General features: G+C 58.4%; 210 protein-coding genes (1 of these 210 cut by a window edge). 131 read left to right on the plus strand and 79 right to left on the minus strand.

What is annotated here, in order from left to right; genetic code table 11:
• Positions 1–411: 411 nt before the first annotated feature.
• The 6 genes from hslV to ubiB all read left to right on the plus strand — a co-directional run bounded on the left by hslV (position 412) and on the right by ubiB (position 5,931).
• Positions 412–957, plus strand: coding sequence for an ATP-dependent protease subunit HslV (gene hslV, locus A3GO_RS0103090; protein ID WP_029132152.1), 546 nt, complete (start codon positions 412–414; stop codon positions 955–957).
• Between the two features lie 12 nt (positions 958–969).
• Positions 970–2,298 carry an ATP-dependent protease ATPase subunit HslU gene (gene hslU, locus A3GO_RS0103095; protein WP_029132153.1) on the plus strand — a complete coding sequence of 443 codons (1,329 nt, stop codon included), beginning with the start codon at positions 970–972 and terminating at the stop codon, positions 2,296–2,298.
• An 11-nt stretch (positions 2,299–2,309) separates the two neighbouring features.
• Complete coding sequence (locus tag A3GO_RS0103100; protein ID WP_029132154.1) at positions 2,310–2,675, plus strand: gamma-butyrobetaine hydroxylase family protein; 366 nt, start codon at positions 2,310–2,312, stop codon at positions 2,673–2,675.
• 206 nt (positions 2,676–2,881) lie between these two features.
• Entirely contained in the window at positions 2,882–3,631 is a 750-nt protein-coding gene (ubiE, locus tag A3GO_RS0103105) for a bifunctional demethylmenaquinone methyltransferase/2-methoxy-6-polyprenyl-1,4-benzoquinol methylase UbiE (RefSeq protein WP_029132155.1), read from the plus strand.
• A 15-nt stretch (positions 3,632–3,646) separates the two neighbouring features.
• Positions 3,647–4,279 (plus strand): ubiquinone biosynthesis accessory factor UbiJ, encoded by a 633-nt coding sequence (locus A3GO_RS22320; protein ID WP_037374626.1) that lies wholly within the window; start codon positions 3,647–3,649, stop codon positions 4,277–4,279.
• Positions 4,276–5,931, plus strand: coding sequence for a ubiquinone biosynthesis regulatory protein kinase UbiB (gene ubiB / locus A3GO_RS0103115; RefSeq protein WP_029132156.1), 1,656 nt, complete (start codon positions 4,276–4,278; stop codon positions 5,929–5,931). The genes A3GO_RS22320 and ubiB overlap by 4 nt, the downstream gene beginning before the upstream one ends.
• A 45-nt stretch (positions 5,932–5,976) precedes the next feature.
• Here ubiB and A3GO_RS22325 read toward each other — a convergent pair whose 3' ends face one another.
• The 3 genes from A3GO_RS22325 to A3GO_RS25150 form a co-directional block, all read right to left on the minus strand.
• Complete coding sequence (locus A3GO_RS22325) at positions 5,977–7,356, minus strand: DUF3999 domain-containing protein (protein WP_051301786.1); 1,380 nt, start codon at positions 7,354–7,356, stop codon at positions 5,977–5,979.
• Entirely contained in the window at positions 7,353–10,079 is a 2,727-nt protein-coding gene (locus A3GO_RS22330) for a DUF2339 domain-containing protein (protein ID WP_051301787.1), read from the minus strand. Before A3GO_RS22330 ends, A3GO_RS22325 begins: the two co-directional genes overlap by 4 nt.
• Before the next feature lie 199 nt (positions 10,080–10,278).
• Complete coding sequence (locus A3GO_RS25150; RefSeq protein WP_051301788.1) at positions 10,279–11,739, minus strand: formylglycine-generating enzyme family protein; 1,461 nt, start codon at positions 11,737–11,739, stop codon at positions 10,279–10,281.
• A 116-nt stretch (positions 11,740–11,855) separates the two neighbouring features.
• Between A3GO_RS25150 and A3GO_RS0103135 the strand changes: the two genes are divergently transcribed.
• On the plus strand, positions 11,856–12,980 hold the full coding sequence (locus A3GO_RS0103135; protein ID WP_029132157.1) for a 6-phosphofructokinase: 1,125 nt from the start codon (positions 11,856–11,858) through the stop codon (positions 12,978–12,980).
• On the opposite strand, the gene A3GO_RS0103140 is transcribed toward A3GO_RS0103135, so the two are convergent.
• Genes A3GO_RS0103140 through gpmI form a run of 5 tightly spaced genes read right to left on the minus strand, consistent with a single transcriptional unit; the run spans position 12,977 to position 18,488 of the window.
• Positions 12,977–13,525: a DJ-1 family glyoxalase III gene (locus A3GO_RS0103140; RefSeq protein WP_029132158.1), complete on the minus strand. Its 549-nt coding sequence runs from the start codon at positions 13,523–13,525 to the stop codon at positions 12,977–12,979. The two genes, A3GO_RS0103135 and A3GO_RS0103140, sit on opposite strands and share 4 nt — an antisense overlap.
• A complete protein-coding gene (locus A3GO_RS0103145; RefSeq protein ID WP_029132159.1) occupies positions 13,471–14,289 on the minus strand; it encodes a divergent polysaccharide deacetylase family protein in 819 nt (272 codons plus the stop codon). The genes A3GO_RS0103140 and A3GO_RS0103145 overlap by 55 nt, the downstream gene beginning before the upstream one ends.
• A gap of 1 nt (position 14,290) precedes the next feature.
• A complete protein-coding gene (locus tag A3GO_RS0103150) occupies positions 14,291–15,616 on the minus strand; it encodes a S41 family peptidase (RefSeq protein WP_029132160.1) in 1,326 nt (441 codons plus the stop codon).
• Complete coding sequence (locus tag A3GO_RS22340; protein ID WP_051301789.1) at positions 15,613–16,911, minus strand: murein hydrolase activator EnvC family protein; 1,299 nt, start codon at positions 16,909–16,911, stop codon at positions 15,613–15,615. The genes A3GO_RS0103150 and A3GO_RS22340 overlap by 4 nt, the downstream gene beginning before the upstream one ends.
• Positions 16,911–18,488 (minus strand): 2,3-bisphosphoglycerate-independent phosphoglycerate mutase, encoded by a 1,578-nt coding sequence (gene gpmI, locus A3GO_RS22345; protein WP_051301790.1) that lies wholly within the window; start codon positions 18,486–18,488, stop codon positions 16,911–16,913. Before gpmI ends, A3GO_RS22340 begins: the two co-directional genes overlap by 1 nt.
• Before the next feature lie 439 nt (positions 18,489–18,927).
• Between gpmI and A3GO_RS0103165 the strand changes: the two genes are divergently transcribed.
• The 4 genes from A3GO_RS0103165 (at position 18,928) to A3GO_RS0103180 (ending at position 21,441) form a co-directional block, all read left to right on the plus strand.
• On the plus strand, positions 18,928–19,221 hold the full coding sequence (locus A3GO_RS0103165; protein ID WP_037374648.1) for an ArsR/SmtB family transcription factor: 294 nt from the start codon (positions 18,928–18,930) through the stop codon (positions 19,219–19,221).
• A 260-nt stretch (positions 19,222–19,481) separates the two neighbouring features.
• Positions 19,482–19,904 (plus strand): rhodanese-like domain-containing protein, encoded by a 423-nt coding sequence (locus A3GO_RS0103170; RefSeq protein WP_029132162.1) that lies wholly within the window; start codon positions 19,482–19,484, stop codon positions 19,902–19,904.
• A 43-nt stretch (positions 19,905–19,947) separates the two neighbouring features.
• Positions 19,948–20,427 (plus strand): protein-export chaperone SecB, encoded by a 480-nt coding sequence (gene secB / locus A3GO_RS0103175; RefSeq protein ID WP_029132163.1) that lies wholly within the window; start codon positions 19,948–19,950, stop codon positions 20,425–20,427.
• A gap of 6 nt (positions 20,428–20,433) precedes the next feature.
• The gene (locus tag A3GO_RS0103180) at positions 20,434–21,441 is read left to right on the plus strand and encodes an NAD(P)H-dependent glycerol-3-phosphate dehydrogenase (protein ID WP_029132164.1); all 1,008 of its coding nucleotides are present in this window, start codon (positions 20,434–20,436) and stop codon (positions 21,439–21,441) included.
• Positions 21,442–21,449: 8 nt separating this feature from the next.
• Here A3GO_RS0103180 and trmL read toward each other — a convergent pair whose 3' ends face one another.
• Positions 21,450–21,914 carry a tRNA (uridine(34)/cytosine(34)/5-carboxymethylaminomethyluridine(34)-2'-O)-methyltransferase TrmL gene (gene trmL / locus A3GO_RS0103185; protein ID WP_029132165.1) on the minus strand — a complete coding sequence of 155 codons (465 nt, stop codon included), beginning with the start codon at positions 21,912–21,914 and terminating at the stop codon, positions 21,450–21,452.
• Positions 21,915–21,931: 17 nt separating this feature from the next.
• Here trmL and A3GO_RS0103190 point away from each other — a divergent pair, with 17 nt between their 5' ends.
• The 3 genes from A3GO_RS0103190 to A3GO_RS0103200 all read left to right on the plus strand — a co-directional run bounded on the left by A3GO_RS0103190 (position 21,932) and on the right by A3GO_RS0103200 (position 24,839).
• Positions 21,932–22,897 (plus strand): dihydroorotate dehydrogenase, encoded by a 966-nt coding sequence (locus A3GO_RS0103190; RefSeq protein WP_157606695.1) that lies wholly within the window; start codon positions 21,932–21,934, stop codon positions 22,895–22,897.
• A gap of 112 nt (positions 22,898–23,009) precedes the next feature.
• Positions 23,010–24,272, plus strand: coding sequence for an HDOD domain-containing protein (locus tag A3GO_RS0103195; RefSeq protein ID WP_029132167.1), 1,263 nt, complete (start codon positions 23,010–23,012; stop codon positions 24,270–24,272).
• 48 nt (positions 24,273–24,320) lie between these two features.
• Entirely contained in the window at positions 24,321–24,839 is a 519-nt protein-coding gene (locus A3GO_RS0103200) for a peroxiredoxin family protein (protein WP_029132168.1), read from the plus strand.
• A 63-nt stretch (positions 24,840–24,902) separates the two neighbouring features.
• Here the strand turns inward: A3GO_RS0103200 and A3GO_RS0103205 are convergent, their stop codons facing one another.
• The 8 genes from A3GO_RS0103205 to A3GO_RS0103240 all read right to left on the minus strand — a co-directional run bounded on the left by A3GO_RS0103205 (position 24,903) and on the right by A3GO_RS0103240 (position 33,237).
• A complete protein-coding gene (locus A3GO_RS0103205; RefSeq protein ID WP_029132169.1) occupies positions 24,903–25,301 on the minus strand; it encodes a hypothetical protein in 399 nt (132 codons plus the stop codon).
• A 23-nt stretch (positions 25,302–25,324) separates the two neighbouring features.
• The gene (ntrC, locus tag A3GO_RS0103210) at positions 25,325–26,731 is read right to left on the minus strand and encodes a nitrogen regulation protein NR(I) (protein ID WP_029132170.1); all 1,407 of its coding nucleotides are present in this window, start codon (positions 26,729–26,731) and stop codon (positions 25,325–25,327) included.
• Positions 26,718–27,812: a nitrogen regulation protein NR(II) gene (gene glnL, locus A3GO_RS0103215; protein ID WP_245621652.1), complete on the minus strand. Its 1,095-nt coding sequence runs from the start codon at positions 27,810–27,812 to the stop codon at positions 26,718–26,720. The genes ntrC and glnL overlap by 14 nt, the downstream gene beginning before the upstream one ends.
• A gap of 370 nt (positions 27,813–28,182) precedes the next feature.
• On the minus strand, positions 28,183–28,977 hold the full coding sequence (locus A3GO_RS0103220; protein ID WP_084609718.1) for a DUF4124 domain-containing protein: 795 nt from the start codon (positions 28,975–28,977) through the stop codon (positions 28,183–28,185).
• A 71-nt stretch (positions 28,978–29,048) separates the two neighbouring features.
• Complete coding sequence (glnA, locus tag A3GO_RS0103225) at positions 29,049–30,455, minus strand: glutamate--ammonia ligase (protein ID WP_029132173.1); 1,407 nt, start codon at positions 30,453–30,455, stop codon at positions 29,049–29,051.
• 352 nt (positions 30,456–30,807) lie between these two features.
• Positions 30,808–31,959 (minus strand): cation diffusion facilitator family transporter, encoded by a 1,152-nt coding sequence (locus A3GO_RS0103230; protein ID WP_029132174.1) that lies wholly within the window; start codon positions 31,957–31,959, stop codon positions 30,808–30,810.
• 4 nt (positions 31,960–31,963) lie between these two features.
• Positions 31,964–32,197 (minus strand): sulfurtransferase TusA family protein, encoded by a 234-nt coding sequence (locus tag A3GO_RS0103235; protein ID WP_029132175.1) that lies wholly within the window; start codon positions 32,195–32,197, stop codon positions 31,964–31,966.
• On the minus strand, positions 32,194–33,237 hold the full coding sequence (locus A3GO_RS0103240) for a tRNA (5-methylaminomethyl-2-thiouridylate)-methyltransferase (protein WP_029132176.1): 1,044 nt from the start codon (positions 33,235–33,237) through the stop codon (positions 32,194–32,196). The genes A3GO_RS0103235 and A3GO_RS0103240 overlap by 4 nt, the downstream gene beginning before the upstream one ends.
• Positions 33,238–33,616: 379 nt before the next feature.
• Here A3GO_RS0103240 and glyQ point away from each other — a divergent pair, with 379 nt between their 5' ends.
• From glyQ to A3GO_RS0103265, 4 genes are read left to right on the plus strand one after another with little or no spacing between them, the layout of a single operon-like run.
• Entirely contained in the window at positions 33,617–34,549 is a 933-nt protein-coding gene (glyQ, locus tag A3GO_RS0103250) for a glycine--tRNA ligase subunit alpha (protein ID WP_029132178.1), read from the plus strand.
• Positions 34,542–36,689: a glycine--tRNA ligase subunit beta gene (gene glyS, locus A3GO_RS0103255; protein WP_084609720.1), complete on the plus strand. Its 2,148-nt coding sequence runs from the start codon at positions 34,542–34,544 to the stop codon at positions 36,687–36,689. The genes glyQ and glyS overlap by 8 nt, the downstream gene beginning before the upstream one ends.
• Positions 36,690–36,748: 59 nt before the next feature.
• Positions 36,749–37,300, plus strand: coding sequence for a D-glycero-beta-D-manno-heptose 1,7-bisphosphate 7-phosphatase (gene gmhB / locus A3GO_RS0103260; protein ID WP_029132180.1), 552 nt, complete (start codon positions 36,749–36,751; stop codon positions 37,298–37,300).
• Positions 37,301–37,305: 5 nt separating this feature from the next.
• On the plus strand, positions 37,306–38,016 hold the full coding sequence (locus A3GO_RS0103265) for a lysophospholipid acyltransferase family protein (RefSeq protein ID WP_029132181.1): 711 nt from the start codon (positions 37,306–37,308) through the stop codon (positions 38,014–38,016).
• A gap of 191 nt (positions 38,017–38,207) precedes the next feature.
• On the opposite strand, the gene gyrB is transcribed toward A3GO_RS0103265, so the two are convergent.
• From gyrB to dnaA, 4 genes are all read right to left on the minus strand, one after another.
• Positions 38,208–40,613 carry a DNA topoisomerase (ATP-hydrolyzing) subunit B gene (gene gyrB / locus A3GO_RS0103270; RefSeq protein ID WP_029132182.1) on the minus strand — a complete coding sequence of 802 codons (2,406 nt, stop codon included), beginning with the start codon at positions 40,611–40,613 and terminating at the stop codon, positions 38,208–38,210.
• A 93-nt stretch (positions 40,614–40,706) separates the two neighbouring features.
• Positions 40,707–41,771 (minus strand): DNA replication/repair protein RecF, encoded by a 1,065-nt coding sequence (gene recF / locus A3GO_RS0103275; protein WP_029132183.1) that lies wholly within the window; start codon positions 41,769–41,771, stop codon positions 40,707–40,709.
• 76 nt (positions 41,772–41,847) lie between these two features.
• On the minus strand, positions 41,848–42,948 hold the full coding sequence (dnaN, locus tag A3GO_RS0103280) for a DNA polymerase III subunit beta (RefSeq protein ID WP_029132184.1): 1,101 nt from the start codon (positions 42,946–42,948) through the stop codon (positions 41,848–41,850).
• A 225-nt stretch (positions 42,949–43,173) separates the two neighbouring features.
• Positions 43,174–44,532 carry a chromosomal replication initiator protein DnaA gene (gene dnaA, locus A3GO_RS0103285; protein WP_029132185.1) on the minus strand — a complete coding sequence of 453 codons (1,359 nt, stop codon included), beginning with the start codon at positions 44,530–44,532 and terminating at the stop codon, positions 43,174–43,176.
• Between the two features lie 529 nt (positions 44,533–45,061).
• Between dnaA and rpmH the strand changes: the two genes are divergently transcribed.
• From rpmH to mnmE, 4 genes are all read left to right on the plus strand, one after another.
• Positions 45,062–45,196, plus strand: coding sequence for a 50S ribosomal protein L34 (gene rpmH / locus A3GO_RS25635; RefSeq protein WP_084609721.1), 135 nt, complete (start codon positions 45,062–45,064; stop codon positions 45,194–45,196).
• Between the two features lie 14 nt (positions 45,197–45,210).
• The gene (gene rnpA, locus A3GO_RS26810; protein ID WP_029132186.1) at positions 45,211–45,582 is read left to right on the plus strand and encodes a ribonuclease P protein component; all 372 of its coding nucleotides are present in this window, start codon (positions 45,211–45,213) and stop codon (positions 45,580–45,582) included.
• Between the two features lie 96 nt (positions 45,583–45,678).
• Complete coding sequence (yidC, locus tag A3GO_RS0103295) at positions 45,679–47,382, plus strand: membrane protein insertase YidC (protein ID WP_029132187.1); 1,704 nt, start codon at positions 45,679–45,681, stop codon at positions 47,380–47,382.
• On the plus strand, positions 47,363–48,742 hold the full coding sequence (gene mnmE, locus A3GO_RS0103300) for a tRNA uridine-5-carboxymethylaminomethyl(34) synthesis GTPase MnmE (RefSeq protein ID WP_051301792.1): 1,380 nt from the start codon (positions 47,363–47,365) through the stop codon (positions 48,740–48,742). The genes yidC and mnmE overlap by 20 nt, the downstream gene beginning before the upstream one ends.
• 237 nt (positions 48,743–48,979) lie before the next feature.
• On the opposite strand, the gene A3GO_RS22350 is transcribed toward mnmE, so the two are convergent.
• The gene (locus A3GO_RS22350) at positions 48,980–51,808 is read right to left on the minus strand and encodes an EAL domain-containing protein (protein WP_051301793.1); all 2,829 of its coding nucleotides are present in this window, start codon (positions 51,806–51,808) and stop codon (positions 48,980–48,982) included.
• Positions 51,805–52,074: a hypothetical protein gene (locus tag A3GO_RS0103310; protein WP_157606696.1), complete on the minus strand. Its 270-nt coding sequence runs from the start codon at positions 52,072–52,074 to the stop codon at positions 51,805–51,807. The genes A3GO_RS22350 and A3GO_RS0103310 overlap by 4 nt, the downstream gene beginning before the upstream one ends.
• A gap of 253 nt (positions 52,075–52,327) precedes the next feature.
• Between A3GO_RS0103310 and A3GO_RS0103315 the strand changes: the two genes are divergently transcribed.
• Positions 52,328–52,897, plus strand: a complete 570-nt coding sequence (locus A3GO_RS0103315; RefSeq protein ID WP_029132190.1) for a nuclease-related domain-containing protein — start codon at positions 52,328–52,330, stop codon at positions 52,895–52,897.
• On the opposite strand, the gene A3GO_RS22355 is transcribed toward A3GO_RS0103315, so the two are convergent.
• Positions 52,884–53,756 carry a paraquat-inducible protein A gene (locus A3GO_RS22355; protein WP_084609723.1) on the minus strand — a complete coding sequence of 291 codons (873 nt, stop codon included), beginning with the start codon at positions 53,754–53,756 and terminating at the stop codon, positions 52,884–52,886. The two genes, A3GO_RS0103315 and A3GO_RS22355, sit on opposite strands and share 14 nt — an antisense overlap.
• Before the next feature lie 159 nt (positions 53,757–53,915).
• On the opposite strand from A3GO_RS22355, the gene A3GO_RS0103325 reads away from it, so the two are divergent.
• From A3GO_RS0103325 to rbr, 3 genes are read left to right on the plus strand one after another with little or no spacing between them, the layout of a single operon-like run.
• Positions 53,916–55,025: an NAD(P)-binding domain-containing protein gene (locus tag A3GO_RS0103325; RefSeq protein WP_029132191.1), complete on the plus strand. Its 1,110-nt coding sequence runs from the start codon at positions 53,916–53,918 to the stop codon at positions 55,023–55,025.
• 11 nt (positions 55,026–55,036) lie between these two features.
• Complete coding sequence (locus A3GO_RS0103330; RefSeq protein ID WP_029132192.1) at positions 55,037–55,936, plus strand: DMT family transporter; 900 nt, start codon at positions 55,037–55,039, stop codon at positions 55,934–55,936.
• A 45-nt stretch (positions 55,937–55,981) separates the two neighbouring features.
• Complete coding sequence (rbr, locus tag A3GO_RS0103335; RefSeq protein WP_029132193.1) at positions 55,982–56,560, plus strand: rubrerythrin; 579 nt, start codon at positions 55,982–55,984, stop codon at positions 56,558–56,560.
• Positions 56,561–56,625: 65 nt separating this feature from the next.
• Here the strand turns inward: rbr and A3GO_RS0103340 are convergent, their stop codons facing one another.
• From A3GO_RS0103340 to A3GO_RS0103350, 3 genes are read right to left on the minus strand one after another with little or no spacing between them, the layout of a single operon-like run.
• Positions 56,626–58,596, minus strand: coding sequence for a transglutaminase TgpA family protein (locus A3GO_RS0103340; protein ID WP_029132194.1), 1,971 nt, complete (start codon positions 58,594–58,596; stop codon positions 56,626–56,628).
• The gene (locus A3GO_RS0103345; protein ID WP_029132195.1) at positions 58,593–59,540 is read right to left on the minus strand and encodes a DUF58 domain-containing protein; all 948 of its coding nucleotides are present in this window, start codon (positions 59,538–59,540) and stop codon (positions 58,593–58,595) included. The genes A3GO_RS0103340 and A3GO_RS0103345 overlap by 4 nt, the downstream gene beginning before the upstream one ends.
• A complete protein-coding gene (locus A3GO_RS0103350) occupies positions 59,537–60,454 on the minus strand; it encodes an AAA family ATPase (RefSeq protein ID WP_029132196.1) in 918 nt (305 codons plus the stop codon). Before A3GO_RS0103350 ends, A3GO_RS0103345 begins: the two co-directional genes overlap by 4 nt.
• Before the next feature lie 529 nt (positions 60,455–60,983).
• Here A3GO_RS0103350 and A3GO_RS0103355 point away from each other — a divergent pair.
• From A3GO_RS0103355 to A3GO_RS0103395, 9 genes are all read left to right on the plus strand, one after another.
• Positions 60,984–63,005: a sodium-translocating pyrophosphatase gene (locus A3GO_RS0103355; protein WP_029132197.1), complete on the plus strand. Its 2,022-nt coding sequence runs from the start codon at positions 60,984–60,986 to the stop codon at positions 63,003–63,005.
• Positions 63,006–63,069: 64 nt separating this feature from the next.
• Positions 63,070–63,297, plus strand: a complete 228-nt coding sequence (locus tag A3GO_RS0103360) for a hypothetical protein (RefSeq protein WP_029132198.1) — start codon at positions 63,070–63,072, stop codon at positions 63,295–63,297.
• A 300-nt stretch (positions 63,298–63,597) separates the two neighbouring features.
• Positions 63,598–64,617, plus strand: coding sequence for an HlyD family secretion protein (locus A3GO_RS0103365; RefSeq protein WP_029132199.1), 1,020 nt, complete (start codon positions 63,598–63,600; stop codon positions 64,615–64,617).
• A gap of 11 nt (positions 64,618–64,628) precedes the next feature.
• Positions 64,629–66,347 (plus strand): ATP-binding cassette domain-containing protein, encoded by a 1,719-nt coding sequence (locus tag A3GO_RS0103370; RefSeq protein WP_037374627.1) that lies wholly within the window; start codon positions 64,629–64,631, stop codon positions 66,345–66,347.
• A complete protein-coding gene (locus A3GO_RS0103375; RefSeq protein ID WP_029132201.1) occupies positions 66,344–67,456 on the plus strand; it encodes an ABC transporter permease in 1,113 nt (370 codons plus the stop codon). Before A3GO_RS0103370 ends, A3GO_RS0103375 begins: the two co-directional genes overlap by 4 nt.
• Positions 67,457–67,461: 5 nt before the next feature.
• Complete coding sequence (locus A3GO_RS0103380) at positions 67,462–68,571, plus strand: ABC transporter permease (protein ID WP_029132202.1); 1,110 nt, start codon at positions 67,462–67,464, stop codon at positions 68,569–68,571.
• A 79-nt stretch (positions 68,572–68,650) separates the two neighbouring features.
• Positions 68,651–70,522, plus strand: coding sequence for a tRNA uridine-5-carboxymethylaminomethyl(34) synthesis enzyme MnmG (gene mnmG, locus A3GO_RS0103385; RefSeq protein ID WP_029132203.1), 1,872 nt, complete (start codon positions 68,651–68,653; stop codon positions 70,520–70,522).
• Positions 70,519–71,160 (plus strand): 16S rRNA (guanine(527)-N(7))-methyltransferase RsmG, encoded by a 642-nt coding sequence (rsmG, locus tag A3GO_RS0103390; RefSeq protein ID WP_029132204.1) that lies wholly within the window; start codon positions 70,519–70,521, stop codon positions 71,158–71,160. Before mnmG ends, rsmG begins: the two co-directional genes overlap by 4 nt.
• Before the next feature lie 61 nt (positions 71,161–71,221).
• A complete protein-coding gene (locus tag A3GO_RS0103395) occupies positions 71,222–71,671 on the plus strand; it encodes a YaiI/YqxD family protein (RefSeq protein ID WP_029132205.1) in 450 nt (149 codons plus the stop codon).
• A 10-nt stretch (positions 71,672–71,681) separates the two neighbouring features.
• Here the strand turns inward: A3GO_RS0103395 and A3GO_RS0103400 are convergent, their stop codons facing one another.
• Positions 71,682–72,062, minus strand: a complete 381-nt coding sequence (locus tag A3GO_RS0103400; protein ID WP_029132206.1) for a DUF3461 family protein — start codon at positions 72,060–72,062, stop codon at positions 71,682–71,684.
• A 164-nt stretch (positions 72,063–72,226) separates the two neighbouring features.
• Here A3GO_RS0103400 and A3GO_RS0103405 point away from each other — a divergent pair, with 164 nt between their 5' ends.
• The 14 genes from A3GO_RS0103405 to A3GO_RS0103470 all read left to right on the plus strand — a co-directional run bounded on the left by A3GO_RS0103405 (position 72,227) and on the right by A3GO_RS0103470 (position 85,070).
• The gene (locus A3GO_RS0103405) at positions 72,227–72,520 is read left to right on the plus strand and encodes a hypothetical protein (RefSeq protein WP_029132207.1); all 294 of its coding nucleotides are present in this window, start codon (positions 72,227–72,229) and stop codon (positions 72,518–72,520) included.
• A 176-nt stretch (positions 72,521–72,696) separates the two neighbouring features.
• Positions 72,697–73,482: a ParA family protein gene (locus tag A3GO_RS0103410; protein ID WP_029132208.1), complete on the plus strand. Its 786-nt coding sequence runs from the start codon at positions 72,697–72,699 to the stop codon at positions 73,480–73,482.
• A gap of 55 nt (positions 73,483–73,537) precedes the next feature.
• Positions 73,538–74,422 (plus strand): ParB/RepB/Spo0J family partition protein, encoded by an 885-nt coding sequence (locus A3GO_RS0103415; protein ID WP_029132209.1) that lies wholly within the window; start codon positions 73,538–73,540, stop codon positions 74,420–74,422.
• A 147-nt stretch (positions 74,423–74,569) separates the two neighbouring features.
• Positions 74,570–74,938 (plus strand): ATP synthase subunit I, encoded by a 369-nt coding sequence (locus tag A3GO_RS0103420; protein WP_051301795.1) that lies wholly within the window; start codon positions 74,570–74,572, stop codon positions 74,936–74,938.
• A 27-nt stretch (positions 74,939–74,965) separates the two neighbouring features.
• Positions 74,966–75,826: a F0F1 ATP synthase subunit A gene (gene atpB / locus A3GO_RS0103425; RefSeq protein WP_029132211.1), complete on the plus strand. Its 861-nt coding sequence runs from the start codon at positions 74,966–74,968 to the stop codon at positions 75,824–75,826.
• 57 nt (positions 75,827–75,883) lie between these two features.
• Complete coding sequence (gene atpE, locus A3GO_RS0103430; protein ID WP_046860058.1) at positions 75,884–76,123, plus strand: F0F1 ATP synthase subunit C; 240 nt, start codon at positions 75,884–75,886, stop codon at positions 76,121–76,123.
• 58 nt (positions 76,124–76,181) lie between these two features.
• Complete coding sequence (locus A3GO_RS0103435; protein ID WP_029132213.1) at positions 76,182–76,652, plus strand: F0F1 ATP synthase subunit B; 471 nt, start codon at positions 76,182–76,184, stop codon at positions 76,650–76,652.
• A gap of 9 nt (positions 76,653–76,661) precedes the next feature.
• On the plus strand, positions 76,662–77,201 hold the full coding sequence (locus A3GO_RS0103440) for a F0F1 ATP synthase subunit delta (RefSeq protein WP_029132214.1): 540 nt from the start codon (positions 76,662–76,664) through the stop codon (positions 77,199–77,201).
• Positions 77,202–77,214: 13 nt separating this feature from the next.
• Positions 77,215–78,756, plus strand: a complete 1,542-nt coding sequence (gene atpA / locus A3GO_RS0103445) for a F0F1 ATP synthase subunit alpha (protein WP_029132215.1) — start codon at positions 77,215–77,217, stop codon at positions 78,754–78,756.
• Between the two features lie 37 nt (positions 78,757–78,793).
• Positions 78,794–79,654, plus strand: coding sequence for a F0F1 ATP synthase subunit gamma (gene atpG / locus A3GO_RS0103450; protein WP_029132216.1), 861 nt, complete (start codon positions 78,794–78,796; stop codon positions 79,652–79,654).
• A gap of 69 nt (positions 79,655–79,723) precedes the next feature.
• Positions 79,724–81,100: a F0F1 ATP synthase subunit beta gene (atpD, locus tag A3GO_RS0103455; protein WP_029132217.1), complete on the plus strand. Its 1,377-nt coding sequence runs from the start codon at positions 79,724–79,726 to the stop codon at positions 81,098–81,100.
• A gap of 19 nt (positions 81,101–81,119) precedes the next feature.
• Positions 81,120–81,542 carry a F0F1 ATP synthase subunit epsilon gene (locus A3GO_RS0103460; protein WP_029132218.1) on the plus strand — a complete coding sequence of 141 codons (423 nt, stop codon included), beginning with the start codon at positions 81,120–81,122 and terminating at the stop codon, positions 81,540–81,542.
• A 243-nt stretch (positions 81,543–81,785) separates the two neighbouring features.
• Positions 81,786–83,660: an ATP-binding protein gene (locus tag A3GO_RS0103465; RefSeq protein WP_037374629.1), complete on the plus strand. Its 1,875-nt coding sequence runs from the start codon at positions 81,786–81,788 to the stop codon at positions 83,658–83,660.
• A 39-nt stretch (positions 83,661–83,699) separates the two neighbouring features.
• Entirely contained in the window at positions 83,700–85,070 is a 1,371-nt protein-coding gene (locus A3GO_RS0103470) for a sigma-54-dependent transcriptional regulator (RefSeq protein ID WP_029132220.1), read from the plus strand.
• Positions 85,071–85,260: 190 nt separating this feature from the next.
• On the opposite strand, the gene A3GO_RS0103475 is transcribed toward A3GO_RS0103470, so the two are convergent.
• The 4 genes from A3GO_RS0103475 to A3GO_RS0103490 all read right to left on the minus strand — a co-directional run bounded on the left by A3GO_RS0103475 (position 85,261) and on the right by A3GO_RS0103490 (position 88,886).
• Positions 85,261–85,740: a universal stress protein gene (locus A3GO_RS0103475; protein WP_029132221.1), complete on the minus strand. Its 480-nt coding sequence runs from the start codon at positions 85,738–85,740 to the stop codon at positions 85,261–85,263.
• Positions 85,741–85,808: 68 nt separating this feature from the next.
• Entirely contained in the window at positions 85,809–87,167 is a 1,359-nt protein-coding gene (locus A3GO_RS0103480; RefSeq protein WP_029132222.1) for a TRAP transporter large permease, read from the minus strand.
• Positions 87,168–87,169: 2 nt separating this feature from the next.
• Positions 87,170–87,760, minus strand: coding sequence for a TRAP transporter small permease (locus A3GO_RS22360; protein WP_335339999.1), 591 nt, complete (start codon positions 87,758–87,760; stop codon positions 87,170–87,172).
• 124 nt (positions 87,761–87,884) lie between these two features.
• Positions 87,885–88,886, minus strand: a complete 1,002-nt coding sequence (locus A3GO_RS0103490; RefSeq protein ID WP_029132223.1) for a TRAP transporter substrate-binding protein — start codon at positions 88,884–88,886, stop codon at positions 87,885–87,887.
• A 398-nt stretch (positions 88,887–89,284) separates the two neighbouring features.
• Here A3GO_RS0103490 and A3GO_RS0103495 point away from each other — a divergent pair, with 398 nt between their 5' ends.
• From A3GO_RS0103495 to A3GO_RS25640, 8 genes are all read left to right on the plus strand, one after another.
• On the plus strand, positions 89,285–89,764 hold the full coding sequence (locus A3GO_RS0103495; protein WP_029132224.1) for an FKBP-type peptidyl-prolyl cis-trans isomerase: 480 nt from the start codon (positions 89,285–89,287) through the stop codon (positions 89,762–89,764).
• Between the two features lie 44 nt (positions 89,765–89,808).
• The gene (gene glmU, locus A3GO_RS0103500) at positions 89,809–91,173 is read left to right on the plus strand and encodes a bifunctional UDP-N-acetylglucosamine diphosphorylase/glucosamine-1-phosphate N-acetyltransferase GlmU (protein WP_029132225.1); all 1,365 of its coding nucleotides are present in this window, start codon (positions 89,809–89,811) and stop codon (positions 91,171–91,173) included.
• A gap of 215 nt (positions 91,174–91,388) precedes the next feature.
• The gene (gene glmS, locus A3GO_RS0103505; protein ID WP_029132226.1) at positions 91,389–93,215 is read left to right on the plus strand and encodes a glutamine--fructose-6-phosphate transaminase (isomerizing); all 1,827 of its coding nucleotides are present in this window, start codon (positions 91,389–91,391) and stop codon (positions 93,213–93,215) included.
• A gap of 35 nt (positions 93,216–93,250) precedes the next feature.
• Positions 93,251–94,123 (plus strand): DUF3800 domain-containing protein, encoded by an 873-nt coding sequence (locus A3GO_RS0103510; RefSeq protein WP_029132227.1) that lies wholly within the window; start codon positions 93,251–93,253, stop codon positions 94,121–94,123.
• 561 nt (positions 94,124–94,684) lie between these two features.
• Positions 94,685–94,966 (plus strand): CopG family transcriptional regulator, encoded by a 282-nt coding sequence (locus A3GO_RS0103515; RefSeq protein WP_029132228.1) that lies wholly within the window; start codon positions 94,685–94,687, stop codon positions 94,964–94,966.
• An 89-nt stretch (positions 94,967–95,055) separates the two neighbouring features.
• Positions 95,056–95,274: a helix-turn-helix domain-containing protein gene (locus A3GO_RS22365; RefSeq protein ID WP_051301797.1), complete on the plus strand. Its 219-nt coding sequence runs from the start codon at positions 95,056–95,058 to the stop codon at positions 95,272–95,274.
• A gap of 191 nt (positions 95,275–95,465) precedes the next feature.
• A complete protein-coding gene (locus A3GO_RS22370; RefSeq protein WP_157606697.1) occupies positions 95,466–95,945 on the plus strand; it encodes an N-6 DNA methylase in 480 nt (159 codons plus the stop codon).
• Between the two features lie 421 nt (positions 95,946–96,366).
• On the plus strand, positions 96,367–98,781 hold the full coding sequence (locus A3GO_RS25640) for an EAL domain-containing protein (protein ID WP_084609751.1): 2,415 nt from the start codon (positions 96,367–96,369) through the stop codon (positions 98,779–98,781).
• Positions 98,782–99,046: 265 nt separating this feature from the next.
• On the opposite strand, the gene A3GO_RS0103535 is transcribed toward A3GO_RS25640, so the two are convergent.
• From A3GO_RS0103535 to A3GO_RS0103560, 6 genes are read right to left on the minus strand one after another with little or no spacing between them, the layout of a single operon-like run.
• Positions 99,047–99,514: a hypothetical protein gene (locus tag A3GO_RS0103535; RefSeq protein ID WP_037374630.1), complete on the minus strand. Its 468-nt coding sequence runs from the start codon at positions 99,512–99,514 to the stop codon at positions 99,047–99,049.
• A 13-nt stretch (positions 99,515–99,527) separates the two neighbouring features.
• Positions 99,528–99,842 (minus strand): thiosulfate oxidation carrier complex protein SoxZ, encoded by a 315-nt coding sequence (gene soxZ / locus A3GO_RS0103540; protein ID WP_029132230.1) that lies wholly within the window; start codon positions 99,840–99,842, stop codon positions 99,528–99,530.
• 18 nt (positions 99,843–99,860) lie between these two features.
• Complete coding sequence (soxY, locus tag A3GO_RS0103545) at positions 99,861–100,328, minus strand: thiosulfate oxidation carrier protein SoxY (protein WP_029132231.1); 468 nt, start codon at positions 100,326–100,328, stop codon at positions 99,861–99,863.
• Between the two features lie 18 nt (positions 100,329–100,346).
• Positions 100,347–101,237, minus strand: coding sequence for a sulfur oxidation c-type cytochrome SoxA (gene soxA / locus A3GO_RS25155; protein ID WP_051301799.1), 891 nt, complete (start codon positions 101,235–101,237; stop codon positions 100,347–100,349).
• A gap of 10 nt (positions 101,238–101,247) precedes the next feature.
• Positions 101,248–101,709: a sulfur oxidation c-type cytochrome SoxX gene (gene soxX / locus A3GO_RS22385; RefSeq protein WP_245621653.1), complete on the minus strand. Its 462-nt coding sequence runs from the start codon at positions 101,707–101,709 to the stop codon at positions 101,248–101,250.
• 9 nt (positions 101,710–101,718) lie between these two features.
• A complete protein-coding gene (locus A3GO_RS0103560; protein WP_157606699.1) occupies positions 101,719–103,200 on the minus strand; it encodes a hypothetical protein in 1,482 nt (493 codons plus the stop codon).
• A gap of 719 nt (positions 103,201–103,919) precedes the next feature.
• Here A3GO_RS0103560 and A3GO_RS22390 point away from each other — a divergent pair.
• From A3GO_RS22390 to A3GO_RS22395, 11 genes are all read left to right on the plus strand, one after another.
• Complete coding sequence (locus A3GO_RS22390) at positions 103,920–104,525, plus strand: RNA polymerase sigma factor (RefSeq protein ID WP_051301800.1); 606 nt, start codon at positions 103,920–103,922, stop codon at positions 104,523–104,525.
• On the plus strand, positions 104,522–104,977 hold the full coding sequence (locus A3GO_RS0103575; RefSeq protein WP_084609729.1) for an anti-sigma factor family protein: 456 nt from the start codon (positions 104,522–104,524) through the stop codon (positions 104,975–104,977). The genes A3GO_RS22390 and A3GO_RS0103575 overlap by 4 nt, the downstream gene beginning before the upstream one ends.
• On the plus strand, positions 104,974–105,447 hold the full coding sequence (locus A3GO_RS0103580) for a periplasmic heavy metal sensor (protein WP_029132234.1): 474 nt from the start codon (positions 104,974–104,976) through the stop codon (positions 105,445–105,447). The genes A3GO_RS0103575 and A3GO_RS0103580 overlap by 4 nt, the downstream gene beginning before the upstream one ends.
• A gap of 508 nt (positions 105,448–105,955) precedes the next feature.
• A complete protein-coding gene (locus A3GO_RS0103585) occupies positions 105,956–106,663 on the plus strand; it encodes a P-loop NTPase family protein (protein ID WP_029132235.1) in 708 nt (235 codons plus the stop codon).
• 187 nt (positions 106,664–106,850) lie between these two features.
• Complete coding sequence (locus tag A3GO_RS0103590) at positions 106,851–107,573, plus strand: DnaJ domain-containing protein (protein WP_029132236.1); 723 nt, start codon at positions 106,851–106,853, stop codon at positions 107,571–107,573.
• Between the two features lie 309 nt (positions 107,574–107,882).
• The gene (locus A3GO_RS0103595) at positions 107,883–108,602 is read left to right on the plus strand and encodes an SIMPL domain-containing protein (protein WP_029132237.1); all 720 of its coding nucleotides are present in this window, start codon (positions 107,883–107,885) and stop codon (positions 108,600–108,602) included.
• A gap of 158 nt (positions 108,603–108,760) precedes the next feature.
• A complete protein-coding gene (locus tag A3GO_RS0103600) occupies positions 108,761–109,357 on the plus strand; it encodes a YhgN family NAAT transporter (protein WP_037374631.1) in 597 nt (198 codons plus the stop codon).
• A complete protein-coding gene (locus A3GO_RS0103605; RefSeq protein WP_335340000.1) occupies positions 109,326–109,988 on the plus strand; it encodes a hypothetical protein in 663 nt (220 codons plus the stop codon). Before A3GO_RS0103600 ends, A3GO_RS0103605 begins: the two co-directional genes overlap by 32 nt.
• 238 nt (positions 109,989–110,226) lie before the next feature.
• A complete protein-coding gene (locus A3GO_RS0103610; protein ID WP_029132240.1) occupies positions 110,227–111,561 on the plus strand; it encodes a sensor histidine kinase in 1,335 nt (444 codons plus the stop codon).
• A gap of 71 nt (positions 111,562–111,632) precedes the next feature.
• A complete protein-coding gene (locus A3GO_RS0103615; protein WP_245621654.1) occupies positions 111,633–111,995 on the plus strand; it encodes a thioredoxin family protein in 363 nt (120 codons plus the stop codon).
• 133 nt (positions 111,996–112,128) lie between these two features.
• A complete protein-coding gene (locus A3GO_RS22395; RefSeq protein WP_051301801.1) occupies positions 112,129–112,794 on the plus strand; it encodes a hypothetical protein in 666 nt (221 codons plus the stop codon).
• A 178-nt stretch (positions 112,795–112,972) separates the two neighbouring features.
• Here the strand turns inward: A3GO_RS22395 and A3GO_RS0103625 are convergent, their stop codons facing one another.
• Complete coding sequence (locus A3GO_RS0103625) at positions 112,973–113,554, minus strand: NnrU family protein (RefSeq protein ID WP_029132242.1); 582 nt, start codon at positions 113,552–113,554, stop codon at positions 112,973–112,975.
• Between the two features lie 168 nt (positions 113,555–113,722).
• Here A3GO_RS0103625 and A3GO_RS22400 point away from each other — a divergent pair, with 168 nt between their 5' ends.
• Both A3GO_RS22400 and A3GO_RS0103635 read left to right on the plus strand, forming a co-directional pair.
• Complete coding sequence (locus A3GO_RS22400; protein WP_051301802.1) at positions 113,723–114,694, plus strand: Vgb family protein; 972 nt, start codon at positions 113,723–113,725, stop codon at positions 114,692–114,694.
• 31 nt (positions 114,695–114,725) lie between these two features.
• Positions 114,726–114,929, plus strand: coding sequence for a hypothetical protein (locus A3GO_RS0103635; protein WP_029132243.1), 204 nt, complete (start codon positions 114,726–114,728; stop codon positions 114,927–114,929).
• On the opposite strand, the gene gorA is transcribed toward A3GO_RS0103635, so the two are convergent.
• The 5 genes from gorA to A3GO_RS0103660 form a co-directional block, all read right to left on the minus strand.
• Positions 114,926–116,317: a glutathione-disulfide reductase gene (gene gorA, locus A3GO_RS0103640; protein WP_037374632.1), complete on the minus strand. Its 1,392-nt coding sequence runs from the start codon at positions 116,315–116,317 to the stop codon at positions 114,926–114,928. The genes A3GO_RS0103635 and gorA overlap by 4 nt on opposite strands.
• 64 nt (positions 116,318–116,381) lie before the next feature.
• Entirely contained in the window at positions 116,382–117,125 is a 744-nt protein-coding gene (locus A3GO_RS0103645) for a glutathione peroxidase (RefSeq protein ID WP_029132245.1), read from the minus strand.
• 38 nt (positions 117,126–117,163) lie between these two features.
• On the minus strand, positions 117,164–117,373 hold the full coding sequence (locus A3GO_RS0103650) for a DUF2061 domain-containing protein (RefSeq protein ID WP_029132246.1): 210 nt from the start codon (positions 117,371–117,373) through the stop codon (positions 117,164–117,166).
• 144 nt (positions 117,374–117,517) lie between these two features.
• Complete coding sequence (locus tag A3GO_RS0103655; protein ID WP_029132247.1) at positions 117,518–118,447, minus strand: LysR substrate-binding domain-containing protein; 930 nt, start codon at positions 118,445–118,447, stop codon at positions 117,518–117,520.
• A gap of 226 nt (positions 118,448–118,673) precedes the next feature.
• A complete protein-coding gene (locus A3GO_RS0103660; protein WP_029132248.1) occupies positions 118,674–119,789 on the minus strand; it encodes a Glu/Leu/Phe/Val family dehydrogenase in 1,116 nt (371 codons plus the stop codon).
• 163 nt (positions 119,790–119,952) lie between these two features.
• Here A3GO_RS0103660 and A3GO_RS25160 point away from each other — a divergent pair, with 163 nt between their 5' ends.
• The 3 genes from A3GO_RS25160 (at position 119,953) to uvrD (ending at position 124,825) form a co-directional block, all read left to right on the plus strand.
• On the plus strand, positions 119,953–120,504 hold the full coding sequence (locus tag A3GO_RS25160) for a hypothetical protein (RefSeq protein ID WP_051301803.1): 552 nt from the start codon (positions 119,953–119,955) through the stop codon (positions 120,502–120,504).
• A 172-nt stretch (positions 120,505–120,676) separates the two neighbouring features.
• Positions 120,677–122,242, plus strand: a complete 1,566-nt coding sequence (locus tag A3GO_RS0103670; protein WP_029132249.1) for an AMP-binding protein — start codon at positions 120,677–120,679, stop codon at positions 122,240–122,242.
• A 417-nt stretch (positions 122,243–122,659) separates the two neighbouring features.
• Positions 122,660–124,825, plus strand: coding sequence for a DNA helicase II (gene uvrD, locus A3GO_RS0103675; protein WP_029132250.1), 2,166 nt, complete (start codon positions 122,660–122,662; stop codon positions 124,823–124,825).
• Between the two features lie 15 nt (positions 124,826–124,840).
• Here the strand turns inward: uvrD and A3GO_RS0103680 are convergent, their stop codons facing one another.
• The 4 genes from A3GO_RS0103680 to A3GO_RS0103695 all read right to left on the minus strand — a co-directional run bounded on the left by A3GO_RS0103680 (position 124,841) and on the right by A3GO_RS0103695 (position 128,043).
• A complete protein-coding gene (locus A3GO_RS0103680) occupies positions 124,841–125,221 on the minus strand; it encodes a response regulator (RefSeq protein WP_029132251.1) in 381 nt (126 codons plus the stop codon).
• Positions 125,222–125,330: 109 nt separating this feature from the next.
• Complete coding sequence (locus A3GO_RS0103685; RefSeq protein ID WP_029132252.1) at positions 125,331–126,008, minus strand: RluA family pseudouridine synthase; 678 nt, start codon at positions 126,006–126,008, stop codon at positions 125,331–125,333.
• Positions 126,008–126,646 (minus strand): alanyl-tRNA editing protein, encoded by a 639-nt coding sequence (locus tag A3GO_RS0103690; protein ID WP_029132253.1) that lies wholly within the window; start codon positions 126,644–126,646, stop codon positions 126,008–126,010. Before A3GO_RS0103690 ends, A3GO_RS0103685 begins: the two co-directional genes overlap by 1 nt.
• Positions 126,647–126,654: 8 nt before the next feature.
• Positions 126,655–128,043 carry an FAD-binding oxidoreductase gene (locus A3GO_RS0103695; RefSeq protein ID WP_029132254.1) on the minus strand — a complete coding sequence of 463 codons (1,389 nt, stop codon included), beginning with the start codon at positions 128,041–128,043 and terminating at the stop codon, positions 126,655–126,657.
• A 200-nt stretch (positions 128,044–128,243) separates the two neighbouring features.
• Here A3GO_RS0103695 and A3GO_RS0103700 point away from each other — a divergent pair, with 200 nt between their 5' ends.
• Complete coding sequence (locus A3GO_RS0103700) at positions 128,244–128,801, plus strand: TRAP transporter small permease subunit (RefSeq protein ID WP_029132255.1); 558 nt, start codon at positions 128,244–128,246, stop codon at positions 128,799–128,801.
• Positions 128,798–130,177 carry a TRAP transporter large permease gene (locus A3GO_RS0103705; protein ID WP_029132256.1) on the plus strand — a complete coding sequence of 460 codons (1,380 nt, stop codon included), beginning with the start codon at positions 128,798–128,800 and terminating at the stop codon, positions 130,175–130,177. The genes A3GO_RS0103700 and A3GO_RS0103705 overlap by 4 nt, the downstream gene beginning before the upstream one ends.
• A gap of 77 nt (positions 130,178–130,254) precedes the next feature.
• On the opposite strand, the gene A3GO_RS0103710 is transcribed toward A3GO_RS0103705, so the two are convergent.
• Both A3GO_RS0103710 and A3GO_RS0103715 read right to left on the minus strand, forming a co-directional pair.
• A complete protein-coding gene (locus A3GO_RS0103710; protein WP_029132257.1) occupies positions 130,255–131,328 on the minus strand; it encodes a TRAP transporter substrate-binding protein in 1,074 nt (357 codons plus the stop codon).
• Between the two features lie 282 nt (positions 131,329–131,610).
• The gene (locus A3GO_RS0103715; RefSeq protein ID WP_029132258.1) at positions 131,611–133,899 is read right to left on the minus strand and encodes an NADP-dependent malic enzyme; all 2,289 of its coding nucleotides are present in this window, start codon (positions 133,897–133,899) and stop codon (positions 131,611–131,613) included.
• A gap of 294 nt (positions 133,900–134,193) precedes the next feature.
• On the opposite strand from A3GO_RS0103715, the gene mdh reads away from it, so the two are divergent.
• Positions 134,194–135,126 carry a malate dehydrogenase gene (gene mdh, locus A3GO_RS0103720; RefSeq protein WP_029132259.1) on the plus strand — a complete coding sequence of 311 codons (933 nt, stop codon included), beginning with the start codon at positions 134,194–134,196 and terminating at the stop codon, positions 135,124–135,126.
• Positions 135,127–135,212: 86 nt separating this feature from the next.
• On the opposite strand, the gene A3GO_RS0103725 is transcribed toward mdh, so the two are convergent.
• Positions 135,213–136,403 (minus strand): amino acid aminotransferase, encoded by a 1,191-nt coding sequence (locus A3GO_RS0103725; RefSeq protein ID WP_029132260.1) that lies wholly within the window; start codon positions 136,401–136,403, stop codon positions 135,213–135,215.
• 130 nt (positions 136,404–136,533) lie between these two features.
• On the opposite strand from A3GO_RS0103725, the gene hemW reads away from it, so the two are divergent.
• The 4 genes from hemW (at position 136,534) to A3GO_RS0103745 (ending at position 140,286) form a co-directional block, all read left to right on the plus strand.
• The gene (hemW, locus tag A3GO_RS0103730; RefSeq protein ID WP_029132261.1) at positions 136,534–137,697 is read left to right on the plus strand and encodes a radical SAM family heme chaperone HemW; all 1,164 of its coding nucleotides are present in this window, start codon (positions 136,534–136,536) and stop codon (positions 137,695–137,697) included.
• A 137-nt stretch (positions 137,698–137,834) separates the two neighbouring features.
• Positions 137,835–138,203 (plus strand): DUF3135 domain-containing protein, encoded by a 369-nt coding sequence (locus A3GO_RS22410; RefSeq protein ID WP_037374633.1) that lies wholly within the window; start codon positions 137,835–137,837, stop codon positions 138,201–138,203.
• A 99-nt stretch (positions 138,204–138,302) separates the two neighbouring features.
• A complete protein-coding gene (rpmE, locus tag A3GO_RS0103740) occupies positions 138,303–138,506 on the plus strand; it encodes a 50S ribosomal protein L31 (RefSeq protein WP_029132262.1) in 204 nt (67 codons plus the stop codon).
• A 484-nt stretch (positions 138,507–138,990) separates the two neighbouring features.
• Positions 138,991–140,286: a citrate synthase gene (locus tag A3GO_RS0103745; protein ID WP_029132263.1), complete on the plus strand. Its 1,296-nt coding sequence runs from the start codon at positions 138,991–138,993 to the stop codon at positions 140,284–140,286.
• Here A3GO_RS0103745 and A3GO_RS22415 read toward each other — a convergent pair.
• On the minus strand, positions 140,283–140,888 hold the full coding sequence (locus tag A3GO_RS22415) for a hypothetical protein (protein ID WP_051301804.1): 606 nt from the start codon (positions 140,886–140,888) through the stop codon (positions 140,283–140,285). The two genes, A3GO_RS0103745 and A3GO_RS22415, sit on opposite strands and share 4 nt — an antisense overlap.
• Positions 140,889–140,903: 15 nt before the next feature.
• A complete protein-coding gene (locus A3GO_RS0103755) occupies positions 140,904–143,288 on the minus strand; it encodes a penicillin-binding protein 1A (protein WP_245621655.1) in 2,385 nt (794 codons plus the stop codon).
• Positions 143,289–143,514: 226 nt separating this feature from the next.
• On the opposite strand from A3GO_RS0103755, the gene A3GO_RS0103760 reads away from it, so the two are divergent.
• The 15 genes from A3GO_RS0103760 to hemE all read left to right on the plus strand — a co-directional run bounded on the left by A3GO_RS0103760 (position 143,515) and on the right by hemE (position 163,832).
• On the plus strand, positions 143,515–144,591 hold the full coding sequence (locus tag A3GO_RS0103760) for a pilus assembly protein PilM (protein WP_029132265.1): 1,077 nt from the start codon (positions 143,515–143,517) through the stop codon (positions 144,589–144,591).
• Between the two features lies 1 nt (position 144,592).
• On the plus strand, positions 144,593–145,150 hold the full coding sequence (locus tag A3GO_RS0103765) for a PilN domain-containing protein (protein ID WP_029132266.1): 558 nt from the start codon (positions 144,593–144,595) through the stop codon (positions 145,148–145,150).
• Entirely contained in the window at positions 145,147–145,731 is a 585-nt protein-coding gene (locus tag A3GO_RS0103770) for a type IV pilus inner membrane component PilO (protein ID WP_029132267.1), read from the plus strand. The genes A3GO_RS0103765 and A3GO_RS0103770 overlap by 4 nt, the downstream gene beginning before the upstream one ends.
• Positions 145,731–146,264: a pilus assembly protein PilP gene (locus A3GO_RS0103775; protein WP_157606702.1), complete on the plus strand. Its 534-nt coding sequence runs from the start codon at positions 145,731–145,733 to the stop codon at positions 146,262–146,264. The genes A3GO_RS0103770 and A3GO_RS0103775 overlap by 1 nt, the downstream gene beginning before the upstream one ends.
• Positions 146,265–146,277: 13 nt before the next feature.
• Positions 146,278–148,458 carry a type IV pilus secretin PilQ gene (gene pilQ, locus A3GO_RS0103780; RefSeq protein ID WP_084609733.1) on the plus strand — a complete coding sequence of 727 codons (2,181 nt, stop codon included), beginning with the start codon at positions 146,278–146,280 and terminating at the stop codon, positions 148,456–148,458.
• A 183-nt stretch (positions 148,459–148,641) separates the two neighbouring features.
• On the plus strand, positions 148,642–149,160 hold the full coding sequence (gene aroK / locus A3GO_RS0103785; RefSeq protein WP_029132270.1) for a shikimate kinase AroK: 519 nt from the start codon (positions 148,642–148,644) through the stop codon (positions 149,158–149,160).
• 234 nt (positions 149,161–149,394) lie between these two features.
• Complete coding sequence (gene aroB, locus A3GO_RS0103790) at positions 149,395–150,495, plus strand: 3-dehydroquinate synthase (RefSeq protein WP_029132271.1); 1,101 nt, start codon at positions 149,395–149,397, stop codon at positions 150,493–150,495.
• Complete coding sequence (locus tag A3GO_RS0103795) at positions 150,470–152,236, plus strand: AAA family ATPase (protein WP_029132272.1); 1,767 nt, start codon at positions 150,470–150,472, stop codon at positions 152,234–152,236. The genes aroB and A3GO_RS0103795 overlap by 26 nt, the downstream gene beginning before the upstream one ends.
• 247 nt (positions 152,237–152,483) lie before the next feature.
• Positions 152,484–157,124, plus strand: a complete 4,641-nt coding sequence (gltB, locus tag A3GO_RS0103800; protein ID WP_029132273.1) for a glutamate synthase large subunit — start codon at positions 152,484–152,486, stop codon at positions 157,122–157,124.
• A 2-nt stretch (positions 157,125–157,126) separates the two neighbouring features.
• Positions 157,127–158,578 carry a glutamate synthase subunit beta gene (locus A3GO_RS0103805; protein ID WP_029132274.1) on the plus strand — a complete coding sequence of 484 codons (1,452 nt, stop codon included), beginning with the start codon at positions 157,127–157,129 and terminating at the stop codon, positions 158,576–158,578.
• A 345-nt stretch (positions 158,579–158,923) separates the two neighbouring features.
• Positions 158,924–159,334: a hypothetical protein gene (locus A3GO_RS0103810; protein WP_029132275.1), complete on the plus strand. Its 411-nt coding sequence runs from the start codon at positions 158,924–158,926 to the stop codon at positions 159,332–159,334.
• Positions 159,331–160,515, plus strand: a complete 1,185-nt coding sequence (locus tag A3GO_RS0103815) for an FTR1 family iron permease (RefSeq protein WP_029132276.1) — start codon at positions 159,331–159,333, stop codon at positions 160,513–160,515. Before A3GO_RS0103810 ends, A3GO_RS0103815 begins: the two co-directional genes overlap by 4 nt.
• On the plus strand, positions 160,512–161,972 hold the full coding sequence (locus tag A3GO_RS0103820; protein ID WP_245621657.1) for a 4Fe-4S binding protein: 1,461 nt from the start codon (positions 160,512–160,514) through the stop codon (positions 161,970–161,972). The genes A3GO_RS0103815 and A3GO_RS0103820 overlap by 4 nt, the downstream gene beginning before the upstream one ends.
• A gap of 85 nt (positions 161,973–162,057) precedes the next feature.
• Positions 162,058–162,582, plus strand: coding sequence for an iron transporter (locus A3GO_RS0103825; protein WP_029132278.1), 525 nt, complete (start codon positions 162,058–162,060; stop codon positions 162,580–162,582).
• A 152-nt stretch (positions 162,583–162,734) separates the two neighbouring features.
• The gene (hemE, locus tag A3GO_RS22420) at positions 162,735–163,832 is read left to right on the plus strand and encodes a uroporphyrinogen decarboxylase (RefSeq protein ID WP_051301805.1); all 1,098 of its coding nucleotides are present in this window, start codon (positions 162,735–162,737) and stop codon (positions 163,830–163,832) included.
• Between the two features lie 228 nt (positions 163,833–164,060).
• On the opposite strand, the gene A3GO_RS0103840 is transcribed toward hemE, so the two are convergent.
• The 9 genes from A3GO_RS0103840 to A3GO_RS0103880 all read right to left on the minus strand — a co-directional run bounded on the left by A3GO_RS0103840 (position 164,061) and on the right by A3GO_RS0103880 (position 172,223).
• Entirely contained in the window at positions 164,061–165,152 is a 1,092-nt protein-coding gene (locus A3GO_RS0103840; RefSeq protein WP_029132279.1) for an Opr family porin, read from the minus strand.
• A gap of 103 nt (positions 165,153–165,255) precedes the next feature.
• The gene (locus tag A3GO_RS26020; protein WP_157606703.1) at positions 165,256–165,420 is read right to left on the minus strand and encodes a hypothetical protein; all 165 of its coding nucleotides are present in this window, start codon (positions 165,418–165,420) and stop codon (positions 165,256–165,258) included.
• Entirely contained in the window at positions 165,410–166,609 is a 1,200-nt protein-coding gene (locus tag A3GO_RS0103850; protein ID WP_029132280.1) for a DUF2325 domain-containing protein, read from the minus strand. The genes A3GO_RS26020 and A3GO_RS0103850 overlap by 11 nt, the downstream gene beginning before the upstream one ends.
• Before the next feature lie 3 nt (positions 166,610–166,612).
• Positions 166,613–166,831, minus strand: a complete 219-nt coding sequence (locus tag A3GO_RS0103855) for a hypothetical protein (protein WP_029132281.1) — start codon at positions 166,829–166,831, stop codon at positions 166,613–166,615.
• 325 nt (positions 166,832–167,156) lie between these two features.
• A complete protein-coding gene (locus tag A3GO_RS0103860; RefSeq protein ID WP_029132282.1) occupies positions 167,157–167,357 on the minus strand; it encodes a SlyX family protein in 201 nt (66 codons plus the stop codon).
• Positions 167,354–168,457 (minus strand): cell division protein ZapE, encoded by a 1,104-nt coding sequence (gene zapE / locus A3GO_RS0103865; protein WP_029132283.1) that lies wholly within the window; start codon positions 168,455–168,457, stop codon positions 167,354–167,356. The genes A3GO_RS0103860 and zapE overlap by 4 nt, the downstream gene beginning before the upstream one ends.
• Positions 168,458–168,510: 53 nt before the next feature.
• On the minus strand, positions 168,511–168,849 hold the full coding sequence (locus A3GO_RS0103870) for an ArsR/SmtB family transcription factor (RefSeq protein ID WP_029132284.1): 339 nt from the start codon (positions 168,847–168,849) through the stop codon (positions 168,511–168,513).
• Between the two features lie 19 nt (positions 168,850–168,868).
• Positions 168,869–169,747 carry a response regulator gene (locus A3GO_RS0103875; RefSeq protein WP_029132285.1) on the minus strand — a complete coding sequence of 293 codons (879 nt, stop codon included), beginning with the start codon at positions 169,745–169,747 and terminating at the stop codon, positions 168,869–168,871.
• A 148-nt stretch (positions 169,748–169,895) separates the two neighbouring features.
• Positions 169,896–172,223 carry an ATP-binding response regulator gene (locus A3GO_RS0103880; protein WP_029132286.1) on the minus strand — a complete coding sequence of 776 codons (2,328 nt, stop codon included), beginning with the start codon at positions 172,221–172,223 and terminating at the stop codon, positions 169,896–169,898.
• A 79-nt stretch (positions 172,224–172,302) separates the two neighbouring features.
• Here A3GO_RS0103880 and A3GO_RS22425 point away from each other — a divergent pair, with 79 nt between their 5' ends.
• Entirely contained in the window at positions 172,303–172,878 is a 576-nt protein-coding gene (locus tag A3GO_RS22425; protein WP_335340001.1) for a pseudouridine synthase, read from the plus strand.
• Positions 172,879–172,985: 107 nt separating this feature from the next.
• Here the strand turns inward: A3GO_RS22425 and A3GO_RS0103890 are convergent, their stop codons facing one another.
• A complete protein-coding gene (locus A3GO_RS0103890; RefSeq protein WP_029132287.1) occupies positions 172,986–173,450 on the minus strand; it encodes a peroxiredoxin in 465 nt (154 codons plus the stop codon).
• Positions 173,451–173,714: 264 nt separating this feature from the next.
• A complete protein-coding gene (gene metH / locus A3GO_RS0103895) occupies positions 173,715–177,422 on the minus strand; it encodes a methionine synthase (protein WP_029132288.1) in 3,708 nt (1,235 codons plus the stop codon).
• 221 nt (positions 177,423–177,643) lie between these two features.
• On the opposite strand from metH, the gene A3GO_RS0103900 reads away from it, so the two are divergent.
• The gene (locus A3GO_RS0103900) at positions 177,644–179,266 is read left to right on the plus strand and encodes a PAS domain-containing protein (protein WP_029132289.1); all 1,623 of its coding nucleotides are present in this window, start codon (positions 177,644–177,646) and stop codon (positions 179,264–179,266) included.
• A 3-nt stretch (positions 179,267–179,269) separates the two neighbouring features.
• On the opposite strand, the gene A3GO_RS22430 is transcribed toward A3GO_RS0103900, so the two are convergent.
• Positions 179,270–179,872, minus strand: a complete 603-nt coding sequence (locus A3GO_RS22430) for a TrmH family RNA methyltransferase (protein WP_084609737.1) — start codon at positions 179,870–179,872, stop codon at positions 179,270–179,272.
• Positions 179,873–180,050: 178 nt separating this feature from the next.
• Here A3GO_RS22430 and A3GO_RS0103910 point away from each other — a divergent pair, with 178 nt between their 5' ends.
• The 6 genes from A3GO_RS0103910 (at position 180,051) to A3GO_RS0103935 (ending at position 185,788) form a co-directional block, all read left to right on the plus strand.
• Positions 180,051–180,482, plus strand: coding sequence for an FKBP-type peptidyl-prolyl cis-trans isomerase (locus tag A3GO_RS0103910; protein ID WP_029132290.1), 432 nt, complete (start codon positions 180,051–180,053; stop codon positions 180,480–180,482).
• 3 nt (positions 180,483–180,485) lie between these two features.
• On the plus strand, positions 180,486–181,658 hold the full coding sequence (locus A3GO_RS0103915) for an alkaline phosphatase family protein (RefSeq protein WP_029132291.1): 1,173 nt from the start codon (positions 180,486–180,488) through the stop codon (positions 181,656–181,658).
• A 328-nt stretch (positions 181,659–181,986) separates the two neighbouring features.
• Complete coding sequence (locus A3GO_RS0103920) at positions 181,987–182,601, plus strand: flavin reductase family protein (RefSeq protein WP_029132292.1); 615 nt, start codon at positions 181,987–181,989, stop codon at positions 182,599–182,601.
• A gap of 95 nt (positions 182,602–182,696) precedes the next feature.
• Entirely contained in the window at positions 182,697–183,800 is a 1,104-nt protein-coding gene (locus A3GO_RS0103925) for a prephenate dehydrogenase/arogenate dehydrogenase family protein (RefSeq protein WP_029132293.1), read from the plus strand.
• A gap of 38 nt (positions 183,801–183,838) precedes the next feature.
• Positions 183,839–185,158 carry a hypothetical protein gene (locus A3GO_RS0103930; protein WP_029132294.1) on the plus strand — a complete coding sequence of 440 codons (1,320 nt, stop codon included), beginning with the start codon at positions 183,839–183,841 and terminating at the stop codon, positions 185,156–185,158.
• A 3-nt stretch (positions 185,159–185,161) separates the two neighbouring features.
• On the plus strand, positions 185,162–185,788 hold the full coding sequence (locus A3GO_RS0103935) for a DsbA family protein (protein ID WP_029132295.1): 627 nt from the start codon (positions 185,162–185,164) through the stop codon (positions 185,786–185,788).
• An 18-nt stretch (positions 185,789–185,806) separates the two neighbouring features.
• Here A3GO_RS0103935 and A3GO_RS0103940 read toward each other — a convergent pair whose 3' ends face one another.
• The gene (locus A3GO_RS0103940; protein WP_051301807.1) at positions 185,807–186,478 is read right to left on the minus strand and encodes an endonuclease I family protein; all 672 of its coding nucleotides are present in this window, start codon (positions 186,476–186,478) and stop codon (positions 185,807–185,809) included.
• Between the two features lie 77 nt (positions 186,479–186,555).
• Positions 186,556–186,987 (minus strand): CBS domain-containing protein, encoded by a 432-nt coding sequence (locus A3GO_RS0103945; protein WP_029132297.1) that lies wholly within the window; start codon positions 186,985–186,987, stop codon positions 186,556–186,558.
• A gap of 237 nt (positions 186,988–187,224) precedes the next feature.
• On the opposite strand from A3GO_RS0103945, the gene A3GO_RS22435 reads away from it, so the two are divergent.
• Positions 187,225–188,073, plus strand: coding sequence for a motility protein A (locus tag A3GO_RS22435; protein WP_037374667.1), 849 nt, complete (start codon positions 187,225–187,227; stop codon positions 188,071–188,073).
• Positions 188,073–188,813: an OmpA/MotB family protein gene (locus A3GO_RS0103955; RefSeq protein ID WP_051301808.1), complete on the plus strand. Its 741-nt coding sequence runs from the start codon at positions 188,073–188,075 to the stop codon at positions 188,811–188,813. Before A3GO_RS22435 ends, A3GO_RS0103955 begins: the two co-directional genes overlap by 1 nt.
• A 58-nt stretch (positions 188,814–188,871) precedes the next feature.
• Here the strand turns inward: A3GO_RS0103955 and A3GO_RS0103960 are convergent, their stop codons facing one another.
• The gene (locus A3GO_RS0103960) at positions 188,872–189,762 is read right to left on the minus strand and encodes an isocitrate lyase/PEP mutase family protein (RefSeq protein WP_029132299.1); all 891 of its coding nucleotides are present in this window, start codon (positions 189,760–189,762) and stop codon (positions 188,872–188,874) included.
• 383 nt (positions 189,763–190,145) lie between these two features.
• Between A3GO_RS0103960 and A3GO_RS0103965 the strand changes: the two genes are divergently transcribed.
• The 11 genes from A3GO_RS0103965 (at position 190,146) to A3GO_RS0104015 (ending at position 205,821) form a co-directional block, all read left to right on the plus strand.
• The gene (locus tag A3GO_RS0103965; RefSeq protein ID WP_029132300.1) at positions 190,146–192,041 is read left to right on the plus strand and encodes a propionyl-CoA synthetase; all 1,896 of its coding nucleotides are present in this window, start codon (positions 190,146–190,148) and stop codon (positions 192,039–192,041) included.
• A gap of 97 nt (positions 192,042–192,138) precedes the next feature.
• A complete protein-coding gene (gene scpA / locus A3GO_RS0103970; RefSeq protein WP_029132301.1) occupies positions 192,139–194,289 on the plus strand; it encodes a methylmalonyl-CoA mutase in 2,151 nt (716 codons plus the stop codon).
• A gap of 80 nt (positions 194,290–194,369) precedes the next feature.
• Positions 194,370–195,902 (plus strand): acyl-CoA carboxylase subunit beta, encoded by a 1,533-nt coding sequence (locus A3GO_RS0103975; RefSeq protein ID WP_029132302.1) that lies wholly within the window; start codon positions 194,370–194,372, stop codon positions 195,900–195,902.
• Between the two features lie 79 nt (positions 195,903–195,981).
• A complete protein-coding gene (locus A3GO_RS0103980) occupies positions 195,982–197,964 on the plus strand; it encodes an acetyl-CoA carboxylase biotin carboxylase subunit (RefSeq protein ID WP_029132303.1) in 1,983 nt (660 codons plus the stop codon).
• A gap of 218 nt (positions 197,965–198,182) precedes the next feature.
• Positions 198,183–199,304 carry a methylmalonyl Co-A mutase-associated GTPase MeaB gene (gene meaB, locus A3GO_RS0103985; protein WP_335340002.1) on the plus strand — a complete coding sequence of 374 codons (1,122 nt, stop codon included), beginning with the start codon at positions 198,183–198,185 and terminating at the stop codon, positions 199,302–199,304.
• Between the two features lie 27 nt (positions 199,305–199,331).
• Entirely contained in the window at positions 199,332–199,730 is a 399-nt protein-coding gene (gene mce / locus A3GO_RS0103990; RefSeq protein ID WP_029132305.1) for a methylmalonyl-CoA epimerase, read from the plus strand.
• Between the two features lie 197 nt (positions 199,731–199,927).
• Positions 199,928–200,572 carry a carbonate dehydratase gene (gene can, locus A3GO_RS0103995; protein ID WP_029132306.1) on the plus strand — a complete coding sequence of 215 codons (645 nt, stop codon included), beginning with the start codon at positions 199,928–199,930 and terminating at the stop codon, positions 200,570–200,572.
• Positions 200,569–201,015, plus strand: coding sequence for a YiiD C-terminal domain-containing protein (locus A3GO_RS22440; protein ID WP_051301809.1), 447 nt, complete (start codon positions 200,569–200,571; stop codon positions 201,013–201,015). Before can ends, A3GO_RS22440 begins: the two co-directional genes overlap by 4 nt.
• A 253-nt stretch (positions 201,016–201,268) precedes the next feature.
• Positions 201,269–203,437, plus strand: a complete 2,169-nt coding sequence (locus A3GO_RS25165; RefSeq protein ID WP_051301810.1) for a PAS domain-containing protein — start codon at positions 201,269–201,271, stop codon at positions 203,435–203,437.
• A 15-nt stretch (positions 203,438–203,452) separates the two neighbouring features.
• Complete coding sequence (locus A3GO_RS0104010; RefSeq protein ID WP_029132307.1) at positions 203,453–204,664, plus strand: response regulator; 1,212 nt, start codon at positions 203,453–203,455, stop codon at positions 204,662–204,664.
• Positions 204,664–205,821, plus strand: coding sequence for an HD domain-containing phosphohydrolase (locus A3GO_RS0104015; RefSeq protein WP_029132308.1), 1,158 nt, complete (start codon positions 204,664–204,666; stop codon positions 205,819–205,821). The genes A3GO_RS0104010 and A3GO_RS0104015 overlap by 1 nt, the downstream gene beginning before the upstream one ends.
• Positions 205,822–205,980: 159 nt before the next feature.
• Here the strand turns inward: A3GO_RS0104015 and A3GO_RS22450 are convergent, their stop codons facing one another.
• The gene (locus A3GO_RS22450; RefSeq protein WP_245621658.1) at positions 205,981–207,729 is read right to left on the minus strand and encodes an EAL domain-containing protein; all 1,749 of its coding nucleotides are present in this window, start codon (positions 207,727–207,729) and stop codon (positions 205,981–205,983) included.
• A 245-nt stretch (positions 207,730–207,974) separates the two neighbouring features.
• Complete coding sequence (locus A3GO_RS22455) at positions 207,975–208,952, minus strand: ACP S-malonyltransferase (RefSeq protein ID WP_051301811.1); 978 nt, start codon at positions 208,950–208,952, stop codon at positions 207,975–207,977.
• A 163-nt stretch (positions 208,953–209,115) separates the two neighbouring features.
• Here A3GO_RS22455 and A3GO_RS0104030 point away from each other — a divergent pair, with 163 nt between their 5' ends.
• From A3GO_RS0104030 to A3GO_RS0104040, 3 genes are read left to right on the plus strand one after another with little or no spacing between them, the layout of a single operon-like run.
• Positions 209,116–209,991 (plus strand): HpcH/HpaI aldolase/citrate lyase family protein, encoded by an 876-nt coding sequence (locus tag A3GO_RS0104030; RefSeq protein WP_029132309.1) that lies wholly within the window; start codon positions 209,116–209,118, stop codon positions 209,989–209,991.
• Positions 209,978–210,334, plus strand: a complete 357-nt coding sequence (locus A3GO_RS0104035) for a TraR/DksA family transcriptional regulator (RefSeq protein ID WP_051301812.1) — start codon at positions 209,978–209,980, stop codon at positions 210,332–210,334. The genes A3GO_RS0104030 and A3GO_RS0104035 overlap by 14 nt, the downstream gene beginning before the upstream one ends.
• A gap of 36 nt (positions 210,335–210,370) precedes the next feature.
• Positions 210,371–210,595, plus strand: a complete 225-nt coding sequence (locus A3GO_RS0104040) for a hypothetical protein (protein ID WP_029132311.1) — start codon at positions 210,371–210,373, stop codon at positions 210,593–210,595.
• Positions 210,596–210,674: 79 nt separating this feature from the next.
• Here A3GO_RS0104040 and A3GO_RS0104045 read toward each other — a convergent pair whose 3' ends face one another.
• Positions 210,675–211,976 (minus strand): TAXI family TRAP transporter solute-binding subunit, encoded by a 1,302-nt coding sequence (locus A3GO_RS0104045; protein ID WP_029132312.1) that lies wholly within the window; start codon positions 211,974–211,976, stop codon positions 210,675–210,677.
• Between the two features lie 74 nt (positions 211,977–212,050).
• On the opposite strand from A3GO_RS0104045, the gene msrA reads away from it, so the two are divergent.
• On the plus strand, positions 212,051–212,626 hold the full coding sequence (gene msrA / locus A3GO_RS0104050; protein ID WP_084609757.1) for a peptide-methionine (S)-S-oxide reductase MsrA: 576 nt from the start codon (positions 212,051–212,053) through the stop codon (positions 212,624–212,626).
• A gap of 22 nt (positions 212,627–212,648) precedes the next feature.
• On the opposite strand, the gene A3GO_RS0104055 is transcribed toward msrA, so the two are convergent.
• Genes A3GO_RS0104055 through A3GO_RS0104065 form a run of 3 tightly spaced genes read right to left on the minus strand, consistent with a single transcriptional unit; the run spans position 212,649 to position 216,316 of the window.
• Positions 212,649–213,329: an SIMPL domain-containing protein gene (locus tag A3GO_RS0104055; RefSeq protein WP_029132314.1), complete on the minus strand. Its 681-nt coding sequence runs from the start codon at positions 213,327–213,329 to the stop codon at positions 212,649–212,651.
• A 30-nt stretch (positions 213,330–213,359) separates the two neighbouring features.
• Complete coding sequence (gene hslO, locus A3GO_RS0104060; protein WP_029132315.1) at positions 213,360–214,229, minus strand: Hsp33 family molecular chaperone HslO; 870 nt, start codon at positions 214,227–214,229, stop codon at positions 213,360–213,362.
• Between the two features lie 38 nt (positions 214,230–214,267).
• Positions 214,268–216,316: an elongation factor G gene (locus A3GO_RS0104065; protein ID WP_029132316.1), complete on the minus strand. Its 2,049-nt coding sequence runs from the start codon at positions 216,314–216,316 to the stop codon at positions 214,268–214,270.
• Positions 216,317–216,539: 223 nt separating this feature from the next.
• Here A3GO_RS0104065 and A3GO_RS25170 point away from each other — a divergent pair, with 223 nt between their 5' ends.
• Entirely contained in the window at positions 216,540–217,076 is a 537-nt protein-coding gene (locus tag A3GO_RS25170; protein ID WP_051301814.1) for an invasion associated locus B family protein, read from the plus strand.
• Between the two features lie 44 nt (positions 217,077–217,120).
• Here the strand turns inward: A3GO_RS25170 and trpC are convergent, their stop codons facing one another.
• Complete coding sequence (gene trpC, locus A3GO_RS0104075; protein ID WP_029132317.1) at positions 217,121–217,924, minus strand: indole-3-glycerol phosphate synthase TrpC; 804 nt, start codon at positions 217,922–217,924, stop codon at positions 217,121–217,123.
• 105 nt (positions 217,925–218,029) lie between these two features.
• Here trpC and greB point away from each other — a divergent pair, with 105 nt between their 5' ends.
• Positions 218,030–218,530, plus strand: a complete 501-nt coding sequence (gene greB, locus A3GO_RS0104080; protein ID WP_029132318.1) for a transcription elongation factor GreB — start codon at positions 218,030–218,032, stop codon at positions 218,528–218,530.
• A gap of 32 nt (positions 218,531–218,562) precedes the next feature.
• On the opposite strand, the gene A3GO_RS0104085 is transcribed toward greB, so the two are convergent.
• Both A3GO_RS0104085 and A3GO_RS0104090 read right to left on the minus strand, forming a co-directional pair.
• Positions 218,563–218,766 (minus strand): 2-hydroxymuconate tautomerase family protein, encoded by a 204-nt coding sequence (locus tag A3GO_RS0104085; protein WP_029132319.1) that lies wholly within the window; start codon positions 218,764–218,766, stop codon positions 218,563–218,565.
• A gap of 92 nt (positions 218,767–218,858) precedes the next feature.
• Positions 218,859–219,983, minus strand: a complete 1,125-nt coding sequence (locus tag A3GO_RS0104090; protein ID WP_470406606.1) for a YbfB/YjiJ family MFS transporter — start codon at positions 219,981–219,983, stop codon at positions 218,859–218,861.
• A gap of 176 nt (positions 219,984–220,159) precedes the next feature.
• Here A3GO_RS0104090 and A3GO_RS0104095 point away from each other — a divergent pair, with 176 nt between their 5' ends.
• A complete protein-coding gene (locus tag A3GO_RS0104095; protein WP_029132321.1) occupies positions 220,160–221,002 on the plus strand; it encodes a LysR family transcriptional regulator in 843 nt (280 codons plus the stop codon).
• Positions 221,003–221,147: 145 nt separating this feature from the next.
• Entirely contained in the window at positions 221,148–221,576 is a 429-nt protein-coding gene (locus tag A3GO_RS0104100; RefSeq protein WP_029132322.1) for an acyl-CoA thioesterase, read from the plus strand.
• 102 nt (positions 221,577–221,678) lie between these two features.
• On the opposite strand, the gene A3GO_RS0104105 is transcribed toward A3GO_RS0104100, so the two are convergent.
• Complete coding sequence (locus tag A3GO_RS0104105; RefSeq protein WP_029132323.1) at positions 221,679–222,437, minus strand: SDR family NAD(P)-dependent oxidoreductase; 759 nt, start codon at positions 222,435–222,437, stop codon at positions 221,679–221,681.
• A gap of 403 nt (positions 222,438–222,840) precedes the next feature.
• Here A3GO_RS0104105 and A3GO_RS0104110 point away from each other — a divergent pair, with 403 nt between their 5' ends.
• From A3GO_RS0104110 to A3GO_RS0104140, 7 genes are all read left to right on the plus strand, one after another.
• Positions 222,841–223,587 carry an SDR family NAD(P)-dependent oxidoreductase gene (locus A3GO_RS0104110; protein ID WP_029132324.1) on the plus strand — a complete coding sequence of 249 codons (747 nt, stop codon included), beginning with the start codon at positions 222,841–222,843 and terminating at the stop codon, positions 223,585–223,587.
• A gap of 62 nt (positions 223,588–223,649) precedes the next feature.
• The gene (locus A3GO_RS0104115) at positions 223,650–224,468 is read left to right on the plus strand and encodes an enoyl-CoA hydratase family protein (protein WP_029132325.1); all 819 of its coding nucleotides are present in this window, start codon (positions 223,650–223,652) and stop codon (positions 224,466–224,468) included.
• A 58-nt stretch (positions 224,469–224,526) separates the two neighbouring features.
• Positions 224,527–225,711 carry an acyl-CoA dehydrogenase family protein gene (locus A3GO_RS0104120; RefSeq protein ID WP_029132326.1) on the plus strand — a complete coding sequence of 395 codons (1,185 nt, stop codon included), beginning with the start codon at positions 224,527–224,529 and terminating at the stop codon, positions 225,709–225,711.
• A 78-nt stretch (positions 225,712–225,789) separates the two neighbouring features.
• Positions 225,790–226,548, plus strand: coding sequence for an enoyl-CoA hydratase/isomerase family protein (locus A3GO_RS0104125; protein ID WP_029132327.1), 759 nt, complete (start codon positions 225,790–225,792; stop codon positions 226,546–226,548).
• Positions 226,549–226,689: 141 nt separating this feature from the next.
• Positions 226,690–227,460, plus strand: coding sequence for an enoyl-CoA hydratase-related protein (locus A3GO_RS0104130; RefSeq protein ID WP_029132328.1), 771 nt, complete (start codon positions 226,690–226,692; stop codon positions 227,458–227,460).
• 3 nt (positions 227,461–227,463) lie between these two features.
• Positions 227,464–229,041 carry a 3-hydroxyacyl-CoA dehydrogenase gene (locus A3GO_RS22465; RefSeq protein WP_051301816.1) on the plus strand — a complete coding sequence of 526 codons (1,578 nt, stop codon included), beginning with the start codon at positions 227,464–227,466 and terminating at the stop codon, positions 229,039–229,041.
• A gap of 236 nt (positions 229,042–229,277) precedes the next feature.
• Entirely contained in the window at positions 229,278–230,072 is a 795-nt protein-coding gene (locus A3GO_RS0104140) for an alpha/beta hydrolase (protein WP_245621659.1), read from the plus strand.
• Between the two features lie 73 nt (positions 230,073–230,145).
• Here A3GO_RS0104140 and A3GO_RS0104145 read toward each other — a convergent pair whose 3' ends face one another.
• Positions 230,146–230,686 carry the 3' portion of an AMP-binding protein gene (locus A3GO_RS0104145; protein ID WP_029132330.1) on the minus strand. Its footprint extends 1,097 nt past the window's final position, so only the last 541 of its 1,638 coding nucleotides appear in the window; its start codon lies beyond the right edge, outside the window — the gene reads right to left on this strand; the stop codon is at positions 230,146–230,148.

Consider the following 230,686-nt stretch of genomic DNA (forward strand, 5'->3'; position numbering starts at 1 on the left):
CGTGACAGGGTGGTTGTTTGGCCAGAAATCTCAGCAACTGCCGACGCCGCAGATTCCGGTGCCACAGCTCCTGGCCACTGGGCTTGAAGGCCACCAGCGCAAACAAATTCTTTGCTAGATCGATCCCGATGGTCGTAAGCTTATTCATGGTCTCCTCCTCAACTCATTTAGATAAAAGGGATGCTTTTATCTTGGCGCATTGCGACGCCGATTGGAGTGGGGAGGAGACCATCTCATCACCCTACAAAAGTACATTATCGAATTGACGTAGTACTCCTCCGGCTCCGCGCGGATTATACCCATAAAACCGCAGGACCGGAGTTCCCGTGACATTAGCCTTGAAATTGGCGGTTATTCTCCCCATGTTGGATCGGTTAGAATAGCGATTACTAATATACAAGGGGCAGTGCAGTGGAGCCGATCAAGGGCACAACAATTCTCTCAATCCGCCGCAACGGCAAGGTGGTGATCGGTGGCGACGGTCAGGTCTCCATGGGCAACACCGTGATGAAGGGCAATGCCCGCAAGGTGCGCCGGCTCTACAAGAACCAGGTCCTGGCCGGTTTTGCCGGCGCCACCGCCGACGCCTTCACCCTGTTCGAACGCTTCGAGGCGAAGCTGGAGAAACACCACGGTCACCTGATGCGCGCTGCCGTCGAACTGGCCAAGGACTGGCGTACCGACCGCACCCTGCGCAAGCTCGAAGCACTGCTACTGGTGGCGGACAAGACCGCCTCACTGATGATCACCGGGCTGGGCGATGTAATCGAGCCGGAAGACAACCTGATGGCCATCGGCTCCGGTGGCCCCTTTGCCCAGGCGGCGGCCAAGGCCCTGCTGCACAATACCGATCTCGGCGCCCGGGAAATTGTCGAGAAGGGTCTCGGCATCGCCGCCGATATCTGCGTCTTCACCAACCATAACCTCGTCATCGAAGAACTCGATGCGGAAGAGTAATACCGGAACATCATGCCTGAATTGACCCCCCAACAGATCGTTCATGAGCTGGACAAGCACATCATCGGCCAGTCGGCGGCCAAGCGCGCCGTCGCCATCGCCCTGCGCAACCGCTGGCGGCGCAGTCAGGTCGATCCCGAGATGCGCAACGAGATCACCCCGAAGAATATCCTGATGATCGGCCCCACCGGGGTCGGCAAGACCGAGATCGCCCGGCGACTGGCGAAGCTGGCCAACGCCCCGTTCATCAAGATCGAGGCGACCAAGTTTACTGAAGTGGGTTACGTCGGGCGGGATGTGGATTCGATCATCCGCGATCTGGCCGACTCGGCCATGAAGATGGTACGCGAGCAGGCACTGGAGAAGGTCCGGGACCGGGCCGCCGACGCCGCCGAGGAGCGGATACTGGATGCCCTGCTGCCACGTCCCACCAGCTGGGAGGGCGACAGCGGCAGCGCGGCGGGGGCCTCCACCCGGGACAAGTTCCGGGTCAAGATCCGTAACGGCGAGCTGGATGAGAAGGAGATCGAGATTGAGGTCTCCGGTGCCAGTCTCGGCGTGGAGATCATGGCGCCGCCGGGCATGGAGGAGATGACCAGTCAACTGCAGGGGCTGTTCCAGAACATCGGCGGCGGACGCACCCGCAAGCGCAAGCTGCGCATCAAGGACGCCCTGCGCATCCTGCAGGACGAGGAGGCGGCCAAGCTGGTCAATGACGAGGACCTGAAACTAAACGCCCTGGAGAAAGTGGAACAGCAGGGCATTGTATTCCTGGACGAACTGGACAAGGTGGCAGCCCGCTCCGAGCACGGCGGACCCGACGTCTCCAGGGCGGGCGTTCAGCGCGACCTGCTGCCCCTGGTGGAGGGCTGTACTGTCTCCACCAAGGCCGGGATGGTGCGCACCGATCACATCCTGTTCATCGCCTCCGGCGCTTTCCATCTGGCCAAACCGTCCGACCTGATACCCGAACTGCAGGGCCGCCTGCCGATCCGGGTGGAGCTGGACGCGCTGACCACCGGGGATTTTATCCGCATCCTGACCGAGCCGGATGCCTCCCTGACCGACCAGTATATCGCCCTGATGGCCACCGAAGGAGTCAAGCTTTCCTTTACCGAAGAGGGCATCCGGCGCATTGCCGAAGTGGCCTGGCAGGTGAACGAGGGCACCGAGAACATCGGCGCACGCCGCCTGCACACGGTCATGGAGCGGCTGCTGGAGGGGATCTCCTTCACCGCCACCGAGGTGCCCGGCAGCAGCGTGACCGTCGATGCCGCCTATGTAGACAACAACCTCTCCGAGCTGGCTTCGGATGAGGACCTGAGCCGGTTCATCCTGTAGGAGTAGATGAGATGTCCAAACACGTACCCACCGAACTGAATCTTCACCAGCACTCCCGCGTACTCGAAGTCAGCTTTGACGACGGCGCCAAATTCGAACTCCCGTGCGAATATCTGCGGGTCTTCTCCCCCTCCGCCGAGGTGATGGGGCATGGTCCGGGGCAGGAGGTGCTGCAGCTCGGCAAAGAGGACGTGAACATCGCCCAGATCACCCCGGTGGGCAACTATGCGGTGGCCCTGCACTTCGATGACGAACACAATACCGGCATTTACTCCTGGGAGTATCTCTACAGCCTCGGTATCAATTATGAACAGAACTGGCAGAGCTATCTCAATCGCCTGGAAGCGGCCGGGCACAAGCGCAAGGCGGCCAACTGAGACAGCGTCCGTGTCGGCGGCGGCCAGGCCGATGGTTGCAAAAATCAACCTGTAGGAGGCCCGCCCCCGGGCCGATTCGCGGCGGGGCGCCGCTCCTACAGGCAGGGCATTTACCGCCCGTTTGTTCCTGAATCGGCGAAAAACCGATACACTCTGCCCATTCAGCAGTCACTGCATCCACCACCCAATCTGTTCAAGGCAGCAACATGACGGAGAATAATTCCACCCACTTTGGTTTCGAGACCATCAATGCGCGGGAAAAAGCCCAACGCGTGCGGGCCGTTTTCGACTCGGTGGCAACCCGTTATGACCTGATGAACGACCTGATGTCGTTCGGCATCCATCGGCTGTGGAAACGCTTTGCCGTGGAGCTGGCAGGCATCCGCCGCGGCCAGAAGATCCTTGATCTGGCCTCCGGTACCGGTGATCTGGCGGCCCGTTTTGCCGGGCTGGTGGGTCCCGAGGGCCTGGTGGTGATGACCGACATCAACGCCGCCATGCTCAACCAGGGGCGGGTACGCATGGCCGACGAGGGCCTGGTGGGCAACGTGCTCTACACCCAGGTGAATGCCGAGCACATTCCGTTCCCCGACAACAGCTTCGACTGCATCACCATCGCCTTCGGCCTGCGCAACGTCACCGACAAGCAACAGGCCCTGAATGAGATGGCCCGGGTATTGCGGCCGGGCGGCCGGGTACTGGTGCTGGAGTTCTCCCACCCCCAGGGCAAGCCGCTGCAGAGCGCCTACGACCTCTACTCCTTCAAACTGCTGCCGAAAATCGGCAAGGTGGTCGCCAACGACGAGGCGAGCTACCGTTACCTGGCCGAATCGATCCGCATGCATCCGGACCAGGAGACCCTCAAGGCAATGATGGAGCAGGCGGGTCTCGAGCGTTGCGACTACCACAACCTGACCGGCGGCATCGTCGCCGTCCATCGTGGTTTCAAACTGTAACCGGGACAGCACAGAATGAGCCTCTCGGGAGTTGCCACTGCCGGCCTGGAACAGGCCCTCAATCAATATCTGAATCTGGACCCGGCCGCCTCGGCAAAAATGGCCCGGCTGCACGGCAAGGTGATCGCCTTCGAGCTGGCCGGTCTGGGCCAGACCCTCTATCTGATACCGGGGCCGTCAGGGGTGCAGATTTTCTCCCGCTGTGAGGACGAACCGGACTGCACCCTGCGTGGTACCCCACTCGCCCTGGCCCGTATGGGCAACCAGAAGGCCAGTTCCGACCAACTGTTCTCCGGCGCGGTCAAAATCAGCGGCGATACCGAACTGGCCCATCAATTCGGCAAGATCCTGGGCGGCATGTCCATCGACTGGGAGGCGCAACTGGCCCACTATACCGGCAGCCTGGTGGCCGGGGATGTGGCCGGGGTGTTCCGGAATATGTCCGACCGGGGCCGACGCGCCCTGGATAGCCTGGAGCTGGACTTGCAGGAACTACTGCAGAAGGAGCTGAAGATTCTCCCGGAACGGAGCGAGGTCGAACAGTTCCTGGCCGATGTGGATGAACTTCGAGACGGCATCGAACGCCTGGAGGCGCGGCTGGCCTTGCTGGAATCAAACAAAAACAAACCGCATGAGGAGTCCCGGTGATCCGTCCCGCCGAAGCGCTGCGCCTGCTGCATATCAACTGGGTGCTGTTGCGCCACGGTCTGGACGAGGTGATCCTGGCCACCCACCTGTTCCGCCCGGTGCGTTTCCTGATCTACCTGTCGCCGTTTTACTGGCTGCGGAGAAACCGCCTGCCCGCCTACCCGGTGCGCATGCGCCAGGCGCTGGAGGATCTGGGGCCGATCTTCATCAAGTTCGGCCAGATCCTCTCCACCCGCCGTGACCTGCTGCCGGCCGACATCGCCGACGAGCTGGCCAAATTGCAGGATGCGGTACCGCCCTTCTCCGGTCAGCAGGCCCGGCGCATTATCGAACAGGCGTTTGGCCACCCGATCGAGGATGTACTGGACTCATTCGACGAGAAACCCCTCGCCTCGGCCTCCATCGCCCAGGTGCATACTGCCGAGCTGAAGGACGGCCGCAAGGTGGTGGTGAAAGTGCTGCGCCCGGATATCGAACGGGTGATCCGCCGCGATGTCGGACTGCTTTATATCATTGCCGGCCTGGCCGACCGCTACTGGAAAGATGGCCGCCGCCTGCGTCCGGTGGAAGTGGTGCGGGATTATGAGAAGACCATCCTGGATGAGCTGGACATGCAGCGCGAGGCCGCCAACGCCGCCCAGCTGCGGCGCAACTGGGAGGGCAGTGACATTCTGTTCGTACCGGAAATCTACTGGGAGTACACCCGCACCAATGTGCTGGTGATGGAGCGCATCCACGGCATCCCGGTGGGCAATATCAAGGCCCTGAAAGCGGCCGGTATCAGCATGGAACAGCTCGGCACCCAGGGGGTGGAGATCTTCTTTACCCAGGTGTTCCGGGACAACTTCTTCCATGCCGACATGCACCCGGGCAATATTTTCGTGGAGCCGGGTGGTCGCTATATCGCAGTGGATTTCGGCATCGTCGGCTCCCTCACCACCGAGGACCAGCGCTACCTGGCGGAGAACCTGCTGGCGTTCTTCAACCGCGACTACTACCGGGTGGCGGAGCTGCACGTGGAGTCCGGCTGGGTGCCCAAGGGGACCCGGGTCGAGGAGTTCGAGTCGGCCATCCGCTCGGTCTGCGAGCCGATCTTCAACAAGCCCCTGAGTGAGATCTCCTTCGGCCACTTCCTGCTCAACCTGTTCCAGACCGCGCGCCGCTTCGACATGGAGGTGCAGCCCCAGCTGGTGCTGCTGCAGAAGACCCTGCTGTATATCGAGGGGCTGGGCCGTCAGCTCTATCCGGAACTGGACCTGTGGGCCACCGCCAAGCCGTTCCTGGAGCGCTGGATGAAGGAGCAGGTGGGACCCAAGGCGTTCACCCGCAAGCTGAAGAAGAACCTGCCGCAGATGACCGAGTATGCCGCCGACATGCCGATCCTGCTCTACAAGGTGCTGCGGGACGCCTCCGAGGGGCGCCTGGAACTGAACTGGAAATCGGCCGAGCTGGAACAGCTGCGCAAAGATGCGCGGCGCCACCAGCGCCATCTGCTGGCCGCCATCAGCGGCGCCAGTCTGCTGCTCACCGGCACCCTGCTGCTACTGCTCGGTCCCGGTCAGCTGCTGCCGGCCACCGCTGTCACCTCGACCGGCCTGGGCCTCTCCGCGCTGGGCGGTTTTGCCCTGATCCGCACCTGGTTCAAGGCCTGAATCCTCAGCCACTGCTTCTTATCGGCCACTCGGGGTCCGATCCCCTTACGCACTCGGTTTAATCATCTGCCGCAACGTCGTCCAGGCCATCCAGCCCAACAGCAGGGTGGCCAGGACCAGTACCCCCCAGAGCGACCACTGCTTCCAGTCATACACCCGTTGCGGGGTCAGTGCAGCGGGGCCCGCCAGGGCAAACGCTTGTCCCGCCGTGATCTGCTCGCTCACCAGCCGTTGTTGTTCCGACTGGCTGAAGCCGCTCAGCAACGACCCCGGCGGATTCGGTCCGGCCAGGACGCTGCCGTAGGCGAGCAGGAACGGACCCTCACCCCGGGCGGAAAAGCGCAACTGGTGGGGAATCCAGCTCACCCTGAGCAGGGGCTTCTGTTCACCCAACCCGCCACCCGCGGCATCCACCAGCAACCGCCAGTAGCGGTCATTGATACGGCCGACACTAAGGGCGGTCTGCTCCAGGGGCGTCCCCTGCAGCAGCAACCGGTAGATCGTGCCTTGGCTGCGACGCACCCAGGGTGCATCCACGGTGGCCCGTGAATAGAGGGTCGCACGGGTAAGGGTATTGGGTTCCGCCGGCAGCAGATCCATCCTGTTGACCGGCAGAGGGCCGGGGATCTCAAACAGGTACTCGCCCGCCTGCTCACCCCTGTGGATGGTCTCAATCACGGCTTCTTCCTGGGGCCGGGGCGGGCTGCTGTCAATCATCACCGCATCAATAGCGGTAAGCTCCAGCGGCATATCGCCCCGGGCCGGTGTCAGCCGGAGAAAGCGTTGCGTCTGCCCGTTCAGCTGGATCTCCGCCTTGACCAGGCGCTCGCCGGCATACGCAAGATCGGCCATTACCGCCGGCACGGCAACCGGGCGCCACTGATCCAGGTCGTCACTCTGCTCCAGTTTCAGCCGCTGAATGAAACCCTGTGGCGGTTCAGGCCAGTGCAGTTGCAGCCGCTGGATGGCCGGCCGCTGATCACCCTGCCAGAGCTGCAGCAGATAGCCGCGCAACACCTCGTCGCGGGTGCGCTGAATCTGGTGCTGCTCCAGGCTCATTGACCCCGCGGGGTTGCTGCGGCTGATCCGCATGGAGAGCAGCTGCAGATCCGCCTCCCGGCTGCCGTAGAGCGGAAACAGGGCCACCAGCTGGCGCCGTTCCCGGCCCGGCAGCTGGAGCGTCGGCAGCGACAGCTCATGGGGTAACAGATGGCCCTTGCCATTAAACAGCCGCAGATCGCCCAGGTCGGCCCGGCTCACCCCCTGATAAACGGCCAACGGCAGTGGCAATTGATAAAGCGGACTCCCGGTGCCCGGTTCAAGCTGGATACCCCAGGCGAAATCCCCCTTTTCCAGCTCGCGGGGCGATTCGGCAAGGAGCGCGCCGCAGGACAGCAGTGCCAAAATCAGGCAGAAAAATCTCATACCTCCTCCTTGCTGGCCCACTCGGCCTCGACAATCCGGCGCGGCGGTGCCGGCGAGAAGTAGCCGACGATCAGCAGCAGCAGCCCGACCCCGATAAAGGCGACAATACGGGCCACGGTGCCGGTATTGGAGAGATCCACCAGGAACAGTTTAAGCACCACCAGCCCCATCAGTCCGGCCCCCGCCAGCCAGAGCGGCCGACGACCAGTGCGGGTACCGGCCAGCATGCTGCCGAGTCCAAGGGTCGCCCAGAGTACCGCAATGGCCGCTTGCAGCACCTGGGAACGGAACAGCAGATCGGGGTCGAACGGTACACCACCCCAGTGATGTACCGCGCGTACCACCATACCGTTGAACCAGAAGAACAGGGCCACCCCGAGGCCTGCGAAGTAATATCCGGCCTGAACACCCCGCTGCTCCAGCCAGTCGCCAATGCGTTGCCACCACTTGAGCAGCAGCAACAGCACCGCCAGGATGGTCAGGTCCAGAGGATTGAGTACCGGCAGATAGGCGATCGGCCAGGGGTTGCCCGGACTGACGGCATTGGCCAGCATCGCCCAGCCCAACAGATAAACCGCCAGCGGTGCCATCACCTGGATGTTATAGATCAGGATATGGCGCTGCACCGGCCAGGCCAGGCGCTGTCCGATGGTCAGCAAGCCAAGCGCCAGCACCACCGGCACGGCACCCCATGGGATCATCTCCCACAGGTGGCTGCCGGCAACCGCCTGATCCAGCCGCCAGGACGCCTCGGTCGTGAGCAGGAAGGTCAGCAGCCAGAAACTGCCGCCGTGCCAGAGTGGCCGGGCACTGAACTCCCGGGCATCCAGCCGATATAGCAAACGGTACTGGACCGCAAACGCCAACAGCCACCCGACTGTAACCGCGCCGACCAGCGGGTGGGGCTCATCCAGCCAGAGCCCCAGCGCCACCATTGCCAGGGCCGGCAGCAAGCCAAGTGTGAGCCACCAGATCCGTGCCCAGGGCAACCGCACCCGCAGCCACTCCCCCAGCAGTGCGGTTAGCGCCAGCAGGGCCAACAGCCAGGCCCATTCATCACTGTCGGAGGAGAAGCGATCCAGCTCCTGGATACCCGCAGCCAGCCACCAGGTCACTCCCCAGAGGAAAAACAGCGGCGGCGCCCACCCTTCGTAGGATGCGCGCTTGTCCGCATGCCGATCCAGGTAGAAGGCGGTAAACAGCCCACCCAGCGCAATCAGGGCAGCCCCCAGGAAGTGGCTGTTGAGCAAGGGCAGCGCATCGCTGATCCAGCGACTGTCTTCCAGGTAGAGCAGTCCCGCCAGAAGCTGCAGTGCCAGACCAAACAGCCGCGGTAACCGCCGCGCCTGGCGGATGCCGATCCAGATCATGGCGGCCCCCTCCAGCGCCCAGAAGGCGGAGCTGAGCCGGCCCTCCAGCGCAAACGGGATGGCCAGGGTGGCAAACACCACGCCGGTACCAAGAAAACTCTCCGACAGCATGCGCAACGCACTGCCACCCCGCTTGAACAGCAGGGTGGCCAGCACGATATAAAAGCCACCCAGGGCGATGGCGCTGAAAGCCAGTCCGTATTCCATATCCCTGACCAGCGCCGCCTGCAGGGCGGCCGAGACCAGCGGCACGCCAAACACCAGGGTGCCGTCCACAACGCCCTTCAGGTTGGGAGGTTGTCTGAAGGCAAACAGCACGGCAATGGCCGCATACATCAGGAAAAAGGCGATCAGGAAGGGTTCGGTGCTGGTGAAGAATTCGGGACGGTAATATTGATAGCCCCAGAGTGAGGCGATCACAAAGGTAAAGCCAAAGCCGACCAGATTGAGCAGGCGCCAAGCTTTGAACCAGGCGATCGCCAGCACGCCGCCATTGAGCAACAGGTAATAGCTGAACAGGGCTACGTGGCTCCCCTCACCGGTGGAGGTGAGCACCGGGGCCAGAAAGCCGCCGGCGCTGGCCAGTATGGCCAGCGAACTGGCGTTCTGCAACAGGGCCAGCAGGGCGCTGAGAACCACGAACAGCAGCAGCAGACCGAAGGCCACCGGTGCCGGCATCAGGCTGTAGAGGCGAAGTGCGGAAAACACCGTGAGATAGAGCAGGCCCACGGCACCGCCCTGCAATGCCAGCCCATAGAGCACCCGTCGGCTACGCAACCGCCAACCCAGGATCAGCATCCCCATGCCGGCGACCGCCACCCCCATCAGGCGGAACTCGATTGGCACCCAGCTATGCTCGGCGGCGTACTTGAGCAGAAAGGCGACACCGAAAAAGAGTACGATCACCCCTACCCGGACAATCAGGTTGCCGCCGGAAAAGTAGTCCCGGACCAGGGCCGTCAATTTGGCGAAAATATTGGCTGACGTCCGGCTTGGCTGTCGCTTGACCTGCCTAGCCGGCGGGCCGGGCCGGGCTCCCGATACCGCAGGCGCCTCCTCCGCTAACTCCAGCTCAAAATCGAGCTCCTCGGGCATCTGCCGCCCGGCCTTTTCCGGCTCAGACGCCTGCTCTGCCGCCCCTGCGGCCGTTGCCGCGGGCTGGACCGGTGGCGGTGCACCGCGCAGCAGCGCTGTCCGTAGCCGTATCACCTCCTGCGACAACCGCTCAAGACGCTGTCCCTGGCTATAGGCCGTGCCCAGCAGAAAGCCGATCAATGCGCCAAATACCGCCGCCTCGAAACCGAGAGCCCCGATGGCGATCACGCCACCGAGTAATGCCAGGATATAGGCCATGAACACACCTCTGTTGGGTAAATTCTGTTGTGGTAAAAGGTACCACGAAGCAACGCGTTGTTTTTTGAACAGCCGCAGGAAAGGCCCGGTCGCCAGGTGGGTTGACTGCCACGACCATCGGGTATCCTCCACACCTGATACAAAACCTTGTTATTGTGGGTCACGGCAAAGCAGCGATGTGGCTCCGGAAAAAACTGTTTCAGTCGTCCAGCTCCCGCACCAGGCGGAAACCGGTGTCATCACTGCGCCGGGTGGGAAAATCCCTCCAGCGGTTGGCCGAGCGAACCTCTTGCACGGGAAAACTCCAGGCACCGCCGCGGATGACCCGCTTGCCGCACTCCCCATCCCCGGCCGGGGTGTCGTTGCCGGTCTCGGCGGAAAAATTGTCCCTCCAGCAATCGGCCACCCACTCGAAGACGTTGCCGGCGGTGTCATGCAGGCCGAAGGGGTTGGGCGGAAACCGTCCCACCGGGGCACTCATCTCGCTCTCCCAAAGACTGCCACAATCGGCGCAGTTGGCACGGCTGGGCAGGACTTCATTACCCCACCAGAAGCGGCTGCTGGTGCCGCCCCGCGCGGCATACTCCCACTCCGCATCGGTGGGCAGGCGGTAACGCTGCCCGGTGCGCCGGCTCAGCCACTCGGCGTATGCGTTGGCGTCTTCCCAGGAGACATTCACCACCGGTCGGCTGCCGCGCCCCCACCCCTGGTCATCCGGCTTGCCACGCCCGGTATCGTCACAGAACTGGTCGTACTCCCGAAAGGTCACTTCATAGATGCCGATGGCAAAGGGCGCAAGCCGGATCTTTATCGGGGGCTTTTCGTCGCTATCACCATCTCCCTGCAGATCGCCCCGGGAGAAACTACCGCCGCCAATGGCAATCATCTGAGGCCCCAGCGAACCGTCCCGCATACTGTCCTGAATCAGGTCGGCCGGGTTAACCCGCAGAACAGAGAGAAAGCGGGTGCGCTTACCGGAGTGGTTAACCCGCAACGCCAAACGGCTGAGACGGGTAAAGGGTATCTCCAGGCGGCTACCGAAACGGGTTTCAACGGTCACTGCAGGCTGGGTGAATTTTCCCTGGACTATTTCGCCGTCATTGCTGGTGATCTGCGCCAGATAATCCTCACCCTCGTTCAGGGACACCACGTCCAAGAGCTGTATATCAGAAGAATTGGTGATTTTCAGCCCGTCCCGACTGGTCATCAGTAACTCCTCCGATATCACCCGGGTGGAAAAGTTGTCATCGTTTTGGGTAATGGCGATATCGGGCGCTCTATAGATCTTGGGCCTGAGGGTACGGTGGGCAAACTGGATCTCCCGGATCTCCTCCACAGCCACCGGCAGTGTCGGATCCAGCACACGCAGCATGGTCAATTCACGTTCCTGTAACTCACCACTGAAGCGGTCACCAAAATGGGTGGTGATACGGTCCGGCTCGCTATCGTCGCCCAGCAGCAAACGCGCCATCCGCGCGTAGGGGATGGACACCACACCATAATCCGTCTTCAACGTGAAGCGCGGCTGCGCCACCGTGCCATTGTAGATATCACCGTTCTTCAGCGTCACCACATCATACCCGGTGGTATTGGCGTAGCCGGCAGAGCTGAGAAATACCATCTGCAACAGAACGTACAGGGTAACGAATCGCAAGGACATCAATACCTCCCTGACTTTTATTATATTGTGCCGACCGGTGGGTTCGCTTCTGCTGTTGGCGCACATTATTTGTTATCTTGTCATAAACCGATTTGACTAATCCAGGATAAAAAACAGTGAGTAAACGGGTAGGTATATTGACCGCCGGGGGTGACAGTCCGGGACTTAATGCCGCCATTCGCGGCGTCGGCAAGAGTGTGCAGGGTCATTACGGCATGCAGATGATCGGCTTTCGCGACGGTTTTCGCGGCCTGATGGAGAACCGTTCCATGCGCCTGGACGGGGATCGACTCTCCGGCATACTGACCCTGGGTGGCACCATCCTCGGCACCAGCCGCGACAAGCCCCACCGCATGCTGATGGACGGCAGACCCACCGACATGACCGAAACCATTGTCCGCAGTTACCGGGAGAACCGACTGGATGTGCTGATCTGCCTGGGCGGCGGGGGCACACAGAAGAATGCCCTGCACCTGAAGCAGCAGGGTCTCAACATCATCACTCTGCCGAAGACCATCGATAACGATGTGGCCTGTACCGACACCAGTTTCGGTTTCGATACCGCGCTGGGCATCGCCACCGAAGCGATCGACCGGCTGCACAGCACCGCCCACAGCCATCACCGGATTATCGTCGTGGAGATCATGGGACACCGGGCCGGCTGGCTAGCCCTGGGCGCCGGAATCGCCGGCGGGGCCGATGTGATCCTGCTGCCGGAGATAGCCTATGACATCCAGCGGGTCGCCGAGGCCATCCGCCAGCGGGTACGGCACGGCAAGAGCTTCAGTATCGTGGCGGTGGCCGAAGGCGCCCGCTCCCTGGAGCAGACACTCCTGATCCGGGCCGCCGAAGAGCAGAAACAAGCTGCCCGAAACAAGAAGGAGAAACGCCGGGCAAAACAGCGGCTCGCCACACTGGAGGCGGACCACCTGGGTAATCACACGGTACAGCTTTCCGAGCAGCTGGAGCAACTCACCGGCCTGGAGAGCCGGGTTACCATCCTCGGCCACGTACAACGGGGCGGCGCGCCGTCAGCAGCCGACCGGTTGCTGGCCACGCGCCTGGGCAGCGCCTGTGCCGACCTGGTGGCCGGGGAGCAGTACGGGGTGATGGTGGCCGCGGCCGGGGAGCAGGCGGTCCCGGTACCGCTGGAGGAGGTGGCGGGACGCAAAAAACTGGTGCCGCTGGATCATCCCTGGATCGTCAGTGCCAAACGGGTCGGCACCAATCTGGGCGATTAGCGGACCAGTCCGGCCTCCACTTCGTCGCGTTTCTCCCGGCCCGCCAGGGCCTCGATCAGTGCCAGGGCAAAATCCATTGCGGTGCCGGGTCCCCGGGAGGTGATCACTGGCCCATCCCGGACCACGGCAGACGAGCCAACCCGAACATCGTGCAGCTGCAGGCTCTCCAGCACTCCCGGGTAGCCGGTCGCCTGGCGGCCTTTCAGCAGCCCCGCATTGGCCACTACCTTGGGCGCCGCGCAAATGGCGGCGATAAAGCCCCGATCCGCCGCCACCCGCCGCAGCAAAGCGTGAATCCGCGGATCCCGATCCAGGTGATCGGCACCGGGCAGTCCACCCGGCAGTACCACCATGTCGAAGGGCTGATCCAGCACCGCGTCCAGCAGCACATCCGGCTGCAGTACAACGCCGCGGCTGGCCTTGACCGGCCCCGGCTCGAGCCCGGCGCTGACCACCTCCAGGCCGGCCCTTCTCAGCAGATCAATAATGGTTACGGCTTCGAGCTCTTCGCAACCGTGGGCGAGGGGGACGAGGATGCGTGCCATAGCGTTCTGCTCCTTTGGTACTCAATCATTTCCGAGGCTGGTATCAGCCGGATACCCGCTGACGTCAACTCCCCCAGCCGGCGCGCCAGCACCTGGGTGGTTTCGGGATAGGGGTGTCCGATACCAATCGCATAGCCCTGACGCCGGGCGCGCTTCAGCAGTTGGACAAACTGCCGGTCAATGGCTTCAAGGCTGCGGTCATTGTCCAGAAACACGTCCCGGCTGGCACTCGGCACGCCATACTCCAGCGCCAGCTGCCGGGCCACCGTCGCCAGGGTGGTGCGGCTATCGACGAAGAACAGATCACCCCGCTCACGCATCCCCTGCATCAGCCAGGCCATGGCACCGGGATGCCGGGTCAGCAGGCTACCCATGTGATTGTTGAGTCCCCGGGCATGGGGGATGGCATTCAGGTTGTCAATCAGGGTGCGCTTGAAGGCGGCCTCGGTCATGTGCAGGGTCAGTGCGCCGGGACCAAGCCGATTACCCTCATGGGATTGCATCGGCAGATGCAGCATCACCTCCTTGCCCGAGGCATGCGCCTGCTGTGCCAGCCGGTCGGCATGTGGGGTGTGGGGCAGGAAAGCGTAGGTGACCGGGCCGGGAATGGCCAGGGCGGCATCACCCCAGCCCCCGTGATTGCCCATATCGTCAATAATAATGGTGATCACCGGCTGGGGCGACTGCCCCGCCGGCCACACCGATACGGAGAGGCCCAGCAACAGCAGCAGGAGTGTCAGCTGAGGCACCTTTCCGCGGCCCATCTCAATTCCAGCTGTTATAGATACTGATGCCTTTCAACAGATTGAGGGCCTCGCTCAGCTGATAGTCGTCCTCAATATCCGGCACACGCGCGACCTTCGGCGCCGGCGGGGTGGGCCTAGCCGGATCCGCCTCGGGTGCCGCATTGCCGTTGCCGTTCTCCAGGTGGCCGGCCAGATCGGCCTCCTTGATGCGGGTGGACTCGTCTGTCTCATTACGGGTCAGCTTGGCATCGGAAAGCACAATGTCCGGCTTGATTCCCTCTCCCTGGATGGAGCGGCCGGACGGGGTGAAATAGCGCGCGGTGGTTAACTTGACCGCGGCGGTCTTGCTGACCGGGATAATTGTCTGCACCGACCCCTTGCCAAAGGTCTGACTCCCCATGATGATGGCCCGGCGATGATCCTGCAGGGCCCCGGCAACGATCTCCGAGGCGGAAGCGGAACCGCCGTTGACCAGCACCACAATTGGTGCGCCATCCAGCACATCGTCCGGCGCGGCATTGAAATCGAGCCGTGACTCCTCGTTGCGCCCCTGGGTATAGACCACAATTCCATCGGTCAGAAAGGCGTCGCTGATGGACACTGCCCCATTCAGAATGCCGCCGGGATTATTGCGCAGGTCCAGCACCAGACCCCTGATGCCGTCCTTGGACTCCGCCTTCAACTGACTGATCTTTTTCAGCATGTCATCCGTGGTGCGGGCCTGAAAGTGGGAAAGCCGCACATAGGCAAACCCCTCCTCCAGCATCCGCCCCTTGACGCTGGCCACCTTGATGATGTCCCGAACCACGGTGATGCGCAGCGGCTTCTCCTCACCCTCCCTGGCAATGGTGAGTATCACTTCGGTGCCCGGCTTGCCGCGCATCAGGCTGACCGCCTCTTCCAGACTCATGCCCTTGACCGGTTTTTCATCCAGCCGGATGATCAGATCACCGGCCTTGACGCCTGCCCGCTGGGCCGGCGTATCATCAATGGGCGATATGACCTTGACGAAGCCGTCCTCCTGCCCCACTTCGATCCCCAAACCACCGAACTCTCCACTGGTACCGGCCTGAAGATCAGCAAACTCCTCCTCGTTCAGATAGGAGGAGTGGGGATCCAGTCCGGCCAGCATGCCTCGGATGGCATACTCCAGCAGGGACTTGTCATCCACCGGCTCGACATAGTTCTCCTTGATGCGCCCGAATATCTCTGCAAAGGCGCGCAGCTCCTGCATTGGCAGTGGTGGTTTGGGCTCCTCGGCAAAGGCGCCCGAAGCCAGGATAAGCAGAGCGCCCGGGATTAAACCCAGGATCAGTAAACGTGCCAAGTCAAATCTTCTCTTCATACCTTGCTTCTCTGCTTCGATTGCCGCACCGGCATCGTTTTACTGACTAAGGAACCGGAATGGTGCAGGGTGGCCAGTTGCACCGGTTCCATTAAGGACGGGTATCCCAGGTCGCCCACCCGGTTGCCACGTATCGCCTCACACCACTGTTTGGGATTCACCGGACGACCATTGTAGCGTATACCAAAATATACCCCCGGATTGGTCTGGCCACCACTGTTACCCACCAAGGCGACCGGCTCGCCGGGCTCTACCCAGTCACCGGCCTCCTTGAACAGGCTCTGGTTATTGCCGTAGAGACTCATGTAGCCGTCGCCGTGATCGATAATCAACAACAGGCCAAAACCACGCAGCCAATCGGCAAAGGCGACCCGGCCATGGTGCACCGCCCGGACGTCCACCCCCTCGCTGGCGGCTATCACCACCCCGTCCCACTTCAGGTTTCCGGCCCTGGAATCTCCAAAACGGGTGGCCAGCCGCCCCTTGGCTGGCCACTTGAGACGGCCCTTCAGCTGTTTGAACGGCTTGTGTTTTTCAGTTTCGATCGGCAGGCTGGCAAGCTCCGACTGCAGCTTTTTAACCAGGCTTTGCAGTTGCCGCTCATTTTGTTTGTAGCCCTGAAGCATCTGCCCCTTGCTTTCGATCTCCTGATTCAGCAACGCCAGTACCTGCTGTCGTTGGTTCTGTTCCCGATCCAGGCTGCGCTGCTCCTCCAGCGCCCGCGCCTGGGTCTCGCGCATCCGTTCACTCTCCAGTTGTATGGTGGATTCGGTCTCCTGCAGCACTTCCAGCGCCTTGCCCAGCCGGCTGATCTGCTCGGCACGGGATCGGTTGAAGTAGTCGTAGTAGACCAGCAGGCGGCTTACCACGGCGGGGTCCTGCTGATTGAGCAGGATCTTCAGGCGCTCCTGCCTGCCCATGGCGTAGGCCGAGCGCATCTGCTGTTTCAAGGCCAGGCGGCTGGCTTCCAGTGCCTTGAGCTGACCGTTGCGCTCTTCCTGCAGTTGATCCAGGAGGCGCTGCTGCCGCTCCAGGCTGGTGGCCAGTACCCGCAGATGACGTGCCGTCTTGCCGATCTCCGTTTCCGCACGACGCAACTGCCCCTGCAGGGCCTGACGCTCGCGCTCGCGACCACCGAGTTGATTCTGCAACGTGGAGATCTCCCCCCGCAGCTGCTTCAGCTCCCCTTCCCGGCTGCTGATCAGCTCCTCCTCGGAAGCGGCCGACAGACCGCCCGGAACCGCCATAAGCAGCATCAGGGCAATCGCCATCCGCCGGAAGGAGTCAGGAGCCATCAGCCCTTTTGTAAACCGGTCGTGTCATCCTGTTCGGTCATTTCCAGCAGATTATGTCCCTGCATCTCGGAAGGCACCGCCAGCCCCATCAGGGTCAACAGGGTCGGAGCGATGTCACACAGGGCACCATTCTTGTCCAGGCGGGCCGGTCGGCCCACATAGAGCAAGGGTACCGGGTTCTGCGTGTGGGCGGTGTGCGGTTGATCATTTTCCGCATCCTCCATCTGCTCGGCATTGCCATGATCGGCGGTGACCAGCATCTCGCCACCCACCTGGCGGAGCGCTTCCACCACCCGCCCCAGACAATGGTCCAATACCTCGATAGCCGCGACTGCCGCAGCAAATTTGCCGGTATGTCCCACCATGTCGGAATTGGCATAGTTGCAGATAATGGCGTCATATTTGCCGCTCTTGATCGCATCAACCAGGGCGTCCGTCACCTCCGGGGCGCTCATCTCCGGCTTCAGATCGTAAGTGTTCACCTTGGGCGAGGGAATCAGAATCCTCTCCTCGCCTTCAAACACCTGTTCACGTCCACCATTGAAGAAAAAGGTGACATGGGCATATTTCTCGGTTTCGGCCAGGCGCAGTTGCCGCAGTCCGAGTTTGGAGATGTATTCGCCGAAGACGTTTTCCAGCCGCTCGGATGGAAAGGCCACCGGGATGTCGAATTCCTTGCTGTATTCGGTAAGGCTGACGAAACTGCTCAGGCGGGGAACCCTGGAACGCACAAAGCCTTCAAACCCCGGATCGATAAACGAGCGGGTCAACTGCCGGGCCCTATCGGAGCGGTAATTCATGAACAGAACCGCATCCCCGTCTTCAATGGTAACCGCCGCCTCCCCGGGCGACAGGATACAGGTGGGCTTGACGAACTCGTCCGTTTCACCCCTGTCATAGGCCTGCTGCAGGGCCGTCTCCGCATCCGTCGCTGTAAACTCGGCCTGGCCCAGCACCAGCATGTCGTAGGCCTGCTGTACCCGATCCCAGCGATTATCCCGATCCATCGCATAGAAGCGCCCGACGATGGAGGCGATCCGCCCTTTCCCCAGCTCGGCAAATACCCGATTCAGCGACTGAATGGAGGCGGCCGCACTTTTGGGCGGCATATCCCGGCCATCCAGGAACGCATGCACATAGACGCGCGAGGCGCCACGTTCCACCGCCAGCCTGGCCATGGCGTGGATGTGCTCTTCATGGCTGTGCACCCCGCCGGGGGAGAGCAGGCCCAGGATATGCACCGCCTTGTCCTCTGCAATAACGCGGTCGACTGCGTCGACCAGGGTTCGATTGGTGAAAAAAGAGCCGGTGCGTACCGAACGGCTGACCCGGGTAAACTCCTGGTAGACGACCCGGCCGGCGCCCAGATTGAGATGCCCGACCTCGGAATTGCCCATCTGGCCATCCGGCAGCCCCACTTCTGCACCGGAGGTGCTGATCAGGGTATGCGGACACTGCTCCCACAGGCGATCCCATACCGGTGTTTCGGCGGCCATAATGGCATTGGACCGGGGATCCTCACTGTATCCCCAGCCATCCATGATCAGCAGCACTGCAGGTTTTACTCTGAACGACATGTCCGTTTCCGACTCCGCTTGAGTGGTCCGCCTAAAGTTAAGGCTAACTCATTGAAAATAGCCGCGATATTACACTATTTTGGCTACTTCAACATTAAGTCTGAAAGATTAAAACCAGACATTAATTATGGGAAAACTATTTATACTGATTGAAAAACGGGATAAATTTACGTAAAACAGTTTATTATTGTATCTTTATAAAGAGTCGTTGTGTTTCAGTCGGTTGTCAGCAGTACCGGAGATAGGCTGTAGTGGGGTCTCAGCCCCTGTTGTCAGGCTTAACCATGGGTCCGTGCCCATTATCTGATATCCAACGTTTGTCGATTTAGATCATTACAGTTGTATTAACCAAGGTCCGGTGTGTATGGAACATAAATTTGGAAGCCCCAAGGTCCCTGTGCTTGAGTCGAGACACAATTTTGATGGCGATGTCGACCTGATGGCCGATGATGAGGATATCGAACGCGCATCCCGCTCGCTCAAGGCCATGTCGCACCCCCTGCGACTCAAGATCCTCTGCACCCTGGGTGATGAAGAGGTGAGCGTTCAGGAGATTGTCGAGCATGTGGGCACCTCGCAGAGCAATATCTCACAACATCTGGCCATTCTCAGGGATAAGGGGATCCTGGCCTCCCGCAAGGATGCCAACCGGGTCTATTACCGGGTCAGTGATTCACGCACCCTGAAGCTGATCGGCATGATGCGCGAGGTGTTCTGCTCACACGGACACTGATCGGGCGCATAAATGCCGGAATTCGGAACGAAACGGGAAGCTTGTATTCCCGTTTTGCTTTAGGGTCGGGTGAAAGGGCATGCCTGGAACGGAAACTTTGCCCATGCCACCGACACCACACCCGATTTACCCGCCAGCCGGCCCCGGCCCGGAGACGGTATTACGATTTCCTGCACAAACCGTGGTACCGCCCAGCCCCCTGGTCTAGAATGTGCCTCCCTTGTGACCCCTTTATTAACCAGATCCGGCAGCCGAGATTCATGCAACAGCTTATCGAATTCATCACAAACCACATTATTCTATTCTCCGCCCTGGTGGTGGTGCTGGTATTGATCGTCCAGAATCTGCTGGCCAGCATGGGGGGCAAATCCTCCGTTGCGCCTTTGCGGGCAACCCAGTTGATCAATCGTGAGGACGCCGTGGTCGTGGATGTGCGGCCAATTGGCGATTTCAACAATGGCCATATCGTCAATGCCATCAATATTCCCACCACGGCCCTGAAGAATCAGATCAATCAGGTGGCCAAGCACAAGGGCAAGCCGATTATTGTTGTCTGCCGTTCCGGTGCGCAATCTGCGGCTGCCTGCAAGGTCCTCCGGGATGCCGGAATTGACCAGGTCTATAATCTGCAGGGCGGGATGCTGGCCTGGCAGAGTGACAGCCTGCCCATCAGCAAAAAATAACCCTCCGTTTCCACAAGACTGACTGACAACCGAGATTCAAGCCATGACAGAAAATGCCCAAGCGACCGAACCGAGCCGCGAGTTCTCACTGCAGCGTATTTATGTGAAGGATATCTCCTTCGAGACACCCAACTCTCCCGCCATCTTTACCCAGGAGTGGAAACCGGAGTCGAGCCTGAACCTGAACAGCAACGTCACCAAACTGGACAATGACCTGTTCGAAGTCGTACTGACGGTCACCGTTACCACAAAGCTGGCGGAGAAGACCGCCTATCTGGTGGAAGTGCAGCAGGCCGGTATCTTTACCGTGCGTAACTTCCCGGAGGAGGAGATGGGACACATGATGGGTGCCTACTGCCCCAATATTCTGTTTCCCTATGCCCGGGAGGTCGTCTCCGACCTGGTCAGCAAGGGCAGTTTCCCGCAACTCCTGTTGACACCGGTAAGCTTCGATCAGCTGTACGCCCAGCATCGGCATGAACAGGCTAATCAGCAACAGGCCGCAGAGCCGGCAACCCACTGATTGCCGATGTCCGGACCGCCCGTCTTTGCCGTCATCGGCGCCGGCTCCTGGGGTACTGCCCTGGCTATCCTGCTGGCGCGCAATGGCGCCCGGGTACGGCTTTGGGGACATCTGCCTGATGAGGTACACAAGCTGGCACAGGAAGGTCAAAACAGCACCTTTCTGCCGGGTATCCAGTTCCCGGAAAAGCTGACTCCGACGGCTGACCTGGCGGCGGCATTGCGTGGCGCCGATGAGGTGTTGATCGCTGTGCCCAGTCACGCCTTTGCATCAGTCCTCAAGACCGTTGCCCCGTTGCTGGCGGACACTACCGGAGTGTGTTGGGCCACCAAGGGGCTGGAACCCGTTTCGGGACGCCTGCTCCACGAGGTGGCGGAGGAAATTCTGGGCCCGGGGCGCCCCATGGCGGTCATTTCCGGCCCCAGTTTTGCGAAAGAGGTGGCGGCCGGATTGCCGACAGCCGTCACCGTCGCCTCCGCTTCGACGGATTTCGCCGAGCGGATCGCCGGCTATCTCCACTCGGACTGCTTCCGCGCCTACACCAGCAATGATGTGATCGGACTGGAGATCGGCAGCGCAGCCAAAAATGTCATGGCAATAGGTGCCGGTATCTCGGATGGTCTTGCCTTCGGCGCCAACGCCCGGGCCGCATTGATCACCCGGGGACTGAATGAGATCATGCGCCTGGGTCTGGCCTTGGGCGGAAAGATGGAGACCTTTATCGGCCTGGGAGGTATGGGGGACCTGGTACTGACCTGCACCGATGATCAGTCGCGGAATCGGCGCATGGGCCTGGCACTGGCACGTGGACTGACCATCGAACAGGCCAGGCAGGAGATCGGTCAGGAGGTGGAAGGGATTATGGCCACCCGGGAGATCTACCACCGGGCCTGTGCCCTGGGCGTGGAGATGCCGATCACCGAGCAGATTGAGCGCGTCCTCTATGAGGGTCTCGATCCCCGGACCGCGGTGCAGGCGCTGCTGGACCGGGATCCCCGACCCGAGGCCGGCTGAACACGCGGCTATCGGGCGCCGGCAAATCCCTGTTGGCGCCAGGCCTCGTAGAGGATGATGGCCACCGCGTTGGAGAGATTCAGACTGCGGTTGCCTGCCTGCATCGGGACCCGGATCAGTTGCTCCTGCGGCAGCTGGTCCAGCAGGGCCTGGGGTAGGCCCCGGGTTTCCGGTCCGAACAACAGGATATCCTGCGGCTGATAGGTGACCTGGCTGTAACAGCGCTTGCCCCGGGTGGAACAGGCAAACAACCGTTGCTGGCCATGCTGTGACAGAAACTCGGCCATATCCGCATACTCCTGCAGACAGGCCAGGTCGTGATAGTCCAGACCCGCCCGCCGCAACTGCTTGTCCTCCAGGGTGAAGCCCAGTGGATGGATAAGATGGAGCCGGCTGCCGCTGTTGGCACAGAGGCGTATGATATTACCTGTATTGGGCGGGATTTCCGGCTCATACAGCGCTACATTAAACATGACATTGGAACCATTTGATGACGATTAGTGACTCGCCCCTTGCCGTTGATTTCTGTGGACTCAGGTTCAACACACCCCTGGTACTGCTCTCCGGCTGTGTCGGCTTCGGCGAAGAGTACACACGGGTAGCCGGCTTTAGCAACCGCGATGCGGGGGCGATCTGTTTGAAAGGGACCACCGGCGAGCCGCGCCTGGGTAACGCGCCGCACCGCATCTATGAAACCCCCGAGGGCATGCTCAATGCCATCGGGCTGCAGAACCCCGGCGTGGACAAGGTGGTGCGGGAGATCCTGCCGACCCTCGACTTTTCCGAAACCCGGTTTATTGCCAATGTCTCCGGCTCCACCATCGAGGAGTATGAAGAGGTGACCCGCCGCTTCGACGACTCCCCTATCGATGCCATCGAGATCAATATCTCCTGTCCCAATGTCAAGGAAGGGGGTGTCGCCTTCGGCAATGACCCGGTCATGTCCGCCCGCGTGGTCGAGGCGTGCCGACGGCTTACCAGCAAGCCACTGATCACCAAGCTCTCGCCTAATCAGACCGATATCGCCGCCAACGCCCGCGGCTGTATCGAGGCCGGCACCGATGCCTTCGCGGTGATCAACACCCTGATGGGTATGGCCATCGATATCGAAAGTCGCACACCCATCATTGGCAACAATCAGGGCGGACTGTCCGGTCCGGCCATCAAACCGGTCGCCCTGCTGAAGGTCCATCAGGTCTATCAGGTGTGCCGCGATCACGGAATTCCCATTATCGGCCAGGGTGGCATCACCAGTGCCGAAGACGCCATTGAATTTCTGATTGCCGGCGCCAGCGCGGTCGGCATCGGTACCGCACTCTTTTATGACCCCTTGATCTGCGGCAAGATAAACCATGGTATAAAAGCCTATCTTGAAAGACACGACTTGCCATCAGTCAGGCAGTTGACCGGTACCTTGACGCTGAATAGTCCCCGGCCGGCAAAAAACGGCTGCTGAACAGACCGACAGGTAAGTTTACAACCCGCCAAGGTTGTTTCCGTGCAGGTCAATCGGATCAATCAGAGCCCGGTTCCGGAGAGGACGGGAAGACGTTTACAGGGTTTAGCAAATGGATCGCAAATCAATTCGTCCCACTACCGATGAGCTGAAACACTTTATCCCGCTGCAGGCGCTCAGCGAACAGCAGCAGGTTCTGCTTGCCGGTGTTGCCGAAATCAGGACGGCACTTCCGAAGGAGGTGCTGATCGAGCTCGGCAGTGATGATAACAATACCTACTTTTTGCTGCAGGGGACCCTGGTGCTCGACTCCGCTGATAATCACCGGCGTGAGATCAAGGCCGATGATGCCTCCGCAAAATCACCCATCGCCCAGTTGAGGCCCCGCAAATACCGGGTCATGGCGCACTCTGCCGTGCGCTATCTGGTGATAGACAATGCTTATCTTGAGGATATCGCCCAGAACCACGGCTCAGCCAGCGGGGTCGAGGGCTATGAGGTAAGTGGCGATTTTCAGAACGAATCCAGTGCTTTCGAGGATCAACTCTCAACCCTGCTGCTGGCCGACCTGAAGCGGGACCGGTTGAAGCTGCCCAGCCTGCCGGAGGTTGCCATCCGCATTGGCCGGGCATTGGAGGACGGTGTCAGTGACGCCCATGATATTGCCGAGATCATCCAGATCGATCCCGTGATCACGGCCAAACTGATCAAGGCGGCAAACAGCGCAATCTATGGCCGGCGCAATCCGGTGGAAACCTGTAGCGGTGCCGTAGTCCGTTTGGGGGGTGATGTGACCCACAAACTGGTGCTCTCGTTCGCCTTGCGGGAGCTGTTCCAGACCGATTCAGCGCTGCTGAATAACCGCATGAAGGCGCTCTGGAAACACAGCACACGTGTTGCCGCCATCTGTTATGTTCTGGCCAAACAGGATTCCCGGTTCAAGGCGGAACACGCCATGCTGGTGGGTCTGCTGCATGATATCGGAGTTGTGGCCATCCTCAACTATGCGCAAAATTTTCCCGATGAGGCCATGCACGAGGAACCGCTGGACCGGGCGGTGCACATCCTGCGGGCGGAAATCGGCAGCATGATTCTGAATAAATGGGGCTTTCCCTCGGATTTTGTCATTACGGCGCTGGAGGCGGAAGAGTGGATGCGTAACAAGGGTACTGCACCCGATTACTGCGATCTGGTGATTATCGCCCAGTTGCACAGCTATATCGGCGACAACAAGGGTCGGCATTTGCCCTCGATCGACGAGGTACCGGCCCACAGGCGCCTTGAGTTGGGTGAATTGACACCGCGCATGAGCCTGAAGATCCTGGAACAAGCCAAGGACCAGATTGCCCACGCCCAGTCCTTGCTGAACATCTGATACCTGACCCCCGGAAAATCGTAAACCCCAACCTTTTGGAAAAGCTGAATGAATGCGCTGAAGGTTTTCTTCACCCTCCTCCTCGGGCTGCTGCTGACGGCCGGTTCCGCGTCCGCCGCCCGCCTGCTGACCCCGGTCGATCCCCCGACTGAGGCCCCCGCCTTCACGTTGCAGGATACCGGGGGTAACCGGATATCCCTCGCCGACTACCGTGGTAAGGTACTGGTGGTCAATTTCTGGGCTACTTGGTGCCCCCCCTGTCGTCGCGAGATGCCCTCACTCAACCGGGCCGCCGCCTGGCTGAAAAAGTATGATGTTGCGCTGATCGCCATCAATTCAGGCGAGCGGGCCGACAAGGTGGAAAAGTTCCTGCAGGAACAGCCGCTGGATTTTCCTGTCCTGCTCGACCCGGACAGCACCGTCTCCACCCAATGGAAGGCCACGCGCCTGCCGATAACCTATGTGGTGGATCCACAGGGCCGCCTGGTTTACCGGGCCCTGGGTAGCCGGGAGTGGGATGCACCGGAGCTGCTGGTCCCTATCAGGGGTCTGGGATTACCGCGCTAGCGATCACCCGGTACCTGCCGGGTGCTGTATCCAATCGGACCGTGCAACCGACCAGTCCCGGGGTCAGCTCGGGCGGATATGCTCGATGTAGTAGGGACGATCTTCCATGTTCAGTTTAACCGCCTCTCCGACCACCTTCAGATGCTGATCCGTCCCGGTGAAGCGCAGGTCACAATAGACCCGGCCCCGACCCTCGAACGGCAGCGGTATCATATCCCGGTAGGTATAGACGCTCTGTCCCACATCCCCACCCTCGCAGACAGCGGGGGTTTCGGGTGGCGCCTCCTCCACCGCTGCGTCGGTAAACACCAGCTCGCCTGATTGTCGCCAGCGAGTTCGCTCAACGGAGCCGGAGATGGTCTTGACAATATGGGCGGGGGAGAATCGCACAGTGACCGTGCCGCCCTCCACCCGAATGCTTTCAACGGTCGAGCCGGATAATTCAATACTGCTGCTATCCATTTGATATTCCTAAAAGTTTGCTGTCAGACATCACTACCTTCAAGACCCAGCTCCTTGATCTTGCGGGTCAGGGTATTGCGGCCCCAGCCCAGTAGTTTAGCAGCGTCCTGCTTTCGACCGCCAGTCTGCTCCAGGGCCGACTCAATCATGATGGTTTCAAATACCGGGGTTGCCTCATCCAGCAACGCCTCATGTCCCTGCTGCAGCCGCGTGCGCACCCAACTGCGCAGCGATGCGCGCCAGTCATCGCCTTGGGTCTTGGGTTCCTCCGACTCCAGCAGTTCCGGCGGCAGGTCCTTGATATGCACCTCCTGGCTGGAGGCCATCACGGTCAGCCAGCGGGCGGTGTTCTCCAGTTGCCGGACATTGCCCGGCCAATTCAATCGCTCCAGGGTAGCCAGGGTCTCCGGCAGCAGGGTCTTGCTCTCCACCCCAAGCTCTTCCGCGGCCAGGGAGAGAAAATGACGCATCAGCAGTCCGATATCCTCGCGTCGCTCACGCAGTGAGGGGATGTGAATCCTTATCACATTGAGCCGGTGAAAGAGATCCTCACGAAAACGCCCCTGCTTAACCAGCTGCTCCAGATTCTGGTGGGTGGCGGCTATGATACGTACATCCACATTCACCGGCTCATGTCCACCGACCCGGTAAAATTCGCCATCCGCCAATACCCGGAGCAGGCGGGTCTGCAGTTCCGGTGGCATATCGCCAATCTCATCCAGAAACAAGGTGCCGCCATCCGCCTGTTCGAAGCGGCCGACCCGGCGTCCCTGGGCACCGGTAAAGGCACCCCGCTCATGGCCAAACAGCTCCGACTCCATCAAGTCCTTCGGAATGGCCGCCATATTCAGGGCGATAAATGGCTGTTTGGCGCGCGGGCTGTGCCGATGCAGCGCCTGGGCAACCAACTCCTTGCCGGTACCGGATTCACCATTGATCAGCACCGTGATATTGGAGCGGGCCAGCCGCCCGATCGCCCTGAACACCTCCTGCATGGCCGCCGCTTCACCGATAATTTCCGGGCTGGACTGCAGCTCGTCCACCTGGGCCAGGCTGCTACGGCTCTTTCGGCAGGCACGCGACACCTGATCAACAGCTTCATCCACATCAAACGGTTTCGGCAGATACTCGAAGGCCCCCCCATGAAAGGCCGCCACGGCGCTGTCCAGATCAGAGTGAGCGGTCATGATAATCACCGGCAGATTGGGATGGGCGGCGGTAATTCTTTCCAGAAGCGAGAGCCCGTCCATGCCGGGCATGCGGATATCGGAGACAATAACGTCCGGCTGTTCAAGACCCAGCGCCTCCATCACCCCATCGGCGCTGGGGAAGCTTTTCACCGCCATACCCGCTTTCTCGAATGCCTTCTCCAGCACCCAGCGGATTGACCGGTCATCATCAATGACCCAGACAGAGTTAGTTGGCGGCATTTGGATTCTCCACTGGCAACAACACACTGAAAAGTGTCTTTCCCGGCTCGCTTGTGCACTCCACAAGCCCGCCGTGTTGATTGATCAGTGACTGGGCGATGGTGAGGCCGAGACCGACTCCATCCTCGCTGGCAGTCACCATGGGATAAAAAAGCTTTTCACGAATCGATTCCGGAATGCCCCGCCCGTTGTCCTCGATACCTATCTGGACCACCAGGCGATGACGCCGGTTGCCGATGGTGAACTGGCGCAGAATCCGCGTCTGTAGCACGATGCGGCCTTCCGGATGGTTACTGATCTCGCGGGCGGCATTGCGCAGGATGTTCAGCAACGCCTGGATGATCCGGTCGCTATCCACGTAGAGATCAGGAATACTGGGATCATAATCCCGGATAATGGAAATCCGCTCCCCGGATTCCGCCTGCACCAGGTTGCGTACCCGTTCCAACAGTGTGTGAATGTTCACTTCCCGTAGATTTGGCAGACGATCAGGCCCCAGCATTTGGTTAACCAGATTTTTCAACCGATCTGCCTCGTTGATAATGATCTGGGTATATTCACACAGCCCCGGATCAACCAGCTCCTGCTCCAACAACTGGGCCGCGCCACGCAGCCCACCCAGCGGATTTTTGATCTCATGGGCCAGCCCCCGGATCAGCTCCTGGGCGGCCTGATGCTGGGACAGCAGTTGCTCCTCACGGCTGATGCGCAACTGGCGATCTATCTGTTGGATCTCCACCAGCAACCCTGCATCGCCCTCACTGTCGGTAAGCGGTATTACCGTGCAATCCACGGTGGCCCGCTTGCCATCCGGCAGGGGCAGGCTCAGTTCACGCTCGGTGAAATGGTGACCGGTATGCAACGCCTGCTCCAGGTGCTGGCGGGTCACTCCCTCGGGACACTGGATCAGTGATTCTGCCGGGTTACCCAGCATGTGGCGAAAACTGACTTCAAACAGCATCTCCGCCGCCGGGTTCATATACTGCAGGCAAAGCGACCGGTCGAATAGCAATACGGCACTGCTCAGGTTCTCGAGTATCCGTTGCCGGGAAATCTCTGTGGTGTGAATCATATCCTTCATCGCTTTACCTGCTGCAAAAAACGAACCAAGAGTCGTATGCACATACTTTTCGCCGTGAAATAAGGAGTGGCGGGATATCTGGTGCAACTGCGGGTTCGCGCATCACTCCATCCATGCACTATTTTAGTGCATGGATGGGAGCGGACAATAGAGACCGAGCAGAAATACGGGCAATAATCGGCTATCTGCGGGTGATGCCCGGGTATGGAATTGGTTTCGAGGGGTGTCCTGTAGGAGCGGTCTGTGCGCGGGTGGGGAACCCTTCGTGGGTGGTGGTGAGAAATCAGGTAATTCTGTGAAAGCTCAGGCGGGGCTTGATCGGAAACAGAGGGTCTCCGACAAAAGTACCGAGCCTTATGCTGGGAAAGGTCTAATAATTGGGCTTGAAGGCCGGATTGGACTGGCCCGGCGTAGAGGAGATGGGTTTGCGTGGTGAATTGTAATCACTGGCATCAGAACCGGGATTGGCGGCTGGCTTGCCGGAATAGTCCGGCGCATCTCCTGGCTTATACTGGGGTGCATCGCCACCATTGCTACCGCTACCGGAGGGCGGCGGCTCTGGGGTCTTGCCATCTTCCACCAGAGAAACCTGGCGGACAAAAAACTGCACAATATTGGAGCGGACCAACAGACGACCGGCGGCATCATGGATACTGGCATGCACCATATGCCCGCCGCGCTCGACGTTGCTCAGCTGCAGGGTCGCGCCGGTGACTCGCTGATCAAGAATCCGCCCATCCAGGACCGCCTGTATATAGTGCCCCGATTGCAATCCCGGCTGTGCCTGAAAACGGATGGTGATAGAACCGCCATTCGCTTGCACTACCTCATTGTTGCTTGGCGCAAGGATAACGAAACTGCTGTAGTTTATGCCCTCGGGCGGCCTTGTGCCGGTGGCGGCACTGCCGCTCTGAGTACCGGTACTTGATGGAGTGTATATGGTAGGGTCCGAGAGCTTGATCTCCTCGGAATCCCGGGTCGGAGTATCGGAATAATGCACGTCACCCCTGCTATCAACCCATTTATAGATGGCCGCCTGACCGCAGAGTGCCAGTGACATCAAACAGATGAAGAAGACGCTTCTCATAGGGTGAGGATAGCTCACTGCCGGTGCCGCCTCAACAGCTCTCTCGATCAGGCGTATCAAAACGGTGACAAGCGTCATTCCCGGCGATGCACCTTGGAAAAAAACGCCCCCGAATCGGGGGCGTTTTTAGCGCGGTTACTACCGTCCGTTTACAGGCTGTAATACATGTCGAACTCCACCGGATGGGTGGTCATGCGCAGACGGGTCACATCATCCATTTTCAGACGGATGAATCCGTCAATCAGATCGTCCGTGAACACGCCACCAGCGGTGAGGAATTCGCGGTCGGCATCCAGTGCTTCCAGCGCCTGGTCCAGGCTGTGGCAGACGGTTGGGATGGACAGGGCCTCTTCGGCGGGCAGGTCATACAGGTCCTTATCCATCGCCTCACCCGGGTGGATCTTGTTCTGGATACCGTCCAGACCAGCCATCATCAGGGCCGCAAAGGCCAGGTAGGGGTTGGCGGTAGGATCCGGGAAGCGGACCTCCACGCGGCGACCCTTCGGGCTGTTGACGAACGGGATACGGATGGAAGCGGAACGGTTACGGGCGGAATAGGCCAGCATCACCGGTGCTTCAAAACCCGGTACCAGACGCTTGTAGGAGTTGGTGGAGGGATTAGTAAAGGCATTCAGCGCACGCGCATGCTTGATAACCCCGCCGATATAGTAAAGGGCCGTCTCGGACAGGCCGCCGTACAGATTGCCGGCAAACAGGTTCTCGCCACCCTTGGCCAGGGACATGTGCACATGCATACCGGAACCATTATCGCCCACCAGCGGCTTGGGCATGAAGGTAGCGGTCTTGCCATAGGCGTGGGCCACATTCCAGGTCACGTACTTCTGTACCTGCACCCAGTCGGCGCGCTGTACCAGGGTGCTGAACTTGGTACCGATTTCGCACTGTCCAGCAGTGGCCACTTCGTGGTGATGCACCTCAACCGGGACGCCCATCTCTTCCATCGCCAGACACATGGCGGCACGGATATCGTTCAGGGAGTCGACCGGGGGTACCGGGAAATAGCCGCCCTTGGTACCCGGACGGTGGCCGATGTTGCCGTCCTGGTAGACACGCTCGGAGTTCCAGCCAGCCTCTTCCGAATCAATCTTGTAGAAGGCGCCGCTCATGTCGGCTCCCCAGCGGATATCGTCCAGGATGAAAAACTCGGGCTCAGGGCCAAAAAATGCGGCGTCGGCAATGCCGGTGGAGGCGAGATAGGCCTCGGCACGTCTGGCCACCGAGCGGGGGTCACGCTCGTAACCTTCCATGGTGGAGGGCTCCAGGATGTCGCAGGTGATATTCAGGGTCACTTCATCCGCGAACAGGTCCAGCACCGCGGTCTCGGGGTCCGGCATCAGTACCATGTCGGATTCATTGATGCCTTTCCAGCCGGCAATGGAGGAACCATCAAACATCTTGCCGTCGGTGAAGAGGTCCTCATCGATGGTGTGAGCCGGTACGGAGACGTGCTGCTCTTTACCACGGGTATCGGTGAAGCGGAAATCGACGAACTTCACTTCGTTGTCTTTGATCATCTTCAGGACTTTTGAGGCCATGAGGTTCTCCAGCAGTTAGTATTTGAGATTATGCGGACCACAGCGTGGCCATCAATGAAAGATTCTTGCGATTTGGAACACCCCTACGGGGCACCAAAGCATGTCCTGTGTTTAGCAAGTACTGTGCCACGGTTAGGGCATCTGTTGACTCCCCCTCCCCAACCGGACAGAGGATTTTACTACGATTCCACCGGGGGCGGGAAACAGAAATGATTACAGGGGATTAGCACACCTTGCGCAGTAACAGTCCCGTTGAGCCCGCGTATCCCCAGGATACATCCCGGCTTCGCCCCAAAGGCCAGACGCACCAAAATAAAGCGAGTGCGGCCGTATATGCACCATAATGGTGCGGTTACCCATAATAGGCCCTGACCACTCCAAATTCCGGCCGCTCGGCCGCCTTCTCCTGGAGTGTCCGGGTAAATTTCTCCTGCGCCTCTCCGTCTGACAAATCGTCCAGGGAGAAGTAGACATCCACATTGATTTTCCCTGCCAGATAATGGAGCACGACCCGCCGCCGTTTTTCCGCGCCGGGAATACCGCGCCACTGCTGCGACAGCAGTTTTTCCGCTTCCGCCCTGAGCGGCAGACCCTCGCAGGGTATTGCCTTCTCGTCATCTTCCGGATCGATATGCACCGTGACGTCCATCACCTCGGTAATCTCATCCAGCAGGCGATCGATCACCATCTGCCCGATCATGTGGCCCTCTGAAACACTCAGCCAGGGCTCGACCAGAATATGCACATCAACGCTCGCTTCACCACCGATCCGGCGGGTCCTCAGCATATGGATATCCATGACACCGCCGATCTGATGGATAATCGCGCGGATACTCTCCAGACGCTCCTCGTCCAGCCCCTCATCCACCAGTTCCTGAAATGCCGGCCAGCTCAGATCCCAGCCGATCTTGGCGATCATCAGGCCGACACCGACAGCGGCGATGGCGTCCAGATATGGCAGTCCGGCCATGGTTCCACCCACACCGATCAATACCACCACCGATGAGAGGGCGTCCGATCGGTGGTGCCAGGCATTGGCCTGCAACAGATCCGACTTGATTTTGCGCGCCACCGCCGCCGTGTAATGGTAGAGCGCCTCGTTGGCCACTATGGAGAACAGGGCGGCATACAGAGCCAGCGGCTTCGGGTGCAGCAGGGCCTCCGGGGTAAACAGCCGCCCCACCGCATCCCAGGTAATGCCGATGGCCACCAGCACCAGCAGGATGCCCAGGCCAAGGGTCGCCGCAGTTTCAAACCGGCCATGGCCGTAAGGGTGCGCCTCGTCAGGGCCATGATTAGCCTGTTTGGCGGCGAAGTAGACCAGGCCATCCGATAACAGGTCGGAAAGTGAGTGTATGCCATCCGCCACCAGCGCCTGGGACTGGGCTGCAATACCGATAATGGTCTTGCTCGCAGCCAGCAGCAGATTGACCAACACCCCGACTACGGTGACACGTTGGATGGCCTGATAGCGGAGGCGCTTTGGATCGGTAACCTGATTCATTGGGTCAGCTGTCCTCACCCACCTCGACCACGATGATGTACTCGTTATCTTCCGTGCGCGTCTCGATCAGCTTATGGCCATTGATGCGACACCAGGCCGGAATATCATTGAGTGCACCGGGATCGGTACAGATGGCCTCGACCCGGGTACCCGGTGGCAACTCCTTGACCCGGTTTTGCACCCGGATGACCGGCATCGGGCAGAGCAGCCGCCGTGCATCCACAATCACAGGTTTCATATGTACCACTCCTGGGGAATCTCGTCCGCGCCCAGCGGCTTGACCGACAACTGCTGCTGGCGGCCATCCAGTCCGGTAACCGTCAATTCCACCAGATCCTCCTGCTTGCCCTGGCTGTAGCGGGCCACCAACCGGGCTGCCAGCGCAATATCGTCATCATTCACTGCTCCATCCAACAGTGCCAACGGTCCGGCATGGCTGGTGGTGAGGAGACTCACAAACTGCTTGCGATACCCTTGCAGAAAGTTACCTTCACCCTCTTCGCGGGAGATGATCACCTTGAAGTGCGGCCGTGGTCGCAGGTGCCGTCCCACCTTCAACAACATGATGTCATCCATCTCATACTGTTTCTCACCCCGCGCCCGCCACAAGTCGGCCAGCTTGACCGAATACTGCGCATCGGTCAGAAAACAGCAGCCACCGGCCGGCTGGGCATAATCCTTCAGCCCAAACTCTTCCGCCAGCGCCATCTGTGGCTTGCGGCTGCGGCCATTGAATCCGTACAGCCTGTCCCGGGAGATCCAACCTTCACGCTCCGGCAGGGTCGCCGGCAGGTTCTGACCCGACAGCGGCCGGACCAGGCGATCCGCCGCCCCGGAATCCCGCGCCACCACAGGCATAGTGTCCTTGCGCTGGGACATGGGGCGTTGACCGACCACTTCACCGGTAATGATAAAATCGAAGTCGTTTTCTGCCATCCACTCCTGGGCCTTCTTCACCATGAAGATCTTGCAATCCAGGCAGGGATTCAGGTTCGCCCCATAGCCGTGTTTGGGATTGAACACGATGTCCTTGTACTCCTCCACAATATCGATAATGTGCAGCTTGATTCCCAGCTGTTCGGCCACCCACAGGGCGTTGTTGCGCTTGGGCCTGGCCCGGTCCTTCTGGCGTATGGCGTGGGTGTGGCCTTCCACACAGAACCCTGTGAAGAAGTTGATTCCTTCCACATGGATTCCCTGCTGCTGGATCACTTTGGCGGCCAGCAATGAGTCCAGGCCACCGGAGATGAGGGCTACGGCCTTGCGTTGTCTAGTCATGATGGTATTAAAGTCTGGAGGCGTCTCGGCCTGATATTGTATGCTGTTGGCTCACCTCACTTCAAAGAAATGTTCAATTCACGGAAGCCGGCTGGGCATCCGCACCGGCTGACAAGACCCATTTCCGCGCTCTCTGGATCGGTGACAGGATTAACCAGGCAGCGTCATTTGATAAAACTGTTCTGGCGAAGACACCCAGAGTACCGGAAGACCGGGATCTGGGGCCGATACGCTATCTTTGTGTCTTTGCGAGGATTTATATGGCACCGGGTCAATGAGGCGAGTGATCCCGAAGGTCAAAGACTCAACAATCCAGCGCCAAAACGATATACTGGCGCGATCCGTTTTTTCCTTTTCATATAGAGCCTTAACCTGAACCATGACGAATTCGAACAATGGCCCTGACGCCTCCACCTTCCAGGGCCTGATTTTTGCCCTCGAGCGTTACTGGGCGGAACAGGGTTGTGTGATCCTGCAGCCTTATGACATGGAGGTGGGCGCCGGTACCTTTCACACCGCCACCTTCCTCCGCTCCATCGGACCGGAGCCCTGGAATGCCGCCTATGTACAGCCCTCTCGCCGCCCCACCGATGGCCGCTATGGGGACAATCCCAACCGGTTGCAGCACTATTATCAGTTCCAGGTGGCGCTGAAACCGTCGCCGCTGAACATCCAGGAACTTTATCTGGGCTCCCTGGAGATGCTCGGTCTCGACAGCAAGGTGCACGATATCCGTTTTGTCGAGGACAACTGGGAATCGCCGACGCTTGGCGCCTGGGGTCTGGGCTGGGAGGTGTGGCTGAACGGCATGGAGGTCACCCAGTTCACCTATTTTCAACAGGTAGGGGGTATCGACTGCCGGCCGGTGACCGGTGAGATCACCTATGGCCTCGAGCGTATCGCCATGTACCTGCAGAATGTGGAGAGTGTATTCGATCTGGTCTGGACCCAGGGTCCCCAGGGTCCGGTCACCTATGGCGATGTGTTCCATCAGAACGAGGTGGAGCAGTCCGCCTACAACTTCGAACACGCGGATGTGGAATTCCTGTTTGGTTATTTCGACCAGTGTGAAAAGGAGAGCAGCAAGCTGATCGAGCTGGGCCTCCCGCTACCCGCCTACGAACAGGTATTGAAGGCATCCCATGCGTTCAATCTGCTGGACGCCCGACACGCCATCTCGGTGACCGAAAGGCAACGCTATATACTGCGTGTGCGCGCCCTGGCCAGGGCTGTCGCCCAAGCCTATTACGATGCCCGGGAAAAACTGGGCTTCCCCATGCTGAAGAATTCGAAGGAGCTGGCCCATGGCTGACAATTTCGTCGGGAATGAAATTGGACGGCCGGAGGCCGCCCGCGGGGAGCGCGCCGTGGAAGGCGCGAGTCAATGTGCCGATCTGCTGTTTGAACTCGGTACCGAAGAACTGCCTCCGGTCGCCCTGAAAAAACTCTCTGATGCCCTGACCACCACATTTGTGGAGGGTCTGGAGCGCGCCAACCTGCAACATGGAGCGGTGCATGCCTATGCCACCCCGCGAAGGCTCGCCCTGCGGGTAGAGGCCTGTAGCACAGCCCAACCGGATCGCGAGACCGAACGCCGGGGACCTGCCGTTCAGGCCGCTTTCGATGCCGAGGGCAACCCGACCAAGGCAGCACAGGGATTTGCCCGCTCCTGTAACACCAGCGTCGACCAACTGGAACGGCTCACTACCGATAAGGGCGAATGGCTGGTCTACAAGCTTCAGGAGCAGGGAAAACCAACCGCGGAGCTGCTGCCCACGATTGCCGAGGAGGCGCTCAACCGCCTGCCCATTCCCAAGCGGATGCGCTGGGGCGCATCAGAGGCGCAGTTTGTGCGCCCGGTACAGTGGCTGCTGTTCCTGCTGGGCGGGCAAGTGGTTCCCTGTCGACTGCTGGATACCGATGCCGGCAATCTGACCCGGGGCCACCGCTTCCACCACCCCCAGCCTATCCGTATTGAGAATCCGGCCCAATATGTCGAGCTACTGCAGGAACAGGGCCGGGTGATCGCAGACTTTGACCAACGCCGGGAAAAGATCCGCCAGCAGGTTGCCCAGACTGCCGAGGCCATTGGTGGCCGGGCGCCAATCGACGAGGCCCTGCTAGACGAGGTGACCGGTCTGGTGGAGTGGCCGGTACCCATCTCGGCAGGCTTTGAGGAGCGTTTCCTGGAAGTACCCCATGAGGCGCTCATCAGCACCATGAAGAAGAACCAGAAATATTTCCATCTGGTTGACCAGCAGGATCGGCTGATGAATCACTTCATCACCATAGCCAATATCGACAGTCCGAAGCCGGAACTGATCAAGGAGGGTAACGAGCGTGTGGTACGACCCCGCCTGAGCGATGCCATGTTCTTCTGGCAACAGGACGGCAAACGCACCCTCGACAGCCGCATCGACTCCCTCAAGAGCGTTCTGTTTCAGCAGAAGCTGGGCTCCATGCATGACAAAAGTGTCCGGGTCGCCGCTCTGGCAGGCATCATTGCCGACCAGATCGGCGGGGACCGGGCTGCGGCGGAGAAGGCCGGCATGCTGAGCCGTTGTGACCTGATGACCGAGATGGTGTTCGAGTTTCCCGAGATGCAGGGCATCATGGGACGCTACCAGGCGAAACGGGATGGCGAATCCGACGAGATCGCACAGGCGCTGGACGAGTTTTACATGCCTCGCTTCTCCGGCGATACCCTGCCCCGGACCCGCACCGGCATCGCACTCTCTCTGGCCGAACGCCTGGATACCCTGGTCGGGATCTTCGGCATCGGCATGAAACCGACCGGCGACAAGGACCCGTTTGCACTGCGCCGTGCCGCATTGGGTGCACTGCGCATCATACGTGAGCACTCACTTACATTTAGCCTCCGGCAACTGCTGGTAAAGGCCACGGAGCAACTGCAAGCGGCGATTACAGAGCCCGATTGTGCCGAACAGGTCTATGGCTTTATGCTGGAACGCCTGAAAGGTATCTACCTTGAGCAACAGATCCCGGTCGATCTGTTCGAAGCCGTTGCCGCCACCCAGCCCGACTCGATTGCCGATTTTGATCGGCGCATACAGGCCGTGGTGGCCTTCCGCACTCTGGATGCGGCCGAGGCGTTGGCGGCAGCCAACAAGCGCATTCACAATATACTGAGGAAAAGTGACCAAACTATACCGGCCGCGGTCAATCCAGAGCTGTTTGACTCGGCACAGGAACAGGCGCTCTATGCGGTGATCGAGCAGAAAGCGGATGAGATTGCGCCACTGATGGCGGAAGCCTCTTATGAGCAGGTACTGCAGAGCCTTGCCACATTACAGGCGCCCGTGGATCAGTTTTTTGATCAGGTGATGGTGATGGCGGACGACCCGGCGATCCGCTCCAACAGACTGGCCCTGCTTAAGCGTTTAAGCACACTGTTTCTCGGCATTGCTGACATTTCCCTACTTCAGGCGTAAGTTTAACGTGACCCTGATCCAGAAAATGAAGCATATAGCCATAGTAAGTACATACTTACATGCATAATACGAAGCTGATAATCCTGGATCGCGACGGCGTCATCAACGAGGACTCGGATACTCATATCAGGAGACCTGATGAATGGATCCCCATTCCGGGCAGCCTGACCGCCATTGCGAAACTTAACCAGGCGGGCTATCGGGTGGTGATCGCAACCAATCAGTCCGGATTGGCACGTGGACTGTTTAAGATTGATACCCTGAATGCCATCCATAGCAAGATGAATCTGGCGCTGGCCAGCGAGGGTGGACGTATCGATGGGCTGTTTTTCTGCCCGCATGGTCCCAAATCGGGCTGTGATTGCCGCAAACCCAGGCCCGGTTTGCTACTTCAAATCGCTGATCGTTTCTACACCAGTCTGGAAAAAGTTCCCTGCATCGGTGACAGTCTGCGCGACTTACAGGCGGCGATGGCGGTCGGTGCACGGCCGATCCTGGTACGCACCGGTAAAGGCACTAAAACGGAAGCTGATCCCAAGCTCGATCCTGCAATTCCAATTTATGACAACCTGAGCGAAGCAGTGGCTGAATTGTTGAAACAAGAAGAATAAATGCAATGATATTAATTCGATCTTTACTCTATCTGGTGAGCCTGCTGTTCTCTACCGTGGTATTGGCCGGACTGTTGTCAATCATCGGCTGGCTATTGCCCTATCGCCAACGTTGCCAGATTGCCAATGCCTGGGGCGGGGTCAATATCTGGTTTCTTAAGCTTTTGTGTAACCTCGATTACGAAATTGACGGTCTGGAAAAAATCCCTGAATCCGGCGCCATTATTCTGGCCAAACATCAATCAGCATGGGAAACCATGGCGTTGCGCTGGCTGCTTCCCCCCGAACAGGCCTGGGTGCTGAAACGGGAGCTGATGTGGGTACCCTTTTTCGGCTGGGCGGCCGCTACCGTGCAGCCGATTGCCATCAATCGCAAAGCCGGCAGCAAGGCGGCACGTCAAGTCATAGATATCGGCTTGGAACGGTTAAGGCAGCACCGACTGGTGGTTATTTTTCCGGAGGGAACACGAGTCGCCCCGGGAGAGCGCAAGCGTTACGGTATGGGGGGCGCACTGCTTGCCGAAAAGAGTGGAGCACCGGTAATTCCCATTGCCCACAATGCGGGATCATTCTGGCGACGCCGCGATATTCGCAAATACCCGGGTGTTATCAAGGTCATCGTCGGGGACCCCATTCACACAGCCGGAAGAAAGGCTGCCGAAATCAACAAAGAAGTAGAAACCTGGATAGAGCAGACCATGTCCCACATACAGTAGACAGAGTGTAAGTGTTCACTATCATCATAGTGCAGGTGGCTTTCAGCAAAACCAAAAAAGGGCCTTATCGGCCCTTTTTATTTATTTGATTTTAGTTACCTATTACCCGGGCAACGGATTATTCATCCATGAACTTGACTCCGGTTCGACCCATACACAACAGCGCCTTATAGTCATAGCGATGAATAGTCTCAGACATCGAGATTTTCTACCGTCAAGGCGTTCTTCTCGATAAAGTCTCTTCGCGGTTCTACCTGATCGCCCATCAGCGTTGTGAATATCTCATCCGCTCCGACAGCATCTTCAATGTTAACCTGCAGCAATCTTCGCGACTCCTGGTTCATCGTTGTCTCCCAGAGCTGGTCGGGATTCATCTCTCCCAGGCCTTTATAACGCTGAATGTGTTGTCCCCGCTTCGCCTCATCCATTAGCCAACCCAGGGCTTGGGAAAAACTGCTGATATCACTCTGTCTTTCGCCGCGCTTTATGTAAGCGCCATCAGAGAGTAACCCATCCAGCTTTTCACCCATTTCAGCCATTCTCCGATAATCACTGCTGCCAAAGAAATCCAGTGGAATAACCGATTCCGTGTTTATCCCGTGGACATACTGAATAACATTGATTTGTGCCACCTGATCATCCGTTGCCGTCTGAGAGCCAATCTCAAATCGGTTGGAGATGTTCTGTTCCGCATTAAGGCGCAACTCCAGCTCCCTCAGCCAATTATCGAAGCCAGGCTGATCAGCTATCAACTCATCCGTAAGCCTGGGCATATAGATCAGTTTTTCTATCACCGAGGCATCATAGCGTTTTCCAATTCGCTTCACGGTCGCCATGGTGGAGAGATGTTGCTTGGACAGCTCTTCAAGGGAGAGCCCGGACAGGGGCGGCGCATCCTTGCTGACGTAGAGTTCCGCATTATCCAGTGCCGCCTGAAGCAGGTAAGCATTCAGGTCATTGTCATCTTTCAGGTACTGCTCCTGTTTACCCTTTTTCACCTTATACAGTGGAGGTTGGGCAATATAAACATGTCCGCGCTCTATCAATTCATGCATCTGCCGGTAAAAGAAAGTCAACAGCAGCGTACGGATATGCGCTCCATCCACATCCGCATCCGTCATGATGATAATTCGGTGGTAACGCAATTTATCCGGATCAAACTCTTCGCGGCCGATTCCGCAACCCAGTGCGGTTATCAGCGTACCTACTTCTGCGGATGAGAGCATCTTATCGAAACGTGCCTTCTCCACATTGAGGATTTTTCCTTTCAGCGGCAGGATTGCTTGGGTACGTCTATCCCTGCCCTGTTTGGCAGAACCGCCGGCTGAGTCGCCCTCCACCAGGTAAATTTCACACAATGAGGGGTCTTTCTCTTGGCAATCAGCAAGTTTTCCCGGTAATCCAGCAACATCCAGTACGCCCTTACGGCGGGTCATTTCACGCGCTTTTCTTGCTGCTTCCCTGGCACGGGCCGCTTCTATCATTTTCCCGGCGATCTGTTTCGCCTCTCCCGGGTTCTCCAGCAGGAAGGAGCCAAGCCGTTCTGCCAGCACGGACTCCACGATCCCCTTCACTTCGGAAGAGACCAGTTTATCTTTTGTCTGGGATGAAAATTTCGGGTCAGGCACCTTGACTGAAAGGACCGCCGTCAACCCCTCTCGGGCATCATCACCCGAGGTATTAACTTTTTGTTTTTTATCCAATCCAGCTTGATCAATATACTGATTGAGGGTTCGAGTCAGGCCCGCACGAAAACCGGCAAGGTGTGTCCCCCCATCACGCTGTGGAATATTATTGGTAAAACAGAAAATATTCTCTTGATATGACTCGTTCCACTGCATGGCCAGTTCCACGACCACATCATCTTTTTCTATAGAGAAGTCAAAAACCGTTTCATGCAGCGGTGTCTTTTTGCGGTTTAGATGGGTAACAAAGGCCTTGATACCCCCCTCATATTCAAATGTATCCTGTCGATCGTTGCGTTCATCGGACAGTCTTATACGAACTCCCGAGTTCAGAAATGACAGTTCGCGCAGGCGCTTCGCCAGCAGGTCATAGTGGTACTCAATATTGGTAAATGTCTGCTTGCTGGCCCTGAATACAATCTCCGTACCCGATTTATCGGTTTCTCCCACCACGGCCAATGGTGCTTGCGGTTCACCATGTACATACTCCTGGTAATGGATATGTCCATTCCGATGTATGTAAAGTTTCAGATTTTCAGATAGGGCATTCACCACCGATACGCCGACCCCGTGCAACCCCCCGGAAACCTTGTAGGAGTTGTCATCGAATTTGCCTCCAGCATGCAAGACTGTCAGGATCACTTCGGCAGCGGAGCGTCCCTCTTCCGGGTGAATATCTACAGGGATTCCTCGACCATTATCCGTAACTTTGACGGTCTCATCATCCAGTATCGCCACGGTAATCTCGGTACAATAGCCAGCCAGTGCTTCATCAATAGAATTATCCACGACTTCAAACACCATATGGTGAAGTCCGGTGCCATCATCAGTGTCACCAATATACATACCAGGCCGTTTGCGCACCGCATCCAGACCTTTCAACACCTTGATATTTGACGAGTCGTAGCTCATGTAAAACTCCTATTTGCGAACGGCTCATTATACACCATACCGCATTCAGATTTATTCATTAATCACAACTGTTCCACGTGGAACATGCCATCATCAAAGATTGGTTGTTCGTATATCACCGGAATCCACGCGGATAATGACGCATCCAGGATACCGTTCGTTCGATATCTCTTCGGTAGTTGTAATAAGGGCTTGACACCCGATCTGTTTTATCCTTTGCAACAGTTTATCTCTGTTATCCACATCGAGTTCTGCCACAAGATCATCGAACAGGAGTATTGGGTGGTTACCGGTAAACCGTTTGGTGATTGCAGCTTGTGCAAGGTGTAGGGATGTAATGATCATCTTTTGTTGACCGCGTGAAATCGATGTAAATGCGGAACGCTGATCAAATATCAATTTTATATCTGCACGCTGCGGGCCCGCCTGAGTATATCCTTGCCTTATATCCGAGGGTTGTTTATCTCCTAGCACCTGTTCTAGTCGCGAGCCGTCTTCCCATCCCCTCTTCCAGAACATCTGGATATTGCCTTGAATATCCAGTGCCCGTAATTCATTCGCGAGAGCGATTTGCAGATCGGTAAAATATTTCTCACGTAATTTGTTTAACTCTTCCCCCAACTTCCCCAATGTATGATTCCAGCTTGCCACCGTATCTGGAGCAGTTTTAAGCACAATGTTCCGTTGTTTCAGGGCCTTGGTAAATTTCTTGTAGACGGTGAAGTAGGATGGTTCCACGTGGAACACTCCCCATTCCAAAAATCGCCTGCGATACTCCGGGCCGCGCTCGAGTATTTCATGAGACATCGGAGTAAGGATCTGCAGTGGAGTCATCTTGGCGATAGAGGAAAGTCGGGTCGCATTTTCCCCGTCGACTCTGATACTTGTTTGTGTCGCGCTTTTTTGTATCCCGATACGATGCTCCCTCTCGAGGAAGGAGACGGCATAAAGGGTCAGAAATTTTTCGCCATGTCTAACTACTGGACCAAATTTTGCGGTTCTGTAAGAACGACCTCTACCAAGCATATAGACCGCTTCCAGCAAGGTGCTTTTTCCCGAGCCATTTTTTCCCGTGACGAAGTTGATGCCGTCCGAAAATTGAACATCCGCCTCAGCAATATTTCTGAGATTTTGGATTTTTAGCTGCTTGATGGTCACGGGGTGTTCCCGTTATTCCGGGGGATGGGATATTCGGTTGCGGGACTGGCACTGACACCAGTCCCGGTTTGAGAGTTTAGAGACGCATCGGCATGATGACATAGCGGCACTGTTCGCTATCCATGTTCTGGATAAGGCAGCTGCTGTTGGAATCACTGAGGGACAATTTTACAGACTCTGTTTCAATCACATTGAGCACTTCAATCAGGTATCCAACATTGAAGCCTATGACCAGTTCATCACCCTGGTAGTTGATTTCCATTTCATCTTCGGCTTCTTCTTGTTCCGGGTTATGCGCCAGCAGTTTCAACAGGCCACTGGAAAAGTTGAATCTTATGCCGCGGTATTTTTCATTGGAAAGGATGGACGTGCGCATCAAGGCTTGCTTCAGTTGATCCCGGTCGGCGGTAATTTCCTTGTCCGTATTCATCGGGATGACACGCTGATAGTCAGGGAACTTCCCATCAATCAGTTTTGAAGTAAAGCTGGTCTCACCCATGGTAAATCTTATGTGATTGCTACTGACATCTATTTCTATCAAATCCTCGGAATCACTCAAGAGCCTGGCGAGTTCCAAAACGGCCTTTCTGGGCAATATCACCTGCAGCCCCGTCTCCTGACCCAGCACACACTCTGCTTCACTGAGCGCCAACCGATGTCCGTCCGTTGCCACGGCGCGTATCAGTCCTTCATTCATTTCCAGCAGAAGGCCATTCAGATAGTAGCGTACATCCTGAATCGCCATGGCAAACTGGGTTTTTTCTATCAGTCGTTTTAATAGTTTCTGAGTGATGGTAAATCGATGACTGCTCGCCGATGGCTCGATAGACGGATAGTCGTTGGCCGGCAGGACACCAAGAGTGAATCTACTTCTCCCTGATTTGATTACCACCCGCTCGTTTTCCACATTCAGTTCAATCGTGGACTCCTCCGGCAGTGCCTTGCAGATATCAAGCAGCTTCCTGGCGGGCAGGGTGAAATCCGTTTCGTTATCACAATCGACAACGGTGGTAGTTTTCATCTCAACCTCGAGGTCGGTTGCTGTGATATTGATTTTCCCATTGCCTGCATTGATCAGGACATTCGCGAGAATCGGTAAGGTCTGTCTTCTCTCAACAACTCCACCGACCTGTTGAAGTGGTTTAAGCAGATTATCCCTTGTGGTAACGATCTTCATGGCGAAGTACTCTTTAATAGATATAATATATTTATATAAATTTACTGTTATTATTACACAGCGGGTTTATTGTTGATCAAACAGCATTTTTTCTTATTTTTCATACAGTTATAATGAATTTTCTCTGTTGATAACATCCGTATGAGTGGTACTGAGAGATGTTGATCAGCTGTGGATAACTAAAGCATGCTGTTTTGTTGCAAAAACATCAACAGTTTATCCACATTAACTGGTGAGAGTTCTTAACAGGTTTCCATAATCCTCTTCAACCCGATTGTCGCCTTCCTTCAGCTCGGCTATCTTGCGCGTGGCATAGAGTACGGTCGTATGGTCGCGTCCACCAAAAGCCTCGCCTATTTCCGGCAGGCTATGATTGGTCAGCTCTTTTGCCAACGTCATGGCTATCTGGCGCGGTCGGGCGATGGTGCGGCTCCGCTTGGAAGATAACAATTCGGAAGTCCTGATCTTGTAATACTCTGCGACGGTCTTCTGGATATTCTCGATCGTAACCTGTTTATCCTGCGCGGCCAGCATGTCACGCAGGGCGTCCTTGGCAAATTCCGGCGTGATATCCCGGCCGGTAAATTCTGCGTTGGCAATAATTCGACGCAGGGCGCCCTCCAATTCCCGGATATTGGAGCGCACCCTTTTTCCGATGAAAAAGGCCACTTCATTGGGCAGATCCACGCCAAACAGCTGGTCTGCCTTGCTTTTCAGAATGGCGACGCGCGTCTCAAGGTCAGGAGGTTCGATAGCGACCGTCAGTCCCCAGCCGAAACGGGATTTGAGTCGTTCTTCAAGGCCGGATACCTCCTTGGGGAACCGGTCACTGGAGAGAATAATCTGTTGCTGGGATTCAAACAGTGCGTTGAAGGTGTGGAAGAACTCCTCCTGCGACCGCTCCTTGCCGGCAAAAAACTGGACATCGTCTATCAGCAGTGCGTTTACGCTGCGAAATCGGCGCTTGAATTCATCGATGGTGTTGTGCTGAAGCGCCTTCACCATCTGTGCGACAAAACCTTCGGAATGTACGTAGACGACCCGTGCATGGGGATTGGTTTTAACAATCATGTTGCCGACAGCATGCATCAGGTGGGTCTTACCCAGTCCTACACCACCGTAGATGAATAGCGGATTGTAGGCGGTACCGGGATTCTCGCCGATCTGAATCGAGGCCGCTCTGGCCAATTGATTTGATTTCCCCTGGACAAAGGTATCAAAAACAAAGTTGGGATTGAGATTGCTTGGCATCGGTGCGTCCTCGCTCTGACGCACACTCGGTCGTGGATTCTGTCGCTGATTTGGCGCTGAATCCTGGCTGGTATCCACACTGGTTTGTGTATTGCCCTTGCTACCGATTTCCAGAGAAATAGCGGGTGCGTTGGTCCCCGCGATACTGTGCAGATACTCGGTAATCTCGTTGAGATAGTGGTTCTGCACCCAGTTCAGGACAAACTGGTTGGGCGCCAGCAAGCGAATGCTGTGTGCATCCTCGATAGACTGCAGTGGGCGAATCCAGGTATTGAATTGCTGTTGTGGCAGATCATGCTCGAGGCGATCAGTGCACTTGCTCCAAAAATTCACGCTTTATCCACTCTCTTTTTGAAAATGAGAAAGGATTTTCTCTTTTCGTGGTGATGCGGGGACCCCGGGCGACAATCGCTGCCGGTCCACTTTGCTGAATGCCATAAATCCATATGCCACAGCGACCCGGCCATGATCCTTGAGATCAGGGTGAAGTGATCTGAACTGCGGAGGCAAAAGTTTACTCCGCTTTTTATGGCTTATCCATAGCTATTGCGCAGGGATAAAATGTATTGTCCATATCAGGTCGGTATGGCCAGAGCAGGGGCTAAAAAACTGTTTTTTATAAAGATTTGGTTTTTCTTCAGCAGATTGGGCAACTCCCGATGACAATCGTCGGCCGATTTTCCGGTCCCTACATTCGTGAGTCCATAGTTTCTGAGAAATCAGCGGGTTAGCCGAAAATGCTGGGGCGCATTATTGTTGACATTTGCTACCATCGCATCGTACTATACGCGCCCTTTTTTAGGGGCTTTTTCCTGTGCTTGTTTAGATCAGGCCCTGCTTATTTAATTACCTGGTATTTGTCATGAAAAGAACTTTTCAGCCGAGCAACTTGAAGCGCGCGCGTAATCACGGATTTCGTGCGCGTATGGCTACACGCAATGGCCGCAAGATACTGAATGCGCGTCGTGCAAAGGGACGTGACCGTCTGGCACCCTGAGTTTCTGAACTGCTTTGCAAGATCGCAAGGCAAGTTTCGGTCGGGATCTGCGGCTGCTTAAACCTGCTGAATTCCAGCGGGTTTTCCAGAATTCCCGCAGATCGTCAGACCGCTGTTTTACCGTTCTGTTTCTGGCTAATGGCAAGATGAATGCACGCCTGGGAACAGCGGTAGCCAAAAAAATTCTGAAGCGGGCCGTTGACAGAAATCGGGTCAAGCGACTGATCAGAGAGAGTTTCAGACTCAAGCAGCACGATTTGGCGGGTTTGGATCTGGTTGTGATGTGTGCTCGCGGAATTGACCTTTCCAATATACATCAACTGCGTGACTCTCTCGACCGGCACTGGACAAAGGCTGTGCAGGCAATATCGGCTGTCAGGAATTGAGATCGGAAAAGACTCCGCTTAAGCATGATTTCAGTCCATAATACGGCCTTTGCCGATTGGCCGACGCAACTTCCTAATTCGAGTTTGAGATAGTCCATGGATAACCTTCGCCTGATACTGTTTTTCGCACTGGCTTTCATTTTGATGATGCTCTGGCAGGCGTGGGATAAGGATTATGGCGCCAAGCCACAGAGCACGGTGACAACCGAGACAAGTACCGGCCAGGCCGATACCACTTCCTCCGTGCCAAGTGCGATTCCGGCGTCACCAGCCATTGGAAACAACGGAACACCCTCTTCGGTGCCGGAGATTTCCTCGACCGCGGCAGTGCCCATGTCGACAACCGACACCTCTCGTCCCGCCGTACCGACCATCACGGTAAAAACCGATCTCTATACCATGGAGATCGGCACGGTTGGCGGTAATGTGCTGAAGGTTTTTCTCAATGACTATCCGGCTTCCCTGGGAGACAAGGAGAACAGCTTCCAGCTGATGAAACCGGAAGTGCCGGAACTGTTCGTCGCCCAATCCGGCCTGATTGCCGGTGAAGGCAGTACGGCACCCAGTCATGAGACCCCTTATCAGGCCGGCAGTAACAGCTATGAACTGACGGACGGAGCGGACCAGTTGAGTGTCGACCTCCACTGGACCAGCCCGGAAGGGGTCACGGTGACCAAGCGCTATACCTATCAGCGCGGCAGCTACCTGGTGACGGTTCAGCATATTCTGCAGAACGGCTCCGGCAAACCCTGGGTCGGCCGGGAATACCGCCAGCTGATGCGCACACCACCGGAAAACAACAGTGCCGCTTCCAAACTGCTCTATACCTATACCGGCGGCGCCATCTACAGCGAAGAGAACAAATACGAGAAAATCTCTTTTGAGGATATGGAAGAGTCCAAGCTCTCCCGTGAGGTGAAAGGCGGCTGGATCGCCATGCTGCAGCACTATTTCCTCGGTGCCTGGATTCCACCTGAAGATCAGACCGACACCTTCTACACCAATGTGCTGCCCGGCAAGCGCTATGTCCTGGGCGCCTACACACCGGCGGTAACGGTCGGACAGGGCGCCAACCACACCTTCAGCAGTGGTTTTGTCGCCAGTCCCAAATTGCAGGATGAACTGAAGGCGATCTCCAAGGGACTCGATCTGAGCGTCGATTATGGCTGGCTGACCGTCATTGCCCAGCCGATCTTCTGGCTGCTGAAGCAGATTCAGGGTGTGGTGGTCAACTGGGGCCTCTCCATTATCCTGCTGACCCTGCTGATCAAGGCGCTGTTCTACAAGCTATCCGAGGCGAGCTACAAATCCATGGCCAACATGCGTCGCATGACGCCGCGCATCCAGGCCCTGAAGGATCGCTTCGGCGAGGACAAAACCCGTCTGAATGCTGCCATGATGGAGCTGTACAAGAAAGAGAAGATCAATCCGCTGGGTGGCTGCCTGCCAATCCTGGTGCAGATCCCGGTCTTCATCTCCCTCTACTGGGTATTGCTGGAGAGCGTGGAACTGCGCCAGGCGCCGTTCATCTTCTGGATACAGGATCTCTCCATCAAGGACCCCTACTTCGTATTGCCACTGATCATGGGTGTCTCCATGTTCATCCAGCAGAAGCTGAATCCGGCACCACCCGATCCCATGCAGGCCAAAATCATGATGGCGCTGCCGGTAGTGTTTACCGTCTTTTTCGCCTTCTTCCCGGCAGGTCTGGTGCTCTACTGGGTGACCAACAACGTGCTGTCGATTGCGCAGCAATGGTACATCACCCGTCAGATTGAGAATGCCGCCGCCAAGGCCTGATCCAACCAGTCCTGTGGATGCACAGGAGTCGATAGCCGCGGTTGCGACCCCGCCCGGTATGGGCGGGGTCGGCGTCATCCGCATTTCCGGGAAGCTGGCGACCACCGTTGCCATCAACCTCACCGGAAGCCTGCCGGAACCCCGCTTAGCCCGCTTTGCCCGTTTTCGTGATGCCGAGGGACAAGTCCTCGATGAGGGGCTGGTGCTGTTCTTTCCCGCACCCCACTCCTTTACCGGTGAAGATGTGCTGGAGCTGCAGGGCCATGGCGGCCCGGTGGTGTTGGATCTGCTGCTGCAGCGTGTCCTGGCCTGTGGCGTGCGCCTGGCCCGGCCCGGCGAGTTCAGCCAACGCGCCTTTCTCAACGGCAAGCTGGATCTGGCCCAGGCCGAGGCGATCGCCGACCTGATCGAGAGCGGCACGGCCGCCGCCGCCCGTCTGGCGGTGCGCTCCCTGGAAGGTGAGTTTTCCCGGCGTATTCATCAGTTGGTGGAGCAGTTGATTCTGCTGCGCATGTACGTGGAGGCGGCCATCGATTTTCCGGAGGAGGAGATCGATTTTCTATCCGATGGCAAGGTGGCCGGGGACTTGGCGGAGATCATCGACGCGGTCGAGGCGGTGCGCAAGAGTGCCCGGCTGGGACGGCTGATGCGCGATGGCATGACCCTGGTGATCGCCGGTCTGCCAAATGCGGGCAAATCCAGTCTGTTGAACAGTCTGGCCGGTCGTGAGTCGGCCATCGTGACCGATATCCCCGGCACCACCCGGGATCTGTTGCGGGAGCAGATACAGATCGATGGCATGCCGCTGCATCTTGTTGATACCGCCGGCCTGCGGGAGAGTAGCGACGCGGTCGAAAAGGAAGGCATACGCCGGGCCCGGGCGGAGATTGCCCGGGCGGATCGCATTCTGTGGATCTTTGATGACAAGCTGGATCCACAACACCGGGCGTTTGACTCCAGCCTGCTGCCAGGTGGCATCCCGGTCACCTTTATCCGTAACAAGATCGATCAGAGCGGGACAGCGGCGGCTGTCAGGGAGACGGCCGCCGCATTCGAGATCGCACTCTCCGCCAAGACCGGGGAAGGAATCGACCTGCTGCGGGAACACCTGAAACAGTGCATGGGTTTCAATAGCGGGCAGGAGGGTGAATTCATCGCCCGGCGCCGGCATCTGGACGCCATCCAGCGCGCGAGTGAGCACCTACTTACTGGTCGTTCCGCGCTGCAGGACCAGGGTTCCGGCGAGCTGCTGGCGGAGGATCTGCGTCAGGCCCAGCAGGCGTTGAGTGAAATCACCGGCGAGTTCACTGCCGATGATCTGCTGGGGCAGATCTTCAGCAGTTTCTGTATTGGCAAATAGAGCCTTCTTAAGGCTCTGTCCCAATTATGCGTTGGTGTTGTTTTGGCCTAGTAATTTGCCCAGTAGGAGCGGCGCCTCGCCGCGAATTCGGCCCGGGGCGGGCCTCCTACAGTTCAAAGCCCCCTGCGGCGACCAAGCGTAGCGATAGGAGTGGCTTCAGCCGCGAATTTCGCGGATAAATCCGCTTCTACAAAAAGACCACTTCTTATGCAGCAGGTAACCGGGACATAGCCTTTCCTAAGCCGGCAGGTTTTTCCCGGCACCGACCCCTGTCCGCATCACTTCCCGTTGCAGGCTGGCGAGTGAGTCCAGGATACGTGTCTTAAGTTCCGTCAGGTAGTGGGCCTGTGTCTCGGCCTCCGCCAGGCGGCCTTCCGCCTTCAGCTGCAGAATCTCCTGACCGGTGCGGTGGACCTCGGCATGTAACGGTTCCATCTCCTGGAATGTGGTGAGATGGCCATAACGCCGCCGGCCATGATTTTCATACCAGTGGCCCAGCCGGCAGGCGCGGTGATTGGTCAGCTCCTGTTGGGTGATCGATAGCCGGCCACCGTCAAGGGTGTTGAGCACGCTTTTTATCCAGCGCTGATGGTCGTATTGTGCCACCAGTAGCGGGAAGTCACTCATTTCCCACTGCGTATTGGCCCAGAGCGCCCAGCTCGGATCTGGTTGCCAGGTCGCGGCCCAACCGGCAACTTCGTCTGCCGGCATGGGGCGGGCAATGCCGTAACCTTGGGCGATATGACAGCCCAGACGCAGCAGCAATACCCCCTGCTCGGCTACCTCGACCCCCTCCGCCACAACATCGCGCCCGAACAGTGTCGAGAGCGTAATCACCGCCTCCACTACGGCCAGGTCGCCGGGGTCATCCAGCACATCGCGCACAAAACTCTGGTCGATCTTGAGCACATCCACCGGCAGACGTTTTAGATATGAAAGAGACGCATACCCTACGCCGAAGTCATCCAGAGCCAGGCGGATGCCCAATTCATGGCAGGCGGCAATGACTCTGGCGGCGTGGTGAAGGTCGGCGATGGCGGCTGACTCCACGATTTCCAGTTCCAGGCATTGGGGCGGGACGTCCGGGTGATGGGCGATGGCGTCCTTGAGGTCATCAAGGAAATGGGGGGCGGTAAAATGTTGGGGCGCAATGTTTACCGCCACAGACCAGTCGTTGAGGCCTGCCCGGTGCCACTCAGCGACCCTGCCGAGAGCCGTGTCCAGGACAAAGCGTCCCAGTTCACTGCCCAGTTCGTTGTCCTCCATGTGGTGCAGGAATTCCCCCGGAGGCACAATGCCGCGTTGCGGATGGCGCCAGCGTGCCAGCGCTTCGAATCCCGTCACCCTGCCTTGGCGCATATCCACCTTGGGCTGGTAGAACAGCTCGAATTCCCCCGCCGCCAGCGCCAGCCGTATCTCTTTGGTCTGCTCCTGGCGTGCCTGACGTTTCTGATCGTGCTGGGCATCGAACAGCTGGTAACGGTTACGGCCCGAATGTTTGGCGGTGTACATCGCTTCGTCGGCATGGCGCAACAGGGTGTCAGGGTCGGTTTGGTCCAGCGGATAGAGGGTAAAGCCCAGACTGGCGGTTAGCTGCGCCACCTCGCCATCCAGGGTATAGGGTTCTGCCAGGCGATCGAGCAGGCGTCCAAAGATGGTTTCAGCCTCGTTCAGAGAGGTGAGGTCGGACAGCACCAGGACGAACTCGTCACCGCCCAGACGTGCCAGCGTGTCGGTGGCGCGCAAGGTTTCCAGCATCCGTGCGGTAGCCAATTTCAGCAATTGGTCGCCGCTGGCGTGGCCCAGACGATCATTGACCGGTTTGAACTCATCCAGGTCCAGCAGACCCACCGCCAGGAGGAGTTGACTGCGGTCGTTGCGAGCAACCGCCTGATTCAGCCGATCGGCCAGCAATGCCCGGTTCGGTAATTTAGTGAGGGCGTCATGGGTAGCCTGCCAACCGATTTTTTTCTGCAGGGCCTTTTTTTCGCTCACATCACTGAATACCAGAACGTAGCCGATAATGTCGCCATTTTCACGAAGTATGGGTGCGGCCGAATCTTCGATTGGTGTCTCGCTGCCGTCCCGGGCGATTAACCGCATATGGGTCTCCAGTGCGGCCACAGTATTCGTTTCTGCAAGCCGAAAAATCGGGTTGATAGCGGTCTCCCGGGTCCCCTCCTGGACAATGTGGAATACCTCGGTCAGTGGTTGTTGTACGGCCTCCATGACTGGCCAGCCGGTCAGTTGCTCGGCTACCGGGTTCATCTGGGTCACCAGGCCGGTGGGATCGGTTGTAATTACACCGTCGCCGATGGACATCAGGGTGACGTGGTTTAACTCCGCCTCCTTCTGCAGTCGTCCCTGTGCCTCGGCGAGCGCCTTGAGCGTGGCTTCCACCTCATCGGCCATGGCGTTGAAGGCGCTGCCAAGTTGCTGAATTTCCCGTGCCCCGCCCACGGCAACCCGGGTATGGTGGTCTTTCAGGAAGCGGCGATAGGCGTCCACCAGCTGGGTGAGCGCAACAAGTGACGTGCGCAGCGTGAGCGCAAGGATAATAAACAGCACCATGATAACGCCACCCAGGGTCGCCACCCGGTTAAGCGCCCGCTGCCAGGTTTCTGTCTGCGGCAGGGTGGCGTCACAGTGCAGAATCAATTCGCCATAATCCGCGCCGCCCGACTGAACCTGCTGGCGATGCTCGCAGCCCTTGATGCCGGAGAGTCGAATAAACCAGGACGGTATGGTTTGGGTAGTGGGTACGGTTTTGGCAATTAGCTGTTCCCGCCCCATTCGCCACTCGGCACGGCTGAGGTAGGGGCGCAGCTGTACCTCCCGGTCCAGTTGCTCCTGGATGCTGCTGTAGTCGCCGATGTTGACGCTTTTCGTGACGATCGGGTGCAGGGTGGCTGCTGCAACCGCCAGGGTATTCTGCATGGCCTGGGTCTGGGCGACACGCTCCTCGTTCAGGAACATCCAGGTGCGTAAACTTCCGGTACAGAGGACCACCAGGGCGATCGGCAGAAACAGTCTCCAGAACAGGGAGAGGCGCTGGTACTGGCTCATTGCGGTCTGTCCTGTTCACGCAAGAAGCGGTGGTTGGGGATATAATCGGTTTCGGTGGCAGGAACAAAGGCCAGCGGTAGCGGATTCCTTATGATCTCGTCGGTGCTGTCCAGTGTGGCGGGTACCTGTTTCACCAAGGCCGCCGGGTGCGGGTTGAGGACCGCAAATTTTAGCGCATCCGACGTATGTGCCGGGTAGGCCGATGCCGGGTAGGCCGAAAACTGGTTGTACAGCAGGCCGAGACAGACCAGGAAGGCGCGTGGCATGGGATCTCCATCGGTTTCCATCAACTGACAAGATTCAGCTTGTCCACTACATACAATGAAGGGTAACCGCTGTGAATCCCCAAATCCATCTATCCGTTAAGAAAGGCCGGTGATGCCCGGCTATAGGTCACAAAAGTTCACAAAGGGGTTGTCCTTGTCGGCGTTGTTGGCCAAACTTCGCGGCTGACAGATCAGGCATCAGCCGGATATTGTGAGTTTACGACATTCCCTGGACAGGCTTTTATAATCAACCATGTTCTCCCTCACCCCCATGCAGTACCAATGGCTGGTGGTGGCCCTGTCGGCCATTGCCCTGCTGATACTGGTCATCGTTTTCCGGCGCCGTCTGGTCGCCTCCCTGAAGCAGCGGCAGATCGGCCAGGCTATCCGGCGCCTGGGACCCAAGGTGCATCATGACCTGCTGGTACCCGACGGTATCGATGGCGTACTGGTGGCTGACTACGTGGTGTTGACCCACAAGGGAATCCTGCTGGTGACGGTCAACTGGTATGAAGGCAATATCTTCGGTGGCAAGGATACCGATCAGTGGACCCAGGTATTGCGCGGTACCTCGCACCGATTTAATAATCCGCTGCATGAGCTGCAACTGATCTGCGCCACGGTCCGATCCCTGGTGCCGAACATCCCGGTCAGCGGCATTGTCCTGTTTGCCGGCGATTGCGCTTTTCCGAAAGATAAGCCGGACGGCGCCTGTCTGGTGAATGACCTGCCGCGACGGCGGCGCAAGCAGGTGGTCCCGCCGCGTTTTGAAACCGCCTGGGAACTGCTGCTGGCCAAGGCCGGCATGCTCAGGGTGAACTGAGTGATTGATCCTGTTCCGGCAGTTGCCGGAGTTGCCGGAGTTGCCGGAGTTGCAGGCTGATCAGTTGTGAACCGAGCAGTGAAAGTACCACATAGAGGGCGAAGAACCAGAGGCCGGCCTGCACCTCGGCGTGGGTCAACCCGCCGGCATTACTGGAGAAGTAGGCCACCAGGATGGCCACCACAAAGACATCGGCCATGGACCATTTGCCCAGATAGTGGCTCAGGTGCAGTCCGCGCAGGGAGAGATGGTGGGTGCGGCTGAACAGGGTCAGCCAGGCGACAGCGGTCTTTAGCAACGGTAGTATCACGCTGAACAGCAGCAGCAGCAGCGCCAGCCAGAGGTTGCCATGCTCCCAGAGGCCGCTGACCGTGGTGAGTATCCCCTTGGATTGAAACTGCAGCACGGTCTCACCCAGTACCGGCAACGTCTTGCTTACCTCGACGGAGAGAATCGGTGTCGTTAGACCGACCACCAGGGAGATGACGCCTACCGAGAGCATGGCATACCCGAGATCTCCGGCGCTGCGCCGTTGCAGCCAGGCAAGCAACAGCAACAGCCCGGAATCAATCAGAAACAGCGCCGTCAGTTGATTGACCGACTCTTTGTAGGCGGCCTGCAGCGCTTTCTGCTGATTGAGCTCTTCGAGCTGTTGGCTGTACCCGTCATAAAGGCCGAAACTCAACGCCTCCAGTAACTGCCGACCGCTGCTCTCCAGCTGACTGGTGGTCTGCAACTGCTGAATAATCGCCAGGGTCTGTTGCTCATAGGCGGTCGCCTGTTCCCAGATTTTCCAGGCACAACCCGCCAACCCGATCAGCAGCAGGACCAGCAGCAGCCGGTTCAGTGGCTTGTTCATCAATTAACCCTGTCCGATTGCGGCCTCAAGATGCCTTACTCTATCGGGGAAACTCGGGGGATTGCAAACCGGCGAATACCCAGCCATCTGTACCGGTATTGCGGGGCCGTGATCTGGTAAGATGGGCGACGAAATCGCATACCGGCACAGGAAAACAACATGTTGAAACTTGCTTATGTAGGCGGACTGGGAATGATGGCCGGTCCGGCCGCTACTCATTTGACCGCCGATGGACCCGCCCGGGTATTGCGGGTGCAGGATCGGGGCACCCAGGGTGGCAGCCGTGACCGGTACCGGGCAGACTGGCAGGTGCATGGCGCGGAATTGGTGCCGACTCTGCAACAGCTGGTGGGCAATGGCGATCTGGATGGCGTGGTGGTCTGTGCCGGCAAGAACGGTGACGATGTGGCGATCATCAGCGAGCTGACGAACCTTTTACGCGCCGTATCGACCACCCGTCCCTTCATCCTGCATCTCTCTACCGTCAGCCCCGACTTCGCCGAGGCCGCGACCAGCTTCTGCGCCAGTCAACAGGTGGACTATGTCAACTATCCCCTGACCGGGGGACCCCTGGGAGCTCAGCTGGGTGGATCCGATCCCAAGGGGATGCTGATCCTGGCCAGTGGCGATGCGGCGATTTATCAGCGCCTGCTGCCGCTGCTGCAGCGGCTGGGGCATCCCCGATACTTTGGCAGTTCGCCGGCGGCAGGAGCCATTACCAAGCTGGTCGGTCACCACATGGTGTTCAATGGCCTGAACGGCATTGCCACCGCTGCCGCCATCCATGCCGACTGTTTCAATCAGGGCAGGCTGGGGGGCGACGAGCAGTTCGATTATCTCGCTTTTCTCAACGGCGGTGCCGGCGGCACCCGCCAATGGGAGCTGGGACTCAGCAAGGGCATTGCGACAGACAACTGGGAGCAGGGTTTCAGCATCCACCACGCGGTCGTGGATGCCATCTACGCCGCCCGTCTCGCAGTGGCGGCCGGACTGTCGCGGATCTCCATCCAGGCCATGACCAATACTGCCTTCACCTTCTCCTATCTGTTGAACCGCTATCCCGGGCAGACCCTGGCCACCCATGCGGTGGCCAGGGAGATGATCCGCAGCGGCAGTGCCGGCCTGGATCACTTCATGACCGAGCGGGGCGCTTTTGGCGCGGATGCGGATGCAGTAATCACCGCCTGTGTCGCCTCGCTGCCGGAGAAGATTCGCGACTCGGCCCTGCTCGAGGTAACGACCGCTCACTTTGAGTCCGGGCTGGATTGAGTTCGCCGGGCTTGTTGGAACGGCCGGCGCTGCTGCTGGTGTTGACCACCCTGTTCTGGGGCGGCAATGCGGTGGTGGGCAAGTTTGCCATCAACTACATGTCAGGCATTGAGCTCTCGTTCTGGCGCTGGGTACTGGCGTTTTTGATCCTGCTGCCTATTGCCTGGCGTGCCTGCCTGCGGGATCTGGCCTATTACCGCCGCCATTTGTGGCTGTTGCTGTTGCTCGCCCTGCTCAGTGTCTCGCTCTACAACTCACTGCAGTATGTGGCATTGCAGTTCACCACTGCCATCAATGTGGGGGTGGTAAGCGCCACCATGCCGCTGGAGGTGTTTCTGCTGACCTGGCTGTTTGGCCAGGAGCGGGCCAACTGGTTGCAGAAGCTGGGTATGCTGCTGGCCCTGGTGGGTGTCTGCTGGGTGGTCTCCCGGGGTGACCTGCAGCTGCTTACCAGCCTGCAGCTGAACCCGGGTGATCTGCTGATGTTGACGGCCGTGTTCGGCTTTGCCGTCTATTCGGTGTTGATGAAAAAACTGCCGCCAGAGCTGGATAAGCTTGGCCTGCTGCTGCTGCTGATTCTGATCGGTATCTTCGGTATCCTGCCCTTTTATCTCTGGGATATCAGCGGGCGCGATACCTTCAGCCTGAACAGCGATACGGTACTGATCCTCGGCTATGTGGCCATCTTCCCCTCACTGCTCTCCTACTACTTCTGGAACAAGGCGGTACTGCTCGGCGGCGCCAACCAGGCCGGACTGTTCACCAATCTGATCTCGGTGTTTGCCAGCCTGCTGGCGGTGATCTTTCTCGGCGAGAGGTTACAGTCCTACCATGTGATCGGCATGACCACCATCTTCCTCGCTATCCTGCTCGCCACCTATGTCTCCAGGTGGTATTCCCAAAGACAATAACGGTAAAATAAACATAGAAAAATCGGGTTTTATTGGAGTCAAAACATGAACAAGAGTATCCGGGGAACACAAACCGAAAAGAATCTGCTCACCGCCTTTGCCGGCGAGTCGCAGGCGCGCAACCGCTATACCTACTTTGCCGGTGCGGCACGCAAGGAGGGGCTGGTGCAGATCGCCGCCATTTTTGAAGAGACCGCCAACCAGGAGAAGGAGCACGCCAAGCGCTTTTTCAATTTTCTCGAGGGTGGCGATCTGGAGATCACCGAGACCTTCCCCGCCGGCCTGACCGGCAGCACCCTGGAAAACCTGCGTCACGCCGCCGCCGGTGAAGAGCATGAGTGGACCGACATGTATCCGGCCTTTGCCAAGGTTGCCCGGGAAGAGGGTTTCAAGCAGGTGGCGGCGGCATTCGAGGCGATCAGTATTGCCGAGAAACAGCACCACAAACAGTACCAGACCCTGGCGGACAACCTGGAGGCGGGCTTGGTGTTCAAGCGCAACGGCAAGGTAGTCTGGCGCTGTCGCAACTGCGGTTATCTGCATGAGGGTGAGGCGGCCCCCAACGTCTGCCCCGCCTGCCTCCATCCCCAGGCCCATTTCGAACTGCTGGGCGAGAACTGGTAGGAGCGGTACCCAAACAGGGGGCAGGCACAGGGCCTGCCCCCTACTACGCGTTCTGTCACCCCGGTTCAGGCGCGGAAATTTCGCACCAGTTGGCGCAACCGGCGCTGCTGTTTCGGGTCATCTTCGGCGCCATAACGTAACGCGATGTAGAGATCGATTATGGCACTCACCGGTCGCTGCAGATCGGGTCGCTGCCGGATCACCCGACGGGCAAAATCCTGCGGCCCCTCGTGGGACAGGCGTGCTATCCCCTTGCGCGCCAGGCGGCGGCAGAATTTCCCATAGTCGCGCTGTACCGGGTCGGGTCTGTCCCGGTCGCGCCAACGCATCAGCAGGATCAATAATGGCACCAGTGCGGCGACGGCCAACACCATGGTGAGTGCCAGCTTGAATGCCGAGAGTGAGCCAAAGCCCAGCAGTTGCAGGAGTCGTTGCTGCTGCTGACTGGAGTAGCCAAGAATCCAGCGGTGCCAGGAGGCATTGGCTGCATCCAGCCCCAGCCCGAACTGTTTTGCCAGCCTGTTCAGCAGATCGTGATCACCGGCCGAGAAGATGACCGGGCTGCCCGGCGCGGTATTCTCCTGCAGGTCGAATTCAAAGGTGCGTTCAATGCGTTCCGGGGCCACGGCGGCCGTCGGGTCGATCCGGGTCCAGCCGCTCTGCTCAAGCCACACCTCGCTCCAGGCGTGGGCATCCGACTGACGCACAATCAGGTAATTGCCCAGGGGATTGCGCTCGCCGCCCTGGTAGCCGGTCACCACCCGGGCCGGGATACCGGCCAGTCGCATCAGCAGGGTGAAGCTGGTGGCGTAGTGCTCGCAGAAGCCACGGCGGCTGTCGAACAGAAACTGGTCGACCGGATTGGTCTCCAGCAGGGGCGGGTTGAGGGTGTAGTGGAAGGGCTCGTTGCGGAAGAATTGCAGTGCCCGGTTGACCAGCTGGCGATCGTCAGCGGATTCGGCTCGCCAACGGGACACCAGTGCCCGCATACGCGGGGTCACCGTGTCGGGCAGTTGCAACCCCAGCCGGCGCTGCCGTTCGCTTAAAGAACCGGTGTGGTACTGCAGGCGCGAGCTGGCGCTATAGCGATAGCGCCGCTGGCGGATATCCTTGGCAGTGATCTGAAAGTCCGCCAGCAGACTGGCCTCGGCGGGCAGGGTTTCCGGCAGATCCAGCGCGTAGAGCCAGTCGTTGGGTGAGGGTTCCAGGGTCACCTGATAGCTGACCGGTGGGGCGTCGCTACGGTAGCTGACTAGAGCCGTCTTCGGCAGATCGGCACGGCCCCAACGCCGCCCGTCGGTATGCCAGAGTACGGGTCCGCGCCAGTAGCGCAGCGGCGGCGCTGGCATGGCCTGATCAAAATCGACCCGGAAGGCGACGGCCCGGGAGCGAATCAGCCGGCTGATGCTGCCCAGGGTGATGCTGTCGCTGAGACCGGTCTGACCGGTGGAGTTGTCCACACCAAGATTCCAAAGCGGTCCATTGAGGCGCGGGAACAGGAAGAACAGCACCAGCATGACCGGCAGCGCCTGTGCGGTCATGCCGGCGGCCAGACGCAGTGAATGCAGCGGCCAGCCACTATGGGACTCGGTACGGCCGGCCTCGATCAGCAGACCGCTGAGCGCGATCACCATCACCACCACATAGGCCACCTGCAGCATCCCCTGATCAAACAGGAAGTGGGTGATCAGGGTGAAGTAGCCGAGAAATACCACCACATAGAGATCGCGCCGTCGTCGGCACTCCATCAGCTTAAGACCCATCATCAGGGACAGCAGGGCAACCTTGGCCGGCAGGCCCATCAGCAGCGGGTAGAGTGAGAGGATCAGTGCCGCACTGGCCAGGGTGATACCAAGCAGTAGCCAGCGGCCGAGCCGCAGGTGCGGCCGATAGAGGCTGGTGACGCGCAACAGGACGACTGCGAAAAACGCCAGGCTGATGCGCGGGTCCAGCCGGGCAAAATGGGGCGCCACCACCAGCAGTGTGATCAGACTGAGGGAGAGCAACGACCGGTGGTTGAGGGGGGGTGGATTCATGTCTGCTCACCAAACAGGGCCAGTGCGGCGAGCGCGGCCCGGCGTTGCGCATCGCCCCGGGCCGGCTTCAACTCCAGGTTTGGCAGGCGCAGCCCGAATGCCTGCTGCTGTTCGGTCGCCTCCAGCACCGCCCGACACAGGGCGCTGAGCCGGCTTTCGGTCTCCATCCCGGGGTAATGCCCCCAGTCAATCCATAGCAGATCAGCCCGATCACCGCCGAACTGCTTGGTATGCAGCCCCTGTTCCCGTGCCTGGGCCTTCCAATCGATCTGCCGGGGCGAGTCGCCGGGCCGGTAGCTGCGCAGGCCGATAAAATCATCACTGCCAACCCCCTTGTCTCCATGCGGACTTGGCTGGTAGCTGGACTGGCTGGTGATAGCGGTGTGCGGTCCGGGCGCGGGATAAACCAGGACCTCGCCAGCCAGCTCCAGATAACTCCAGGCATACAGCAGACCGAGTGGATAGCGGGTGCTGAGGGTACAGCGTGGCATGGGTAAACGGCCGCGCCGTTCGGCGCGAGTGGTCAGGCTAAAGGTCTGTTCGCTGTGTGGTGCGAGGTCGCCGGCGACCGGATCACCTGCTGCAAAGTTCAGCAGGACGCCCGGACGTTCATTGTCCCGGGAATTGCTGATCTGGATCTCAAAACAGGCCTGCTGGCCCTTGAATACCGGTGCACTGCGGCCCGGGCGGAGTGTCAGCCCGAGCAGATTACGCCAGGTGTGCAACATGGCCACCAGACCGAGGCCGGCCAGTAGGAAGGTGAGCAGAAAACCGAGATTGTTGGCATAGTTGATGGAGCCGATCCACATCAGCAACAGCAGCAGGGCGAAACCGAGGCCCTGACGGGTGGGAATGATGTAAATCTGTTGTGCGCCGACCGTGGCCCTGCCCCGCCCGTCGCTGCGGCAGCGCCGGATAAACCGCTCCGGGATCTTCAGCCTCATGGCAGCGGCACGGATTCCAGCAGAAACTGCGCCAGCCCCTGCCCCTCGGCCACGCCGGTGTCACTGCCGGAGTGTAGCCGATGGGCGACGGTGGCACTGAGCACCGCCTGCACATCTTCGGGTAGCACCTGCGCATGACCGGCCTGCAGCGCCCAGGCGCGGGCGCTGTTGATCAGGGCGAGGCCGGCACGGGGTGACAGTCCGTGATGGAAGCGCGGACTGTTGCGGCTGAATTTGAGCAGGGCCTGGATGTAATCCAGCAAAGCATTCGACACATGGACCTGGATTACCTGCTGCTGCAGGTCGCGCAGCTGTTCCAGGGTCAGGCAGGGGGTGAGCTGTTCCAGCAGACTGCGTCGGTCCTCGCCACTCAGCAGTATCCGCTCCGCCCGCTCATCCGGATAACCGATATGGATACGCATCAGGAAACGGTCCAGTTGCGACTCCGGCAGCGGGAAGGTGCCGATCTGGTGGGCCGGGTTCTGGGTGGCAATGACGAAGAACGGTTGTGGCAGGTTGCGGGTCATGCCGTCGCTGGTTACCTGTCGCTCCTCCATCGCTTCCAGCAATGCGCTCTGTGCCTTGGGTGTGGCTCGGTTGATCTCATCCGCCAGCAGTAACTGGGTGAACACCGGTCCCGGATGAAACTGGAATGATTCGTCGCCCCGATGGTATACCGAGACGCCGATGATATCCGCCGGCAACAGGTCGCTGGTGAACTGGATGCGCTGATACTGCAGTCCCAGCAGCCGGGCCAGGGTGTGGGCCAGGGTGGTCTTGCCGACCCCGGGCAGATCCTCGATCAGCAGATGGCCGTTGGCCAGCAGACAGGTCAGGGCCAGCCGCAGGGTCTGCTCCTTGCCGACAATGATTTTACCCGCTTGCATCACCGCCTCATCCAGCAACTGCTTCATAGCCACTCCCGTTTTTTTGATAGCTGGAAGAGTACCAGCTTTTTGTGGGCTTCCAGACAATGTGATTCCCATAGCGTCGACCGGTTAGGAAAAACAGACACCCGTATCCGGTTTGGATTCGTCAAATCACTCGCAATTTTTTAGACTCGGAATAATTTGACCAGTGTAAACGGGGTTTTCACTGCCTGAAAAATTCCCCATATACTGCACAGCAGCAGCGGCTGGAAGCCGCGTCTTTGCTCAATTCAGCACATCCTTATCTACTAACATGCTGCAAATGCAACATAGCTTTTTTTAATTGTTGCAAAGCGAATTCTGATTATCGCCGGTTCAGTTCCAGGACTAGGATGGGTCCGTTTGCCAGTGTCGGGTTCAGATATCTCAGAGTAAATCGAACCGTAGCTTGCGGTGACCATAATAATCAGACACTGCAGGAACCTCTGCCTGGCAAGCAGTTGCCGGGTTATATCCCTATCACCATAACCAAAATGGCCCGGCCTTAAATCAAAAACGATTTTTGGAGGTATACATGACATCGGGTCTTGTTTTTGCACTGTTATGCGCCGTCGGGGCAATCGCCTACGGCGTCTATTCCATCCGCTGGCTGTTGGCCAAGCCGGAGGGATCGGAAGAGATGCGCAGTATCAGCCTGGCGATCCAGGAGGGGGCATCGGCCTACCTCAATCGTCAGTACATGGCGATCAGCATTGTCGGGGTGATCCTGTTTGGGGTGATCTTCGTGCTGCTCAACTCCACCACCGCGGTCGGTTTTGCCATCGGCGCCATCTTCTCCGGCCTGGCCGGATATATCGGTATGCATATCTCGGTGCGGGCCAATTCACGCACCACCGAAGCGGCCAAGACCGGACTCAATGCGGCGTTGGCCGTGGCCTTCCGGGGCGGCGCCATCACCGGTCTGCTGGTGGTGGGTCTCGGCCTGCTGGCGGTGGCCGGTTTTTATGGCTGGCTGCTCAGCATGACCCCGGTGGGTGAGCCGGTAAAGCTGGCCCCGTTGATCGGTCTGGCCTTTGGTGGCTCGCTGATCTCCATCTTCGCCCGTCTGGGTGGCGGTATCTTCACCAAGGGAGCGGATGTGGGTGCCGATCTGGTGGGCAAGGTGGAAGCCGGCATCCCCGAAGATGATCCGCGCAATCCGGCGGTGATTGCTGATAACGTGGGCGACAATGTGGGTGACTGCGCCGGTATGGCGGCCGACCTGTTCGAGACCTATGCGGTGACCACCATCGCCACCATGATGCTGGGTGCGCTGATATTTGCGGACAATCCCAACGCGGCCCTGCTGCCGCTGGTGCTGGGTGGGATCTCCATCATCACTTCGATCATCGGTACCTTCTTTGTCTCGGTAAAGGAAGGCGGCAAGATCATGAATGCGCTATACCGCGCCCTGGGTGTCTCGGCCATTCTGTCGGCCATCGCCTTCTATCCGGTAACCCAGTGGCTGATGGGCAGTGATGCCACCTATGCGGTGATGGATCTGTACAGCGCGGCCCTGATCGGACTGATCATTACCGCTGCGCTGGTGATGATCACGGACTACTACACCTCGACCGACTATCGGCCGGTGCGTCTGCTGGCGGCGGCCTCCACCACCGGTCACGGCACCAACATCATCGCCGGCCTGGCGCTCTCCATGCGCTCCACGGCGGCTCCGCTGGTGGTTATCTGCGCCGGTATCCTGGTCTCCTATTCCATGGCCGGGCTGTACGGTATCGCCATTGCCGCCACCTCCATGCTGTCAATGACCGGGATCATCGTCGCCATCGATGCCTACGGACCGATCACCGACAATGCCGGCGGTATTGCCGAGATGGCCAACCTGCCCAACGAGGTGCGCAACACCACCGATGAGCTGGATGCCGTGGGCAACACCACCAAGGCGGTGACCAAGGGCTACGCTATCGGTTCCGCGGCGTTGGCGGCCCTGGTGCTGTTTGCAGACTATACCCGGGAACTGGCGCAGCATACCGGTGAGGCTCTGACCTTCGACCTCTCCAACCATCTGGTAATTGTCGGATTGTTTATCGGCGGCCTGGTGCCCTACCTGTTCGGCGCCATGGCGATGGAAGCGGTAGGTCGTGCAGCGGGTGGCATCGTGCGCGAGGTGCGGCGCCAGTTCAAGGAGATTCCCGGTATCATGGACGGCAGCGCAAAACCGGACTACTCCCGCGCCGTCGACATGCTGACCAAGTCAGCCATCAAGGAGATGGTGCTCCCTTCCCTGCTGCCGATTGCCGTGCCGCTAGCGGTGGGCCTGATGCTGGGTCCGCAAGCGCTGGGCGGAGTGTTGCTGGGTTCCATCATCACTGGCCTGTTTGTCGCTATCTCCATGACCACCGGTGGTGGCGCCTGGGATAATGCCAAGAAGTTTATTGAAGATGACAACCATGGCGGCAAGGGCTCCGAGGCGCACAAGGCATCGGTCACCGGCGATACAGTGGGTGATCCCTACAAGGACACCGCTGGTCCCGCCATCAACCCGTTGATCAAGATCATCAACATCGTGGCACTGATGATCGTACCCTTAATGTAATCGCATGCCGGGAAGTCTGGCCGGGTGTCCCCGGCCAACGCTTCCCGGAACAGGAGGAAACACCATGGGCAAAGTCAGAATTCAACTGGCACCGGAGATCGAGTTCAAGATGGAGCTGGAGGTGCCGGAAGTGGAGTCCGGCACCCGCGACTATGATGTGCAGCAGCACAAGACAGAGGTGTATGCGGAGTTTGAACGGCGGCTGAAAGCCGCCTTCCCGGAAGGCTACCGGATGCATACCTTCGAATTCGGCCTGGATACAGGCTGGCACGAGGAGCTGTCCGAGAGTTGAGCGGTAGCGACCCCGGCCACCTTCCGTGGCCGGGGTAGGCTATCAACCATTTTTCCCCTTCCCCTCCCGACACCCAGGCCGCCGGTTCCCTGCCCGGTTTGTCCCTATCAGGGTTGTCTGGTTTCAGCCCACTGTTTGTAGCGGTACACTAGCGGACTGTTTCTGTGCCAGGCGGCACAGGTGGCGTCTCCTTATCGCAATTCAAATTCACTTTGATGCGGTTATCGACGCGCAGCGGCGATTGGCGGCAATCCCTGTCGCGACAGCAAATTTTGTCCAGGATGGAGCGGAGGAGCCCGCGTGAAAAAAGCATTGCTGATGTTGTCCCTGATCGCCCTGTTGGGGGCCGGGGGTTGGTTCTGGTGGTCAAACGGCAGTGCGCCGACGGTTACGGGAGAGCTGAACCTCTATGGAAACATCGAGGTTCGCCTGGTCAACCTGGCCTTCAATGCCAATGGACGCATTGTCGACATGACGGTGTCTGAAGGCGCCCGGGTGCAGCCGGGACAACCGCTTGCCCAACTGGAGACCAGTCAACTTGAGGCACTGCGCAATGCGGCTGCCTCCCGGGTCGAGGCGCAGCAGCAGCAGGTGAATGCCCTGCTGGCCGGTACCCGTCCGGAGGAGATCGACAAGCTGCGTGCCGAACTGCAGGAGGCGCGGGCCCAGTCGCTGAACGCCCGACGCAGCCTTCAGCGGCAGCAGGATCTGGCACAAAAGGGCCTGGCATCTCCCCAGGATCTGGACAACGCCAGGACCGTGGCCGAGGCGGCTGTAGCCAGGGTGCACGCAGTGGAGGCCGGACTGGCACTCGCGGTTGCCGGGCCGCGCGCCGAGGATGTGGCGGCCGCCCAGGCTACCCTGAGCGCCCTGCAAGCAGACCTGGCACTGGCCGAACGAAACCTGGCCGAGGCGGCCTTGCACGCCCCGGCGGCCGGGGTGATCCAGAGCCGTATTTTGGAGCCGGGAGACATGGCCTCGTCACAGCGTCCGGTCTATACCCTGGCGCTGACCGAACCGCTGTGGGCGAGGGTCTATGTGGATGGGCCCCATCTCGGGCGGATTCGCCAGGGCATGCCGGCCGCGGTCAGTAGCGACAGCTTTCCCGACAAACAGTACTCTGGCTGGGTCGGCTATATCTCCCCCAGCGCCGAGTTCACACCCAAGCAGGTACAGACCGAAGAGGTGCGCGCCGACCTGGTTTACCAGGTTCATGTGTTCGTCTGTAATCCCCAGGATGAACTGCGTCTGGGCATGCCGGTGACGGTCATGCTGGATCTTGACCGGGAACCCGTCGCGACTCCCGGTTGCGGTCAATAGGCGCGACAACCATGTCGAAGCCGGTCATGGAAGTCGATGTACTCTCCAAGTCGTTCCGACTGCCCGGGCGCACGGTTCAGGCGCTGCGGGATATCAATCTGCAGGTGGCGGCCGGCGTGGTAACCGGACTGATCGGACCGGACGGTGCCGGCAAGACCACCCTGATGCGTCTGGCTGCCGGCCTGTTGCTGCCGGATAGCGGGACCATCCGGGTGCTCGGACAGGATGTTGCCAGCGAGTCGCTGGCGGTGCAATCACAGATCGGCTACATGCCGCAGCGGTTTGGTCTGTATGAGGATCTGTCGGTGCAGGAGAATCTGGACCTGTATGCCGACCTGCAGAACGTGCCACCCGCCAACAGGCGGGAGCGCTACGACGAGCTGCTCAACATGACCGGCCTGGGCAGGTTTACCCGGCGCCTGGCCGGACAGCTGTCCGGCGGTATGAAACAGAAACTGGGCCTGGCCTGCACCCTGGTGCGTTCGCCCCGGCTGCTGCTGCTGGATGAACCGACGGTCGGGGTAGACCCGCTATCGCGCCGCGAGCTCTGGTCGATCGTCTACCGCCTGGTGGAGCAGGAGGGCATGAGCGTGCTGCTGAGCACCGCCTATCTGGATGAGGCGGAACGCTGCGCCGAGGTGATCCTGTTGCACCAGGGCGAGGTGGTGGGGCATGACCGGCCGGCGGCCTTCAGCGAACCGCTGCGGGGTCGCAGCTTCAGGGTGCGGCAGGCCGATACACTGCCGCGCCGACTGCAGGCCCGCCTGGCGAAGTTGCCGGACGTATTCGATGCCACGGTTCAGGGGCAGGCGGTGCGGCTGGTGATGCAGCATGCCGAACCACCGAAACTGGATGCCGACGACCTCTCGGGTGCGCACTGCGAGGCGGTGTCCCCCCGCTTCGAGGACGGGTTCATCGATCTGTTGCGTGACAGCGGGTCCCTTCAGCAGGTCCTGCGACCCGTACCGCATGAGGTCACGCCCGGTGACGCCATCAGCGTGTCCGGACTGACCCGGCGGTTTGGTGATTTCGTGGCGGTTCGGAATGTAAGTTTCGCCGTGGCTGCCGGTGAAGTGTTCGGCCTGCTCGGTGCCAATGGCGCCGGCAAGACCACCACCTTCCGCATGCTCTGTGGCCTGTTGCCAGTGAGTGGTGGTGAAGTCAGTGTGGCCGGGGTGGACCTGCGGCGGGCGCCGGCCGCAGCGCGTGCTCGTATCGGCTACATGTCGCAGAAATTCTCCCTCTACGGAAACCTCACCGTGCAACAGAATCTGGAGTTTTTCAGTCGGGCCTATGGTCTGCGCGGCGCGCGGCGCCGGGAACGCATGGCCTGGGCGCTGCGTGAACTGGATCTGGCGGGCTTTGTCGGCGCCGCCAGTGGCGACCTGCCGCTGGGTTACAAGCAGCGTCTGGCGCTGGCCTGCGCGCTGATGCATGAACCGGATATCCTGTTTTTGGACGAACCGACCTCCGGGGTCGACCCCCTGGCCCGGCGCGAGTTCTGGTCGCACATCAACGCCTTGGCCGATGCCGGGGTGGCGGTACTGGTGACCACCCATTTCATGGAGGAGGCGGAGTACTGCGACCGCCTGGCAATCATGGCGGAGGGTGAGATACTGGCCTTGGGCACGCCGGCCGAGGTGAAGGCCAGGTCGCTCGGCAGTGAGGCGTCGGACGCTACCATGGAAGCGGCCTTTATCGCCCTGATCGAAGATGGAGAGGCGGCGTGAACCGGCGGGTCCGTGGTCTGTTGCGCAAGGAGTTCCTGCAGGTGCTGCGTGATCCCAGCAGTATTGCAATCGCCTTTCTGATGCCGGCGTTTCTGCTGCTGCTGTTCGGCTACGGGGTGTCGATGGATGCCACGGATGTACCCCTTGGCCTGGTGGTGGAGCAACCGAGTGCCGAGGCGGAAAGCTTCATCGGGGTGTTCCGGCACTCGCGCTATTTTTCACCCCGACGTTTTCCCGATCGGGCCGCTGCCCAGCAGGCGCTTGGTGCCGGCCAGGTGGATGGCGTGGTGGTGCTCCCCGGCGACTTCGCGGCGCGTCTGCGGGGCGAGGTGGGCGCGCCCATCCAGCTGATCGTCAATGGTGTGAATGCCAATTCGGCGCGCCTGCTGCAGGGCTATGTCGAGGGCGCCTGGCGTAATTGGCTGGAGCGGGAACTGGGTGCCCGGGCCCGGCCGCTGGGCCAGCCGGTGATGCTGCAACCACGGATCTGGTTCAATCCGGGGCTGCGCAGCCGCAACTATCTGGTACCCGGTCTGGTGGCGATCAATATGACCCTGGTGGGTGCGCTGCTGACCGCCCTGGTGATGGCCCGTGAGTGGGAGCGCGGCACCCTGGAGGCCATGCTGGTGACCCCGGTCAGCATGCGCGAGGTGCTGATCGGCAAGGTGCTCCCCTACTTTGTGCTGGGCATGGGCGGCATGGCTCTCTCCGTGGCCATGGCCCTGTGGCTGTTCCTGGTGCCGTTGCGCGGTTCGTTCTGGGTGCTGACCGCCTGTTCGGCGCTCTATCTGCTGGTCGCCCTGGGCATGGGGTTGCTGATTTCCGTGACTACCCGCAACCAGTTTGTGGCGGGCATGGTGGCCATCGTCGCCACCTTTCTGCCGGCCTTCCTGCTCTCCGGCATGCTGTTTGATATCGACTCCATGCCTGCCGCCGTGCAGTGGATTACCCATCTGGTCGCCGCGCGCTATTTTGTCGCCATCCTGCAGACCCTGTTCCTGGCCGGTGATGTCTGGGGGGTGATTGTGCCCAATTCCCTGGCGCTGCTGGCGATGGCGCTGCTGTTCCTCGGCCTGGCGCGCCGGCGCATGCACAAGCGGCTGGAGTGATCGCAATGTGGCAACGTATTCTGGCCCTGGTGGTGAAGGAGTTCCTGAACCTGTTCAAGGACAAGCAGAGCCGTTTCGTCACCATTGTACCGCCACTGATTCAGTTGGTGGTGTTCGGCTATGCGGCCTCGTTCGACCTCAACCATGTGCCCTACGCGGTCTATGACCGGGACCAGGGTCAGGCCGGCCGGGCATTGATGGCGACATTCTCGGGCTCGCCCAATTTCCAGTTGCGGCATATCGTGCAGCGACAGGATGAGATCGCGGACCTGCTGGACAACCGCGAGGTACTGCTGGTCCTCCAGCTGGAACCGCGCTTCAGCGAAAAGCTGGCCGCCGGCGAACCGGCCCAGGTTCAGGTCCTGGTGGACGGGCGCAATTCCAATACCGCGCAGATCGCGGTCAACTATGCCGGCACGGTCATCGGCAATTTCAATGAACAGTGGATTGCCAGGCACGGGCTGGATGCACCGCCGGCCCACCTGGTGAGTCGTGCCTGGTTCAACCCCAACCTGGAGAGCCGCTGGTTCTTCATTCCCGGACTGGTGGGCCTGCTGACCCTGGTGGTCACCATGGTGGTAACTTCCCTGTCGGTGGCCCGGGAGCGGGAGCAAGGGACCTTTGATCAACTGCTGGTGACGCCGCTGCGACCGTTTGAGATTCTGATCGGCAAGGCGACACCCGGTTTCGTGGTGGGACTGGCCGAAGGGAGCCTGGTGATCCTGCTGGCCCAGGTCTGGTTCGGCGTGCCGCTGGTGGGTGAGTTGGGTGTCCTCTACCTCGGACTGGTGTTGTTCCTGCTGGCGGCCATCGGTATCGGACTCGCCATCTCGTCACTGGCGGTAACCCTGCAGCAGGCCCTGCTTGGCGGTTTCCTGTTCCTGGTGCCGGCGGTCATCCTGTCCGGTTTCGCCACGCCCATCGCCAATATGCCCTGGGCGGTGCAGATGATCACCCTGCTCGATCCCCTGCGCTATTTTCTGATCGTGTTGCGGGGGGTATTTCTGGAAGGGACACCGCTGTCGATACTGGTGCATCAGCTGTGGCCGCTGGCGCTGATCGCCGGCTGTACCCTGAGCGCGGCGGCCTGGTTGTTCCGGCATCGCCTGTATTGAGTTCGGCCGGCTGCCTGTTCCAGCCGGATGCCCACAGGGGGTACACTAGCCGGCTGAATCGTTCTTGTTTCGAGTAATCATGTTTTATTCCGATAGCTATGAGGTGATTGTGGTGGGCGGTGGCCACGCCGGTACCGAGGCGGCCCTGGCGGCGGCACGCATGGGCGCGCGCACCCTGCTGCTGAGCCACAGCATTGAGACCCTGGGACAGATGAGCTGCAATCCCGCCATCGGCGGCATCGGCAAGGGCCACCTGGTAAAGGAGGTGGATGCCTTGGGCGGCGTCATGGCCCGGGCCACCGACCGGGGCGGTATCCAGTTCCGCATCCTCAACGCCAGCAAGGGGCCGGCGGTGCGCGCCACCCGCGCCCAGGCGGACCGGGTGCGCTACAAGGCGGCGATCCGCTTTGCCCTGGAGAATCAGCCGAATCTGGATCTGTTCCAGCAGGCGGTGGATGACCTGATCGTGGAGGGGGAGCGGGTTACCGGCGTGGTGACCCAGATGGGGCTGAAGTTTCAGGCACGCGCGGTGGTGCTGACCACCGGCACCTTTCTCGGCGGGCGCATCCATATCGGACTGAACAATTACGAGGGTGGACGGGCCGGTGATCCCCCGGCCAATGCGCTCTCCAGGCGGCTACGTGAGCTGCCATTCAACGTGTCGCGGCTGAAGACCGGCACCCCGCCGCGCATCGACAGCCGCACCATCGACTACTCCCGACTGGCCAAGCAGCCGGGGGACGACCCGGCGCCGGTCTTCTCCTTCATGGGTTCGCGGGAGGAACACCCGCGCCAGGTCAGCTGCCACATCACCCATACCAACGAGCGCACCCACGAGATCATCCGCAGCGGCATGTCTCGCTCGCCCATGTACACCGGGGTGATCGAGGGCGTGGGGCCGCGTTACTGCCCCTCCATCGAGGACAAGGTGGTGCGCTTTGCCGACAAGAGTGCACACCAGATCTTCATCGAACCGGAGGGGCTGGAGTGCAACGAGGTTTACCCGAATGGCATCTCCACCTCCCTCCCCTTCGATGTGCAGTACGCGCTGGTGCGCTCCATGGAGGGGTTTGCCGAGGCTCGCATCATGCGCCCCGGTTACGCCATTGAATACGACTTCTTCGATCCGCGGGATCTGCGCCCCAGCCTGGAGACGCGCTTTATCGAGGGGCTGTTCTTCGCCGGCCAGATCAACGGCACCACCGGCTATGAAGAGGCGGCGGCACAGGGGCTGCTGGCCGGACTCAACGCGGTATTGAAATTACGTGACCAGGCGGCGTGGTGCCCGCGCCGCGATGAGGCCTATCTGGGCGTACTGGTGGATGACCTGATCAGCAAGGGGACCCAGGAGCCGTACCGCATGTTCACCAGCCGCGCCGAGTTCCGGCTGCTGTTGCGCGAGGACAACGCCGACCTGCGTCTGACCGAACAGGGGCGCCGGCTGGGGCTGGTGGCGGATGAACGCTGGCAGCGTTTTGAACAGAAGCGCGAGGCGATCGAGCGCGAACAGCAGCGGCTGCGGGATATCTGGGTGCAACCCAACAGTCCGCTGGCCGAACAGGTGACGGCGCTGTTCGACAGCCCGATATCCAAGGAGACCCGGGCGCTGGACCTGCTGGCACGTCCGGATGTGGACTATGCGCAGCTTTGCAGCCTGCCGTCGCTGGGACCGGCGCTGGGCGACGGCGAAGCGGCAGAGCAGCTGGAGATCCAGGCCCGCTATGCCGGTTATATCAAGCGTCAGCAGGTGGAGATCGACCGGCTGCAGGCGAATGACGCGTTGAAATTGCCGGACAGTTTCGACTATGCGGCCGTGCGCGGACTCTCCGCCGAGGTGCGGGAAAAACTGATCAAACGCCGTCCGGCCACCATCGGTCAGGCGAGCCGGATTCCGGGCCTGACGCCGGCCGCTATCTCACTGTTACTGATTCACCTGAAGCGTAAATCATGACCGATCAGCAGAACCAGTGGCGGCACCAACTGAGTGAGGGACTGCGGATCATGGCGATTGATCTGTCCGAGAGGCGGCAGCAGTTGTTGCTGGATTACCTTGCCCTGCTGTTGAAGTGGAACAAGGCATTCAACCTCACGGCCATTCGTGATCCGGGCGAGATGGTCCCCCGCCAGTTGCTGGACAGCCTCTCCATTCTGAACCTTGTGCAGGGTGAGCGGGTGCTGGATGTGGGCACCGGCCCTGGGCTGCCGGGGATACCGCTGGCCGTGGCACAGCCGGATCGGCAGTTTGTGCTGATCGACTCCAACGGCAAGAAAACCCGCTTTGTGCAGCAGGCGGTGGTGGCCCTGGGACTGGATAATGTGCAGGTGGTGCGCACCCGTGTCGAGGCCTATCAACCGGATGCCGGCTTTGACACCATCACCTCGCGTGCCTTTGCCGCCCTGCCAAAGATGGTGCAACTTACCCGGCATCTGCTTGCCGACCAAGGTCGACTGCTGGCGATGAAAGGGACTGTGCCAACAGATGAAATCGCCGAACTGGCGGCTGAAGGTTACCGGGTCGAGGTCGCGGCATTGAGCGTGCCCGGCAGTGGCGGCCAGCGCCACGCCCTGCTGGTGGAGCCCGGACACTGACCGGGAGTGCGATTAACTACGGCTGTTTATCCGCGTTCATGCGCGGCTAATGGAGAACAACATGCAGATCTGGGTTGATGCGGACGCCTGCCCCAATGTGATCAAAGAGATCCTGTTCCGGGCGGCCGAGCGGTTGGAAATAGCGCTGATTCTGGTGGCCAATCAGCCGGTCAGAACCCCGCCCTCTCGCTTGATCCGCTCCATCCAGGTGTCGGCCGGGTTCGATGTGGCGGACAATGAGATAATTCGTCAGGCAGAGGCGGGTGACCTGGTGATCACCGCCGATATCCCGCTCGCCTCCGGAGTGATTGAGAAAGGGGCTTATGCGCTGAATCCCAGGGGTGAGCTGTATACCCGGGAGAATATCCGCGAACGGCTGACCCTGCGGAATTTCATGGATGAACTGCGCGGCAGTGGGGTCAACACCGGTGGTCCGCCGGCCCTGGACAAGGGGGATCGTCAGGCCTTTGCCAATCAGCTGGATCGCTTTCTGGCCCGGGGCGGCCCCTGATCCGGACCCACTACTCCAGGTTTTCGATATCAGATCGGAGCTGGTCCAGTTTGCGCACCATCACCTTTTCCAGGTGGTCGATATCGCCCAGGATGCGTTTTTTGAAATCAGACACGCTCTCTTCATGCTGCACCAGCTTGTCCAGCTCCCGGGAGAGTTTCAGCATGGTGGGTGAGATCTCGCTGATCTCTTTGTATTTATGGGTACCGCTGTCCACCAGCACCATCTTCTTGGCGCGGCCGTGGCGGAACTTCATGCTGTGGGCGAACAGCTCGCCTTTTTTACGTTTGAAATAGATTTTCAGAATGTCCTCATCGCCCTCCTGCCGCAGGGTATAGCGTTCGATCTGGTCGAGGTCGGTAACGCCCAGCTCTCTCAATGTCTCATACATGGATAGTTCCTTGCCGTCGGACGGCGTCTCCGGGTGAAGGGTCAGTGGTTTTAAATATGCGTTAGTGCCGGGGGAACTGCAAGCCGGGGGAACCGGCTTGCCGGTGGTGGAATCCAGGAGCGATAATCTTCAGCATCATCAGAATCCGGGCAGCGAGGCGGGACATGACATCAAGCGTGGCGGGTAAATGCTGGCATTGTGGTAGCGAACTGTCGGTTCACGAGTATGGCCGTGAGACGATCTGTCTGAAGTGTGGTAAGCCGACCCGGGTGTGCAGGAACTGCCGCTGGTATGATCCGGCCTTCACCAACCAGTGCCGGGAGCCGCAGGCGGAAAAGGTGCAGGACAAGACCCGCGCCAACTATTGTGACTTTTTTGAACCGACCGCCGATCTCAAGGGAGCTGGAGAAGCCGCCGGCGGGGATCAGCGGCAGGCGGCGGAAGATCTGTTCAAGTGATGGCCGGACCGGGATGGGGAGCCGATTGCCCAACTTGCACACAAAAGCCCCGGTGATCCGGTCAAAGTTCGTGCATCTGCTCCGCTTTCTGATATTCTGAACGGCCCGTTGGACAACGCGGGACGGGTAAGTTTTTGGGAACCTGGGATGGCCGGGTACTAGCGCGGAAATGGGCTATGGGTCGAATAATCTGTGTCGCAAATCAGAAAGGTGGGGTCGGCAAGACCACCACGGCGGTGAATCTGGCGGCGTCATTGGCCTCGTTCAGACGGAAGGTGTTGCTGGTGGACCTGGATCCACAGGGCAATGCCACCATGGGCAGCGGTGTGGACAAACACGATCTCGACAACTCCAGCTGCGATGTGCTGCTGGGCGAAGCGAGTTTCAGCGACACCGTGGTGAAAACACCCGCCGCCGGCTTCGATGTGCTGCCGGCCAATGCCGATCTCACGGCGGCCGAGGTGGGGCTGATGAACGTCCCGCTGAAGGAGAAGCGGCTGAGCCTGGCGCTGGCTGGCGCCAAGGATCGCTATGACTATATCGTCATCGACTGCCCTCCCTCGCTGAATATGCTGACGGTCAATGCCCTGGTGGCGGCCGATGGCGTGCTGATCCCGCTACAGTGTGAATACTATGCGTTGGAAGGTCTGTCCGCCCTGATCAATACCATCAAGCAGATCCAGGGCAGCCGCAACAGTCAGCTGGTGATCGACGGCATTGTCCGCACCATGCATGACCCACGCAACAACCTCACCAACGAGGTATCGGCTCAGCTGATCCACCACTTTGGCGACCAGGTGTTCCGCACCATCATTCCACGCAATATCCGGGTGGCCGAGGCGCCGAGTCACGGGCTGCCGGTTTTGCTGTATGATAAGGCGTCGCGCGGCGCGGTATCCTACCTGGCCATGGCCAGCGAACTGATGCGCAGACAGGAAAAACGCATGGCTGCGCCAGCCTGAACAAGACAAGATCCCGCTTGCCTTCGGACGAGCGCATCCCGACAGAGTACTGAACATGGCAGCAAAAAAAAGAGGTCTCGGACGCGGACTGGACGCCCTGCTGGGGAACAGCGCTGACAAGGAAGAGCAGCAGACATCCGAGACGGGCAGTTCGGCCAACAGTCTCACCAGCCTGCCGGTAGACCTGATCCGCCGCGGCCGCTATCAGCCGCGGCGGGATTTCAATCCCGACAGTCTTCAGGAACTGGCCGACTCCATCGCTGCCCAGGGCGTGGTACAGCCCATCGTGGTACGCCCGGTGGATGGCAACCAGTATGAGATCATTGCCGGCGAGCGACGCTGGCGCGCCTCGCAACAGGCCGGGCTGAGCGAGATACCGGTCGTCATTCGCGACGTCAATGATCAGACCGCCATGGCCATGGGGTTGATCGAGAATATCCAGCGCGATGACCTCAACCCGCTGGAAGAGGCAGGTGCCCTGCACCGGCTGCTGAACGAATTTGAGCTGACCCACCAGGAGATTGCCCGGGCGGTGGGCAAGTCCCGCACTACCGTGACCAACCTGTTGCGCCTGCTGGAACTGAATCCGGATGTGAAGGCGATGATCGAGGAGGGACGCATCGAGATGGGCCACGCCCGCGCCCTGCTCGGCCTGAAGGATGCACTGCAGAGTGAGGCGGCGCGCCAGGTGAGTCTGCAGGGCCTTTCCGTACGGGAGACGGAAAAACTGGTCAGGCGGCTGCAGGGCGAAAGCGCTGAGCCGACCAAGGCGAAACAGCCGCTACGGGAGGATCCCAATATCCGCTCACTGGAAACCGACCTCACCGAGCGCCTTGGCGCCCGGGTCAAGCTGCAACAGGGCGGTGGCGGCAAGGGGAAGCTGGTGATCAGCTACAACAGCCTGGATGAGCTGGACGGGATTCTGGAGCATATTCAGTAATTCGATCAGCATGGGGCGGGAAACCATCAATCGTTTTTCACGCTCCAATCAAAAAATTTATTCGCCCATCGTTTGACCTTATACAACGCAACATTTATACTGCGCCGGCTTTTTAAGTGCGGTTTTTAACTGCTGGGGATCGTTTTGATGCATCTGGCAGATAAGCGCCAAGCCTATCGCACCGTCCTGGCACAATTGGTAACGACATTGACTGCGGCCCTGCTTCTGCTGATGGTTGCGGGCGACGTTTATGCCTATTCCGGGCTTGCGGGGGGGCTGATAGCAACCCTGGCGAACGCCTTTTTCGCCTTTCGGATATTTGTCCGATACACCGCCCAGGAGCCGGGCAGACTGCTGGCTCGCTTCTATGGCGCAGAGATCTTGAAACTCGTGTTGACGGGTTTGCTTTTTGCAGGGGCCATCCTCTGGATCAAGCCGCTGAGTGTTGGCGCACTGTTTGGCATCTTTCTGCTGGTACAGCTGATGCCGATCGCAGTGGTTCAACTATTGGATTAACAATAAATTTGGTTATGTGATAGCACAATGGCTGGCGATACCCTTACCTCTAGCGAATACATTAAGCACCATCTGACCAACCTGACCTTCGGCCAGCATTCTGACGGTACCTGGGGGCTTGCCCACAGCGCGGCTGAAGCCAAAGAGATGGGTTTCTGGGCCATCCACGTCGACACCATGTTCTGGTCGATCCTGCTGGGCGGCCTGTTCATCTATTTCGGCAAGAAAATCGCCGATCGCGTTACCGCCGGTGTGCCTGGCGGCATGCAGAACTTCGCTGAGTGGCTGGTTGAGTTTATCGATGACAGCGTGCGCGGCTCCTTCAGCGGCCGTAACCCGCTGGTGGCCCCGCTGGCCCTGACCATCTTCGTCTGGATCTTCCTGCAGAACCTGATGGACCTGGTGCCGGTTGACGTGATTCCCTACCTGGCCGGTGCCATCGGCATCCACTTCATGAAGGTCGTGCCCTCGACCGATCCCAACGCCACTTTTGGCATGGCGATTGGTGTCTTCATGCTCACCCTCTACTACAGTATCAAGATCAAGGGTGTGGGTGGATTTATGGGTGAACTGACCCTGCAGCCCTTCTCTTCCGACAATCCGATCGTGAAACTGCTGTTTATCCCGATCAACTTCGTCCTCGAGTTCGTCAGCCTGATTGCCAAGCCGATCTCACTGGCACTGCGACTCTTCGGCAACATGTATGCGGGTGAAATGATCTTCATCCTGATCGCCATCATGTACAACGCCGGTGTGGTGCTGGGACTGTTCGGCGGCGTGCTGCAGCTGGGTTGGGCGATCTTCCATATCCTGATCATTACGCTGCAGGCGTTTATCTTCATGACCCTGACTATCGTTTATCTGGATATGGCGCATAACGACCATTAATTTTTTTCGTAGTTTTTTCGTTTAACTTTACAACCTCACGACAAACGGGAGATAGAAATGACTGAAGCAACTGCACTGTTGTACATTGCTGGTGCATTGATGATGGGCCTGGGTGCACTGGGCGCCGCAGTCGGTATCGGTGTGCTGGGTGGACGTTTCCTCGAGGGTGCAGCCCGCCAGCCTGAGCTGATTCCAATGCTGCGTACCCAGTTCTTCATCGTAATGGGTCTGGTTGACGCCGTCCCCATGATCGCTGTTGGTTTGGCGATGTACGTCTTGTTCGCGGTTGCCGGATAATTTTGGCTACCAACGAACATACTGACTATCATCTCGTCAAAAGCGAGGTAAATCCGGGATGAACATAAATCTGACTCTTATTGGTCAGCTTCTCTCCTTTGCGGTGTTTGTGTGGTTCACGATGAAGTTCGTCTGGACTCCCATCATGGGCGCCCTCGACACTCGTCGAAAGGAGATTGCAGACGGCCTGGCAGCCGCGGAACACGGTCAGCACGAACAGGAGTTGGCCAAGGAACGCGCCAAAGAGGCCATCCGTGAAGCGAAAGGCCAGGCGGCAGAAATCATTAACCAGGCTCAGAAGCGTGCTTCCGAGATTGTCGATGAATCCAAAGGCAACGCACGTTCCGAAAGCGAACGTATTCTTGCTGCTGCCCAGGCGGAGATCGAGCAGGAGACCAATCGTGCTCGTGAACAGCTGCGTCAACAGGTGGCTGAGCTGGCGGTATTGGGTGCAAGCAAGATTCTTCGCAAGGAGATTGATGCTGCGGCCCATAAGGATATCGTCGAACAACTGGCTCAACAGATCTAAGGCGCTGCTATGGCTGGAGAAACAACCACAATAGCCCGTCCTTACGCGGAAGCGGTATTTAACCGGGCCAAAGAGACCGATGCACTAGGTCCCTGGTCGGAAACTCTTGAGTTTCTTGAGGCAGTGGTTGGCGAACCAACCATGGCCGGGGTTATCACCAATCCCAAGTTCGACAGATCCAGCCTGACGGATCTGATTATCGAAATTGGCGGTGACCACTTCACCGAAGAGGGCAAGAACCTGGTCAAGGTGCTGATAGCGAATGGTCGTCTTACCCTGGCGGGTGAGATCGCCAAACTCTATGAGCAACTGAAGGCCAAAAGTCAGCGGATACAGCATGTGCACGTAACCTCTGCTTTTGCCCTGGAGCCGACTCAGGAAACCCAAATAGCCGATGCGCTGAAAGCCAAACTGGGATACGACATTACCATCACAAGCGAAGAGAATGCAGAGCTGATAGGCGGCGTTCATATTCGTGCCGGTGACATGGTAATCGACGGTTCCGTCAGCGGGCAGCTGCAGCAACTGGCGAACGAATTAGGAATCTAAGCGAGAAGCCATCATGCAACTCAATCCATCCGAGATCAGCGAACTGATCAAAAACAGGATCGAAAAGTTCGATCTGAAGACTGAAGCCCGCAACGAGGGCACCATCATCAGTCTGACCGACGGCATTGCCCGCATCCACGGTCTCGAAGACGCCATGTCTTACGAGATGCTGGAGTTTCCCGGCAACACCTTTGGTCTGGCACTGAACCTGGAGCGCGACTCCGTGGGCGCGGTAATCCTGGGTGAATATACCCACCTTACCGAGGGCGATGCGGTCAAGTGCACCGGCCGCGTACTGGAAGTGCCCATTGGTGAGGGCCTGCTGGGGCGCGTGGTTGACTCCCTGGGTAACCCGCTGGACGGCAAGGGAGCCATCGAGTACACCGAAACCTCTCCAATCGAAAAAGTGGCGCCGGGTGTGATCGAGCGTAAATCGGTTGACCAGCCGGTACAGACCGGCCTCAAGGCGATCGACGCCATGGTACCGGTGGGTCGCGGCCAGCGTGAGCTGATCATCGGCGACCGCCAGACCGGTAAGTCTGCCATCGCCATCGACGCCATCATCAACCAGAAGGGTACCGGCGTTAAGTGTATCTACGTGGCGGTGGGCCAGAAGAACTCCACCATCGCGCAGGTGGTGCGCAAGCTCGAAGAGCACGGCGCCATGGAACACACCATCATCGTGGCTGCACCCGCAGCGGATTCGGCCGCGATGCAGTTCATTGCGCCCTACTCCGGCGCCACCATGGGCGAGTACTTCCGGGATCGCGGTCAGGATGCCATGATCATTTATGACGATCTGACCAAGCAGGCCTGGGCCTATCGTCAGGTATCGCTGCTGCTGCGTCGTCCCCCCGGTCGTGAAGCTTATCCCGGCGATGTGTTCTACCTGCACTCCCGTCTGCTGGAGCGCTCCGCGCGAGTCAATGCCGAGTTCGTGGAGAAGTTCACCAACGGTGAGGTGAAGGGCAAGACCGGTTCACTGACCGCCTTCCCGATCATCGAGACCCAGGGTGGTGACGTGTCCGCCTTCGTGCCGACCAACGTGATCTCCATTACCGATGGCCAGATCTTCCTTGAGGCCGATCTGTTCAACGCTGGCATCCGTCCTGCGATCAACGCCGGTCTGTCGGTCTCCCGAGTGGGTGGCGCGGCCCAGACCAAGATCATCAAGAAGCTGGGTGGTGGTGTACGACTGGCGCTGGCCCAGTATCGCGAGCTGGCGGCTTTCTCCCAGTTTGCCTCCGATCTGGACGATGCTACCCGCGCCCAGCTGGAGCGTGGCGAGCGTGTCACCGAGCTGATGAAACAGCCGCAGTACAGTCCGCTCTCCATTGCTCAGATGGCCACCTCACTGTTTGCTGCCAACGAAGGCTATCTGGATGACGTCCCCGCCAACAAGATCGTTGATTTCGAGGCGGCGTTGCACTCGTATATGGGCAGCAACCAGAAGGCACTGAGCGATCAGATCAACGCATCGGCCGATTACAATGACGAAGTTGCCAAGTCACTGCATGACGCCATCAAGGACTTCAAAGCCAACCACACCTGGTAAGCATGACGTCCATAAAGCTGAAAGATAAGGTTTAATCATGGCAGGCGCAAAAGAGATACGCACCAAGATTGCCAGCATCAAGAATACGCAGAAGATTACGTCTGCGATGGAGATGGTGGCAGCTGCCAAGATGCGCAAGGCGCAGGACCGGAAGAACGCGACGCGTCCCTATGCGGACAAGATGCGGAACGTCATCGGCCATCTGTACCATGCGCATCCGGAGTATACCCACACCTTTATGAAGGAGCGCGATGTCAGCCGAGTCGGCTATATCGTCATCTCTTCGGACCGTGGGCTCTGCGGCGGCTTGAACAGCAACCTGTTCCGCAAGCTGGTCAGGGAGATCAGAAAGCAGCAGGAAGCAAGTATTCAGGTTGACTTCTGCACCATCGGATCCAAATCGCTGGGCTTTTTCAAGCGCTTTGGCGGCAAGGTGCTGGCCCAGGCCACGCATCTGGGGGACGCACCCCATATCGAGCAGTTGATCGGTACGGTGAAGGTGATGCTCGATGCCTATGAAAACGGTGAGATCGATCGTATCTACGTGGCCTACAACGGGTTTGTGAATACCATGACCCAGGATCCTACCATTGAACAGCTGGTGCCGATCGCCGGTCAGAGCGATCAGGAGCTGAAGCATCACTGGGACTATATCTACGAGCCTGATTCCAAAGAGGTTCTGGATGGCCTGCTGACCCGCTACATCGAATCCCTGGTCTACCAGGCGGTGGTGGAGAACGGGGCCTGCGAGCAGTCCGCACGAATGGTGGCCATGAAGGCGGCGACCGATAACGCAGGCAACCTTATTGATGAGCTGCAGTTGGTCTACAACAAGGCGCGTCAGGCAGCCATTACCCAAGAGATCTCCGAGATCGTGGCCGGCGCCGCAGCTGTATAAGCCCTTGTGTAGAACAGGTTAAGTTTTTAAACATTAGAGAGTCGTCGACAGCGACGAGAGGAACCAGAGATGAGTTCGGGTAAAGTGGTGGAAATCATCGGTGCTGTGGTGGACGTACAGTTCCCCATGGGTCATATGCCGAAGGTCTACGATGCGCTGAAGATCGAAGAAGTGGGTCTGACCCTGGAAGTTCAACAGCAATTGGGCGACGGCATTGCCCGTACCATTGCCATGGGTTCAACCGACGGTCTGAAGCGTGGCGTTGAAGCAGTTAACACGGGCGCTCCCATTACCGTTCCGGTCGGCCAGGGCACCCTGGGCCGTATTATGGACGTCCTGGGTAACCCGGTGGATGAGGCCGGTCCGGTGAAGACCGAAGAGTTCATGCCGATCCACCGCGTTGCACCGAAACTGGAAGATCAGTCCACGGCCACCGAAATCCTGGAGACGGGCATCAAGGTGATCGATCTGATCATGCCGATCGTCAAGGGTGGTAAGGTCGGGCTGTTCGGCGGTGCCGGCGTGGGCAAGACCGTGACCCTGATGGAGTTGATCCGTAACATCGCTGTCGAGCACTCCGGCTTCTCGGTATTCGCCGGTGTAGGTGAGCGTACCCGTGAGGGTAACGACTTCTACCACGAAATGGCAGAGGGCGGCGTACTGGATAAAGTAGCCCTGGTTTACGGCCAGATGAACGAGCCCCCCGGCAACCGTCTGCGCGTGGCGCTGACCGGTCTGACCATCGCCGAGAACTTCCGTGACGAGGGTCGTGACGTACTGCTGTTCGTCGACAACATCTACCGTTACACCCTGGCGGGAACCGAGGTATCGGCCTTGCTGGGTCGTATGCCCTCCGCGGTGGGTTACCAGCCGACCCTGGCGGCCGAGATGGGTGTGTTGCAGGAGCGTATTACCTCCACCAAGACCGGCTCCATCACCTCGTTCCAGGCGGTTTACGTACCGGCGGACGATTTGACCGACCCCTCCCCCGCCACCACCTTCGCGCACTTGGACGCGACCCTGGTGCTGTCCCGTCAGATCGCCGAGCTGGGTATCTACCCGGCGGTGGATCCGCTGGACTCCACCTCGCGAATCCTGGACCCGCACATTGTTGGCGAGGAGCACTACAGCGTTGCCCGTGGTGTACAGGGCACCCTGCAGCGCTACAAGGAGCTGAAGGATATTATCGCGATTCTGGGTATGGATGAGTTGTCCGAAGAGGATAAGCTGACCGTATCCCGCGCACGTAAAATGCAGCGTTTCCTCTCCCAGCCGTTCTTCGTGGCTGAGGTGTTCACCGGCAGTCCCGGAAAATACGTATCGGTCAAGGACACCATCGCCAGCTTCAAGGCGATTCTGGGCGGTGAGTATGATCATCTGCCGGAACAGGCCTTCTACATGGTTGGTGGTATCGAGGAAGCTGTCGAGCGTGGCGCAGGCGACTAATCAAGTCCGGAGAAACTAAATGGCCATGACTATACATGTCGACATCGTCAGTGCAGAGGGAGCGATCCATTCCGGCCAAGCCGAGATGGTCTACGCCCCCGGCGTGATGGGTGAATTGGGTATCGCCCCAAGACACACGCCGCTGGTGACGCACCTGAAGCCGGGTGATGTGCGAGTGGACAACGGTAAGGAGATGATGCACTTCTACGTCTCCGGCGGCATTCTGGAGGTTCAACCGCATGTGGTGACGGTACTGGCCGACACGGCCGTCCGTGCAGCCGATCTTGATGAGGCCGCCGCCATCGAAGCCAAACGCCGGGCTGAAGAAGCGCTGGCCGGTCAGAAGGAACAGTTCGAGTATGCCAAGGCGCAGGCCGAACTGGCCGAGGCCGTAGCCCAGCTGCGGGCGATCGAGAAGCTACGCAAGATCAAGAAGTCCTGATCCAACGCTGTGCAGAACAACCCCGCCACCTCGGCGGGGTTTTTTTTCGCTGCGGTTCACACTCATGCGATTGCGTACAGAACGCCCGGACTGTCCGGAATTGGGAAAAGATCGCGGCGGGGTGCCGCTCCTACAGGCATGCCCCGGGCCAAATGGTCGGGATGCCCGAGAACGGCGGAGCGTTTCAATGGCGATCGGAGGGCGGGAATAATCGCTCTGAAGGCCTATACTTCAGGTCGGATTATGGAAATTAAATTTGCCCATTTCAGCCTGAAAAAATCCCATCGCCAGTTGCTGCTGGTGGTGGTGATTTCACTGCTGATGCTGATACTCTGGCTGACGGCCCACTGGTCGCGGCAGATTGCCCTGGAAAACCTGCAGCAACAAAACCAGCACCAACTGAAACTGTTCGTGGCCAATCTGCAGGGCCAACTGGAGAAGTATGAGTTTCTGCCGGAGTTGCTGGCCACCAACAGCCTGTTGCTCAACTTTCTGCAATATCCCAATGACGTCAACACCATCACCGCGCTTAACCGTTATCTGGAAACCATCAACAAGGTCGCCAACGCCTCGGATACCTATCTGATGAATGCGGAAGGGTGGACCATAGCGGCCTCCAACTGGCTGTCCGAGCGCCCCTTTGTCGGCAGAAATTTTTCCTACCGACCCTATTTTCAGGAAGCCATGAAGGGCCGCCTGGGGCGCTATTTTGCCCTCGGTTCCACCTCGAATAAGCGGGGTTACTATTTTGCCTATCCGGTGCGTGACAAGGAGAAGATACAGGGCGCTGTGGTAATGAAAATCGAACTGATCGGTTTTGAGGAGAGCTGGAGCTCGTTCAAAGAAGATTTTGTCGTGACCGATCCGGATGGTGTTATTTTCATCTCCACCAATGACGACTGGCGTTACAAGAGCCTTTACCCGCTGGACAATTCTGTGATTGAAAGAATTCACAGCAGCCGGCGCTATGGGAACGCTGAAATAGGTACCCTGGCGATTACCCGGAAAGACCAAATTTCAGAGCAGGCGCAAGTGGTAAATATGGGTGAGCCCCGTCAGTCCGACCACCTGATGCTGGTGCAGGAGATGCCGGAAGCGGGCTGGCGTGTCCACACGTTCGCCAGCCTGGGCGTGGTGAATTCACAGGTGCTGAAGTCCCTGCTGTTCGCCACCATACTGTATATAGCGATCGTTTTTCTGGTGCTTTATCTTTTTCAGCGAAGTCGCCGCATCAAAGAGCGCGAACGGTTTGAAAAACGCGCCAAGCAGGTGCTGGAACGCCGGGTAAAAGAGCGTACCGCCGATCTCACCGAGGCCAACATCCGACTGATTCGAGAGATCGAAGAGCACCGGCGTACCGATGAGACGCTGCGCCAGACCCAGGACGAACTGATTCAGGCCGCCAAGATGGCGGCCCTGGGTCAGATGTCCTCCGGTATCAACCACGAACTGAATCAGCCGCTGGCGGCGATCCGCTCCTATGCCGACAATGCCCGGGCGCTGCTGACCCGCGACCGCCAGGAAGAGGCAAGCTGGAATCTGGAGCAGATTGCTGAACTGACCGAGCGTATGGCAAAAATCAGCCGCCAGCTAAAGGTTTTCTCGCGCAAGACATCCGGCCGGATTGTCAGTGTATCGTTGCAGGCGGTGATCGAAAATGCACTGAAGATTGTCGGTCCCCAGTTGAAGGATACGGAGACCGAGCTGCGTAGAAGGCTGCCGGAGGAAGAGCTCTATGTCATGTCAGACATGGTGCAACTTGAGCAGGTGCTGGTGAATCTGATCACCAATGCAGTACATGCAGTGGAGCTGCAGGCCCAGCGCTGGATTCAGATTGCCGTGAGCACCAGGCAGGGAAAGGCGATTATTGAGATACTGGACAACGGACCCGGGATTGAACAGGCAAATCTGGAGCGCATTTTTGATCCGTTCTTCACTACAAAATCGGAAGACCGGGGACTGGGTCTCGGCCTCTCCATCTCCTATCGCATTGTAGAGATGATGCATGGGACACTGACCGCCGGTAACCGGGAGCAGGGTGGTGCCGTGTTTACCCTGCAACTGGATCTCTCAAGTGTGACTGAAAATCAACCCAGACAAGAGCTGTTGAGCAAATAGGCCGATCAAAAATACCGGCCGGAAAACCAATTTAAGCAGATGATGAATAATTCCGATCCGATAATCTATTTCATAGACGATGAGAAGCACATCCGCATGGCCAACCAGCAGACCCTGGAACTGGCCGGCTTTGAGGTGCAGAGTTTCAATGGCGCGGAGAAGGTGCTACCCCTGCTGTCACTGGAGTGGCCTGGCGTGGTGGTGTGCGATATCAAGATGCCGGGGATGGATGGTCTCGCCTTTTTGGAAAAAGCGTTGCAGATCGATCGGGACATTCCAGTTATCCTGGTAACCGGTCACGGCGATATCACCATGGCGGTGAGCGCCATCCAGGACGGAGCCTATGATTTCATTGAGAAACCCTTTGCCGCCGAAAAGCTGATCGAGACCGTGCGCCGTGCCGTGGACAAGCGGGCACTCACCCTGGAGAACCGTTGCCTGCGGCGCGAACTGGAGGCGCAGGATGTGCCGGGTCCGCGCATCATTGGGCGCACCCCGGCGATGCAGAAACTGCGTGCCACCATCGCCCAGGTGGCCAATGCGGCTGCCGATATTCTGGTACTGGGCGAGACCGGCACCGGCAAGGAGCTGGTGTCGCGCTCGTTGCATGAACACTCGTCGAGGCGGGATAAAAACTTCGTCGCCATCAACTGCGGCGCGGTACCGGAAAACCTGATCGAGAGTGAGTTGTTCGGCCACGAGTCGGGTGCCTTCACCGGCGCCAACGAGCGACGCATCGGCAAGTTTGAACACGCCAACGGTGGCACCCTGTTTCTGGATGAGATTGAGAGCATGCCGATGCCGGTGCAGGTACGCCTGCTGCGGGTACTGCAGGAGCGTGTGGTAGAACGGCTCGGCTCCAATAATCTGATACCGCTGGATCTGCGCGTGGTCGCCGCTACCAAGATCGACCTGAAAGAGGCCTGCGAGACGGGCCGCTTTCGCCAGGACCTGCTCTATCGTCTCAACGTGGTGACGCTGGAGATACCTCCGCTACGGGGCCGGCGCGAGGATATCCCGCTGCTGTTCCACCACTTCCTGCTGGTAGCCAATGCCCGTTACCAGATGGAAGCCCCCCTCCCCTCCGGCCATCAGATTCGCATCCTGTTGACCCACAACTGGCCCGGCAATGTGCGTGAGCTGCGTAATGTCGCCGAACGCTACACCCTGTTGGGAGAGAGCTGCGGTTATGATTTGGAGCAGTTACTGCATGGCACCGATGATGAGCAGGGTGAACATCAAGTGACATTGCCGGAACAGGTGGACTGTTTCGAGAAGAGCATTATCGAGCAGGTACTGATCAGTCATAAGGGCAATATCAAGGCCACCATGTCGGCACTGGGTGTACCGAGAAAAACCCTTTATGACAAGATGCGCAAGTACGGTCTGGATAAAAGCAATTTCAAGTGACGCAAAGCCCAGTTCCCAAGGGTTGATCACCAACCGGCCGGGGGCCGGTTTCCCCCAGGCCCGCCCGCACTCCGGGTGACACAAACCAAACCGATCGCGATAAAAAAACGCGGACCGCCGAAGCCGCCCGCGTCATGTTGCCACCAAGCCAGTGGTTGCGTTTTACCAGAGCGGTTTCAATCCGGCGAACTCACTTTCCCACCGGCACCACCAACACCGGGCGATCACTGATGTTGATCAATTTGCGCGCGGTCGAGCCCAGTAGAGAGGAACCGAAGCTTGAACTGGTATGGGTGCCCATCACAATCAGATCAACGTCATGGGTGGCAGCATATTTTTTGATCTCTTCTGCGGGCCGACCGGTTACGACGGCCACATCGGAGACCAGGTCGGAATCCTTACCCAGTTCTTCGGTGTAGAAGTCCTCCAGGCGCTTCTCCATCTGGCTGAGGATTCCCCGTAACTCCTCTTGTTCAAAATCATCGCTCATGTCCGGCACATAGAGCTCAAGCACCGCCATGCCGGTATTTCCAATGGGTTCAGCTACATGCAGCATGATGATCTTGGCCTGATACTGTTGCGCAAGGCTGATGGCATGGCGGAACGCCGGACGCATTTTTTTGCCCAGGTCAGTGGCGTAGAGGATGGTCTTGAATGTTGGAATCTTCATGGTATCAATCTCGAAAGTTGTTACGAAAGGCGCAGGGTTTTACTAAACCCTGCGCTTTGTTTCCCGCGTTACTTCGTGATGATCTCCGGCCCCATCATAATGGTCGGTAGCCAGGTGGAGATCCAGGGCACATAGGTGACGATGATCAGGAACAGGAACATGATGCCAAGCCAGGGCGCTGCCGCCTTGACCACCCGCATCATGGACATGTGTGAAACACCGGCGGTTACGAACAGGTTAAGACCCACCGGAGGCGTAATCATCCCGATCTCCATGTTGACCACCATAATGATGCCAAGGTGAATCGGATCGATGCCCAGTGTCATGGCGATGGGGAACACCAGCGGTGCCACGATGATCAGTAGCCCGGACGGTTCCATGAACTGGCCGCCGATCAGCAGCAGCACGTTCACCACGATCAGGAACATGATCGGCCCAAAGCCGGCGGAGAGCATCGCCTCGGTAATCATCTGCGGGATTCGCTCTTCGGTCAGCACGTGTTTGAGGATCAGCGCATTGGCGATAATAAACAGCAGCATGATGGTCAGCTTGCCGGCCTCGAACAGGGTGTGCTTGGTATCCTTGTGCCAGAAGACGGTGATCAAGGCGGTAAAAAAATTACCCCTGGTCTTGGTTGCCAGTGGCCCCATGTCCTTGTAGATGAAATTGGCAATAAGGAAGGCGTAGACCGCCGCAACTGCGGCCGCTTCGGTGGGGGTGAAAATACCCCCATAGATACCGCCGAGAATAATCACGATCAGCATCAGGCCCCAACCGGCGTCACGGGCAGATTCAAACACCTCGCCCCAACCGGCAAATGGCTGCGATGGCAGGCCCTTTACCCGGGCGGCGATATAGATGCCGATCATCAGCATCACGCCAGCCAGTGAGCCGGGAATGACACCCGCCAGGAACATGCGGCCCACCGACACGTCGGTTGCTGCCGCATAGACCACCATCACAATGGATGGCGGTATCAGAATGCCCAGTGTACCGGCATTGCAGATGACCCCGGCCGCAAACTCCTTGGTGTAACCGGCCTTGACCATGCCGGCAATGACGATACTACCAATGGCTACCACGGTGGCGGGAGAGGAGCCGGAGAGGGCCGCGAACATCATGCAGGCGAACACCGATGCCATGGCCAGCCCGCCGGGGAACCAGCCGACTACCGCGACTGCAAAACGGATAATGCGTCGGGCTACGCCACCGGTGGACATAAAGCTGGAGGCGAGAATGAAGAAAGGGATCGCCAGCAGCGTGTAGTGTCCCGCAAAGGCCGAAAACAGGGTTTGCGCAACCGAGGCCAGTGAGGCCTCCGAGTGCATAAACAGAAAAATGATACTGGAGAGGCCCAGAGAGACGGCGATGGGTACGCCGATCAGCATCAGGCCTATCACCATGCCGAAGAGAATCAGAATATCCATTACTAATTCTCTCCTTCACGATGATGTGGGTGTTCACTGACGGCCGCTTCAGCCTCATGGCTGGCAATGATGGAGTCCTGTTCGCCCTTGATCACCTTCCAGGCGACCTCAAGAAAGCGCAGGGTCAACAGCCCCATGCCCAGAGGCAAGGCGGCGTAAGGTATGAAGCGGGGCATCTTCTCGTACAGCTCCCCCTCATTCAGCCAGGTGGCGAAAAATTGCAGGAAGTCGGGCATCGGCACGTCGTTGGTCTCCAGGAAGGCGCGCTTGGTGGCAAAGGCGTACCAGTAGTCCCAGGAACCGACCAGCAGCAGGATGGCAAAGGCCAGGCAGGCGGTGACCGAAAGCAGTGCCATCACCCGGTGCGCCTTGGGTGACACCATGTTAATCACCACGTCGACACCAATATGGAACTGTTTTTTCACCCCATAGGAGCAGCCCATCAGCACCAGCCAGGCGAACAGAAAAACCGTGGCCTCCAGAGCCCATAGAATGTTGTTGTTGAACAGATAGCGGGCGATCACATTGGCAAAGGTGATCAGCGTCATCAGACCGAGGCAGATTGCTATTGCTGTCTCCTCTATCTGATCCATGGCTCTGGCGAACCTGGACTGGGGTAAGGGGTGCATCACGGCGTCCTCAAAGGCAGTTTAAGCTGAGTATTGTCAAATCCAGGCGACCACATCTGGCGGTCGCCTGGTTACAAAGTAAAACCACTTACTTCTTGTTGGAAGCCTCGGCTGCCTCGATCAGGTCGGCACCGATATCATCTTCAAACTTCTTCCAGACCGGTTTCATGGCGTCTACCCACTCCTGACGCTGCTCTGGGGTCAGGGTACGTACCACGCCACCGGCGTCGATCACGTGCTGCATGCTCTGGGCGTTGACCTTGGCAGACTCGGAGTTACGAGTCTCGGTCACTTCCTGCAGGATCTGGCTGAGCTGGCCACGGATGTCTGCGGGCAGCCCATCCCACCACTCACCGGAGGTGACCACCAGGTAGTCGAGAATACCGTGGTTACTGGCGGTCACGCCGTCCTGTACCTCGAAGAATTTCTTACCATAGATGTTGGACCAGCTATTCTCCTGGCCATCGACCACCTTGGTCTGTAGTCCGCCGTACACCTCGCTGAAGGCCATTTTCTGCGGGTTGGCACCCAGCTGTTCGAATTGAGCCACCAGCACATCCGATGCCTGGACGCGGAATTTCAGGCCCTTGGCATCGTCCGGGTGGATCAACGGGCGATTGGCGGAGAGCTGTTTCATGCCGTTATGCCAGTAGGTAAGTCCGAGCAGGCCGCGTCTTTTCATCGAACCCTTGAGCTTTTCACCGGCTTCGGAATTCTGGAAACGGTCCACCGCGTCCACGTCTTCAAACAGGAACGGCAGGTCAAAAATGCGGAACTTCTTGGTGAATTTTTCGAACTTGGAGAGCGAAGGTGCCGCCAACTGCACATCACCGTTCAGCATGGCCTCCAGTACCTTGTCATCATCATAAAGAGTGGAGTTCGGATAGACCTGCATGCAGGCCTTGCCGTTCATTTCTGAATTGACCCGGCTCTCCAGCAGGGCGGCGGCGATACCCTTGGGGTGCTTGTCGGTATTGGTAACGTGACTGAACTTGATCACCATTTCGCCGGGATCGCAGTTAGCGAAGGCAGCGGAAGATGAGATGGTGAGTGCTGCGGTAACGGCGAGGCCGATCAGAGCTTTGTGCATTGGATTCCTCCTGATAGGGATGTCTTTAATGGTCCAGGCCGGGCGCCTCCTCTGTCACATCGGGTGCCGGGCTGGTCTATTAAGGTTAGCAAACGGGGTGCCAGATGTTAGCTGGCGCTGGTTTTTAATGATAACCCGTTGATCCTTAATGGTTATGGTGGAATGGTCCGGTTCAGTACGATAAGGCAAATGGGTGGGAATCCCCCCATCCGGTGTTGTGGCATGGCTGGTCAACCGCCGAAAGCCGGGTCCGGATCAGCGGTTAACGACTCGGGCGGCTGGATGTCGCTTGCCTGGAGGCAAATTGCAATGCCGGTTTAGTCAGCGGTGCGCCGCGGATGATATACTCACGGGCCTCCCCACGGGAGGCTCTATTCATTCAAGCGGAGCAGTATGTTATGTCCAGTGAAGTCATCAAACCCGGAAAATTTGTCTCTCTCACCTACCACATCACCGACATGGAAGGTAATGTGCTCGAGCAGAATGATATCCCCGTCAGCTATGTCCATGGCGGTGAGACCGAGCTGATCGGCAGCATGGACAAGGTGATTGCCGGCAAGGGTGTGGGTGACGAGGTGGAGATGATCGTGGAGCCGGAGGATGGATTCGGCGAGCATGACCCGGAGCTCACCTTTACCGACGATATCGAGAATGTACCGCCCCAGTTCCGCCAGCTCGGTGCCGAGGTGCAGATGCAGAATCAGGAGGGCGAGGCCCGCACCTTCTACGTCAGCAAGATCGAAGGCGACAAGCTGACCGTGGACGGTAATCACCCGCTGGCGGGCAAGACTTTGAAGGTGATGGTCAAGATCGTGGAGGTACGTGACGCTACCATAGATGACATGACCCCTCCCGAGGGCGGCTGTTCCATCAACTAATCGGCCACCGGCCGACCAGATCGCGAATTTTAAGAGAGATAACTATGAAGCTGGGTGTTGTGATCCTTGCCGCAGGACAAGGGACAAGGATGAAATCTTCACTGCCCAAGGTGTTGCACCGCATCGCCGGCCGGCCGCTGGTGGGGCACGTGATAGACACCGCCAAGGCGCTGGGCGCGGACAAGGTGGTGGTGGTTTATGGCCATGGCGGCGATCAGGTACAGCAGGCGATTAATGATCCAACCCTGGTGTGGGCAGAACAGGCCGAACAGCTCGGAACCGGTCATGCGGTCGAGCAGGCAATGTTCGCCATGGCCGATATGGACCGGGTGCTGGTGCTCTATGGCGATGTTCCCCTCACCCAGCAAACGACCCTGAACAGCCTGATCCAACAATCCCACGATACCGCGCTGGCGCTGCTCACCGTCACCCTGGACGATCCCGCCGGTTATGGCCGTATCGTGCGGGTCGAGGGGCATGTCACCCGAATTGTTGAACAGAAAGATGCCTCGGAAATCGAGCAGCGTATCCGAGAAATCAACACCGGCATCCTGATTGCCGACCGGGCGCGGCTCGCCGGCTGGCTCGGGCGGCTGGAGAGCAATAATGCCCAGGGCGAGTTTTATCTCACCGATGTCGTGGCGATGGCAGTGGATGAAGGCGTTGAGGTAAAGACCGCGCACCCCGTCGACAGCTTTGAAGTGGAAGGGGTGAATGACCGGGTTCAGCTCGCCACGCTGGAGCGTCGACACCAACAGGTGCAGGCGGAACAGCTGATGCGTGAGGGGATCACCCTGCGTGATCCGGCCCGCTTCGACCTGCGTGGCCGCTTGCAGCATGGACAGGATGTAGAGCTGGATGTGAATGTGCTGATTGAGGGCGAAGTTACCCTGGGTGACGGCGTGCGGGTAGGTGCCAATACGGTGATCCGCAACAGCCATATTGCCGATGGCGTCTGGATCAAGGAGAACTGTGTGATCGAGGACTCGGAGGTTGGAGCGGACTCCATCATCGGTCCATTTGCCCGGCTGCGCCCCGCCACCACGCTGGCGGAGCGGGTGCATGTGGGCAACTTCGTCGAGATCAAGAAGAGCGACGTGGCCGCCGGCAGCAAGATCAACCACCTGAGTTATATCGGTGATACAACCATCGGCCATTCAGTGAATATCGGTGCCGGTACCATCACCTGCAACTACGACGGGGTGAACAAGTTCCGCACCGTGATCGGCGACAACGCCTTTATCGGTTCCGATACCCAACTGGTGGCGCCGGTTGAGGTCGGTGCGGGCGCCACCATCGGTGCCGGCTCCACCATCACCCGGGATGCCCCGGCAGACACCCTGACCCTGAGCCGCGCCAAGCAGCTCAGCCTCAAGGGCTGGAAGCGGCCGGAGAAGCAGGGCGACTGACCGGGGCGGTCTGCTTGGCCCGAATCAGGTAGGAAACCATTGCAGTTTTGTTCTAATGGTATTCAAAGCGTCCCTTCTCCCTCGGGGAGAAGGACAGGACGAGGGGATTACAGCCTATGGCGACAGCCATTCAGAACCCGTTCTTCCTACGCTACGTCATGAACAAGCGGTGAGCAGACACAGCGTTCTCACCAGAAAGAAAAGGAAAACCAACCATGTGTGGCATCGTAGGCGCCGTGGCGCGGCGAAACATTACCCCCATCCTGATTGAAGGACTGCGTCGACTGGAGTATCGCGGCTACGACTCGGCCGGTATCGCCATACGTGACAGCTCAGGCCGCATCCAGCGCATCCGCTCGGTGGGCAAGGTCGCCTCACTGCAGCAGCGCATGGAGGAGAACCCCATCGCAGGCGAACTGGGTATTGCCCACACCCGCTGGGCCACCCACGGTATGCCGGCCGAGCGCAACGCCCACCCCCACATGAGCGGGGAGCAGGTCGCGGTGGTGCATAATGGCATTATCGAGAATCATGCCGAACTGCGCGAAGAGCTCACGGCCAAAGGTTACCGGTTCAGTTCCGAGACCGATACCGAGGTGATTGCCCATCTGCTGGCGGATGCCCTGAAGGCGGGGAACGACCTCTGTGGGGCATTCAGGTCGGTGGTTGGCCGCTTAGTGGGTGCTTACTCCCTCGCGGTCGCCAGCCCCGATGACCCGGACCGCATTGTGGTGGCCCGGGCCGGCTCGCCGCTGGTGATCGGTCTGGGCGAGGGGGAGAATTTTGTCGCCTCCGATGTGTTTGCCCTGCTCACCGAGACCCAGCGCTTCATCTTCCTGGAAGAGGGTGACCTGGCCGACGTGCGGCGTGAAGGGGTGCAGGTGTTCGACAGCGAGGGTAATCCGGTGGAGCGTCCGGTGGTCTCCTCCAAGCTGAATCCGACCGCCACCGACAAAGGCCCCTACCGCCACTACATGCTGAAAGAGATCTTCGAGCAGCCCGCCGTGGTGGCCGAGACCCTGGAAGGACGCATCCACAAGGGCCGCCTGCTGGAGGAGAGCTTTGGTTATGAAACCAAGGCGCTGCTGGACCGGACCCGGCGCATCCAGATCATCGCCTGCGGTACCTCCTACCATGCCGGCATGGTGGCCCGTTACTGGTTCGAAGAGGTTGGCATCCCGTGCAATGTGGAAGTCGCCAGCGAATACCGCTACCGCAAATCCGTGGTGTCGCCGGATACCCTGTTTGTCACCATCTCCCAGTCGGGGGAGACCGCCGACACCCTGGCCGCCCTGCGCGGCAGCCGGGAACAGGGCTACCTCGGCAGCCTGGTGATCTGCAATGTGCCGGAGAGCTCCCTGGTGCGCGAATCCGACGTGGCGTTGATGACCCGCGCCGGACCCGAGATCGGCGTCGCCTCCACCAAGGCGTTCACCACCCAACTGGTCGCCCTGCGGCTGCTGGTGCTGGCGCTGGCACGTCGCCAGGGAGTCGACCCGGAACAACTGACCGAATGGGTGGAGGAACTGCACGCCCTGCCCCGCCAGATGGAAGTGGTGCTGCAACTCAATGATGAAATTGAACAGATGGCCGCCGGCTTTGCCGAGCGCAGCCACGCCCTGTTCCTCGGGCGCGGCCCCTTCTACCCCATCGCCATGGAGGGGGCGCTGAAACTCAAAGAGATCTCCTACATCCACGCCGAGGCCTACCCCGCCGGTGAACTGAAACACGGCCCGCTGGCCCTGGTGGATGCCGAGATGCCGGTGGTCTGCGCCCTGCCCGATGATCCGCTACTGGAGAAGGTTCTCTCCAACCTGCAGGAGGTGCGCGCCCGTGGCGGTGAGCTGTTCCTGTTCAGTGACAAACGGGTGAAGATCGAGCTGGACAACTACCAGAGCCTGACCCTGGACGACATCTGCCCCACCACCGCCCCCATCGTCTACACGGTACCGCTGCAACTGCTCTCCTACCACGTCGCCCTGCTCAAGGGCACCGATGTGGATCAGCCAAGGAACCTGGCCAAATCGGTGACGGTGGAGTAGGTAAAGCGGTGGCTGAATGAAAAGGGAATTCAACGGTGACGGGTGACGACAAACAACTACCGCTGTTTGAAATGGAAGGGTCCCAGAGTGGTCTGGATAGATCTGGACCCTCCTCTGCGCCAGCACCGGAAAGTCCTTTCAGCAAGTACATCGTGTATGTTGACGAAAGCGGCGATCATAGCCTGCAGTCGATAGACCAGCAGTACCCTCTATTCGTGTTGGCATTCTGTGTGTTTCATAAGCGACATTACAGCGAGAGGGTTGTCTCTGCATTGGAGAAGTTCAAATTCAACTATTTCGGCCATGACCAAGTTATTCTGCATGAGAATGAAATCCGAAAGGAAAAGGGTGTATTCAATATTTTCCGAGGTCGAGATGAGAGGCTCCAGTTCCTTAATGAGTTAACAGACATCATTGAAAAAAGTAATTTTATTCTCGTTAGTTGTGTCATTGATAAGCGGGCTCTCTGTAAAAGGGGTGAACTAGACTCCAACCCTTATCACCTTGCTCTCGGCTTTTGTCTGGAAACTCTTTTCGAATTCCTGCAAGAGAAACATCAACACCAGAAAAAGACCCATGTCGTGGTCGAATGTCGCGGGAAAAAAGAGGATAACGAACTGGAGTTGGAGTTCCGGAGGATCTGTGATGGGAACAATCGGCTGGGGTTACCATTGCCGTTCGAGATCATGTTTTCAGACAAGAAAGCAATGTCCTCGGGATTGCAGTTGGCTGACCTCGTTGCGCGTCCTATAGGTTTGAACCTCCTAAGACCCGAACAGGAAAATCGTGCCTTTGAGGTATTAAAGCGAAAATTCTACTGTGACGGTGGGAGGAAGCATGTAGGCAGGGGTTATGAAGGGGTTGGCATGAAGATTTATCCTGTGCCAGAAAGCGAAAAGCCCCGATGATACTCACCGAGGCTATGACGCCGACCGGGCACCCCCAATCCACTTGCCTGCATTATAGTTGACAAAAAAATAAGATCAAGAACTTATAAATATTGGATAACCTATTAATAATTTTGTGCTTTTGGAGGAGCGACAGAGGCATGAAATTTCAATCTTCTATAGAGCGGATGACCGCATACGAACATTATATGGTGCTCATGTCCGATCTAATTGTTTGATAAAACCAACACAGTAATGAATTAAATGTACCTGTGCTCTTCTGTTGCCCCACTATCACGCCACCTTGCACAAGGGTACCGATGTGGATCAGCCGAGGAGCTTCGCTAACCTAGCGACGGTGAAGTGAATGGGTGAGACAGATAGCCTGCAGTGCTCAAGATGCGGAATCATCGGTAGCGGTGTGTGTCGATATGAAAAATGCCATACTAAAAGCCATAGTAATAACCATATATTTATATGGCCAACTGGCCTGTGATTCTGCTATGTTTGATACCTGAGCATGGAAAGCTCGGAATGACATCCCGGGAAGGAAGCGATCAATCTAGCTAGGGTAAGCAATCTATGAGCGCGAAAACCACATACACTGATGAGCCGGTCGGCCCGATAGAGGTGGTGCCGGACTTTCTGCCGTCACCGGAAGAGCTTGTGTTCAAGGAAGATACGGTAAAGGTTACGATCTCCCTGAGCAGGGAGAGCGTTGAGTTTTTCAAACATGAGGCCGAAAAGCATCATACTCAATACCAGAAGATGATCCGTCGGCTACTGGATGCCTATACATTGGCCCATAAGCAGCCTTCGGCGAAACGTTCCGGCCGAAGAAAAAAAGACACGGATGAACGCTAAAGTGTGTAGGATCAGCCCAGTGTGCGTATTCAGGCGAAGTTGCGATTTTATTCTCGGAGTACGATAAGCAGGTATTCTAGGAGGAAACGATGAGTCATCTAAAGATCATCAAAACCAATGCCGAGCACCAGGCTGCACTGGCCGAACTCGTGCGCCTGCTTGATAACGATCCTGCCGAGGGCAGCAAAGAGGAAGATGAGCTGGAGGTGCTGTCGATACTGGTCGAGCAGTATGAAGCCGTCAACTATCCGCTGGAATCGCCAGATCCGGTTGCGGCCATTCGTTTTCGCATGGAGCAGCGGGCTTGACCCAAAAGGATCTGATGCCTTTTATCGGCAGTGCCAGAAAGGTTTCCGAGGTGCTGATTCGGGAGCCAGGTATAGTGTTGCCGGCGGACAAAGCAATAGGAAAGCAATAGGAGCAGTGGACAGACCAGCAAGTTGCTGACCGATTAAATCTGTGTTCTATCCCCCATCATCTTAAAAAGCGCAATAACTCCATGAGCCTAGTGAAAACAAAACAGCGCGTCGCCGACCACGGAGAGGTTTTTACTCCCGAATGGATGGTTGAGGCGATGCTCGACCTCGTCAAGGATGAATCCGAGCGTATCGACTCCCGCTTTCTGGAGCCGGCGTGTGGGAGCGGCAATTTTCTTGTCCAGGTTCTCAAGCGGAAGCTCGTTGCTGTTCAGTGTAAGTTCGGGAAGTCAGACTTCGAAAAACAGCACTACGCGCTGCTGGCTCTGATGTGTATCTACGGTATCGAGCTGTTGGCGGATAACATTGCTGAGTGTCGTGCAAACATGCTGGAGATCCTCGCGGACTACCTGAACCTAGATGAATCGGATGACTTCTACCGGGCTGCTTCTCATGTGCTATCGCAGGGAGTAATTGGGGTCAGATTGAAAACTCAAAGCCGCCCACGTAGGATCTGGATAGTTTTTTATCTGACCCAAACTATAAAGACAAAGACCGGATAAATTTGACTTCAGGTGGTAATCCACTCGGAAATTGGTGGTTTTCCCGCCGCGACTGTCCATCCACATCGCGCTTTGATCCGGTTGACCCTGGTTGTATTAGGAAGTATTGTGCATACCACTTGGCAAACCATTCTGAACTGTATGCGACAAGTCTCCGGCCCAGAAGAAACAATAACAGCCGGACTGCAATATGCTTTTTATCCTATGACTGCCTTTCCCCCGCCGTCGCTGAAAAGATAAACCTACAGTTATACCTAGCAAAAAGTAACATTCTACGAGGGATACTCCGTGACGAAACAGGCTGGGAGGACCAATGGAAGGCAATAGCAGTATCGGGGAAACCATACGGCCGATCTTTATCCCGACCATTACACTGCTGAACCGCATCGGGTTTACCAAAAAATTTACCCTGCTGTGGCTGATGTCGTTGGTGGCGATCGCCGTAGTGGTGTACAGCCTGTTTGCCAGCCTTGACCAGGTTATCCGTTTATCGAAACGGGAGCTGCAAGGCCTGGTGCTGATTGAGCCGGTTTCCCGAACCATACAGTACCTCCAGCAACACCGCGGAATCTCGTCTGCGCTGCTCGGGGGGGGCGATATAATGAAGGGCAGGCGAGCCGTCAAGGAAAGGGAAGTCGCGGATGCATTCAGCGTACTGGAAAGAAAATTACCTGCCCACCTGATCTCCAGCGAAGGCTTCCGGCATATCAAGGCGGAATGGGAGCGGTTACGTATAGATGGTCTTCACAAATCGGCGTATGAGAATTTCACCCAACATACCCGCTTGATCGAGCAGGTCCAGTTATTCAAGGAGCTTATTGCTGATGACTACGCGCTGATCACGGATGCGGAGCTCGCCACGTTCTATCTGATTGATACGACCGTCAGCAAAATTCCGTACGTAGTTGAACACCTCGGCCAGCTCCGTGCATACGGAACCTTCATTCTGGCTGCCAAACAGATTACCGAGCGCCAGATAATCACCATACACAACCTGATTGCTGAACTTGAAAGTACCCACCGTGAACTCTCGAACCGTATCGATAAGACCAGTCATTACACCCCGGCAGCGGAGATATCACTCAGGGCGGCACATACGGGTATTGGCGATTCAACGACGCAGATAATCAAACTCGTGGAGTCAGATATCCTCACCGGCAACTTTGTTACCCCCCCGGAGATATTCATGGATATGGCTACCACCGAGATCAACAATGGCTACGCGCAAATGCACCAGGTGCTGATGCCCGCTGCCAAAAATCTTATTGAGGAGCGTATTGCCAAGGCAAAAAATACGCTATATCTGAGTGTTGGCAGTGCCTTGCTACTAATGCTGCTGATAGTCTATATCTCGGTCAGTATCTACTACGCCATTATCGGTAACGTCAATTCGTTGATTCATTCTGCACGCGCATTTGCCGAAGGCGACCTGGACCAGCGAGTCAAAATCGACACGCGTGATGAGCTCAGCCTGGTAGGCGATGGCCTTAATGCCATGTTTGAAGCGCGCAAGCAGGCTGAACAGGAAATCCATCAGCTGGTCTTCTATGATCCGCTCACTCACTTGCCGAATCGCCGCCTGTTATTGGACCGTTTACAGCAGGCAACAGCGATCAGCACACGCAGCGGCCGACATGGCGCAGTGCTGTTTCTGGATCTGGATCTGTTTAAAAAGATAAATGACACAAAGGGTCATGCGATGGGTGACCTGATGTTGGTCGAGGTCGCACGCCGGTTGCAGTTCTGCGTTCGTGAAGGTGACAGCGTGGCACGGTTGGGTGGTGATGAGTTCGTGGTAGTGCTTGAAGATCTGAGCCTCCAGCCGGATGAGGCCGCCACTCACGCCGAAATCGTTGCAGAAAAAATCCGCGACGAGTTGAGCCGGCCATATATGTTGGAAGGTCAGGAGCACCATACTACAGTGAGTATCGGCATTGAACTGTTCCGCGCCCATAACGAAAATTTGGGAAATTTGCTTAAGCATGCCGATGTGGCCATGTACCAGGCCAAAGCGGCGGGGGGCAATACCGTTCGCTTTTTTGATCCAAAGATGCAAGCGGTGCTGGACACGCGTTTAGCCATTGAAACGGATTTACGACAGGCGATCGCCAGGCAGCAATTCCTGCTTCAATACCAGATACAGGTTGACAGTTGTGGCAAGACGATCGGCGCGGAAGTGCTGTTGCGTTGGAAACATCCCGAGCGCGGATTTGTGTTCCCTGACCAATTCATTCCGCTGGCCGAGGAAACCGGATTGATTCTGCCGATAGGGCTATGGGTCTTGCAGACTGCCTGCGCCCAGCTCAAGGCCTGGCAACAAGACGCGTTGACCCAAGACTTGATACTGGCAGTAAACGTTAGCGCAAAACAGTTTCACCAGGCTGATTTTGTCGCGCAAGTGCGATGCGTATTGCTGGAAAGCGGTGCAAAACCTTCCCACCTGAAGTTGGAACTGACCGAGAGCACCGTGTTGGGAAACATACAGGAAGCCATTGCCAAGATGCGCGAAATAAAGCAGCTCGGCGTGAACTTTTCGATGGATGATTTCGGCACCGGCTACTCGTCGCTAGCCTATCTGAAACGCCTGCCGCTGGATGAGGTCAAGATCGACCGCTCCTTCGTGTCCGACATCACCACCGACCAAAGTGATGCTGCCATCGTACAAGCCATCATAGGGATGACCAAGGCTCTGGGGTTGAACGTGATTGCTGAAGGGGTTGAAACCAGGGAACAGATGAACTTTCTAACCAAGCATGGCTGTCACGCCTTTCAGGGCTACTTGTTTGGCAAGCCAGTACCGCTCAAGGAAGTTGAAGCATTGTTGCAAAAGGATTAACTACAATTGAGAGCCCGGAGAAGCTCTTCGCCATACAGCAAATTTATTTTTTCAGTTTAAGTCGTCTGAGTGATTTATTTACAACTAAAAACGGTGGCATTATTTGCCTGATCGAAGCCCTCACTCAGTCGCCAGTCGCCCTGCTCCCACAGCTTGAAAAAAGCCGGCCCCGCCAATTGGCAGAAGCCGGCATCAAGTGTTGGATGGATTTACCTCAAACCTGACTCTCCTTTTTGGGTATACAGCAAGATTGACAAGGCCGCGCTTATCGAAGCCGGTCCACCTGGTAGATGGCATGGCAGGCAACACAGTGTTTTGTCAGCTCTGACAACTGTCCCACGGTGTGTCCCATGTCGCCCATCGCTTCCGCGTCCATAGAGATTGCATCGAACGTGGTATGTACCTTCCCGGCCAACTGCTTGAAGGTTTCAGGCAGTTTGGCCACCACGTGGGGTGGAATTTCGTTTGCCGCTCCGCTGCCCATCGTCCTGGCGGCGCTGGCCACCTGCTCCATGTCGTCACGCGCGAGCCCATCCAGAATGGATTGCATGGCGACGACGAAGTTGCGCATCTCCACCAGAACCAGGTGACGCTCGTCGGCCGGTAGTGCGAGCATGGCACGGGTGTCCGGATCCTCCAGGGTACCGCTGTTTTTGACTTCTGAGTGTGATGTGTTGAATGCCAGTGTCATCAGGAAACCACTGAATACCGCGAATATAGCCTTACTTCTCATTACATCATCCTCATCAGTTAACGACGGCGTCTGCGCTGCCTGACTGGCCAGTATTGTCGGTCCAGTTCACGGTAATCCTGTCGTTCGGCTTCATATCACTCAATTTAAAGCCGTAAAACGGGTTCTTGGAGAGGCCGCCGGTGCAGCGTGACACCAGAGCCTCTTGACCGTTGACCAAAATTATGAACTGATTGATAAAGTGGGCCGGGATCTTGTTGCCTGATTGTGGGTTAAGCCGGAGGCCATTCTCCATTGGATGGTTGATAATTACCTTGACGTCGACTACGCCATTTTTATTCTTCACACGAACCTTCATTGTGTTACTCATATCGGTTTCCTTTACTGTTTAGCCGCCACAACCGCCAATAGTCACCTTTACCTCGCTGCTCGCGTAGTAAAATTGACCGCCGGCCTTGACGATTGCGCGTACCTGGGAAGTTTTGGCCATTTTGATTCGTGTCGAAACATAAGGCTGGGCCTTCCTGGAATAGTAGTATTCTGCAATCAATGGGTGCGGGTTATGATCTGCGATCAGCGCTATGTACTCGGTATCAGGCAGATTACTGGTTACGGCAACCGAAACCATGGATCCATTGCTGGCAATGTCCGGTGCCTTTATCTTGATATCGCTGGATTGTTTTGCACCTGCTGCGCCGATCTCGGACAGCACCCCCTCGACGTTTGAAGCAGAAAAGCGTCCGTCGCTTCCGGGTAGTTCAACCGCGTTCGCCATGTTCACACCCGTCATGGCAACAAGGCAGCTACCGCCCCCTATAGCCAGTGCCTCTATGAACTCTCGCCTGTTGTAATTCACTCTAGTACTCCTCTTTTGTTAACGGATGGATGGAGCCTTGATCGGATAGCCGTTGGACATCGAGGTGTAAAATACCTCCAGGTCCACGTAGGCAGGATCACCGGGCTTCAGCGGTTTGGCTCGCATCTGTTTCAGGCAGCGCATAAAGCGTTTATGCAATACCTCCACTTCACCCACCGGACTGCGGTAGGTCGGGTAATGACTGACATCGCCGAAGGGTGTACTGGGAACCTCCCCGCGCAACCGATTGCCCATGATGCTTCCCGGGGTATGACATGAAGCGCAGGCGAAGTTGAGTTGGCCGATACGCTTGTAGAACAGTGTTTCACCCCGAAGGTAGGCCTCCTTCATGGGCCCTGAATCAACATCGATCTGTATCGGGAGTCCATCGCTCAGAGATTTCAGGTACAGGGCAATGCTTGCGTTTACGGGTGATCCCTGTTTGAAGTTTTGCCAGAGCACCTTCTTTGCACAGTGCTCAATACGTGCCTCCAGTGTAAGTACTTTTCCCAGCTTCGCATCGTACATGGGATAGTTGGCCGCGATCCCTTCCAGGGTCGTGGTACCGGCACCCAGGCACGATTTGAATCCCGCTTCCCTGTGCTCCCAAAGGTTGACGAGTTTCTCCCCTTCATCAACAGCCAGGTGTCCGGGGTGAAAGTCGTCCTCGACAATATCCATGTTCTTGCCATTCATTTTCCATTCGTTATCTGAATTGGTCTGGATGCTGGCAAACTGTTCTATTGCCTGGGTGTCTTTCCAGTATTTATAAGTTCCGGAAAAATCGCCCGCAACACCCAATTTTGGATCAATGTCGAATCTCGGATGAGTATTGAAGTCTGTCTCGGCAAGAGCCGGGTAAGAGATAGCGTGTAACGCCGTTACCGCAATTAATGTCAATATTTTCATTATCCGCCCCCTATTTCGAAGACTGGAGGAAAGCGACAACATCGCGAATTTCCTGCTCAGTCAGTATTTCATTGGTCCCCATTGGAGGCATCAGGGTGTCCGGACTGCGCCACCGCATGTCATAAACCAGCGCGAAGGTTTCTGCGTCGCTCCTTCCAAGGTTCCCGTAGCTGGTCAAGTCCGGCCCACGGCTGCCGGGTTGTGTACCCCCCTTCATTCTGTGACAGGCAAGGCAGTTGCCGCGGGTTTTTGTAAACGCGATATTCCTGCCCTCCTCGCTGTTGCCGGACAACTCGCCTGACAACGGTTTTTTGACCGGCTTCCTGACCGGTATCTCACCACAGGAGAGGCTGTAACTCAGGCAGGGAAACTTCATCGGAGAGGTCGATGCGCTATTGGTATTAACAGGTTGTTGCACAGTGCCGCAGGCGGAAAGCGTTGCCATCAGTGCGGCCAGTAATATCTTCTTCATCGTACTCCCCTAGAAAATGTGTCGCAGACGCAGGCCAATAACATCGCCGATCGTACTCGTGGAGTTTTCAGCGTTGTTTGTTTTGACAAGGGCATTGTTGATCGCCGCCGGATTGGCGCTGGTCGTGGTCACCGCATTCGGTGCTTCGGAATCCCGGAATACGTAGTTCAGCGTCAGACTGGTTTTAGGTGCAATGTGGTAGGTAGTGCCGAGTGCAAGCTCGGTGATGATTCTTTCATCGGAATCGGACCAGTAGCTGTTATTGATCGTCTCGTACAGCAGGTTGTTTCTTGAATAGCGAACATCGAACTGCCAGTTCTTATTCAGATAGTATCCATATTCCAGCGTCAGGCCTTTGGCCTTGTTATCTCTCTCGGATGCTATTTGAAACTGCCCGCCGTACGGACAGTCAGTACAGCTCGATGTGGCAGATTGCAGGATCATTCCCTCTGCAAACATCAAGTCCATTCCCAGTCGGTGTTTGTGGCCGGTTTCGCCAAAAAATCGCCCTAATGCCTGCACGCCGAATCCGTAGCGTATCCGGTCAAAGTCCTCGCTCTTGGTCCCCTGGGCATCCACGATATAGTTTCTTACGCCACTCTGGTGATATGCGTAGAACTTGACACCATTCTTCATGGCGCCTTTTCCACCCGGAAGATCATATTCCGAGGAGAAGTAGAGGTTGAGATCCTTTTCATTGTTATTGTCGGAATGATGTATGCCATTGCCGTTACCGATCATTGCAGCATAGGTGTGCGTCCACTTTCCAGTATTGAACGAGTCAAATGCCTGGATGCCCCAGTCACGGCCCACGTCCGAATCATATCCCTGGGTGGAAATGCTGCCGGCATATCCCTGGCCGGCGATAGGATTGGTTCCTTTGGCACTGCCGTTGACAAATCGCTCGACTTGGTCGCGCCTGACGAAGTCGGTTAGATAGATGAAATCCTTCGTTCTAATAGACTCCAACAACTCCTCCGGACCGGGTTTTTTAAACAGCCCTAATCGGAGGCGTGCGCCTGGAATATAGTTTAGCGTTACGCTGGCGTCGGTCAGGGAAACGAGATGTTTACGATTGGTGTTGAGCGGTTCGTAGGTGGCACCGTTCATACCAAAATTCGTAGTAAGGAAGTAGTTGATCTTTCCTGGAATAATGTTTCCCCTGAGGCCAACGACAAAGGCATCCAGGTTGAAACCCTTGTTGTCGTGGTGCAACTCCGGCCCAACCCTGCAATTGTTGACGTAGTAACCGTTATTCAGTCCAGGTCCGCTATTGAGATCTCCCGTGGGCGTACCGTTCGGCCTTGCCATGCCAGAGAGTGGATTACAACCAACGTAGTTGGAGTATTGTAACGAAACGGCACCGAATAAGCGGTGAGATACTTTTTCTGGCTCGGTACCTTGTATAGCAATCCAGTTCGCAGCGAAACTGCCTTGCGAGAACAGCAGTGCCGCAATTCCCCCTGTTATTATATTTGGGACTTTTTTCATCACGCCTCCTTTTTAGTTATTCCTACCCTCTGATGGGGTGGTAGTAACTGAAACGAGCAGGATTAAGAAAAGTTCCTCCAATATTTATCCGGGTGAATGGTTTTGTATTTCCCGTAGTTTGGAATGCAAACACCTTTCTTACTAACCGTTTCTTTTTAAAAAATTAACTCTGGTTGTAGCGAGCGTGGTTGAAATCGGATCAGACAAAACTTCTTAACACTTCCATTGCATCGAACCATTTGTCGCCGTGCATAAACAGCCAAGATATATTGATAATTGTCAGTTGGCGGCCGATACGCATTACCAAAACTCCAGGAAAGCGTTTTGGAACCGCGTAATTCAGAGAGACTGAAGCACCAGTCCTACTTAGCCTTTCCAACAACGCATTGGTGACGGTATCGTAAACCAGGACATGACGCCGGATCGTTCATTGGATAGGGATACTTGCACCGCATCTAATGATAAATATCAGGCTAAGCGGGCTGTTTTAGAAAGAGCGAAAACGAATTGTTGCCTTACCCAGGTCAGTTTGGAGACACTAGAGAATGTGCGGCATCCGTGTTCATTGGATTGAATGCTGCAAGAGACTAAATACCGATTTTTGAGGCCGGGCACCCTTTTTGACTGGAGAGCGGGAACTTTATGGAGGATGGCTCGTTAGAGTGTTAGCGGATTAAAGGCTCACTGGAAGAGGCAATAACAATACATATTTGGTAACGGTGATTGCTATAGAACACCATATTCCGGGGCAGGCAGACGATTTGCGGCAATTTTCCGATGAAGATTGTGTTGCCTTTTTGAAAGCGGGTAACAGCGCTGCATTTCCAGAGCTAATGCGGCGGTATCAAAACCGGATATACACCTATGTATTACGAATGATCAGCTGCCCGGATGATGCTATGGATATATGCCAGACAACATTTATAAGCGCATATAGAAACCTGGAGAAGTGGCAGCCAAATGCCCTTTTTAGAACATGGCTGTTTAGAATAGCGAGTAATTCCGCCATAGATTATCTGCGAAGAAACAAGTTGTATACTCAAGTACCGATAGAAAGCCTTAACCACACTTTGATCGATGCCATGGATCCGGAGCGTCAATACATGTCATCGGCACGATGCACCACTATGATCAAACTGATTCAACAGATCCCCCCGGTTTTTCGGCAGGCCCTGCTACTACGCGAACTGGAGGGAATGTCTTATGCGGATATTGCGCAGGCGTTGGACATTAGCGAAGGAACGGTAAAATCCCGGATCGCGAGAGCACGATACGGCCTGGTATCCGGGCTTGATCAGATAGATGATGTAGAGAGTAACCAATGAACAGAAACAGTTGCCCGGATTTTGAGACACTTTCTGCCTATGTGGATCATGAAATGAGCGGGAGTGAGCTGGAGGCGATCAGCAACCACGTGGCAGAATGCGCATATTGCAGGCGACACCATGATCGGCTTGTTCAATTGAGCAATGAGTTTTCCGCCATGCAGGCAGAATCTACTGGCATAAACATTATTCCGGAGATTCAAGAGCGGTTAAATACGAAACCTGGTCTACGGCGGTCCGGAAATTTGCTAAATGGTCGGTTCTTATCCTATGGACTGGCCGCATCATTTGCTCTTGTTGTCGGTATCAATCTGGGAAATCATATTGTAGTTGACGAAGTAAAGGTCGATCTCACGTTTACACAGGCAGCACAAATGGCGCCGTTCTCTTTCATCCCGCCTGGAAGCATCAACCTGGAACATGCCACATGTTTTATAGGAAAGCGCATATGATCAAGCGTTATATAATGCCGGTGATCTTGGTACTGTCACTGTTTATCAATGTTGGGGTCATTGCATCAGTTGTTGGCCGAACGGCGGGTGACTTGTTTGGTGCAAAGGCAATACAGCACGGGCATACTGCCTTGGCTAACCACCTTGAACTCGACCAGCGGCAGTTTTCTCAATGGAGAAGCAACGAACAGGTATTTCTAAGCGAACTGAAAAACTCATGGGCAATTATCAGGAACAATCGCGAACTGATGATACGCGAGATATTTTCTGATGACCCGGATATTGCCGAAATTGAGTCCCTGCGCGATGAGATAGCCGAGCAACAATCGATACAACAACATGTGGTTATAGACCAGTTGATGCGTGAACGACAGATACTGAACCAACGGCAACGCAACATGCTGGAGGACCTGCTCATTACCCAGTACCCCCTGGCTTCAATCGAACAGATGATGATCAGGGAGGAATGAATATCAAAGGATCGACAGCATCCGGTAGATCCGACGGATACTGAAAAAGCGTGTCATAGCTGGCCAGATGACTGCCGGGCGATCGGTTAGTCAACGGTGGAATACAGATACGATCGGACAGATGTCTTTAAACGGGCTTTGATAATTCGGCAGTTTGCCGGCGTCGGGTAATTCCCAGAGAACTGGAGTAAGAAAAGTCACCTGCCCCTCCCTATGCCCGACCATGCTATACCCTGCCGGCCACCAACCATCCAGAAGACAACATGAACAGGACTGGCAGGCTCAGCTTGACCTGTAGAGAAACCAAGCCAAACTTAAAGACAAGGACCGGATGATTTTCTCTTCAGATGGGATCGACTCAGCCTGAGTTGCGATTTGGCGGCTGACAAGAAACGGGATTATCGATGCACTGCAGTGATAGCGCCAACCCGCTACCGCGATTGGGATAATTCCAATTGGATTCTGTTGCGATGAAGTAGCCGTTAAATTCAGATACACCGAGAGGGTAATGACAAAGGATAAGCTCGTAAAAAGATCCAGCCGTTCGGAGGTTGACGCATTTTTGCATAAAGTGGCCACAACACCGGCCAGGAAGCCGGCGAGCCGAACTGGCCGACTGATATTTGCCATGGATGCCACGGCCAGCCGGGAACCCACCTGGGACCAGGCCTGCCATATACAGGCCCAGATGTTTGAAGAGACCGCGGCGCTCGGCGGCCTCAGCATCCAGTTGTGCTACTACCGGGGATTCAACGAATTCAGCGCCAGTGAATGGTTGTCCAATAAAACGGATCTGCAGCATCGCATGATGGCCGTACGCTGTCTGGGGGGGCACACCCAGATACGCAGGGTTCTGCAGCATGCCATTACTGAAACCAGGCAGAAAGAGGTGGATGCGGTGGTATTTGTGGGAGACTGCCTGGAAGAGGAAGTTGATGAACTTTGCCAACTGGCAGGTGAACTGGGCTTGCATAACGTGCCGGTGTTCCTGTTCCAGGAGGGGGATTACGTGGTTGCGAAACGCGCATTCAAACAGATAGCCCGGCTGACCGATGGAGCCTATTGCCCGTTCGATGCCAGTAGCGCCCAACAACTCCGAGACCTGCTGAGCGCGGTTGCCGTCTACGCGGCGGGAGGGCGGCGGGCACTGGAAAACTTCAGTAAGGCACGCGGGGGAATGACCAGGTTATTAACCCGCCAGATCAATAAGGGCTAGTGGGGCGCGTATCTGAGCCTCCATGCCTGCAGGCCGTAAACTCGCCGGTCGTCATCCATACGCCAGTGGAAAACACGAGCTTTCCGCTCGGCCAATCGTTAGAATATTTCAACTAAGGGGCGGTGGACCGCCTTATTAAATTGGATATCCCATGGATATCCGTCGGCAACAAGGCGTATAAGTGCCCGTGCGTATACTGATTATTCTGGCGGCGATTGTCGGTTTATATGTCGCGTATCGCTGGTTTTTCAAACTACCCCCCAAAACCCGGCTGCAGGCGGCCGCGGTGACCCTCGGCATCCTGTTCATCGGACTGGCGGCAACCGGTCGCCTGAACTGGGTGTTCGCACTGGTGGGCGCGTTATTGCCGTTTGCCCGACGTATGATTTCACTGCTGGGTTATCTGCCATTTATCCAGCGCATCTACAGGCAGTTCAAGAGCGGGCAAGCCGGCCCGGGACCATCTGCCGGACAGCAGTCAATCGTCGAAACCCGCTTTTTAAGAATGACCCTGGATCACGATACGGGAGAGATGAACGGAAACGTGCTGGAAGGTGCCTTTGCCGGCAGGAGTTTGAACCAGCTCACGCTCGATCAACTCCTGGAACTGCTGACCGAGTGTACCCGGGAAGATGAAGAGTCCGCACAACTGTTGCGCGCCTATCTGGGCCGGGTCCATGGTGATGAGTGGCAACAGTCGCAAGCGGACTCCCAGGCAGCGGAGGTCTCCGGTGGGATGACGCATCGCGAGGCGTATGAAATTCTTGGACTGGAAGAAGGTGCAGATGAGGAAGAGATCCGGGCGGCACACCGCAGCCTGATGCAGAAGCTCCATCCCGATCGCGGCGGCTCCACCTACCTCGCTTCAAAAATCAATCGGGCCAAGGAGGTTCTGCTGGGTAAACAGTAGTACGCCAACGGCCCGGGTAAGTCAGAGTGCCGGAGGTTTGACAAGGCGGTCGTGTCATTTGTCCTGTTCAGCGACGGGTGGAGGAAAAATCCTGAATTGCCCTGTTGGCGAAACATTCGTGAGATAGATATAGTCAACGAATTGAATCGTGAAGAAATCACCAAGAAAGTTGATATTTTGAAAATTTACACGGCTATTATATGGAAGGCACCCGCATGGGTATGTTGATGACCAGTCGCTGGTCGTGGCTGGTCGGCACCGGATTGTCAGGATTCGGGTACTGCATTGAAATGCATCAAGGAGAATCAAATGCAAACAGCTGGTAAGGCCGGCGCCTTTATATTGGGTGCTTTTATATTCGTCGGATTGTCTGCTTTGGGTTATCTGTTAGGTAATGCCGCGATTGAATTCAAGCAGTACGACCGAAGTGTGACGGTTAAAGGATTGTCAGAACGTGAATATGACGCCAATATCGTCATCTGGCCCATTCAGTTCTCCGCAGCAGGAAATGATCTGGAAAGCCTGTACGATTTACTCGAGGAAAATACTTCAAAAATCAGAAAGTTCCTTGTTACGAACGGGATTGGCGCAGAGGAAGTGACTTTTACATCACCAGCCATAACCGATAAATCGGCGCAACAGTATGGTAATAATGCCAAGCCGGAGTTTCGTTATACAGCATTTCAAACGGTCACCGTTTATTCAAAAAATATCCACTCCGTACGATCCCTAATGGGTTCATTATCAGCGCTTGGTAAGCAAGGTATTGTCTTTACCGGTGGCAACTACGAGTCACAGACAGAATACATCTTTACAAAGTTGAATGAAGTTAAGCCCGAGATGATTGAAGAGGCCACTACAAAGGCGCGAGAGGTTGCGGAGAAATTCGCATCAGATTCTCAAAGCCGATTGGGAAAAATCAAGAGAGCATCACAAGGACAGTTCAGCATAACTGCACGAGACAAGAACAACCCGCATATTAAGAAAGTTCGGGTGGTGTCCACAGTCGAATATTACTTATCGGATTAAGGATAGAAGGGCCTGTTCAAATGACGAACTTTCCGTCACCCATTAGTGTGCCGAGTAATGAGAAATATTGAAAACAGGTAAAATCACACGCAACGAAATTTGTTTCTCTGCTGCCGCAGAGCAGTTAGGCATCAACCATAATAACCAGGGGGTTCATCTTGAATTGGGGTGAAATCATTTCGGCAGCGGTTACGCTGTTCCTGATTATGGACCCACTGGGTAATGTACCGGTATTTAATGCAGTGCTTTCCAAACTGGACCGGCGCCGCCGCACCGCAGTCGTTGCCCGCGAGTTGCTGATAGCACTGGTTGTCTTGCTGGGGTTTCTGTTTGCTGGTAACGCTATACTCGGATTTCTTGGGTTATCCCAGCCATCGTTGAGTATAGCGGGTGGTATTCTGCTCTTTATTATCTCCTTGCGGATGATCTTTCCGGGTCAGGCAACAGATGATGAGGCTGATTACGCTGATCCATTTATCGTGCCGCTTGCCGTTCCGCTGATTGCGGGACCGTCGACCATTGCCGTTCTGTTGCTCCTGAGTTCCAATCAGCCTGATCAGATCCTTGAATGGAGTATTGCACTGTTTCTTGCGTGGTTTGGGGTAACGATTTTACTCGTGATATCGCCTTATCTGCTTACCGTCATCGGCACCCGGGGGGCGCGGGCGCTGGAGCGCCTTATGGGCATGATTCTGGTTATACTTGCCACGCAGATGCTTTTAAATGGAATACGGGATTTCGTTGAAAGCTTCTGAGGAGACGTGGCCGGCTATCATTTCAACCATGGAGTGTTATAAAAACCTACACTGGTGTGTGAAATGTACATTTATTCGACACGATGACATACAACAATCGATCACAATCAAGACCATGCCGGATAATGAAACAAGTAAACAAGAGAAAATTCGATTAGAGCATCAGGCGGCTAAGATTTTCATGCGCTGGTATGAACATGACACCGGCAAACCGATTCGGCACATCTGGCATAACCGGCCGATAAAGCCCGATGTATCCTGTCAATTTGAAGGTGAGCGGCTGGATCTGGAAATTGCCCATCTTTATGGTACCGAGCAGGAGGCCATGAAAATTCTCGGCCGAAACCTGAGTGATAAAACCCGGCGGGAATTGCGCAAGTTGGAAAAGGAAACGAACCCTCACCATCGCCTGCTGAATGCACTTAACCGTATACTGAGTAATAAATCCACCAAACGCTATAAAACCAAACGGGTGTGGCTGGTTATCCGCAATGCCCATCCGTCATGGCATTCGGATGACATCACAGCATTACATCATCATATTGACGTGCCTGTGGATCATCCGTTCGAGCAAATTTGGATCGTTGGCGATTTCGCGGGAAAGAGCGGTATTGTACAGTTGTATCCTTAGTGAACAGGCTAACTATTCATTCAGGGATTAGCGGAACAGATATATCTATCATGCACAGTTGTTCTAGTTGTAAGATCAAGAAAACATTAACGGCTGACTCTTGTCAGCCAATGGCTGGGGATGCCTCCTAAAAGAGCAGCAATGTACCAAGTGGAAATCCGCCCTATTGCCGAATAATTCAGCATCGGAAGCAGGCTGATGCACTGTCTGCGTCATTTATCTGCCGGGAATACAGCGCATGCCTAAATATCAACCGTTCAAACTGCTACCGTTTTTTTCTGTAACCAGTTTGCTGGGTATTGTTGTCGCCGCAGCACTGGTGACGCTGCTGTACCGCCAGACCGCCATAGCAGAGCTGGTGGACCTGGGGGAACAACAAAATATTGGTCTGGCGCAGACTGCACTCAATTCGGTGCATGAACAGCTCGCCCTGTTTCTGCGTCGTGCCAACACGGGGTCGCAGGCCACCGATACCGAGATAGAGACACTGGAGGCGAAGCTGAAAGCCGTTCTGCGCAATACCAGCGTGGTGCGAATCAAAGTCTACAACCAGGCCGGAATCGTCGTGTTTTCCACCAAGCGGAGCCAGATAGGCCGAGATCAGAGTGACAATCCCGCTTTTGTTGTGGCACGGGGTGGGGATATTACCAGTAAGCTTATCTTCCGTGACCACTTCAATTTCTTCGATCAGGAAACGGAAGAGGACAATCTGATTCAGACCTATATGCCAGTAGGCCGGGACTCGGAAGCTGCGGAAATCGGGGTGTTCGAAATCTATACCGATGTCAATCCGCTGGTGGCTGATATCTCGCATATGGAGGTGCTGATTGTTATCGGCACCGGGACGATCTTTTTACTTCTGTATGCCCTGTTGTTGACCGTGGTGCATCGTGCCGGTCGTATTATCGCGCGTCAGCAACTCACTATTGCCGAGCGTAATAAAACCCTTGAATTGCTCTCTGCCCAGTTGCTCGATGCACAGGAGACTGAACGCAAGCGGGTTGCGATCGAACTGCACGAGGGAATAGCGCAGACCCTGTCCGCCATCAAGTTTCATCTTGAAATCGCCGAGCAGTCAGCGGCCAACGGTGATGAGGGGCAGGCCATGAAACTTGATGGGCTGGTGAAGGTAATACAGGGCACGATTCAGGAAGTGCGCACCATGGCGATGCAGTTGCGTCCGCCCAGCCTGGATGATCTGGGGATTGGAGCTACCCTTAGCTGGCTGTCGCGCCAGCTGTCGGAGATCTATCCGGAAATTTCCGTCGAGGCGCAGGTAACCGTTGACGAGGAGAGGATACCGAGACAACTTCGGGTGGTTGTGTATCGCACGGTGCAGGAAGCACTGGCGGCGATGACCCGATGCAACGTGCCACGGACGATACAACTGGTATTGCGTGAATCCGGTGCGCTATTGCGGCTGGAGATTACCGACTCCGCCATGTCCGCAACTGCGCCACTGGAACCGGATCTGTCGATAGCCAGCCAGCGTATTCTGATGTCCGGTGGTGTGTTTACCGTACAGGCAAACCCATCCGGCGGCGCCGTTCTGAGTGCCGAATGGGACCTCTGATACCAGCGCCATTGAATATTCCGGCGTTGCGCGGGAGACGGTAGCAGTTTGGCAGTCACGGGAGTACCCATATGTCTCTTGAAAAACAGCTATCGCACTCGATGGAGATCCTTTCCACGCCGGATGAATTTCAGCAACGGAAGCAGGCTGGCGCACTGTTGGTCCTGTTCGGTGGTGCCCATTGCGGCGTCTGTCAGGCGATCAAACCAAAGATTGAACAGCTCGTATCCGAGCGTTTTCCGGAAATTTTACTGGCGTATATTGATTGTGAGCAGAGCCCGGAGATCTGCGCTCAGGAAGGGGTATTCAGTCTGCCGGTGCTGAAGCTGTTTATTGACGGGCAGATACACCTGGAGCTGGCGCGGAATTTTAGTTTCCTGGAACTTCGCTCGCGGATCGAACGCCTTTATGAGTTGTGGATGACAACCCGATAGAGTGCCAGCGTTTGGTTCGGGTTGCAGTGTCATCGGGAGCGCCGGGGGTGGAGCTGCTAAACTCAGGGATAACTCCGTACATTCAGCAAGAACAAGGCCGCAATGGCTTTGCCCGTGCGCGTGTGGGTATGGCATGACATCAGAAACTCAATTATCGATCCGATCCACCCGGCGGATACGCATTGTCAAGGTCAGCCTGCTCTTTGTAATACTGATTGTACTTCACTTCACCGGCGAGTGGCTGGAGGAGTGGATCGATCAGCAGATTATTCCCCAACACGGGCAGCTGCTTGATCTGTTAATGCTGGGGGTTGTGCTGATCTATATTCTATTGATGGCGGCACCATTCATGCCGGGTATCGAGATTGGTCTTGGCCTGATGATGCTGTTTGGCAGTAAAGGGGCTGCGCTGGTTTATCTCTCGACCTTGGCAGCGTTGTCGATCAGTTACCTCGTGGGGCGGCGTATCCCGCCCGGGCTAGTGTGTCGATTTCTTCAGTGGCTCCACCTCGACAGGGCGTGCGCGCTGGTGCGGCAGCTGGAACCCCTGCGCCGCGCTGAGCGTCTCAAACTGCTGCAGGATAGACTGCCGGACAAGGTGGCGCTGTTTCTGGTTAATCATCGTTATCTGACTATTGCAGTGGCTCTGAATATGCCGGGAAATGCGCTGATTGGTGGTGGCGGTGGGATCGGTCTGTTGGTGGGGATGAGCAGGATTATCCCCTATTGGGGTTATCTCATGTTGTTGGTCGTGGCGGTCGCCCCCGTTCCTCTATGGTTCTATCTCAATGGTGGATAGCGCCTGCTTTGGTATCAGCTTCCACATTAGAGATTTCTGCAGTTTTCCGGTGGTGGCTGTTTCCGGTGCATCAATACTCGTGGTTTAAGCAGGAGTGGCAATAAGCCGACGAGAAACCCGGCGTGCATCTTTTGAACCCAAGCACATAGCTCGCGGCTGATGGTGAGATCGGCTCTGTTCAGAACGTTTGAACAATCGGTGCTACGCCGAATAGCCAGCCGTGCAGCCAGAAAAGGAAGCTGACGTAGAGTGCCAGACCGGCCAGTAGGGCGATGAGATCATTCCAGGCGGAGGGCGGTGCTCCCAGGAGCGGGCGCTGCACCCGCTGCCGCATGGAGAGCCGGTCGGCGATTGCCCAGATTAGAAAACAGCCGAACAGCAGCAGACTCGCCAGGGTGCCGGTGACCAACAGGTGAGCCAGGGCCCAGAGCAGGGTCGCCAGCAACATGGGGTGTTTGACGGCCGCGCCGATGCGGCCGGGAAAATAGGTGGCGACCAGTAGCGGGAACACCGGCAGCATCAGCAGCAGATTCGCCGACCGGGCCCAGGGTGGTGGCGTGTACAGTGGGACCGGCGTCTGCTGCGCCAGGCCATAGCCCCAGACGATAAACACCAACCCGGCCAGTGCCACCAGGCCATAAAGTCCCTGCCAAACCGTCTCCCCAAGCTGCGCGGCCATGCGGTTGCGCCAGGGCTCGTTGATTATCGAGATCGAATGGCTGATGAAGAAAAGCGCGAGTCCGGCAATCAGCAGCGTCATGGGATAAACCTCAGCAAGAATACAGTTATTAACTCTAGCAGCTCGTCGGCGTAGGGCCAGTGTGGCGTTTGTCTGGTGAGACCACGCCTGTCGCCTGCGGCAGGGCTGTTTGCGGGAGAGATCTATACTCTGAAGAGATTATCAGTTCGTTAGAATGGAGGTGTGGCTATGTTCCCGCGACAAGTGGTCAATGTGGTGGTGCTGTTGGTGCTCACCCTGTTGGCGATGGCGGCAGCCGGGGCGGAGGTGGAGGAGTTCATACTGCCGGATGGGGATCACCCGCACGACGTGGCCCCGGCGGCGGATGGCGGGGCTTGGTACACCGCCCAGCGCGCCGGAGCCCTGGGCTGGCTCGATCCGGCCAGTGGGGCTACCCGACATATCCCCCTGGGCAATGGGTCGAGCCCCCACGGTGTTATCGTCGGCCCTGATGGCGCCCCCTGGATCACCGACTCGGGACTCAATGCCATTGTTCGGGTCGACCCCCAGACCGATCGGGTCCAGCGCTTCGCGCCGCCCTCCGGGACACCTTATATGAATTTGAATACCGCCACCTTCGATCCGCGGGGGATTCTCTGGTTCACTGGCCAGGCCGGTTACTATGGTCGCCTCGATCCGGCCAACGGAGAGATGAAGGTATTCGAGGCGCCACGCGGGCGCGGACCCTATGGCATCTGCACTGGAGCGGATGGCAAAGTCTACTACGCCTCGCTTGCCGGCTCGCACATCGCCCGGGTTGACCCCGATACGGGGGCGGCGGAGGTGATAGAGCCGCCGACACCGGGACAGGGAGCGCGGCGGGTCTGGGGCGACTCGAAAGGTCACATCTGGGTCAGTGAATGGAACGCGGGTCAGCTCGGGCGTTATCACACCGCCACCGGGCAGTGGCGCGAGTGGCGGCTCCCCGGTGACCGCCCGCGGGCCTATGCGGTCTATATCGATGTGGTGGACCGGGTGTGGCTGTCCGATTTCGGTGGCGATGCCATATGGCGCTTTGATCCGGATGGTGAGAATTTCACCCGGTTTAGTCTGCCGAGTGCGAATGCCTCGGTACGTCAGATCCACGGCCGCGAGGGAGAGGTCTGGCTGCCACAATCGGCCAATGACAAGCTGGCGGTGATTCGCACTGCTACCGAGTAAGGGTTGGAATGCGACGGGCTGTATCGACACCATGAATACCCTTGCGGTGGATGAACTGGAGCGGCGTAAGCGGGTGTTCACCCGGCCGGTGCTGAAGTTGTTCATCGAGGGTGAGCGGCAGATCTATCGTCGCTACGGCCTGTGGCCGGCGTCACGGGATGAGATGCAGCCCGGGAAAAAGGAAACGGGCGCCTCCCTGCGCCCTTTGCCTACCCCGTTTGCCCACCTGGTTTAGCTGGCCTCCCGCCACTCCACCCCGGCTTCCCGCTGCACCGGCTCTTTCAGCGTCACCAGCTCCTCGGCGCTGGTGGGGTGGATCGCCATGGTGGCGTCGAAGTCGGCCTTGGTGGCCCCCATCTTCACCGCTACCGCGAAACCCTGCAGCATCTCGTCCGCGTTGTCGCCGATAATGTGAATGCCCACCACCCGCTCATCCTCGCCGGCACACACCAGCTTCATGGCGGTAGTGTGCTCCTGCGCGGAGAGGGCGTGGCGCATGGGGGTGAAGCGGCTCTCATAGACCGTCACCTGGCTGTAGCGCTGTCGAGCGTCGGGTTCACCGAGCCCGATCGTGGCCACCGGCGGGTGGGCGAATACCACGCTGGGGATGTTGTCGTAGTCCACCCGGCTCTCGGGCCGGCCCGCGAACAGGCGTTCGGCCAGCTTGCGCCCGGCAGCGATGGCCACCGGGGTCAGGGCCATGCGCCCGGTGATGTCGCCGATGGCATGGATGCCGGGCACGTTGGTGTTCTCGAACCCGTCCACCGGGATGAACCCGCCCCGCTCCGCCTTGACGCCGGCCGCCGCCAGGTCGAGATTGCCGGTGTTGGCCGCGCGGCCCACCGCCCAGATCACCTGGTCGAAACCGCGCAGGGCCTGGTCCCCTTCGCCGTAGAGGGCGATGCCGTCATTGCAGCGCTCCAGGGCGTTGACCTGGAAACCGGTGTGGACCGAGATCCCCTGCCGGTTCATCTCACGGGTCAGCACCTCGCTGATCATGGGGTCGAAGCGCTCCATCAACTGCGTTTCCAGGGCCACGATAGAGACCTTTGAGCCGAGCGCCCGCAGCAGGCCGCCCAGCTCCACCGCGATGTAGCTGCCGCCGATCACTGCCACCCGCCGCGGCAGCTCCTCAAGCTGGAAGAAGCCGTCCGAGGTGATGCCGAGCTCGGCCCCGGGCAGGGACGGTACGATCGGCTTGCCGCCGGTGGCGATCACGATATGGGGGGCGCTGTACCGCTCACCGTCCACCTCCACGGATTCAGCGTCGACGAAGCGGGCGAAACCCTGGATCCGGTCGATGCCGCTCTGCTCCACGTGGCCGTCCCAGTAACGGTTGATGTTGGCGATGTACTGCTCGCGGCCTTCCACCAGCTTCTGCCAGTCGGTGGCGGTGCGCCGGGCCGGAATGCCAAAGTCGACGGCGTCGTCCACTGCGTGGGCCAGCTGGGCGGCGTACCACATCACCTTCTTCGGCACGCAGCCGTTGTTGACGCAGGTGCCGCCGATGCGGTGTCCCTCTATCAGGGCCACCCGCTTGCCGAGCTGGGCGGCCCGCTCGGCGACCGCGAGACCGCCGCTGCCGCCACCGATGGCGATCAGGTCGTAATCCTGTCTGTTCATGGCGAGTTCCTTGATAGTCTGATGAGGGGGGCGGCCCGTCAGTCGGGCCACCCCGGGGTTGTTGTCAGGCCGCCTTGGCCTGGGCCATGTAGGCCTCCAGGGCCTCCGACCCGCCAATGTGCTCACCGTTGATGAACACCTGGGGTACCGTGGACTGGCCGGCGACCGCCCTCAGCGTTGCCTCGGTGTAATCCCGGTTCAGCACCAGCTCTTCGAACGACAGGCCGGCGTCATGCAGCATCCCCTTGGCCCGTACGCAGAACTCGCAGCCCGGACGGGTGAAGATGGTGACGTCCTTCGGCTTCTCCGCGTTGGGGGCGATGTAGTCGAGCATGGTGTCGGCGTCGGAGACCTCGAACGGGTCGCCCGGCTTGTTCGGCTCGATGAACATCTTCTCCACCACGCCGTCCTTCACCAGCATCGAGTAGCGCCAGGAGCGCTTGCCGAAGCCCAGCTCCTCCTTGTCCACCAGCATCCCCATACCCTCGCTGAAGTGGCCGTTACCGTCCGGGATGAAGGTGATGTTGTCGGCATGCTGCTCCGCCTTCCACTCGTTCATGACAAAGGCGTCGTTGACCGAGACACAGATGATCTCGTCCACGCCCTGGGCCTTGAAGGCCGGTGCCAGCTGGTTGTAGCGCGGCACGTGGGTAGAGGAGCAGGTCGGGGTGAACGCGCCCGGCAGTGAGAACACCACCACGGTCCTGCCCTTGAACAGCTCGTCACTGGTGACATCCACCCACTCGTGGTTCCGGCGGGTGCGGAAAGTGACCTGGGGTACATTGTTGCCTTGGCGATTCTCAAACATGATTTTCTCCGTTTCGTTCAGTTAAGGGTTTGTCGGTTTCAAGCAAAGTGGACGGTGTTGCCGACGTCGCTCCCGGGCGTCTGCTGCCACCGCTTCCAGAACAGTTCATGGAGGTGGTAAGCGACCGTGTTGATGGCCGGTTCGACCAGGGCGATGGCGCCCCCCACCAACACGCTGCCGGTCATCAGGTAGGCCACCGAAAAGGCGACGCTGAAGTGCACGGCGGCAAAGGTGAATGTCTTGGTCATTGGCTTACCCTCCTGCCAGCGTTGCTTGTTTGCTGACGTTGGAAGGATTATCGGGGTTGGCAGTAAATTGGTAAAATCGTTAGTAACTGTTTTATTGATAGGTAATACCTATCATTATGCGAACGGCGGAGCGGGCCTTCAGGGTCAGGCCTGTGACGGGTCGAGCGGGGTGACGGTATTGGGAAGGTTGTCGAGGATGACGGCGGCCAGGGCCTGCAGCGCGGCCTGGCGCGGGAAGCTGTGGCGGTAGACCAGGGCCACCTGGCGCGAGGTGTCCGCCGAGGCCAGGGGTTGGGCCACTACCCCGCTGCCGCTGGCCCAGGAGCCGCGCATGGCCAGGGCCGGGATCAGGGTGATGCCGTAACCGGCGCCCACCAGCTGGATCAGGGTCTCCAGGCTGGCTGCCCGCAGGTCAGCCATCTCCCCCTCGCTCTGGCGCCGCTGCAGGTGGCACACCGCCATCGCCTGGTCGGCCAGGCAGTGGCCCTCGGAGAGTAGCAGCAGGTTTTCGCTGTCCAGGTCGGACTGGGTGATCTTCTCCCGGGTGTAGAACGGATGGTTGCGCGGATAGGCGACCCAGAACGGCTCGTCAAACAGGGGCAGGGTATCCAGGTCGGGCGAATCCGCCGGGGTGGCCAGCAGCGCGGCGTCGATCTCGTGCCGCTGCAGGCGCTGCAGCAGGGTCCCGGTCATCTCCTCCGACAGCACCAGCTGCATCTGCGGGTGGCGCTTCTTGAGCGGCGTCAGTAGCAGTGGCATCAGGTAGGGACTGAGGGTGGGGATGGCGCCGATGCGCAGGGGCCCGGCCAAGGGGTCCTGGTGGCGCTTCGACACCTGCTGGATCGCCTCCGCCTGCTCCATGATCTGCCGTGCATGGTGCAGGATCTCCTGGCCCACCGGGGTGATCGCTACCGAGCGGTTGCTGCGTTCGAATATGGTTACGCCAAGCTCCTCCTCCAGCTTCCTGATCTGGCCGCTGAGGGTGGGCTGGCTGACGAAGCAGTGCTCCGCCGCCTTGCCGAAGTGGCGGGTCTCGGCCACCGCGATGATGTATTTCAGGTCCCGCAGGTTCATGGATTTACCATCGATTTCATCGATGATTTGAGTATATCTGACTGGTACAGCTTATCAATCGGCAGAGTCGGGGTTCTTCTCCCGCTTCGCACGCATTATGCAGAGGCCGCTGAAGTGCAGCCATTGCGAAACAGTGTCGCCGGCCAGCGGTGTCTCGTCACCCAGGTATGCGTTGCTTTGGCAAAGGGTCGTCACGTGCTGCGATCCATTACCGTGGCCGGTGCCATCAGAACAGGTTCCAACGCCGGGTCGCCATCGCCCCCTGGACCCGTTCAACGGCCATCGTTTCCGCCGCCTGGCGGGGTGGAACCTGCTGTGATCCTGCCCGCTCCAGCACCTCCCGGGTGTTGTTGCCCACCTTCTCGGCTATCGCCTGGAAGGCAGCGCCCTGGCTCATGTGCCGGTACTCCATGGCGCCGCAGATCACGCCGCCGGCGTTGGCGATGAAATCGGGGATTACCAGCACGCCGCGCTGGTGCAGACGCTGTTCTGCCTCCCGGGTAAACGGGATATTGGCGCCCTGCACCACCAGCCGGGCGTCCATCTGGTCCACGTTGCCGCCGTGTACCACGTCCGGGCGCGCTGCCGGGATCCAGATGTCGCAGGGGACACCCACTACCGCATCGCCTTGCAGTTTCTCCCCTTGCGGGTATTCGTTGACCCCGCGCCCGTCACTTTTCAGTCTGATCAATTTCTCCAGGTCAAGTCCGCCGGGTGAATGGATCGCGCCACGGGAATCGGCCACGGCCACTACCACAGCGCCCCTCTCCACCAGGAAACGTGCCGCGTGGATACCGACGGAACCAAAACCCTGGATCACCAGCCGGGCACCATTGAGGGTGAAATCGACATACTCCATGGCGGCATCCACGGCGCTGCTCAACCCCCAGCCGGTAGCACCGAGCTCATCCAGCGGGATGCCACCAAGGGCCCTGGGCAGTCCGACGGCGCGGCCACCCAGCTCATCCTGGACCCAGGCCATGCAGGTCTCGTCGGTACCCATGTCGGGGCCGAAGATGTATTCGTCGTTGCCCTTGAGCGCACAGGCGAAGGCGCGAATCAGCTGCTCCTTCTCCTGCAGTGGCATGCGGGGATCGCCGAACAGGACCGATTTGGCGCCGCCGTGAGAGAGTCCGGCGGCGGCATTCTTCAGGGTCATGGCCCGGGCCAGCCGGGCGCACTCCCCGGTACTCACATCAGGTGCCATGCGCAGACCGCCGATCGCCGGGCCGCAGGCCACGTTGTCCACCACCAGGATGCCTTTAAGCTGATGGGTCGGTTCATAGACATGAATGATCTTGGCGGGTCCCAGTTCATCCGCCTGATCAAATGCTTCGCTCATGACCGCGACCTCCTATTGTCAATGTATGTAAAGCATAGAATATATTTCTGCCGCCCCGTTCGGCGTTGGTGATGGGATTTCATGTGATTCTGATCGTATACTTTAATGAAACCCCGTCCGATCTGTTCTGTCTACGGATTAGAGCCAACACGAGAGGCGTAATATGAACATCCTGATGAAACCGGGCCTGATCCTGGCCGCACTGTTCCTTCTGACCGCCTGTACCCAATCGTCAATCCGGGATCCGGCCTCGCCTTTTTACCGGGTTCCGGTGGGCAGCCAGTTAACCCTGAATCAGCCGCTGGAGATCAGGCCGGGGCATACCCGGGTATTTGTCCAGCGTGGTGTGGTGACCGATTTTTCCGATCTGAATCAGTACTGGCCCAGTTGCAGTTTCGAGGTGCGGGATCTGAAACAGGAACCCCAGCAGATAGCGCCTGATCGTTTTACCGTGCGCCGGGTTCAGCAGGGTCAGACTGCAATCGTTGGACAGCCGCATTTGCAGGTTGCCAGCCTGGCTCTCTCCCTTAGACATTCGGATGGCGGGCAACCCACGGTGGCCCGCTATTATGATCTCTGGCTCGCGTCCGATAAGCAGCCCAATGTGATGCGATTGCGCTGTTTCGATTCGATGGCCGATCTGACAGAGGCAAATCTGCCGCTGTACATAGAGATCGAGGCGGCACTGGGTGCTATCGCCACCATCGAGCCCTAGAGAGAGATGGGTAAAGAGTTCCGGTGTTAGAGGGGCCCATCAACATTGGTTTCTGTGGTAGATTAGCCGGTAAGACCTGTGCTGTTTTCAGCCCCCATTCGCTGCTTAGTGGGTTAGCGTAAGGGGCTGTTTCAGGGGTCACCGTTAACCGAGTGACAGGCCAGCCCCAGAGATGTTGATTACCGAGATTTTATCCCGCAACGGACGTATGTATGCCGACGAGATTGCGCTGGTGGAGCGTGATCCCGCCGCTAACAGCCGACTGGAGATCAGCTGGCGTGCATTTGACCGGGAGGCAAACCGCTTTGCCAATGCCCTGATCGCACGGGGCGTGAAACCGGGCGACCGGGTGTTGCATCTGATGATGAACTCCATCGAGTGGTTGCCCTGTTACTTCGGCATATTGCGTGCAGGCGCCATCGCTGTCCCACTCAATTTTCGCTTTGAATCCGAAATTATCCAGCGCTGCAATGAGATTGCCGAGGCCAGCGTGCTGCTGTTCGGGCCGGAATTTATTGAGCGCATAGAGGCGGTGAAACCGGCGCTTGATCGAACCATCCGCCACTATGTCTATATCGGACCGGACAGTGACTGCCCTGCGTTCGCCGTTGGCTATGCCCGGTTTGTCAGCGGAGTTGCCGACGAGCCACCCGAAATCCGATTGGAAATCACCGATAACGCGGCGCTCTACTTCACCTCCGGGACTACAGGCTTGCCCAAGGCGGTAAGCCTGACCCATCGCAACCTGGAGCACGCCTGCTATGTGGAGAACCAGCACCACCGGCAGACCCATGAAGATAATTTTCTCTGTATCCCGCCGCTCTACCACACCGGTGCCAAGATGCACTGGTTCGGAAATTTTGTGGTTGGTGCCAAGGCGGTGCTGCTGAAAGGCGCGCGGCCGGAGTGGATTCTGGAGGCGGTCTCCGAGGAACAGGCCACCATTGTCTGGCTGCTGGTGCCCTGGGCCCACGATATCCTGATCGCCTGGGAGAATGGAGAGCTCGATTTCGGTCGCTATCGGCTGGATCAGTGGCGACTGATGCATATCGGCGCCCAGCCGGTGCCTCCCAATCTGATCAAGGCGTGGCGCAAGCTGTTTCCGCACCACGATTACGATACCAACTATGGCCTGACCGAGAGCAGCGGCCCCGGTTGTGTCCATCTCGGCGTGGGTAACGGTCACAAGGTCGGTGCTATCGGCAAGCCCGGGTTCGACTGGGAGGCCTGTATTGTCGACCAACAGGGCAACGGGTTGCCCGCGGGACAGGCCGGCGAACTGCTGGTGAAAGGTCCCGGGGTGATGCAAGGCTATTACCGCAATCCGCAAGCGACCGCCGAGACTATCCGTAACGGTTGGCTGCATACCGGCGACATTGCGCGGATGGATGAAGAGGGCTTCATCTGGCTGGTGGATCGGAAGAAAGACCTGATCATCACCGGTGGTGAGAATGTCTCGCCACTGGAGGTGGAGCACTATTTTCTTGAACATCCGAGCATTCAGGATATTGCCGTGATCGGTACCCCGGATCAGCGCCTGGGAGAGCTGGTCACGGCGATTATCCAGTTCAAGGAGGGGCGCAGCCTGACGGAGCAGGAGCTGGTGGCCTATGCGGAGCGGTTGCCCCGATACAAGCGACCCAGACGCTTCTATTTTGATAATGTGCCGCGCAATGCCACGGGCAAGATTGAGAAGCCGCTGTTACGCGAGCGTTATGGAGTGGCGGTTGAGATGTAGCGGCGACCCCTGGAAATTTGCAGCTGAAGCCGCTCCTGCCGATACGGCTGGTCGCCGGNGTGGGTTTGATCTGTAGGAGGCCCGCTCCGGGCCGAATTCGCGGCGAGGGCGCCGCACCTACCGGGCAAATCGCCAAGCCTGATCGTCGTTGGGACAGAGCCAAAAAAAACGGGCATAACGCGAACAATGCCCGTGAGCTTCCATCCCGGATCCCCAGTGCGTGACTCCCTGTACGCGGGATTTATTGTTAATTCCAAGGCAACTTCTGGTTGGTTCACTTTCGTTGCATACGGCTTCTTTATAAAACATGGAGTTCAATGGGAGAATGACAGCGGTCAACCAATCATTCGCTTTATCCCGTTAGCCGTGTCCACACAAGCGGTCGTGATCCAGGGCAACCACTGTTAAGATAATCCGATGGACGTTTCACATATTCTCGAAGGTTTGAATGATGCCCAGCGCGAGGCGGTCTCCGCCCCGCCGGGTGGTATGCTGGTGCTGGCAGGTGCCGGCAGTGGCAAGACCCGGGTGCTGGTGCACCGGATCGCCTGGTTGCTGCAGGTGGTGGGCGCGGCGCCCTGGAATATCCTGGCGGTTACCTTCACCAACAAGGCGGCCCGGGAGATGAAGGGGCGTATCGAAACCCTGCTGGGCCAGCCGGTGGGGGGCATGTGGGTCGGCACCTTTCATGGCCTCGCCCACCGCCTGCTGCGTGCCCACTGGAAGGATGCCAGTCTGCCGCAGAGTTTCCAGATTCTGGATTCCGACGATCAGTACCGCATGATCAAGCGCCTGCTCAAGGCGATGGATCTGGATGAGGCGCGCTGGCCGCCGCGCCAGGCACAGTGGTTCATTAACGGGCGCAAGGATGAGGGGGTGCGGCCCCAGCATATGGATGATGGGGGCGATCCCTATCAGCGCACCATGATCCGTATCTACAGCGAATATCAGGCTGCCTGTGAACGAGGTGGTGTGGTGGATTTTGCCGAGCTGCTGCTGCGCGCCCATGAACTGCTGCGCGACCGGCCGGATATCCTGCACCACTATCGTGAACGCTTCCAGCATATCCTGGTGGATGAGTTCCAGGATACCAATACCATCCAGTACGCCTGGCTGCGTCTGCTGGCGGGCGAACAGAACAATCTGTTCGCGGTGGGTGACGACGACCAGTCCATTTATGGCTGGCGGGGTGCCCGGGTGGAGCATATTCGGGATTTTCGCAAGCATTTCCCCGCGGCACCGCTGTTGCGGCTGGAGCAGAACTACCGCTCCACCGCCACCATTCTCAAGGCAGCCAACGCGGTTATCGCCAACAATCCCTCGCGGCTGGGCAAGGAGCTCTGGACCGACGGCAGTGACGGCGAGCCGATCCTGCTCTACAACGCCTTCAATGAGGTGGATGAGGCGCGCTTTGTGGCGGAGCGTATTCGTCACTTTACCGAGGAGGGTCACCGCCGGGATGAGTGTGCCATCCTCTACCGCTCCAACGCCCAGTCGCGGCAGTTCGAAGAGGCACTGATCCAGGCCCAGCTGCCCTACCGGGTCTATGGCGGCCTGCGCTTTTTTGAGCGCGCCGAGATCAAGGATGCCCTCGCCTATCTGCGCCTGTTGGCCAACCCCCAGGAAGACCCATCGTTTGAACGGGCGGTCAATCAGCCGCCCCGTGGTATTGGTCCACGCACCCTGGATGCGGTGCGTGCCCATGCCCGCGACTTCGGCTGCTCCTTGTGGCAGTCCGCTCATGAGCTGGTCCAGGGCGGCGCCATGGCCAAACGTGCGGCCAGCGCGCTAAATGGTTTTCTGGAACTGATCGCCGAGCAACGGGTGGGTACCCAGGGACTGGCGCTGCACGAGTTGGCCGATCAGGTGATCACGGTGGCCGGACTGGCGGAGCATTTCCGCAAAAGCCGTGACGGCAAGGGACAGGATCGGGTAGAGAACCTGGAGGAGTTGGTCAATGCAGCCCGGGAGTTTACCTATGAAACTGCCGCGGATGAGGATGAGCTGGACCCGCTGTCGGCGTTTCTCTCCCATGCGGCGCTGGAGGCCGGGGAGAATCAGGGTGACCAGTTTGAAGACTGCGTGCAACTGATGACCCTGCACTCGGCCAAGGGGCTGGAGTTCCCGTTGGTGTTTATCGCCGGGGTGGAGGAGAAGCTGTTCCCCCACAGCATGTCGGCAGAAGATCCCGAACGACTGGAGGAGGAGCGGCGTCTCTGTTACGTGGGCATGACCCGGGCCATGGAGCAGCTCTACCTCACCTATGCCGAGAGTAGGCGATTGCACGGCAGTGAGTCCTATCCCCTGCCCTCGCGTTTCCTGCGGGAGATTCCCGGTGAGCTGGTACGAGAGATCCGCTCCCGACCTCAGGTCAGCCGCCCGGTTTATGGTGGTGCATCAACCGGCTTTGCGGATGACGCCTGCGGCTTCCAGTTGGGCCAGCGGGTGCTGCATCCCAAGTTCGGCGAGGGTGTGGTGTTGAATGCCGAGGGTCAGGGCGGCAGTGCCCGGGTCCAGGTCAATTTTGAACAGGCCGGTGCCAAGTGGCTGGTAGTGGCCTATGCCAATCTACAGCCGATCTGACAGTTTTTCCCCAGGTTATTTCCCGTTTCGCTGGGCATGCGTCCGCGGGTTGAGGATATTTTCCACGGCACGCACCAGGTCATCGGCGGATAGCGGCTTGACGTAGGTGGTGGCGACCACCGGTTTGGCGAGTTGGATAAATTCCGGGTAGGCGGAGATAACGATCACCGGGATTTTGTATTCGCTGATCAGTTTGAAGATGCCTTCCAGGCCGTCGTGGTCCGGCATTACCAGGTCGGTGATGATCAGCGCCGGCTGGTAGCGCTCCACCAGCTTCAGGATATCCTTGCTGTTGTCAGCCTGAATCACTTCATAGTGATGGGCTTGCAGCGACAGACTGTAATATTCCCGTAACGGCTCATCATCTTCCAACAGCAATAAAGTGTGTCCGGCCATGAATGCATATTCCTTTATTTCAGCCTGATATTCGGTCGACTGCCGACGCTATCCCCGATAATTATGGCAGAGATTTCAACAGCGGGTACTTTTGGTCGGTGCCGGCGAGCTAAAACGGTGGCTCGGATTGAAACTGCATCGGTTTCCCGCTCAGCGGGTGAAGCAGGGAGAGTTCACAGGCATGTAACAGCAGGCGTGGTGATTGTTGCCGGCATGCAGAGCCGGCATACAGGTTATCGCCAATAATCACATGACCAATGGCGAGCATGTGCACCCGCAGCTGATGCGAGCGGCCGGTTTCCGGAACCAGTTCCACCCGGCTGCACTCTTTTTCCGGCTGATAGCTCAACAGACGATAGTGGGTAATGGACGGTTTGCCCGTCTCGTGGTCCACTTTCTGCCTTGGCCGGTTCGGCCAGTCGGTAATCAGCGGCAGGCGAATAGTCCCGGCTGGTGGATCGAGCCGGCCGTCCACGATGGCGATATAGCGTTTGCCGATCTCCCGTTGCTGGAACAGGCGATTCAGGGCGCGGTGCATTTCCCGGCCACGCGCCATTACCATGATGCCGGAGGTAGCCATGTCGAGACGATGCACGATCATGGCGTCGGGAATCCTGGCCTGCACCCGCAGGGCCAGGGAGTCCTGTTTTTCCGCGCCCCGACCGGGCACCGAGAGCAGGCCGCTGGGCTTGTCCAGAATCAGCAGCGCGTCGTCCTGATAGATGATGTTGAGGCCGACATCCGGAGGCGGCTGGTATTTTCCAAGATCGGCCTGCATCGCTGGCATCACTCCACCCGGATCTCGATACGCTCTTTGCCTTTGCCGGGGTTTTTGCGCTTCAGGGTGACGGCGCCGATCTCACTGGTCCGTTTCAAATGGGTGCCTCCACAAGGGACGCGGGAAAAGCCCTCGATGGCCCAGAAGCGTTTTCCATTGTCACGGTCGCTGTAGTCGCTGGTGATTACAAAATCCTGTGCAGCTATGGCATTGACCTGTGCCGTCAGATCCGGCAGCAAGCCGCCCAGGCTTTCGCTAAACAGAAAATCGATCCGCGCCTTCTCCTCGGCTATATGGGCGCCAATCTTTTCAATCCCCGGCAGCGCCCGGTAGACCAGCTCCAGCACCAGTTCACAGGCAAAGTGCAGACGCATCAGGCGATAGCGGCGCGGCCAGTCGATTTCGATCACTACCCTGTCGCCCGGTTTGAGCGGGTGCCCCGGTTCCAGTGTATAAATGATCTCATGGCCCTGTTTGCTGGCGGCCACAACCGGGCAATTGCCAATACTGCCCCGGTCGCTCTCCTGGCCACCGGAAAAGGCGTAGAAGATGGTCCGGTCCAGGGTAATATCATTGCCACTGACAGAAGCAATCGTTGCCTCCAGTCGCGACAGATAAGGGTCTTGCCAGAAAACCTTTTCTACCATGGCACCGTTTATTCCATGCGCAGCACTTTGCCCGGATTGAGCAGATTGTCCGGGTCCAGGGACTGTTTGATCTGGCGCATCAGTACCACCCCTTCCGGGTTCTGCTCCTCAAGGAACTGGATCTTGCCCTGCCCGATGCCATGCTCGCCGGTGCAGGTGCCGTCCATCGCCAGGGCTCGGCGCACCAGCCGGTGATTCAGCTCTTCCGCCTCGTCGATATCCTCGGGGCGATCCGGGTGCGGCAGGATGGCCAGATGGAAATTGCCGTCCCCCACGTGGCCCAGCATCACAATGGGCATGCTGGCCCGGTCGATATCCAGGCGGGTCTCGCGAATACACTCCGCCAGACGGGAGATCGGCACACAGACATCGGTGGTGATGGCGCGGGTGCCCGGCTGCAGTTGCAGTGCTGAAGGGTAGGCGTCGTGACGGGCCTTCCAAAGCCGGTTGCGCTCCTCGCTACGAGTGGTCCAGGTAAAGTCGCTGCCGTTGAATTCACTGGCGATGCCCTGCACCGCCTCGGCCTGCTCCCTGACACTGGCTTCGCTGCCGTGAAACTCGAGGAACAGGTGGGGTTGCTCCGGATAGTCCATTTTCGAGTAGCGGTTGATGGCCTGCATCATCAATGCGTCGAGCAGTTCGATGCGGGCGACCGGTATACCCGACTGAATGGTGAGAATCACCATATTGATGGCATCATCCACGCTCGGGAAGCCGCAGACAGCCGAAGAGATCGCCTCCTGCAGGCCGTGCAGCCGCAGGGTCACCTCGGTAATGATTCCGAGGGTACCCTCCGAGCCGATAAACAGGTGGGTCAGGTCGTAGCCGGCGGAGGATTTTTTTGCCCGGGTGCCGGTCTGGATGATGCGTCCGTCCGCCATCACCACCCTGAGTGAGAGTACATTCTCCTTCATGGTGCCGTAGCGCACCGCGTTGGTCCCCGAGGCGCTGGTGGCCGCCATGCCGCCGAGGGATGCGTTGGCTCCCGGATCGACCGGAAAGAACAGGCCGGTATCGCGCAGATGACTCTCCAGTTGCAACCGGGTCACGCCGGCCTGTACCGTGCAATCCATGTCATCCTGATTGACTTGCAGAATCTGGTCCATCTGGCTCAGGTCGATGCAGACCCCTCCGTGTAGTGCCTGCACGTGCCCTTCGATGGCAGTGCCGGTGCCGTAGGCGATCACCGGCACTTTATGGCGGGCGCAGATCTGCATGATCTCACTCACCTCTTCTGTGCTGTGGGCAAAGGCCACCGCATCCGGTGGCACGGTCTGGAAGCCGGACTCATCATGCCCGTGATGCTCGCGGACCGCTGGCGCGGTTGAGAGCCGTTCGCCCAGCAGTGTGGACAGTGCCGGGAGTGCATTTTCTACAGCGCCGTAATTTGTGTTCATGGTGTCGATGTACCCGAGATGGCCAAAGATTATTCAAGGAATTTTCGCCTACAACCCAGCGAAGATAAAGCGTGGTCTTTGATGGTTTTCCATACCAATTGCATTGTTGGCAAGGAGGTGGTTTCCTGCCGTTGAATCTTGTATTGTTCAAGGGCCTAGCCGCAGTATCCCATAATAATTGCCCCGAGGGGTTCTACTCTATGCAAAAACTTTTACGTTTTTCCGGCATTATCGATGCCGTGAATGAACGGATTGGCCGGCTGATCTCCTGGCTGGTTCTGATCATGGTGCTGCTGGGTGTCTATAATGCGGTGACGCGCAAGTTGAGTCAGACGATCGGTATGGACCTGAGTTCCAATGCCTATATCGAAGCGCAGTGGTACATGTTCAGCCTGGTGTTTCTGTGGGGTGCCGGTTATGCCTTGAAGCATCAGGCCCATGTTCGAGTGGATATCCTCTATTCGCGCGTATCCGAACGCGCCAAGGCGTGGATCGATATCATCGGCACCTGCCTGTTTCTGATTCCGCTGTCGGTACTGATCGTCTGGGTCAGTTACTCATACGCGGCTGACTCCTGGGCGATCCTGGAAGTCTCGCCCGATCCGGGCGGTTTGCCGCGCTATCTGATCAAGTCGGTTATACCTATCGCCTTTGTGCTGCTGATTGTTCAGGGCATCAGTGAACTGATCAAACAGATTGCGTTTCTCAAGGGGCAGATCCCCTTCCCCCGATCGGGACATGGGGAGGAAGGGGTATGAATCCGGACCTGCTAGGTCCCATCATGTTCGGGGGCGCACTGCTGCTGATCTTCATGGGTTATCCGGTGGCCTTTGCTCTGGGCGGTACGGCGCTGGGTTTTGCCGCCATCGGCATCAACATGGAGCTGTTTGACTTTGCCCTGCTGCAGGCCATGTCGCAACGCATCTTCGGGGTGATGCAGAACTACACCCTGCTGGCCGTTCCCTTCTTCATCCTGATGGGCATGCTGCTGGAACGAACGGGTCTGGCGGAGGATCTGCTAAAGACCATGGGTATTGCCTTTGGCCGGGTGCGTGGTGGGCTCGGCTTCTCGGTGGTGATCGTGGGGACCCTGCTGGCGGCGGCGACCGGCGTGGTCGGTGCCACGGTAGTGGCGATGGGCCTGATTGCTTTGCCAATCATGTTGGAGTACCGCTATTCCAAGTCTCTTGCCTGCGGCATCATCTCAGCATCCGGTACGCTTGGACAGGTGATTCCGCCCAGTATTGTGCTGATTGTACTGGCCGACCAGTTGGGCGCTCCAGTGGGTGACCTTTTTGTTGGATCGCTGATTCCCGGCCTGATGCTCTCCGCCATGTACATGGCCTATATTGGCCTGGTGGCATTAACCCGGCCAACGCTGGCGCCGGCCATGCCGAAAGAGGCACGTGCCATGGAAGGCAAGAAGCTGAGTCGCGAAATCGGCCTGGTGATGATTCCGCCACTGGCACTGATCGTGGTGGTGCTGGGGAGCATCTTTGTCGGCTGGGCAACACCCACCGAGGCGGGCGCCTTCGGTGCGGTTGGTGCCATGATCCTGGCCGTGCTAAAGCGCCGTCTGACCCTATCCTCAATGCTGGAGAGCATGACCGAGACGGCCAAGCTGACCAGTATGGTGATGTTCATTCTGGTGGGCTCGCAGGCATTCTCGCTGGTGTTCCGTGGCCTGTATGGCGATCTCTGGGTGGAGGATCTGCTCACTTCCCTGCCCGGTGGTGTAATCGGTTTCCTGATCCTGGTCAACCTCGCCGTGTTTGTTCTGGGCTTCTTTATCGACTTCTTCGAGATCGCCTTTATTATCGTGCCCCTGTTGGCCCCGGTGGTGGTGCGAATTCTCGCCCCGATGTTTGCCGAATTCGATGAGCCGGGACGCATGGCTCTGGTCTGGTTCGGTGTCATGATAGGCATGAACCTGCAGACCTCCTTCCTGACGCCGCCGTTCGGCTTCTCACTCTTCTATTTGCGGGGTGTGGCGCCCAAGTCGGTGACGACGGCCGATATCTACCGGGGAGCTATCCCGTTCATCATGATTCAGCTGATCGGTCTGACCGCGCTGTTCTACTTCCCGCAATTGGTAACCGGGCTGTTGAACATGGGTGTCGGCCAGCCCTATTAGCGAGGTTGTCGGTCGCTACATGAAAAAGCCCCGGCTTTTAAGGGGCCGGGGCTTTTTAAGTCTCGCGCTGGGGTTGATTACTTGAAGGTGAAGTTGGTGTAGGCCATTTCATTGGAGCCGAGCCAGGTATCGGAAACCGTCTTGAACGCCTTCCAGCTTTGGTAGATCTCCTTGAAACGTGCGTTTTCGGCGGACAGTTCCTCATACATGGCAAGGCTCTCCTTGCGCCCTGCTGTGAGGATCTCCTGTGTGTAATCGCGTATCTTGGCACCCTTCTCCACCAGGCGCTTCAATGCCGCCGGGTTTTCGGTATCATATTCGGCCATCATGTTCACATTGGCCACGGCTGCAGCGCTACTGATAATCTCCTGAAACTCCTTGGGCAGATCGTCCCACGCCTTCTGGTTGACATAGAGACTCAAAGTCGGGGCTGGTTCCCACCAGCCCGGGTAGTAGTAGTATGGCGCCACTTTATAAAAGCCGGCCTTCTCGTCATCATAGGGTCCCACCCACTCGGCGGCATCAATAACGCCACGCTCCAGCGCCGGATAGATCTCCGCACCAGCCAGCACCTGTACCGAGACACCGAGACGGCTCATCACCTTGCCACCAAGACCGGGGATACGCATCTTCAGACCCTGCAGATCGGCGACCGCATTCACCTCCTTGCGGAACCACCCCCCCATCTGCATGCCGGTGTTACCGGCAGGGAAATTGATGATGTTGTGCTCGGCGAAGATCTTGCGCATCGCCTCAAGGCCCCCGCCTTTGTACAGCCAGGCATTCTGCTGGCGGAAGTTGAGGCCGAAGGGTACTGAGCAGTCGAAGGCCAGGGCGGGATCCTTGCCGATGTAGTAGTAGGAAGCGGTGTGCCCCATCTGCACGGTACCCTGGGATACTGCATCAAATACCTCAAGGCCGCCGACCAGCTCACCGCCAGCATAAGGGATGATTTCAAACTGACCGCCGCTCATCGCTTTTACGCGTTCGGCAATGGTTTCGGCACCACCGAAAATGATGTCAAAGGCCTTTGGGAAACTGGAGGCCATTCTCCAGCGAATCTTCTTTTTGCTTTGGGCAAGTACGGCAGGAGCGGCGCCAGCGGCCACGGCTCCAACGGCTGCCTTTTTCAGAAAATCACGACGCTTCATCTGGATCTCCTCTGGTTTGGTAACGTTATTATTAGAACAGTGTAGAGGCCTATATATAGGCGATCGGCACAGTGAGTGCAAATAGATTCTTGATTTGATAACACCCGTAAGGATAAGTGTTTAGTGCAATATTGCCGCCTTGTTGGTGTGCGTAACAGTTGCAGGCGTAAATATTTTTCAATGCCAAAAAATAGTATCGAACAATTATTAAAGGATACTAAAGGGGCGTGCCCGATCTGCTCGGTACACGCCCTTGACGATGCAGACTATCGGTTATGCCGTTTAGCCTGCTGCGTGGGTTGTTTTCCAGTCAATAGCGTCAACCACCGCCACCGCACTCATGTTGACAATGCCGCGTACGGTGATCGAGTCGGACACTGCATGGGCCGGATATTTCAACCCGGTCAGCATCGGTCCCACCGGGACAGCTTCGCCCAACATCTTCACCATGTTATAGGAGATATTGGCAGAATCCAGGTTGGGCATGACCAGCAGATTCGCCGCCCCCTTGAAGCGGGAGTGAGGAAAAATCTTGTCACGGATCTCATCAGAGAGCGCCGAGTCGGCATGCATTTCACCCTCAACGACCACACCGGGATACTGCTCGTGCAGAATTCTGCGTGCCTCCTTCATCTTGCGAGAGAAGGCATTATCCCGACTGCCGAAGTTCGAGTGTGACAACAGGGCCGCCTTGGGAGACATGCCAAAGCGCCTGACTATTTCTGCAGCCATGGCCGTCTTCTTGGCGATCTGCTTTGGCGAGGGGTCCGGGGTCACATGGGTATCGGTCAGGAAGAAGGTACCCTTGGACAGAATCAGCATAGTGATGGCCGAACAGTCGGTGGTGTCTTCACGAATACCGATAACACTGCGGATATACTTCAGATGCTGGATGTAGGCGCCCTCCACGCCGCAGATCATAGCGTCCGCATCGCCCTGCCGGGTCAGCAGTGCCGCCAACACCGTGGAGCGTGTGCGTACCACGCCACGTGCGAATGCGGGTGAGACACCGTTGCGTCCCTCGATCTCATGGTAGTGTTGCCAGTCCCGTTCGAAGTTCGGGTTATCGTTCATGTTCACGACCTTGACATCCTGGCCGAGTCGGAAGCGCAGTCCAAGACCCTTGGCTTTCTCTTCGATCACCTCCGGACGTCCGATCAGGATGGGTTTACAAATGCCGTCATCCACCAACACCTGAACAGCCTGCAATACCCGAGTCGCCTCGCCCTCCGCGAATACCACACGCTGCGGATTGGAGATGGCCCGTTCGAATACCGGCTTCATCACCAGGCCAGAGCGGAAAACAAATTCTCTCAGGGTGCGGCGATACTCATGGAAGTCCTGGATCGGGCGGGTGGCCACGCCGGAGTCCATCGCCGCCTGGGCGATCTTCGGCGGCAGGTCGGTCATTAGTCGCGGATCGAACGGTCTGGGGATCAGGTACTCACGACCGAACTGCAGCGCCTGTCCGCCGTAGGCGGCCTGAACCTGGTCGGAGGCCTCTTTCATCGCCAGGTCGGCGAGCGCTTCAACGCAGGCGATTTTCATGTGCTCGTTAATCGTGGTGGCACCCACATCCAGGGCGCCCCGGAACAGGAACGGAAAACAGAGCACATTGTTGACCTGGTTCGGGTAATCGGAACGCCCGGTGGCAATAATGGCATCCGGTGCGACCGCGAGCACCTCTTCCGGAGTGATCTCCGGTGTCGGGTTGGCGAGGGCCAGAATGAACGGCGGATTGGCCATTTTCTTTACCTGGTGCTGTTTCAATACGCCGGGTCCCGAGAGGCCCATGAAGATATCGGCCCCTTCGATGACCTCATCCAGGGTGCGCTGGTCGGTCTCCACCGCATATGCTTCCTTGTAGGGGTCCATGTCCTCTTTGCGACCCTTGTAGACTACGCCGTCCCGGTCAACGACCCGAATGTTCTCTTTTTTAAGCCCCATGCTCACCAGTAGATTGAGGCAGGCCAGTGCCGCGGCGCCGGCACCGGTGCAGACAAGCCGCACTTCCTCAATTTTCTTACCAGCGACCCGCAGACCGTTGCGCACCGCAGCGGCAACCACAATGGCGGTGCCGTGCTGATCGTCATGGAACACCGGTATGTTCATGCGTTCCCGCAGTCGGCGCTCAATCTCGAAACATTCTGGCGCCTTGATATCCTCCAGGTTGATGCCGCCGAAAGTCGGTTCCATGGCGGCAACGGTTTCTATGATTTTTTCCGGATCTTTCAGATCGAGCTCGATATCGAACACATCGACACCGGCAAATTTCTTGAACAGAACGGCCTTCCCTTCCATGACCGGCTTGGCTGCCAATGGACCGATGGCGCCAAGACCCAGTACGGCGGTGCCGTTGGTGATGACGGCCACCAGGTTACCCCTGGAGGTGAGGCTGGCTACCTCATTGGGGTCACGGACAATCTCCTCACAGGCGGCGGCCACGCCGGGCGAATAAGCGAGTGCGAGATCGCGTTGGTTGACCATTTTTTTGGTGGCAACGATCTCCATCTTTCCTGGCTTCGGAAAGCGGTGATAATCGAGTGACGCCTCGCGCAGGTCGTCTGTCATGTTCTATTCCTTATATATACGGGGTTGCGGGTTTTAGATTAAAAAAACAAATAATGAATATAGAATTATCGAATAGATTATACCAATGCAAATAAATAGTAACCCGAATTTTGTTGCTTTAGGGCTATTTTTTCGACTATTTCCGGATTTTTATGGAAAATTAGTATGAATGTCCTATTATTTCTGCGGTTTTTCCCTGCGAGCATGGATTCTTGTGTGGAAATGCCGTAATATTTCGTCCGATTTTCAGCTATTCTAAGTAAACCCCTAACACTACTGCAGAGGATTAATCTCATGAAGGTATCCGTTCTTGGCGCTGCCGGCGGCATCGGTCAGCCACTGGCCCTCCTACTCAAAAATGCCATGCCTGCTGGTTCAGAGCTGGCGTTGTACGATGTTAATCCTATGGTACCTGGTGTTGCGGCGGACCTGAGCCACATCCCGACGCCTGTGAAGGTTTCGGGTCACGGCGCTGATCAGCTGGAAGCGGCGATGGCGAATAGCGATATCGTAATTATTCCGGCCGGTGTACCGCGTAAGCCGGGGATGTCCCGTGATGACCTGTTTAACGTCAATGCCGGTATTGTGAAATCGCTGGTGGAGACCGGTGCAAAAGTCTGCCCCAACGCCTGTTACGGAATTATTACCAACCCGGTAAACTCCACCGTGCCCATCGCGGCTGAAGTTCTGAAGAAGGCTGGTGTTTATGACAAGCGCAAACTGTTCGGTATCACTACTCTGGACATCATCCGTTCCAACACCTTCGTGGCGGAACTGAAGGGTCTGGACCCCACCAGCCTGAATATTCCGGTGATCGGTGGTCACAGCGGTAACACCATCCTGCCACTGCTTTCCCAGATTGGTATTGAGTTCTCCCAGGAAGAGATCGAGAGCCTGACCCCAAGAATTCAGAATGCCGGCACTGAGGTGGTTGAGGCCAAGGCTGGTGGCGGTTCCGCAACTCTCTCCATGGCGGATGCCGGTGCCCGTTTTGCCCTGACCCTGCTGGATGCCCTGAATGGCCAGGAGTCCGTGGTCTGCACCTATGTCGAGGTGGAGAATCAGCCGACCCGCTTCCTCTCCCTCCCGGTCCGTCTGGGCAAAAACGGTGTTGAAGAGATCCTCCCGGCCGGCACCCTGAGCGCCTATGAGCAGAAACTGTTTGATGAGATGTTGCCGACCCTGGAGGGTAATATCGCCAAGGGTGTGGAGTTTGCCAATAGCTGATTGTTGACTGACAGACCAACAAAAAACGCCCGAGTCAAACTGGGCGTTTTTTGTTGGGCGATACCCTGCCGTTGCAGGTTATCCGTTTACAGCACCTGGGCAATACCGCTGCAGAGTGCGTCCATGTTGTTGCGCGTCATGCCGGCAACGCTGATGCGGCCCGAGCCCACAATATAGATACCAAACTCATCTTTCAGGCGTTTCACCTGATCCGGGTTCAGGCCGGAGAAGGAGAACATGCCGCACTGACGGCTGATAAAGCTGAAATCCTGATCAACCCCCTTCTCCTTCAGGGTGGCGACGAACAGATCGCGCATCGCCTGGATACGGTTACGCATCTCCGCCACCTCTTTCTCCCACTCCGCATACAGCGAGGCGTTGTTGAGGATGGTGGTGACGATGCCGCTGCCGTGGAACGGCGGGTTGGAGTAGTTGGCGCGAATGATGGATTTGATCTGGCTGAAGGCGTTATCGGCCTGGTCGGCCTCTTTTGCCAGCAGCGTGATGCCGCCTACGCGCTCGTTATAGAGCCCGAAATTTTTGGAGAATGAGCTGGCCACCAGCAGTTCCGGGTTGTGCTCGGTGAAGATGCGCAGGCCGGCAGCATCGTCCTCGATCCCTTTGGCGAAACCCTGGTAAGCGAAGTCGAACAAAGGCAGCCAGCCGCCCGCGGCGGAGAGCCTGGCCAACTCTTCCCACTCGTCGGCGGTGGGATCGATGCCGGTCGGATTGTGGCAGCAACCGTGAAACAGCACGGTATCCCCGGCGGCGACCTGCAGCAGCGAATTCTTCATGGCCGCGAAGTCCTTGTCCTTGGCTTCCGCGTTGTAATAGTCATAGGTGGCCACTTCCAGGCCAGCCGCCTGGAAGATGTTGCCATGGTTGGCCCAGGTCGGGTTGCTGACCCAGATGCGTCTGCTCGGCATGTGCCGGGCGATGAACTCGGCGCAAATGCGCAGGGCGCCGGTGCCACCAGGTGCATGGGCCGAACGGGCGCGGCCGGCACGGATGATATCGCTGTCGCTGCCGAACAGCAGGCGCTGGACGCCCAGCCCGTATTCGGGGGTGCCCTCAATACTCAGATAGCTTTTGCTGGTCTCTTGGCTCAGCAACCGCTCTTCGGCTTTTTTGACACATGAGAGGATAGGAGTGGTGCCCGCCTCGTCCTTATATATTCCGACACCGAGATTGATTTTGTCGGTACGGGTATCCTTTTTGAAGGCTTCCGTCAGACCAAGGATGGGATCGGCCGGTGCGGCGCTGAGCTGTTCAAACATTTTTCCCCTCATGCGAGCTATTTAATGACAAATGGGCCAATATGCTACTCCCTGTGGGTAGCGTTGCAAAGCGCTTAATGTTGATGGGGTGAAAACCGATTTTGATGGTTGTGAGCGAGAGGGATATCTGATGAGTCATAGGCCGTTGCCGCCGCCGTTGGGGTTGTATATTCATCTGCCCTGGTGTGTACGAAAGTGCCCGTATTGCGATTTCAATTCTCATCAGGTGCGGACGGATTTGGCGGAAGGAGCGTATATCGAAGCCCTGCTCGCTGATCTCGATTATGAGCTGTCGCGCCACGCGACCGGCGACCGTGAATTGCACAGTCTGTTTATCGGTGGGGGTACCCCGAGCCTGTTTTCCGCCGAGTCAATCCATCGGCTGCTGATTGGTGTTGAGGCGCGTTTGCGCTGTGGTGCCGGGATGGAAGTGACCCTGGAGGCGAATCCCGGCACGCTGGAGCAGGGGCGTTATCGCGGTTATCGGGAGGCAGGGGTGAATCGCCTCTCCATCGGTGTGCAGAGCTTTCATCAGGAGTCCCTTGAGCGGCTTGGCCGGATACATGGCCCGGAGGAGGTGTTTGCGGCGATTGAAAGCGCCCGGTCTGCCGGTTTTGATTCAATCAATCTGGATCTGATGAGCGGTTTGCCGGGGCAGACCCTGGAGATGGCCTGTAAGGATGTGCGTCTGGCCATTGAAGCCAGCCCTGATCACATCTCCTATTACCAATTGACCCTTGAGCCGAATACCCCATTCCATCGTCAACCGCCTGTGGCCATGCCGGGTGAAGATAGGGCGCATGATTTTCAACTGGCGGGCCGCCAGCTGCTGGGGGATGCCGGCTATCAGCAGTATGAGGTGTCGGCCTACATGCGTAACGGCCGTGCTTGCCGGCACAATCTCAACTATTGGCGATTTGGCGACTACATCGGCATAGGCGCTGGAGCACATGGCAAGCTCACAGATTCTTCCTCCTGGCTTGTTGAGCGTGCGTGGCGTGTCAGGCAGCCGGATGAGTATCTGCGGAAAGCCGGTAGTGAGGCAGCGGTATCGGGCCGCCGGCAGCTTCTGCCTGCAGACCTGCTGATTGAATTTATGATGAATGCCCTAAGGCTAAAGGCGGGTTTTGCCGTGGAATTGTTCCCTGAAAGGACCGGGTTGGGCGAGGCTGATTTGTGGGCCGGGTTGGATGAATTACTCGGGCGCGGGCTACTGTTGCATGAGGACGGCATCATCAGGGCATCGGAATCCGGTTGGCTATTTTTGGATGACGTGGTTGCCGGGCTACTTTAAATGTGCGGTCATGTATAAGTGGATAGGGAGAGGGGTCTAAAAGCAGCAGCAATATCCGTGTGCTAGGATTTCATCATGGGGCTGTGAACTGGTTGCCGTTTGGGGATTAGCGGCGTGCCGGTGAGGAGGGATGAGCAATGGATTCGGCGGGTAATGGACAGAGGGTGGATTTTGATCAGTGGCTGAAGTTGGCCAACACCGATATGTCGGCGTTTGAAGCGCTGCGCAGGGCGACAATCAATCAGGTTATTGAGCAGGCGCCTGAAGAACAGCAGGATCGGCTGCGCCGACTGCAGTGGCGCATTGATCAGGAGCGCCGCCGCTGTAAAAGCCCCATGGGAGCCTGTATTCGGATTTCCAGGATGATGTGGGACCAGATGATGGGCGAAGGGGGGCTGGTTGAACGACTCCACGAGCTTACTAACAAAGGGTTCTCCGGCGCCATGAGTAGAGGGCGTTCAGCGAAGGTGATTCCGTTGGTTCCCGGACGTGGTCCTGGACGGTAGGTCGGGCTTGTGTCTTGCGTGATGTGTCGGTCTTGGCTATAATGCCCCGTTCACCCCGTCTTAATTATGCGGGTAGTTTGAGTTTATTCAGAGGCTGTCATGAAAGCGGATATCCACCCCCAGTACGAAGAGATTAAAGTGGCTTGCAGCTGTGGAAACGAGTTTACCACTCGTTCGGCGCTGTGTGAGGATCTGCACGTGGAAGTCTGCTCAGCCTGCCATCCGTTCTTCACCGGAAAACAGAAGATTATGGATACCGCTGGTCGTGTAGACAAGTTCCGCAAGCGTTATTCGCGCGGTTAAGCGTAGCGCAAAGCAGGAAATCAAATAAAAGGCACTTCGGTGCCTTTTATTTTTGCTTGAAAAGACTTCCGATAGTGTGGAGCGCAGGGATGCGCAGATGTGCTGGATGGCGCGTATCTTAAAAGAGTGTTGTTATTTAGTGGATGGTCTATGCTTTAACGCGTCTGCGCTTAACGGACCATCGACAATCCCTTCGCCTTCGGTATTCGGCAGTATTCAATATTTCAATGTGCTGTATTAAAAAATGCAGTCATTGCGTCCAAATATAATTTTGGTAGCATTGCTGCACTTGCAAAATTTTGGGAATTCTGCCCTACAGCCGGGTGTTGGCAAATTTTCGTTTAGAAAGTGGTCAAATTGCCAGGCAGTTTAGAGGTAATGCATGTTGGACGATCGTCCGGTTACATGCTTAAGGGTTGTTCTGATCGGCCGACTGTTATATAAAAGGCCAGTTAGCCAGTTTATGGCAGGAGAAAGTGAACTTATGTCAGATAAAAAAGTAACCTTAACCAACAAAGTGGATGGAACCTCTGTAGATCTGCCTGTGTACAAGGGCACCGAAGGGCCGGAAGTCGCGGATATCTCGACCCTTTACAAGCACACCGGTATGTTTACCTATGATCCCGGTTTCGTGGCTACGGCAAGTTGCCGAAGTGCCATCACCTATATCGATGGTGATAAGGGTATCCTGCGTTATCGGGGGTATCCCATCGAACAGTTGGCCAAGGAGGCGAGCTTTCTCGAGGTGGCCTACCTGCTTATGTACGGCGACCTGCCTTCTGCCGAAGAGATGGCGAAATTTGATAACACCATTCGTCACCACACGATGATTAAGGAGACCTTGAAGAACTTCTTCGACGGTTTCCAGTATGATGCACACCCGATGGGTATTATGGTCGGCGTGGTGGGGTCACTCTCCGCCTTCTACCACGATTCCCTGGATATCAATAATCCACGGCATCGTGAAATTTCCGCCCACCGATTGATTGCCAAGATGCCGACCATCGCGGCGGCCAGCTACAAGCACAATGTTGGCGAACCCTTCATTTATCCGCGAAATGATCTGGACTATTGTGAAAACTTCCTGCGCATGATGTTCAGCAATCCCTGTGAGGAATACTCACCGGATCCGGTTGCGGTGAAGGCGATCAACACGCTGTTTATTCTGCATGCCGACCATGAGCAGAACGCCAGTACCTCGACCGTGCGTCTCTCAGGCAGTTCCCAGGCCAATCCGTTTGCCTGTATTGCAGCTGGGATCGCGTCTCTGTGGGGGCCCTCTCACGGTGGCGCCAATGAGGCAGTGCTCGATATGCTGAATGAGATCGGTGATGTCTCCCAGATCGACAAGTACATCGCCAAGGCCAAAGATAAGGACGATCCGTTCCGCCTGATGGGCTTTGGTCACCGTGTCTACAAGAACTTCGACCCGCGCGCCACCCTGATCCGTGAGGTGTGCCATGAGGTGCTTGAGAACATGAAGGATAACGACAATCCGCTGTTCGAACTGGCCCTGCGCCTTGAGCAGGTGGCCTTGGAGGACGAGTACTTTGTCGAGCGCAAGCTGTATCCGAATGTGGACTTCTACTCCGGCATTATCTATCAGGCGCTGGGCATTCCCACCAGCATGTTCACGGTGATGTTTGCCGTGGCCAGGACCGTTGGCTGGGTTGCTCACTGGATGGAAATGATGGATGACCCCGAGTTCCGCATCGGCCGTCCGCGTCAGCTCTACACCGGTGCCCCGAAGCGCGATTATGTTCCGGTAAGCAAGCGTTAGTCGGACGCGAGCAGCGTCAATAGTTGGTCCAGCGACGCCCCCTTCTGGGGGCGTCCTTCTGTCGGGTCCAGGGGCAGGTTGTGGCGTTCCGACTCCGGCAGCACAAGCAGCTCAATTTGGTGTTCGCCGGCATGGAAGCTGAATACTGTCCGCATAACGCGCTTTTTGTTGCTGTAATCCAGTGTTACTTCACGTTGTCGACAAGGGATTTTCCAGTCCATCAGTGCGATCGCTACGGATTCAACAGTGTCGGAAAAGAGAATAAGCGTAACCGGAGTGTGCTGGTTTGCAACGCCGGTCAGTACCGGACCGATGAGACGTGGGTGGTAGGGGCTGAAAAGCCGTATGGCCTCCGCCGCACTTTTTCTGAGTTCATGCAGTTGTGTTGCCTGGGCGGTGGGTTGGAACAGCTGCAGGTGGTTTTTTAATGCCAGCTCGATTTCGCGGTTTTCCGGCAGCTGCCGCTGGTCCGTGCACCTCAGCCGCTTGGCGGCTTTGTTGCGGGCCTGGGCGTAGCTGAGGTCACTCTGCTCGGCAATTAATTGCGCCGCCTCAATAGCGATCTGATGCCTGAGCGCGCGGGGTGCTGAACGACGCGGCATGTCGATGCTCCTTGGTTAGAAAATCTGCTCCTCGCTGGCAGTACCCTTAATGGGTTTGCCCGGGTCGGTATTGGAAGCGGCCTCGCTGGAGCTTTCCCGTGGGGCATTTTCACTGCGAAAGACTTCAAAAATTGCATCATCCTGATCGACACTTGCGCGCTTTCCCGTCTTGGGGTCGATCCGTACGGTGACCATGCCGGTTGGGACTTTCAGCGGCTGTTCGGGAACATCGTTTAATGCGGTCTGCATGAATTCAATCCATGCCGGCAGTGCGGCACGCCCACCGACTTCACCTCGCCCGAGCGGTTTGGATGAATCAAACCCAACCCAGGTGATTGCCACCAGAGATCGATTGAAGCCGTTAAACCAGGCGTCACGCTGGTCGTTGGTGGTGCCGGTTTTGCCGGCGAGGTCCGAGCGTCCGAGCGAGCGGGCCTTGATCGCCGTGCCGCGGGATATCACGTCACGCATCATTGAATTCATCAAGTAGTGGTTCTGGGGGGAGATAACCCGTGGCGCAATCGGCAGGCCCGCGGAATTCTCTTCTGTGCAGCCGTCGCAGACGGTGGCAGGCGTGGCTTGAAATATCAGCTCGCCATTGTCTCTTTCGATGCGGCTGATGAAATAGGGTTCCACCCTGAAACCGCCATTCGCCAGGATTGCGTAGGCCGATGCCATTTGTAATGGTGTGACTGCGCCACTGCCCAGTGCCAGTGAGAGGTTGTGCGGCAGGTCGTCTGGATTGAAGCCGAATTTTTTTGCGTGCTCCAGGGCGTGTTCGATGCCCATGGATCGTAGCAGGCGTATTGAAACAAGGTTTCGGGATTTGGTTAATGCATATCTTAACCGGGTAGGGCCAAAGAATTTTCCACTGTAGTTCTCCGGGCGCCAGGCGCCCTCCAGGCTGGGGTCGTCAAACACAACGGGAGCATCGTTAATCAGGCTGGCGGCGGTGAAGCCTGCCTCGAGTGCCGCGGAGTAGATGATGGCCTTGAAGCCTGAGCCAGGCTGGCGCATGGCTTGCGTAACCCGGTTGAACTTGCTGTGATAGAAGTCGTATCCGCCCGATAGTGTCTGGATGGCTCCATTGTCCGGATGAAGTGATATAAAGGCACTTTCGGCTGCAGGTATCTGAGCAAGTCGGAGTCTTGCTCCGTCATCCCCGCTTTCTGCCAGCACCCGAACCAGGTCTCCTGGCTTAATGATCTCATCCGCGCGTTGGGGCTTAGGGCCAACCCTGTTTTCAGTTTTAAATGGCCGCGCCCACTCCAGTCCCTCCCACGACAAGGTTTCATAGCGGCCTTCTCCGAGATAGAGAGTGGCGCTTTTTTCTTCAATGCCGGTGACAATGGCGGGCGGCAGATCACCGACGATCCGGTGATCCCTGAGGAGTGCATCCAGTGTGTGGTCGTCTTCGTTGCCAGAGAGATTGAGGTGTTGTTCGGCGCCGCGATAGCCATGCCGCAGATCGTAGGCTTGCAGATTGTTTCTCAGAGCCCGGTTGGCGACGGACTGTAGTTTGCTGTCGATGGTGGTGTAGACGTTAAAGCCGGTGGTGTAGGCGTCGTTGCCATATCGGTCGAACATTTCGGCTCTGACCATTTCGGCGATATAGGGTGCGTCGGCCTCGGTTTGGGCGGTATGCAGTGATGCAGTGATTGGTATTGCCCTGGCCGCCATCTCTTCCTGTTCAGTGATGAAGCCAAGCTTCGCCATGCGTCCGAGTACATAGTCCCTTCTTTGTAGCGACCGCTCAGGGTCGGCCAGTGGATTGTAGCGGGAAGGCGCCTTGGGCAGGCCCGCAATCATGGCGATCTGTGGCAGTGTCAGCTGGTCTACCGTTTTTCCGTAGTAGACCATGGCGGCAGCGCCAACCCCATAGGCACGATTGCCCATATATATCTTATTAAGGTATAGCTCCAGTATCTCCTCTTTTGTCAGTTCATTCTCTATGCGGAGGGACAAAAAAATCTCACTGAACTTGCGTGTGAAGGTCTTTTCGCTGGAAAGGAAAAAATTTCGTGCTACCTGCATGGTGATAGTGCTGCCGCCCTGCCGGCGTTCACCGGTAAGTAGCAATTGGTAGGCGGCCCGCATCAATCCCTTGTAGTCGACACCCGGATGCTCAAAAAAACGATCATCCTCGGCGGCTAAAAAAGCCTGAACCATCGGTTCGGGTATGGCATTATAGCTTAGAGGGATGCGGCGCATTTCACCAAACTCGGCAATGAGTTTGTGATCGCTTGAGTAAACGCGTAACGGAACCTGAAATTTGACGCTTTTCAGATTCTCGGTGGAGGGGAGTGAGGGTTCAAGATAGTAGTAGAGTGACGCAACAGCGATTGCGCCGGCGATGGATCCCAGCAGGCCGAGCCAAAGGAAAAACCTGATCAGTTTCATTAACCACTTCATGAGCCAGTTCACGGATTGTGTATTGATGGGGATCCAGAATATATTGTCCGGGGGATACGTGGCTATATTAACAAAAATGTGTTGTTGTGACAGTCTTAGAGAAAAAATACTTCACAAGAAAATCATTTACTGCTATATAGTTAACTATTCTAATTAAAGGAAAACCTAAAAGTTCTCCGTAAAGCCATATTATAATTGCGAGAAAGGAAACGCGATGGTCCCTTTTTTCGGATCCAAGAAGCAGGCAATGCTTGGGCTGGATATCAGTTCGACGGCAGTAAAACTGCTTGAGTTGAGTAAATCATCAGGCAGGTCGGGCGCCCAATTCAGGGTTGAGGCCTATGCTGTCGAGCCGTTGCCGGCAAATGCAGTAGTAGAGAAGAATATCGCCGATGTCGATGCCGTTGGGCAGGCGATCCAAAACGTGATCAGGCGATCCGGCAGCAAGGCGCGTCAGGCGGCCGTGGCTGTTTCCGGTTCAGCAGTAATCACCAAGATTATTACCATGCCCGCATCGCTCTCCGATGCTGAGATGGAGAGTCAGATTCAACTCGAAGCCGATCAGTACATCCCTTATCCGCTGGAAGAGGTGAATCTGGATTTCGAGATTCTCGGTTCATCCGAGAAGAACCCTGAAATGATGGATGTATTACTGGCTGCTTCCCGTAGCGAGAACGTTGATGACCGTGTTGCGGCCCTGGAAATAGCCGGGGTGACTGCCAGTGTTGTTGATGTTGAAGCCTATGCAATGGAAAATGCCTTTAGCCAGATCGTTGATCAACTGCCGGACGGTGGCGATGATCAGACGGTTGCGATTGCAGACATCGGGGCCACCACCACCACGCTGAATGTTCTTCGAAATGGCAAGATCATCTATACGCGGGAACAGAACTTCGGTGGCAGACAGCTGACTGAGGAGATTCAGCGACGCTACGGTCTCTCGCATGAGGAGGCCGGTATGGCCAAACGTCAGGGTGGACTTCCCGACAATTACGTACCTGAAGTGCTGGAGCCGTTTAAGGATGCAATGGCGCAGCAGGTCAGCCGCTCGCTGCAGTTTTTCTTCTCGTCCAGTGCCTATAACAGCGTCGATCATATCATCCTTGCGGGCGGGAGTTCCTCGATCCCGGGTGTCGATGAATTGATAGAAGAGAAAATTGGCACGCCGACGATTGTCGCCAATCCCTTCGCAAATATGTCTGTTTCATCCAATGTAAAACCCCAGGGGTTAAGTAACGATGCGCCATCGCTGATGATTGCCTGCGGACTCGCATTAAGGAGTTTCGACTAATATGGCCCATATTAATCTACTTCCCTGGCGGGAGAACCTTAGAAAAAAGCGCCAAAAGGATTTTGGCATGTCGGTACTGCTTGCCCTGATTTTAGCAGGTGGCGCTTGTGGTGGGGTTCACTTCTATATTGAAGACATGATCAGCCACCAGGAGGGTCGCAACGGCTATCTCGGACAGGAGATTGCAATAGTCGATAAAAAAATAAATGAAATCAAGGATTTGGAAAAACAAAAGGCTCAGCTAATTGCCCGTATGAATGTTATTCAGTCGTTGCAGGGGAGCAGGCCGCAGATTGTCCACCTGTTTGATGAGCTGGTCACGACCATCCCGGATGGCACCCACCTTACCAAGCTGGAACAAAAGGGCGATGGGGTGACAATGAACGGGATAGCCGAGTCCAACGCCCGGGTCTCCGCCTATATGCGAAACATCGAGTCGTCGGCCTGGCTAGGCGGCCCTTCCCTCCAGGTGATCACAAGTACTGAAAAATCCAAGGGCACATTCACCCTGATGGCCAAGCAGATTGACCACAACAAGGATAAAGGGGGTCAGCAATGAACCTTCAGGAGTTGAATGAACTCGACCTAAATAATATCGGCAATTGGCCGACACCTGTAAAGGCGTTCATTATCCTTCTGCTCTGCGTTGGTGTAGGGGTTGGTTGGTATTATTTCAATACCGAAGAGCAGTTGCTCAACCTGGAGACGGCGGAGAAGAAAGAGCAGGCATTGCGGGTAGAGTTTGAGCGCAAGCAGGCCAAGGCAGTAAATCTGGAGAAATACAAGAAGCAGCTGGAAGAGATGAAGCAATCTTTTGGTGCCATGCTGCGACAGTTGCCGAACAAGACCGAGGTGGCGGACCTGCTGGTGGATGTCTCGCAAACCGGACTCGCTTCCGGGCTGGAGTTTGAGCTGTTTGATCCACAGGATGAGGTTCCACGGGAGTTTTATGCTGAATTGCCGATACAACTGCGGGTATTTGGCGGCTACCACGAGCTGGGTGCCTTTATCAGTGGCTTGGCGGCACTGCCGCGTATTGTGACCATTCATGATGTTTCCGTTACACCGCGTAAAGAGGGTGTGTTGGTGATGTCGGCAACGGCAAAGACATACCGCTATCTGGAAGAGGAGGCGAATTGATGTTGAGTAAAAAATTCATTCGTCTCGCTGCGGTGCTGTTCCCGGCTCTCTTGTTGTCGGCCTGCGCAGACAGGAGCATGCACGATCTGAAGAGCTATGTGGACGAGGTGAAATCCAGGAAAGCGGGGCATATTGAGCCGCTGCCCGAGATTAAGCCTATAGAAACTTTTACCTATATCAGCGATGGACGGCGAAGCCCATTTGAGTCTCAAAGTCAGGGGGAGGAGACGGCTGGACAGAATGCGGCCAATGGGTTGTCACCCGATTTCAACCGCCGCAAGGAAGAGCTGGAGAGTTATCCGCTCGATTCGCTGCGGATGGTGGGGCTGCTTGAACAGCTGGGTATCACCTGGGCGTTGATACAGACACAAGAGAAGACAATTCACCGGGTAAAGGCGGGCAATTATCTTGGCTCCAACTATGGACAGATAACCCAGATCAGTGAAACCCAGGTTGAGTTGACGGAGATTATTCCGGACGGCCAGGGAGGATACCGTGAGCGGCAGGCCTCCTTGGCATTGGCAGGAGAGTAACAGGGCTATGTTAATGAATAATAAACCACTCGATGCAAAACAGTGGAACCATGCTGGCAGTGCTGTGTCAGGTTCCATAAATTCCCTGCGGTCGTTCTGGGCTGTTTGTCTTCTATTCTTCGTTTCACTAGCACCTGTTTATGCGGCAGATAATGTCCTGAAAGAGTTAACCTTTTCTGCATTGCCTGGTGATGATGTCGTTATCACCCTGCGTGCGGAGGGGCCGATGGAAAAACCGCAAATGTTCACTACCGATAACCCGGCACGCATTGCGCTGGATTTTTTCGGTATGTCCAACGGCCTGGACAGTAAAACCCAAGCCATCGGAATTGGCATGGCGCGCAGCGTAACGGCCATTGAGGCGGGGGACCGCACCCGGGTCGTGGTTAACCTGATCGAGTCGACAGGCCATGACATTGTGGTGAATGGAAATCAACTGGAGATCACCATCAAGGGTGGTGCCCGGGTAGCGGCAAACAGAAGCGGTGGTGCCGCGGCCACATCCGCACTGTCCACCTCCCGAGCTAACGCTGCGCAATCGGCCGATAGTTTGCGCAATGTGGACTTCCGGCGTGGCGACGGAGGTGAAGGACAGGTGATCCTGACCCTGGGTAATCCCGCGGCAGCGGTGGATTTGCACGAAGAGGGGGGCAGGATTGTCCTGGATATTTTGAATACGTCACTTCCAGAGAGCCTGATGCGCAAGTTTGACGTGGGCGACTTTGCTACGCCGGTGAAACAGTTCGAAGTGACTAGTCAGGGTGAGAATGTCCATATTGAGATTATGGCAAAGGGTGAGTATGAGCATCTTGCCTATCAGGCTAATGACCTATTTACTGTTGAATTCCGCGCACTGACCAAAGAGGAAAAAGAGGAGATCCAGCGCCGTAAGGAGACCTTCACGGGTGAGCGGCTGTCGCTCAATTTCCAGGATATCGAGGTGCGCGCCGTCCTGCAGCTGTTGGCGGATTTTACCGGCCTGAATCTGGTCACTTCGGATACGGTCACCGGCAACATCACACTCCGGTTGAAGAATGTGCCTTGGGATCAGGCGCTCAGTATTATTATGAAAACCCGCGGGCTCTCCATGCGTCAGAATGGCAATGTCCTGCTGATCGCACCCACCGAAGAGATCGCTGCGCGCGAGAAACTGGAGCTGGAGTCCCAGCGGCAGATAGAAGAGTTGGCACCGCTGTTTTCCGAGTATATACAGCTCAATTATGCCAAGGCGACGGATATCCAGAAGCTGCTGAAGGCGGAAGGCAATCAGCTGTTAACACCGGATCGCGGCAATGTCACTTTCGACGAAAGAACCAATACCCTGCTGGTGCGGGATACGGCGGCCAAGCTGGACGATATTCGCAGGTTGATCAACCGGCTGGATGTGGCTGTCCGTCAGGTGCTGATTGAATCACGCGTGGTGATTGCCAATGACGATTTCGCCAGAGATATCGGTGTGCGGTTTGGTTTGAGTACCCACCTGAAGCAGGACGGCAACTTTCTGGATATCAACGGCACTCAACAAGGCTATATAGGGAACACCGCGGGCCTGCATGAGGGTTCCTTGGAGTCTCCTGCCGGGTCGGGGATGGAAGGACTGTTGGTAAATCTACCCCAGCAGCTGAGCACCGACCGGGGTGGCGCCATAAACTTTATCGCCGGAAAGCTGGGTTCTTACCTGCTGCAGCTTGAGCTGTCCGCCATGCAGCAGGAAGGTAAGGGCGAGATCGTCTCCAGTCCCCGGGTGATTACCTCGGATCAGAGCACTGCGGTGATCAAGCAGGGTGTTGAAATCCCCTATCAAGAGGCCAGCTCCAGCGGTGCGACCTCGGTATCCTTCAAGGAGGCGGTACTGAAACTTGAGGTGACACCCCATATCACTCCGGATGACCGGGTTATTATGGATCTGAACATCACCAAGGATAATGCCGATTTCAGCCGTTCGGTGTTGGGCGTGCCACCACTTGATACCCGATCGATAGAAACCTCGGTGCTGGTTGAGAATGGAGAAACCGTGGTGCTGGGTGGTGTGTTCGAGCGTGAGGAGAGCGTTGGTAGTGAACGGATACCTTTCTTTGGTGATCTGCCCTATGTCGGCTTCATGTTCAAGCAGGAGTTGCGTACGGACACCAACAAGGAGTTGCTGATTTTTGTGACTCCAAAGATTCTCAAGGAGACCCTCTCCGCCCGTTGATGTGCGGAGCTATTTGCTGAACCAAGAAGGGTCTATCTTGGATAGGCCCTTCTTGGTTTGGGTCGGCAATAGCGGTTTAGGAAGGGAATGGCCCGGCCATTGCCCTCAAAATGTCAGGCAATTAGTATTGATGGCCCCTTTTTTATTGTCTGCCGCTACAAAATCTGGCATACCTAGCTGTTTATGAATCATCCTAACAACATTTTTCTGATCGGGCCCATGGGGGCGGGTAAAAGTACCATTGGCCGTCAGGTGGCTTCACTGCTCGGTCTGGATTTTGACGATACAGATCATGAAATCCAGCGGCGTACAGGGGTCGATATCCCCACTATCTTTGACTATGAGGGCGAAGAGGGGTTTCGCAAGCGCGAAAGTGCCGTGATTGATGATCTTACCCAGCGTGGCAGTCTGGTGCTGGCCACTGGAGGGGGGTCCATCCTCAATCCGGATAATCGCCGTAACCTGAGTAGTCGCGGTTTTGTCGTCTATCTTTACTGCAGTCCGGAACAGCAGTATGAGCGTACCTTGCGGGACAGGAGTCGGCCCTTACTGCAGACGGAGGACCCATTGGGTACATTGAAGGCACTGATGGTGGAGCGCGATCCGCTGTATCGGGAAACCGCGGATATCGTCGTGACCTCAGAGAAGCGCAGCGCCTCGGCGGTGGCCAACGAGATTGTCAGAAAGCTCAGGCCTGAGTGAGTCCAGTTGGGTTTTCAGGGTTTAGCGGTCAGAATGCCGTTTTTGGCATGCCCGGGATTTATCTCGATTTTTTTGCAAGGTCGCAAAACATGCAAGGTAAATGAACGGTCAAATGTTAGGGGCGGATCCCTGGTCGTCACACAGGCCAGAGGCCTGCGCTGTTATTAGAGTTTTAGATTCTCGTTTCGTTGTGCCCTTGGTAGCTGTGAAAGAGATTGATAAATAGATCAGGTAATGAATAATCCAACCAGCATTTTGAACGTTGATCTCGCCGAGCGCTCATATCCCATCTACATCGGTACGAATCTGATCGGCGACAGCGCGGTTTACCGACCTCATATTCATGGACAGCAGGTGTTGGTCGTGTCGAACACCACGGTGGCGCCACTCTATCTGGAGGCGGTTAAATCGGCGCTTCAGGGGTATCAGGTCCAGACAGTCATTCTACCGGATGGGGAGCAGCATAAAACCCTGGCGGTCTGGCAGCAGATTATTGATTCGTTATTGGAAAACCGGTTCGACCGACGTTGTACGGTGATCGGATTAGGTGGTGGTGTGGTTGGTGATATGGCGGGATTCGCCGCTGCCTGTTATCAGCGCGGAGTCTATTTCATTCAGGTGCCGACTACGCTCCTGGCCCAGGTGGATTCATCGGTTGGCGGAAAAACCGGGGTCAATCATCCGCTGGGCAAAAACATGATAGGCGCCTTCTATCAACCACAATGCGTTATTGCCGACATACAAACGCTGTCCACGCTGGATAATCGACAGCTCTCCGCTGGACTGGCCGAGGTGATTAAGTATGGGCTGATTGGCGACCCCGACTTTTTCGCCTGGCTGGAGCAGAATGTGGACGGATTAATGGCCCGTGACCAGGCATTGCTGGCCTATGCAATCGAGCGCTCCTGCAGTGATAAGGCCAGTGTTGTCGCGGCGGACGAGCGCGAGGCGGGCAATCGCGCCCTGCTCAATCTGGGACACACCTTCGGCCATGCGATTGAAACCGGCATGGGCTATGGTGAGTGGCTGCATGGTGAGGCGGTCGGTGCCGGTATCTGCATGGCGGCAGATTTGTCACGCCGGCTGGGATGGATCACCGAATCCGATCAAGCCAGGATCGCCTCATTAATTGTCCGCGCCGAACTGCCAATATATCCCCCGAATAACATAAATGCTGAACAGTTTATGCAGCTGATGTCCGTGGATAAAAAGGTACTTGCGCAGAAGATCCGCCTGGTTTTGATGCGGCGGCTGGGCTATTCAGTAGTGACCGATGATTTTGATCCGGACCTTTTGAAGGTAACCCTGAATGAGTATGGAAGAACGAGCGGCTGACGCTGAAGAGAGTGCTATACCCTCTCGCGAGCATGGCAGTGATTCCTCCCAGGGGAGAGCCGCGACTTTTTTCTCAACCCCGGAACTCAGGCAGAGACTGGATCTGCTGAGACACCTTACTGATAACAGTGAAAAAATACTGTTGATCAAGGGGGTTGGTGGTTCCGGAAAGAGTACGTTGTTGCAGCAGTTTCGTCAGCTGTCCCGCGATGAGTGGGTGATCTGTTGTCTGAATGCGGATCACATGCTGCAGCCGGATCAGTTCTTTTCGCTCCTTTTTCGAAGATTCGGATTAGCCGATTCGGCGGCGATGAATATCGATGAATTGCTTAAGCGCTTTGAGATGCTGCAAGCTGCCGGGCGTTTGCCGATCATTGTGATCGATGATGCCCATCTGTTACCTGTAGCGACGCTGATTGCACTGTTCCGTTTGTTTGAACGTCGCCCTGGAAACAGGGCGCTGATTCGGATGGTGCTGTTTGCCACACCAGAAATCAACACCCAGTTTCAGACGCCGCAACTGCAGGCGATGAATCTGCAGAGCGTTCAGTCCCTTGAAATGCCGCTGTTCGATATGGCGCAAGCGCAAGCATTTATAGGCTTTCTGCTTGATTTGGAGGACAAGCAGCGGGGGTTGAAGCTGGCAGCGGGCCGAATAGAGCGAATTATCAAGGAATCGGCGGGTGTGCCGGGAGTACTGGAAGCGCAATTACAAAGCGTTTTTGCTGTTGCCCCGGATCGAGCCGTGGAAACCGTAGCTGAGACAGGCAGAAAAAAAACCATTGATGTCAGGACAATTCTGGCGGACCTGCCGGTATCTGTTTTGGTTGGTGCCCCTCTGTTGGGGCTGCTATTGCTGCTGACACTGATTTTTCAGGATGAGATAAATGGCCTGTTCGATCAGACCGGTACGGAGCCGGTGGCAGAAGATGCTGCGATGCCCAGAGTGGACGGATTGCGCCCCTTGAAGCTCCCTGAGCCGGGTAATAGCGTGGAACCACCAAGTACCGTATCTACGCCAGTGGATCCCCCCCCTGACGAGATGCCCACCGAGATAGTCACTCCCATAGAGGACCCGGGAATGTCTGGGTTGGCGCCAGGCGAACCGCAACAGGAGGCGGTTCCCTTGGTCGAGCCCAAGGTGGTGGCACCTTCCCCGGTCGCTGTCGATGAGCTCGTGCCGCCGGAAGTCGCTACGCCTCCGGCTGATGCTGCGGTCACTGGGACGGTAACCGATACTGACGCTGCGGTCACTGCGACGGTAACCGATACGCCGCCGACGGAAGCGCCGGATCCGGCAGAAATGCCCGTCGGTAATGAACCGGCACAACCTGCCCCGGCTGAATCTGCAGAGGTTGGGCAGGCGGATCCGCCAGCTGCCGAAGCCGCGGTGGTTGAGGTGTTGCCAGAGCCCCCGGTTTCGGTGAAAACGACGGCTGAAAAGTCTGTCAAGGACGAAAAATGGATATTGACCCAAAGGCCCGGCGCCTACACACTGCAGCTGGTAGGTGTTCGGGACGGGGCAGCGGCTAAACGGTTTATCGATCAGCACCGGTTGAAGGGCGATGTCGCGTACTTCAAGACGTTCCGGTCGGGTCAGCCTTGGTATTCGGTCGTCTACGGTGTCTATGCCGACAGGTCCGCCGCATTAAAGGCCCGGGAGACCTTGCCGCCCGCTCTGCGGAATAGCGATGTCTGGCCGCGCACTTATGCCTCTATCCAGGCGGTTGTAGGTAAGTAGAGGATCGGTCGCTTCCTGAATACCCCCTCCCATCAGAGGAAATTAAAGCCGTTTAGCAAATGACTGGCCTGGAGCGGAGTTTTCCATTATCCTGCAGGGTTCTGTCCGGCCGGAATTCCTGGTGATGGGCATTCTTCAGCCAGTTTGGACGAACCCCGAAGTGCGATTTTTCGGGTCTTACGTCCATGTTTACAACGGGTAGAGAGCAGTTGTTGCCGTATTCTGCCCCGATAAGATGAGGTTTACGATGGGCCAAGGCGCTTTGCCAACGAAGCAGGGACTATATGATCCCCGTAACGAACACGATGCCTGTGGCGTCGGTTTTGTCGCCAATATCAAGGGCCGCAAGAGCCGCAAGATTGTTGAGCAGGGGCTGGAGATACTGGAACGGCTGACGCACCGTGGTGCGGTTGGCGCGGATCCACGTGCCGGTGACGGTGCCGGGATACTAATTCAGATACCTGATGCCTTTTTCCGGGAACTGCTGGATTTTGACCTGCCGGAACCGGGCGAGTATGCGGTTGGCATGCTGTTTCTACCTCGTGATGAGGCTGCCAGGGCGCGAGCCGAAGGTACGGTAAGCCGTTTCGTCGAGGACGAGGGACAGAGCATTATCGGCTGGCGTGATGTTCCAGTGGATAACCAGGGACTTGGCTATAGTGTAAAACCGACCGAACCTCATATAAAACAAGTGTTTATAGGCTGTGGCTCGAATTGTTCCGACCAGGCCGCGTTTGAACGCAAGCTCTTTGTCATTCGAAAACAGATTGAGAAGGTGATTCGAGAGAGCGGCCTGGAAAAGGGCGAGTCCTTTTATTTCACTTCCCTCTCCTCCCGCACCATTACCTACAAGGGCATGTTGCTGTCCGATCAGGTGGGTGAGTATTATCCGGACCTGAAGGACGGGCGCATGGTGTCGGCGCTGGCGCTGGTGCACCAGCGTTTCTCCACCAATACCTTCCCGACCTGGGATTTGGCCCATCCGTTCCGGATGATCGCCCACAATGGCGAGATCAATACTTTACGCGGTAATGTCAACTGGATGGCGGCGCGCAAGCACTCCATGGCCTCGGAGATCCTGGGGGACGACCTGGCCAAGGTGTGGCCGTTGATCCCGGAGGGGCAGTCCGACTCCGCGTCGTTCGACAACGCCCTGGAACTGCTGGTGCAGGGCGGTTATTCCCTGGCCCACGCCATGATGATGCTGATTCCGGAAGCCTGGTCGGGCAACCCGTTAATGGATGAATCCCGGCGCGCCTTCTATGAATACCACGCGGCCCTGATGGAGCCGTGGGACGGGCCGGCGGCGGTTGCCTTTACCGATGGACGGCAGATTGGCGCGACCCTGGATCGCAATGGCCTGCGCCCCGCCCGTTACCTGATCACCGACGATGATATGGTGATGATGGCCTCGGAGATGGGTGTCCTGGATATCCCGGAAGCGCGCATTATCAAGAAATGGCGCCTGCAGCCGGGCAAAATGTTCCTCATCGACCTGGAAGAGGGGCGCATTATCGACGATGCCGAGATCAAGGAGCAGCTCTCTGCTGAACATCCCTACCAGGATTGGCTGGATCAGACCCAGATCCACCTGGATCATCTGCCGGAAGTGGTGGGTGCCATGTCACCGGACCCAGAGACCCTGCTGGACAGCCAGCAGGCCTTTGGCTACACCCAGGAAGACATCAAATTCCTGCTGACGCCGATGGTGTTGACCGGCCAGGAGGCGACCGGCTCCATGGGGGCGGATAATCCGCCATCGGTGCTTTCCAATCGGCCAAGGCACCTGTCGACCTATTTCAAACAGAATTTCGCCCAGGTGACCAATCCGCCCATCGACCCGATCCGTGAAGAGATTGTGATGTCGCTGGTCTCGCTGATCGGCCCTCGCCCCAACCTGCTGGGCATTGGCCAGAGCAAACCGGCCATGCGGCTGGAGGTGCACCAGCCGATCCTGACCAACAGCGACCTGGAGCGGATTCGCAACATTGAAGATAATACGGGTGGTGCCTTCCGTACCCGCACCCTGAATATCTGTTTCAAGGCAGCCAAGGGTGCCTCGGGCCTGAAACTGGCGCTGGATGCACTGGGGCATGCCGCGGAAAAGGCCGTGCTGGAGGGGTACAACATCCTGATCCTTTCCGATCGCCGGGTCGATGCGGACAATATTGCCATCCCGGCCCTGCTGGCGGTGTCGGCGGTGCATCACCATCTGATCCGCAAGGGTCTGCGTACCGAGTCGGGGCTGGTGGTTGAGACCGGCGCGGCGCTTGAGGTACACCATTTTGCCACCCTGGCAGGCTATGGCGCCGAGGCGATCAATCCCTACGTGGCATTTGATACCATCCAGTCCCTGCTGCCCTCGCTGCCGGAGCAGCCCTGTTTCCAGGACGCGCAGAAACGTTACATCAAGGCCACAGGCAAAGGCCTGAAGAAGGTCATGTCCAAGATGGGCATCTCCACCTATCAGTCCTACTGTGGGGCGCAGATCTTTGATGCCGTGGGTCTTTCCAGCAGCTTTGTCGAGCAGTATTTCACCGGTACCTCCAGCATGATCGAAGGCGCCGGACTGGACGAAGTTGCGCAGGAGGCGTTGCGCCTGCATGCCAATGCCTACGGAAATAATCCGATCTATCGCAAGCATCTGGATGTGGGTGGCGACTATGCCTACCGGCAACGAGGCGAAGAGCACGCCTGGACGCCGGACTCCATCGCCAAGGTCCAGCACGCCTCACGGGCTAACGACGCCAAGAGTTATGCGGAGTTTTCGCGCCTGATCAACGAACAGGACGAGCGTCTGCTGGCTTTCCGCGGGCTGTTTGATTTCAACTGGGCCAGTGAACCGGTCCCGCTGGACGAGGTTGAGCCGGCGAAGGAGATCGTCAAGCGTTTCGCCACCGGGGCAATGTCCTTCGGTTCGATCTCCTATGAGGCCCACTCCACCCTGGCGATGGCGATGAATGCCATCGGCGGGAAATCCAATACGGGTGAAGGCGGGGAAGAGCCGAGCCGGTTCAATCCGCTGCCGGACGGGTCGGCCAATCCGCAACGCTCCGCTATCAAGCAGGTGGCCTCCGGTCGTTTCGGTGTCACCACCGAATACCTGGTTAACTCGGACGATATTCAGATCAAGATGGCACAGGGCGCCAAGCCGGGCGAAGGCGGTCAATTGCCGGGCCACAAGGTGAACGCCCAGATTGCCCGGGTGCGTCACTCCACGCCAGGCGTGGGGCTGATCTCGCCACCACCGCATCACGATATCTATTCGATCGAGGATCTGGCGCAGCTGATCCACGACCTGAAGAATGTGCAGCCGAAATCCCGCATCTCGGTGAAGCTGGTTTCCGAGGTCGGTGTTGGTACCGTGGCCGCCGGCGTGTCCAAGGCTCATGCCGATCATGTCACCATCTCCGGTTTTGATGGTGGAACCGGCGCCTCGCCCCTTACCTCCATCAAACATGCCGGCTCCTCTTGGGAGATCGGTCTGGCGGAGACTCATCAGACCCTGGTGTTGAACAAGCTGCGTGGCCGTATCTCTGTCCAGGTGGACGGTGGCCTGCGGACAGGGCGTGACGTGGTGGTCGGTGCCCTGCTGGGCGCGGATGAGTTTGGGTTTGCCACCGCACCGCTGATTGTCGAGGGCTGTATCATGATGCGTAAATGTCATCTGAATACCTGCCCGGTCGGCGTCGCAACCCAGGATCCGGAATTGCGCAAGCGCTTCACCGGCAAGCCGGAGCATGTGATCAACTATTTCTTCTTCGTTGCCGAAGAGGTACGCCAGTTGATGTCCAGGCTGGGTTTCCGCACGGTCAATGAAATGATCGGCCAGACCGATCGATTGGATACCCGTAAAGCGGTGACCCATTGGAAGGCCAAGGGTCTGGATTTCTCGCGCATTCTGGCCAAACCGGTGGCCGGGGAGGGCGTGGCGATCTGTAATACCGAGACCCAGGACCACGGGCTGGACAAGGCGGTCGATCATCAGTTGATCGAGATGGCCCGGCCGGCTCTGGAACAGGGTGAGGCGGTCAAGATCGAGATCGATATCCACAACTACAACCGCACCTTCGGCACCATGCTGTCGGGTCGGGTTGCAGAGAAATATGGTCATGCGGGCCTGCCGGACGACAGCATCTACATCAAGGCCAAGGGTACGGCAGGGCAGTCTCTGGGCGCCTGGCTGGCGAAGGGTGTGACCATCGAGTTGGCGGGTGAAGGTAATGACTACGTCGGCAAGGGGTTGTCGGGCGGACGCATCGTGGTCTACCCGCCGGCAGAATCGGGTATCGACAAGGCGGAAGAGAACATTATCGTCGGCAATACCGTGCTCTATGGCGCCATTGAAGGCGAATGCTATTTCCGGGGTGTCGGTGGCGAGCGTTTCGCAGTGAGAAACTCCGGCGCGACAGCGGTGATTGAAGGAGTCGGCGACCACGGCTGTGAATACATGACCGGGGGCGTGGTAGTCTGCCTGGGCTCAACCGGAAGAAACTTTGCCGCCGGCATGTCGGGTGGCATCGCCTATGTGCTGGATGAGGACGGTACTTTTGAGCAGCGTTGTAATCTCTCCATGGTCGATCTGGAGCCGATCAGGGATGAGGACGATGCCCTGGAGACACTGGATCACCAGGGTGGAGACCTGGAAACCAAGGGGCGTGTTGATGTCAGTCACGATATGACCCGCTTCGATTCCATTCGTCTCAGGCAGCTGGTTCAGAACCATCTGCATTACACCAATAGCGCAGTTGCACAGAAGATTCTCGACAACTGGAGTGAGTATCTGCCGAAGTTCGTCAAGGTTATGCCGGTGGATTATCGTCGTGCCCTGCTTGAGATGCAGGTGGCGCAGGCGAGAAGTAATGAAGTTGTCAAGGGGGATCATTAATCATGGGCAAGCCAACAGGATTCAAGGAGTATCCGCGTCAGGATCGCAGCTATGCGCCGGTGGCCGACCGGCTGACTCATTTCAATGAGTTTACGATTGAACTGAGTAGTGACGAGCTCAGCATCCAGGGTGCACGTTGTATGGACTGCGGCATCCCGTTCTGCCACAAGGGCTGCCCGGTGGATAATATTATCCCCGACTGGAATGATCTGGTTTATCACAAGGACTGGAAATCGGCCATTGAAGTCCTGCACTCCACCAACAACTTTCCCGAGTTCACCGGACGCATCTGTCCCGCCCCCTGCCAGGAGGCGTGCACGCTCAATCTGACCGACGAGCCAGTGACCATCAAGAGTATCGAACTGGCGATTGTTGAGAAGGCGTGGGAAGAGGGCTGGATTCAACCGCAGATCGCCCGTCACAAGAGCGGAAAGCGGGTGGCCATCGTCGGCTCCGGACCGGCCGGTCTGGCCTGCGCACAACAGTTGGCAAGAGTGGGCCACTCGGTCTCGGTATTTGAGAAAGAGAACCGGATTGGCGGTCTGTTGCGCTACGGGATTCCCGATTTCAAATTGAACAAGAAGGTGATCGACCGCCGAATGGGGCAGATGCAGGCGGAAGGCGTCAAGTTTCACGCCAACACGCACATCGGTATCGACATTTCCGCCAAGACCCTGGTGGACAAGTTTGACGCGGTGGTGCTGACCGGCGGTGCCGAGCAGCCACGGGACCTGCCGGTGCCTGGTCGTGAGCTGAACGGCGTCCACTTCGCCATGGATTTTCTGCGCATGAACAGTCACAGGGTGCAGGGTGACGATGTAGGTGACGACTTTATCTCTGCCGCGGGCAAGCATGTGCTGGTGATCGGCGGTGGTGATACCGGTTCCGACTGTATCGGCACCTCCAATCGCCAGGGCGCAGAAAGCGTCACCCAGATCGAGATCATGCCGCGACCGCCGGAGAAAGAGGACAAGCTGACGGTCTGGCCCTACTGGCCGAACAAGATGCGCACCTCCAGCTCCCAGGAAGAGGGCTGTGAGCGCATGTGGAGTGTCGCTACCAAGGAGTTTATCGATGACGGAAAAGGCAATGTAAAGGCCGTTCGCTGCATCAAGGTGGAGTGGCAGCAGGCCGAGCCGGGTGGTTGGAAAATGACCGAGGTGGCCGGTTCCGAATTTGAGCTGAAGGCCGACCTGGTGACCCTGGCCATGGGATTTGTGCACCCGGTGCATGAGGGCATGTTGAATGAGCTGGGGGTGGATCTGGATGACCGTGGCAACGTCAAGGGAGAGACCGAAGGGGTTGAGGCGTATCGCACCTCCATCGGTGGGGTTTTTTCCGCAGGCGATATGCGCCGCGGGCAATCCCTGGTGGTGTGGGCCATTCGTGAGGGCCGCCAGTGTGCCCGTGCCGTGGATGAATACCTGATGGGGGGTTCGGAACTGCCGCGCTAGCCAGTTATCGCCGGAGGCGATTGGAAAAAAGGGCAATGGCCGCTAAGGCCATCGCCCTTTTTTTGTGTCTGTCGCACTGGCGGTGTAAAGGGTGTGCCGTATCTGGTTTGTCCCTGACCGGTATTCCCCCAGTTCCGGTACCAATTAGTACGGGGTGTGTTTTGCATTATCGGCAACCGGGAGGCGGTCGAGGTTGTTTGGGCATCCGCATTCTGCGGGTGTGAATAAATTCTTGTTGATATCGCTATTACGAATCGTTAACATTCGCATATCATAATTTCCAGTGGCACTCTTCGCCGACTCCGCTGGAGTGTCGATGAATGGCGCATGCGTCAACGAGGTGGTATGAAAAACGCTTTTCTTTCTCTGTGGATTTTACTGTTGCCTGCTATCGGCTGGGCTGACCAGCTTCCAGGTTGGTCGGGCGTGGCCGAGGAGGTAGTACGGCATATCGATATGGCCGAGCAATCCTATTTGGCTGGCGACGTCAAACAGGCCAAGCGCTCAGTTGTAAGCGCTTACTTCGGCGTTTTTGAAGAACGCAAGATGGAAGCGGCGATGCGCATGGAGTTGGGGGCCAGGCATACCTATCAGGTAGAGCGGCAGTTTGGTGATCTGCGCAAGGCGATCCAGAAGGGGCTGGATGGCGCGGAGGTGAGTGCCATTGCTGATTCGATACGGGTGGCGATGCGGCGGGATGCGGCAATATTGGACCAGGCCGGTATCCCCCTGGAAGTGTTCAGGGTGAATCAATGACTATCCGTTGGCTGCTGCTCCTGCTGCTCATTCCGTCAGCCTGCTTCGGGGCTGAAGGGACACCGGATTTTCGTGCCGTGGTGACCGAGTTGTCCCGCCAGGGGGATCAGTTCGTGGCTGCTTATCTCCCGGAGAAAGGCATGGATACGGCGGATGCCGTGTCCGGGCTCTATTTCGATATCTTTGAGGGAAGCGGCATGGAGGCGGCCATCGGCATGTGGGACCCGGCGTTGAAAAGTGAACTGGAGTCCCGTTTCGGCAAGGTCATCGGGCTGGCCTCCCGTGAACGCGCCGCTGATGAAGTACGGGTGGCCTGGCAGGAGTTGCGGACCCATCTGCAACAGGTTGCCGATGCCCAGAAGCCGGCAGAAGACGGTTTTTGGGGTCTGCTGGTGCAGGCGTTCCTGATCCTGTTGCGTGAGGGGTTTGAGGCGATGCTGGTCATCACCGCACTGGTGGCCTACCTGCGCCGACAGGGGGCTGTGGATCAGGTTCGTGTGGTCTATCACGGCACAGCCTGGGCGCTATTCGCCAGTCTGGTGACCGCCTGGCTGTTTGGTGTGGTGCTACAGATATCCGGCGCCGGCCGTGAGGCCCTGGAAGGGGTGACCATGCTGCTGGCCTCGGCGGTACTGTTCTACGTCAGCTATTGGCTGATCTCGAAGAGCGAGGCGGCCCGCTGGCAGGCCTTTATCCATGCGCAGATCAACAGTGCCCTGTCGAAGGGCAGTACCTTTGCGCTTGGCTTGGCCGCCTTCCTGGCGGTCTATCGTGAAGGTGCCGAGACAGTACTGTTCTACCAGGCCCTGAACGGTCAGGCGAATGGTCAGTGGTGGCCACTGCTGATCGGGTTTGCACTGGCCCTGGGAGCTCTGCTGCTGCTCTACCGGCTGATGCAGGCGGCCTCATTCCGGCTGCCGATCGGGCTGTTTTTCACCCTGACCGCCGTGCTGCTCTACTATCTCGCCATCACCTTTGCCGGCAATGGCGTACTGGAGCTGCAAGAGGCCGGCTGGCTGGGGATTACCCCGATTGATGGGTTCGCCAGGATCAGTTGGCTGGGTCTTTATCCTACCCTGGAGACCCTGACCGCCCAGCTCTTGCTGATCATTCCGCTACCCCTGGCTATCGCCTGGTGGTGGCATCGGCGTCGATCTGCACCGGCGGGGGCCGGGTCGTGAATGCACCTGCGCAGCAGAAACTGACCGGGAGCCTGGCCGCTGAACAGTTGGCGTCCCTGCCGATACGGATTCCGGGAACCGTGGATGCCCGTATCGCCGGGCCGGTGGAGGCGTTTTTCGTGCGCCAGCGTGATCGGTTGGTGTGGTTGCATGCCGGTATGTTTCTGTTTTTCCTCGCCGTCATCTTCCTGCCGCTGTTTCTCCCGGAAGCCGCGGAAAACGCTACCCCGCTGAACGACTTCACCCGCTTCGCCAATTACGCCATGTGGGGTCTCTGGTTTCCGCTCGTGTTCATATCGGTGATTTTTACCGGGCGCAGCTGGTGTGGCATCTTCTGTCCCATGGGGGCGGCCTCCGAATGGGCCAACAAAAAGGGTCTGCAACGACCGATCCCGGCCTGGGTGCGCTGGGAAGGCACGCCAATAATCAGTTTCCTGCTGATCACCCTGCTGGGCCAGACGGTGGGTGTACGGGATCACCCGGAGGCAGTGGCCGAGGTGTTTGGCGGCACCCTGCTGCTGGCGATACTGCTGGGGTTTGTCTATGGCCGGAACAAGCGGGCCTGGTGTCGCCACATGTGCCCGATCGGCCTGCTGCTGGGCGTCTTCTCCCGCATCGGTGCGGTGCAGTTTGCCCCCAAGCGGAAGAAGCCCGGCGGAGACCGCTTCACCGAGAAGGGTGTCTGCCCGACCATGATCGATATCCCGCGCAAGGAGGAGTCGCGCCACTGCATCGAATGTTTCCGCTGCGTCAATCCCCACTCCCGCGGCGGGCTCTACCTGCGATTACGGCCGCCGGGTGAGGAGATTGCCCAGATTCGCCGACATCATCCCAACCCCTACGAGGTGGTCTTCTTGTTCATGGGGACTGGGATCGCCCTGGGCGGTTTTCTATGGCTGGTGCTGCCCCAGTACCAGCAGCTGCGCCAGGCGGTGGGTAGCTGGTTCATTGGACATGGATGGTACTGGATTGGCGAGTCGGGCCCCTGGTGGCTGATGAGTGTGCACCCGGAGCGGCGCGAGGTGTTCAACTGGCTCGATTTTTCCATGATCGTCGGTTTCATGCTGGCGGTGATGCTGCTGCTCAGCCTGGTGTTGTCCCTGACCACCGGCTTGTCGGCCTGGCTGGCGGGTCGCCTGGGGGCTGGCCGTGGATTGGTGGAGCGCTTTGTCGAGCTGGGTTACCAGTATGCACCGGTGGCCATGGTCTCGCTGGTGTTGGGTTTGGGCGGTGAGCTGTTTGCCCCGCTCATCACACTGGGTCTGTCCGATGCCATGGTTGGCTTGCTGAAGGGGGGGCTGTTCTGCCTTGGGTTACTCTGGAGCCTCTATCTGGGACGGCAGATCCTGCTCAATCAGGGATTGTGCGGTGCCGGATTGTGGGTGCCGCTGTTGCCGGGAGTGACTGGTAGCATGCTGGTGGGGCTGGCCTGGTGGCCGGCCATATTTGGAATTTAGTCTTGCCTCGCCGGGGAGGTCTCTGGCGGGGTTTTTTTTGGCTCAACAATGCGAATGAGTCGTATTAATAATAGTGGAGTTCGATATGAAACGAAATGCATTGAGTCTGGCCCTGGCGGGCCTGTTGGGGAGTGGAATGGTTATCGCCGGCGAGCAGCCGATCGGTGATCCGGTGGAACTGAACGGCATGGAGGTCGCGGCGGTCTACCTGCAGCCGACCATGATGGAGCCGATGCTGCCCGGCATGGACAAGGCCGATATCCACCTGGAGGCAGATATACACGCCATTAAGGGCAACCAGAACGGCTTTGGTGAGGGGGAATGGATACCCTACCTGGACATCAGCTACACCATCACCCAGCAGGGTGGTGACTGGTCCACGACCGGCAGTTTCATGCCCATGGTGGCCTCCGACGGCCCCCACTATGCGGATAACATCAAGCTGAACGGTCCCGGCAAGTACCACCTCAAGTACCACATCAAGCCACCGGCCTATAATGGGTTCTATCGGCATACCGACAAGGAGACCGGTGTCGGTGCCTGGTGGGCACCGTTTGATCTGGAGTGGGATTTCACCTTTGTCGGGGTGGGCAAGAAAGGCGATTACTGAGGGGTTGCCGTTGGCTTGACCAGCCATGCGGAGACACACGGCGCCATGGATTGCCATTGGCGCCGTGTGTCATTGGCTATTTAGGTGTAAACTCGCCCTCTCACCGGCAACAGAGGCCGGTGGTCTCTTGGTGTCAACAAAGGAAACGCGCTGTGTCCAGCTTGAAAAACGATCGATTTCTCCGCGCCCTGCTGCGTGAACCCGTGGACATGACCCCGGTCTGGATGATGCGCCAGGCGGGACGGTATCTGCCGGAGTATCGGGCCACCCGTGCCAGGGCCGGCAGTTTCATGGATCTCTGCATGAACCCGGAGCTGGCCTGTGAAGTAACCCTGCAGCCGCTGGAGCGTTTTCCCCTGGATGCCGCCATCCTGTTCTCAGACATCCTCACTATCCCCGATGCCATGGGCCTGGGCCTCTATTTTACCGAGGGAGAGGGTCCGAAATTCAAAAACCCGGTGCAGGACGAGGCGGCGGTCGCCGCGCTGGGCGTGCCCGACCCGGAAGACGACCTGGGTTATGTCATGGATGCGGTGCGCACCATCCGCCGTGAACTGGATGGACGGGTGCCGCTGATCGGCTTCTCCGGCAGTCCCTGGACCCTGGCCACCTACATGGTGGAGGGCAGCAGCACCAAGAACTTCGCCAAGGTGAAGGAGATGATGTTCGATCGGCCCGACCTGATGCACAGCCTGCTGGGCAAGGTGGCGGAGTCGGTGATCAGTTATCTGAATGCCCAGATCGCCGCCGGCGCGCAGGCGGTGATGGTGTTCGATACCTGGGGCGGGGTGCTGAGTCCACGCGACTACCAGCTGTTTTCACTGGCCTATATGGAGCGCATTGTTCAGGGGCTGGTGCGTGAAAGCGAGGGCCGCAAGGTGCCGGTGATCCTGTTCACCAAGGGCGGTGGTCAGTGGCTGGATGCCATGTCCCGCACCGGCTGCGATGCCCTGGGCGTGGACTGGACCACCGATCTGGCCGATGCCCGGGTAAGGGTCAAGGACCGGGTGGCGCTGCAGGGTAACGTGGACCCCAGCATCCTCTATGCCGCACCCGAACGTATCCGTGAAGAGGTGGGCCGGGTACTGGCCAGCTACGGTCACGGTCCCGGACATGTGTTCAACCTTGGCCACGGCATCCATCCTGATGTAAACCCGGAACATGCCGGGGTGTTGGTCGAGTCGGTGCATGAACTGAGTCAGGCCTACCATAGCCCCGGGGTAAAAGGGAAAAGCTGGGGTAGTGATTGAGCCTCGCCGTCCGTTAAAACCATGATCCTGAATGACCCCGACCGGGAAACCGGCCGGGGTTTTTTGTTCTGGGATGGATTTATGCTGCGAAACCCGACATCCGGAGGTTAAATCCTGATCCCGGAAATGATCGATCCCTGTTGTTGGGATTCGTTCCTCATCCCAACCTGCGATGCTTATGCCCGTATCCTCAATCATAGGGCGCCCCGTAGGCGCCCCCACACGTGCTCAGAAACCGTAGCTGAGCATTAGGGTCAGTTTTTCATAATCATCGCTGTTGGCGTCGGCATCGATGTCGGCATAGACCAGATTCACGCTCAGGTTCTCGGCGATGTCCGCCAGATCGTAGCCGAGGGCGAGATTGATCTCGCGCTCCTCGCTGTTGCCGGCATAGTCACTGTGGCCGACTATCAGTCCCAGGGTGGCGTGGCCGATACTGTACTCGGCGCCCAGGTACCAGGTCTGGGCATCGGCGACGTAGACCTGATTGCCATCCTCCAGCGGATTGATGTTTTCGCCCAGGTCGTCCAGGTGGCCCACGCCGCCCTGCCTGTCGGTGTCGATGTAACCGGCCGCCAATGCGAGCCCGCCCAGGGTGCCGCGCAATTCCAGGTGCAGAATGGCCCCGTCCGCCTCGCCAGCCACTTCCACGTCCGAGGCGGCATAGTGGGCGGTCAGGCCCAGGCCGGAGGCGTGTTCAAAATCGGCCTTCAGACCCAGGCCGTCGAAAATATCGTTCACGTGGATATAGTAGGGATTAAGCACCAGTCCCTCGGCCGGGCTGACCTTGGCATCCAGGAACCAGGCACCGTTATCGCCGATATCGGTGAAGCTGTGCCGCAGATCGTCCTCGTCTGCAACCGCCAGACTGCGGCTGTAGCCGGCGGTGAGCTCCGTGGCCGGTAGCATATCGCTGGTCAGGGTCACGGCTTCGTGATAATCCCCGACCCACTCCAAATCAACTGCCTGGCGACCCAACACGGCGCCGAAGCCATCGCCTCGATAGCTGAGATAGGCCTCGGTCACCAGGGTGCCGACGCCCTCGTCCGAATCGCCCGGGTTGTCCTCGTCCAGCTCGCTGCCGTGACGCAAGGCGAGGCCCATCTGCAGGCCGTTCAGTGGCGCCGTCTCATATTTCAGGCCAAGAAAGCCGGTGCCGTAGCCGCTGTCCGTGCTGCTACGGTTGTCGATGCCCTTGTAAAAGAGGTTCAGGTCACCGCTGACGGTGCCGTTTTTAAAGGCGTCGGACAGATTGTCGGCTTGTGCGCCGTACGACGTCAGTAGCGAGATGATCGCTACACCTAGATAGTGTTTTTTCACGTTGTCCCCTTGTGTCTGTGGATAGGTTGATAGAGTTGTATCGGTTGTTGCCAAGCTCGGTGGACAGGTGCGTACCCGTCAATTCAAAGAATTGATGTGCTCCCTACATCCCGGCAGGGGCTACCAGTCCTGCCAGCAGGAGCGCGGTCAGGGCGGTAGCCCAGAACAGTCCGGTTGAGCGTCCGCCCGGTGGTTGATCACGCCGGCTAAGGATGGTCGATTTAATGGCGGAGTTTATTGACATGGCATCCAGTGGCCTATTGTTCATAAGTATCAGTTAGCGGTAATTGGGACAGCTCCCTGGCAAAGGCGGAGAGGCCGGAGCTGCGAAGTGGTATGAAGGCCTTGGCGTTCTGCTTGCAAAAGCGTTTCACCTTCAGACAGGCGTCGTGGCTGATGCAGTCGACCGGGCAGAACACCATGTCCGCCTTACTCAGCAGGCAGTGCAGGTTGGCGCGGCTCTCCTCGATACCGCCGTCATGGTGCTCAAAGCGTCCCCTGAACTTCTCCACCAGGGCGCGGAAGTGGGGTGACAGGGAGGGGTGCCCGCCTACGTAGACGATCTGCCGGCCGCACAGGTCGGTGGTCGGCTGGTCCGGTGTCTCGTCGCTCCCCAGCAGCTGGTGCAGGGCCAGTTCGCTGGCCTGCTGTTCCGCTTCCAGCTTGCTTAATGCTGTATAGGCGGAGGCTCGTTGCTGTTGCAGCTGCTCGTTACGTCGAGTCAGGTTGGTGAGCCGGCGCCGGGTTCGCTCCAGCTGGCGTACCGCCTGGCTCAGTTCCCGGCGACTTGCGGCAAGCTGTTCATTCAACGCCGCATTGTCCTTCTCAATTGCCGGTTTGTCGCGGGCAAGCCGGCGCAGCAGCTGTGCCTCCAGTTCCTGGATGACTGCCTCCTTCTGTGCCAGTTGTTCATGGTGTTGGCGCCGGGCACGCACTGCCGTTGCACGCAATTCGGTGATATTGGCGTCCAGGGCTGCAAGCCGCTTCAGGTTGGCGCGATTGGCGGCACCGGCCAGATGCGACAGCATATGTACATCGCCGTAGATACGCTGCATCAAGGTGGTACTGATCTGTGGGTGGGTGGCCAACGCCCAGAAAGGACCGGCGATATTGCCCGTTTGCAGGGCCTGCTGCCAATAGCCGGTAAGATCCTGATTATCGCATTTGGCAAGCTGATTGATGGCTGCGCGGAATTTTCTATCCAGGAGGCGGGTGAGCAGTCGTGCGGCACGACACTCCCGGCCCGCACTGCCAACCAGGGCGGTGTGGGCGTCATAGTCGCTGTGTTTGGGTTCCAGCTCGATGCCCGCCTGGCGGATGAGCCTGTGCAATTCAGGCAGGGTCAGGCAGGTGCCGAGGACAGCACAGTGAAAGCGGTGCTCCAGCTCCCACAGCTTCAGGCGCCTTGGAACGGTAGTCCGGGGCGGCTCGAAGCGCTTTTTTAGAAGATTGCACATGGACTAGCGGGCGCGGAATGTGGGTTGGTCAAACGGCAGGCCCAACCGCTCGGCGTAGCTCAGTCCTTCGTCCTGAATATCTTCCAGGGTCAGGTCGCCGCGCTCCAGCAGGGGTAGAATCCAGCCGGCGCCGCAACGCAGTATCTCCTGGCCGGTTTCGGCATCCAGCAGCCGCAGGCACGGGTCGCTGCGCTCCAGCCAAGCATCGATGACACATTGCATGATTCAGTCTCCTTGTGATCTGGTAGTTAATGATAATCATTATCGTTTAAGTGTCAAGATGTAATGGATTATTTATTTAACAATGGGACGAGCGTTAACCGGGATTACCTATCCTGTTTTGCTGTGTCCGGGAAGCATATGAGCCTATAGGTTGGTGTGAGCTTGCGAACCCCAACAGGCTAACGCGGCCCGCCTGCGGATTCGCGGGTCGGATTATCCTGGCCTAATCCAACGAACCTGAACGATTGCAATTGATGGGCGCGCGAAACTTGCCTGCCGGGATGGGGGTGGGGCGTCCGCGGGGTTTCGCGGTGAACAATGCGGGTTAATAGTGCGGCGGGATCTCGTGTCCGCTGCTTCCGTCTTCCGGTGGTGTGAGGTTCTGCATCCGCAGATGCAGCTCTTTGATGGCCAGTTGCAGGGTATTGAGCTGGTTTTGCAGCTGACTGACGGTCAGGTTGAGCTGGTGGATGGCGTCTTCCTGAAACGCAATGCGGGTCTGTAAATCGACTATTTCATTGGTCATGCACGATGCTCCCGTGACAGATATTCAATCGACTGCATCTCTTGCAGCCGGCTGACGGCCCGCTCGAACTCCGCTTTCAGCCGCTCGCCCCGGTATAGATCCAGCGGACCAGCTGCCGCGCTGATGATCAGCTTGACCCCCCGATCGTAAAACTCATCGACCAGGAAGACAAAGCGGCGTGCCGCATCGTCCAGCTCACCGGTCAGCAGCGGAATATCGGAAATGATCACGGTATGGTAACAGCGTGCCAGTTCCAGGTAGTCGGCCTGGCTGCGTGGGGGGCCGCAGATGGCGAAAAAGTCGAACCAGATCAGGTCGTCCGCCAGCCGCTGGACGGGAATTTCACGCCCGTACAAGGAGATTGTTCCGCCACTCTGGCCCGGTTCGGGTGCCAGTTGTTCGAACTCTTCAATCAGGCGCTGATTAACCGCCGCTCCCAAGGGTGTGTGGTAGACGGTGGCCTGTTGCAGGTAGCGCAGCCGGTAATCGGTTGTGCTATCCAGGTGAATCACCCGGGTGTGCTGTTTGATCAACTCGATCGCGGGCAGGAAACTGGCTCGCTGCAGGCCGTTTCGATACAGGTTGTCCGGTGCGGTGTTGGAGGTGGTGACCAGGGTGACGCCGCGACTGAACAGGGACTTCAGGAGTTGGGCCAGGATCATGGCATCGCCGATATCAGTGACAATGAATTCGTCCAGGCAGAGGATGCGTGTACGGGCGGCCAGGGATTCGGCGACCCGGTCGAGGGGATTTTTTACCCCCTTGAGACGGCTGAGCGACTCATGGGTATTGCGCATGAAGTGGTGAAAATGGATGCGCAGTTTGTTATCAAACGGCAGTTGGTTGAAGAACAGGTCCACCAGCCAGGTTTTACCCCGGCCAACGCCGCCCCACAGGTACAGACCGGTGGCGGGGTTGATTTCCCGCTGAGGCGTGCGTTTCAACAGCCGGCTGAGCAGGTCCGGTTCGGGGGGGCGAGGCGCCGGCTGAATCAGCCGCTTATAGAGTGCCTGGAGTTCAGCGACCACGGCCGCCTGGTCCGGGTCCGCTACTACCGCATTCTGTTGCAGCTGGTGCTGATAAAATTGCTCGGGTGTCATCCGGCCAAGAATACCGGATTCAAGTAAAAAATTCCTGGTTTGGACCTGGTGACCTAATCCTTTTCGTGGGGATGGCGTTCATCCAGATTGGCAGGACAAAGGACGGTACGCATGGTACCGATCAGGGTCAGCAACTGGCCGTTGCGAATCCGGTAGTAGATGCGGTTGGCCTCCTTTCTCGAGATCACGATATTCTTGTTGCGCAGCTGCTCCAGGTGTTGCGAGATATTGCTCTGCGAAGTGCCGGTGCGCTCCACGATCTCACCGACCGACAGTTCATCATCGCCCAGTGAGCAGAGGATTTTCCAGCGTAGCGGATGGGCCATCGCCTTGAGTGCGTTGGCGGTCAGGGTGGTGTCTTCATTATCCAGGGGTGGGCTTTGGTCACTCATGATTGACTCCTTTTACAACTCAAGAGGGCATATCTATGCTGGATGCACTATCCTCTGACAGCTCATCCTGTCGGATATAGCCGCTCATATCCTTGGCAATACATAAAATATCGGATATCTCTCCATGCTCATTTTTCACCGCAGTCCGGGAGAACAGGATCGGAATGCGTCGTCCGTCATGGGTGATGAAGCGGGCCTCGATCTGGTTCAGGGCGCCGACCCGGATCAGTGCCTCCAGCCAGGTACCCATGAAGGCGCCGGCCTGTTCGTCGCCCTCCTCTTCAAAAATATCACCGATGCCCATGCCGAGCAGCTCTTCATCGCTATAGCCGAGCATGCGCCGCAGGGCCGGATTGACCTCGCGGACCTTGCCATCGGGACTCAGCACCAGTAGCGCCTCGCCCATATAGTTGATGATGTTTTCCAGGTGCTGCTTTGCCTGTGCCAGCTCCGCGGTGCGTTCCGCCACCTTCTGTTCCAGTACCCGGTTGAGGTTGCGCTCTTTCTCGATCAGCCGGAAATAAGTGCTGATCTTGTTGATCAACTGATTGTCATCAATCGGTTTCAACAGATAATCCACCGCACCCACTTCATAGCCCTTCTGCTGGAACTCCTGGGTCTTGAAGGCGGCGGTGAGAAAGATGATCGGTATATCCCGGGTCTTTTTGCGAATCTTCAGCATGGAGGCGGTCTGAAAGCCGTCCATCTCTGGCATCTGCACATCGAGAATAATCAGGTCGATGTGGTTGTCACCCAGAGCGATGTCCAGCGCCTGCTGTCCGGATGTGGCCTCCAGTATGGTCACGTCCATATGCTGTTGCAGCAGGGTGCGCAGGGTAAAGAGGTTGTGCGCGTGGTCGTCCACGGCCAGGAGGGTAAACCCGCTGTAGCGGTTCATGCGGCACATCCCTGTGCCGCACCCTTCGGGCAGCTTCGCTGTGCAAAACGGCTATCCTGCCGTTTTGTCATGCGGCAGGCACATCCCTGTGCCGCACCCTGGCGGGCGGCGGGCGGCCGTGAAAATTGTCTCTCCTGGCAATTTTTCATCATTTGCTGTCTACAACTTCCGCTGGTAGATATTGTGCGAGCAGCCTGTGCAACTGTCCACGATCAATCGGCCGCTGGATCAGGGCGTCCGCGCCGGCTGCCCGACAGGCCGCCTCAATCTCCGGGGCCGGTCCGGCGAGTATGGCAATCACCGGCAGCCGCTGGGTCTGTTTAATACGTTTGATCGTATCACAGCACTCCTCGCAGGGCAGAATGATGTCAATCAACACCAGGGCAAATGGCTCATCGGCCATCAGTTCGATCGCCTCGCCGGCGTCCTCCGCCGCCGTGACCTTGAGGCCGGCCTGTTCCAGCAGCGGGGTCAGTTGCAACAGGTTGTGCAGATTGGCATCCACCACCAGTAGCGAGTGCCTGCCCAGGTAGTGGTCGGTCGGATCGGCCTCTGCCGGCGCGGGGAGTTCCGGGCTGGTGATTGTCTCCGATACAGGCGTGGCGGGCTGCTCGGGATCCAGTTTGGCGGGTAGTAGCAGCGTGAACCGGCTGCCCTGACCGGGGCTGCTGTGCAGTCGTATCTCCCCGCCCAGCAGCCCGGCCAGTTGCCGGCTGATGGTGAGACCCAGGCCGGTACCGCCATAACGGCGGTTGGTGGCGCCATCGGCCTGCTTGAACGCCTCGAAGATCTCGGCATGCTTGGCTGGCGGGATGCCGATGCCGCTGTCGGTCACGCTGATCTGCAGGGCATAGGACTCCGCGTCGGCCGGATCGGCAACGACCACCCGGATCACTACCTCGCCCGCCTCGGTGAACTTGACCGCATTGGAGAGGAAGTTCTTGAGAATCTGGCGCAGTTTTTCCGGGTCGCTGATGATCTGCTCCGGGACATTGCTGGCAATCTCCAGCCGCAGCGCCAGCCCCTTGGCGTCGAATTGGGGTTGGACCAGCTCAACCAGGCCGTGCAGCAGGGGTGTCAGGTTGACGGTTTCGGCATGTAGCGGGATACGCCGCGCCTCAATGCGGGAGAGGTCCAGGATATTGTCGATCAGCGCCTGCAGATCGCTGCCCGCCTCATGGATGACCCGTGCCTGCTTGATCTGATCCTCGCTCAGCCCCTGCCTGGAGCCGGCCAGCAGCTTGGAGAGCAGCAGGATGGAGTTGAGCGGCGTCTTCAGCTCATGGCTGATGTTGGCCAGGAACTGGGATTTGTAGCGGTTGGACTCCTCCAGCTCCCGGGCATGGGCCCGCAGGTTACGTGAGGTGCGGCCATGCTCCTCTGCCAGGCGGGAGAGATTCATCCCCAGGCGTTTCAGCTCCTGGGGGCCTTTCCAGTCGAAAGTGACCGGCGCCTCATGTTCCAGGATCTGCTGGATGCCGTCGATCAGTTCACGGCTCAGGCGCTCCGCCCGCTTCGCCAGCCAGCGGGAGGCGAGCCAGGTGGCCAGCATCAACAGAAACACAATGCTCAGCACGCGCAGGGTAAGGGCGTTGCGGAATTCGGCAATGGGCGAGGGATCCACCAGCCGCCCGACCCAGAGCGACCGGGACTGCTCGGTGCGGAACATCGGCACCCACATGATCTGCTCATCGTGCCCTTTCCAGAGCGCCGGTTTCTCCTCCGCAAACAGTGGCTGCAGGCCGGGATAACGCTCAAAGGCGTTGCCGGTGGGGGTGCCGGGGGCGGGGATCTCCAGAAAGTCACCGTCATCGTTTACCCACAGGGTGTCGCGGTAGAAGCGGGCGATACCGCCCACATCGATATTCAGCATCACGGCGCCGATGGGGGCCCCACTCTCCTGGCTGAAGATTGGGGTGATCAGGCGCAGGGTCATGAAACGGCGCGGGTCCAGCGCGCCCGCATCCGGGTTAAGACTGAGCGCACTGACCAGTACGCGGCCCGGCTCCGCCTGCAACGCGGCACTGATCAGGGCCTTTGGCGCCCTGCCGGGACGTCGCACGGTAGGTTGCCAGGACTGGTTCTCCCGGTCGCGGTCGAGCCAGAACTGCTCATCGCCCTGGGCATCGAGAAACACAATCTGCACGATGTCCAGCTGCTCGTGGAGGATCTGGTTGATCCACTGGATATAGCGGGTGCGGGCCAGATCGATATTTTTGTCGCTGTTGTTCTCGTCGCTGATACCCAGCACCGTGCCCGGTTCCGGCAGCTTGGCCAGCAATCGCACCATCTCGTGGCGACTGGCCAGGTGCTGATCCAGATCGCGGAAGTCGGCGCGCAGATTCTGCAGATGCGCCTTCTGATAAAACAGGTCCATGCGCTCCAGCACCAACGGCAGATTGATCACCACCGCAATCAGTAGCGGGGTGAGGGCGAAGGCGAAGAAAAACAGCAGTATCTGGGTGCGGAGTTTCACATCTTGTAGTCAAGCGGCTGCCGGTGCAGGCACATTAACCCAAGCCATGCCTATCCGCAAAGTGTGGCATGATGCGCCGATGAGCGAGTTGACGATCCTGTATCGGGATGAACACTATATCGCGGTAGACAAGCCGGCCGGCCTGCTGGTGCACCGCACCCGTATCTCCGAGGACAGCCGTTTCCTGCTGCAGCAGTTGCGTGACCAGATCGGTCGGCGGGTCTATCCGGTCCATCGCCTGGACCGGCCGACCTCCGGGGTGCTGATTTTCGGCCTGGATTCGGATGCGGCGCGACGGCTGGTGCAGTTGTTTGAACAGCGCCAGGTGCAAAAGCGCTATCTGGCGGTGGTCAGGGGCTATACCGCCGAGTCGGATGTGATCGATTATCCCCTGCGGGAGGAGGCCCACAAGGCACCGCAAGCGGCGGTCACCGGTTATCGCCGGCTGGCTACCGTGGAGCTGCCGATAGCCGTCGGGCGCTATGCCAGTGCACGCTATTCTCTGTTGGAGGTGCGCCCGGAGACCGGGCGCATGCATCAGATCCGCAAGCACATGAAACACATCTTTCATCCGATTGTAGGGGATACACGCACGGCGACGGGCGGCATAACCAGCTATTCAGGGACCGGTTCGGGATCTGTCGTCTGCTGTTGATGGCCGCGGAGCTGAATTTTGTACATCCCTACAGCGGGGTTGCCCTGTCAGTCGGAACGCGGCCGGATACGGAGCTGGTGGGTCTGTTCGAGCGTCTCGGGTTTGGCTCAGAGTGACTTGACGAGTTCCAGTACCACCTGGGCGTGCCCTTTGGGCTTGACGTCATAGAGAGCGTGGCGGATGACGCCCTGTTTGTCGATGATAAAGGTGGAGCGCAGGATACCCATGCGTTTCTCGCCATGCGCCTCTTTCTCCTTCCAGACGTAATAGTCCTGACAGAGAGTGCCGTCGATGTCGGCCAGCAGGCCGATGGTGAGGCCGTTCTTATCGCGGAAATCACCATGACTGAGGCAGTTGTCCATGCTGACGCCCAGGATGTCGGTCTCTGCCGCCTGAAATTCATCCATCAGATCTGAGAACTCCAGCGCCTCGATGGTGCAGCCCGGCGTGTTGTCCTTGGGATAGAAATAGAGCACCAGATTACGTTTGCCCAGATAGTCACCGAGTTCGGATTTATTAAGGTCCGCATTGGGCAAGGCAAAATCCGGCGCTTGATCACCGACTTTCAGCATGACTCCTCCTCAGGTGTCCGGTCACTCTTGTTATGAGTGTTGAATCTATTGCCGTTGCAACGGTACGTCAACCTCTGGTTTGTCGCGGAATTCGCGGTTGGGCTGAATAGGCGCTGACCCGGCATCATCGGGCGCCCCGCGGACGCCGTGGACTGTGTCCCCCATCTGGTGACGAACGCGGCCCGCCTTATAGGCATTAATAGCCCTCTGTGGCTGCCCGGTTCCGTCAGTGATTTAAATCGGTGAAAGCCAGGTTGTATTTAATCAATCCCCAGCCGGTTCGGGGTCATAACCCAGATTCGGAGCCAGCCAGCGCTCCACCTCGGCCGGGTCCATCTGTTTGCGCCCGGCGTAGTCTGTGATCTGATCCCGTGCCAGTTTACCGACGGCAAAATAGCGCGCCTCGGGGTGGCTGAAGTAGAGACCGCTGACGGCCGCCGTCGGCACCATGGCCATCGATTCGGTCAGCCAGATGCCGGCTTGCTCCTCCACATCCAGCAGCTCCCAGAGGATGCGTTTCTCCGTGTGGTCCGGGGAGGCCGGATAGCCGATGGCCGGACGGATGCCCTGGTACTGCTCCTTGAGCAGGGCCCGGGTATCCAGCTCCTCGTTGGCGGCATAACCCCAGAACTCCCGGCGCACCTGCAGATGGATCTGCTCCGCCAGCGCCTCGGCCAGCCGGTCGGCCAGCGCCTTGAGCATGATGGCGCTGTAGTCGTCGTGATTCGCCTCGAACTCCGCGACCTTCTGGTCGATGCCGATGCCGGCACTGCAAGCGAAGCCGCCAATGTAGTCCTTCACCCCGCTGGCCTCCGGGGCGATGAAGTCCGCCAGGCAGTCGTTATAGCGACCTGCCGGCTGCTTGCCCTGCTTGCGCAGAAAATGGAACCGGGTGGCCACCTCGGTACGCGCCTCGTCCCGGTAGACAATGACGTCATCACCGCTGCTGCTGGCCGGCAGGATGCCGATCATGGCGTTGGCGCGCAGCCACTTCTGCCCGATGATCTGTTCCAGCATGGCCTGGGCGTCGTCGAACAGCTTGCGTGCCTCTTCGCCCTTGTCCGGGTCCTGCAAAATCTTCGGATAACTGCCGCGCAGCTCCCAGGCGTGGAAGAAGAAGGTCCAGTCGATCAGCGGGACCAGGCTGGCGAGGTCGATATCCTCCAGCAGACGGATACCCGGTCGGGCCGGCACCGGTGGCTGGTAGCTGCTCCAGTCGATGGGCACCCGGTTGGCCTGTGCCTCGGCCAGGGAGACCAGGTTGCGGTTTTCCTGCTGGCTGGCCCGGCGCGCCCGGGCATCGGCATACTCGGTTTCGATCTGGCTGATGTATTCGTCCCGCCGCTCGGCGGAGAGCAGGCTGCTGGCCACGCCCACGGCGCGCGAGGCGTCCGGCACATAGACCGAGGGGCCGCTGTATCTGGGGTGGATTTTCACCGCAGTGTGAATCAGCGAGGTGGTGGCGCCACCGATCAGCAGCGGAATACGCATCTCCAGCCGCTCCATCTCCCGGGCGATGTGCGTCATCTCCTCCAGGGAGGGTGTGATCAGCCCGGACAGACCGATGATGTCGACCTGATGCTCTGCCGCCTTCTGCAGGATGGTCTCGGCTGGCACCATCACCCCCAGGTCGATCACTTCGTAGCTGTTGCACTGCAGGACCACGCCGACGATATTCTTGCCGATGTCGTGCACGTCGCCCTTCACCGTGGCGAGCAGGATCTTGCCATTGGGCCGGCTGTTGCTGTCGCTTTTCTCGGCCTGGATAAAGGGTTCCAGATAGGCCACTGCCCGCTTCATCACCCGGGCTGATTTGACTACCTGTGGCAGGAACATCTTGCCGGCGCCGAACAGGTCGCCGACCCGGTTCATGCCGTCCATCAGCGGACCCTCGATCACCTCCAGCGAGCGCTTCACCCCCTGGCGGGCGGCCTCGGTGTCCTCCTCGATATATTCGGTAATGCCCTTCACCAGGGCGTGTTCCAGGCGCTGGGCCACCGGCCAGGCGCGCCAGGCCAGGTCCTCTTTCTGTTCCGCCGCGGCGCCGTCGCCGCGATATTTCTCGGCGATCTCCAGCAGCCGCTCGGTGCCGTCGGCGCGGCGATTGAGAATCACATCCTCGACCCGCTCGCGCAGTTCAGCCGGCAGGTCGTCGTAGATCGCCAGCTGTCCTGCATTGACAATGCCCATGGTCAGGCCGGCCTGGATGGCGTGGTAGAGAAACACTGCGTGGATCGCCTCGCGCACCGGGTTGTTGCCGCGGAACGAGAAGGAGACATTGGAGATGCCGCCCGAGACCAGGGCGTGGGGCAGGCTGTCGGTAATCTGCCGGGTCGCCTCGATAAAGTCGACGCCGTAATTGTTGTGGTCCTCGATACCGGTCGCTACTGCGAACACATTGGGATCGAAAATGATATCTTCCGGCGGAAAGCCGACCTGTTCGGTCAGTAGCCGGTAGGCGCGGCTGCAGATCGCCACCTTGCGCTCCAGGGTGTCGGCCTGACCCGCCTCGTCGAAGGCCATGACCACTGCTGCCGCACCGTAGCGGCGGATCAGCGTGGCCTGGCGGAGAAAGTTTCCTTCACCCTCTTTCATGGAGATGGAGTTGACCACCCCCTTGCCCTGGATGCACTTGAGCCCCGCTTCCAGCACCTCCCACTTGGAGGAGTCCACCATCACCGGCACCTTGGCGATGTCGGGCTCGGTGGCGATCAGATTGAGAAAGCGGATCATCGCCGCTTTCGAGTCGAGCATCGCCTCGTCCATATTGATGTCGATGATCTGGGCGCCGTTTTCTACCTGCTGGCGACAGATCTCCAGCGCCGTGTCGTACTGCTCCTCCATGATCAGACGCTTGAACTTGATCGAGCCGGTGACGTTGGCGCGCTCGCCCACATTCACGAACAGGCTGTCGCGGTTGATGGTCTGGGGCTCCAGGCCGGAGAGCCGGCAGGCGCGCTCGATCTCCGGCAGTTGGCGTGGTTGCTGGTCGGCAATGGCGCTTGCCATGGCACGGATGTGGTCCGGGGTGGTGCCGCAGCAGCCACCGACGATATTCAGAAAACCGCTGGCCGCCCATTCGCGGATCTGTTTCGCCATGGTCTCCGGTTCCAGGTCATACTGACCGAACTCGTTGGGCAGACCGGCGTTGGGGTGGGCCGAGACGTGGGTCTCCGCGATGCGCGACAACTCTTCCACGTACTGGCGCAGTTGATCCGGCCCCAGGGCGCAGTTGAGGCCGATGGCGATCGGCCGGGCATGGCGCAGCGCGTTGTAGAACGCCTCGGTGGTCTGCCCCGAGAGGGTGCGGCCGGAGGCGTCCGTGATGGTGCCGGAGATCATCACCGGCAGGCGCAGGCCGTCCTCCTCGTACACCTGCTCCACGGCGAAGATGGCCGCCTTGGCATTCAGGGTGTCGAAAATGGTCTCGATCAGGATGATGTCGCTGCCACCCTCGATCAATCCGCGGGTCGCCTCGGCGTAGGCAGTCACCAGGTCGTCAAAGGTGATATTGCGGAAACCGGGGTCATTCACGTCCGGTGACAGGGAACAGGTGCGGTTGGTCGGACCCAGCACGCCGGCGACAAAGCGCGGGCGTTGCGGTGTGCTGGCCGCATCGGCCGCCTGTCGGGCCAGTCGCGCCGAGGCGACGTTCATCTCGTGGCTCAGCGACTCCATCCGGTAGTCCGCCATGGAGATGCGATTGGCACCGAAGGTATTGGTTTCAAGGATATCCGCGCCGGCCTCCAGGTAGGCGCGATGGATGTCGCCGATCAGATCCGGCCGGGTGATGGAGAGCAGATCGTTGTTGCCCTTCAGGTCGCAGGGCCAGTCGGCGAAGCGCTCGCCCCGGTAGTCCGACTCCACCAGGCTGTGCCGCTGGATCATGGTGCCCATGGCGCCATCCAGCAGCAGGATGCGCTGTTGCAACAGGGTGTGGAGTTCTGCGGAGCGGTCTTCGGGGCGGTTCATGGGTCACTCGATATCCAGGGAAACAGAACGGCCTATTATAGGGTGCGGCGGGGGTGAAGGGGAAACGGGCGGGGAGCAAGTTGGTTAGTTATTGTTGTCGCTGGAAAAAGTGGTGTGCGCAAAGGTGTTTTATTGATCTGGTCCAAGAAAATAATCCATTTTTGTCCGCGAAAGAGATACACTTTTCCCATGCTCCGGTTGGCGAAAACAATATAATAACCATGATGTTAGAACGGTACTTATTGCTGCTGATACTGCTGGTCCTCACCGGCAGCCCGCTGGCGGCGGAATCGGTCCGGGTCGGTATCCATGCCAAACCGCCCCTCTCGCTGGTCGATGGCCAGGGTGCCGTCCAGGGCTTTGTGGTCGATCTGCTCGACCTGATCGCGGCTGAAGAGGGCTGGGTACTGGAGTACGTTCCCTGCAGGTGGGATGAGTGCAATCAACTGCTGGCGCTGGGTGAAGTAGATATGCTGACGCCCATCTCCTCCAATGAGGCCAAGCAGCGCCGGCTGGACTATAACCGCGAGAGCCTCTATGTGAACTGGGGACAGATCGTGATGGCGGGCAAGGATGTGATCAAATCCCCCCTGGATCTGGCGGACAAGACCGTGGTGGCGCTCTCCAGTGATCCGCACTTCGCCGATCTCAAGGAGCTGGCGGCCCGTTTTGATATCAATGTGCGGTTTCTCGAGGTTGGCGACTATGAATCGGTCCTGGCCTGGGTGGATCACGGTCCGGTGGATGCGGGACTGGTGCCGCGCTCTTTTGATCTGGCCGGGTTCAGGCAGTTTCCGCTGATCAAATCCTCGGTGATCTTCAATCCGGCCGAGATCCGAATCGCGCTCTCTCCGTTGAATGGCCAGATCCCCAATGCCAAGCGTATCCAGCGGCTGGATTATCATATGACCCGCTTAAAGGGGGATCGGGAGTCAGCGTTTTACCGGCTTCAGGAGCGCTGGTTCGGTGACAAGGATCCCCAGGAAATTCCCGAGTGGCTGCGCTGGGTGCTGCTGGTCCTGTTGCTGCTGTTGCTGCTGCTGGTCGGTGGTGTGATGGTGTTGCGCCGCCAGGTCAGGCTCCAGACCGGAGAGATCCGTGAAATGAATGAGCGGTTTGCCGCTTTCATGCGGCATTTGCCGGGCATTGCCTACATGAAGTCGGCGTCCGGCCGTTACCTGTTTGTCAACCCGGTCTGGGAGCGGACCAATCACCTGCGCGAGGCGGCGGTGCTCGGACTCAGTGCCGCTGAAATCTGGCCGGAACGGGATCTGGCGGCGCGGGAGCGGGAGGAGCGCAAGGTCCTTGAGGCGGGCCAGGTAGTGGAGAGTATCGAGGTGCATCCCTGGAGTGACCGGCCGAGCCAGTGGCAGATGATCCGGTTTCCCATAGCCGGTCTCAGCGGAGAGACCGAGATGGTAGGCGGCATCGGACTGGATGTGACTGCCCAGAAAGAGACGGCCCGGGAGCTGAGTCATCTGCATCAGCAGTTGCAGTTGCTCCTGGAATCCGCTGGCGACGGCATCTGCGGACTCAATGGCGCGGGGCGCTGCACCTTCGCCAATCCGGCCGCACTGGAGATACTGGGTTATACCCGTAATGAGCTGACGGGTTGTAAATTCCATGACCTTGTTCAGCACACGCGGGCTGACGAGACACCCTATCCCGAGGAGGAGTCACCCCTCTACAATGCTTACCGTCAAGGCAGGCGGGCACATGTCGAGAACGGGGTTTTCTGGCATGGGGAGGGTGCCCCCCTGGCGGTGGAGTATTCGGCCTACCCCATGGCCAATGGCGATATGCCCGGTGCGGTGGTGATCTTTCGCCCGGCACGCGCCGGCTGATCCTTACCTGGCTGTTCCTTTCCGGCGCAGGCTGTTTCCGGATTCAGGTGGCGCGACGGCGGCCGTCAGATCACCCTGCTGGCGGACGAATTCATACATCACGATAGAGGCCGCAATGCTCACATTGAGGCTTTCCACCTGGCCAAACTGCGGTATCGCCAGGCGCCGTATATCCGGATAGTCATGCGGGTCGAAGCTGATGCCGCGCTCTTCATGCCCGAGTACAAAGGCACATTTCTCCGGTAGCCTGGCCTGGAATAGCGACTCCGCACCGCCCGCCTCCAGAATGAACAACGTATAACCGCGTGCTTTCAATTCCGCGTAACTCTGCTCGAAAGTGTCATAGAAAAGTGCCGGCACTTTCTTGAACGAACCCTTGCCCGGTGCCGGGTCGAACATGCCGATATCGATCAGATGGACCTCGCGGGCGCCAAAGGCCTCGGCGCTACGGAAGATCTTGGGCACATTGAAGCCCGCCTTCAGATGATCCAGCACCAGTACGAACCGGTGTAGTCCCGGGCGCGCCAGCAGGTTTCGCTGGCGCTGTTTCTTGTAGCGCAGGATGGCCTGATTGCGCGAGGATTTTTTTGACTTTCTTAACGGCATAACGGCTTTGGGTGGGCAACGGGGCTGAAATCATGCCATGATAAAATGGCTTTGTCCCCCTTGTCGGGGACCCCCGGTTGTTAGCCGTGTACTTGTGCGTGGTTGCAATCTTTCAAGGCGGACCGGGAGGCAACGCCCGCCTGCCATTTCAAACGACGCAAATACAAGGAGACTATTCATGTCTACACCTCAACCAGGCCAGACGGTCAAAGTCCACTACACCGGTACCCTCGAAGACGGCACCCAGTTTGATTCATCCGCCGGTCGTGATCCGCTGGAGTTTACGCTGGGGGAGGGGCAGGTCATACCCGGTTTTGAGCAGGCGCTTGCCGAGATGGCGGTCGGCGAGACCAAAACGGTGCAGATCCCGGCCGATCAGGCCTATGGCGAGCACCAGCCGGAACTGGTGCAGGAAGTGGATCGGGCGCAGATTCCGGATGAAATCGAGCTGGCGGTCGGTGTGCAGTTGCAGGCCCAGGGACCCGACGGCCAGGTATTTCGGCTGGTGGTGACCGAACTGGCGGAGGCCAGCGTCACCCTGGACGGCAACCATCCGCTGGCCGGCAAGGCCCTCACGTTCGAGCTGGAACTGGTGGAGATCGCCGCCTGAGTCATGATCTTTCCTGACTACCACGGCGGCAGCATTGCCAATCTGATGTCCTCCATCGCCCTGGCGATGGGGGGCTGGGAGACCGGCTATCTGCCGCTCGGTCAGCTCGACGCTGATCGGCTTGGCCGGGTGCGCAATCTGGTGCTGCTGGTGGTGGATGGCCTGGGCTACCGCCATCTCAAGGAGCGCGCACCGGAGAGCGTACTGTTCAGCCACTGTATCGACTCGCTGACCTCGGTCTGCCCGTCAACCACGGCTACGGCAATCCCCACTTTTCTCAGTGGACTGCCACCACAGCAACATGGACTGACCGGCTGGTTCACCTATTTTGCCGAGGTCGGCTCCATTGTGACGGTGCTCCCCTACACCACGCGGCTGGGGCGTATGCCGATCGATGATCGGCTGTTGAACCCCCGTCAGTTGAGCGGTGTGGCGCCGATCTATGACCGTCTGGCGGTACAGAGTCATCTGGTGGTACCGGACTGGATCACCGGAACCACCTTTAACCGGGCATTCACCGGACAGGGCCGGCTCCGCCCATACCGGGGCGGTCTGCAGGGCATGTTCAAGGGCATCGGCGGTGCGGTGGATGCAGGCAAGGGGCGCAATTTTATCTACGCCTACTGGCCGGAATTCGATAGTCTCTCCCATGAATATGGGGTGGCGAGCACGGAGGTGGCCGCACACCTGGCCGCCCTGGACCAGGCCTTTGCCGAACTGGTCGCGCGACTGCGCGGGACCGATACCCAACTACTGGTAACGGCGGACCATGGTTTTGTCGACACCACACCGGACAGGACGCTACGGCTGTCGGCCCATCCGGAGCTGGCGGAGACGTTGATGATGCCGTTGTGCGGTGAACCACGGCTGTCGTTCTGTTACGTGCACCCGGACCGCGCCGGACAGTTTGAACGCTATGTCACCGACCGGTTGGGCGAGGCAGTGACCCTGTGCCGCAGCGAGCAGCTGTTGCGCGAGGGGCGGTTCGGCCTGGGTGTGGCGCATCCGCGTCTGCGTGACCGGATCGGCCACTATGCCCTGATAATGAAAGAGAACTATATAATGACCAGCGAACTGCCGGGTGAAAAGCCGCTGAGCCATATCGGTGTACATGGTGGCCTGTCGCCCCATGAAATGTATGTTCCCCTGATCAGCCTGGATTGTAGGGCCTGTTAACACTATGGGGATACGCATCGACGGAGGCCATTTTTTTGCAGGACAAGGCGCACTGAGCGTCGTGTACTTGCCGTACATAAGCGAAAGTGCAACGCGGTCATGCGGAAAAATGGCCCCGTCCCTCCGGGTTGGTCCTCCAGTGAGACCATACGGCGTTGCACATCGCTTATTTGGAACTACCAAAAAAACGCTTGGAGCGTTTTTTCGCATCAGCCCCGTAGGGGTGAGGCATAGGGATATGCCGAACAAACTGCGCTCTGCGCGCCTTGTCTGGCCTCACTGGAGGGCCAACGCTGGGCATCCGCATAGTGTCAACAGGCCCTAATACATGATTATTGATCTTGACGACCTGAGTACCTCCGAAACCTATTTCGCCATGACCCAGGCGATTATCCCCCGGCCCATCGCCTGGGTATTGTCCGAGAACGGGGCGGGTGACTACAATCTGGCGCCATTCTCCTATTTCAATGCCGTCTGCAGTGATCCACCGCTGATCATGATCTCGCTGGGCAAGAAGCCGGACGGCACGCCCAAGGATACCCGGGTCAACATCGAGGCGCGGGGCTCCTTCGTGGTGCATATTGCCGGGGTCGAGCAGATCCAGCCGCTGAATGCGAGCTCGGCGACCCTGCCCGCCGGCGAATCCGAAATCACCCATCTGGGTCTGGAGCTCGCCGAGTTTCCCGGTTTCCGGCTGCCCCGGCTGGCTGAATGCCGGTTGGCCATGGCCTGCGAGTTGTATGAGGTGATGGAGCTGGGACCGGTGCCCCAGGCGCTGGTATTCGGGCGCCTGACTCACCTGTACATTGAAGATGGCGTCGCAGAGCAGGACTCCAAGGGCCGGCTTAAGATCCATGCCGACCGCCTGAACCCCCTCGGCCGCCTCGGGGCGCGGGAATATTTTGCCGGCGGCGAAATCATCACCCTGCCCCGGCCAGCGTGAGTGGTTGCAGAAACGGCCGTGGCTGACGCTACAGTATCTACAGGCCGGATGTCGGTAGCACTGCCATTCGGTGGACCCAGACAGGTAATGGCAAGATGAAAGATCTACAGGCGCTGAGGGAGCGGCTCTCCCGGCTGGACGTCGAACTCCTGGAGATGGTGGCGCGCCGCCAGGAGATCGTCGCGGAGATCGGCCGTGCCAAATCTTCCGCCGGCCGGGGCACCCGGGATTACGCCCGGGAAAAGGATGTACTGGAACTGGCGAGGCGCACCGCCAGGCGGGTCGGGCTGGATGAGGATATCGGCGAGGAGATGTTCCGCCTGCTGATCCGTGCCTCGCTGGCGGCTCAGGAGCTGGATAAGGTCTCTTCGCAGGGCTCGGGCAGCGGCAAGCGGGCACTGGTGATCGGTGGTTCCGGCCAGATGGGGCAGTGGTTCGTGCGTTTTCTCGACACCCAGGGCTACGCGGTGGAGATCTGTGACCCACAACCGGCCCGCTCCGGTCATGTCCGCTTTGCTTCACTGGATGAGACGGGGCTGGAACATGACCTGGTGGTGATTGCTGCACCCATACAGCAGACGGTGCGGTTGCTGGAACGGTTGGCCGAACGCAAACCGGGCGGCATCATATTTGATATCAGCTCCCTGAAGGGGCCGCTGGCCGAGGCACTGGGCAGGCTGCGCGCGGCCGGCTGTCACGTCACCTCCATTCACCCCATGTTCGGCCCCGACACCGAACTGCTCTCCGGGCGCAATGTGGTGTTCGTCGATCTGGGCGACCCTGATGCCACGGCCATGGTGCAGGAGCTGTTTGCCTCCACCATGGCGGAGCAGGTGAGCATGTCCCTGGACGGACATGACCGGGCCATGGCCTACGTGCTCGGCCTCTCCCATGCCGTCAATATTGCCTTTTTCAACGCCTTGTCCCAGAGCGGTGAGGAGGCGGAGGCCTTGGCAACTCTCTCCAGCAGCACCTTCGATGCGCAGATGGATGTGGCCAGCCGGGTAGCGGAGGAGAATCCCTATCTCTATTTCGAGATCCAGTCCCTCAACGCTCACAGCCCACGCGCCCTGGTGACGCTGCTGAATGCCGTCACCCAAGTGGCGGGGCGGGTGCTGGACGGGGATGAACAGGGCTTTGTCGATCTGATGGCCCAGGGCAAGGCGTTCCTGGCCCGGCGCCCGGAGGACCGGCCCTGATCGGCTGGCAGGCAGATGCATGTGACCGGAGACAACGGGTGAAACTGAAACGGGTGCTGTCGATCACGTTAGTAGTCGGCCTGGTCGCCTATGCCGTGCTCAAGGGTGCGGTCTATTACCAGGTCAAGACCGGGCTGGGTCGGCTGACCGCCATGGTTGCGCCCTTTGCCACCCTCAAGTACGAAGGTATTGAATCGGCTCTGCAGGGTAGCGTGGCGGTAACCGGCATCAGCGTGATGCCGGCAGATGCGCCGGTGGGTATTCGGATCGAGCGGATCGAGTTGCAGGGTGAGGGGGCACGGTTTCTGCTGGACCTGCTGAAAGGCTTCGATGCTGAGCGGCCGCCGCGACGGCTGCAGCTCTCGGTCAGCCGCATGGCTATGCCACTGGGGGGTGGCTACCTGCAACAGTGGTTCCCGGCCTCGAGTGCCACCGAACCGGACCTCTGTACGCTCGGTGGCCTGCTTGGGCAGACGCAGATCGAGCGTCTGGGGTTCCGTCAACGGCTTGCGGATACCCGGCTGCGTTACGATTTTGACCGGCGCTCCGGTGAGATGACCCTGCTGATGGACTACACTCTGGATGGTCTGGCGGCACTGAGCGTGGAGATGTCCCTGAATAAACTCTCCTCCATGGATGCAGGAGCGATGCCGGTACTGGAGCGGTTTTCGCTGCATTATCGGATCGATCCGGACTATATGCGGCGGACGGTTGATTATTGTGCCGGGGAGGCGGGACTGGATTCGGCGGCGTTTATTGACCGGTTGTTTACCGGTGGTTCCACCTACTATGCCAACAACCTCGGTTTTATCCCCGGCGAGGGTCTGCGCTCGGCGCTACGCCGCCTGATCAGCAGGCCAGGTGACCTGCTGATTACCTCGGTACCCGACAGCCAGTTCTCCCCCGCCCTGCTGCAGCAGTATAAACCGCAGGAGCTGGTCAGACTGTTGGGTCTCAGCCTGAGTGTCAATGATCAGCCGGTAACCGATCTGAGCTTCAGTCTGCCCCAGGGTAATGAACAGCTGGCCGACCTGTTCGGCACCCTTGCTCCGGCGGCCTCTGGTGAAAACGGTGGGGGTGAGACGGTCCCTGCACCGGCAAGCCCCAAACCCAGGGCGCGTTTTATGGCCACGCCGGTAGCCCGGTTGAGTCGCTATATCGGTGGTGATGTGCGGGTCTATGGCAGTGAGCGAGCGGATCCGCAGCAGGGCATACTGATGTCGCTGCGCGATCGGCAGCTGGAACTTGAGCAGCGCCTGTATGGCGGCAAGATGACGCTCTATATCCCGCTGGAAAAAATCAGCCGGGTCGAGGTGTTGCGGTGGGAGCAGCCGGAAACGGGGGAGGCGGTCAGGTAACGCATGAACAGCAGGCTCTACTATGTCCATGACCCCATGTGCTCCTGGTGCTGGGCGTTCCGTCCGGTGATGGCGCAGATCACCGAAGCGCTGCCGTCGGGTCTCTCTCTGGTCAGGCTGCTGGGGGGGCTGGCGCCGGACAGTGACGAGCCGATGCCCGGCCAGTTGCAGGATTATCTGCAGGCCACCTGGCGCACCATCGAGCAGCGGGTGCCGGGTACCCGGTTCAATTTTGATTTCTGGACCCACTGCCAACCACGCCGCTCCACCTATCCGGCCTGCCGTGCGGTGATCGCCGCCCGCCTGCAGGCAGCCGAGGCTGAACCGGCAATGATTCTGGCCATCCAGCAGGCTTACTATCTGCATGCGATGAATCCGTCGGATGACGATACCTTGATTAGCCTGGCCGGAGAGATCGGCCTGGATGGCGGGCGTTTTGCCCGGGATCTCAATGCTCCGGCCACCCGGCAGCAGCTGGAGCAGGAGATTCTGCTGGGCCGGTCGATCGGCGCCGAGGGGTTTCCGTCGCTGATTCTCGAGCATCAGGGGCGCCATCAGCGTCTGGATTACGATTATCGGGATCCGGCGCCGGTATTGGCGCAGCTGAACAGCTGGTTGGATAAGGGATAGCGCATCCGCCGTTTCGTCTCAGAACCGCAACGCATCCGCAGCCCTGGGGTCGTCGATAAAGCGATTACGCGTCCCCTGGTATCGGGCGATCAGGTCGTTGCGCCGCCGCTCTTCGGCATCCGGGGGATCTTCCCGGTGCCACTTTTTCATCAACTCACCCTGGCGCCGGTAGAGCGTCAGTCCGTAGGTATCGTGCATATAAAACAGGGCGCGGGCGATGTTGCCCCGACTGGCCGGGCGCGGTTCCACTACCCGTTGGCGGGCGTGGAACTCAAAGTCACAGTGGCCGAACTCGCGCTTTTCGCCGGCGATCTCGGCAAACGGAAAACTGCTGCGGATCTTGTTGATGTCGGCCCGGGCGGGGTAAAGGTTGTGCATGTCGGCCTCGATGCGGTTGAAGCGCTGACTGGTCTCCCGGCACAGCTTGCGGCTGCGGCACCCCTCATCGCGCATCGCCCAGGCCATCGGAAAGATGTGCTCGATATTGATACCGCGGCCGTGGTAGGCGCCGAATTTCTCGTCGCAGTACAGGGTATGACCGCCGTCCGGGTAGATGCGCTGCCAGAACACCGGCAGGGCTTCGAAGTACTGCTTGAACACCAGTTGTCCATCCGCCTGCACGGGGATGGCGGTTAGCAGGGAGAGCAGAAAGAGCAGGATAAAACCGGATCTGGATTTAATGGTTCGCATGGCCTCTGTACGCAGCGCGTGAGTGGGCCGTGGGCGGAAGTGCTTCCGCGCTCACGGCGTACTACATCGGGTGTTGATCAGGAGTAGTTGATGTACTCCCGCAGATAGGTCGCCTCGACGGTGATATCGGTTAGCTGGGCCTTGACCAGGTCGCCGATGGAGATCATGCCGACCGGGACGCCGTCCTCGAGCACCGGCAGGTGTCTGAAACGGTGCTCGGTCATCAGGGTCATCGCCTCATCCACGCTGGTGGAAGGGCTGACCACGACCAGTTTGCGGGTCATGGCATCATTGACCACGGCGCCCTGCAGGTTTCCCTTGCTGGAGGAGCAGTAGCGGAGAATGTCCCGTTCGGTGGCGATGCCGTGCAGCGCGCCGTCCTCGGTCTTGACCAGCAGCGCGCCCACCTTGTGGTCACACATGGTGTTGATCGCGTCCAGCAGATCCATGCTGGCAGGAACGGTGATAACGCCGCCAGGTTTTTTTTGTAATACATCATTCAATGTCATTACTGCATCCTCCTTTGGCCAATGATCGCAACCGCCCCGTGGCTGACCGGCTGCCGGACTGGACGGGGCGCTTCACTTAAGTAAAACAGAAATCACCGGGCTGTGCGATATTGGTGTACGTGGTATCCGCGGGGTATTGGCGTTATAGTTGCCTAACACGCTGTAATAATTGGAATATTAATCAGCCAAATGGCTTGCAGGGGAGGGGGTGTGGCGTTGCTACCACCGCGCAAGGATCTGAACAGCTCCACTCTGGTGGGTATTATCACCGGGATGTTGTTGATTGTGCTTTCGGTGCTGTTGTCGGCTGAGGAGCCGGGGGTATTCCTCAATCTGCCGGGTTTGCTGATTGTCATCGGCGGCACCATTGCGGCTACCTTTATCAGCTACCCCATGAAAGAGTTGCGCCAGGTCTATCGCAGCTTCCGCCTGATCTGGCGACATCAGGAGCTGGCGGTGGATCGCGAGATCGAAGAGATCGTACGGGTCTCCATCCTGCTCGGTCATGGCCGGCTCTCCGCCATCGAGGATGCGCTGGCCCGGATAAATAACCCGTTCCTGCGCACCGGCATCCAACTGGTGATCGACCGCACGCCGCCCAGTGATATCGATGCGCTGCTGAAATGGCGTATTTTCAAACTACGCCGCCAGGAGTGGGGCGAGGCGCAGGTGTTTCGCTCCATGGCCACCTTTGCCCCCGCCTTCGGTATGGCCGGTACCCTGCTTGGTCTGGTCAATATGCTACAGGCGATGGATAACGCCGATTTCCGCGTGGTCGGTCTCAACCTGGGCATCGCCCTGACCACCACGCTGTATGGCATTATCTTGGCCAATCTGCTGTTGAAACCGGTGGCGATCAAGCTGGAACGGCGCACCGAGCAGCGGGTCATGCTGATGTACATGGTGCTGGAGGGGATCAGCATGCTGGGGCAGAAACGCAACCCCAGCTTTATCCGTGAGACCCTTAACTCCTTTGTCGCCCAGTATGAAGATGAGATCCACTCGCCCTCCCTGGAGGAGATTGAACAGCGGGTGGAGGCCGAGAGCGACGGTGTGACAACTGGCGAAGGTGGGAGAGTGCGCTGATGGATCGCCGACGTCCCCATCTGCCACCGCCCCCGCAGTGGGAGGACGAGCCGCTGCCGGATGACACGGATGGCGGCTGGCTGATCATCTACCTGGATGTGATGACCCTGATGCTCTGTCTGTTTGTGGTACTGCTCGCTTACTCCAGCTATTCAACCGAAGAGTACAAGGCGCTGGCCCGGACCCTCTCCAGTACGGCGACGGTCGCCGGTCCGGTGGAGACGCCCGTCGAACCCCGGCAGCAGCCCAGGGAGCGGGAGGCGGATATTGAACGGCCGGCCGATACGGAGGCGGAACAGTTACAGGAGCGGTTTCAGAGTGCCCTGCTCGGCCAGGGGCTACAGGAGGCGATCGAGGTCACGGTGTCGGCCAATCAGGTCAATCTTCAGATCAGTGAGCGCATCCTGTTTGAGCTGGGTCAGGCCGAGCTGACCGCGGAGGGGCGTGAGGTGCTGGTGAAGCTGGTGCCGCTGCTGTCGGTGGCCAGCGACCACAGTCTGTCGATCGAGGGGCATACCGATCCCACGCCGATTGCCAATGCCCAGTTTCCCTCCAACTGGGAGCTGTCATCGCAGCGTGCCACCGGGGTGTTGCGATTCCTGTTGACCCAGGGGATTGCCGCCGAGCGTATGCGTGCCGTCGGCTACGCTTCGACCCGGCCACTGGCTGATAACGCAACCGCTGAGGGACGGGCGCGTAACCGCCGCGTAGCCCTGATACTGCATCGGCTGGAGGAGTAGAGCGCTCGCCAGGCCTGGTCAGGTTGCAGCGTATCGGGTCCGAGGATGGCACAAGCCGTCAGTCGCAAAGATCGCCATTGTCGCTGGCCGGGTAACGATTCAGCTCACTGTCATACTCATCGAATCCCACGATGGTTCTCAGGTCGGCAAAGGGCAGCAGATTGTCCGGGTGCCCGCCCTGTTGCAGTGCCGCCAGCGCCTCCTGCATGGCGCGTATCGCGCTGCTGATCAGGGTTAGCGGATAGGCGGCGATCTTGTAGCCAATGCCCTCAAGCTGCTCCGGCGGTAGCAGTGGCGTATCGCCCTGCTCCACCATATTCGCCATCTTCGGGCCGGGTATGGCGCGGCAGAACTGCTCCATCTCCTCCCGGCTTCTGGGGGCCTCGAGAAAAATGATATCGGCGCCCAGGTCGGCGAAGGCCTGGCAGCGCCAGAGTGCCTCCTGCATGCCCTGGCTGTGTCGGGCATCGGTGCGGGCCATGATCAGGATGTCACTACCGGCTTCACGCTGATCCACGGCGGCGCGGATGCGGTTCAGCGCCTCCTGCCGTCCGACTATCCGTTTGCCGCGGGTATGGCCGCAGCGTTTCGGGCTCTCCTGGTCCTCGACCATGGCGCAGGCAAAGCCGGCAGAGGCATATCCGCTTATCGTTCTGCGCACATTCATCGGATTGCCGTAACCGGTATCGGCATCACCGATGACCGGGATGGAGACAGCGGCGCAGATGTTCCGGCCCTGGTCGAGCATCTCGCCGTAGGAGATCAGTCCGGTATCCGGCATCCCCAGGCGCGCGGCGGAGGCGGCAAAACCGCTCATGAAGGTGAGGGGGAAGCCGGCCTGTTCAATCAGGCGTGCACTGAGCCCGTCAAAACAGCACGGCATGGTGATCAGCCCCGGCTGGGCGAGTAACTGACGCAGTCTGTCGGCGGGCGAAGGTTCTGTCTGCATGGTGGTTGTCCGGCTTGGCTGATCTGTACGGTCCCATCATCAGGTGAAAATGGTTCAGACGATGATTATCTTTGCTATATTTCCACAGAACAAGCGGTGTAACGTTGGCTGTCGTGAAACCGCCAGGGCGGCCAGAAGGGGAAACTGGTGCCGATTTACCCTTCTCACGCTTTACAGTCAAAAATATCCATTGCAAACAAATTCGCAGTTATAAGGGATTACCATAAAAGAAGTGTTTTTTTTCAAAAAAAATGCAGCTATATAAGCAGTTAGCTGTTTATTTTTCCGTTACGCAAACGTAATCTATGCGAAGCAATTAGCATATCGGCGTGGTCTGGGGTTATCCCAGGCTGGGTATTTACCACCAACTGTGGAAGAGACTTATGAGCTACGAAGAGATCTATGCGCGTTCAATGGAAGATCCCGAGGGTTTTTGGGGAGATCAGGCGGCCGCTATCGACTGGTACAAGCCATGGGATAAGGTGCTGGATGACAGTCGCAAGCCCTTTTACCGCTGGTTTGCCGGCGCCGAGCTGAATACTTGCTACAACGCCCTGGATCGGCATGTTGAAAAAGGCCGTGCCGATCAGGCCGCATTGATCTACGACAGCCCGGTCACCGATACCCGGAAAACCTATACCTTCAGCGAACTGCGCGATGCCGTGGCCCAGTTTGCCGGGGTGCTGCGAGACCAGGGGGTGACCAAGGGTGACCGGGTTATCGTCTATATGCCGATGATTCCTGAGGCCGCCATCGCCATGCTGGCCTGTGCCCGTCTTGGCGCCATCCACTCGGTGGTGTTCGGCGGCTTCGCCTCCAAGGAGCTGGCCACCCGCATCGACGACGCCAAGCCGAAGGTGATGGTCTCTGCCTCCTGTGGTATCGAGGGCAGCCGGGTAATCGAATACAAGCCATTGCTGGACGAGGCGATCGAGCTCTCTACCCACAAGCCCGATCACACCGTTATTTATCAGCGCCCCCAGGCCACTGCCGCCATGCAGGCGGGGCGCGATGTGGACTGGGCATCGGCCGCCGCGGCCGCGACCCCGGCCGATTGCGTGCCGGTGGCCGCCACCGACCCGCTCTATATCCTCTACACCTCCGGCACCACCGGCGTGCCGAAGGGCGTGGTGCGTGATAACGGCGGCCATGCTGTTGCCATGCAGTGGAGCATGAAGAACATCTACAACGTCGATCCGGGCGATGTGTTCTGGGCCGCCTCGGACGTGGGTTGGGTCGTGGGTCACTCCTACATCGTCTATGCCCCGCTGCTGCAGGGCGCCACCACCATACTCTACGAGGGCAAGCCGATCGGCACCCCCGACCCGGGTGCCTTCTGGCGGGTGATCTCCGAGCACAAGGTGAAGACCCTGTTTACCGCGCCCACCGCGTTCCGCGCCATCCGCCGCGAGGACCCGGAAGCTGATTACCTGAAAAAATACGACATGTCCGGTTTCGAGGCGCTGTTCCTGGCCGGCGAGCGCTGTGATCCGGACACCCTGGAGTGGGCGCAGAAGCAACTGGCGGTGCCGGTGATCGACCACTGGTGGCAGACCGAGACCGGCTGGGGCATCGCCGCCAACTGTCTCGGTATCGAGGAGCTGCCGGTGAAGCCGGGCTCGCCCACGGTCTGCGTGCCGGGTTATGACGTGCGCATCCTGGATGAGAATGGCAATGAAGAGGCGGCCGGCGAGATCGGCCGCATCATGATTAAGCTGCCCATGCCCCCGGGCTGTCTGCCGACGCTGTGGCAGAACGACCAGCGTTTTGTCGACTCCTACCTGAGCGCCACCGACGGCTATTACCTGACCGGCGATGCCGGCTACAAGGATGCCGACGGCTACCTCTGGATCATGAGCCGGATCGACGACATCATCAACGTGGCCGGTCACCGTCTCTCCACCGGTGGCATGGAGGAGGTGCTGGCGTCCCATCCCGACGTGGCCGAGTGCGGCGTGATCGGCGCCGCCGATCAACTCAAGGGCGAGCTGCCAGTCGGCCTGGTGGTGCTCAAGGCGGGTGCCAACCGTCCAGAGGAGCAGGTGGTTGCGGAACTGGTGGCCCTGGTGCGGCAGAAGATCGGCCCGGTAGCCGCGTTCAAGAAGGTAGTAGTGGTGGATCGTCTGCCCAAAACCCGTTCCGGCAAGATCCTGCGTGGCACCATGAAGAAGATCGCCGATGGCGAGTCCTACAAGATGCCGGCGACCATCGATGATCCGGCCATCCTGGATGAGATCACCGAGGCGCTGATCCGCATCGGCTACGCCCAGAAGCAGTGATTTTCAGTCGTAGTGTGTGACCCAAAACCGGCGGCGTTCGCCGCCGGACTTTAATGAGACAGGGGCGCATCGCGCCACTGTGCAGGAGTGATTCACCATGGCCAATACGCCAAAACCGACCCTGGATGACTGGAAGCAACAGGCCGAGAAAGAGCTGCGCGGACGCCCCCTGGAGGCGCTGAACTGGCAGACCCCGGAAGGTATCGTGATAAAGCCGCTTTATAGCGCCGCCGACCTGGAGGGGCTGAAGCATATCGACAGCCTGCCGGGCTTTGCTCCCTACCTGCGCGGTCCGCGGGCCACCATGTACGCGGGTCGTCCCTGGACGGTGCGTCAGTATGCCGGCTTCTCCACCGCCGAGGAGTCCAACGCCTTCTACAAGCGCAATCTGGCGGCCGGTCAACAGGGCCTGTCGGTGGCCTTTGATCTGGCCACCCACCGTGGCTACGACTCCGATCATCCGCGGGTGGTGGGTGATGTGGGCAAGGCCGGTGTGGCCATCGACTCGGTCGAGGATATGAAGATCCTGTTCGACAGCATCCCGCTGGACCAGGTGTCGGTCTCCATGACTATGAACGGCGCGGTGCTGCCGGTGATGGCCAGCTACATCGTTGCCGCCGAGGAGCAGGGGGTGCCGCCGGAAAAGCTGGCCGGTACCCTGCAGAACGACATTCTTAAAGAGTTCATGGTGCGCAACACCTATATCTATCCGCCGGAACCGTCGATGCGCATCGTCGCCGATATCATCGGCTACACGGCGGAGAATATGCCCAAGTTCAACTCTATCTCCATCTCCGGCTACCACATGCAGGAGGCCGGTTCGACCCTGGTGCAGGAGTTGGCGTTCACTATCGCCGACGGTCTGGAGTACGTGCGGGCCGCCTTGGCCAAGGGGCTGGATGTGGATCAGTTCGCGCCGCGTCTCTCCTTCTTCTTCGCCATCGGCATGAACTTCTTCATGGAGGCGGCCAAGTTGCGCGCCGCGCGCCTGCTCTGGTCGGAACTGATGGAGAAGCATTTTCAGCCCAAGGATGAGCGCTCGAAGATGCTGCGCACCCACTGCCAGACCTCCGGTGTCAGCCTGACCGCCAAGGATCCCTACAACAACGTGATGCGTACCACCATCGAGGCGCTGGCGGCGGTGCTGGGTGGCACACAGTCGCTGCACACCAACGCCTTTGATGAAGCGCTGGCCCTGCCGACCGACAACTCGGCCCGCATCGCCCGCAACACCCAGCTGGTGATCCAGGAGGAGACCGGTATCACCAAGGTGGTGGATCCGCTGGCCGGCTCCTACTATGTGGAGAGCCTGACCAATGCCATGGTGGAAGAGGCGCGCGCCCTGATCGACGAGGTAGAGGCGCTGGGCGGCATGACCAAAGCGGTGGAGTCCGGTATGCCCAAGCTGCGTATCGAGGAGGCGGCGGCGTTGCGCCAGGCGCGTATCGACCGGGGTGAGGAGGTGATCGTCGGCGTCAACAAGTACCAGCTGGCCCAGGAGCCGGAGATCGACGTACTGGATATCGACAACACGGCGGTGCGCGAGGCCCAGGTGGCGCGGCTGCGACGGATCCGCGACGGACGCGATGCGACAGCCCACCAGGCGGCGCTGGATGCCCTGGTCGCGGCGGCAAAGGATGGCAGTGGCAATCTGCTCGCGCTGGCGGTGGATGCGGCGCGAGCCCGCGCCACGGTGGGCGAGATCTCCGATGCCCTGGAGTCGGTGTACAACCGGCACAAAGCGATAACCCGCTCGGTCTCCGGAGTCTACGGTTCTGCCTACGAGGGGGACAATGGCTTTGAAAAGATCAAGCAGGAGATCGCCGATTTTGCCGAGGAGCAGGGCCGCCGGCCGCGCATGCTGGTGGTCAAGATGGGCCAGGACGGGCATGATCGGGGCGCCAAGGTGATCGCCACCGCTTATGCGGATCTGGGTTTCGATGTGGATATCGGCCCTATGTTCCAGACCCCCGAGGAGGCAGCGCGCCAGGCGGCGGAAAATGATGTGCACGTGGTGGGCGTCTCGTCCCTGGCGGCAGGGCACAAGACCCTGGTGCCGGCCCTGATACAGGCGCTGAAGGCGGAGGGCGCCGAGGATATCCTGGTGGTCTGCGGCGGGGTGATCCCGCCCAAGGATTACCCGGTGCTGTTGGAAATGGGGGTGGCGGCCGTCTATGGGCCCGGCACCAATATACCGGCCTCGGCGGCGGAAATGCTGGCATTTATTCGCCGCCGCCAGGGTGCCTGATGAGACAAGAATAAACCCCTCCCCCGTGCCGGGAGAGGTGTCAGGTGGCAACGCCACTGTTCAAGCTTGAGGAGAGATTCATGCAAGATATGATTAGCCGGCTCGATGATAAGCGTGCCGCCGCGGTGAACGGCGGCGGCGAGAGACGCATTGAAAGCCAGCACGCCAAGGGCAAACTGACCGCGCGTGAGCGTATCGAACTGTTCCTGGATCCCGGCTCCTTCGAGGAGTGGGACATGTTCGTCGAGCACGGCTGCACCGAATTCGGCATGGAAAAGCAGAAGATCCCGGGTGACGGTGTGGTGACCGGCTACGGCACCGTCAGTGGCCGGCTGGTGTTCGTCTTCAGTCAGGACTTCACCGTGTTCGGCGGCTCGCTCTCCGGCGCCCATGCGCAGAAGATTTGCAAGATCATGGATCACGCCATGAAGGTGGGCGCGCCGGTGATCGGCTTGAATGACTCGGGCGGTGCACGTATCCAGGAGGGCGTGGAGTCGCTGGCCGGCTATGCCGATGTGTTCCAGCGCAATGTGCTGGCCTCTGGTGTGGTACCGCAGATATCCATGATCATGGGCCCCTGTGCCGGTGGCGCGGTCTACTCCCCCTCCATGACCGACTTTATCTTCATGGTAAAGGACACCTCCTACATGTTCGTCACCGGTCCGGATGTGGTCAAGACCGTGACCCATGAGAGCGTCACGGCGGAGCAGTTGGGCGGCGCGGTGACCCACACCACCAAGTCCGGCGTGGCCGATCTGGCCTTCGAAAATGATGTGGAAGCGCTGCTGATGCTACGCCGCTTCGTCAACTTCCTGCCGGCCAACAACAAGGAGCTGCCGCCGGTATGGCCGACGGATGACCCGGCCGATCGCAAGATCCCGTCACTGGATACCCTGATCCCGGCTGATCCCAACAAGCCCTACGATATGATGGAGCTGATCACCAAGATGGTCGATGACAACGACTTCTTCCAGACCCAGCCCGATTATGCCGCCAATATCATCACCGGCTTTGGCCGCATGCAGGGATCGACAATCGGCATCGTTGCCAACCAGCCGATGGTGCTGGCCGGCTGTCTGGATATCGACTCATCGAAGAAGGCGGCCCGCTTCGTCCGCTTCTGCGACGCCTTCAACATACCGGTGGTTACCCTGGTGGATGTACCGGGTTTCCTGCCGGGCACCAGCCAGGAGTACGGCGGCATCATCAAGCATGGCGCCAAGCTGCTGTATGCCTATGCCGAGGCCACCGTGCCGAAAATCACCGTGATTACCCGCAAGGCCTACGGTGGCGCCTATGACGTGATGGCCTCCAAGCACCTGCGCGGCGACGTCAACCTGGCCTGGCCGACTGCCGAGATTGCCGTGATGGGTCCGAAAGGGGCGGTGGAGATCATCTTCCGGCAGGATCTGGGCAACCAGGAAAAGATCGCCTCGCGCACCGAGGAGTACCGGGAGAAGTTCGCCAATCCCTTTGTCGCCGGCAGCCGCGGCTTTATCGATGATGTGATCATGCCGCACAGTACCCGTAAGCGGATCTGCCGCTCGTTGGCCATGTTGAAGGACAAGGAGCTGGAGAATCCCTGGCGCAAGCACGGCAATATTCCGCTCTAACGCACTGAACAATCAAAAGGCTATGGCGAGCCGCGGATCAGCGCATTCATCCGCGGCTAACACACAGAGACATAAAAATATGTTTGAAAAAATACTGATAGCTAACCGAGGTGAGATCGCCTGCCGGGTGATCAAGAGTGCCCGCAAGATGGGTATCAAAACCGTGGCAGTCTTCTCCGACGCCGACCGCGAGGCGCTGCACGTCAAGATGGCCGACGAGGCGGTGCATATCGGTCCCTCTGCCTCCGCCGAAAGTTACCTGGTGATGGAGCGCATTATCCAGGCCTGTCGCGATACCGGTGCCCAGGCGGTGCATCCCGGTTACGGCTTCCTGTCGGAAAACTCGGCCTTTTGCGAGGCGCTGGAGAAAGAGGGTATCGCCTTTATCGGGCCGGCTACCCTGGCTATCAACAGCATGGGCGACAAGATCACCTCCAAGAACCTGGCGGAGCAGGCCGGGGTCAATGTGATTCCCGGCTATACCGATGTGGTGCGGGATGCGGAGCATGCGGTGGAGATCTCCAATGGCATCGGCTACCCGGTGATGCTGAAGGCCTCGGCCGGCGGCGGCGGCAAGGGTATGCGGGTGGCCTGGAACGAGGCGGAGTGCCGTGATGGCTTCGAGCGCGCCACCAACGAGGCCCGCTCCAGCTTTGGTGATGACCGGGTGTTTATCGAGAAATTCATCGAGGAACCGCGCCACATCGAAATCCAGGTGATGGCAGATACCCATGGCAACGTGATCTACCTGGGCGAGCGCGAGTGCTCCATCCAGCGCCGCCACCAGAAGGTGATCGAGGAGGCCCCCTCGCCCTTCATCGATGAGGCCACCCGCAAGCAGATGGGTGAACAGGCGGTGCAGTTGGCCCGGGCGGTGCAGTACCGTTCGGCCGGAACCGTGGAGTTCATTGTCGATGCCAAGCGCAATTTCTATTTCCTGGAGATGAACACCCGCTTGCAGGTTGAGCATCCGGTCACCGAACTGGTCACCGGTCAGGATCTGGTGGAACTGATGATCCGGGTGGCCAATGGTGAGGAGCTGCCGCTCCGGCAGGAGGATGTAAAACTGACCGGCTGGGCCATGGAGTCGCGGGTCTATGCGGAGGACCCGTTCCGCAACTTCCTCCCCTCAATCGGCCGCCTGGTCAAGTATGAGCCGCCGGTGGGTGACAACGTGCGGGTGGATACCGGCGTCTACGAAGGCGGCGAGGTCTCCATGTTCTATGACCCGATGATCGCCAAGCTGATCACCTATGGGGCCAATCGCAATGAGGCGATCACGCGTATGCAGGATGCCCTGGATGCCTACTGCATTCGCGGTGTGCAGCACAACATCAGCTTCCTCAACGCCCTGATGGTGCATCCGCGCTTTATCGAGGGTCGGCTCACCACCAACTTTATCGCCGAAGAGTTTCCGGATGGTTTTGATGCCTCCTATGTGCCGCAGGATGATCCGGCCAAGGTGGTGGCCGTGGCAGCCATGATTCATCGTCAGTATATGGATCGTGCGGCCCGGCTGAGCGGCCAGTTGCGCGGTCATGAGCGCAAGGTGAATGATGAGTGGGTGGTGATTATCAACGGAGAGCACCATGCGGTCAGCGCAGTGCCGGCCAATGGCGGCTGCCGGGTGGAGTATGCCGGCAACGGTTACGATGTGACTACCGAATGGGCGCTGGGTCAGCCGCTGCTGCATGGCACTATCAACGGCCTGTCGGTCTGTTTCCAGGTCGAACGCAAGGGGCTCTGGCTGCGCCTGTTCCATCGTGGCAACCAGACCGATGCCCTGGTGATGACGCCGCGGGCGGCGGAACTGCATGCCCTGATGCCGGAAAAGGAGGCGCCGGATCTGTCCAAATTCCTGCTCTCTCCCATGCCCGGGCTGCTGGTCAAGGTCTCGGTTGTCGAAGGCCAGGAGGTCAAGGCGGGTGAAGAGCTGGCGGTGATAGAGGCGATGAAAATGGAGAACGTGCTGCGTGCCGAGCAGGACGCCACCGTGGCCAGCATCCAGGCCGAGGCCGGTGATAGTCTGAGAGTGGATCAGGTCATCATCGAGTTCGAGTGAGTCACAGCGGGTGGGATTATCAGCCGCGAATAAACTTAAAAACCTTATTTCAACCGCTAAGAACGGAAAGAACGCCAAGGAAAACAACGACTTGAATTCTCCCGATTCTCCGCTTGGCGGGTTGGGCCGAAAATGAAGGTAAGCCATTGTATTTCTTTGCGCACTTTGCGTTCTTCGCGGTTAAATTGAGGAATTCAGAATAAACAGGGCGTCTCTCGGTGGTCGGTCCAGATGTCGGGTCCGCCCGCAAGGTTGAACGCAAGGCTCGAATTCAGGGTCGGGATACCGGCATTCATTCACGGCTGGATATCCAGAGGTCAGGTACGCAATTTCGCATGATGGATACCGAACAACTGAGTGAGCAACTGGCCGGGCAGCTACTGGCGGGCAACCGCAGGGCGCTTTCCCGGGCCATCACCCTGGTGGAGTCTACCCGGTCCGATCATCGGGTCCAGGCCAATGCCCTGTTACAGCGGCTCACGCCGCATGCCGGAAATTCCATCCGTATCGGTATCAGCGGTGTGCCGGGGGCGGGTAAATCCACCTTCATCGAAGCGGCCGGGCTGCATATTCTGGAGCAGGGGCACAAGCTGGCGGTGCTGGCGGTGGACCCTTCTTCCGCCATCAGCGGGGGTTCGATCCTGGGGGACAAGACCCGTATGGAGGAGCTCTGTCGGCACCGTGAGGCCTTTATCCGCCCCTCGCCGGCGGGCAGGACCCTGGGCGGCGTCACCCGACGTACCCGGGAAACCATGCTGTTGTGTGAGGCGGCCGGGTTTGATGTGGTGATTGTCGAGACCGTCGGGGTTGGCCAGTCGGAGACCGCGGTGGCCGATATGACCGACATGTTCCTGCTGTTGCTGCTGCCGGGGGGTGGCGATGATCTGCAGGGGATCAAGCGCGGCATCATGGAACTGGCCGATCTGGTGCTGGTGAACAAGGCCGATGGTGATATGGCGGCCACCGCCAATCACTCGGCCAGCGACTATATTCATGCCCTGAAGCTGCTGCATCCCCGGACCCGCAACTGGCGGGTGCCGGTCAAGACCTGTTCGGCCCTGGAGGGGCGGGGCATTGCCGAGGCGTGGGAGACGGTCTGCCGTTATCGGGACGTGCTCACCGCCAGTGGTGAGCTGGCCCAGCGACGCGCCCAGCAGGCCAAATCCTGGATGTGGAGCGAGACGGCGGAGAATCTGCTTACCGCCCTGCGCGAGGACAGGCAGGTGGCGCAGCTGATCCCCCGGCTGGAACGGGCGGTGACCGACGGCACCCTGCCCCCGACCCTGGCCGCCGCTCAACTGCTGAATGCCTTTTTACGCAACGACCGGTTGCCCGACTGAGCCCCAATTATCCATGAGGTTATATAAATGATTGGAAAACTGAATCACGTAGCGATTGTTGTACCTGACCTGGAGGCTGGGACCGCCATCTATCGGGATACCCTGGGGGCGCAGGTATCCGAACCTCTGGCGTTGCCGGAGCATGGTGTCATTACGGTATTTGTCGAGCTGCCCAACACCAAAATCGAGTTGCTCTATCCGCTGGGTGAAAACTCCCCCATCGCCAAATACCTGGAGAAGAATCCGGGTGGCGGGGTGCACCATGTCTGTTACGAGGTGGCGGATATCCAGGCGGCGGCGGAGAAGATGCAACAGGCGGGTGCGCGGGTGCTGGGCGATATCAAGATCGGCGCCCACAACAAGCCGGTGCTGTTCCTGCATCCCAAGGATTTTTGCGGCACCCTGGTGGAGTTGGAGCAGGCGTAGACAATTCCCTTGCCCGTCGGGTCGAAATTATCAATACTTGGCCCGCCTCGGACCGGTTTCGTGGCACAGTCCGCAGGTTGGGGTGGGAACGAACGAACCTCAACATCAGGATGGCGCGCATGCATGAAATCCCGTTGGGGTTCGCAGGCTCACCTCAACCTACGGACTCTGGCTGAAATATAGATACAGGGTTGACCATGGCCTCCATTGAACAGCTTTTTGACTACAACGCCGATTGGGCGGCCCGCATCAAGGCGGAAGATCCGGCATTTTTTGACAAGTTGTCGAAACAGCAGTCACCCGAATATCTCTGGATCGGCTGCTCCGACAGTCGGGTACCGGCCAATCAGATTACCGGCCTGCTGCCGGGTGAGATTTTCGTCCACCGTAATGTAGCCAATATGGTGGTGCACACCGATCTAAACTGCCTGTCCGTGGTGCAGTATGCGGTGGAGGTGCTGAAGGTGAAGCACATTATCGTCTGCGGGCATTACGGTTGCGGTGGTGTCGCGGCGGCGCTGCAGAACCGCCCCCTGGGTCTGATCGATAACTGGATCCGCAATATCAAGGATGTCTATTTTAGTCATCAGGCGCGTTTCGAGAGCTGTATCGACCAGGAGGAGCGGATCGATATTCTTTGTGAGCTGAATGTAATCCAGCAGGTGGCCAACCTGTCCCATACCACGATCGTGCAGGATGCCTGGAGCCGTGGTCAGCCGCTGTCGGTACACGGCTGGATCTACAGTATCCGGGACGGCATCCTGCGGGATCTGGATGTCAGTTACGATGCGGCGGGACAACTCCCGGCCGTCTATCGGCACAAGCCGGCCAAGGGCTCATGAAACAGCGGCTTGCACTACTCGAAGAGACCCTGCATCGTGAAGTGCCGCTGACACGCACCATGGGGGTGCGGGTGGAGGAGCATGACGGACGGGAACTGCTGTTTCTGGCCGACTTCGAGCCCAATATCAATATCCACGGCACCGCTTTCGGCGGCAGCCTCTACAGCATCTGCGCGGTGGTCTGCTGGGGGATGCTGCACCTCAAGTATGAGGACGAGGGGCTGCAGGCCCACAGTGTCCTGGGGGATGCCAATATCAGCTACCGTCTGCCGGTGCGGGGTGAAATCAAGGCACGTTGCCGCCTGCCTGAGGATGGCAGTTATGAGGCCTTCATCGAAAACCTGCGCGCCGGCAAGCGCAGCCGTATCGAGCTGACCGCGGAGATCCTCACCGAACGTGGCGTGGCGGTGCGCTTCATTGGCAGTTATTCGGCCACTACCTGAGCCGCCAGCCACGACGCCACTGCGCCTGTCGCCCCGGCAGTTAGCCAATCTCCCTGGCACCGGAGTTATCCTGATTCCAGATCGGCCTATAGTTCAGAGAGCTTGCGACAGGCCCTGTTGACCGCGGCCTTGTGGAAGAGCGAATTAAGGATGATGAGGTTTTGCCGCTAACCTGTTATTGCGTGGATCGCCCTCGGGCAGGCGGTTGCGACAGGCTGACAGGTAAATCGGACCCGGGGTATAGGTGAAGCCAATGAGCAAGCTGCAGAATCTGAACGAGGATACCTCCGCCAGTGACAGTGCGCTGCACCCGGTGCTGGTCGCTCTGCTACAGATCAGGTTGAGCAACCGCGCCCTGCGTGACTGTATGCAGGAGGCCCTGCGGATCATCCTGACCGCCCCCTTCTCCGAACTGCTCCCCTCCGGCGCCATTTTTCTGGCCAGCCGCGAGACAAGGGAGCTTCAGTTGCTGGTCCACGAAAATCTTGCTAAGCCGCTGCATACCCTCTGTGCCCGGGTGCCTTTTGGACACTGTTTGTGCGGTCGTGCAGCAGCCGAGCGACAGATTATGCATGCCGCGTGCGTGGATGAGCGGCACGAGATCCTGTTCGATGGTATACAGCCCCACGGCCACTACAATGTGCCGATCCTCTCCGGTGCAAGGGTGCTGGGAGTGATGGTGCTCTACCTGCCTCATGGCCATCGGCGGGACGAGAGAGAGGTCCGTTTCCTGGAGACAGCCGCCCTGGTGCTGACCTCGATTATCGAGCGCAAGCGCTTCGAGGAGCAGCAGGAGAGCCACTACCAGAGCCTGATCGAAAACCTGCCGCAGCGCATCTTCTACAAGGACCCGGACTTGCGCTATGTCTCCTGCAACCGGCTTTATGCCCGGGACCTGGAGATCCAGCCGGGGGATATCGGCGGTCGTTGTGATACTGATTTCTACTCCCCCGAGCAGGCGGAGCAGTTCGCCCGTGAGGATCGCTGGGTCATTGAGAGCGGGGAGACCATTGAGAAGGACGTGATTCGCAGCTATCGCGGGGTGGAGTCATCCTACCATCTCCTGAAGGCGCCATTACGCGGTCCCGCCGGTCTCGTAATGGGAGTTTTCGGCATGTACTGGGATAACTCGGAGGAGAAGCGCGCCCAGACGGCCCTGAAGGAGAGCGAGGAGAAGTTCTCGGCCATGGCCAATTCGGCCCAGGATGCCATTGTCATGGTCAATCAGGATGAGGAGGTGATCTTCTGGAACATGGCCTCGGAGACCATGTTTGGCTTCCAGGTGGAGGATATTGTCGGTCAACGTCTGGATGACTGGATCGAACCGGGCGAGAGCCGGGACGAGTTTGCACGCCTGGTGGCTGGCCTGACCCGGTCAAGGGGCGAGCATGTGGCCGGCCGCACGGTGGAGCTGACCGCTCTGCGCCGCGGTGTGGAACCGTTTCCTATCGAACTGTCGATCTCCGCTCTGCAGCTCAAGGGGCAGTGGCATGCCATCGGCATCATCCGCGATATCTCGGAGCGGAAAAAGGCGGAACAACAGCGCCAGCTGATGGAGGTGCAACTGCGCCAGGCGCAGAAGCTGGAGTCGATTGGACAACTGGCGGCCGGTATCTCCCATGAGATCAATACACCGAGCCAGTTTGTCGGTGACAACATCCAGTTCCTGAAAGAGGCGATACAGGACCTGCAGCGACTACGCGCCGATTACCGGGCCCTGGTTGATGTGGTGGAGTCGGGGGGCGACCCCGCTCTCCTGCTTCGCCAGGTGAGGGAGCGGGAGGAGGAGATCGACCTGGAGTTTCTCAATGAAGAGGTGCCTCGGGCCATCGAGCAGTCGCTTGAGGGGATTGGCCGGATCGGCAAGATCGTGCGCGCCATGAAAGAGTTCTCCCATCCCGGGGCGGCGGGCATGGTGGAAACCGATATCAACCGGGCGATCAGTACCACTCTGGAGGTCTCCCGCAACGAGTGGAAGTATGTCGCCGAACCCCGTCTCGACCTGGCGGAGGATTTGCCGAAAATCCTCTGCGCGCCGGATCAGCTCAATCAGGTATTCCTGAATCTGGTCGTCAACGCCGCCCATGCGATTGCCGATGTTATTGAGCAGGGTGATGCTCGCAGAGGCACTATTGATATCTCGACGCGCCTGCTGGGTGATCAGATCGAGATCCGGGTGAGCGACAGTGGAACCGGCGTACCGGCCGGGATAAAGGAGCGTATTTTTGACCCCTTCTTTACCACCAAGGCGGTGGGCAAGGGCACCGGACAGGGGCTCTGCATTGCCTATACTACTGTTGTTGAGCACCATCACGGTAGCCTCCGGGTGGAGGATAATCCCTCCGGTGGAGCGGTATTCGTGGTGCTGCTGCCGGTGGATGGCACGGAACGGGTGGGTGACATGGCGTCCCTGTCCGACTAGGACAGGGACATTGAAATGAAAAGCAGGATTCTCTTTGTAGACGATGAGCGACATCTGCTGGATGGCTTGAAAAGATCACTCAGAAGCCAGCGCAATGTCTGGGAGGTGAGCTTCGCCGACTCCGGCGAGGAGGCGGTCCGCCTGACGGAGGAACAGCACTTCGATGTGGTGGTTACGGACATGCGCATGCCCGGCATGAACGGGGCGGAACTGCTGGCGCGACTTTCCGAGAATTACCCGGATATGATCCGGCTGATCCTGTCCGGACATTCAGATGAGGCGCTGATTCTCAAGGCGGTGCCCTACGCCCACCAGTTTCTCGCCAAACCCTGCGATGCGGAGGTGATCAAGCATGTCATTACCCGTTCACTCAAGCTGAAGTCGCTGGTGGAGGATAGTCGCATGCAGGCGCTGGTGTCGCAGATCCGCTCGCTGCCGACGCTGCCGGAGCTTTATGTGGAACTGACCGAACTGCTGAATTCGGATCGGGTCTCGGTGCAGAAGGTGGGTGAGGTGATTGGCCAGGACCCGGCGATGGTCTCGAAAATCCTGCAGATGGTCAATTCGGCTTTTTTTGGTATCGGCCACCACATCTCCAGTCCGGTGCACGCGGCCACCATGCTGGGTATCGAAACCCTGCGGGGACTGGTGCTGTCGGCGGGTATTTTTATTCAATTTGATACCAAGGCCTTGAATATCGGAGATTTCACGCTGGAAGCGCTGCATCGCCACAGCCTGCAGGTGTCGCGCCTGGCCAAGGCCATTGCGGAATCCATGGGGGTCGACAAGCAGGTGGTGGAGGACTCCCTGCTGGCGGGGCTGCTGCATGACATCGGCAAGCTGATCCTGGTGCAGAGCCTGCCAAATGAATACCGGGATTTTTTCGATAAAATTCATGATTGCCACGCCGAACTGTTGGAAGCGGAGCGTTCCGTGTTCCATGTCGATCATGGGCGGGTGGGCGCCTATCTGCTGGGTCTGTGGGCATTACCCGACAGCCTGGTGGAAGCGGTTGCCTATCACCACGAGCCGCAGCTGTCCGAACACTTTGGTTTTTCACCGCTGCTGGCGGTGCATGTGGCGGATGCTCTGACCTCGGCCCATTCCACGGATGCGGCCGTGATACCGGCAGGCCTGGATATGACCTATCTGGAGGCATCCGGGGTGGCGGACCGGCTGGATGAGTGGCGCGCCCTCCATGGTTCACTGCTGGAGGAGGCCGGATGATGGCAGCGCGGGTACTGTTCGTTGATGATGAAGAGAATATCCTGAATGGCATCAAACGCCAGCTCAGGAAACAGTACGAGATAACCACCGCCTTGAGCGGTGCCGAGGCGCTGGATGCGATCAGGGTGGGCGAGGAGTTTGCCGTTATTGTCTCCGACATGCGCATGCCGGAGATGGATGGTGTTGAGTTTCTGCATCGGGCCCGGGAGCTTTCGCCCAACAGCGTGCGGCTGATGCTGACCGGCAATGCCGACCAGCAGACCGCCATCGATGCCGTCAACCGGGGCGCGGTGTTCCGTTTCATGAACAAGCCCTGTCCGGTCACGCTGCTGGTCGAGAGTATGGAGGCGGCCCTGGAACAGTATCGACTGGTCAAATCCGAGCAGGAGCTGCTGGAGGGTACGGTCAACGGCTCCATCAAGCTGTTGACCGATATCCTGTCTATGGTGGCCCCGGAAACCTTCGGCAAATTGACCGAGTTGCGGGAGCTGGCACGGGAAATCGCCCGCGCCATGCGCCTGATGTCCACCTGGGATATTGAAATGGCCGCGATGCTCTCCAAGATTGCCTATGTCACCCTGCCGCCCCAGACCCTGGCCCGGGTGCGGGCCGGCAAGGCGCTGGATCAGGCCGAGCAGTTGGTGATCGCGCGGCTGCCGGAAACCAGTAGCAATCTGCTGGCTAATATCCCCCGCCTGGAACAGGTGTCACGCATCATTCTCTATCAGCGCAAGAATTTTGACGGCAGCGGCTTTCCCCAGGATATGCTGGCCGGCGAAGAGATTCCGCTGGAGAGCCGCATCCTCAAGGTGCTGCACGAACTGTCGGTACAGGAGGATAACGGCCTGTCCACTGCCACCGCCCTGAAGCAGATGGGCAGGCAGCCGGGGCGCTATGACCCCAAAGTGCTGCAGACGGTAGGCTGGTTCCTGATGGCGACGGAAGAAGAGGAAGCGCTACTGCCGCCGATCCACGTGAAGGTGGCCGAGCTGAGACCGGGGGTGGTGCTGATCAACCCGGTGGAGACGGTGGAGGGGCACACTTTGATTACCGCCGGCCAGAAGCTGACCGAGACCATGCTCCAGCGGCTGGTCAACTACCATCATGTGCACCGGGTCAGGGAGCCGATCAAGATCGCCATGCCGGCGGAAGCCTGATCGATTGGGCGCCGGCCTCCTGTGGGGCCATGCGGTTCGCTTCACGACCGCATTTTGAAATCCAGTCATAGGGGCGTCGTCGGCGGGCAAGGCCCACGCTATGGTATTGGAGCATCGCCAGCGAGGAGGATACTCGCCGGAAGCGATACCGGCGGAGCGCTACGCTTCCGGGTCCAGCAGGATACCCTTGTCAAACAGCGGGCTCGGTTTGCTCAGCAGGTAGCCCTGGGCGTAGTTGACGCCGATCTCATGCAGTTGATGATGGATGTCTTCATTCTCCACAAATTCCGCGATTGTCTGTTTACCCATGATCTGGCCCATGTCGTTGATCGACTTGACCAGGGTCCAGTCGATGATGTTACGGTCAATGTGGCGCACAAACATGCCGTCCATCTTGAGGAAATCCACCGGCAGGGTGCGCAGGTAGGCAAAGGAGGAGAGTCCGGTGCCAAAGTCATCCAGGGAGAAGCGAATGCCGCTCGCCTTGAGAACCTGCATAAAGTTGACCGCGGTATCCAGGTGGCTGATGGCAGCGGTCTCCGTGACCTCGAAACAGATCTTGCCAGGCGGCACTTCGGACTGGGCCAGGGTTTCCTGGATGAAGTTCAGCATCTCTTCGTCACCGATGGAGAGACCGGACAGGTTGATGGAGCAGAGCGAGAGCGCCTGCAACTGGTCCGGATGGTCGTTAAGCCAGCCGATGGTGTTGCGGATCACCCAGCGGTCGATCTGGGGGGTCAGGTAGTAGTGTTCTGCCGCCGGTAGAAATTCGCCTGGTGAAATAATCCGGCCGTCATCCCCCTCCAGCCTGATCAGTATTTCATAGTGCTCTCCTTCGCTTTCAATCGGGTTGATCGGTTCAATGGTCTGGTAATAGAGCTGGAAGCGGTTCTCCGTGATTGCCCGGTTGATGCGGCTGATCCACTGGATCTCGGTCAGGCGCCGGGTCAGCAGGGCATCCTGTGCGCCGCCGGTGTGAATCCGGTTTCTGCCCTGATCCTTGGCCACATTGCAGGCGGTTTCCGCCGCGTTGAACAGCGCGGTGACGCTTTCGCTGTCGCTGTTGACCGGTATCAGACCAATACTGGTACTCAGGTCATAATTGCCCTCTTCCCAATGAAAAACGAACGCTTTCATCTGCTGGTGTATTTGCTGGACGATCTGCTGGCCGTCCTGCAGACTGCAGTCGCTCAGGATCAGGCCAAACTGGTCACTGCCCAGGCGCGCGGCGATATCCCCGCTACGCCGCTGATGTGAAAGCAGCGCCCCCAGTTGTCGCAACAGTTCATCACCGGCGGTGTAGCCGCAAGCGTCATTGATACGGTGAAAGTAGTCGATATCGATAAAACAGAAGATATGCTGTCGTTCCTCCTGTTTGGCCGATTCCAGTGAGCTTTTCAGGCGCAGCTCGAATGCCCGACGATTAGCCAGACCGGTAAGAATGTCATGCCGTAGATGGTGGGAGAGCTTGGCACTGAGATGCTGGACCTTATCCGCGGCATGCTGTGATATGGCATCCCGATGCCGTTCGGTGCGATATTGCACCAGTGCCTCGTCCAGCGCCTCCCGGAGGGCAGCGGCGGAACAGGGCTTGGTGAGGAATTTGAAGACGTGGCCCTGATTGACCGCATCCATGGCGGTCTGCTGGTCGGAGTTTCCGGTCAGCATGATGCGAATCGCCTGAGGATGGGAAACCGTCAGGCGTTTGAGTAGCTCAACGCCATCCATTTCCGGCATCCGCATATCCGACACCACCACTGCGTAGGGGTTATCACCTGTCCGGTCGAACAGTTCCAGTGCCTCGGCTCCGCTGGTGGCTGTATCGATGCTGAATTGTTTGCCCAGGCCACGGCGGTAACCGGAGAGGATCAAGGGCTCGTCATCGACCAGCAGGATACGTTCAGTCACTTGGGTTGTCCCCCTGGGAAAAGTTATTGCGATTGTCGTATGCCAGGCGATTTAATCGATTAACAATATTGGAGCGGGTCCGCCTCTCGCCGGGTTCGGCTATGTACTGTTGGTCGAAATTATAGGTGGGGCTCACCGCCCCGCCTGTGGATGGGGTCCGACAGGCGTTGATTGCCCGATGGCCGGTGGTGCTGGCGCCAAATCGCCCGGCTGAATCGGTCAGCCGGGCGTGCGGGTATTTTCGGTTACTCGATCCCGGCCGCGGAGCGGATGGTGGCGAGATTGATGGCGGGGACATAGCCAGGCCGGGGACTGGCACGGCGGGTAAATTTCTTGATGATGCCCTCCAGATTGGGACGCTTCTCCGCTGGTCCCTCACCGTTGCCGATGCCTCCGCCGAACTCGACGAACAGATTGATGCCGTCATCCAGTGCGCTCTGCATGCAACCGACCCAGTTGACCGGGTGAAACAGCTGGAAGAAGAGTCGGGACTTGATGGTCTCGGCATCGGCCTCATGGAAACCGCCGGTGTAGTTGGAGAGCACTTTTAGCCTGGCCTCGGAAAAGGTTGCCTCGGTCAGCGCCTCGCGGAAGCGCCGCGCCGCCTCCACCATGTAGTAGGTATGGAAGGCGCCCTCGGTCTTGAGCCGTACCGCCTTCTTGTTCGGCAACAGCTCGGCCATCTCCGCCGCCAGGGCATCCAGATCGGCTCCGGCGCCACCGACCACGGTCTGGTCCGGCAGGTTGAGCCCGGCAATGCCGCAGAAATGCTTGTCGGCCAGGGGGCGCGCGGTCTCCAGGTCCACCGTCAGGGCCGCCATCTCGCCCTCGCCGAAATCGCCCATCAGCTCGCCACGTTTGGCGACCAGGCGCAGCGCATCCTCGAAGCTCAGGGCCTCGGCCGCCACCAGGGCGCTGTATTCGCCCAGGCTGTGGCCGGCCGCCGCCACCGGTTGGAGCGGGGTGTCCGCCAGTTCCCGGTAGACCGTCAGGCAGGCGATGTGGTGGGTCAGCAGCACCGGCTGGGTGTAGCGGGTCAGGTTGATCCGGTCATCCGGGTTCTCACGCGAAAGACTGGTCATGTCGTAACCCAGTACCTCGCTGGCCTGTTCATAAACCTGGCGGGCGGAGGCGAACTCGGCGCAGAGATCGCTGCCGATGCCGGTGTATTGTGAGCCCTGGCCGGGGAAAATAAATAGGGCGCGCTGTTCGGTATCAGACATGGTGCTTCTCTTTTGGATAAAAATGCGAGCGGGAAGGATAGACATTTCTGTAAATCAGGACAAGCATTGCCCTTGTTCCCGATGGGGGTTCGGGTAGGATAGAGATCATGCTACGGCGCAGCAGGCGCCCGGCGTTTTTAATCAGATCCGACAGGCAAGATCCATGAGTCCCAGATCGTACAGCCCACTCCGTTCCGTACTTTATGCCCCGGGCGCGAACAGCCGGGCGCTGGATAAGGCCCGCTCCCTGCCGGTAGACGGCCTGATCCTGGACCTGGAGGACGCGGTTGCTCCGGCCGCCAAGGCCGCAGCGCGGGACGCGGTGGTCGCCGCGCTGTCCGAGGGTGGATTCGGTTATCGCCGGCGGATCGTGCGCGTCAACGGTCTGGATACCCCCTGGGGCGAGGCGGATATCGCGGCCATGGCCCGGACCGGTGCCGACGCCATTCTGCTGCCCAAGGTGGAGAGTCCCCAGGCGGTGCAGACGGCCGTGGCGGCGCTGGATGCCGCCGGCGGGCCGGCCGATCTGCCGATTTGGATCATGGCCGAGACGCCGCGCGGTATTCTGCAGATCGATTCCATTGCCGCGGCTCATCCGCGCCTGCAAGTGATTGTGATGGGTACATCGGACCTGGCCAAGGAGCTGCGGGTCCGGCATACCCCCGGTCGTGAGGGCCTGCTCGCGTCGCTCGGTCTCTGTGTACTGGCGGCCCGTGCCCGGGGCCTGGAGATCCTGGACGGGGTCTATCTGGACCTGCGGGATGAGCCCGGTTTTGCTGCGGCCTGTGAACAGGGCCGGGACATGGGCTTTGATGGCAAGACACTGATTCACCCCCGACAGATTGAACCGGCTAACCGGATATTTGGCATCAGCGCGGAGGCGTTGCAGCAGGCGCAGCAGATCATCGCCGCCTGGCGCGAGGCACAGCAGGCCGGGAGTGGTGTCTGCGTAGTGGACGGGCGCCTGGTGGAGAATCTGCATGTGGAAGAGGCGGAGCGGCTGGTGACGATGCATGAGGTGATCCGTGGACGCAACTGATGTGGAGCGGTTCAGGCGGCAGTTGCTGGCCCGTCAGGCCGAGTTGTTGGCGGTGGCCGATACCGCCGCAACGGCGGCGGATACCGTAGAGCTGGATCAGACCCGGGTCGGCCGCCTGTCGCGCATGGATGCGTTACAGCAGCAGGCCATGTCCCAGGAGAACCAGCGCCGTCGCGCGCTCGAGCTGAAGCGCATTGTCCAGGCGTTGAGCCGCATCAAGGATCATGAGTATGGTTATTGTGTAGAGTGCGCAGACGAGATCGCAGAGAACCGCCTGGAGATCGATCCAGCCACGCCACTCTGTATCCGTTGTGCCAGTGAGCGGGAAAAGGTGCGTGACTGAGCGTATCGGCCCCGTCAATCAGAGGAGCGCTGTTTGATGAATTGCAATGTGATGGTGTTGCCAAGCAAGGAGCCGGAGCAGATCCGTTTGGTGAGGATTCCCGAGGATATGGAGTCGCATGAGGCGTTTCGTCACGCCACCGGTGTGATCGCCGCCGCCGAGGAGGCCAATCCCGATTTTACCTGGGATGATATCGAGGACGCGCTGGATGCCCACGGCTTCCGCACCCTGGAGTTCGTACTGGGGCCGGCGCTGGACTGATCCAAACTCAACGGCTCCGGTGATACGGCGCCCGCAGGGCGCCCTACAGATCGGGCCATGCCCGCCGCCGCCTGTCGATTCAGGGTTGCCGCGCCCGTCGCTCCAACTTCTGCTGGATCAGGCTGATATGCAGTCGCAGGTCATACAGCTCTTCGGCATAGGAGAGCGGTATCTCGATATGTGAGACATCGTACTCAATCTGATCCAGCGCGGATCTGGCCTGTGCAAGGTCCGCGTCCGGTTTGAACAGCTGGTGATCGATGGCCAGCACCTCCCGGTACCAGCGATAGATGCGCGAACGCATGCGCCAGCGGTAGATGGGCGGCATGATCTTGAACAGCGGGATCATCAGGGCCAGAAACGGCAGCAGCATCACCTTCAGACGATCCACCAGGGTGGCGGCCCAGAACGGCAGATAGCGTTGCAGTAGCGGTGGGCCGTATTTGTAGAAGCGCTCGGCCGCGCTGCTCAGGGGGTAGACCAGATACTCCGGGGCCGGAAACTGTCCGCTCTCCTCGAACCACCCTCCTCTCTCGTGCACCCCCTGGGCAGCCTGCAGCAGCAGGTCCATCAGCGCCGGATGCAGATCGTCCCGGACCACCAGGTTGGCGCTGGCGGCCAGCAGGGTGGTCGGCCGGTCCGGCAGATTGCGCTTCAGGTTGATCACCCCCTCCGGCAGGGTCACGGAAGAGAGAAAACGGTGCGTCCGGGTATAGGCTTCGGCGCGTTCAAAACTCATCAGCTGGATATGTTCCGCATCGAGCAGGGCACGCACCACCGGCGACATGGGAGAGGCGACAAAGAAGGCGCTGTCGATCTTCCCCTCCAGCAGGGCGTCGGCGGCACTGCGTCCGCTGGATTCGAGTAGCGGGCTGTTGCTCGGGTTGATATCGTTTTGCGCCAGCAGTCGGAGTGCCAGCGAGCGGGTGCCACTCCCCTCCGCGCCGATGGCGGTGCGTTTGCCCTGCAGGTCGGTGAGGTGGGAGACTGATAACTCTTTGCGGTAAAACACCCAGATCGGCTCGAAATAGAGGCTGCCGAGGGAGAGCAGGCTGGCCTCGCCGGGCGTGTCACCGGTGGTGCCGCCCTGTATCAGCGCCGCGTCCACCTCGCCGCGCGTGAGTCGCCCGATATTGTCGATGGATCCGGCGCTGGTCAGCACCTCCAGGTGGATTTTCTCTTCCAGCAGTCGCTGCTGGTACTGCTGTCCAAACAGGTAATAAGCTCCATCCGGCTGCCCGCTGGCCAGGCGAATATGATCGGGAGGTGCCGGCTTGACGAACTGGTAGGCGAGGATGAAACCCAGCAGCACCAGCAGCACGGCCGGGCCGAAGATATTCAAACGATCCTTGCTCTGACGGGGTTTGCGTTGCTTGCTCAAGACGCTATCCTGATATTAATCCAGGTCTGTTATTCCACTTGGTGCCCACTATAACCCAGATTCCCGAGGTCGCCATGCAGATAACCAATAAACACTTCGTCAATGGCCATCCGCTGTTGCCGCCCTTCCCTGCAGGGCTGGAGCGGGCGCTGTTCGGCATGGGCTGTTTCTGGGGCGCGGAGCGGCGTTTCTGGGAAGCATCGGGAGTTTACAGCACGGCCGTGGGCTATGCGGCCGGGAGCACGACAGATCCGACCTATAAGCAGGTCTGTAGCGGTAACACGGGACATGCCGAGGTGGTCCAGGTGCTGTTTGATCCCGCTGTCATCAGCTATGCCGAGCTGTTGCAGCTGTTTTGGGAGAGCCATAACCCGACTCAGGGCATGCGTCAGGGCAATGATATCGGCACCCAGTACCGCTCCGGGATCTATGTCACCAGTGACGCACAGCGGGAACAGGCGGAAGCGTCCCGCGATGCCTATCAGCAGGCGCTTACCGAACGCGGTTTCGGGCCGATCACCACGGAGATCCTGGAGGCCCCGGAGTTCTATTATGCCGAGGATTATCATCAGCAATATCTGGCCAAAAACCCCGCGGGCTATTGTGGCCTGGGAGGCACCGGTGTGGGCTGCCCGACGGGGGTCGGCTAGCGGTATGCTGCCCTGCTGGTGATTACTCCGGCTTCAACTCGATGGTGCCGTTGATCTGCACCTCGAGTCGTTGGCTGCCTGCCTCCAGGGTGGGTGCTGATTCCGCTCGCAGTGCCATGGCCCGCACCGGATAGGGGCCTGGCGCGGCACCGCTACTGCTGATATTCATCTGTACCAGTCGATACTCGCTGTGCCCCATCTCTTTGCTGATCAAAGCCGCCCGGGCCCTGAACAGCTGGATGGCCTGGCTGATCAGCCGCTCTTCGACTTGCTGGCGCTGTTCGGGTGACACGGCATAGCTGATACTGCCGATACTGAGCCCTTCCTGCAGTTTGCCCATCAGTTGGCTGATCAGCGCCACATCCTGGCTCTCCAGACGTATCGTCTGACGTACGCGCCAGCCGGACAGCGTGTTGTTGCGATACACCGGGCTGGTCTGATAATCCAGGGTCTGCACCTTGACACCGGGCTCTTTTTTGGCGGTTTCCACCGCCTGTCTGATGGCCTGGTTTACCCGGGTGCCGAGTTCGGCCGGGTCGTTGCCCTCATGTTGTGCAAACAGGGTGGCGCTGAGGGTGTCATTGTCGATCTCTTCACCGGCGGACACCGCCAGATTGATGCGGTCGTAGGTCGGCGCTGTTTCCTCGCCAATGACCAGGCTGGTGACCAGTATCAGCAGTAGCGGTAGGTATCGAAATCTCATTTTTGCTCCTTGCCCGGATGATAGCTATGGCTATTGTGGTGTGTCGGACGTATCGATAGGCACACCGTCGATAAACAGCTGTTCCGTATCGATGGCGTCGAACCGGTAATGCTTGTTGCAGAAGTCGCAGTCGACCTCGATGGCCCCCTGTTCCTCCAGAATGGATAGGAGTTCCGCCTTGCCCATGGCGCGCAGGGAATCGGCAATGCGCTCCCGCGAGCAGCTGCAGCGGAATGCCACCGGCTCGGGCTCAAACAGCCGCACCTGTTCCTCATGGAACAGCCGGTGCAGCAGGGTCTGAACGGGAAGGTTGAGCAGTTCGTCCCGGGTGATGGTCTCCGCCAGCATGCCGATGCGCTGCCACTCCGCCTGCCGGTCCAGCTCCGATGGGAGCTGCTGCAGGAACAGGCCGGCCGCCCGCTCGCCATCAGCCACCAGCCAGAAGCGCGTGGCGAGTTGTTCGGAGTTGTTGAAATAGCCCTCCAGGGCCTCGGCCAGATTCTCCCCTTCCAGCCCGACGATGCCCTGATAACGTTCGCCGCCCCGGTTGACTACGGTCAGCATCATCTGTCCGGTGCCGTATAGCTTGGCCAGATTGCCTTCCGGCAATTCCCCCTCCCAGCGGGCCAGCCCCCTGACAGTGCGCTGCCGGGTGGCCTGCACCACCAGGGTACGCAGTGGGCCGTTGCCCTGGGATTGCAGGATCAGCGAGCCGTCATATTTGATGGTGGCGGAGAGCAGGATCACCGCGGCCATGGCCTGGCCGAGCTGCTCCGCGACCGCGGCCGGATAGGCGTAGCGCTCCAGCACCGCCTTCCAGCTGGCATCCATCTGGACGATTTCACCCCGGATATCGAGGGATTCAAAGACAAACCGGTAGAGTTGATCCTGGGTATTCATGCTGTTGATATTACGTGATCCGATAGAGGAATGATTGCTCAGAAGATATCAAAGCGTTCGAACTGGGTACTGAACTGCCCTCGCCCCTGGGTCATGCTGCGCAGCTCGGTGGTGTAGCCGAGCAGGCTGGCCAGGGCCGCCTCACAGTGAATGGTGGCCTGCTCGACCGTGCGGTCGGTGTCCTGGATCAGGGCGTGGCGGGATTGCAGGTCCCCCAGTACCGCGCCCAGGTTCTCTTCCGGCACCACGATCTCTGCTTTCATGATCGGCTGCAGCAGCGCCGGCCCGGCCCCCTCCAGGGCCTTGCGCAGGGCGCGGGCGACGGCGGAGGTGAGGGCTTCCGGCGTGGAGTGGGCGCCGAACAGTTCGACCTGGGCAATGTTCACCTGCAGATCCTGCAGTGGTGCCCCTTCCAGCGGGCCGCCGCCGAGGGCAAAGCGGATGCCCTGGTCCAGCGCTTCCTGCTGCAGGTTGGTGAGTTGGCTACCCTCGGGCAGGATGGTCGGCTGGCAGTTTTTCACCATGCCGGCACCGCGTGGCAGCGGGCTGACAGAGACCGTCACCTGGGCCTTCAGCGGCTCCTTGCGGGATGGATCGGCCGGGGGTTGGAACAGGTGCGTCAGTTCACTTCGCCGGGTAATGGTCTCGCGCAGTGCCACGGCCGGCTTGCCGGTCCTGACCTGCAGATTGTATTCCCGCTGCAGCCGCTCGATGATGATCTGCAGGTGCAACTCGCCCATGCCCCGGAGCAGTTTCTGGCCGGTCTCCGGGTCTTCACCGAATTGCAGTGTCGGGTCCTCCTCCTGCAGTTTGCCCATCACTTCCAGGAACTTTTCCTCCTGGCCGGACGAAGCCGGCTCCACCGCCAGGCTGAGCACCGGTTCCCGGGTATCAATGCGCTCCAGCAGCAGCGGATGGTCCGGGTGGCAGAGGGTGTCGCCGGTGGCGGCATGACGCAGCCCGGCCAACAGCACGATATCGCCGGCGTGGGCGATGTCGAGGCGGGTTTTTTTCGCCGCGTCCACGTCAAAGATACGCGCCACATGCTCCTGCACCACGCTGCCGTCGGCCCGGCTGAAACGGACCTGATCGCCTGGCTTCAGGCGGCCCCGGTAGATCCGGGCGAACACATGGCGCCGCCCCTCCCACATCTGTACCTTGAAGGCCAGCGCGATCAGCGGCTGGTCATCTTCCATTTTGATCGGCGTGGTGGAGCCGTCCGGCAACCAGGCGATGGCGGGCGGGCGTTCCAGTGGCGAGGGGAGCAGTTCGACCACGCCGTCAATGAGTGGTTGAACCCCCAGGTTCCGCAACGCCGAGCCACCGAAGCAGGGGCAAACCTCACCCTTCAGGGTGGCGTTGCGCAGCGCCGCCCAGATCCGTTCCGGTGCGGGCTCCTCACCGGCCAGCACCTGGTCGGCAAACCCCTCATCGGTTTCGGCGATACCCAGCAGCAGGTTTTCCCGGTGGGATGCGGCAGACTCCCAGAGAGCCGGGTCGCAGGTGGTTATCTCCAGTTGGTCGCCATGTTCACCGGAAAAGCGGATCAGGGTGCGCTCGATCAGGTGAATCACCGCGGCCTGTTCAGGTAGCGGCAGGGTGACCGGCAGCGGTCGGGCGCCGAGGCGTTTGCCGACGGTGGCCAGGGCGTGGTCAAAATCGGCCCCGGGGCGGTCGACCTTGTTGATGAAGAAGAGACAGGGGAGATTGAATTTTGAGCGTTGCCGCCAGACCGTTTCGGTTTGCGGTTCAACCCCCCGGACACCATCCAGCACGATCACGCAGCCGTCCAGCACCCGCATGCTGCGCTCCACCTCGATGGTGAAGTCCACGTGTCCGGGGGTGTCGATAATCTGGATCAGGTGATCCCGCCAGGTGGCCTTGGTCAGTGCCGAGGTGATGGTGATGCCATGGCTCTGCTCTTCGGCCATGTAGTCCATGTGGGCGGCCCCGTCATGCACTTCGCCGATTTTGTAGAGTGCCCCGGTATAGAACAGAATGCGTTCGGTCAGGGTGGTCTTGCCGGCATCGATATGGGCGGCAATGCCGATATTGCGAACTTTATCGATTGAATGGCTAATATTCATTTGGTTGACTGCAGCGAGAGTGATTACCCGGGCAAGACTAAACGACTGAGCGGCAATGTGGAATATCCGGGGGTGCAATCGGCCGCTTTTTTTCTCCCGCAAAATTGGTGGTGGATAATTCCATACTTCAAAGATAGAGATGCAGTATGATGTCGGGGTGTCGTTTTCGACCGGATGCGGCATTGGTTAATCAGGACGTGAAGCAGTTTGGGAGCAACAGCTTATGATGCAGCGTGGATGTGCGATTCTATTCTTGGCCATGGCGGCGCTACTGGCACCTGTCAGCGGGTCTCTGGCCGAGCAACAGAAGGGAGAGGAGGAGGCGGCTGAGGCGGCGGCCGGAGAGGTTTTCAATGACTGGGGGCGTCGTTGCGAAACCCTGAAAACCGGAGAAGAGTTCTGCCTCGTGTTTCAGCGCCTGCGGCTGAAAGAGAACAACCAGACGGTACTGCATGTGAGCTTCGGATATCCGCCCTTTGCCAAGGGACCGGTCATGGTGTTGACCACGCCACTGGGCGTCTCCCTGGTCGCGGGTGTCGAGCTGAAGGTGGACAATGTGGGTGAGCCGATCAAGGTGCCTTACAATCTCTGTGTCGCGGATGGTTGCCGCGCCAGCCTGCCGGTGGACGACACACTGCTGGAGGCGATGAAGCGTGGCGACAAACTCAAGGTGGCCATCGCCAATGCCCAGAACAAGCTGATGGGCATCGAGGTATCACTGAATGGCTTTGCCGGGGCCAGCGAATCGCTGCAGAAGTAGTGGCGTCGTTGGGCCGGTTTGAGCGGCCCGACGGCCGGGTGATTTTACTGGCCAAATAGCGCGGCCAGCGTCTTACCCGGTTCGGCGGTACGCATGAACGCCTCGCCGACCAGGAAGGCGTTGACGCCATGCCCGCGCATACGCGCCACATCGGCGGGCGTGTGGATGCCGCTCTCGGTTACCACGATGCTCTCGGGGGGGATCTGTGTCAGCAGCTCCAGGGTGGTGTCGAGGGAGACCTCAAAGGTGCGCAGATTGCGGTTGTTGATTCCGATCAGCCGATTGTTGAGCTTCAGTGCCCGCTGCAATTCTGCCGCGTCATGTACCTCCACCAGTACATCCATGCCCAGCCGTTGGGCCAGGTCGTTCAGTTCCACCAGCGTTGCATCGTCCAGGCAGCTGACAATCAGCAGGATACAGTCGGCGCCGATCAGTCTGGCCTCATACACCTGGTAAGGGTCAATAATGAAGTCCTTGCGGATTACCGGCAGGCTGCAGGCCGCGCGGGCCTGTTGCAGATAGGCATCGCTGCCCTGGAAAAAATCCATATCGGTCAACACGGAAAGACAGGCCGCCCCGCCCTGCTGGTAGCTGACGGCAATCTCGGCCGGATGGAAGTCGGCCCGGATCACTCCCTTGCTGGGAGAGGCCTTTTTGATTTCGGCGATTACGCCGGCTCCACCCTGGTCGATTTTATCGGCGATGGCCTGAACAAAGCCGCGGGTCGGGTTGTCGATACCGGCCAACTGCTCAATCAGGTGATCGAGCGGCAGCGCCGCCCGGCGCTGGGCGATCTCTTCCCGTTTGCGCTGGACGATCTTTTTCAGGATGTCGGGTGTATTGCTCATGGGCAATCTTCTCTGGTAAATACAGTCTGGGGGCGTAGTTTACACGTTCTCGATTTTGAATTAACCCCGGTTAGAACCGGGGTGCTTACCCGAAGTGAGGTAGAAATGGGCCGTTATCGCCCCCCCCAGCCGAAGCAGTCCCCCTATATCACCCGGGCGGGCTATCTGCGCCTGGAGGCGGAATCAAAAAGCCTCTGGGTACGCCGCCGAGACGTGACCAAGGCACTGGCGGCGGCGGCGGCCGAAGGCGATCGTTCGGAAAACGCCGAGTATATCTACCGTAAGAAGGAGCTGCGCGAACTGGACCGGCGTATCCGCTATCTGCAGAAGCGCCTGCCCGAGCTGAAGGTGGTGGATACGGTGCCAAGCAATCCCGAGCAGATCTTTTTCGGCGCCCTGGTGGAACTGGAAGGCGAGGACGACAATCCCGTGACCTATCGGATTGTCGGTCCGGACGAGTTTGATCCGGAGCGTGGCTGGATCAGCATGGATGCACCACTGGCCAGGGCGCTGCTGAAGCGGTCGGTGGATGATGAGGTGCGGGTGCAAACCCCGTCCGGGGAGCGCCGCTACTGGGTGCTGTCCGTCACTTACCCGGTTGACTGAGTCGGTTGGGGTTTGCGGGCCCACACCACGAACTACTTACTCTCCCGCCGTAATTCGGTCACCGAACGCCCGCCGATGCCCCAGTTGTCGGTAGGTACCTCCTCGATCACCACGACCGTGGTGGCCGGGTTCTTGTTCAGGGTCTCCTGAAGCAGCCGGGTGACGCCTTCAATCAGGGTGGCCTTCTGTTCCGCGGTGGCCCCTTCGTTGGTAATCTTGATGTTCACGTAAGGCATGGGTTGCTCCTCCGGTAGGGTGTCTGGTTCGTGCGCCCGGTATGGTGCCACATACCCGGTCGCGTCGGCTAACGATGTGCGCCTGGCGAGATTCAGCCGGGCTGGGGACACTCCTGCTGCAGTTGGACCCGACGCTCCCGGGTGCCGATGGCCAGCAGGGTGCCGGCGGCACTCAGACCGGCGGCCAGCCAGAGGGCAAGCTGCGGATTACTGTTCTGGGCCATCAACTGTCCGGCGACAATCGGCCCGCTGATCTGGCCAACCCCATAGGAGGTGACNAGCAGACCCATTAATCGCGCCGGGTTGTGCCGGGCCAGGTGCCCCGCCTGGCTCAACACCATGGCGACGATGCCCATGAAGGTGAAGCCGAAGCAGAGTCCCCCGGCCAGAGTGGTGATGCCGCTCCCCAGCAGGGGCAACAGCAGGCCGAGGGTCTGGATCAGATAGGCCGCCAGCAGGCTTGGTAGGTTGCCGAGGCGCGCCGCCCAGCGCACCCAGAGGTAGCAGGAGGGGGCGGCGGCCAGGCCCAGCAGTAGCCAGGCCGACTGGTCGAGCCCGGCCAGTTCCGGGTTGGCCTGGATGACGGCAATGATGAAAGTAGTGCCGACGGCGAAACTGGCCCCGGCGAAGAAGTAACTGCCGGTCAGGTAGAGAAAGGGGCGCCCCAGTTCATGCCAGGCCACGGATTGGCTGGCCTGCGGTTGTCCCGTCTCTCCGCCACCCCTGACCCAGAGCCAGGCGGGCAGGATGAACAACACGCCCAGCAGGGCGCTGGTCCACCAGGTCAGCCGCCAGTCCAGCGGGCTGTCGGCACCACCCAGCGCCAGGGCGGTGAGCACGATACCGACCCCCACCCCGCCAAAGTGGACCCCGATCAGCTGCCGCACCCCCTGTCGGGTCAGGTGTTCCAGCACCAGACTGGTGCCCAGCACCATGCCGGCGGCGCTGCTGAGCCCGGAGAGGTAGCGCAGCAGGGACCAGACCGGCATGGATTCGGTTAAAGGCAGCAGGGCGTTGCAGAGCACCGCCAGGATCAGCCCGGCACGGAACAGCCGCTCCTTCACCCGGAGATTCCCCAGGCTGCTGGCCAGCAGCGCGCCGCTGAGATAGCCGGCGAAATTCATCGCCGCCAGCAGGCCGGCCGCCGCGTCACCCAGACCCAGGGCATCCTGCATGCGCGGCAAGGCCGGGGTATAGGTGAAACGGGCGATTCCCATGGTGAGAATCAGGCTGCTGATCCCGCCCGCGAGGATCTGCAGGTTGTGTCGCTGGCTGTTCAAGTGATGCTCCCGGTGGCTGTTGTCTGCAGCAGAGCATGCGGCGGCTTGCCTATCATTACAAACGATTTATAATGATCAAATCGTTCTGTATTAGTGATGCTTGGAGGTGTCGGGTGGAAGTGAGCAGCCTGCGTATCTTTCTCAGCGTGGCGGAGACCGGCGGTATCTCTGCGGCTGCCGGGAAATTGCATTATGTCCAGTCCAATGTGACGGCCAGGATCAAGAAGCTGGAGGAGGAACTGGGTGCGGCGCTGTTCGTGCGCCAGAGCCGCGGTATGTCCCTGACCGCGGCCGGCCGGGTGCTGAAGGATTATGCGGAGCGGATTCTGCGTCTGGAACTGCAGGCCTCGGATGCGGTGCGTGGCACCATCAAGGATGGTGGCTCGGTCCGGCTCGGCTCCATGGAGACCACCATGGCGATCCGGCTGCCGGCAATCCTCAAGACGCTGCACAATGACCTGCCGGCGGCGCAGATCAGTGTCAGTACCGGGCGCACCGAGGGACTGATCCGGGATGTGCTGGAGCACCGGCTGGACTGTGCCTATGTGGGCGGGCCGGTGGAGCATCCGGACCTGGAGAGCGAGATCGCCTTTGAGGAGGAACTGGTGCTGGTCACTGCCCGCCAGGCGGTGACACCGAATGTCCTGCTGGTGTTCCGTACCGGCTGCGTCTATCGCGCGCGCGCGGAACAGTGGCTGCGGGAGGAGGGGCGGCTGCCCTATTCGATCATGGAGTACGGCACCCTGGAGGGGATCCTGGGCTGTGTCGATGCGGGATTGGGCTGTACCCTGATGCCGCGTGCCGTGGTGGAGCGTTCCGCCTTCAAGATCGATGTGGTGATCAGCCCGATCCCGGCCCATATCGCCCGCATCCAGACTCTGCTGGTCCGCCGCAAGGATACCCCGCTCAGTGGCGCCATGCAGAAGCTGATCGAACTGACAGCAAGCTACCGGTGAGCCATCGGCACTTGCCAGATAGTATCAGGTGAGACTATTCTGTCCGGCCGATCCGACTGAAGAATTTACCTGTGATTCATGTGGTTACCGGCCGCTCTGCGGCCTGGGTGTGACCGCACGATGGCAGCAACCGAGCTAATCCCCGATGATCAACAATGAATGGCTGAAGCGCGACGATTACCGCTATTTCTACACCATCCCTACCCGCTGGAATGACAATGACCAGTTCGGACACCTGAACAATGTCATCTATTATCGCCTGTATGAGGCGGTGATTATTCAGTATGTAACGGAAGCTGGAATTGACTGGATGCAGGACAGGGTTATCCCCTTTACGGCGGAAAGTCAGTGCCGTTTTCTCCGTGCGGTCAGTTTTCCCGATGTGCTCGATGTGGGGCTGCGCGTGACCAAGGTGGGACGCTCCAGCGTGAATTATGCACTGGCCCTGTTTCGTCAGGGTGAGGACGAGGCGGCGGCCATCGGCCATTGGGTCTATGTCTACGTCGACCGGGAAACTCAGCGGCCGCAGCCGATACCTGAGGCTATCCGCCAGGCAATGCAGCGGGATTTCTGACAACTCAGCGTATTCGCCGGCTGGCGCGCACCGGCACGGGGGTGAATGAAGATGACGCCCAAACGGATTTTCGCGCCAGGTCAGCGGTGAACCCGGCAGACCCTAGGGTGAGATTCCCTGCGCTCCATCGATATAAATGGTGGTTCCGGTCAGGTAGCTGTTGTTCTCGACAAATATAGAGCCAACAAACCTGGCGATATCCCCGGGCTCCCCGGGATAACCTCTCGGAATTCTCCCTTTCAGGTGTTCTTGCATCGCCTGCTGGTCAAGGTGATCAGCGGTCATTTCCGTTCTCACGTAGCCGGGGGCCACATCCAGTACGCGGATGTTCTTTTTTGCCCATTCGACTGCCAGTGCACGGGAAATGGCCGCAACGGCCGCTTTTGATGCGCAGTAAGCGGCGTATCGCTTTCCGCCAATCCGGTCCCAGAAGGAACCGATGTTGACGATAATCCCGCCTCCATTGGCAGCCAAAAAGGGGTAGGCGGACTGGCAAACAGAAAATGTGCCGATCACGTTGGTGCGAAGAGTCTCTTCAAAATCCTTTAATGGATATGTATCGGAGGGGCCACCGCTGGCAATGCCTGCGTTATTGATAACACCAAACAGGCCACTACCCAGATTGTTGGCTTGCTGCAGCGCGCGCTGCACAGATTCTTCGCCGCGGATGTCGCACTGTACACCTACCAGACGGGATGACACGTCCCCGGAAATTCCCTCCGGGCACGCTGTTGCCAGACCATTCCTGTTCAGACAGGCAACCATAAAGCCGCGCCGGGCCAGTTCGATCGCGGTGGCGGCCCCGATCCCCCGGCTGGCACCGGTAACGCCTATTGCTTTTGGCAGAGCTTGGTTTTTCATCATTAGCCTCAGTATCTGGTTGCCCTGAACGGTGATCAAGCATCGCCGTTCAGGGCGGCGTAGGATGGCATGCATCCGGCCGGGATTTTCGGTGCCCCGGGAATGCGAGTGCTTAGTTAAACGATTATTGAATGACTATTCACTCATAAAAAATAAATGTCAAGCCACGTCGCTTCTCCGTGTATTTGAATAGATTCTAAGTTATTAATAATAAAAGGTGTTTTTCGTCGCCTGCGGAGCGAAATTCCGTGCCGTCCAGGGATAATGCGGGCTGATTCCTGCGCATATTTTATGCTTGACCTTTTTGATTGAATGAATGATCATTCAGTTAACATTATTAAATGATCGTTCATTCATAATGAATGTGCAACCCGAAACCGCTCAATACCCAAAGGAAATTATTATGCATATAGACGGAAAAACCGCTGTAGTAACCGGCGCTGCCTCTGGAATTGGTTTTGCCACTGCACAGGCCCTCGCTAAAGCCGGCGCCCATGTATTTCTGGGAGACATCAATGAGGATGACGGGCTGACGGCCGCAGAGAAAATTCGTGCCGACGGGGGTAGCGCTGAATTTCTGCGTATGGATGTAACCGACCCCGATTCCATCGAGTCGTTCAAGCAAGCCGCATACAAAAGTAAAGGCCATGTGGACATTGTTGTAAATGTTGCCGGATGGGGAAAAATCGAACCGTTCGTGAAAAACACGCCCGATTTCTGGCGCAAGGTGGTAGACCTTAATTTTATGGCACCGATTATGGTGACCCGCGCGTTTCTGGATCAGATGATCGAGCGCAATGAGGGAAAAATCGTGGTGATCGCCAGTGATGCGGGCCGTGTCGGCAGCATGGGGGAAACCGTGTACTCCGGGGCCAAGGGCGGGGCGATTGCTTTTGTTAAGTCGCTGGCGCGGGAAGTTGCACGCCACAATATCAATGTGAATGCCGTTTGTCCCGGTCCCACCGACACGCCCCTGTTACGTGCGGTACCGGAAAAGCATCAGGAGGCGTTTGTCCGCGCTACGCCGATGCGCCGCCTGGGTAAGCCTTCGGAACTGGCTGATGCCGTGCTGTTTTTCTCCAGTGACCGCGCCTCATTCGTTACCGGACAGGTATTGAGTGTCAGTGGCGGACTGACCATGGCCGACTGAACTGTCGTGTAATCAACTCAATTGTCGATGCAAGAATAGCTTGTTAATCCGAGGAACACATTATGTACAAAGTAAAAGCCGCAAACTGGAAACCGGATCACTTTGGTTGGGAAGTGAAGGATGGTGTTGCCACCGTGACCATGGATATACCCGAACGGAAAAACCCGTTTACCTTTGAAAGTTATGCGGAGCTTCGCGATACCTTCCATAAGCTGCAGTATGCCGAGGACGTGCGGGCCGTGGTGATCACTGGTGCCGGTGGCAATTTCTGCTCCGGGGGCGATGTGCACGATATCATCGGACCGCTGACCCGCATGGGCATGGATGACCTGCTGCGCTTCACCCGCATGACCGGCGATCTGGTCAAGGAGATGCGCCAGTGCCCGCAACCCATTATCGCCGCGATCGATGGCATCTGTGTGGGTGCCGGCGCCATTCTGGCGATGGCCAGTGATTTCCGTTATGCAACACCACGGGTCAAAACCGCTTTCCTGTTTGTAAAGGTAGGACTGGCAGGTTGCGACATGGGGGCGTGCGCCATCCTGCCGCGCATTATTGGTCATGGCCGCGCCTCGGAGCTGCTTTATACCGGGCGGGTCATGAGCACCGAAGAGGGTGCCAACTGGGGATTCTTTAACGAAGTGGTGTCGCAGGAAGAGCTGATGGAGAAGGCTTACAGTATGGCCCGGGTGATCACCGAAGGACCCTACTTCGCCCACACGGTCACCAAGAAATGCCTGCACCAGGAGTGGAGCCAGAGCATCGAGCAGGCACTGGAGACCGAGGCTGAGGCCCAGGCCATCTGCATGGCAACCAAGGACTTTGAGCGTGCCTACAACGCCTTTGTCAACAAGCAGACGCCCCAGTTCGAGGGCAACTGAGATCCACCTGCCGTACAGGGAAACCTTGTGCGGCAGGGTCGAACAGGAGAAGTCTTCCATGGTTGAAAAGGTACATTATCGTGCTTCGGGCTTTGCGCAGTGGCCGTTTTTTGAAGATCGGCACCGCAACCTGGTTGCGGAACTGGACTCCTTTGCCAGGGAACAGCTGGTCGCAGTTGCCGAGGACGCTGGAGAGGATGACGACGCGCAGGATATCGCCTGCCGGGTGATCGTCCGCCGGTTGGGTGAAGCCGGGTTTCTGAACTGTAGCGCGGTGGTTGATGCCCAAGGCCAGTTTGATGTGCGCAGCCTATGCCTGAGCCGCGATACACTGGCCTGTCATGCGCCGCTGGCCGACTTCGCCTTTGCCATGCAGGGGTTGGGTACCGGGCCCATATCTATCGCCGGTAGCGCACAGCAGCGCGCCGACTATCTACCGCCGGTGATGCGGGGAGAGCGCCTGGCCGCCTTTGCACTGTCCGAGCCGGATGCCGGCAGCGATGTTTCGGCGATTTCCACCACCGCCCGTCGCGAGGGTGCCGATTTTGTTCTTGATGGTATTAAAACCTGGATATCGAACGGCGGCATTGCCGATCACTATGTAGTCTTTGCCCGCACGGGCGAGGCCCCCGGAGCCAGAGGTCTTTCCGCCTTTATTGTCGACGCCGATAATCCCGGGTTTAGCGTGGTAGAGCGGATCCGTGTGATCGCTCCCCATCCACTCGCCACCATCAAGCTGGAAAACTGCCGGGTGCCGGCTTCGGCCATGGTGGGCAATCCGGGCGAAGGCTTTAAGGTGGCGATGGGCACACTGGATGTATTTCGTACCACCGTAGGGGCTGCCGCACTCGGCTTTGCCCGGCGGGGATTGAGCGAGGCTCTGGCCCGGGTTCAGGAGCGTTCCGTATTTGGCAAGCTGCTGTCCGAGTTTCAGCTCACCCAGGCGAAGATTGCCGAGATGGCGACAGAGATCGATGCGGCCTCCCTATTGGTATATCGCTCGGCATGGAGCAAAGACACCTTTGGCGGGCGCAATACCGCTCCCTCCTCGATGGCCAAGATGTACGCCACCGAGAAAGCACAAGAGGTGATAGACAAGGCGGTACAACTGTTTGGCGGTTTGGGTGTGGTGCACGGCGTGCCTGTCGAATCACTCTACCGGGACATCAGGGCATTGCGCATTTATGAAGGTACAACCGAGGTCCAGAAGCTGGTCATCGCGAATGCCGTACTTTCGGGATAAGTCGAATGCGGCCGCCGCCAGGCCGCAATTGTAGCGATCCTGTACCTGCCGAAACGAAATGTCGTTGAGAGGGTTAGTATGATTTCACTAGAGATAGACGGTACCGTCGCCACCGCCACGCTGTCCCGTGCGCCGGTAAATGCGATCAGCGACGAATGGATCGAGCGACTTGAGTGGGTTCTGAATGAAACCAGTGCAAATCCGGACCTGTCTGCCTTGCGCATCCGTAGCGCCGAGAAGGTATTCTGTGCCGGCGCTGATCTGGCAGTGATGCGCAGTCGTTTTACCAGTGAGGCAGGTCGGCTGCAAATGGTGGAGTTGGCTGCAAAAATGCAGCGCGTATTCGCCCAGCTTGAGGCGATGCCTATGGTGACAGTGGCACAAATCGAAGGTGCAGCGCTGGGCGGAGGCTTTGAACTGGCGCTTGCCTGCGATCTCAGGGTGGTCGCTGATACGGCCAGGATTGGCCTGCCGGAGGCGGGCCTTGGTCTGTTGCCGGGAGCGGGTGGTACCCAGCGCCTGACTCGATTGTGCGGTGATGCGGTTGCGCGTCGTATGATTCTTTCGGCCGAAGTGCTAAATGGTGTTCAGGCGGAAAAGCTGGGCGTGGTGCATTGGGTGGCAGACAAGGCGCAATTGCCCGGTCTGGTTGATGAGTTGCTGGTTAGAATAGGCAGAATTCCCCGGGACGCCATCACGGAATGCAAGCGCTGCATCCAGGCGGCGCTGGACCCCGACCAGGACGGTTACGCGATCGAACTTGAAGGCACGCAACGTCTGTATGAAAACCCGATTTCCCAGGAGATCGTCCGCCGGTTTTTAGATAAGGCGGGTTAATCTGATCCGGCAGCGGCAGCCCGCTCTTGCCGCCAGCAACCCAGCGCAGCAGAAAGTTTTGCCCTTCTTGTGGTGGTCGTTCCGGGGATGATCGTTGCCGGCTCGACGCGGGATAAATTTGCGAAAATAACGGTGCTGAACATGAACGAAGTTATTCTCAAAAAGCACACGACCGAAGTGGCCATCATCCAAATTAACCGTCCTGAGTGCAAGAACGCTCTCAATATGGCGGTACGTGAACGGTTGGCTGCCTGCTTTTCCTTGTTGAGTGATGATGATCAGGTGCGCGCCATTGTTGTCACGGGTAATCAGGAGGCGTTTGCCGCCGGCGCCGATCTCGTCGACCTGGCGCAACGCAGTGCCCTCGATATGATGCTGCGCAAGACGCACCTGATGTGGCAGGCGATAGCCGACTGTCCCAAGCCGGTGATTGCCGCCGTTGCCGGCTACGCCTTCGGCGGCGGCTGTGAACTGGCCATGCATGCCGACATCATCATTGCCGGTGAGAACGCCCGTTTTTCCCAGCCTGAAATCAAGGTGGGAATTATGCCCGGGGCGGGCGGAACCCAGCGATTGCTTCGAGCGGTCGGTAAATACAACGCAATGCGGCTGCTCCTGACGGGTGATGCAATCTCCGCCGGTGAAGCGCGGGAGATGGGGCTGGTATCGATGGTCGTGCCTGATGAGCAGGTGCTGGACAGCGCGTTGGCCATGGCCCGGCGTATCGCCAGTATGCCTCCGCTTGCCGTTGCACAGATTAAAGAGGTGGTATTGGCGGGCCAGGATGCGTCGCTGGATCAGGCGCTCGCGCTGGAGCGCAAGGCGTTCCAGCTACTATTTGCCACCAACGATCAAAAAGAGGGTATGCAGGCCTTTATCGAGAAGCGTATGCCGGCTTACCAGGGGAATTAATAAATGTCGCAACAACAGCCAAATTGCACCAAGGCTTGGGTGCCTGGGGAGACCCTGGGGGTCGTGGGCGCCGGAGTCATGGGCCGTGGTATTGTGCAGGTGGCCGCGCAGGCGGGTATTGATGTGGTCCTGTACGACGCCAACAGCGAGGCGGTGAGTGTCGCCATAGAGGAAATTGCCCACATATTTGACCGCCTGCAAAACAAGAAAAAGCTCACGCCGGAACAGGTGGTACAGGCACTTTCACGTATTTCATGCGCAAGTGATCTCGACGCGTTCAGCTCTTGTGCAGTTGTCATTGAGGCTATTGTCGAACGCCTCGATGCCAAGCAGGGACTGCTGGGTTCGCTGGAGCGGGTGGTCGCGGACGACTGCATCCTGGCCACCAACACCTCTTCCCTGTCGGTAACTTCAATTGCCGCCGGTTGCACGCGCCCGGAGCGGGTTGGCGGCTTCCACTGTTTCAATCCGGTTCCGTTGATGAAACTGGTCGAGGTAATTGAAGGCGTGCAAACCGAGCCCCGGGTGACCGATAAACTGACAGCGTTGGCGCAACAGGTGGGACATACGGCGGTACGGGCGCAGGACACCCCGGGATTCGTGGTCAATCACGCGGGACGTGGAATGATCACCGAGTCCCTGCGGCTTCATAGTGAGGGCGTTGCCGATTTCCGTGCAGTCGACGATATTTTGCGCGATGGGGTGGGTTTTCGTTTGGGGCCGTTTGAATTGATGGATCTTACCGGCCTGGATGTCTCACAACCGGTAATGGAGTCCATCTATCAGCAGTATTATCAGGAGCCGCGCTACCGTCCCACACCGCTGGCGCTTCAGCGGTTGCAGGCCGGCCTCCTCGGACGCAAGAGCGGCAAGGGTTTTTACACCTACGAACAGAATCAGAAGTTGCTTGCGCCACGGGATGAACCCCTGCCGGTGCCCTTGCCGACCATCTGGGTCAGCCCGGGGAATGAGCAGACTTTCAAGCAGCTGAGCGGCTTAGTGGAAAAGCTGGGTGGAACGGTCGATCGGGGGGCAAAACCGGCGGAAGATTCCCTCTGCCTGTTGGCTCCATTGGGGCAGGATGCGACCACAGCGGCACTGGAGTTGGGGGTTGATCCCGCTCGTGCTATCGCAATAGACGTGATACCGGATCTCGACAGGCTTCGCACGCTGATGGCGACACCGGCTACCGGGGAAGCGATCAAGCGGGCGGCATATTGCCTGTTTTCAAGTGATAAGGTACCGGTGGTTATGATCCGCGAAAGCGCCGGCTTCGTCGCACAACGGGTATTGGCGACCATTATCAATATCGGATGTGATATGGCGCAGCAACGCATAGCATCACCGGCCGATATTGACCGGGCGGTAACCCTGGGGTTGGGCTATCCGCATGGCCCACTTGCCTGGGGCGATATCCTGGGCGCGAATAAGGTGGTTAAAATCCTGACCAACATGCATCAGGCGTCGCAGGATCCCCGATATCGGGTCAGCCCCTGGTTGTCCCGGCGGGCGCGACTCGGATTATCGTTATTGTCAGACGAACATATTTTTTCAGAAGGCTGGACGGGAGCGACGGTGTGATGGAATTGTGGCGCAAGCGGCGCCCTTCTCTTTAATGAGGATGCACGAGTATGCACCCGGATACAGAAACGCAGGCCCTTTTAGACTGGGTGGCCGCGGCCAACCTGCCACCACTGACTGCATACACGCCGGCTGAAGCGCGCCGCCAGTTCAGGCTGCGATCGGAAAAAGCCGATATTCCACCGCCTGCTGTTAATGTCTGCAAAGAAATCCGGATTCCGGGTCCTGGAGGCGAGGTGCCCCTGCGATTATATGGGCCGCCGGCCGGAGGCGATGTGCTGCTGCCGGTCCTGGTCTTTTTTCACGGTGGTGGTTTTGTGCTGGGAGACCTGGATAGTCATGACACGCTCTGCCGCACGCTTTGCCTCGGTGCACAATGTCTGGTGGTCTCAGTGGATTATCGCCTGGCCCCCGAGCATCGCTATCCCGCCGCGGTTGAAGATGCAATGGCAGCCGTATCCTGGGTCATGAGTGAGATTGAACGCCATGGGGGGGATCGCGAACGGGTCGCCGTCGCCGGCGATAGTGCGGGCGGCACGCTGGCCGCGGTAGTGGCGCAGCAGTGTAATACATTTCGCCTGATATGCCAGGTATTGATCTACCCTTGCCTGGATCAGGGAGGCGAAGAGCTTGCGAAACGCTATCCATCCCGAGAGCGGTACCGGGAGGTATTTCCTGTTACGTCCGATACCATGAGGTGGTTTTCACACCACTATTTCGGACATGAGAATATGCTTCTCGACCCCCTTGCCTCCCCTATCCAAAAACGCGACCTCAGTGGCTTGCCTCCCGCCCTGATCCTGACGGCAGGACTTGATCCCCTGGTTGATGAGGGAAGGTGTTATGCCGAACGATTGCAACAGGCCGGCATTCCGGTTCAGTACCGCTGTTTCGAGGGCACTATTCACGGATTTCTAAGTATGGGTGGGGTAATCTCGGCAGCGCATGTGGCGCTGCGGGAGATATCGGCGGTGCTGCTCAGGGCATTTGATACCGTTCGGGATTCGGAAGCGCCATCCGCGCAAACCTGATTTCGCCGAGGGATGGCTGCGGAGCCATCCTCCTCGACGTTCAGCGGATGAGGAGGCTCCGGCTGTTTTCACTTTACTCCAGCAGACGAAAACGCTGAATTTTTCCAGTGGGGGTGCGGGGTAGTTCGTCGAAGAAAACAATATCACGCGGATATTTATAGGGTGCAATATTCTCCTTGACGAAATCCTGAATCGAGGCGGCGGTTTGTGTACCTTCCAGTGCCGGATTTTTCAGCACGACACAGGCGCGTACAAGTTTGCCTCGTTCACTATCCGGCACACCTACCACCGCGCACTCGGCTACCAGCGGATGCTCCAGAATGCAGCGTTCCACTTCCAGGGGAGAAATGTTGTAGCCAGATGAAACAATAATGTCGTCGGCGCGGTCGAGGTACCAAAAATAACCATCTTCATCCTGCATGAACAGATCGCTGGGCACGTTCCAGCCATCCCGAACAAATCCGCGCTGGCGGTCTTCATCATCAAGATATCGACAACCGGTGGGTCCTTTTATCGCGATTAGTCCGCTGGTTCCGCGGGGTACTTCATTACCCAGTTGATCGATGATCCTCACCGTAAAACCGGGCACTGCACGTCCAGCGGTACCGGGGCGA

The sequence above is a fragment of the Sedimenticola selenatireducens DSM 17993 genome (assembly GCF_000428045.1).
In the GTDB taxonomy this organism is placed as follows: domain Bacteria; phylum Pseudomonadota; class Gammaproteobacteria; order Chromatiales; family Chromatiaceae; genus Sedimenticola; species Sedimenticola selenatireducens.

Coding starts and splice junctions, on each gene's coding strand:
- A3GO_RS0103815 (WP_029132276.1), top strand. CDS start 159,331: ATGACTATCCGTTGGCTGCTGCTCCTGCTGCTCATTCCGTCAGCCTGC.
- A3GO_RS0103890 (WP_029132287.1), bottom strand. CDS start 173,450: ATGCTGAAAGTCGGTGATCAAGCGCCGGATTTTGCCTTGCCCAATGCG.
- soxZ (WP_029132230.1), bottom strand. CDS start 99,842: ATGAGTAACACAATGAAGGTTCGTGTGAAGAATAAAAATGGCGTAGTC.
- greB (WP_029132318.1), top strand. CDS start 218,030: ATGGGCCGTTATCGCCCCCCCCAGCCGAAGCAGTCCCCCTATATCACC.
- dnaN (WP_029132184.1), bottom strand. CDS start 42,948: ATGAAGATCGTTACCACAAGGGATAATCTGCTTAAACCACTTCAACAG.
- A3GO_RS22370 (WP_157606697.1), top strand. CDS start 95,466: ATGAGCCTAGTGAAAACAAAACAGCGCGTCGCCGACCACGGAGAGGTT.
- A3GO_RS0103685 (WP_029132252.1), bottom strand. CDS start 126,008: ATGCCAGCGATGCAGGCCGATCTTGGAAAATACCAGCCGCCTCCGGAT.
- A3GO_RS0103515 (WP_029132228.1), top strand. CDS start 94,685: ATGAGCGCGAAAACCACATACACTGATGAGCCGGTCGGCCCGATAGAG.
- A3GO_RS0104085 (WP_029132319.1), bottom strand. CDS start 218,766: ATGCCTTACGTGAACATCAAGATTACCAACGAAGGGGCCACCGCGGAA.
- secB (WP_029132163.1), top strand. CDS start 19,948: ATGACAGAAAATGCCCAAGCGACCGAACCGAGCCGCGAGTTCTCACTG.
- A3GO_RS0103920 (WP_029132292.1), top strand. CDS start 181,987: ATGATTATTGATCTTGACGACCTGAGTACCTCCGAAACCTATTTCGCC.
- hemW (WP_029132261.1), top strand. CDS start 136,534: ATGAGTCATAGGCCGTTGCCGCCGCCGTTGGGGTTGTATATTCATCTG.
- A3GO_RS0103205 (WP_029132169.1), bottom strand. CDS start 25,301: ATGGATAGCAGCAGTATTGAATTATCCGGCTCGACCGTTGAAAGCATT.
- A3GO_RS22425 (WP_335340001.1), top strand. CDS start 172,303: ATGAGCGAGTTGACGATCCTGTATCGGGATGAACACTATATCGCGGTA.
- A3GO_RS0103805 (WP_029132274.1), top strand. CDS start 157,127: ATGGGCAAGCCAACAGGATTCAAGGAGTATCCGCGTCAGGATCGCAGC.
- A3GO_RS0103495 (WP_029132224.1), top strand. CDS start 89,285: ATGTCCAGTGAAGTCATCAAACCCGGAAAATTTGTCTCTCTCACCTAC.
- A3GO_RS0103150 (WP_029132160.1), bottom strand. CDS start 15,616: ATGAAGAGAAGATTTGACTTGGCACGTTTACTGATCCTGGGTTTAATC.
- rpmE (WP_029132262.1), top strand. CDS start 138,303: ATGAAAGCGGATATCCACCCCCAGTACGAAGAGATTAAAGTGGCTTGC.
- A3GO_RS0103350 (WP_029132196.1), bottom strand. CDS start 60,454: ATGAAGCAGTTGCTGGATGAGGCGGTGATGCAAGCGGGTAAAATCATT.
- A3GO_RS0104105 (WP_029132323.1), bottom strand. CDS start 222,437: ATGAAAAACCAAGCTCTGCCAAAAGCAATAGGCGTTACCGGTGCCAGC.
- A3GO_RS0103945 (WP_029132297.1), bottom strand. CDS start 186,987: ATGACATTGAATGATGTATTACAAAAAAAACCTGGCGGCGTTATCACC.
- hslO (WP_029132315.1), bottom strand. CDS start 214,229: ATGAATACCCAGGATCAACTCTACCGGTTTGTCTTTGAATCCCTCGAT.
- A3GO_RS0103535 (WP_037374630.1), bottom strand. CDS start 99,514: ATGAGAAGTAAGGCTATATTCGCGGTATTCAGTGGTTTCCTGATGACA.
- A3GO_RS0103710 (WP_029132257.1), bottom strand. CDS start 131,328: ATGAAGCGTCGTGATTTTCTGAAAAAGGCAGCCGTTGGAGCCGTGGCC.
- A3GO_RS0103775 (WP_157606702.1), top strand. CDS start 145,731: ATGTTGAGTAAAAAATTCATTCGTCTCGCTGCGGTGCTGTTCCCGGCT.
- glmS (WP_029132226.1), top strand. CDS start 91,389: ATGTGTGGCATCGTAGGCGCCGTGGCGCGGCGAAACATTACCCCCATC.
- A3GO_RS0103560 (WP_157606699.1), bottom strand. CDS start 103,200: ATGAAAAAAGTCCCAAATATAATAACAGGGGGAATTGCGGCACTGCTG.
- gmhB (WP_029132180.1), top strand. CDS start 36,749: ATGCATAATACGAAGCTGATAATCCTGGATCGCGACGGCGTCATCAAC.
- A3GO_RS0104110 (WP_029132324.1), top strand. CDS start 222,841: ATGCATATAGACGGAAAAACCGCTGTAGTAACCGGCGCTGCCTCTGGA.
- glmU (WP_029132225.1), top strand. CDS start 89,809: ATGAAGCTGGGTGTTGTGATCCTTGCCGCAGGACAAGGGACAAGGATG.
- A3GO_RS0103825 (WP_029132278.1), top strand. CDS start 162,058: ATGAAACGAAATGCATTGAGTCTGGCCCTGGCGGGCCTGTTGGGGAGT.
- A3GO_RS0104130 (WP_029132328.1), top strand. CDS start 226,690: ATGAACGAAGTTATTCTCAAAAAGCACACGACCGAAGTGGCCATCATC.
- soxA (WP_051301799.1), bottom strand. CDS start 101,237: ATGAAAATATTGACATTAATTGCGGTAACGGCGTTACACGCTATCTCT.
- A3GO_RS0104040 (WP_029132311.1), top strand. CDS start 210,371: ATGAATTGCAATGTGATGGTGTTGCCAAGCAAGGAGCCGGAGCAGATC.
- yidC (WP_029132187.1), top strand. CDS start 45,679: ATGGATAACCTTCGCCTGATACTGTTTTTCGCACTGGCTTTCATTTTG.
- ubiE (WP_029132155.1), top strand. CDS start 2,882: ATGACGGAGAATAATTCCACCCACTTTGGTTTCGAGACCATCAATGCG.
- A3GO_RS0103190 (WP_157606695.1), top strand. CDS start 21,932: ATGACGATTAGTGACTCGCCCCTTGCCGTTGATTTCTGTGGACTCAGG.
- A3GO_RS22330 (WP_051301787.1), bottom strand. CDS start 10,079: ATGGCCTATATCCTGGCATTACTCGGTGGCGTGATCGCCATCGGGGCT.
- A3GO_RS0103165 (WP_037374648.1), top strand. CDS start 18,928: ATGGCCGATGATGAGGATATCGAACGCGCATCCCGCTCGCTCAAGGCC.
- A3GO_RS25150 (WP_051301788.1), bottom strand. CDS start 11,739: ATGTCCTTGCGATTCGTTACCCTGTACGTTCTGTTGCAGATGGTATTT.
- A3GO_RS0103360 (WP_029132198.1), top strand. CDS start 63,070: ATGGGCAAAGTCAGAATTCAACTGGCACCGGAGATCGAGTTCAAGATG.
- A3GO_RS0104120 (WP_029132326.1), top strand. CDS start 224,527: ATGGTTGAAAAGGTACATTATCGTGCTTCGGGCTTTGCGCAGTGGCCG.
- A3GO_RS0104125 (WP_029132327.1), top strand. CDS start 225,790: ATGATTTCACTAGAGATAGACGGTACCGTCGCCACCGCCACGCTGTCC.
- A3GO_RS0103605 (WP_335340000.1), top strand. CDS start 109,326: ATGGAATACGGGATTTCGTTGAAAGCTTCTGAGGAGACGTGGCCGGCT.
- atpG (WP_029132216.1), top strand. CDS start 78,794: ATGGCAGGCGCAAAAGAGATACGCACCAAGATTGCCAGCATCAAGAAT.
- atpA (WP_029132215.1), top strand. CDS start 77,215: ATGCAACTCAATCCATCCGAGATCAGCGAACTGATCAAAAACAGGATC.
- A3GO_RS0103765 (WP_029132266.1), top strand. CDS start 144,593: ATGGCCCATATTAATCTACTTCCCTGGCGGGAGAACCTTAGAAAAAAG.
- A3GO_RS0103325 (WP_029132191.1), top strand. CDS start 53,916: ATGTTGAAACTTGCTTATGTAGGCGGACTGGGAATGATGGCCGGTCCG.
- A3GO_RS25640 (WP_084609751.1), top strand. CDS start 96,367: ATGTCGTTGGTGGCGATCGCCGTAGTGGTGTACAGCCTGTTTGCCAGC.
- A3GO_RS0103465 (WP_037374629.1), top strand. CDS start 81,786: ATGGAAATTAAATTTGCCCATTTCAGCCTGAAAAAATCCCATCGCCAG.
- A3GO_RS0103180 (WP_029132164.1), top strand. CDS start 20,434: ATGTCCGGACCGCCCGTCTTTGCCGTCATCGGCGCCGGCTCCTGGGGT.
- A3GO_RS22340 (WP_051301789.1), bottom strand. CDS start 16,911: ATGGCTCCTGACTCCTTCCGGCGGATGGCGATTGCCCTGATGCTGCTT.
- A3GO_RS0103265 (WP_029132181.1), top strand. CDS start 37,306: ATGATATTAATTCGATCTTTACTCTATCTGGTGAGCCTGCTGTTCTCT.
- A3GO_RS0103965 (WP_029132300.1), top strand. CDS start 190,146: ATGAGCTACGAAGAGATCTATGCGCGTTCAATGGAAGATCCCGAGGGT.
- A3GO_RS0103745 (WP_029132263.1), top strand. CDS start 138,991: ATGTCAGATAAAAAAGTAACCTTAACCAACAAAGTGGATGGAACCTCT.
- A3GO_RS22430 (WP_084609737.1), bottom strand. CDS start 179,872: ATGCCGTTAAGAAAGTCAAAAAAATCCTCGCGCAATCAGGCCATCCTG.
- A3GO_RS0103235 (WP_029132175.1), bottom strand. CDS start 32,197: ATGAAACCTGTGATTGTGGATGCACGGCGGCTGCTCTGCCCGATGCCG.
- aroB (WP_029132271.1), top strand. CDS start 149,395: ATGAATAATCCAACCAGCATTTTGAACGTTGATCTCGCCGAGCGCTCA.
- A3GO_RS0103770 (WP_029132267.1), top strand. CDS start 145,147: ATGAACCTTCAGGAGTTGAATGAACTCGACCTAAATAATATCGGCAAT.
- atpD (WP_029132217.1), top strand. CDS start 79,724: ATGAGTTCGGGTAAAGTGGTGGAAATCATCGGTGCTGTGGTGGACGTA.
- A3GO_RS0103680 (WP_029132251.1), bottom strand. CDS start 125,221: ATGGCCGGACACACTTTATTGCTGTTGGAAGATGATGAGCCGTTACGG.
- A3GO_RS0103960 (WP_029132299.1), bottom strand. CDS start 189,762: ATGCAGACAGAACCTTCGCCCGCCGACAGACTGCGTCAGTTACTCGCC.
- A3GO_RS22320 (WP_037374626.1), top strand. CDS start 3,647: ATGAGCCTCTCGGGAGTTGCCACTGCCGGCCTGGAACAGGCCCTCAAT.
- A3GO_RS22465 (WP_051301816.1), top strand. CDS start 227,464: ATGTCGCAACAACAGCCAAATTGCACCAAGGCTTGGGTGCCTGGGGAG.
- A3GO_RS22360 (WP_335339999.1), bottom strand. CDS start 87,760: ATGGATCAGATAGAGGAGACAGCAATAGCAATCTGCCTCGGTCTGATG.
- A3GO_RS0103340 (WP_029132194.1), bottom strand. CDS start 58,596: ATGAATCCACCCCCCCTCAACCACCGGTCGTTGCTCTCCCTCAGTCTG.
- gltB (WP_029132273.1), top strand. CDS start 152,484: ATGGGCCAAGGCGCTTTGCCAACGAAGCAGGGACTATATGATCCCCGT.
- A3GO_RS0103980 (WP_029132303.1), top strand. CDS start 195,982: ATGTTTGAAAAAATACTGATAGCTAACCGAGGTGAGATCGCCTGCCGG.
- A3GO_RS22415 (WP_051301804.1), bottom strand. CDS start 140,888: ATGCCGCGTCGTTCAGCACCCCGCGCGCTCAGGCATCAGATCGCTATT.
- aroK (WP_029132270.1), top strand. CDS start 148,642: ATGAATCATCCTAACAACATTTTTCTGATCGGGCCCATGGGGGCGGGT.
- A3GO_RS0103200 (WP_029132168.1), top strand. CDS start 24,321: ATGAATGCGCTGAAGGTTTTCTTCACCCTCCTCCTCGGGCTGCTGCTG.
- A3GO_RS0103900 (WP_029132289.1), top strand. CDS start 177,644: ATGATGTTAGAACGGTACTTATTGCTGCTGATACTGCTGGTCCTCACC.
- trpC (WP_029132317.1), bottom strand. CDS start 217,924: ATGAGCAATACACCCGACATCCTGAAAAAGATCGTCCAGCGCAAACGG.
- A3GO_RS0103610 (WP_029132240.1), top strand. CDS start 110,227: ATGCCTAAATATCAACCGTTCAAACTGCTACCGTTTTTTTCTGTAACC.
- A3GO_RS0103580 (WP_029132234.1), top strand. CDS start 104,974: ATGATCAAGCGTTATATAATGCCGGTGATCTTGGTACTGTCACTGTTT.
- A3GO_RS0103850 (WP_029132280.1), bottom strand. CDS start 166,609: ATGTGCAATCTTCTAAAAAAGCGCTTCGAGCCGCCCCGGACTACCGTT.
- A3GO_RS0103810 (WP_029132275.1), top strand. CDS start 158,924: ATGAAAAACGCTTTTCTTTCTCTGTGGATTTTACTGTTGCCTGCTATC.
- A3GO_RS0103380 (WP_029132202.1), top strand. CDS start 67,462: ATGTGGCAACGTATTCTGGCCCTGGTGGTGAAGGAGTTCCTGAACCTG.
- rsmG (WP_029132204.1), top strand. CDS start 70,519: ATGACCGATCAGCAGAACCAGTGGCGGCACCAACTGAGTGAGGGACTG.
- A3GO_RS0103370 (WP_037374627.1), top strand. CDS start 64,629: ATGTCGAAGCCGGTCATGGAAGTCGATGTACTCTCCAAGTCGTTCCGA.
- A3GO_RS22395 (WP_051301801.1), top strand. CDS start 112,129: ATGACATCAGAAACTCAATTATCGATCCGATCCACCCGGCGGATACGC.
- A3GO_RS0103585 (WP_029132235.1), top strand. CDS start 105,956: ATGACAAAGGATAAGCTCGTAAAAAGATCCAGCCGTTCGGAGGTTGAC.
- gorA (WP_037374632.1), bottom strand. CDS start 116,317: ATGAACAGACAGGATTACGACCTGATCGCCATCGGTGGCGGCAGCGGC.
- A3GO_RS0103915 (WP_029132291.1), top strand. CDS start 180,486: ATGATCTTTCCTGACTACCACGGCGGCAGCATTGCCAATCTGATGTCC.
- gyrB (WP_029132182.1), bottom strand. CDS start 40,613: ATGAGCTACGACTCGTCAAATATCAAGGTGTTGAAAGGTCTGGATGCG.
- A3GO_RS0103635 (WP_029132243.1), top strand. CDS start 114,726: ATGAATACCCTTGCGGTGGATGAACTGGAGCGGCGTAAGCGGGTGTTC.
- A3GO_RS0103355 (WP_029132197.1), top strand. CDS start 60,984: ATGACATCGGGTCTTGTTTTTGCACTGTTATGCGCCGTCGGGGCAATC.
- A3GO_RS0103760 (WP_029132265.1), top strand. CDS start 143,515: ATGGTCCCTTTTTTCGGATCCAAGAAGCAGGCAATGCTTGGGCTGGAT.
- A3GO_RS0103230 (WP_029132174.1), bottom strand. CDS start 31,959: ATGAATCAGGTTACCGATCCAAAGCGCCTCCGCTATCAGGCCATCCAA.
- glnL (WP_245621652.1), bottom strand. CDS start 27,812: ATGAAGGATATGATTCACACCACAGAGATTTCCCGGCAACGGATACTC.
- A3GO_RS0103395 (WP_029132205.1), top strand. CDS start 71,222: ATGCAGATCTGGGTTGATGCGGACGCCTGCCCCAATGTGATCAAAGAG.
- A3GO_RS0103145 (WP_029132159.1), bottom strand. CDS start 14,289: ATGGGCCGCGGAAAGGTGCCTCAGCTGACACTCCTGCTGCTGTTGCTG.
- A3GO_RS0103860 (WP_029132282.1), bottom strand. CDS start 167,357: ATGACCAATGAAATAGTCGATTTACAGACCCGCATTGCGTTTCAGGAA.
- A3GO_RS0103310 (WP_157606696.1), bottom strand. CDS start 52,074: ATGCCACGCGCCTTCCTGGTCTGTCTCGGCCTGCTGTACAACCAGTTT.
- A3GO_RS26020 (WP_157606703.1), bottom strand. CDS start 165,420: ATGAACAATAGGCCACTGGATGCCATGTCAATAAACTCCGCCATTAAA.
- A3GO_RS0103925 (WP_029132293.1), top strand. CDS start 182,697: ATGAAAGATCTACAGGCGCTGAGGGAGCGGCTCTCCCGGCTGGACGTC.
- A3GO_RS25160 (WP_051301803.1), top strand. CDS start 119,953: ATGAACATCCTGATGAAACCGGGCCTGATCCTGGCCGCACTGTTCCTT.
- A3GO_RS0103480 (WP_029132222.1), bottom strand. CDS start 87,167: ATGGATATTCTGATTCTCTTCGGCATGGTGATAGGCCTGATGCTGATC.
- A3GO_RS22350 (WP_051301793.1), bottom strand. CDS start 51,808: ATGAGCCAGTACCAGCGCCTCTCCCTGTTCTGGAGACTGTTTCTGCCG.
- mnmG (WP_029132203.1), top strand. CDS start 68,651: ATGTTTTATTCCGATAGCTATGAGGTGATTGTGGTGGGCGGTGGCCAC.
- A3GO_RS0103420 (WP_051301795.1), top strand. CDS start 74,570: ATGCATCTGGCAGATAAGCGCCAAGCCTATCGCACCGTCCTGGCACAA.
- A3GO_RS0103315 (WP_029132190.1), top strand. CDS start 52,328: ATGTTCTCCCTCACCCCCATGCAGTACCAATGGCTGGTGGTGGCCCTG.
- gpmI (WP_051301790.1), bottom strand. CDS start 18,488: ATGTCGTTCAGAGTAAAACCTGCAGTGCTGCTGATCATGGATGGCTGG.
- A3GO_RS0103975 (WP_029132302.1), top strand. CDS start 194,370: ATGCAAGATATGATTAGCCGGCTCGATGATAAGCGTGCCGCCGCGGTG.
- A3GO_RS22410 (WP_037374633.1), top strand. CDS start 137,835: ATGGATTCGGCGGGTAATGGACAGAGGGTGGATTTTGATCAGTGGCTG.
- A3GO_RS0103400 (WP_029132206.1), bottom strand. CDS start 72,062: ATGTATGAGACATTGAGAGAGCTGGGCGTTACCGACCTCGACCAGATC.
- A3GO_RS0103795 (WP_029132272.1), top strand. CDS start 150,470: ATGAGTATGGAAGAACGAGCGGCTGACGCTGAAGAGAGTGCTATACCC.
- A3GO_RS0103870 (WP_029132284.1), bottom strand. CDS start 168,849: ATGAGTGACCAAAGCCCACCCCTGGATAATGAAGACACCACCCTGACC.
- A3GO_RS0103615 (WP_245621654.1), top strand. CDS start 111,633: ATGTCTCTTGAAAAACAGCTATCGCACTCGATGGAGATCCTTTCCACG.
- mnmE (WP_051301792.1), top strand. CDS start 47,363: ATGCCGCCGCCAAGGCCTGATCCAACCAGTCCTGTGGATGCACAGGAG.
- metH (WP_029132288.1), bottom strand. CDS start 177,422: ATGAACCGCCCCGAAGACCGCTCCGCAGAACTCCACACCCTGTTGCAA.
- ntrC (WP_029132170.1), bottom strand. CDS start 26,731: ATGCCGCCAACTAACTCTGTCTGGGTCATTGATGATGACCGGTCAATC.
- A3GO_RS0103100 (WP_029132154.1), top strand. CDS start 2,310: ATGTCCAAACACGTACCCACCGAACTGAATCTTCACCAGCACTCCCGC.
- glyQ (WP_029132178.1), top strand. CDS start 33,617: ATGACGAATTCGAACAATGGCCCTGACGCCTCCACCTTCCAGGGCCTG.
- A3GO_RS0103240 (WP_029132176.1), bottom strand. CDS start 33,237: ATGACTAGACAACGCAAGGCCGTAGCCCTCATCTCCGGTGGCCTGGAC.
- A3GO_RS0103595 (WP_029132237.1), top strand. CDS start 107,883: ATGCAAACAGCTGGTAAGGCCGGCGCCTTTATATTGGGTGCTTTTATA.
- A3GO_RS0103755 (WP_245621655.1), bottom strand. CDS start 143,288: ATGAAACTGATCAGGTTTTTCCTTTGGCTCGGCCTGCTGGGATCCATC.
- A3GO_RS0103170 (WP_029132162.1), top strand. CDS start 19,482: ATGCAACAGCTTATCGAATTCATCACAAACCACATTATTCTATTCTCC.
- A3GO_RS22440 (WP_051301809.1), top strand. CDS start 200,569: ATGAAACAGCGGCTTGCACTACTCGAAGAGACCCTGCATCGTGAAGTG.
- A3GO_RS0103490 (WP_029132223.1), bottom strand. CDS start 88,886: ATGCACAAAGCTCTGATCGGCCTCGCCGTTACCGCAGCACTCACCATC.
- A3GO_RS0103715 (WP_029132258.1), bottom strand. CDS start 133,899: ATGACAGACGACCTGCGCGAGGCGTCACTCGATTATCACCGCTTTCCG.
- A3GO_RS0103470 (WP_029132220.1), top strand. CDS start 83,700: ATGATGAATAATTCCGATCCGATAATCTATTTCATAGACGATGAGAAG.
- A3GO_RS0103415 (WP_029132209.1), top strand. CDS start 73,538: ATGGCAGCAAAAAAAAGAGGTCTCGGACGCGGACTGGACGCCCTGCTG.
- A3GO_RS0103345 (WP_029132195.1), bottom strand. CDS start 59,540: ATGAGGCTGAAGATCCCGGAGCGGTTTATCCGGCGCTGCCGCAGCGAC.
- A3GO_RS22355 (WP_084609723.1), bottom strand. CDS start 53,756: ATGAACAAGCCACTGAACCGGCTGCTGCTGGTCCTGCTGCTGATCGGG.
- A3GO_RS0104010 (WP_029132307.1), top strand. CDS start 203,453: ATGAAAAGCAGGATTCTCTTTGTAGACGATGAGCGACATCTGCTGGAT.
- A3GO_RS0103725 (WP_029132260.1), bottom strand. CDS start 136,403: ATGTTTGAACAGCTCAGCGCCGCACCGGCCGATCCCATCCTTGGTCTG.
- pilQ (WP_084609733.1), top strand. CDS start 146,278: ATGAATAATAAACCACTCGATGCAAAACAGTGGAACCATGCTGGCAGT.
- A3GO_RS0103650 (WP_029132246.1), bottom strand. CDS start 117,373: ATGACCAAGACATTCACCTTTGCCGCCGTGCACTTCAGCGTCGCCTTT.
- A3GO_RS0103435 (WP_029132213.1), top strand. CDS start 76,182: ATGAACATAAATCTGACTCTTATTGGTCAGCTTCTCTCCTTTGCGGTG.
- A3GO_RS0103195 (WP_029132167.1), top strand. CDS start 23,010: ATGGATCGCAAATCAATTCGTCCCACTACCGATGAGCTGAAACACTTT.
- glnA (WP_029132173.1), bottom strand. CDS start 30,455: ATGGCCTCAAAAGTCCTGAAGATGATCAAAGACAACGAAGTGAAGTTC.
- A3GO_RS0103405 (WP_029132207.1), top strand. CDS start 72,227: ATGACATCAAGCGTGGCGGGTAAATGCTGGCATTGTGGTAGCGAACTG.
- uvrD (WP_029132250.1), top strand. CDS start 122,660: ATGGACGTTTCACATATTCTCGAAGGTTTGAATGATGCCCAGCGCGAG.
- A3GO_RS0103875 (WP_029132285.1), bottom strand. CDS start 169,747: ATGAACCGCTACAGCGGGTTTACCCTCCTGGCCGTGGACGACCACGCG.
- trmL (WP_029132165.1), bottom strand. CDS start 21,914: ATGTTTAATGTAGCGCTGTATGAGCCGGAAATCCCGCCCAATACAGGT.
- A3GO_RS0103220 (WP_084609718.1), bottom strand. CDS start 28,977: ATGACGCTTGTCACCGTTTTGATACGCCTGATCGAGAGAGCTGTTGAG.
- glyS (WP_084609720.1), top strand. CDS start 34,542: ATGGCTGACAATTTCGTCGGGAATGAAATTGGACGGCCGGAGGCCGCC.
- hslU (WP_029132153.1), top strand. CDS start 970: ATGCCTGAATTGACCCCCCAACAGATCGTTCATGAGCTGGACAAGCAC.
- atpE (WP_046860058.1), top strand. CDS start 75,884: ATGACTGAAGCAACTGCACTGTTGTACATTGCTGGTGCATTGATGATG.
- A3GO_RS0103910 (WP_029132290.1), top strand. CDS start 180,051: ATGTCTACACCTCAACCAGGCCAGACGGTCAAAGTCCACTACACCGGT.
- A3GO_RS0103940 (WP_051301807.1), bottom strand. CDS start 186,478: ATGCGAACCATTAAATCCAGATCCGGTTTTATCCTGCTCTTTCTGCTC.
- A3GO_RS0103670 (WP_029132249.1), top strand. CDS start 120,677: ATGTTGATTACCGAGATTTTATCCCGCAACGGACGTATGTATGCCGAC.
- A3GO_RS0103955 (WP_051301808.1), top strand. CDS start 188,073: ATGGATCGCCGACGTCCCCATCTGCCACCGCCCCCGCAGTGGGAGGAC.
- A3GO_RS0104055 (WP_029132314.1), bottom strand. CDS start 213,329: ATGAGATTTCGATACCTACCGCTACTGCTGATACTGGTCACCAGCCTG.
- A3GO_RS0104065 (WP_029132316.1), bottom strand. CDS start 216,316: ATGAATATTAGCCATTCAATCGATAAAGTTCGCAATATCGGCATTGCC.
- scpA (WP_029132301.1), top strand. CDS start 192,139: ATGGCCAATACGCCAAAACCGACCCTGGATGACTGGAAGCAACAGGCC.
- zapE (WP_029132283.1), bottom strand. CDS start 168,457: ATGACACCCGAGCAATTTTATCAGCACCAGCTGCAACAGAATGCGGTA.
- A3GO_RS0103690 (WP_029132253.1), bottom strand. CDS start 126,646: ATGGTAGAAAAGGTTTTCTGGCAAGACCCTTATCTGTCGCGACTGGAG.
- A3GO_RS22455 (WP_051301811.1), bottom strand. CDS start 208,952: ATGTCTGATACCGAACAGCGCGCCCTATTTATTTTCCCCGGCCAGGGC.
- A3GO_RS0103660 (WP_029132248.1), bottom strand. CDS start 119,789: ATGAGCGAAGCATTTGATCAGGCGGATGAACTGGGACCCGCCAAGATC.
- A3GO_RS25170 (WP_051301814.1), top strand. CDS start 216,540: ATGATGCAGCGTGGATGTGCGATTCTATTCTTGGCCATGGCGGCGCTA.
- atpB (WP_029132211.1), top strand. CDS start 74,966: ATGGCTGGCGATACCCTTACCTCTAGCGAATACATTAAGCACCATCTG.
- A3GO_RS0103655 (WP_029132247.1), bottom strand. CDS start 118,447: ATGAACCTGCGGGACCTGAAATACATCATCGCGGTGGCCGAGACCCGC.
- A3GO_RS0103855 (WP_029132281.1), bottom strand. CDS start 166,831: ATGCAATGTGTCATCGATGCTTGGCTGGAGCGCAGCGACCCGTGCCTG.
- mdh (WP_029132259.1), top strand. CDS start 134,194: ATGAAGGTATCCGTTCTTGGCGCTGCCGGCGGCATCGGTCAGCCACTG.
- A3GO_RS0104015 (WP_029132308.1), top strand. CDS start 204,664: ATGGCAGCGCGGGTACTGTTCGTTGATGATGAAGAGAATATCCTGAAT.
- A3GO_RS0103645 (WP_029132245.1), bottom strand. CDS start 117,125: ATGTTTGAGAATCGCCAAGGCAACAATGTACCCCAGGTCACTTTCCGC.
- A3GO_RS0103475 (WP_029132221.1), bottom strand. CDS start 85,740: ATGAAGATTCCAACATTCAAGACCATCCTCTACGCCACTGACCTGGGC.
- A3GO_RS0103140 (WP_029132158.1), bottom strand. CDS start 13,525: ATGGCACGCATCCTCGTCCCCCTCGCCCACGGTTGCGAAGAGCTCGAA.
- mce (WP_029132305.1), top strand. CDS start 199,332: ATGATTGGAAAACTGAATCACGTAGCGATTGTTGTACCTGACCTGGAG.
- A3GO_RS0103410 (WP_029132208.1), top strand. CDS start 72,697: ATGGGTCGAATAATCTGTGTCGCAAATCAGAAAGGTGGGGTCGGCAAG.
- A3GO_RS25165 (WP_051301810.1), top strand. CDS start 201,269: ATGAGCAAGCTGCAGAATCTGAACGAGGATACCTCCGCCAGTGACAGT.
- soxX (WP_245621653.1), bottom strand. CDS start 101,709: ATGAAGAAGATATTACTGGCCGCACTGATGGCAACGCTTTCCGCCTGC.
- A3GO_RS0103700 (WP_029132255.1), top strand. CDS start 128,244: ATGCAAAAACTTTTACGTTTTTCCGGCATTATCGATGCCGTGAATGAA.
- A3GO_RS0104115 (WP_029132325.1), top strand. CDS start 223,650: ATGTACAAAGTAAAAGCCGCAAACTGGAAACCGGATCACTTTGGTTGG.
- msrA (WP_084609757.1), top strand. CDS start 212,051: ATGCAGATAACCAATAAACACTTCGTCAATGGCCATCCGCTGTTGCCG.
- A3GO_RS22400 (WP_051301802.1), top strand. CDS start 113,723: ATGTTCCCGCGACAAGTGGTCAATGTGGTGGTGCTGTTGGTGCTCACC.
- A3GO_RS22325 (WP_051301786.1), bottom strand. CDS start 7,356: ATGAGATTTTTCTGCCTGATTTTGGCACTGCTGTCCTGCGGCGCGCTC.
- A3GO_RS0103625 (WP_029132242.1), bottom strand. CDS start 113,554: ATGACGCTGCTGATTGCCGGACTCGCGCTTTTCTTCATCAGCCATTCG.
- rpmH (WP_084609721.1), top strand. CDS start 45,062: ATGAAAAGAACTTTTCAGCCGAGCAACTTGAAGCGCGCGCGTAATCAC.
- A3GO_RS22365 (WP_051301797.1), top strand. CDS start 95,056: ATGAGTCATCTAAAGATCATCAAAACCAATGCCGAGCACCAGGCTGCA.
- rbr (WP_029132193.1), top strand. CDS start 55,982: ATGAACAAGAGTATCCGGGGAACACAAACCGAAAAGAATCTGCTCACC.
- A3GO_RS0103935 (WP_029132295.1), top strand. CDS start 185,162: ATGAACAGCAGGCTCTACTATGTCCATGACCCCATGTGCTCCTGGTGC.
- A3GO_RS0104030 (WP_029132309.1), top strand. CDS start 209,116: ATGAGTCCCAGATCGTACAGCCCACTCCGTTCCGTACTTTATGCCCCG.
- A3GO_RS0103575 (WP_084609729.1), top strand. CDS start 104,522: ATGAACAGAAACAGTTGCCCGGATTTTGAGACACTTTCTGCCTATGTG.
- A3GO_RS0103440 (WP_029132214.1), top strand. CDS start 76,662: ATGGCTGGAGAAACAACCACAATAGCCCGTCCTTACGCGGAAGCGGTA.
- A3GO_RS0104100 (WP_029132322.1), top strand. CDS start 221,148: ATGATCAACAATGAATGGCTGAAGCGCGACGATTACCGCTATTTCTAC.
- A3GO_RS0103705 (WP_029132256.1), top strand. CDS start 128,798: ATGAATCCGGACCTGCTAGGTCCCATCATGTTCGGGGGCGCACTGCTG.
- A3GO_RS0103460 (WP_029132218.1), top strand. CDS start 81,120: ATGGCCATGACTATACATGTCGACATCGTCAGTGCAGAGGGAGCGATC.
- A3GO_RS0103695 (WP_029132254.1), bottom strand. CDS start 128,043: ATGAACACAAATTACGGCGCTGTAGAAAATGCACTCCCGGCACTGTCC.
- can (WP_029132306.1), top strand. CDS start 199,928: ATGGCCTCCATTGAACAGCTTTTTGACTACAACGCCGATTGGGCGGCC.